We start from the raw sequence: 230,686 nt of genomic DNA on the forward strand, positions 1-230,686 counted from the left end.
GACTTACCAACCCCATGCAAACTCCGAATACCCAGGAGTACAATCACGGCAGACAGACAGCGGGTGCTAACGTCCGTTGTCAAGAGGGAAACAACCCAGACCGCCAGCTAAGGTCCCTAATACACATTAAGTGGGAAACGATGTGGGAAGGCTCAGACAGCTAGGAGGTTGGCTTAGAAGCAGCCATCCTTTAAAGAAAGCGTAATAGCTCACTAGTCGAGTCGGCCTGCGCGGAAGATATAACGGGGCTAAATGTGTAACCGAAGCTGCGGACGCGCTTTGCGCGTGGTAGAGGAGCGTTCTGTAAGCCTGCGAAGGTGGATCGAGAGGTCTGCTGGAGGTATCAGAAGTGCGAATGCTGACATGAGTAACGACAAAGGGGGTGAAAAACCCCCTCGCCGGAAGACCAAGGTTTCCTGCCCCATGCTAATCAGGGCAGGGTTAGTCGGCCCCTAAGGTGAGGCTGAAAAGCGTAATCGATGGGAAACGGGTTAATATTCCCGTACTTGTTATAACTGCGATGGAGGGACGGAGTAGGCTAGGCGAGCACGGCGTTGGTTGTCCGTGTTTAAGCTAGTAGGCTGGGGGATTAGGCAAATCCGGTTCCCTAAGGCTGAGAGGTGATGACGAGTCCTCTTTTGGATGAAGTCGTCGATGCCATGCTTCCAAGAAAATCTTCTAAGCTTCAGGTTATAACAAACCGTACCCCAAACCGACACAGGTGGTCAGGTAGAGAATACCAAGGCGCTTGAGAGAACTCGGGTGAAGGAACTAGGCAAAATGGTACCGTAACTTCGGGAGAAGGTACACCGGCGTTGGTGATGGGACTTGCTCCCTAAGCTGATGCCGGTCGAAGTGACCAGGTGGCTGCGACTGTTTATCAAAAACATAGCACTGTGCAAACTCGAAAGAGGACGTATACGGTGTGACGCCTGCCCGGTGCCGGAAGGTTAATTGATGGGGTTAGCTTCGGCGAAGCTCTTGATCGAAGCCCCGGTAAACGGCGGCCGTAACTATAACGGTCCTAAGGTAGCGAAATTCCTTGTCGGGTAAGTTCCGACCTGCACGAATGGCGTAACGATGGCCACGCTGTCTCCACCCGAGACTCAGTGAAATTGAAATTGCGGTTAAGATGCCGTATACCCGCGGCTAGACGGAAAGACCCCGTGAACCTTTACTATAGCTTCACAGTGGACTCTGATATTACTTGTGTAGGATAGCTGGGAGGCTTTGAAACTGTGGCGCTAGCTACAGTGGAGCCAACCTTGAAATACCAGCCTGGTACTATTGGGGTTCTAACTCAGGTCCATTATCTGGATCGAGGACATTGTGTGGTGGGTAGTTTGACTGGGGCGGTCTCCTCCCAAAGAGTAACGGAGGAGCACGAAGGTGCGCTAATGACGGTCGGAAATCGTCAGGTTAGTGTAATGGCACAAGCGCGCTTAACTGCGAGACTGACAAGTCGAGCAGATACGAAAGTAGGTCATAGTGATCCGGTGGTTCTGTATGGAAGGGCCATCGCTCAACGGATAAAAGGTACTCCGGGGATAACAGGCTGATACCGCCCAAGAGTTCACATCGACGGCGGTGTTTGGCACCTCGATGTCGGCTCATCACATCCTGGGGCTGAAGCCGGTCCCAAGGGTATGGCTGTTCGCCATTTAAAGTGGTACGCGAGCTGGGTTCAGAACGTCGTGAGACAGTTCGGTCCCTATCTGCCGTGGGCGTTGGAGATTTGAGGAAAGCTGCTTCTAGTACGAGAGGACCGAAGTGGACGAACCTCTGGTGTTCGGGTTGTATCGCCAGATGCATTGCCCGGTAGCTACGTTCGGACGGGATAACCGCTGAAAGCATCTAAGCGGGAAGCCTCTTCCAAGATTAGATCTCCCTGGGAACTTGATTCCCCTAAAGAGCCGTTCAAGACCAGGACGTTGATAGGCAGGGTGTGTAAGCGTTGTAAGGCGTTGAGCTAACCTGTACTAATTGCTCGTGAGGCTTGACCATATAATCAAGTGGTTTAGTCATCATTAGAAAATCAAGAAACTGCAATGACGTTTGGATTGTTGCAAAGCACTATAGAAAACATGTTTAATCAGCTTATTTACCGCCCTATTTGGTCGTGCAAGAGCATGTCAATGTGACAGTCAGACTCAACACACACCAAGCCAGTTTGCCTGGCGACCATAGAGACACGGAACCACCTGACCCCATCCCGAACTCAGAAGTGAAACGTGTCATCGCCGATGGTAGTGTGGGGTTTCCCCATGTGAGAGTAGGTCATCGCCAGGCTTCTAAATAAAACACCCCGTTCAGCATCGCTGGACGGGGTTTTTTATTTAGGATTGCGGTTAACTTCTGCCACTACAGCGGGTCCATGTGACAAACCGATGTTCCGTAGGAACCGGTTTGGACGCCGCAGCATCGTGGAGGCGCCCGAAGGGTCAGAAGCGATGCTTCTGATCATTGTAGGTCATACCCACAGCACCGCTAACGCTCATGGGGCAGGCCCTCGCCAGCCTTCTAAACCAAAGTGCCCCAGCCGAGCTCGGTTGGGGCAATTTACTTTGTAGCTCTGAAAAAGCTGGGCAACTGGCAATGACCGACGGCAATGGCTCGCGCCTGGCGCTCGGTCCTGCGGACCGTCCTCGCTGCGCGACGACGCCCAAATCGGCTAAGGCCGATTGGTCGCCAGGCTTTAATTAAAAACCCGAGATTCAGTTGAGTCTCGGGTTTTTTTATGGGCCTCTGGAAGTTCACCTTCTGGCTCTGTGAGCGCTTTGGGAAGCGTTTGGAGTGGTTGTCATCTCTTCAGGCCGCTTCCCGATTGCACTTTTAAAAGCTATGTAAGCTGTTATGATGCGAACAAAATAATCGATGAAAAGTCGCGCCCATATTCTTTGATTTATGAGTGCGATAACGGACTCTCACCATAATGACTAATGTTGCTCAGCAATCTCAAACCTTGGATCCCAGCTGCCTGGCCGAGTGGTTTCGCCGTCGTGCGATTCGTGCTCCGGAGCGGCCAGCGGTTACATTTAAGAATCAAACCGTTAGTTACGGCCAAATGCAGGCAGAAATAGAGCTCTTGTCAGGTGTTTTTCATGAGCAAGGTGTGAAACAGGGTGATCGGGTGGGTTTTCTTGCCTCTAACCACCCTATGAATCTTATTGCCCAGTTTGCTGTCGCTAGGATCGGCGCAATTTTGGTGCCGCTAAATTATCGTCTTGCGACTACTGAGCTGGTGGCGATTCTGAAAGATGCCGACGTCTCTGTGTTATTGGTTGACCCGGAGCATGCGCGTAAATTTGATGTGAAGATTCGGGATGTTTTGGGTTGTCAGGCTTACTTTTGTTTTGGGCAGGAGTGTGAAGGCTGGCTTCAGTTAGAGCCGCTGATGGACAGGGTGAGCACTCTCCCGCCTGCAGCTGATGCTGCCCCTGATGATGCTGTGGCGCTAATGTACACATCGGGTACAACAGGTGATGCTAAAGGGGTAATGTTGAGTAGTCGTAATATCTGGACGAACAATCTGAACTGGATTTTGACCAGTGACTTTACCTCCTTAGATGTGACGCTAAATTGCGCCCCGTTGTTTCATGTTGGTGGTCTTTGTGTGGTGTTGTTACCAACACTTATGAGTGGCGGCCACTTGATATTGCAGGAGGCGTTTGATCCCCAGCAGTATTTAGATGACATTGAGCGTTATCAGGTGACCGTGAGTTTTGCAGTTCCGGCAATGATGTTGTTTGCCAGTCAGCATTCCAGTTTTGGAACAAGAGATTTTTCCTCTATGCGGCTCATCGTCGCCGGCGGTGCGCCGGTTCCTGAGCCATTGTTAAAAACCTACCGGCAGAGGGGGGTGCCTGTTAGTCAGTGCTATGGCATGACAGAGGCTACATCGGGAGTGGCATTTTTAGAAACCGAGCGAGCAGAGACCAAATTGGGTTCCTGTGGTCGGGCGGGCCCGTTAAACGAAGTTAAGCTGATTGATGAGAGTGGGAGAACGATTGATTCTCCAGCGGTGCCGGGTGAGATATGTGTTCGCGGTGGTAACGTAACGCCGGGTTATTGGCGTCGCCCTGATTTAACCGCTGAGGCACTGGATGCTGAGGGATGGTATCGAACGGGTGATGGTGCTTATTTTGATGACGAAGGTTTTTACTATATCTGTGATCGTCTTAAGGACATGATTATCAGCGGGGGTGAAAATATTTACCCTGCGGAAATAGAAAGCCTTTTGTATGCTCACCCGGCCATTGCAGAAGTCGCGATTATCGGCCGCGAAGATGTTAAGTGGGGTGAGCGGGTGCTGGCGGTTGTTGTACTAAAACCAGATGCATCATTAACTCTTCAAGAGGCTGTTGATTTTTTAGAGCCTAGTGTAGCGAGGTATAAACTCCCTAAGGAGTTGCATCTGCTGGATGCAATGCCAAGAAATTCAAATGGAAAAATTTTAAAAACGGAGCTACGGAAAATATTTTCTGTTACTTAATAAGTCAATGAGGGTGGTGTGAGTATGAATCAAGTTTTGCGAAAAATGATGGGGCATGGGTTCACGGTATTGTTTATTTCGATGTGTATGGGGGTGGGGCTGCTAGTAAGTCTTGTTGGTGGCATGGAAGTAATCCCAGGTAATATTATTGAGTTTGCTATTCCCGGGGACGCAGGTGCGTGGGCGCGTGCCCATGTTGGTGGCATGTTAAACGGGATTTTAGTAGTAGTAGCTGCTTTGGCGACGCATTTAATGGCAGCGCCAGAGGCGCTACAGCGTAAGTTGGCGTGGATGCTTCCTGGTACCGCTTATGCGAATTTGGTTTTTTATATTGCGGCAATACTATCGCCAAACCGGGCGTTAACCTTTGGCGACAATCATTTTGGTGAGACCAGTCTGGCGGCGGTGATTGGTTTGCTTTCGGCATTGGTTTTTGTGATTGTTAGTCTTGTCGCGGTATTCTTGTTGGCAAAAGAATCCTTCAAAACGCCTTCCTGAATGACAGTTGGTCTTCCGGGTTTATGTTTCGTGAATATGGCTCTGTTATTATCTCATGCGGATAAAATGGAGCTGATAGCGTGACCCAAGAAACACTTATTCAATTGCTGGCTGATGGTGAATTTCACTCCGGTGAAGAAGCTGGCTCACTGCTCGGCGTGAGCCGTACAGCCATATGGAAACAATTTAAAAAGCTCGAGTTGCTGGGCCTGCCGCTTGAGGTCCAGAAAGGTCGCGGCTATCGCATAGCGGGTGGTCTAGATTTGCTCGATAAGCAAAAAATCCTTAGCTTGATTCCCGAGTCTATAAGCTGCGCCAGTGCGGGCTTTGATATTTTTGACAGCATAGGTTCAACCAATGCTGTCGCTGCTGAAAAAGCACAGCAGGGTGGTAGTCATGGATATTTTTGCTTGGCTGAACAGCAAACCGCGGGTCGTGGGCGCCGTGGTAGAGAGTGGCAAAGCCCTTATGGCCGCAACGTTTACTTGTCTATGGTTTGGGAGTTTCAGTCTGGGGCGGCGGCCTTGGAGGGCTTGAGCTTGTCGGTAGGGGTTGCCGTTGCTAGGGCGCTGAGTGATATAGGGGTTTCTTCTGCTCGCTTAAAATGGCCGAACGATGTGCTGTGTGACAATAAAAAATTAGCTGGCATCTTGCTGGAAATGCAAGGGGACCCCGCAGGCTTGTGTCAAGTCGTCGTCGGAGTCGGTGTCAATGTTGATATGGGAAAAGCTCAAACGACAGGCATCTCGCAACCATGGATAGATGCTGCTTCTATTGTTGGGTGTGTTGATCGAAATACATTCACGGCGACGTTAGTCTCGCACCTATGGAATGTGTTGACGGAGTTTTCTCGCAGAGGCTTTGCTGAACTCCGAGATGAATGGTCATCATTAGACGCTTATAAAGATTGTGAGGTAATGGTGCAGCTGGGAGATAAGTGGGTGTCAGGTGTTGCTTCTGGAGTCGATTCAGGTGGCGGCCTCGTTTTGAATGTGGATGGCGTTAGGCAGGTTTTTAAGGGGGGTGAGGTGAGCGTGAGGAGTCAAACTTCGTGAGCATGACAGCCCCGGTGCTAGAATTGGATGTTGGTAATAGTACTATAAAGTGGCGTCTTCTTGATGGCGGCGTGCGGGTGTCTGGTGGGCGGCTGGAAAGTATTGCTGAGCTGTTGTTGAGTCTGCCTGTCTCAGTGCAGCTGGCGAGGATCGCTTCGGTTGCCGATGTGGCGCGGGAGGCAGCTATTATTGAGCAGCTTCGTGCTCATGGGATAGCTGCCTTGGTGGCTAAATCTCAGCGCGAGTGCGCGGGTGTTCGCAATGTCTATCAAGATGAGTCCCGGATGGGCGTGGATCGTTGGCTGGCAATGGTGGCTGCGTATCAGCAGTTTTCTCGGGCAAGCCTTGTTATCGATATTGGTTCTGCGTTGACTATCGATTTTGTTGATGCCGATGGCTGTCATCTTGGAGGCTACATTATTCCGGGTGTGCCGTTGTTAAGTAAGGCCTTGGGGCTTCATACGGGCAGGGTGCGGTTTGCGGAGGCGCAGTCATTTGGTTTGGCGCCGGGTGTCAGCACAGAAGAGTGTGTGCATCACGGCAAATGGCTGGCCATTATAGGGGCAGTGCGAGAGGCATTAACGTGGGCGCAAGAATACTGGACAGAGGCTTATGATGTGTTTATCTGTGGCGGCGACGCCATGACGGTTATGGCGGCGTTTGGTGCGCAGGCAGAGGGCTGGCATTACCGTGAAGAACTGGTTATGGATGGTCTAAGCTACGCGCTGTCGGCAAGGGAAGATTAAATGCGTTGGGTATTCTTCTTATTGTTGATGGCAAATGGGGCGTTTTACTACTGGCATCATTATTACGATGTTGACGCAGCCGAAGTGTCGGTGCCGGTTGGTTTGCAGGGTGAGCCAATTGTATTGTTATCCGAGGCGGAGCCGCCTGCTGAATCTGCATCGCCAGTAGTTCCTGGGTCGGCCGTTAATTGCTGGGCGAGAGGCCCATATAAAAAATACGATGTTGCGCGGCAGTTTGCAGATGGTGCTTCGGGGTATTCTGTAAAAGCAGAACAGATTAGCTCTGGCGTTGAGTTTTGGGTGTATTTGGGCCCATTCGGATCCTATGAAGAAGGTAATAAACAGCATCAGCAGCTACGCAAAAAAAAGATCGACAGTTTTGTTATTCGTAGCGGCCCTTTACAAAATGCGGTTTCCTTGGGTCTGTTTAGTGACGCGAAGCGCGCCAAGCTGCAATCTGAGCGTATGCGGGATAAGGGTTACAAAGCGCAGATTCGTCGCTTAGAGCAAGCAGAGCTGCGCTACTGGGTGGTTTTGGAGGGTGCGCCTGAACAGGGTTCTGTAGAAGAGGCGCGCAGGCAGTTGTTTAATAAGAAAAATGATGGGGCCAGTGCAGAGAAAAAAAACTGTAATCTCGTTGCGTCTTGGAAATAGTTCGACTAGAATGCCCGCCTCGTTTGAAAGCGACATGGTTATGTGTGCTGGCGTAGCTCAGTTGGTAGAGCAGCTGACTTGTAATCAGCCGGTCGGGGGTTCGACTCCTCTCGCCAGCTCCAATCATTTCGCGTGAGGCTCAAGTGAAACGAAGGCTTGTTGTATTTTGTTGACAAGTTATTGAGCGCTAAGCAAAATGTTTCGCTTTTTTCGTGGTGGGGTTCCCGAGTGGCCAAAGGGATCAGACTGTAAATCTGACGCGCAAGCTTCGGTGGTTCGAATCCACCCCCCACCACCATTACTTATTTAAAGTACCAGCGAACAGGTTTTTGCGGGTATGGTTCAATGGTAGAACCTCAGCCTTCCAAGCTGATGGTGCGGGTTCGATTCCCGCTACCCGCTCCAGTTTGAGCCGGCTGAACAGGTTTTTCGGTGCTCATATAGCTCAGTCGGTAGAGCACTTCCTTGGTAAGGAAGAGGTCACCGGTTCAAATCCGGTTATGAGCTCCATTAATTATGGCGACAAAAGTCGAAGGGTCGGCTTTTGTCTTTTTATAGTGGCTTGACGAAAATTAGTGACTAGACGAAAAGGTCCGCTAGGAGGCTGTCGCAATGGCAAAAGAGAAGTTTGAACGTAATAAGCCCCATATCAATGTGGGTACCATTGGTCACGTTGACCACGGTAAAACTACCCTGACAGCGGCATTGACCCGCGTGTGTGCAGAGGTGTTTGGTGGTACAGCGGTAGCTTTCGATGGTATCGATAACGCGCCAGAAGAAAAAGCGCGTGGTATCACCATTGCGACCTCTCATGTTGAGTATGACTCTAATATTCGTCACTACGCCCACGTTGACTGCCCGGGTCACGCCGATTATGTGAAAAACATGATTACCGGTGCGGCGCAGATGGATGGTGCGATTCTGGTATGTGGCGCCACAGACGGCCCAATGCCTCAAACGCGTGAGCACATCCTGTTGTCGCGTCAGGTTGGTGTGCCGTTTATTGTTGTCTTCCTGAATAAAGCTGACTTGCTGGCAGAAGATTGTGGTGGCGTAGGCAGCGAAGAATACAACGAAATGCTGGAATTGGTAGAGATGGAGCTGCGTGAGCTGCTCGATACCTACGACTTCCCTGGCGACGATACGCCCATCATTGCCGGTTCTGCATTGATGGCATTGAATGGCCAAGACGACAACGAGCTGGGTACAACCGCTGTTGCTAAATTGGTTGAAGCGCTGGATACCTATATTCCAGAGCCAGAGCGTGCTATCGATCAGCCGTTCCTGATGCCGATTGAAGATGTGTTCTCTATCTCTGGTCGCGGTACGGTTGTAACCGGCCGTGTAGAGCGTGGCATTTTGAAGACTGGCGACGAAATCGAAATTATCGGTATCCACGACACCACCAAAACCGTTTGTACGGGTGTTGAAATGTTCCGCAAGCTGCTTGACGAAGGTCGCGCTGGTGAGAACGTAGGTGTGCTGTTGCGTGGTACTAAGCGTGACGAAGTTGAGCGTGGTCAAGTATTGGCTAAGCCCGGTTCTATCAAGCCGCATACGCGTTTTGAAGCTGAGGTTTACGTGCTGTCTAAAGAAGAGGGTGGCCGTCACACGCCATTCTTTAAAGGCTACCGCCCCCAGTTCTACTTCCGTACTACGGACGTGACAGGTGCGTGTGAGCTGCCTGAAGGCACTGAAATGGTAATGCCTGGCGATAACATCAAGATGGACGTGACATTGATTGCGCCTATCGCGATGGAAGATGGTCTGCGCTTCGCGATTCGCGAAGGTGGTCGTACTGTCGGCGCGGGTGTTGTCGCTAAAATCGTCGAGTAATCGGCGGTTAGGTAAGGCAGGAAAATATCGAGGCCTCGTTTGGGGTCTCTTAAGACAGTAGGCCAGTAGTTCAATTGGTAGAGCACCGGTCTCCAAAACCGGCTGTTGGGGGTTCGAGTCCCTCCTGGCCTGCCACTTACGTTGACACCGCTTCGTGAATGCGAAGTGGTGTTTTGCGCTTAGCAAAAAGGATGTGGTCTGATCAATGGTAGCTAAGGCGGAAGACGCTAGCCGATTCGATGGCCTTAAGTGGCTGGTTGTGATGCTGCTGGTAGCAGTGGGTATTGGCGGCAATATTTATTTCTCGGGCGAGTCCCTGCTTTATCGGGTTTTGGCTCTGCTGGCGCTGGCGATAGTTGCGGGTTTTGTTGCGTCGCAAACAGCTAAAGGTGCTGCGTTCGTTGGGCTTTTAAAAGGTGCGCGAACCGAAATTCGCAAGGTGGTTTGGCCGTCGCGTCAAGAGAGTACGCAGACAACGTTAATTGTAGTGGCATTTGTTATCGTCGCTGCGTTGATTTTATGGGGTCTGGATTCTCTGCTGGGTCTCCTGGCTTCCATGGTAATCGGCTAGAGGTGGGGTAATGGCAAAGCGTTGGTATGTGGTACATGCCTACTCCGGGTATGAGAAGAAAGTTGCTTTAGCGTTGAAAGAACGTATTGACCTGTCGGGTCTTAATGAGCGCTTTGGAGATGTGTTGGTCCCCACTGAAGAAGTGGTGGAGATGCGCGGTGGTCAAAAGCGCAAGAGTGAGCGCAAGTTTTTTCCAGGTTACGTGCTGATTCAGATGGAGCTGGATGATGACACTTGGCACCTGGTGAAGGAGACGCCTCGTGTCATGGGCTTTATTGGTGGTAAGGCGGATAAGCCTGCGCCAATCACTGAAAAAGAAGCCAATATTATTTTGCAGCGAGTAGAGAGTGGCGACAAGCCTAAGCCTAAAACGCTGTTTGAGCCGGGTGAAATGGTCCGGGTTGTCGATGGTCCGTTTAATGACTTTAACGGGGTTGTCGAAGAGGTGAATTATGAAAAGAATCGCCTGCATGTAGCAGTGTTGATTTTTGGTCGTTCTACCCCGGTTGAGCTTGATTTTGGCCAGGTAGAGAAAACGTAAAAAAGCTCTGAATCAGTTTGATGATTGAGGGTGTTTGCAACGGGGAGCCAAAATAGGCTGAAAAGCTTTGAGGCGTTAATACCCAATTAGGAGAAAGCAATGGCTAAGAAGATCCAAGCTTATATTAAGCTTCAAGTTGCCGCTGGCAGCGCAAACCCAAGTCCCCCGGTTGGTCCTGCTTTGGGTCAGCACGGTGTGAACATTATGGAATTTTGTAAAGCGTTTAATGCTGAAACTCAAAGCATGGAAAACGGTATGCCGATTCCGGTTGTTATTACGGTTTATTCTGATCGTAGTTTCACCTTTACCACCAAGACGCCTCCGGCTTCGTTTTTGCTGAAAAAAGCGGCTGGTATCAAAAGTGGCTCCGGTACTCCCAACACTAAAAAAGTTGGCAAAGTAAACCGGGCGCAGCTTGAAGAAATCGCTACTTTGAAAATGCCAGATCTGACAGCTGCAGATATGGACGCAGCGGTTCGTACAATTGCCGGTAGTGCTCGTGCCGCTGGTATCGAAGTGGAGGGTGTGTAAATGGCTAAGCTAACTAAGCGCCAAAAGGCAATTCGTGAGAAAGTGGTTGTTGGTAAGCAGTACAGTCTCGAAGAAGCGGTAGCGCTGTTAAAAGAAGTCTCTACAGTGAAGTTCGTAGAAGCGGTTGATGTTTCTGTGAATCTTGGTATCGATGCGCGTAAATCTGACCAGGCGGTACGTGGTGCAACAACCCTGCCTCATGGTACAGGTAAAGATGTGCGTGTAGCTGTTTTCACCCAGGGTGAGAATGCAGAAAAAGCAAAAGCAGCGGGTGCTGATTTTGTGGGTATGGACGATTTGGCCGAGCAGGTTAAAGGCGGCATGATGGATTTTGATGTTGTTGTTGCCTCTCCGGATGCTATGCGCGTTGTCGGTCAGTTGGGCCAGGTTTTGGGGCCTCGTGGTCTTATGCCTAACCCTAAAACGGGTACTGTTACTGCAGATGTTGAAACTGCAGTAAAAAATGCTAAGGCGGGACAGGTTCGTTACCGTACAGATAAAAATGGCATCATTCATGGCGCCATCGGAAGCATTAAGTTTGATGCTTCTGCCCTGAAAGAAAATTTAGAAGCACTGCTGTCTGATTTGAAAAAGGCTAAGCCTGCTTCAGCAAAAGGCGTATACATGAAGAAAATTACACTGTCCTCAACGATGGGGCCGGGTGTGGTGATCGATCAGAGCAGCCTTTCTGCTTAAATATCTATTCGGTGGGTTATGGCTTAGCGATAAGTGATGATCCGCACTGAATTTTAGAGTGGCAATATCGCTCTAAAAGCTTTGAGGTCTTTGACATTGACCTGCTGTGTCAAGAAACAAAGGCCATCAAAGACCGTAGGCGAGGCAATATCTGAAAGGGTGTTGCTTCTTAATTGGTGTGTTGCTTCGGCGATGTTACCGGCACTGGCCTACGCAGATGGTGGAACGGATTTGTTCACCAAGTAAGGGTTTGCCCCGTTAGGAGCAAATTTACGGTAAGTAACTGACAAATCCAGGAGTTATCCAAGTGGCATTAAGACTCGAAGACAAGAAAGCGATTGTAGCTGGTGTTAACGAGACTGCCGCAAGTGCAATGTCATTGGTTATCGCTGACGCCCGTGGGTGTACAGTGAGCGAAATGACGGAGCTCCGCAAGCAAGCCCGTGAGGCAAATGTTGATCTGCGTGTAGTGCGTAACACATTGGCCAAGTTGGCGTTAAAGGGTACTGATTTTGAGTGCGCTGAGGAGGCTTTTAAAGGCCCTTCTCTGTTGGCGTTTTCAATGGAAGATCCCGGTGCTGCGGCGCGTATTTTCAAAGACTTCGCGAAAGAAAACGACGACTTTGAAGTAAAAGCACTGGCGGTTAGTGGCCAATTACTGGGTGCAGAGCAACTGGACGTTCTGGCGAAATTGCCAACCCGCGAGCAAGCACTGTCAATGCTGATGAGTGTGATGCAAGCGCCGGCAACCAAGCTGGTCCGTACCATGAACGAAGTGCCTGGCAAATTGGTTCGTACACTGGCAGCAGTTCGCGATCAGAAAGAAGCTGCGTAATTGCGGCATTTTTTTAAACGGTTTTAATTTTTTAGTACTGACACAGTAGGGAGTTTTAACATGGCTCTGTCAAAAGACGATATTTTGAATGCAATTGCGGAAATGAGTGTAATGGAAGTTGTCGAGCTCATCGAAGCAATGGAAGAGAAGTTCGGCGTAACTGCCGCTGCTGCTGTAGCTGCTGCTCCGGCCGCTGCTGCAGAAGCTGGTGCCGCTGCTGCAGAACAAACAGAGTTTGACGTTGTTCTGAGTGGCGTTGGTGAGAAGAAAGTTAATGTTATCAAGGCTGTTCGTGCCATCACTGGCCTGGGTCTGAAAGAAGCTAAAGAAATGGTAGATGGCGCGCCTTCTACTGTTAAAGAAGCTGCTTCAAAAGAAGACGCAGAAGAAGCCAAAAAGCAATTAGAAGAAGCTGGCGCTACTGTCGAGCTGAAGTAAGTTGCTTGTTGACCGGCATACGGTCAATCTCAAGCGAGGCTGGTGGGTTTTCCCGCCGGCCTTTTGCTGTTTGAGAATTTCAGGTTAAGGCGAAGCCTTGATCTGCAGCAACCGCGAGTTGTTGCACTAACGATATGGGCGCCGATTGCGTCGTATCAAGTAATGATGCTGGGGAGTACTGATGGCTTACTCGTACACTGAGAAAAAACGTATCCGTAAGGATTTTGGCAAGATGCCGCACGTCATGGATGTGCCTTATCTCCTTGCGATTCAGTTGGATTCCTATAAAAAGTTCACGCAACAGGGCATTCCTGCAGCAGAGCGTGGCGAGCACGGTCTTCATGCCGCATTTAAATCTATCTTCCCTATAGTTAGCTACTCAGGCAGCGCCGCGTTGGAATACGTGGATTACCACTTGGGTGCGCCAGCGTTTGATGTGAATGAATGTCAGCTTCGTGGCGTCACCTATTCTGTGCCGTTGCGCGTAAAGGTCCGGTTGATCATTTACGATAAAGAGTCTAGCAACAAAAGTATTAAAGATATTAAAGAGCAAGAAGTCTACATGGGCGAAATTCCGCTCATGACTGAAAACGGCACGTTTGTTATTAATGGGACTGAGCGGGTCATTGTTTCCCAGTTGCACCGCTCGCCGGGTGTGTTCTTTGATCATGATCGCGGCAAGACCCATTCTTCTGGTAAGTTGCTGTACTCAGCGCGGGTCATTCCTTACCGTGGTTCCTGGTTGGACTTTGAGTTTGATCCCAAAGATTTAGTCTTTGTGCGTATCGACCGTCGTCGGAAGCTGCCAGCAACAATTTTGCTGCGAGCCTTGGGGATGTCTGCAGAAGAAATTCTGAGCCTCTTCTTTGATGTCAACTCGTTCAAGTTGTCTGAGAAAGGCGGCTTTACCATCGAGCTGATTCCTGAGCGTCTTCGTGGCGAGGTTGCGACCTTTGATATCTGCGGTAAAGATGGTGAGGTCATTGTTGAGACGGGTCGCCGTATCACCGCTCGTCATATTCGCCAGCTAGAAAAATCCAAGCTTAAAGAGCTGGAAGTGCCGGTTGAGTACTTGGTTGGTCGTTCGCTTGCCAAAGATGTTGTCGATACCGCCACAGGTGAGCTGCTTTACCCCTGTAATACAGAAATCACTGCAGAAGTTTTGGAAAAGCTTTCGGAAGCGGGCATTACCGAAATTGAAACCTTGTACACCAATGAGCTGGATTGCGGTCCGTTTATTAGTGAGACATTGCGTAGTGATCCGACAAATAGCCAGTTGGAAGCGCTGGTTGAAATCTATCGGATGATGCGTCCCGGTGAGCCGCCAACAAAAGAGTCAGCGGAAAACCTGTTTCAGAACTTGTTCTTCTCTCCTGAGCGCTACGATTTGTCGGCTGTCGGACGGATGAAATTTAACCGTCGTCTGCACCGCGAAGAGATTATTGGACCAGGTACCCTGGACCAAGGCGATATAGTTGCGGTACTGAAAACGCTGGTGGATATCCGTAACGGTAAAGGTGTGGTTGATGATATCGATCACTTGGGTAACCGTCGTATCCGTAGTGTTGGCGAGATGGCTGAGAATCAGTTCCGTGTAGGGCTGGTTCGTGTTGAGCGTGCTGTAAAAGAGCGCTTGTCGATGGCTGAAAGCGAAGGTTTGATGCCTCAAGACCTGATCAACGCTAAGCCTGTTGCTGCGGCAGTGAAAGAGTTTTTTGGCTCTTCGCAGTTGTCTCAGTTTATGGATCAGAACAACCCCTTGTCAGAAATCACCCACAAGCGCCGGGTTTCTGCGCTTGGGCCTGGTGGTCTGACGCGTGAGCGTGCGGGCTTCGAAGTTCGTGACGTTCATCCGACGCATTACGGTCGGGTTTGCCCAATCGAAACGCCTGAAGGTCCAAATATCGGTTTGATCAACTCTTTGGCAACCTATGCTCGCACCAATGAGTATGGTTTCTTGGAGAGTCCTTACCGCAAGGTTATTGACGGTAAGGTCACCCACGATTTTGAATATTTGTCAGCGATAAATGAGGCGGAGCAGGTAATTGCCCAGGCTTCTGCGGCAATGAATGAAAAGGGTGAGTTGACCGACGAAATGGTTGCAGTTCGTCATATGAACGAATTCACCGTAATGCCGCCAGAAAAAGTCACCTACATGGATGTCTCACCTAAGCAGGTGGTCTCCGTTGCGGCGTCGTTGATTCCCTTCCTCGAGCACGATGATGCTAACCGTGCTTTGATGGGCTCGAACATGCAGCGTCAGGCAGTGCCAACATTGCGTGCAGATAAGCCCTTGGTTGGTACCGGTTTTGAGCGTTATGTCGCTTCTGATTCCGGTGTTTGTGTGGTTGCCAGCCGCAGCGGTGTGATCGACAGTGTTGATTCTTCTCGGGTTGTGGTTCGTGTCGACAACGAAGAGGTTTCAGCTGGTCAACCTCCTGTTGATATTTACAATCTGACCAAGTACACCCGGTCAAACCAGAATACCTGTATCAACCAACGCCCTATAGTGCGTGAAGGGGATGTGGTTGTTCGCGGTGACATTCTTGCCGATGGTCCATCAGTGGATCTGGGAGAGTTGGCTCTTGGGCAAAATATGCGTATCGCATTTATGCCTTGGAATGGTTACAACTTTGAAGACTCGATTTTGGTGTCTGAACGTGTTGTAAAAGAAGATCGCTTCACCACTATCCATATTCAAGAATTGACGTGTATTGCGCGTGATACCAAATTGGGGCCTGAAGAAATATCTGCTGATATTCCCAATGTGGGCGAAGGCGCGCTGGCTAACTTGGACGAGTCCGGCATTGTTTATATCGGTGCGGAAGTTGGTCCTGGTGACATTCTGGTTGGTAAGGTGACGCCAAAAGGCGAGACGCAACTGACGCCAGAAGAAAAGCTGCTACGTGCCATCTTCGGTGAGAAAGCCTCTGATGTAAAAGATACCTCCTTGCGTGTGCCGTCTAGCACTAAAGGTACGGTTATCGATATTCAAGTCTTTACTCGGGACGGTTTGGAAAAAGACAAGCGCGCATTAGAAATTGAAAAAATGCAGCTCGATCAATTCCGTAAAGATTTGAACGAGGAATACCGCATTGTTGAAGAGGCTACCTATGCTCACTTGGCGCGTTCACTGAAAGGCCAAAAAGCCTTGAGTGGTCCCGGCGTTAAGAAAAACGACGAGCTTAGCGATGCGCAGTTGGGTGACTTGAAAAAGGATGACTGGTTTAAGCTGCGGATGGATGACGAAGCGCTTAATGCCATGTTGGAAGATGCCGATAAGCAGTTGGCGGCTCATCGTAAAAGTCTAGAAGAGCGTTTTGAAATCAAAAAACGCAAATTGACCACTGGCGATGATTTGGCACCTGGCGTTCTGAAAATCGTAAAAGTGTATTTGGCGATTAAGCGCCGCATTCAGCCTGGCGATAAGATGGCGGGGCGTCACGGTAACAAAGGGGTTATCTCGGTCATTATGCCTGTAGAAGATATGCCTTTCGACGATCGCGGTGAGCCGGTTGATATCGTGCTTAACCCGCTGGGTGTACCTTCGCGGATGAACGTAGGTCAGGTCCTGGAAATGCACCTTGGTCTTGCCGCTAAAGGTCTGGGCATGAAGATTGACGACATGATGCGTCAGCAGCGTGCCGTGTCTGAGCTGCGTGGCTTCTTGGGCGAAATCTATAACGATGGCGCTGGTCGTAAAGAAGAGCTAGACAGCTTCAGTGATCAAGAGATTGTTGAATTGGCGGGTAATCTTCGCGGCGGGGTGCCTATGGCAACCCAGGTATTTGATGGCGCCAACGAAGGCGAAATCAAGAGCCTGCTTAAGCTTGCCGACTTGCCCGACAGCGGCCAATTGAAATTGTACGACGGCCGGACCGGCATGGAGTTTGATCGCCCGGTAACCGTAGGTTACATGTACATGCTTAAGTTGAACCATTTGGTCGATGATAAAATGCATGCACGTTCTACGGGGTCTTATAGCTTGGTTACTCAGCAGCCGCTGGGTGGTAAAGCGCAGTTTGGTGGTCAGCGATTTGGTGAGATGGAAGTTTGGGCTCTGGAAGCATACGGCGCCGCTTACACCTTGCAAGAAATGCTGACGGTCAAATCGGACGACGTGAACGGTCGTACCAAAATGTACAAGAACATTGTTGATGGTGATCAGCGGATGGAACCGGGTATGCCCGAGTCCTTTAACGTATTGGTCAAAGAAATCCGCTCACTCGGTATCAATATCGAGCTGGACACGGAATAAGAATCCACAACATTTGGCAAGGGGCGCCGGCTCGATTATCGAGTGCGGCGCCTGAATAAACCCCTTGCGGAGGAACGGCCTTGAAAGATTTATTGAATCTACTGAAACAGGGACAGCAGAACGACGAATTTGACTCTATTCGTATTGGTCTGGCGTCACCGGAGCTGATTCGCTCCTGGTCCTTCGGCGAAGTTAAAAAGCCGGAAACTATTAACTATCGTACCTTCAAGCCTGAGCGTGACGGCCTGTTCTGTGCCAAAATATTTGGTCCGGTAAAAGACTATGAGTGCCTGTGTGGCAAATATAAGCGCCTGAAGCACCGCGGCGTCATTTGTGAGAAGTGTGGTGTTGAGGTTGCGCTGGCGAAAGTGCGTCGGGAACGTATGGGCCACATTGAGTTGGCCAGCCCAGTCGCTCACATTTGGTTTTTGAAGTCACTGCCTAGCCGTATCGGTTTGTTGCTTGATATGACCCTGCGGGACATTGAGCGCATTCTGTATTTTGAATCTTATGTCGTGACTGATCCGGGCATGACGACCTTGGAAAAAGGTCAGCTGCTGAGTGATGAGCAGTACTTTGAATCTATGGAAGAATTTGGTGACGAGTTTGTTGCCAAGATGGGTGCTGAAGCGATTATGCACCTGCTGATGGAGCTGGATCTGACCGAAGAGATTAATCGTCTTCGTGAAGAAGTGCCTGCTACCAACAGCGAAACGAAAATCAAGAAGTTGTCCAAGCGTTTGAAGTTGATTGAGGCGCTGGCTGACTCTGGTAACAAACCAGAGTGGATGATCATGAAGGTACTGCCAGTACTGCCGCCGGATCTGCGTCCGCTGGTGCCGCTGGATGGTGGTCGTTTTGCGACGTCTGACCTGAACGACTTGTATCGCCGGGTAATTAACCGGAATAACCGTCTCAAGCGTCTGCTGGATCTTAACGCACCAGACATCATTGTGCGCAACGAAAAGCGGATGCTTCAAGAGTCGGTAGATGCATTGTTGGATAATGGTCGCCGCGGTCGTGCTATTACGGGTTCTAACAAACGTCCATTGAAATCACTTGCTGATATGATCAAAGGTAAGCAGGGTCGTTTCCGTCAGAACTTGTTGGGTAAGCGGGTAGATTACTCTGGCCGCTCGGTCATTGTGGTTGGCCCTACTTTGCGCCTGCATCAGTGTGGTCTTCCTAAGAAGATGGCGCTGGAACTGTTTAAGCCCTTTATCTTTGGTAAGTTGGAAGCCCGGGGTTTGGCGACCACGATTAAAGCTGCCAAGAAAATGGTTGAGCGTGAGCCGCCAGAAGTATGGGATATTCTTGCCGAGGTTATCCGCGAGCACCCCGTACTGCTAAACCGCGCACCGACGCTTCACCGTTTGGGTATTCAAGCCTTTGAGCCTGTATTGATCGAAGGTAAGGCGATTCAATTGCACCCGCTGGTTTGTGCAGCTTACAACGCCGACTTTGACGGTGACCAGATGGCGGTACACGTACCGTTGACACTGGAAGCTCAGCTTGAATCCCGTGCGTTGATGATGTCGACTAACAACATTCTGTCGCCTGCTAACGGTGAGCCCATCATTGTTCCGTCTCAGGACGTGGTGTTGGGTTTGTACTGGATGTCACGAGCTCGGGTAAATGCCCGTGGCGAAACCATGCGTTTCTCCAATCCTGAAGAAGTGCATCGCGCCTATGTTTCTGGCGAAGCACACCTGCAAGCGCGTATCAAATGTCGCTTGTTAGAGGTTAATTACGACGAGGAAGGTGTTCGTCACGAGAAACGCCACGTGGTTGATACCACCATTGGTCGTGTTCTGTTGTGGCGCATTGTTCCCGAAGGTCTGCCCTTTGACATGGTTAACCAGACCATGACAAAGAAGGCGATCTCAAGACTGCTGAACGAGTGTTATCGTAAAGTTGGTTTGAAAGCGACGGTTATTCTGGGTGACCAGTTGATGTACACCGGGTTTGAGTATTCCACTCGCTCTGGCTCATCCATTGGTGTTAATGACTTTGAAATTCCAGAAGCCAAGGCTCGGATCGTTGATGCGGCCCATGCTGAAGTTGTCGAAATCGAGAAGCAGTATGCCTCCGGTTTGGTAACACAGGGTGAGAAGTACAACAAAGTTATCGATATCTGGTCTCGTGCCAACGACATGGTTTCCAAGTCGATGATGGAAGGCTTGTCAAAAGAGACGGTGATTAACCGCGACGGTGAAGAGGAAGAGCAGGACTCTTTCAACTCCGTGTATATCTACGCGGATTCAGGTGCTCGTGGTAGCCCGGCTCAGATTCGTCAGTTGGCGGGTATGCGTGGTTTGATGGCCAAGCCTGATGGCTCCATCATCGAAACACCCATCACGGCAAACTTCCGGGAAGGTTTGAACGTACTGCAGTACTTCATCTCGACTCACGGTGCGCGTAAAGGTTTGGCGGATACGGCACTGAAAACAGCTAACTCGGGTTACCTGACCCGTCGTTTGGTTGATGTAGCCCAAGACGTGGTCATTACTGAAGATGATTGTGGTACAGATCAAGGGTTGTTGATGACGCCTGTTATCGAGGGTGGCGACATTATTGAAACCCTGGGTGATCGCGTACTGGGTCGTATCGTGGCGAAGGATGTATTAATTCCTGGTTCTGACGACGTTGCTGTTGCCGCGGGTGTGATGCTGGATGAGAAAGGCATTATCGAGCTGGAAGAGATGGGTATCGATGAAATCGAAGTCCGCTCGCCTATCACCTGTGATACGCGTCATGGCGTGTGCTCTATGTGTTATGGCCGTGACCTCGCCCGAGGCCACTTGGTAAACCGCGGCGAATCCGTTGGTGTTATCGCGGCTCAGTCCATTGGTGAGCCCGGTACTCAGCTGACCATGCGGACCTTCCATATTGGTGGTGCGGCATCGCGAGCAACGGCAGTCGATAGCATTCAGATTAAGCAAGACGGTAAGGTGCGTTTGCACAATCTGAAGTATGTTGAGCGTATTGATGGCCTGTTGGTGGCGGTAAGTCGTTCTGGTGAACTGGCGGTTACCGATAGCAGTGGCCGTGAGCGCGAGCGCTACAAGCTGCCTTATGGTGCGTTGATTAAGGTGGCTGATCGTTCAGAGGCCAAAGCGGGTGACATCGTTGCAACTTGGGATCCCCACACTCACCCCATCGTCACAGAAGTGGCAGGTATCGTGAAGATGTCTGGCATGGAAGAGGGGATTACCGTTAAGCGTCAAACAGATGAGCTGACAGGTCTGAGCAGCATTTCTGTTATGGAGCAGTCTGAGCGTCCTGCGGCGGGGAAAGATATGCGTCCCGCTGTCACGTTGGTGGATAAAAACGGTGACGAGCTTTGCTTGGCGGGTACCAATGTACCAGCTCACTACTTCTTAACCGATCACGCTATTATCAGTTTGGAAAATGGTGCTGAAGTTAAGGTAGGTGACATCATCGCTCGTATCCCACAGGAGAGCTCAAAGACTCGGGATATCACTGGTGGTTTGCCACGGGTTGCAGACTTGTTTGAAGCGCGTAAGCCCAAAGAGCCAGCAATTTTGGCAGAAATCTCTGGTACCGTTAGCTTTGGTAAAGAGACCAAGGGTAAACGTCGTTTGGTGATCACCCCTGCTGATGGCAAGCCTTTGGCCGATGGTAGCGATCACTACGAAGTGTTGATTCCTAAGTGGCGCCAGTTGACGGTGTTCGAAGGTGAGCAGGTTGAGAAAGGCGAGATCGTTTCAGAAGGTCCGTTGAGTCCTCACGACATTTTGCGCTTGAAAGGCGTTGAAGAGCTTGCCAAGTACATCGTTAACGAAATTCAGGACGTTTACCGTCTGCAGGGCGTTAAGATCAACGATAAGCACATCGAAGTAATCTGTCGTCAAATGCTGCGCAAGGTCAATATTCTTGCGGCGGGTGATTCTTCCTTTATCAAAGGCGAGCAAGCTGAATATGTTCGTGTGGAAGAAGAAAACGAAATATTGGCGGCAGGCGATAAAATTATTGCCAGCTTCGAGCGCGAATTGCTAGGTATTACCAAGGCGTCATTGGCGACAGAGTCGTTCATCTCTGCGGCTTCTTTCCAGGAAACAACGCGAGTGTTGACCGAGGCTGCTGTTACCGGCAAGCGCGATCATCTCCGTGGCTTGAAAGAAAACGTTGTCGTGGGTCGATTGATTCCAGCGGGTACCGGTTTGGCGTATCACCGTAATCGCAAACTGAAGCGTGAGGCGGGCGCAGCAACATCAAGTGTGTCGGCTCAAGATGTGGAAGCGGCGTTGACGGAAGCGTTGAGCGAAAATAACTGAGAAGGTTAAACACCGTCTCTTGACTAGAGTGGAGCGCGTCTTTAGAATTCGCGCTCCACTTTTTCTATATGCTGTCGATTTTGGTCGATGGTGTGGCGGCTAACACATTATGTGCTGGCCTTTTGTTTTTGGAGTTTTACTAATGGCAACGATCAATCAGTTGGTCCGTCAGCCGAGAAAACGCAAAGCGGCCAAAAGTGACGTTCCTGCTCTGCAGGCTTGTCCTCAACGCCGTGGTGTGTGTACTCGTGTTTACACCACCACCCCTAAGAAGCCGAACTCTGCGCTTCGTAAGGTGTGTCGTGTACGCCTGACTAATGGCTACGAAGTTTCATCTTACATTGGTGGTGAAGGCCACAATCTGCAAGAGCACAGTGTGGTGCTGATCCGTGGTGGTCGTGTAAAAGACCTTCCCGGTGTGCGTTATCACACAGTGCGCGGCAGCCTGGATACATCCGGTGTAAATAACCGTAAGCAAGGCCGTTCTAAATACGGCACTAAGCGTCCTAAAGCATAATTTAGGTCGCCCATTATCTATTAACCTTGAGTAAGGCTGGGTCCTTCGCTAAACAAGCGAGTGTTGCCTGGATTACCCTGAAGACTGAGGAAAGCACGTCATGCCAAGAAGACGCGTCGCCGCGAAGCGAGAAATACTGCCGGATCCTAAATTCGGAAATCTCACCCTCGCTAAGTTCATGAACCACGTAATGGTCAGTGGTAAAAAATCGGTTGCAGAGCGCATTGTCTATGGAGCTTTGGACCTGGTTGAAGATCGGATGAAAAAAGATCCGATCGAGGCTTTTGATGAGGCGCTGGAGAATATTGCGCCCATGGTTGAAGTTAAGTCTCGTCGCGTTGGTGGCGCCACGTATCAGGTGCCTGTTGAAGTGCGTCCAAGTCGCCGTACTGCGCTAGCAATGCGCTGGTTGGTAGATTACTCTCGTGGCCGTGGTGAGAAATCCATGCGTCAGCGTTTGGCTGGTGAAATTATCGATGCGTCTCAGGGCAAGGGCTCTGCAGTTAAGAAGCGTGAAGACGTGCATCGTATGGCAGAAGCCAACAAGGCTTTCTCTCACTACCGTTTCTAATCGCCTACATTCAATCCAATTTCTGGGGAATACATCGTGGCACGTAAAACTCCTATCGGCAGATACCGCAACATTGGTATCTGTGCTCACGTCGACGCTGGTAAAACTACAACGACCGAGCGCGTTCTTTTTTATACTGGTCTGTCTCATAAGATCGGTGAAGTGCATGACGGCGCGGCAACCATGGACTGGATGGCGCAGGAGCAGGAGCGTGGTATTACCATTACTTCTGCGGCGACTACTTGTTTTTGGGCGGGCATGCAGCAGCAGTTTGATCAGCATCGCGTCAATATCATCGACACCCCGGGGCACGTTGACTTTACTATCGAAGTAGAGCGTTCGTTGCGTGTTCTGGATGGCGCTGTTGTTGTGTTGTGTGGTTCTTCTGGTGTTCAGCCGCAGACTGAAACGGTTTGGCGTCAGGCTAACAAATACGAAGTACCTCGCATGGTGTTCGTAAATAAAATGGATCGCGCGGGTGCAAATTTCACGCGTGTTGTTCAGCAGTTGCGTGATCGTCTGGGTGCTAATGCGGTGCCAATGCAGATGACGATTGGTAGCGAAGACGAATTCCGCGGTGTTGTCGACCTGGTTAAGATGAAAGCCATTATCTGGAATATGGAAGACCAGGGCATGACTTTCACTTATGAAGATATTCCTGCTGAGCTTCAGGATACTTGCGAAGAAATGCGTGAGTATATGGTTGAGGCTGCTGCGGAAGCGACTGATGAGTTGATGGAAAAATACCTCGAGGGCGGTGAGCTGTCTGAAGAGGAAATTAAAGCGGGTATCCGTCAGCGCACATTGGCAAACGAAATTATCCCTGTCTTTGGTGGTTCAGCCTTTAAAAACAAAGGCGTTCAGGCTGTTTTGGATGCCGTGATTGAGTATATGCCTTCGCCAACAGAAGTTAAGGCGATTGAAGGTACGCTGGACGACAAAAACGAAACTGTTGCCAAGCGTGTTGCTGATGATGATGCGCCTTTTGCTGCGCTGGCGTTCAAAATTGCAACGGACCCGTTTGTGGGGACGTTAACCTTCTTTCGGGTTTACTCAGGTAAGTTGGAGAGCGGTACTGCGGTGCTGAACTCTGTCAAGGGTAAGAAAGAGCGTGTGGGTCGGATGGTGCAGATGCACTCAAATGACCGTCAAGAAATTAAAGAAGTGTTGGCGGGTGATATCGCTGCGGCTATCGGCTTGAAAGATGTGACGACGGGCGACACGCTGTGTGACCCGAATAATGTCATTATTTTGGAGCGCATGGAATTTCCTGAGCCGGTAATTTCTGTTGCGGTAGAGCCGAAGTCAAAGGCTGATCAAGAGAAGATGGGTATTGCTCTTGGTAAGTTGGCACAAGAGGATCCCTCTTTCCGCGTTAAGACGGATGAGGAAACCGGCCAGACCATTATCTCTGGTATGGGTGAGCTTCACCTGGATATCTTAGTTGACCGTATGCGCCGTGAGTTTAGCGTTGAGGCGAACATTGGTAAGCCTCAGGTTGCCTATCGTGAGGCGATTCGCAACACCTGTGAGATTGAGGGTAAATTTGTCCGTCAGTCTGGTGGTCGCGGTCAGTTTGGTCATGTTTGGGTTCGATTTGAGCCGGGTGAAGATGCTAACGCTGAAGGCCTTGAGTTTGCGAATGAGGTTGTCGGTGGTGTGGTGCCTAAAGAGTACATCCCTGCGGTAGAAAAAGGGATTGCCGAGCAGATGCAGAACGGTATTTTGGCCGGTTATCCTCTGTTGGGCTTGAAAGCAACTCTGTATGACGGCTCTTACCACGACGTTGACTCTAATGAGATGGCATTTAAGGTTGCTGCGTCTATGGCGACTAAAAAGCTCGCCCAGGAAGGCGGTGCTGTTTTGCTTGAGCCAATGATGAAGGTCGAAGTTGTTACTCCAGAAGAGAATATGGGTGATGTGGTAGGCGATCTTAACCGTCGTCGCGGCATGATTCTGGGTATGGAAGAAGGGACTTCTGGCAAGGTGGTTAATGCGGAAGTGCCGCTTGCTGAAATGTTTGGTTACGCTACGGATCTGCGTAGTGCTACCCAGGGGCGCGCAACCTTTACCATGGAGTTTGAAAAATACTCTGAGGCACCGCGCAATATTGCTGAAGAAATTATGGCCAAGAATAAAGGCTGATTTTCAACATCTTAGATATGAGGATATAAGTCGTGGCAAAAGAGAAATTTGAACGTAATAAGCCCCACATCAATGTGGGTACCATTGGTCACGTTGACCACGGTAAAACTACCCTGACAGCGGCATTGACCCGCGTGTGTGCAGAGGTGTTTGGTGGTACGGCGGTAGCTTTCGATGGTATCGATAACGCGCCAGAAGAAAAAGCGCGTGGTATCACCATTGCGACCTCTCATGTTGAGTATGACTCTAATATTCGTCACTACGCCCACGTTGACTGCCCAGGTCACGCCGATTATGTGAAAAACATGATTACCGGTGCGGCGCAGATGGATGGTGCAATTCTGGTGTGTGGCGCCACAGACGGCCCAATGCCTCAAACGCGTGAGCACATCCTGTTGTCACGTCAGGTTGGTGTACCGTTTATTGTTGTTTTCCTGAATAAAGCTGACTTGCTGGCAGAAGATTGTGGTGGCGTAGGCAGCGAAGAATACAACGAAATGCTGGAGTTGGTAGAAATGGAGCTGCGTGAGCTGCTCGATACCTACGACTTCCCTGGCGACGATACGCCCATCATTGCCGGTTCTGCATTGATGGCATTGAATGGCCAAGACGACAACGAGCTGGGTACAACCGCTGTTGCTAAATTGGTAGAAGCGCTGGATACCTATATTCCAGAGCCAGAGCGTGCTATCGATCAGCCGTTCCTGATGCCGATTGAAGATGTGTTCTCTATCTCTGGTCGCGGTACGGTTGTAACCGGCCGTGTAGAGCGTGGCATTCTTAAAACTGGCGACGAAATCGAAATTATCGGTATCCACGACACCACTAAAACCGTTTGTACGGGTGTTGAAATGTTCCGCAAGCTGCTTGACGAAGGTCGCGCTGGTGAGAACGTAGGTGTGTTGTTGCGTGGTACTAAGCGTGACGAAGTTGAGCGTGGTCAAGTATTGGCTAAGCCCGGTTCTATCAAGCCGCATACGCGTTTTGAAGCTGAGGTTTACGTGCTGTCTAAAGAAGAGGGTGGCCGTCACACGCCATTCTTTAAAGGCTACCGCCCCCAGTTCTACTTCCGTACTACGGACGTGACAGGTGCGTGTGAGCTGCCTGAAGGCACTGAAATGGTAATGCCTGGCGACAACATCAAGATGGACGTGACGTTGATTGCGCCTATCGCGATGGAAGATGGTCTGCGCTTCGCGATTCGCGAAGGTGGTCGTACTGTCGGCGCGGGTGTTGTCGCTAAAATCGTCGAGTAATCGGCGATTTGGTTAGATTGTAGAGCAAGAAGTACAGAAGTTATGCCTGGAAAGGGGGCTTGTTGAGCTCCCCTTTCTTGATACAGGTGGCGAACGGTCACTATTGAATACTGCGGTATGTTAATTACCCTGATTCCAGCAAATTGTTGTTGACAATGCTTGGTCAGATCTTTAACATTCCGCTTCCTTTTTTCGGGTTGCCAAGGCGAACAAGCCGCGCGCAGCCCGAGTTTTTTATCGGGATGGGAGTTGGATCAGGTGCAAAATCAACGGATACGTATTCGTTTAAAGGCTTTTGACCACCGCCTCATTGATGCGTCTACGCAAGAGATCGTCGACACCGCTAAGCGTACTGGTGCTCAGGTAAGAGGTCCAATTCCTCTGCCTACGCGCAAAGAGCGTTACACAGTGTTGGTCTCTCCACATGTAAACAAGGATGCGCGTGATCAGTATGAGATCCGCACCCATAAGCGCATGTTGGATATCGTAGAGCCTACAGAAAAAACTGTAGATGCATTGATGAAGTTAGATTTGGCGGCTGGTGTAGAAGTTCAAATTAGCCTTGGCTAACGAGAAGCAACATTACTGAATTATCAGACCCGCTCAGGGGCTGGCCCTGGGTTGTGTAACGCGTGAGAGCGCGGCCATAGAGGGTGGTAGCCCCGTACACTGAGAGGTTGGAGCAATGACTATTGGTTTGGTCGGTCGTAAAAGCGGCATGACGCGCGTTTTTACTGATGACGGCATATCTATTCCGGTGACAGTGATTGAGGTTGACCCCAATCGTGTTACCCGTGTCAAAGCGGAAGATGCAGAAGGTTACAGCGCGATTCAAGTGACCGCTGGTGGCCGTAAGGCATCACGCATCTCTAAGGCAGAGGCAGGTCACTTCGCTAAGTCTGGCGTTGAGGCAGGTCGCGGACTTTGGGAATTTCGTCTGAGCGAAGGCGAAGAGGTTCCAGAAGTTGGTGCTGAGCTGACTGTTGCTGCCTTTGAGGCAGGTCAAAAGGTTGACGTAACTGGTCAGTCTAAAGGTAAGGGTTTTCAGGGTGGCGTTAAGCGTTGGAATTTCCATATGCAAGACGCAACTCACGGTAACTCTCTTTCGCATCGTGCGCCGGGTTCAATTGGTCAGTGCCAAACGCCGGGTCGTGTTTTCAAAGGCAAAAAGATGGCGGGTCACATGGGTGCTGAACGTGTCACTGTTCAGACTCTTGAGGTCGTGCGTGTTGATGCTGAGCGTAACCTGATCCTTATTAAGGGTGCTGTTCCAGGTGCGCCGGGTGGTGACGTTTTTGTACGTCCTGCTGTGAAAGCTAAAAAATCCTAGGGGGCTAAGCAGTGGAATTAAGTATTGCGAAACCCGGTAACGGGGCGTCAGTTGGAACGGTTCAAGTTTCTGATGTCGCGTTTGCTCGTGAGTTTAACGAAGATCTGGTTCACCAGGTTGTAACTGCCTATTTGGCTGGTTCCCGTCAGGGTACGCGCAGTCAGAAAACCCGCTCAGAAGTGAGAGGTGGTGGTAAGAAGCCTTGGCGTCAAAAGGGTACTGGTCGTGCTCGTGCGGGTACAATTCGTAGCCCGATTTGGCGTGGTGGTGGTGTGACGTTTGCGGCTAAGCCGCAAGATCACGACCAGAAAGTAAATCGCAAGATGTACCGCGCTGCATTGCGCTCCATTTTGTCCGAGCTGGCTCGCCAAGATCGTTTGGTTGTGGTTGAAGAGCTCGCCCTGGAGCAGCCTAAGACTAAGTTGTTGGTCAAGGCTTTGGGTGAATACGGTCTGAGTGGTGCGTTGATTGTGACTGAAGACGTAACGGGCAATCTGTATTTGGCGGCACGCAATCTTCACGGTGTAGATGTTCGTGATGTGAGTGGTGTTGATCCGGTCAGCTTGATTGGTTGCGAAAAAGTGGTTGTTACAGTCGCGGCACTGAAGAAGTTTGAGGAGCTGTTGGGATGAATAAAGAGCGTATTTATAAAGTCCTGCTTGGTCCGCATGCTTCTGAGAAGGCTGCTACAAGTGCAGAAGCCGGTAATCAGGTTGTGTTGAAGGTCTTGCCTTCTGCAACCAAGCTGGAAATTAAAAAAGCGGTAGAGAAGCTGTTCAAGGTAGATGTTCTTGAAGTGCGTACCGTTAATGTTAAAGGCAAGGTTAAGCGCAATCGTTTTGGTCTGGCTAAGAAATCAGATTGGAAGAAAGCTTATATTCGCCTTGAGCAAGGTCAGGACATCGACTTTGCGGTTGCTGAATAAGTCTGGAGCTGAGTCAAATGGCAATTGTAAAAAGTAAACCGACTTCTCCCGGCCGCCGCTTTGTTGTTCGGGTAGTCAATGACGAGCTGCACAAAGGTGGCCCTTACAAGCCGCTGCTGGAGAGTCAGTCGCGCAATGGTGGTCGGAACAACAACGGTCGTATTACTACGCGTCACGTTGGTGGTGGTCACAAGCAGCATTATCGGATTATCGATTTTAAGCGCAACAAAGACGGGGTTCCCGGTATTGTTGAGCGTTTGGAATACGATCCTAATCGCACGGCATTTATTGCGCTGGTGCTGTATGCGGATGGTGAGCGTCGTTACATTATCGCGCCAAAAGCGGTATCAGCTGGCGATCAGTTGATCTCTGGTGAGGCTGCGCCCATTAAGCCAGGTAACGCATTGCCTTTGCGTAATATTCCGGTGGGTAGCACTATTCATTGTGTTGAAATGAAGCCTGGTAAGGGTGCTCAGTTAGCCCGCAGTGCAGGAACTTCAGTTCAGTTGGTCGCTCGTGAAGGTCAATATGCCACGGTGCGCTTGCGCAGTGGTGAGATGCGTAAAGTGTTGTCGGAGTGTCGTGCAACATTGGGCGAAGTCTCCAATAGTGAGCACAGTTTGCGTAAGTTAGGTAAAGCCGGTGCGGCGCGTTGGCGTGGTGTTCGTCCTACCGTTCGCGGTGTGGCTATGAACCCCGTTGATCACCCACACGGTGGTGGTGAAGGTCGTACTTCTGGTGGTCGTCATCCTGTAACTCCATGGGGTGTTCCGACTAAAGGGTATAAGACCCGTAAAAATAAGCGTACAGACAAACTGATTGTCCGTGATCGCCGAAAGTAAGCGGTTGTTAACAGTCAGAGTAAAGAGGATTAGCTTGTGCCACGTTCATTGAAGAAAGGCCCGTTTATCGACCTGCATCTGCTGAAGAAGGTTGAAACGGCTGCAGAGAAAAACGATCGCCGTCCGATCAAAACCTGGTCGCGTCGCTCTATGATCCTGCCCGAAATGGTGGGTTTGACTATCGCGGTCCATAACGGTCGTCAACATGTCCCTGTGCTTGTTTCAGAGGATATGGTGGGGCACAAATTAGGTGAATTTGCTGCGACTCGTACCTATAAGGGTCACGCGGCTGATAAAAAGGCCAAGCGTTAAGCTTGGGCTGAGAGAGGCTTTGAAGATGGAAGTAGCGGCACGTTTAAAAGGTGCAAGAATCTCCGCTCAAAAGGCCCGCCTGGTCGCTGACCAGATCCGTGGCAAGGGTGTCGAGGAAGCGCTGGATACATTGAGTTTCAGCTCTAAAAAAGCAGCTAGCATTATTAAAAAGGTGCTGAATTCTGCAATTGCGAACGCCGAGCATAATGATGGTGCGGACGTTGATGAGCTGAAGGTGTCGACCATTTTTGTGGACGAAGGTATGACCATGAAACGTCTGCGCCCCCGTGCAAAAGGGCGTGCAGATCGGATTCTTAAGCGGTCATGTCATATCACCATTAAAGTTGCCGACACCGAAGGCTAGTAGGAGAGAGACCACATGGGTCAGAAAGTACACCCAACCGGCATTCGGCTGGGAATCGTAAAAGATCACAATTCAGTTTGGTACGCGGGCAATAAGAAGTATGCCCAGCAATTAGTTACCGACCTGGAAGTGCGTGAAATGCTGCAAGCGAAGCTTGCGCATGCGTCAGTTAGCCGCATTGTTATCGAGCGCCCTGCACAAACAGCTCGGATCACGATTCACACTGCCCGCCCCGGCATTGTTATCGGCAAGAAAGGCGAAGACGTTGAGAAGCTGCGCGTTGAGCTTGGTCGAATGATGGGTGTACCAGTGCACATCAATATCGAAGAAGTGCGCAAGCCTGATCTGGATGCCAAGCTCGTAGCGATGAACGTTGCTCAACAGTTAGAGCGTCGCGTAATGTTCCGTCGTGCCATGAAGCGTGTTGTGCAAAATGCAATGCGTCAAGGTGCTGAAGGTATCAAGGTGCAAGTAAGTGGACGTGTTGGTGGTGCTGAAATCGCACGTACCGAATGGTATCGCGAAGGTCGCGTACCGCTTCACACTTTGCGCGCTGATATTGATTACGCTTCACATGAAGCGGCGACTACCTACGGCATCATCGGTGTTAAGGTCTGGATCTTCAAAGGCGAAATCCTGGGTGCCAGACACGATGTTGTCGAGTCGAAGGCAAAGAAAGGTTCTGATTAAGGGTTAGGCAAATGTTACAGCCGAAGCGTACAAAATTTCGCAAGATGCACAAAGGTCGTAACCGCGGACTCGCGGAGCGCGGCAGTCGGGTCAGCTTTGGTGAGTATGGCCTGAAAGCAGTGGGTCGTGGCCGCATTACTGCGCGCCAGATCGAGGCTGCTCGACGTGCCATGACGCGGCATATCAAGCGTGGCGGGAAAATCTGGATTCGTGTATTCCCAGACAAGCCCATTACCGAAAAACCCTTGGAAGTTCGTCAAGGTAAAGGTAAGGGTAACGTGGAATACTGGGTAGCCCAGATCCAGCCTGGAAAAGTACTTTACGAAGTGGAAGGCGTATCTGAGGAGTTGGCGCGTGAGGCATTTGCCCTTGCTGCTGCAAAAATTCCCGTCCAGACCACATTTGTTAAGCGGGTGGTGATGTGATGAAGGCAGTGGAATTACGCGAAAAGTCGACGGACGAGCTGAATGCTCAGTTGCTGCAATTACTTGAAGATCAATTCAAGCTGCGCATGCAAAAGAGTACTGGTCAGTTGGCGCAGACACATCTTCTGAAAAAGACCCGTCAGGACATTGCACGAGTGAAAACTCTGCTACAGGAAAAGGCAGGTAATTAAGATGTCAGAAGTTACTAAAAGCGCCCGTACCGCAACCGGTAAAGTCGTTAGCGACAAGATGGATAAAACCATCACTGTATTACTGGAGCGTCGCGTTAAGCATCCGGTTTACGGAAAATACATAACACGGTCTTCTAAGATCCATGCTCATGATGAAAATAATGAGTGCAAAATGGGTGACTTGGTAACCGTATGTGAGACACGCCCCCTCTCAAAGCTGAAGTCTTGGACTTTGCTGCGAGTAGAGGAAGTATCCACTCAGATTTAATTGGCCGGCGGCCTATGTGCGATGCACAGTTGACGGGTTTGGAGTAAGAAATGATTCAAACAGAAAGTTATTTGGAAGTTGCGGATAACAGTGGCGCACGTCGCGTTATGTGCATCAAGGTGCTGGGTGGCTCTCATCGCCGTTATGCCCGTGTCGGTGATCTGATCAAAGTGACCGTGAAGGAAGCAATTCCTCGTGGCAAGGTCAAAAAAGGTCAGGTAATGACAGCGGTCGTTGTTCGCACCAAAAAAGGTGTTCGCCGTGGCGATGGTTCGTTGATTAAATTCGACGATAACGCCGCAGTGTTGTTGAACAACAATCTTGCACCCATTGGTACCCGTATTTTTGGGCCAGTGACACGCGAATTGCGTGGCGAGAAATTTATGAAGATTATCTCCCTGGCGCCAGAAGTACTGTAAGCGCTGGGTCAGAGACGGCTGAGGTCAGGTTATGCGTAAAATTAAACGTGAAGACGAAGTTATCGTCTTAACCGGAAAAGACAAAGGCAAACGCGGTAAAGTCCAGAAAGTTGTGGACGAGAAGCGCCTGCTGGTTTCCGGTATCAACATGGTGAAAAAACACCAGCGTCCCAATCCCCAGATGGGTGTTCAGGGCGGTATTGTTGAGAAGGAAGCGCCAATTCAGGTTTCCAATGTGGCTATCTACAATTCTGCCACCAAGAAAGCTGATCGTGTTGGCTTTAAGGTAGCGGAAGACGGCACTAAAACGCGCGTTTTTAAATCCAGCGGCGAAGCAGTCGACGCGTAGGGGTAGAAGAAGATGTCACGATTGAGCGAACTTTATCAAAACGAGTTGCGGGCAAAGCTGAAAGAAGAACTTTCTTTGGCTAATCCCATGGAAGTGCCGCGTATCACTAAAATCACTCTGAATATGGGTGTGGGTGAAGCTGCCGCTGACAAAAAAGTATTAGAAGCTGCGTTGTCTGATTTACAAAAAATCAGTGGCCAAAAACCTGTTGTCACCAAAGCCCGCAAATCCATCGCTGGTTTTAAAATTCGTGACGGTTGGCCCATCGGCTGCAAAGTAACGTTGCGCAGTGAGCGCATGTATGAATTCTTGGATCGTTTGGTATCTGTAGCGATTCCCCGAGTTCGTGATTTTCGTGGTATCAGCCCTAAGTCGTTTGACGGCCGCGGTAATTTCGCAATGGGTGTTACTGAGCAAATTATTTTCCCCGAAATCGATTACGATAAGGTGGATAAACTGCGCGGTATGGATATCACTATCACCACAACAGCTCGCAACGATGAAGAGGGACGTGCTCTGTTGAAAGCGTTCAGCTTCCCGTTCAAAGGTTAAAGGTAGAAGTTTATGGCTAAAGAGTCGATGAAGGCCCGCGAAGCGAAGCGCGAGCGTACCGTAAAAAAATACGCTGCGAAGCGTGCTGAATTAAAGGCAATTATCCTTAATCCAGCTGTTAGCGAAGAGGAGCGTTGGGATGCGCAGGTTAAACTGCAAAAGCTTCCCCGCGATGCCAGCCCTACACGTCAACGTAATCGTTGCCAGATAACGGGCCGTCCTCACGGTGTTTATCGGAAGTTTGGTCTTTGCCGTAACCAACTTCGCCAAGCCGCCATGCGCGGTGATGTGCCCGGCCTGGTTAAATCCAGCTGGTAATAGAGAATTTTGCTGTCGCGCTGTGAGCGCGACGAGTAATGGGAGCAAAACATGAGCATGCAAGACCCACTGGCGGATATGCTGACCCGCATCCGCAACGCTCAGATGGCAGGTAAAACTGTCGTCGAGATGCCGTCTTCAACCCTGAAGCAGGCGGTAGCGAAGGTGCTGGAAGAAGAAGGTTATATTGTTGGTTCACGTGTTGATAACGCTACGGCGAAAACAACGTTGTTCGTCGAACTGAAGTATTTTGAAGGCAAACCGGTTATCGCTGAGATCAATCGAGTAAGCCGTCCGGGTCTGCGTTCATATGCTGGCAAGGATGAGCTGCCTTCAGTACGTGCCGGTTTGGGTGTCGCCATTGTCTCGACCAGTCGTGGAGTTATGACTGATCGTGCAGCTCGCGCAGCTGGTGTTGGTGGCGAAGTGCTTTGCACTGTTTTCTAACGTGACAGTTTAAAGAGTTCTAAAGATGTCTAGAGTAGCGAAAAGTCCAGTGACCATCCCTAAAGGGGTTGAAGTCAAACTCGACGCCAGCAGCATCGCAGTCAAGGGCAAGAACGGTAATCTGTCCATGCCTCTGCACGGTGACGTTGAGATTAAAGAAGAAGACGGCCAGCTTGTATTTGCTGCCCGTGAAGGTGCGAAGAATGGTTGGGCGATGGCCGGAACCTCACGCGCACTGGTTAACAATATGGTCGTGGGTGTCAGTGAAGGCTTTCAGCGTAAACTGCTCCTCAATGGTGTTGGTTATCGTGCCAAAGCCGCTGGTAAATCTATCAACTTGGTGCTGGGTTACTCCCACCCAATTGATTATGCTTTGCCAGAAGGTGTTTCGGTTGACACACCAACCCAAACAGAGATTGTCCTGAGCGGCAGTGATAAGCAGCTGTTGGGCAAAGTGGCTTCCGAGATTCGCGCCTTGCGTCCACCAGAGCCTTATAAAGGCAAAGGTGTTCGTTATGCTGACGAGCAAGTTCGTCGCAAAGAAGCGAAGAAAAAGTAAGGGCTAGGTTATGAGCGATAAGAAAGTTTCAAGATTACGTCGCGCCCGCCGCGCTCGCTTTAAAATGCGTGAGCTTCGTGCGGTTCGCTTGTGCATTCACCGTACTCCACGGCATATGTACGCGCAGGTTATTGCCTGTGAGGGCGATAAAGTTCTGGCGAGTGCATCGACGTTGGATAAAGATTTGCGCTCTGCAGCGACTGGCAACATCGATGCAGCAGCAAATGTGGGCAAACTGATCGCTGAGCGGGCTAAGTCTGCTGGCGTGACCAAGGTAGCTTTTGATCGCAGTGGTTTTAAATACCACGGTCGTGTCAAAGCACTGGCAGATGCTGCCCGTGAAAGTGGTCTCGAATTCTAAGGTTTAGGCGATGGCGTATAACGAGCAGAAAGACAAAGCAAACACTGAAGGCCTGGCTGAGAAGCTGGTTCAGGTGAACCGGGTTGCCAAAGTTGTTAAAGGTGGTCGTATCTTCAGTTTCACCGCCTTGACAGTGGTTGGCGATGGCAACGGCAAGGTAGGCTTCGGTCGCGGTAAGGCTCGTGAAGTGCCTGTCGCTATCCAGAAGGCTATGGAGGCTGCCCGCCGCAACATGGTTCAGGTAGACATTAAAGGCGATACCATTCAGTACGCCGTTAAAGGTCGTCACGGTGCTTCTAAGGTTTACATGCAGCCTGCATCTGAAGGTACTGGTGTTATTGCCGGTGGCGCGATGCGCTCTGTGTTGGAAATTGCTGGTGTGCACAACGTGCTTGCCAAGTGTTATGGCTCCACCAACCCGGTAAACGTGGTGCGGGCAACAATCAAAGCACTTCAAGGCGTTTCATCTCCTGACGAAGTTGCTGCAAAGCGTGGTAAGTCAGTCGAAGAGATTCGGGGCTGAAGAACAGGCGGAACGGATTATGAGCAAAATTAAAGTTACCCAAGTGCGCTCCGTAGCAAAGCGCCTTAAGGCACATAAAGCCTGTGTCGCAGGTCTTGGTCTGCGTCGCATCGGTCACACTGTTGAAGTTGAAGATACACCTTCAGTTCGCGGTATGATCAACAAAGTTAATTATTTAGTGCGTGTTGAGGGATAAGTGATGAGCGATCTGCGGTTAAACACGCTGAGTCCTGCACCTGGCCGCGTCAAAGACGGCAAGCGGGTAGGGCGCGGTATCGGCAGCGGCCTTGGTAAAACAGCGGGTCGTGGCCATAAAGGTTTGAAGTCTCGTTCTGGCGGTAGTGTTCGTCCAGGTTTCGAGGGCGGTCAAATGCCTTTGCAAAAGCGTCTGCCAAAATACGGTTTCACTTCTCGTTTGGCTCGCGTCACTGCGCAAATTCGCAGTGCGGAACTGAACGCGGTGGCTGATGACGTGATCGATTTGGATGCGCTGAAACGTGCAGACTTAATCAGCAATAACATTGAACGGGCAAAGATTTTCCTGTCTGGCGATGTGACAAAAGCAGTAACCGTTAAAGGTCTTGCGGTCACTAAAGGTGCTCGCGAAGCGATCGAAAAAGCGGGCGGCAAAGTCGAGGAATAAGGCGGATATCATGGCGAAGTCCAGTCCCTTATCTACTGGAAATCAATCCGGACTAGGCGAGCTTATGGCTCGCCTTCGTTTTCTGTTGATGGCGATTATTGTTTATCGTATTGGCACCCACATACCGGTGCCCGGTATAAACCCGGATCAACTCGCCGCGCTGTTTAATCAAAACCAGGGAACTGTACTGGGTTTGTTTAATATGTTCTCCGGTGGTGCGCTGGAGCGCATGAGTATTTTGGCGCTGGGCATTATGCCCTATATCTCTGCCTCTATTATTATGCAGCTGATGTCTGCGGTGAGTCCGCAGCTTGAGTCGCTTAAAAAAGAAGGTGAGTCCGGGCGGCGTCAAATTAGTCAGTATACGCGTTATCTGACAGTGCTCTTGGCTACACTGCAAGCTACAGGCATGACCGTGGGCTTGGCGAATCAAGGTTTAGCCTACAGCCCTGATTTCACATTCTATTTTGTGGCGGTGGCCTCTTTGGTAACCGGTGCAGTATTTATGATGTGGCTTGGTGAGCAAGTAACTGAGCGTGGTGTTGGCAACGGTATTTCAATGCTGATATTTGCGGGCATTGTCGCAGGCTTGCCTGCAGCAGTGGGTCAGTCTTTGGAGCAGGCACGGCAAGGTGAACTGAATATCTTGGTGTTGCTGGCCATCTTGGTTCTCGCTGTTGCGGTAATTTACCTGGTGGTATTTATCGAGCGGGGTCAGCGTCGCATCACGGTTAACTACGCCAAACAGCAGCGTGGCAACAAGATGTACCAGGCCCAGCAGAGCCATTTGCCATTAAAAGTGAATATGGCGGGTGTTATCCCGGCGATATTTGCCAGCTCGATATTGCTGTTTCCCGCTTCGATTGCCCAGTGGGTGGGTCAAAGTGGCGAGGGTATGGAGTGGTTGCAGGATATGGCATTAGCCATTGGACCTGGGCAACCTCTGAATATCCTGTTGTTTACAGCCTTGATTGTGTTTTTCTGTTTCTTCTATACGGCGTTGATGTTTAACCCTGATGAAGTTGCCGATAACTTGAAAAAATCTGGTGCGTTTTTGCCTGGGATTCGTCCCGGCAAACAGACTGCCAGCTATATCGATGATGTTTTAACTCGATTAACCATGTTTGGCTCTATCTATATTGCCGGCGTGTGTTTGCTACCCCAATTTTTGGTGGTGTTCTGGAACGTGCCTTTCTATCTGGGCGGAACATCATTGCTAATCGTGGTAGTTGTAGTAATGGATTTTATGGCGCAAGTTCAGTCACATCTGATGTCTCATCAGTATGACTCGGTCATGAAAAAAGCGAACCTTAAGAATTATGGTGGTGGCGCGCGCTAAAACGCCGCAACCCGGGCTTTCGATTGGAGTAGCACAATGAAAGTACGTGCATCAGTAAAGGCAATGTGCCGCAATTGTAAAATTGTTCGCCGCAAAGGTGTTGTTCGAGTGATTTGCAGTGCAGAGCCTCGTCACAAGCAGCGGCAGGGCTAAGTAATATGCCGCGGATGGACTTGATTTAAAGTTCTGTTGCAGCTAGACTACCGCGCCTTTCGCGCAGTGGGTCTGCTGCACCCGTTGATTATTGCTAAGCGTAAAGTATCAAGCTTAATTGGAGTAACCTGAATGGCTCGTATAGCGGGTGTCAACATACCAGATAACAAGCACGCGGCTATCTCGCTGACTTACATCTACGGCATAGGTCGTACTACAGCGAAAGATCTGTGTGCTAAGACTACTATTGCAGAAGATGCAAAAATTGCCGATTTGTCTGAGGAACAGTTAGACGCATTGCGTAATGAGATTGCCAAGCTCTCAGTAGAAGGTGATCTGCGTCGAGTGGTGTCTATGAACATCAAGCGTCTGCTGGACTTGGGCTGCTACCGTGGCCTTCGTCATCGTAGAAGCTTACCTCTGCGCGGACAGCGTACTAAAACGAATGCGCGTACCCGTAAAGGTCCACGCAAGCCGATCCGCAAGTAAAAACCTGCGGTTCGTCGTCCCTTTAGTGTAGCTACACCAAATGTGTAGTGTTGATATTAGAGTATAGGAAGTAAAAATGGCCAAACCTGGCAAGCAAGCTCCACGTAAAAAGGTCAAAAAGACCGTCGTGGATGGCGTAGCACATGTGCATGCGTCATTTAATAACACCATCATTACGATTACCGACCGTCAGGGCAATACCCTGAGCTGGGCCACTGCTGGTGGTAGCGGTTTCCGCGGTTCGCGTAAAAGTACGCCTTTTGCTGCTCAGGTGGCTGCAGAGCGTGCGGGTAATGCTGCAAAAGAATATGGTTTGAAAAACTTGGATGTGGAAGTAAAAGGTCCTGGTCCAGGTCGCGAGTCGGCAGTTCGTGCATTGAACAACTGCGGCTACAAAATCACTAACATCACTGACGTGACGCCTATTCCACACAATGGTTGTCGTCCTCCCAAGAAACGTCGCGTGTAATTAACAGTTGAGGAATACAAAGAATGGCTAGATATTTGGGCCCAAGCTGTAAATTAGCCAGACGGGAAGGTACTGATCTGTTCTTGAAGAGCGGCGTTCGTCCCCTGGATTCTAAATGTAAAGCAGAAACGGCACCTGGCATGCATGGCGCACGTCGCGGTCGCTTATCTGACTACGGTGTACAGCTTCGCGAAAAGCAGAAAGTTCGTCGTATGTACGGCGTCTTAGAAAAGCAATTCCGTAGCTACTACAAAAAAGCCGCTGGCAAAAAAGGCGCAACAGGCGAAAACCTGCTGCAATTGCTGGAAGGTCGTTTGGATAATGTTGTTTACCGTATTGGCTTTGGTTCGACTCGTGCAGAATCGCGTCAGTTGGTTTCACACAAGTCTGTAACGGTTAACGGCGCAGTGGTTAACGTACCTTCTTATCAGGTACAGGCTGGCGACGTTGTGAGCATCCGTGAGAAATCCAAAAACCAATTGCGTATCCAGTCAGCTATGACCTTGGCTGCACAGCGTGGTGAAGTGTCCTGGATCGATGTGAATGCGAGCAAGCTGGAAGGCGTTTACAAATCTGCCCCAGATCGTAGCGACTTGTCTTCTGAGATCAACGAGCAACTGATTGTTGAGCTTTACTCGAAGTAAGTTATCCCTAGGACATTCTCACTACAGGTGATCTATGCAAAGTGCAGTGAACGAATTTTTAACACCTCGGGTTATTCAAGTTGAAGAACTGGGCGCTACTCGTGCCAAGGTAACCTTGGAGCCTTTAGAGCGCGGTTTTGGCCACACGCTGGGCAACGCTCTTCGCCGTATTTTGCTGTCGTCTATGCCGGGTTGCGCTATTGTTGAAGCAGAAATCGATGGCGTACTCCATGAATACAGCGCAATGGAAGGTGTTCAGGAAGACGTTATTGAAATCCTGCTGAACCTGAAAGAAGTTGCTGTTGTGTTGCACGGCAAAGATCAAGCGGTACTCACGCTTAGCAAAAAAGGCGCGGGTCCGGTGACAGCGGGTGACATTCAGACTGATCACGAAGTTGAGGTGATGAACCCTGAGCATGTGATTGCCCATCTGAATAGCGACGGTGACATCAACATGCGTTTGACCGTGAATCGTGGTCGCGGTTATGTCCCTGCTGATTCTCGTGAGACGGGTGACGAAGAGACTCGCTCCATTGGTCGTTTGCAGTTAGATGCGAGCTACAGCCCCATCAGCCGTGTTAGCTATGTGGTTGAAAGCGCTCGTGTTGAGCAGCGTACTGACTTGGATAAGTTGGTTCTGGATTTGGAAACCAATGGCACAATTGATTCTGAAGAAGCGATTCGTCGCGCAGCGACTATTCTTCAGCAGCAGCTGGCTGTGTTTGTTGATCTTGAAAGCGAAGGTGAGTCTGAGCCTTCCCGCGAAGAAAACGAAGTGGATCCAATTCTGCTGCGTCCAGTTGATGATCTTGAACTTACAGTTCGATCTGCAAACTGCCTGAAAGCTGAAAATATTTACTACATCGGTGACCTTGTACAGCGTACCGAAGTAGAGCTGCTGAAGACCCCGAACCTGGGTAAGAAGTCGCTGACAGAAATCAAGGACGTGCTGGCATCCCGTGGCCTCTCTTTGGGTCTGCGTCTGGATAACTGGCCGCCTGCTAGCTTGAGAAACGACGATCGCGTTTTGGCCTGATCGTCACGCGATTGAACAGTATTTGCTGAGATAGCAATCTTTATTTAAAGGAAAACGACATGCGCCATCGTCAAAGCGGCCGTCAACTAAACCGTAATAGCTCACATCGCAAAGCGATGTTCCGCAATATGACGGCTTCCCTGGTGGAACACGAGCTGATTAAAACTACTGTCCCCAAAGCGAAAGAGCTGCGTCGTTACGCTGAGCCTCTTATCACCTTGGCCAAGTCAGACAGCGTTGCCAATCGCCGCTTGGCGTTTGACCGTCTTCGCTGCGACGAAGCGGTGGGTAAATTGTTCTCTGAACTTGGCCCGCGGTATGAAGGTCGTCCTGGTGGTTACCTGCGCATCATGAAGTGTGGTCTGCGTACTGGCGACAAAGCACCAATGGCTTACGTTGAATTGGTAGATCGTCCGCAAATTGAAGAAGAGGAAGGCGACGAAGATTAAGTTCTTCTAAGCTGAAATCTTTATAAAACCGGCTCTTGAGCCGGTTTTTTTATGTCTGCTGTTTTGGGGTGGATGTTGCTGGAAGGGTTTTGCGCTGCGTGTTGTTTTATGTTGCTTGCTGGAGCGCAAAAAATTTGGCCTAGACGACCGACGTGGACGCGTGTTTAGGCGTGCTATGAGGCGCGAGTAAGCTGAATGAATTGAAGACTGCGCAGCGACAAGTGGTGCGCAGTCTTTAATCTGCTATCGAGAGCGACGGATTAAGCTATTTTTGCGGATCTGATGTTTGCCAGCAGTGGAGCCAAAAAGCGGCCCGTGTGGGATTGCGTCATTTCGGCCACGTCTTCTGGGCTGCCCTCTGCAATGATTTCACCGCCACCAGAGCCGCCTTCGGGGCCAAGGTCAATCAGCCAGTCGGCGGTTTTAATGACATCTAGATTATGTTCGATGACAACAACGGTGTTGCCGTGATCTCTTAAACGGTGGAGTACCGCCAAGAGTTGTTGGATGTCTTCGAAGTGAAGTCCGGTGGTGGGTTCATCTAGAATGTATAAGGTTTTACCGGTATCGCGTTTTGATAGCTCTCTTGCCAGCTTAACCCGTTGAGCTTCGCCCCCTGACAAGGTGGTTGCTGCCTGACCAAGTCGAATATAACTTAAGCCAACGTCCATTAGTGTTTGTAATTTTTTGAAAATAGAGGGGACATTTTCAAAAAATCCGCAGGCGTCTTCTATGGTCATTTCCAATACTTGGTGGATATTCTGGCCTTTATACAGAATGTCCAAGGTTTCCCGGTTGTAACGTTTGCCCTGACAGACTTCGCAGGACACATAGATGTCCGGCAGAAAGTGCATTTCTACTTTGGTAACACCATCGCCTTGGCAAGCCTCGCAGCGGCCACCTTTTACGTTAAAACTAAAACGGCCAACTTTGTAACCGCGGGACCGCGCTTCCTCGGTGCCGGCAAACAACTCTCTGATGGGCGTGAATATACCTGTGTAGGTAGCGGGGTTAGAGCGCGGTGTTCTACCAATAGGACTTTGGTCAATATCGATACATTTGTCGACTTGATCCATGCCTTGGATATTTTTGTAGGGCGCAGGGGTTAAGGTGGTGGCACCATTTAACTCCGTTGCGGCAATGGGGTAGAGGGTGTGATTGATCAAGGTGGATTTCCCTGAGCCAGAAACACCAGTAATACAGGTCATCAAGCCAAGAGGAAGCTTTAAATCTACGGTTTTTAGGTTGTTACCGCTGGCACCTGTTAATGAAATGGCTTTGTCCCAGTCGGGTTTGTTGCGCTGGTCTGGCGTACGAATTTCTTTTGCACCGGAGAGGTATTGGCCAGTTAGGGAATCTTTGCAGCTAAGGATACTTTCTAGATCGCCTTCGGCAACGACTTGGCCGCCATGAACGCCAGCACGGGGGCCGATATCAATAATGTGGTCGGCGGTACGAATGGCGTCTTCATCATGTTCTACAACGATCACAGTGTTGCCGATATCTCTAAGGTGACGGAGGGTGCCAAGTAGCCGCTCGTTATCGCGTTGATGAAGGCCGATGGAGGGCTCGTCGAGAATATACATAACACCAACAAGTCCCGCGCCAATTTGACTGGCCAGGCGAATGCGTTGGGCTTCTCCTCCGGAAAGCGTATCTGCGCTGCGGTCCAGCGAGAGATAATTGAGGCCAACGTCGACTAAGAACCGCAAGCGATCATTAATCTCTTTAAGAATTTTTTCGGCGATTTTGGCGCGGCGACCTTCCAGTTCTAAGCTAGAAAAATACCGGTGCGCTTCGCCCACGGGCAGAGCCGCTACGGCGGGTAGGGTCCGCTCGTCAATAAAGACATTGCGGGCTTCGCGGCGCAGGCGAGTGCCTTTGCAGTCGGGGCAAGAATGGGTGCTTAGGAGTTTGGCCAGTTCGTCTCTCACCGTTTGGGATTCGGTTTCCCGGTAGCGTCGTTCCATATTGGGTATGACGCCTTCAAAGCGATGGCGGCGCTGAAAGCTATCGCCTCGATCATTGACATAGGTAAAGCTAATTTCGTCGTTGCCGCTGCCGTGTAGAATTTTTTTCTGATGTTCGGTGGAGAGGTTTTCAAAAGGCTCGTCGATATCAAAGCCATAATGGTCTGCCAGGGAGGTGAGCATATGGAAGTAATATACGCTGCGACGGTCCCAGCCTCTAATAGCACCGGTGGATAGTGAGGCTTCGGGATGTTGAACCAGTCGCGACTCATCAAAGAACTGACGTACCCCCAAGCCATCGCAGCTGCTGCAGGCACCTAGCGGGCTGTTAAAAGAGAAGAGTCGAGGCTCTAATTCTGCAAGGCTGTAGCCACAATGACGGCAGGCAAATTTAGCTGAGAAGACAATCTCTGCCGTCTTGGGGTTGTCCATGTCGGCAACGGTGGCGGTGCCGTCGGTGAGTTCCAGGGCAGTTTCAAAGGATTCCGCTAGGCGCTGGGCGAGATCATTGCGAACCTTGAATCGGTCCACAACCACTTCTATGTTGTGCTTTTTCTTTTTGTCTAAATCGGGGAGGTCATCCAAATCGCAGGTAATTCCGTCGATCCGGGCACGTACAAAGCCCTGGCTGCGCAATTTCTCCAATATATGAAGGTGTTCCCCTTTGCGGTTTTGTATTACCGGCGCTAGCAGCATCATCTTGCTGCCTTCGGGAAGGGCGAGAACGGTGTCGACCATTTGGCTGATGGTTTGCGCTGCCAGTGGCTCGCCATGGTCCGGACAGCGGGGTTCGCCAGCTCGGGCAAAGAGCAGTCGCAGGTAGTCGTATATTTCGGTGATAGTGCCTACGGTTGAGCGGGGGTTGTGGGAGGTTGATTTTTGCTCAATGGATATGGCGGGAGAGAGCCCGTCGATATGATCGACGTCGGGCTTTTCCATCATGGATAAAAACTGTCTGGCGTAAGTCGATAGCGACTCGACATAGCGCCGTTGCCCCTCCGCATATAGCGTATCGAAGGCCAGTGATGATTTCCCCGAGCCAGACAGCCCGGTTATAACCACTAGCTTGTCGCGGGGGATATCCAGATCAATGTTCTTCAAGTTATGAGTGCGAGCGCCGCGAACAATAATCTGAGCCATACAACTGCCTTCTTCAAAAGGTAAACCCAGCATTATACGGCCGGGTGTGTGATACACGCAAAATTGTCTCGCGCCTTATTCGGGTTTCTTCAAAATGCTGCGAGCTGCTAAAATGCGTGCTCGTTTTCGCCGTTCTCAGGAAAATCTATCTTTTGTCGCATTCTTCAATGACCGCCATTGAGCGTCGTGCTGTTGTTTCCTTGGCAATGGTCTATGCCTTTCGCATGCTGGGGTTGTTCAGTCTCTTGCCAGTGCTGGCGCTGTACGCTGATGAATATCAATTCAGCACCCCGGTTTTAGTGGGATTGGCTTTAGGAATTTATGGCTTGGGCCAGGCTTGCCTCCAGTTGCCGATGGGAATGTTGTCGGACCGTATTGGTCGCAAACCGGTGATTATCTTTGGCTTACTGTTGTTTGTTGCTGGCGGCGTGCTGGCAGCGAGTGCTGACAATATTTTTTTAATTATTTTTGGGCGGCTTCTGCAGGGGGCCGGGGCTATTGCCAGTACCTTAACCGCGTTACTGGCAGACCTTACTCGGGAGGAGCACCGCAGCAAGGCTATGGCGGCGATTGGCGGCAGTATCGGTATTGCGTTTGCGTTGGCGATGATTCTTGGGCCGGCCATCGCTGCAGGGGTGGGCTTGTCCGGCTTATTTCTGGTGACCTCCGGATTGGCGTTTGCCAGTATTTTGTTAGTGATTTTTTTAGTGCCTTCGCCCCCGCGCCAATATTCAGATGCTGATGCCCAAGCCATGACGGGGTTGCTTGGTCGCTGTTTGCGCGATCCACAATTGATGCGCTTGAATGTGGGGATCTTTGTGCTGCACGGTATATTAATGGCGATCTTTGTGGTGGTGCCGGGCTTGCTTGAGCAGCAGGGTCTGGTGGCGGCAAGTCATTGGCAAGTGTATCTCCCGGTTATGGGTTTGGCATTTGTGTTGATGCTACCGTTGATGATCGTCGCGGAAAAGCAGGGCAAGTCCAAGGCGGTGTTTTTACTGTCAATTGGGGGCTTGGTCGTGAGTATGTTTTTTGCCTCGTTAGTGTGGGCCAACTTCTGGGGGGTGGTGCTCGTACTGTTGGTATTCTTTATAGGCTTTAATTTGCTTGAGGCGAGCCTGCCGTCGTTAGTCAGTAAGATGGTGTATCCCGGCGGTAAAGGCACCGCGATGGGGGTGTATTCTACCTTCCAGTTTATGGGGGCATTCTGCGGTGGTGTGTTGGGCGGTTGGTTAGTTGGACACTGGGGAGGCGCGGTGGTGTTTGTTGCAGCGGGGTTAGTGGCGCTGGTTTGGTTGCTGTTGGCATGGGGGATGACGTTGCCAGCGGCGTCAAAAAGTTTGGTGATTGCTTGGCAATTTGGTGAGTGGGATGCGTCCCGTTTGCGAGGCGAGTTAATGGTTTTAACAGGTGCCATTGAATTGACCGTGTTGGAAAAGGAGCAAACCGCGTATTTTCGTGTTTCAGACGCCTTTGACCGTACGCAATTGCCGCAGGGTTTGGAATGGCGGGCTTAATGGCTTACCGGTATAGTGGTGGTTTAATTTCGCTGACCGATGACAGGAATAATAGGAGATAGCGCATGGCGCGTGGCGTAAACAAAGTAATTATAGTGGGTAATCTAGGTCAGGATCCTGAAACTCGATATATGCCTTCTGGTGGCGCGGTGACTAACGTGACGGTGGCGACGAGTGAAAACTGGAAAGATAAGCAGACTGGTCAGCCGCAAGAACGAACAGAGTGGCATCGGGTGGTGTTTTTTAATCGCTTGGCCGAAATTGCGGGTGAGTACCTGAAAAAAGGCTCAAAGGTCTATGTTGAAGGCTCGCTCCGAACGCGAAAATGGCAGGGGCAGGACGGCCAAGATCGTTACACCACTGAAATTGTCGCGGGTGAAATGCAAATGCTCGACAGCCGTGGTGGTGGCGGTGGAAGTGGCAGCGGTGGCTATGATGATTATGCTGCTCCACAACAGCAGCGGGCTCCTCAGCAATCGCGCCCAGCAGCACCTCGGCCCCAGTCGAATAATACGCCTCCACCTGCAAATGATCCTCCTTCCAGCGGCGGTTTTGACGACTTTGACGACGACATCCCGTTTTAGGCAGGGAGGGTAAACTACTATTGAAAACCGGGCGGCTACAGCGTGTCCCGGTTTTCTCCACGCTGTATTCCACGATTCCTCCTTGCCAATATTCTTTGGCTTAAGTACTGTTGTACGCCCGGTAGCGGCCATTAAATGGCTGTTAAAACAATCTCTTGGCGCGAGCCAACTTAAGTGAATTCGCTGCTGTGAATGTGGTTTTAATTTCTGAAAGTGCCGCGCTTCGGCATGCTTTCCAAGCTCAGTTTTCAGCTCGAGGGCGAAGCTTGGCGACAATAATGCCTGCGGATATTGAGTCAATCGGTGACGATGTTCTAGTTGATGCTTGTGTGGTTGATGCGGGATTTCTGTCACAACTGCAAACGCAAGCTCTGGAACCCGCTGAGTTGACGGTATTATTGGCCGCCCGGCGCCGCTTTTATCGTCGTTGTGCAGCGAGTGCTGGCAGGGTGATGTTGTTAAGTGACGGTCGGGTATTCGATGCCGAGAATGTAACTGGTAATGAATACGATGAAACGCAGGTTGTCAGTCCCGGCAGTGAGCCGGGAAAACAATTACAGGCGTTGGAGCAAGTACTTTTTGATACGACGGATACGGCTTTGGTATTGCGCTCGGGGCCGCTGATTGCTGGAGAGGGTGAAGGCTTTATTCAACGTTATTTACAGCATTTTCAGGCAGGTCAACCTCTGCAGCTGGATAACGAAATACCCTGTTGCCCAACGCCGCTAGTCGATTTTGTTAGGGTGGTGTCGGGAATGATTGACCAGTTGAGCTGCGGCGCAAATTGCCATGGTGTTTATCATTACAACAGCAGTGGTCGCAGTACCGCCTATGAATTTGCCGAAGTTGTCTACGCGTTTGCTTCGCAGTTGTTGAGCTTGCCCGAGGGGGAAGTGCAGGCATTGGCATCTGGAGAGGGTAGCCAGAGTTGGTCGCCCTTAGTGCCGATGCTGGATTGCGAACGGCTATTGTCTGATTTTGGCATTAAGCAATTGCCATGGCGGGCGTATTTGCCAAAAATTATCAAAGCGCTTTGCGAGGAGCCCGATAAATGAGTGCAAGCAACGAGTTCCAGCCCTTAGGGGTTGCGGTGTTAACGGTATCGGATACCAGGGATGAAAGTAGTGATAGCTCTGGTCAGTACCTTGCTGAAGCATTGCGTGGTGCAGGGCATCACCTGCAAGACAAAAAAATTGTGAAGGATGATATTTACCAGATTCGTGCCCAGGTGTCAGCGTGGATAGCCGATGGTAATATCGATGTGATACTGACTACTGGCGGCACCGGCTTTTCTGGCCGGGACTCCACGCCCGAGGCTATTGCGGTACTGTTTGATAAAACCATTGATGGCTTTGGTGAGTGCTTTCGAGCGGTTTCGTATACTGAAATTGGCTCCTCTACTATCCAGTCGAGGGCGCTAGCAGGCTTGGCAAATGATACTGTGATTTTTTGTGTGCCGGGTTCTACTGGCGCCTGCAAAACGGCTTGGCAGGCGTTGATTGCAGAGCAGTTGGATAGCCGCCATCGCCCCTGTAACTTTGTAGGGGTATTACATACCCGGCAAAACCATATCCAGCAGTAAAGCTAAGGAGCGTCACTTGGCACTTAGATCTGTAGAGGATGCGCTGCACTATTTATTGGCGGATGCGCCATTGCAGGGCGGCACGCGCAAGAAACTCGCCCTGAGTTTGGGCGCGGTACTGGCTGAGGATATTCTGGCGGCCAGTGATGTTCCGCCCCAAGCTAATAGTGCGATGGATGGCTATGCGCTTGCACTTCAAAACTGCCCTGACGATCAAGTATTGCCGGTGAGCCAGCGTATTCCTGCGGGTGTGGCCCCAGAGGCTTTGCAAGCTCGAACGGCGGCTAGAATTTTTACGGGTGCGGTTATCCCCAGCGGTGCAGATTGTGTCGTAGCTCAAGAGTCTTGTGAGCTGCTTGCCGACGGCCGGGTCAAGATCAATGGCCAATTGCATGAGGGCCAAAATATCCGCCCTTGTGGCCAGGATATTATGCGCGGCAGCTTGGTGCTATCTGCTGGGCGGCAGTTGAGCGCTGCGGATTTAGGTTTGGCGGCATCGTTGGGCATTGCGCAGGTCGCAGTTGCCAAACCCTTAAAAGTTGCCCTCCTTTGTACGGGTGATGAGCTTGTTGAGCCGGGCCGCCCCTTGGCCAATGGCCAAATTTATAATTCTAATCGGCCCATGTTAAAGGGCTTGCTGTCGGCCTTACCCCTTCAAATCTTAGATATGGGCATTGTGCCGGATAAGCCCGAAGAAACGCGTGCGATATTACAAGAAGCCTGCGAGCGGGCGGATGTGGTGATCAGTACTGGTGGCGTGTCGGTGGGTGAAGAGGATCACGTGCGGGCGCAGCTCGAGCAAATGGGCAGCTTGGATTTCTGGAAGCTGGCAATAAAACCCGGTAAACCTCTGGCGTATGGGCGTCTTGGCGAAATGAAAACGCCATTTTTTGGCTTGCCAGGTAACCCCGTGTCCAGTTATGTCACCTTCGCACTGCTCGTGCGCCCCTATTTGCTGAAGATGATGGGGGCAGCGGAGCTGCAGGCTCCCAGGTGGCAAGCAGCGGCTGATTTTGACTGGCTTAAATCGGGTTCGAGGCAGGAATATTTGCGCGCCCAAGTGTGCCTCAGCGATGGCAAACTAAAGGTCAGTATTCACCCTCAGCAGAGCTCAGGAGCTTTGAGTTCGGTAGCTTGGGCTAATGCCTTGGCGGTGATTGCGCCGGGTCAGACAGTGCGGCAGGGCGAGCTTGTGGATGTATTGATGTTGCGTGATCTGGTTTAAAACTGATTTAAACAGCAATAAAAACGCCCGCATTTGCGGGCGTTTTTATTGCGGATGTTCAAGCTTCTTTAGACGTTAGTCTTGATAGCGTTTGAACACCAGGCTGGCATTGGTGCCACCAAAGCCAAAGCTATTGGACATGACTGAATTTAAGGTCACGTTCTCGCGTTTTTCTAATACAATCGGAACACTGTCGGCTTCAGGATCTAATGTCTCGATATTGGCTGATGCGGCAATGAAATTATGCTCCATCATCAATAATGAGAAGATAGCCTCTTGTACTCCTGTGGCGCCCAGAGAATGCCCGGCTAATGACTTGGTAGAGCCAATGGCGGGAATGGCTTTGCCCTCGTAGGCTTGTTTGATCGCCTTGAGCTCTTGCATGTCGCCGGCGGGCGTTGAAGTGCCGTGGGAGTTGATGTAATCCACTTCTTCGGTCACGTCTTTCAGTGCCATGCGCATGCAGCGGGCCGCGCCTTCGCCACTGGGGGCCACCATGTCGTAGCCATCTGATGTAGCGCCATAGCCAACCAGCTCACCATAAATTTTTGCGCCCCGAGCTTTGGCGTGTTCCAGTTCTTCCAGAACCACCATGCCAGCACCGCCAGCAATAACAAAACCGTCACGATTGGCGTCGTAGGGCCGTGAGGCCTGTTCGGGGGTGTCATTGTATTTGGTAGAAAGCGCGCCCATTGCGTCAAACAAACAGCTTAAAGACCAATGTTCTTCTTCGCCGCCGCCAGCAAACACGACGTCTTGTTTGCCTAGCTGAATCAGCTCTGCCGCGTTGCCAATGCAGTGGGCGCTGGTGGCGCAAGCCGATGAAATAGAGTAGTTGACGCCTTTAATTTTGAAGGGCGTTGCCAAACAAGCTGAAACGGTGCTGCCCATAGTTTGGGTGACGCGGTAGGGCCCAATACGTTTGACGCCTTTTTCCCGCAGAATGTCGGCTGATTCGATCAGGTTTGCTGATGATGCGCCGCCTGAGCCCGCGATAATACCGGTACGCTCATTGTCGATGTCTTTTTCTTCGAGGCCAGAATCGGTGATCGCTTGCTGCATGGCAATATAGGCGTAGGCAGCGGCGTCGCCCATAAAGCGCAGCTGTTTGCGGTCAATGAGGCTTTTCATGTCCAGGTCTTTGATAGAACCTGATACGTGACTGCGAAAGCCTTTTTCTTTATAGGTTTCGTTAAATGCAATACCAGACTTTCCTGTCTGTAGCGAGTTGAGAACTTGCTCCAGATCGTTGCCTATGCTGGAGACAATACCCATCCCGGTGACGACAACTCGTTTCATGGGGAACCTCTTAATCAATACAATTATTTGAAGATTGCTGTGTTGTGTAGATCAACCGAAGTCAGCATCGCGGCTAAACAAGCCCACTCTCAGGTCTTTTGCCGAGTAAATGGTTTTGCCATCTACAATCACTTCGCCGTCGGCAATGCCCATAATCAATTTGCGCTCAATCAGGCGCTTGAAACTGAGCTTATAGGTGACCAGTTTGGTTTCTGGCAATATTTGGCCGGTGAATTTGATCTCACCTGAACCCAGAGCCCGCCCCTTGCCTTGATTGCCTCGCCAGCCTAAAAAGAAGCCAACTAACTGCCACATGGCGTCTAAACCCAGGCAGCCGGGCATGACCGGATCACCAATAAAGTGACAGTCAAAGAACCATAGGTCTGGGTTAATGTCCAATTCGGCGATGAGTTCACCCTTGCCATATTCGCCACCCTCACTGCTGATATGGGTGATGCGATCAAGCATCAACATATTATCGACGGGTAAGCGTGGACCATTGGGAACGAAGAGTTCTCCATGGCCGCAGGCGATGAGCTCTTGTTTTGTGAAGCTGTTCTGATCTTTAAATGACATGTAGCGAGGCTGTTCTGTTATGAAAGTAGCCGCGCATCTTAGCACAGTGACTTCGCCAGCACAGTAAAATGTCAACATTGGCGTGATGTTTGCTGTCACAAAGTATTCATTCTCCTCTTGTATAAGGAGGAGTGATTGCCTATTTAGGGCAGTGTTGTAACAATGCTCGCCTGCGACGCTTTAATTTCAAGGAGTTGGGTTTTATCCCTTAAGGAAAATTTATGATCAGAAAGTGCTTGTTCCCTGTTGCCGGCTACGGTACCCGATTTTTACCCGCCACCAAATCCATGCCCAAAGAAATGCTGCCCATTGTGAATAAGCCGCTGGTGCAATATGGCGTAGAAGAAGCCATTGATGCGGGTCTAAAGCAAATTTCTCTAGTGACCGGGCGGGGTAAGCGAGCCATTGCCGACCATTTTGATATTAGTTTTGAGCTGGAAAATCAAATAGCGGGAACAGGCAAGGAAAAATACCTCAAGTCTATTCGTAATGTGCTGGATCAAGGCACCTTTATGATGACCCGTCAGCGGGAAATGAAGGGCTTGGGCCATGCTGTGCTTACCGCAGAGGCCTTGATTGGTAATGAAGCTTTCGGTGTTATTTTGTCTGACGACCTGTGTTTGAATCAGGGCGATGACGGTGTAATGGCGCAAATGGTGAAACTTTACAAACAGTTTCGCTGCAGCATTGTTGCGATCCAAGAAGTGCCTATGGAAGAGATTGACAAGTACGGTGTTATCTCTGGTGATGATATGGGTAATGGCCTGTTCCGAGTAAAGGATATGGTTGAAAAACCCCCAGTGGATGCAGCTCCGTCCAACCTGGCTGTGATTGGCCGTTATATTCTTACCCCGGATATTTTCGATATTATTCGTGATACTCCCCCTGGTAAGAATGGTGAAATTCAATTGACGGATGCGCTGCTGACTCAGGCGAAAGCGGGTTGTGTGTTGGCGTATAAATTCCGCGGCCGTAGATTCGATTGCGGTAGTGTGCCTGGCTTTATTGAAGCCACTAACTACGTATACGAAAACATCTACGGAGAGGAATAAGTGTGAGCGCATCAGAACTGACGTGTTTTAAAGCCTACGATGTTCGGGGAAGGATTCCCGATCAATTAAATGAAGATGTGGCATATCGTATTGGCCGTGCCTTTGCAGAAGTTATTCAGCCTAAGAAAGTTGTGGTCGGCCACGATATTCGTTTGAGCAGTGAATCCATTAAGGCTGCGGTGAGTGACGGTCTTCGGGATGCGGGGGTGGATGTGTATGACATCGGTCTCTGCGGTACCGAGGAAATTTATTTTGCCACCTCCCATGCTGGTATGGATGGTGGAATAGCGGTGACGGCCAGCCATAATCCTAAAGATTATAATGGCATGAAGTTTGTGCGGGAGGAGTCTAAGCCGATTAGTGGTGATACTGGCCTGCTGGATATTAAGGCGCTGGCAGAAAAGAATGAATTTGCTCCGCCAGTCGCGCAGCGGGGCAGTTTGTCTCCGCTGGATACAGCCCAGGCTTATGTCGAGCACTTGTTAAGTTACGTCAATGTTGCTGATCTCAAGCCATTGAAGATTGTAGTTAACGCGGGCAACGGTGGTGCGGGTCGAGTGATCGATTTGCTAGAAGAGCATCTGCCGTTTGAGTTTATTCGGGTGCATCATGAGGCGGATGGTAACTTCCCGAATGGGGTTCCCAATCCGCTGCTGATAGAAAACCGCCAGCCCACGATTGATGCCATTAAAGCCAATAATGCCGACTTGGGAGTGGCGTGGGATGGCGATTTTGATCGCTGTTTCTTCTTTGATGAAACCGGTGACTTTATCGAAGGCTATTACGTAGTGGGCTTGCTGGCCGAGACTTTTTTGCTGCTGTCACCTGGCGAGAAAATTGTTCATGACCCTCGCCTGACTTGGAATACCATTGATATGGTTAATGAGGCTGGCGGGCAGACGGTGCAAAGTAAAACCGGGCATGCCTTTATCAAGGAGCGCATGCGCAAAGAAAATGCTGCCTATGGCGGCGAGATGAGCGCCCATCACTATTTTCGAGACTTTGCCTACTGCGATAGTGGCATGATTCCCTGGCTGTTGGTGACTCAACTGATGTCGGTGAAGTCGGCGACCTTGTCTTCTTTGGTAGAAGAGCGCGTGGCTTGCTTTCCCTGCAGTGGTGAGATCAATCGTGAGGTTGTCGATGCCGCGAGCACGATTGCCGCCATTGAAGCGCGTTATGCTGCTGAAGCAAGCGATGTTGATCGTACCGACGGTTTGAGCATGTCTTTTGGTGACAAATGGCGTTTCAATGTGCGCATGTCTAACACCGAGCCAGTGGTTAGACTGAATGTCGAGAGTCGCGGTGATATGGCATTGATGAAGGAAAAAACGGAAGAGTTGCTAGGCCAGCTGTAAAGGCTTGCTGAAGTGATTTTTAAGAAGGCGCCTTTTGGGCGCCTTCTTTGCTTTTAGTGGCGTATTTTATACTAGTACTTTATTGCTGGGCTTTGGCGAAGCGCTGCATTAGTTGCGCCGTAGAGCTGTCAACATCCTTGGCGCCGCCATTGCTCAGACCTTCCATTAACAGCTTGCTCACCTGCTTGCCGCGTTCAACACCCCATTGGTCAAAGGGGTTGATGTTCCAGATAAAGCTTGCGGTAAAAAGCCGGTATTCATAAAGGGCTATCAGGCTGCCGAGTGCTCTTGGTGTCAGCATCTCCATGGTAATTGTCGTGCTGGGTTTGTTGCCTAGCATCGCCTTGTGTTTGCCAAGCGTGGCGGCCTCCTCTGGTGGTACGCCTTGGCTAAGCAATTCGGCTTCAGCTTCGGCGGCGGACTGGCCATTCATTAAAACTAAACTTTGCCCAAAGCAGTTGGCTACCAATGCCTGGTGCTGGTCGGCGATGGGGTTGTAGGAGCGCAGTGCCGTGATAAAGTCGCAGGGGATGGCGTCGCCACCTTGGTGAAGCAGCTGGTGGAATGAGTGTTGGCCGTTTGTTCCCTCTGTGCCCCAGATGACATTGCCGGTACCTGTGCCCAATCTGTTGCCGTTCACATCAACCGATTTACCCGCGCTTTCCATAAACAATTGCTGGAGATAAGTGGGTAGCAGGCCTAGGCGGTGCTCGTAGGGCAGAATGGCCTGAGATGTATAGCCCCAAAAATTACGGTACCAAACGTCTAGCAGCCCCAAGATGACAGGAATATTGTCAGTTAGAGGGGTATTCTCTACGTGCTGGTCGACGTCGTGACCGCCCAGTAAAAAATCTTTAAAGGCGTCCATGCCTGCGTACAAGGCGACTGCAAGTCCAAAGCCTGACCATACCGAGAAGCGCCCCCCAATCCATTCTGGCACGCTTAAAATCTGTGATGGTTTGATGCCAAATGCTTCGGCGGCTGATGGTTTTGAGGTGATGGCGATGACATGATCAGAAATGTCTTGTTGGCCGGTGGCGGCTCGCAGCCAAGCCATGGCGGCTTCGGCATTGCTACGGGTTTCTTGGGTGCCAAAAGACTTTGAGGCAACAAGAAATAGCGTCGTCTCTGGCGGGGTTTGGGCCAAGATGTCGCTGATGACGCTGGGATCAATGTTGGCGGCGAAATGTGCTTTTAGCTTGGTACTACCTTGATTGCTCAGTGCGTCGCACAGCAATCTGGGTCCAAAGTCTGAACCGCCGATACCAATATTTACCACATCGGTGAACGCTTTGCCTGTTGTGCCGGTGTGTTTGCCTGAGTGAACTGCGTCAACCAGCTGGGGCATCTTGTCATACATATTAGCCAGTTCTGGGTCGCTCCCAGTTTTGCTTGCCCACTGTCTAAGGTCGGGGTAGCTGGCTTTGCGGTTTTCGGTGTTATTGACAGCGGCACCGCTGCGTTGGGCGCTGAGCTTTTCGCTGAGTTTGGCGCTGTCTGCCAGGGCTAGCAGGGCGTCGAGAATATCTTGATCTAAATGGTGTTTGGAGTAGTCCACAAACAGAGAACCCAGATCGCCGCTATAGCACTGCGCTCTATTCGGGTCATTTTGGAAGCGGGTCTTTAGCAGTGTGCTGGCTGAGGCGTCTGCCAGCTGGGTTAAAGTTTGCCATTCTGGCAGGGCTGATAAAGCGTGTGATGCATCATCCTGAGTCACGAGTTCTTCCTGTATTTCAATTCACTAGGGGGTGAGTATATTGATGCAAGAAGTTTACCGTTATTGCACTGGGCCTGTCAGGCCGCAGCGCAGGGTTCTGTGTTAATTATTTTTTATGGTCTTGAGAATGGCGTGAACTTAGCTGTTGCGCTTGAGGGCGATTTTAGTCAGCTGGCGTAGTGCGGCGGTGTAGGGCGTGTCGTCAAATTGACTCAGTGCCGTAATGGCGGCATCGGAGTAATGTAGCGCTGCATTCTCGCAGTATTCTAAGGCGCCGCTCTCATTAACGGCGGCGACGATGTCTGCCAGTTTATCGGCTGATTTCTGGCTGATGGCATTTCGGACCATGGCGGCTTGTTCGGGGCTGCCATGTTTCATTACATAAATCAGCGGTAGGGTTGGTTTGCCTTCAGCGAGGTCGTCACCGACATTCTTGCCGGTTTCTTCTGGGTTACCGTTGTAATCCAAAATGTCATCGACCAGTTGAAAGGCGATGCCCAGGTTCATGCCGTAGTCATGAAGGGCTTGTTGAGTAGCGTTGTCTTTTTTGCTGAGAATGGCTGCGCCACTGCAAGCGCCAGCAAACAGGACCGCAGTTTTGCTGCGAATAACGGCAAAATAGGTGTCTTCGTCGGTATCGGCCTCGCCAGCGCGGGTAAGCTGCAATACTTCGCCTTCGGCTACGGTATTGGTGGTTTGGGACAATAAGCCCATCAGCGGCATGTTGCCGATTTGCACCAAAATTTGGAAAGCGCGGGAGTAGAGAAAGTCACCGACCAGAACGCTGGGCGCATTTCCCCAGTTGGCGTTGGCTGTGGGGCGGCCGCGACGCAAGTCTGAGAGGTCTACAACATCGTCGTGGAGCAGGGTGGCGGTGTGGATAAACTCGATAACAGCCGCTAGTTTAACGTGATCTTCGTCGATCTTGCCGATAGCGCCAGCGCTTAGCAGGCTCAATAGCGGGCGCAGCCGCTTTCCTCCAGCGTCGACAATATAGTGGCCGATGTTCTCAACGAGGGACACATTGGAGTGGAGCTGTTGAATGATGAAGTCATTGACCGCGGAAAATTCGCTGGCCACAACTTGTCTGATCTCTTGCATGTTGTCGGCGGATTGGTCTGGCGGAGTCGGCTGGCATCGTATGAGTGCGGTTGGAAGCTGTCAAGCAAAGCCTAATAATTCTCTAGTAGACGTGGCTTGGGTATTGTGTCGGCGGGTGATTCTGCGTACAATTCGCGCCCCTAAAGCAAATCCGTGTGTGTCACTTGTGATCCCGCGGTGCCTGGACTTGTACTAAGGGCGTTCATTTGATCGGTCTTGGTCCCAACAACGATTTGCATTGCAAGCAGGCTCTTGGAGATATTGCCCATGTACGCAGTTATTGAAAGCGGTGGTAAGCAACACCGTGTGGTTGAGGGTGAAACCCTTAAACTGGAAAAGTTAGAGATTGCCACCGGCGAAAGCGTTACCTTTGATAAGGTTTTGCTGGTTAAGAACGGTGAAGAATTGAAAATAGGCGCACCATTCGTAGAGGGTGGTAAGGTAACTGCTGAGGTAGTTGCTCAAGGTCGTCACGCTAAGGTGAAAATTGTTAAGTTTCGCCGTCGTAAGCACAGCATGAAGCAGGCTGGTCATCGTCAGTGGTTCACAGAAGTGAAAATCACTGGTATCAGCGGTTAAGATTAGGAGAAACTCATGGCTCACAAGAAAGCTGGTGGTAGTACTCGTAACGGACGTGATTCCGAAAGTAAACGTCTTGGTGTTAAACGCTACGGTGGTGAAACGGTTCCTGCAGGCAGCATCATTGTTCGCCAGCGTGGTACCCGTTTCCATGCTGGTGAGAACGTAGGTTGTGGTACTGATCACACCTTGTTTGCTAAAGCCGATGGCGTAGTAAAGTTCGATGTTAAAGGCCCGAAAGGCCGCAAGTTCGTCAGCATCGTCGCTGCCTGAGCTTAACGGCATATAGCCCGCAAAGCCTCGTCAGTTGACGGGGCTTTTTTGTTTCTGTAAATAAAATACATTCACACTTAACCTTGGCAGCAAAATGAAATTTGTAGATGAGGCAGTAATCAAGGTCGCGGCAGGCCGTGGCGGTAATGGCTGCCTCAGTTTTCGTCGCGAAAAATATATTCCCAAAGGTGGCCCCGATGGCGGTGATGGCGGTGATGGCGGCAGTGTATTTCTGCGTGCCGATGAGTCGTTAAATACCCTGGTCGATTTTCGGTTTGTGCGCAGCTATAACGCCCCTTCCGGCGAGCCGGGTCGCGGTAGTGATTGCCGGGGCAAAAGTGGCGAAGATCTGATTTTGCCAGTACCGGTAGGCACCACGATTATTGATGAAGACACTGGCGAAGTACTGGGTGATCTCGTGGCGGCAGGGGACGTGATAAAGGTCGCGCAGGCGGGTTTCCATGGTTTGGGTAATGCCCGCTTCAAGTCCAGCACCAATCGTGCACCTAGGCAGTTTACCCGGGGCAGTGACGGTGAGGCGAGAACCCTCAGGCTGGAATTGAAAGTGCTGGCAGATGTCGGGCTGCTGGGTATGCCCAATGCTGGTAAGTCGACGTTTATTCGCGCCGTCTCTGCAGCAAAGCCCAAAGTGGCTGATTATCCGTTTACTACGCTGGTGCCCAACTTGGGTGTGGTGCGCGTGCAGCCTCATCGAGGTTTTGTGATTGCTGATATCCCCGGGTTGGTTGAGGGGGCGGCAGAGGGCGCGGGGCTGGGTATCCGTTTTCTTAAGCATTTAACCCGCACTCGTTTATTATTGCATTTGGTAGATATGTCGCCTTTTGATGGGAGTACACCTGCTGAGGCCGTTGCGCTGATTTCTAGAGAGTTGGATCGCTTCAGCCCCACGCTGGCAGGCCGTGATCGGTGGTTGGTTTTGAATAAAGTTGATCTGTTGCCGGAAGATGAGCGCGAGGCGCGTTGTCAGGAAGTGATAGATGAATTGGGGTGGGATGGTCCGGTATATCGCGTTTCAGCGCTGCAAAAAAATAACACCGAGGCGCTGTGCCACGATATTCTTCGTTTTGTTGAAGAGCAGGCGGAGCAATTAGCCGCCGACCCTGAGGCCGCTGAGGCTGAGGCTGCGTTGCAGGAGGCGATGCAGTCTGAAGCTCGTGAGCGAATTCAGGCGCTGAGTGATGCTAAGCGAGCGGCTCAGCGTGCAGAAAAAGATGATGACGATGATCTCGACGATGATGATGGTGATGTCGAGGTGGTTTACCAGCCCTAGGGAATTTCGGTGTCAGACAATCGTAAGGCATTACAAAAAAGTCAGCGTTTGGTGGTGAAAATTGGCTCGGCGCTGTTAACCAATGACGGTCGCGGTCTTTGTGTCGATGGCTTGGATGCTTGGGTGGCTCAGTTGGCGGCGCTTCGTGCTGCCGGTAAGGAAGTGGTGCTGGTGTCCTCTGGTGCGGTAGCGGAGGGGATGACCCGGCTGGGCTGGAAGCAGCGTCCCGAAGATCTTCACCGGCTGCAGGCTGCAGCGGCGGTGGGGCAAATGGGTTTAGTGCACGCTTACGAAACCCGGTTTAGACAATATGGCTTACAGACCGCACAGATTTTGTTGGGCCATGATGATATCTCCGCCCGAGATCGCTACCTGAATGCGCGTAACACCTTGTTAACATTGTTGGAGTTAGGCGTGGTACCGGTGGTAAATGAAAATGACACTGTGGTCACGGATGAAATTCGCTTTGGCGACAACGATACCCTTGCGGCCTTGGTGGCCAACTTAATTGATGCGGATGCGCTGCTTATTCTAACCGATCAGCAGGGGCTGTTTGCCGCTGATCCCCGACATAATCCCGCTGCTGAGCTTATTGCTGAGGCCGAGGTTGGTGATGCCAGTTTGGATGTGATGGTAGGTGGCAGTGCCGGCAGCTTGGGGCGGGGCGGAATGCTCACCAAATTGCGTGCGGCAAGATTGGCATCCCGGTCGGGCGCGAATACGGTGATTGCCGGGGGGCGCGAAAGTCGCGTAATCGAACGGGTTTTTGCTGGTGAGACCTTGGGTACGTTGCTGTTGTCTCGACAACCGCCGATTGCAGCTCGCAAAAAATGGTTGGCCGGACAGCTGCAGTTGCGAGGAACCGTCACCCTTGATGATGGCGCTATTCAAGTGCTGCGACAACAAGGTAGGAGTTTATTGCCGGTTGGTGTGATATCGGTGGCGGGCGGTTTTAGTCGCGGTGATCTGGTTTCCTGCGTGGATGCGAGGGGGTTAGAGGTCGCCCGGGGACTGGTAAATTATGATGCCGCAGAAGCAGAAAAAATCAAGCGCTTACCCAGCCATAAAATACAAGAAGTGTTGGGGTATCTTGGCGAATCTGAGTTAATCCATCGGGATAACTTGGTGTTGGTTTAAGGGTTCTTTTCCGTTAGTCCGTCGTTTGTTCGTCTTGGGTGACGGGTAAAATTAACCTGAACGTCGAGCCTTGCTCACGGCTTTCGTACTCTAGTTTTGCATTTATCACTTCAGCGCTTTTCTTCACCATATACAGGCCCAGTCCTGAGCCAAAGGAGGCGTTGGGGTGGAAGCGTTTAAACATTGTAAAAAGTTGGTGTTGGTACTTTTCGGGAATACCCAGGCCGTTGTCTTCCACTTCTATCACGATGTTGCTTTTGTGCTGAAGGGCGTGAACTTTTATATATGAGGCCTCGGTATCCGTATTTTGATATTTCACGGCATTTGAAATTAAATTTTCTAAGATTAATGTGATTCGACTTTTTTGGCTGTGTAGCGTGATGCTTGGGTCTATGGCGACTTGTATGTCTAACCGTTGAAAGTTTGGCAAATTGGCTATTTTGGCGATGGTTTCGTTAATGATGGTGTCGAGGTCAATCTCGGTTTTGTTCTCTTGCGCCGCTTTTGTTTTTGTCAGGTCGAGAATATCCCGAACCAATTTTTCGAGTTTGGATAGTGAGTTGTGCGTAAAATCAATGGCTTGTTGAGCCTGCTGTTTGTCATCTTTTTCCAGGGCGTTGGTGGCCAGTTCTAGTAAACTCAGCGAGGCGACCAGTGGCGAACGTAGGTCGTGGGAGGTGCGGTAGGCGAACTCTTCCAGTTCAGCGGTTTGTGCTTCCAGGTTTTGCGCCATGAGTTTAAATTCGTTGGCGGCTTTTGCCATGCTGCCAAGTTCATCTTGTCGCTGTTGCCCGGGTATGTCGATATTGGCTTCACCTTCAGCCAATTTGGACAGTGTTTTGGAGATGGCTTTAACCGGCGAGGCGATACCTGTTGCGATTAATATTGATGATGCTAGACCGGTGAGCACAGCGAGAACGGTAAAAAAATGAAACCGGTTTTGAGCGCGATTCATTCCATCGGTAATGTCTTGTCTGAGTGTTTGAGCGTGCTGCTCGATCAGCTGATCCAGCTCTTGAGATAGTTGATTGATTTGGGCTGTTTTTCCTGCCAGAACAACATTGATCAATTGGAGGAAAGAGCTGCGAGTGGTGACGAGTTTTTTGAGTGCGTCATCGTACTTTTTGAGAGATGTCGCCAACATGTTTAATAGTTCGGATTGATTTGCCGTTGTGGTTTTTGTTTTGGCTGTGGTCACCATTTCTTGGACGGATTTTAACCTTGCTAAGGTGTTGCCAAATAAAACAATATTGGCTGAAGTGCTAATGATTTTGCTATCGGCGTAAATTTTTGTCAGTGCTAAGGTTATCTCATTTGTGGTGTTGCTTTGCTCGAGTTGTTGTCGATTGGCAAATGAGGTGGTGAGTTTTTGCAGGATCTGATTTTGCGTGAGGTGAAGTGTTTCGATTTCACCTTGTTGGAGCTGTTTTAACGTTTTTTGCATGGCAACCGATTTCGAAAATAACTGATCATATTCCTTGTAGGCCGTTGCCATGGTTATTAGGCGCTCATGAATACGCTTGTTGTCTTTGGTGAGTGATTTTGCCAATTCAAGCTCTTTATCTAATTGCTCGTTTTGGCGAGTTATTTTGTGCAAAACGCCAGTATATCCAACATAAGAATAAACCAGTGCTAATCGTTGAAGCTCAAGAATGTCTCGATTAATAGCCATAAAACCCAGTCGCTGGGTATTAGCTTGTTGCAGCGTATTAAACTGGGCTTGAAACTGCTTAACATTGACAAAATTCAACACGCTTAAAATTGTCAGCACTACAAGCACTGGGGCGTAGCCCAAAAGTATTTGTTTTTGAATAGGAAATTTTGAGAGAAGCTTTATCATCATTCAGCCTAGGAGAGAATAAACTCATGCCAGCGAGGTAGGCTGTATTCATAGTTGTCCATTACGGTATTCCAGACCGCGACGTTGCTAAATCGGTTTTCGTAGGAGCCGCCACGGCGGAGGCTGCCCGCTTTTATTGCGATTTTTCCGTTAGTGTTAAGGAGGTCTTGCTGGGTTTTTTTGCCGGCATACCAGTAGTTCCATTCATCCTTTGAGAGTAGCGTTTTGGCGCGCTGGGGGTTAGAAATATAATAGCCTTGTCTGGCGATAAAGGCTCCGGGCCAGCCTGATAGCCACCAGTTCATATATTTATAGGCGGCGTCTTTGGCTTCGTCCTTGGCGGCAGAAGAGAGGCACATTACACCGTGCCAAGCTCGGTAGCCTTCTTTTGGGGCGGCGTAAACGACGGGAATATTCTGGCCATTTAGCGCAGTCGCTGCGGGAGAAAACATGCTCGAGATAATGGCTTTTTCGTCGGTAAAGTATTGAATTGATTCGGGCACCGAATTCCACAGTCCGCAGAAGTGGCCCTGTTGCTTGAGCGAAATCAAAATATCGAATAGTTGGTCTATTTCTTGGCGGCTCATATTGCCGATATCGTTAAATTCCATTAACCCCTGTGCGCGGGCGGCAAGGGCGGCATCGAAAATGCCAATGGTTGGGGCGTTTACCAGCGCGACTTTACCGCGATAGGCCTCGTTGAATAGCCAGCCCCAGCTTTCGCTACCGTAGGCGCTACCTTTTGGAATGTGGCGCTGATCGTAGCCAAAAGAGTCGGTGTTGTGAACATAGGGCAAAAAGCTGATTTGCTTGCTTGGGGTAGAGCTAAGCGAGCCGTTGCCTTGGACGAAAAGGAGTTTATGAGGCGCATCGCCAGCACCGATGGTGGCGTCGGGGGTGATGTAGCCCGTTTTGGTTAAGTTATTGATTTCATGCCAGTATTCCAACCGGTCAATATCTATACTTTGAATGGCATCTGCTCGCCAGAGAACATTAATGCTGTCAGACCATTGTTCGTACAAATCGAATGACTCGGGGTTGCTGGAGGCTTTTTGTAATACTTGTGAGCTACCACCCGGCTCAAAACTAATGTCGATGCCAAGGTCTTGTTGCGCTTTTAACCGCAATGTTTCTTGCAGGGTGACATGGGTGCCAAGAACGCGGAGTTTAGGGCGTTTTTTTGCGGCATGTACCCAAGGTGCGTTGACGCTGGCGGTTAAGCTCGTGGCGGCAATTGCAGAGGCTTTTAAGAAGCCGCGCCGAGTCGGTGTCCAGGCTGCTTGAGTCATACGATGGTTGCCTAATTAAAAGCGAAATAATGGCATTGGAAAAGCCTTGGTATGATCTCTTGCTTTGGTGGGTGGGGCTACTGTGGGAAGTAGCTATATGGAATCAGACGAGGTGGATGTATAGCGGGCATAAAAAAACCCGCCGAGGCGGGTTTTGCGGTGGGACTTGCCTTTTGGTGCTTAGGCAGCCATCGCTTTGATTTTTGCGTTCAAACGACTTTTATGACGGGCAGCTTTGTTCTTGTGAACAATGCCTTTGTCAGCTACACGATCCAGAACGGGAACGGCCGCAACGTACGCAGCTTTCGCCGCTTCCTGATCACCGGACTCAATCGCCGCAACTACTCTTTTCAGGTAGGTGCGAACCATGGAGCGCAGGCTGGCGTTGTGCGTGCGACTTTTTTCCGCCTGACGTGCGCGTTTCTTTGCTTGGGGGGAATTCGCCACGCTTCTTACTCCTCGAAAACTGGCACTTGAAATTTAGGGCGGGAATTATTCGCCTTTAGCGGCTGCTTGTCAAGGCTGAGGAGAGGAAAGTAGATCAATTTTGGATTTCTTGGGCTTTTGCATAAGGCTGTGATGGCCTTGATCGCTCTATTTTTCGTATTTTTTGGGGTTTACGAACTTAGGCGTTCAGCAATCACTAGGCCCCATACCGTAAAGCAAAGAAGCAGTGTGATCATAACCGCCGCTGAACCGATGTCTTTTGCTTGTCCGGAAAGGGGGTGGCGCTCGCTGCCGATGCGATCAATGGCTGCTTCAATCGCGGAATTAATAAGTTCTACAACGACCAAAAGTACAACGCTGGCGATAAGTAGCCCGGTCTGGGTGGCGCCTTGCCCCAGCCAAAAGGCCAAAGGCAGCATTATGAGGGCAAAGATGGCTTCTTGCCGAAATGCTTCTTCGTGATGCCATGCGGCTCGCAAGCCTTTGATAGAGTATTCGGTAGCAGCGGCGATGCGGGAGAAGCCTGAACGGCCGGGTTTGTTCATCATGGTAAAAATGCGTTCTCAATAATGAGCGGGCTGGCATTCAGTGTACAATGCGGCTCTTTTTTCGGATATGCCAATGCATAAGTTTATAGCGACGACATGACAATACCGAGACATCTTTTTGCCCCCCGACTCTGGCCTACTTGGCTGGGGGTTGGACTAATGTGGGTGCTAACGAGATTGCCGCGAGGGGTCTGCTATCGTATTGGCGCAGGGTTGGGCTTGGCGTTTTATTTTCTTGCCAAACGCCGGCGGCATATCTGTGACGTGAACTTGCGATTGTGTTTGCCTGATCTTGATGAGACTGAGCACCGTACTTTGCTGAAAAAAACGATGCGTGATCAAGGCATTGGTCTTATGGAAATGGTGCGAGGCTGGTTTTTAACTGTAGATAAGTTGGGCGTTGAGCTGCGCATTACGGGCGGTGAGTTAATGGAACCGGCCGATGGCAGAGGCGTGTTGGTTGTAGGCACCCATTTCACCTCGCTGGATATCTGCGGCAAACTGCTCGGCGAGCGCTACCCGGCGGATTCTTTTTACCGCAAACATAAAAATCCAGTATTGGAGTGGGTGATGAGCCGCTCGCGGGGACGCTTTGGTGAGCCGATTCACCGCCGGGATATGAAACGGGCACTGCGGCGCTTACGTGATGGGCATCGGCTGCTGTATTTGCCTGATCAGGATTATGGCCGTAAGTCCGCTGAATTTGTGGATTTTTTTGGCGTGAAGGCGGCCACTACCATTGGGACTAGCACCTTGGCTAAGGGCGGTCGGGCGAGGGTGGTATTTCCGGCGTATCGACGTTTGGACCATGGCCGGGCTTATGAAATCAATATCACTGAGCTTGAGGGCTTTCCCTCGGGGGACCCGGCGGCGGACGCCCGGCGAATTAATGCCCATTTGGAGCAGGCAATATTGAACGCGCCGGAGCAATACATTTGGGTGCATCGTCGTTTTAAAACCAGGCCTGAGGGCGAGGCGAGGGTATATTAATTGTGAAACCGTTGCGTTGCTGGATCTTTACCGAGGGGCGACTGGGCCATCTCAATCAGGTGCGTGGTTTGGCGCAGCGCTTGTCGGCCAAAACGGAGACGGCGTTTCACTATTTGGATCTTTCTCAGCAGCGATTTCGGTATTCAGGCAAACAAGGTTTGCTTGATCAGTTTGCTGCCGAGCAGTTTCCCGACTGGATTATTGGCGCGGGTAGTAACTGTCATCGGCCGATGATCTGGACCCGCTTTATTACGGGCTGTCCCAGTGTGGTGTTGAGTAGCCCCAGCTGGCCGCTGTGCTTGTTTGATGCGGCTTGCATCCCTGCCCATGATGAACCGCCACATCGCAAAAATATTCTGCTTACCCAAGGCGTATTAAACACGATGGTTCCCGTTGTCGAAGGGCGAAACCCTTCGACAGGTTTAATTTTGCTGGGGGGGATTAACAAGCACTTTGAGTGGGATGATGCGAGGATTGCGGCGCAGGTGCGTGCAGTGGTGGAGGCGTCACCGGATATCAGCTGGACTATTAGTAATTCTCCCCGTTCGCCTGCGTCATTAATGCCTTCGCTAGGCACAGTGTTAAAACATGCCCGCAACGTCGAATTACTGTCCTATGAGCAAACACACAAAGATTGGCTAAAGACTCAGCTGAGCCAGGTTGGTCGGGTTTGGGTGAGCTGTGACAGTGTGTCTATGGTGTTTGAGTGCATTACGTCTGCGACGCCCACTGGGCTTTTAAAATTGCAGCCTTTGGGGGATTCCCGCGTCACCCGTAGCATGGCTCAAGTCGAAGCTAAGGGGCTTGTTCGCGTCTGGAACGAGCGGGACAAAGGGACGATGCCCTCTGCTGACATTAAAATATGGGAAGCGGATCGTGCGGCGGATTGGCTTATCGAACAAACCCTACAAAAGAAGAGATCGTAATGGGCGCGAGGGCGGCAATGACAACGCCATTGAAAATTGTGCAGATTTTGCCTGCGTTGAACTCGGGTGGTGTCGAACGCGGCACGGTAGAGTTTGCTCGTGAGCTGGTTAAGCAGGGGCACGAATCTATTGTTATCTCGGCGGGTGGTCGAATGGTGGATGTCCTCGAACAAGAGGGCAGTCGCCATATCACCATGGCCGTGCATCGAAAGTCGCTATTGTCATTTAAACAAGTTAGACCGATGCGGGCCTTATTGGCAGAATTGGCTCCAGATGTCGTACATGTGCGGTCAAGAATTCCCGCCTGGATTGCTTGGCTGGCCTGGCGAAAAATGCCAGTGGACTCTAGACCAAAGTTGGTTAGTACCTTTCACGGTATGTACTCGGTAAGTTTTTACAGTGCCATTATGGCTAAGGCTGAGCACTGTATTGCCATCTCTCACTGTGTTGAAAAATACATGCGCGATAACTACCAGCTGAGCGATGACAAGATTACCTTGATTCCTAGGGGTCTGGACCCAGATGCATTTAATGGTTACGCCTGTACGCCTGAGTGGCAACAGCAATTGTATGGGGACTATCCCGAATTAGCGGATAAAAAAATTATTCTGATGCCGGGACGCTTATCGCGCTGGAAGGGGCAAGAGGCCTTTTTGGACATGATGGCCCAGCTGGTATCGCTCAGAAATGACTGCCACGGCGTGGTGGTAGGGGACGCCGAACCAGGTAAGCAACATTACCTTCAGGAGCTTCTGGCAATGCGCAATGAGCTAGGCTTAAATGACAACGTCACGTTTGTGGGGCACCGTAGTGACATTCCCGCTTTTTATGGTTTGGCTAGCGTGACCTGCCATATGTCCAATAAAGAAGAACCCTTTGGCCGGACGGTGCCAGAGTCTTTAGCGGTGGGAACGCCGGTGGTGGCTTATGACCGGGGTGGGGCGGCAGAGTCGTTAGTTGAGGCCTTTCCCTTAGGACTGGTCCCTGCGGATGATACTACGGCTTTCGCGGATCGGGTTGCGACGCTGCTGGACGGTAAATTTGATCTTCATCTGCCCGATGAGTACTTTCTGCTCAGTCAGGTAGCATCGACCCTTGGGGTGTATCGGCGCTTGTTGGACGAGTTGGCTTAGCAGGTATAATCCCTTGTCGAGTGCTATAGTTCGCGAGCCCAATTCTTATGAGATAGAGGCAGTCAATGAGAGTATTGCATGTTGATTACCAGCAGCTGCGTCGGTATGGCGCTACCCGTGTTAGCTGGGCACAAAAGCTGCAATTTGGTTTGATAAGAAATCATCATTTTGTTCAAGGTTTTAGTGATCGGGATGTGGCGGCTTTCGAAGCGCCCCTGGGAATTCGTGAGCTTGGTATAAATAAGGCTAATAAGCGCCTGCTGGAAATGGTCGAGGCGATGGAGCCCGATCTGGTCATTGCTGGCCATTGCGATCTGATCAGCAACACTACCTTGGGGGAAATCAAAAAGCGCAACCCCTATTGCTTTATTGCTCATTGCAACAATGATCCACTGTTTGTGCCTAGTAATGTTGAACGGATTAAATCCCGGGCCTTGGCGGTGGACGCGGTGTTTGTTTCTACGGGTCGTCGAGAGCTTAAGCCGTTTGAGGGGCTGGGAGCGCGCGTGTACCACATGCCGAACCCGGTTGATCCCTCTGTTGAGTGCTTTGATAGTTCAAAAAGAAATGACCTGCCTTACGATCTGTTGTTTTGCAGTAATAGCACTAATTTCACTAAACGATTGGAGTTAGTGGGTCGCTTGCGGGAGACTCTGCAAACCGAGCTGATATTCAAAACCTTTGGTAGTTTTGGCGAGCCTCCAGTATGGGGCAAGGACTATAATAAAGCTTTGTCAGACTCAAAAATGGGGTTGAATCTCAATCGACAGGAAGGAGGCTACTGGTACGCTTCTGCACGTATGGCGCAGCTGGCAGGTAATGGCATTTTGCAGTTTACCCATAGCGATGCTCGCTTCGATGAGTTACTGCCTGCAGAATCGGTGGTTTATTTTAATGACGAGGCCGATTTGCTAGCCAAAATCAGAGATTTTCACCGGGATGATGATAAGCGACAGCATTGGGCTTCACGTGCACGTGAGTTTTTTCATCGGGAAATTAATGCAACCTTGTTTGCACAGTACATTTTAGAAGCGAGTACCTTGCAGCCGTTTAGCCATGACTATGTGTGGGCTAGAGATATCTGGGTTGATGGGGCTATGCAATGACCCAGTCGTTGAGGCATCGACAGCCGTTTGCAGGTGGAGGCAATCGCCTTTGTTTTGTTCATCCTGAAAAATATGACCTTTGTATCAAAGTGCGTCGCCCGGATTTCACTCTGGAAGACCGACGCAGGAAAAAAGGATTTCCAAAAAACCTCAAGCCCTTATCGAGCTTTGATGACAATTTGGACGAGTTTCGCGTGATGCAAGCGCTGGAGAGATACTACCCAGACGATATTTTTAAGCACGTGAGCCGTTGCTATGGTTATGTAAATACTGATATGGGGCCCGGGCTGTGCTCCGAATTGATCCGTGATAGCGATGGTAAAATTTCTATTTCTCTAAAACAGTATTTGTGGGAGCAAGGCTATACCCAAGACTGCCAGCGAGCAGCGGATGAATTGGTTGAACACTGGCGTCAGTATAGCGTGCCGTCCCGGGACCTGATTGTGCATAACATTGTGCTTCAGAAAGATATTAGCTCTGATGGCAAAGAAACTATTCGGCGCATGGTGGTTATCGACGGCATGGGCAATGCCGGCCTGATTCCTGGTCACCGAATGCCATGGTTTATTCAGACCAAAAAAACGCAACGAAAGATTGATAATTTTCGCTGGCGCATTCAGGAGTTACTTGATGATAAGGAAGCTGGCAGAGGTAAGGGTTATCATGGGTTTTTGTTCCATTCTGGCAACGACAGCAGCAATTCAGCCTAAGATTTTAATATGGCATTGAACAGAAATATAGTATTCAGTACCCAAAACTTCCCTCCAGAGATGGGAGGAATACAAAATTACGTTCATAAACTTGCGGTTGCGTTACATCAACGAGGGGAGGACGTGACCGTATTCTGTGATGCTGCCGCCCATCCTGATGCGACGGTTTTTGATAAACAGCAGCCATTTGAAATCGTGCGTGTACCTGGGCCTAAATTTTTACGTCGTCGAATAAAGTCCTGGCGCCTAAAACGACACTTGGCGAACGTAGAAAACGCGCTTGTTATTTGCGATTCATGGAAGAGTCTCGAACTGCTGGCGTTGCCGCTGGACTTATCTGTTAGGGTGGTTTGTTTAGCGCACGGAATGGAGTTCTCCGAAGTGCCTTCGCCGCGCCGTAGTTCGAGGGTAAAGCAATCTCTGGTTAAGGCGAATCTTATTCTTGCCAATTCCACGTTTACTGCAGATCGGCTCCTGAAATATTCACCAAGCAGTCAAAAGGTGAAGATTCTTCATCCGGGGGTGGATGTTGTAGAAGAGCCTTCCCCGCAGGATGCAAAGCGGGTGGAGAGTTGGGTTGCTGGCTTTGATCCGGTGTTGACCACCGTTGGTCGAGTTGAGGCACGTAAAGGGCAGGATAAAATCATTGAGATTTTGCCCCGGTTGTTGGCGGATTATCCGCGTCTTCTCTATATTGTTGCAGGTGCAGGGCCTGGTCTGGAACAGTTAAAGCAGCGTGCTACTGACGTTGGCGTACTGGAAAAAGTACGTTTCTGTGGCAGGGTAACTGATAGCGAGCGGTCGGCAGTTCTAAATGGCAGTGATCTGTTTGTAATGCCCAGCAGGCAAGTTGGCGACTCGGTGGAAGGGTTTGGGATTGTATATCTGGAAGCGGCCATGTTTGGCTTGGCGAGTCTCGCCGGGCGTGTTGGCGGCGCCAGCGATGCCGTGGTAGAGGGCGTTACCGGCGCACTCTGCGACGGAGATCAGGCGGAAGACATCTATGGTGAAATAAAAACCTTGCTCGCAAATAGGCAAAAGCTGCGGGAGATGGGACGGCTTGCCCGTGAGCGAGCGAGCACGGCGTTTTTGTGGCCTGTTGTCGCAAGTAATCTGCTAGAACTGGTTGACGAAATGTCGCGGGGGGCGGAATCGTCACCCGATTTGGAGTCACAATGACCAACGACGCGCAAATGAACGCTGACTTTTCTGGTTTGGCTTGCTGGGTTATTAGTCTCAACTCAGAGACCCCTAACTCGACCCGTTTGCTGAACGCGTTGCGGCAACAAGGTCTAAATGCAGGCTTTTTCTCTGCGGTGGATGGCCGGCAAGCTATGCCATTATTAGAGGGTGGTGAGCGCTTTTGCCACAATTTAGCTTTGGTTCGGCATGGCAGGCAAATGACTGGCGGGGAGGTGGGGTGCTATTTGTCCCACCTTCGCGCAGTCAAAATGGCTTATCGAGAGGGCTATCAACATCTTTGCATAATTGAGGACGACGTTGTAATAGAGCCATTGTTTGGTGAGGTTGTCCGGTCTTTGCTAGACAAAAATCTAGATATGGTGCGCTTGATGTCGTTGAAAGTTCGTCGCAGAAAGGTTTTGACAACATTAGCAGGCGAACATCAGCTTGTTCGACCCGAGCGCGGAGGTTTGGGAACGCAAGCTTATCTATTGAGTCGCGCAGGAATGGAAAAATTCATCCAGCATGCAAATACTATTTATGAACCAATTGATAAAGTTTTTGACCATTTTTGGCTGTTTGATCTAAAAGTCTACGCAGTCGAGCCGCATGTTGCTTACGAGCTGTTGCAGGAAACGTCTGTTGCCAAAAGTTTAGCGTTGGGACAAGCAAAATTAGGTGTGCATTACCGTGTTGCACAGCCCTTTGTAAAACTATATTTCAGTCTGCGTAGACACCTTTATCTAAATTTACATCGGGCTGAGTTTTATCCCGCCGCGATGCCAGAGGCATCGCCGGGCAAAAGCCAGCGCCAGCGTTGGAAGAAGCGATGATGCGAATTCTCCTTACCGGCGGCGCCGGTTTTATCGGCAGCGCAGTGGTGCGCCATATTCTGGCCAACACCGATGTCAACGTGGACTGCCTGACTTATGCCGGCAATGCGGAATCGATCCCGACAGCGCTGCAGAATAGTCGCTACGTTTTTGATCGGGTGGATATCTGCAGTGCCGCTGAACTGAAACGGGTGTTTGACCAGCACCAACCCGATGCCGTGATGCACCTGGCGGCTGAGAGTCATGTGGACCGCTCCATCGATGGGCCGGATGCCTTTATTCAAACCGATCTCGTGGGCACCTATACCTTGCTGAAAGCCGCACGCGCCTATTGGCAGAACTTGAGCCAGGCGAAACAGGCCGCCTTCCGCTTTCACCATATCTCCACCGATTACGTCTTTGACGGCAGCAAAACAACGCCCTACACCGAGGATGATGAACCAAATCCCCAGAGTGTTTATGGCCTGACTAAACTCAAGGGCGAGCAGGAAATTCAAAAACGCTGGGACAAGCACGTTATTCTTCGCACGACTTGGGTATTTAGCGAGTATGGCAATAACTTTGTTAAAACCATGCTGCGCTTGGGAAAAGAACGGGACGAACTGAATGTGGTGGATGACCAGATTGGCTGCCCAACTTATGCAGGGGATATTGCCAAGGCCTGCTTGGCGATTTGCGAGGCGCACTCTAGTGACAAAGCCAAATACGGCCTTTACCACTTTGCTGGTGATGAGGCGATTAGCTGGTGCGGCTTTGCAAAAGCCATCTTTGCTGAGGCGCTCGTGCAGCAAAAACTAGATAAGGCGCCGATGGTGAGGGTTATCATATCGGCGCAGTATCCGGCCCTAGCGAAGCGGCCTAGCAATTCGGCACTGGGCAGCGGAAAATTTAAGCGGATCTTTGGTTCTGCCAGTCGTAGCTGGCGGTTAGGGTTGGCAGGGATGATGGCTTGTTAGAAAAACACTACGAATTGCTTGCTGACGAGGTGAAAGCGGAGGTGGTAGAGGAGGATATCCCAAGCGAGGTGGCATTACCTGGGTTGTCACGGGTCGCTTGAGGCCGGCGATCGAGCGAGCGCGCTTTGCTCAAAATATCGGTTTTTACTGTGTGCTGAGGCTGGTCAGCTTTTGGGGGTCGTAGCGCAGTATCACGCCAGTCTTCGCGAAACAAACCTTCTCCGACTATGTTCTCTTCTGCGAAAAAATTGCCAAGTAAGCGCATCGATACAGATTGCAGCGGCGAGTGTCGAGGTTACAATGCGCTTTCGCGTAGATCAAGTTCAGGTTGGCGCGTCACCAAGGTTCTATTTATCCCATATCTACACTGTTACGTATTGGCGTAAAGTTACCTTGGATGGCGCTTGCTTTGCCGCTGATTGTAGCGTCATAAATGCTCCGTGGTTTTTGGCTTGATGTTGCAGGGTTGATGTTCAATATGTTTGAAAAAGAAAATAAAGTTTCTATTTTAATAGCTGCTTATAATGCTGAAAAAACCATAGAACAATGCGTTCGTTCGGCAATGGCGCAAACCCATAAAAACATTGAAATCATTGTTGTGGATGACGTATCTACGGACTCTACCCTGAAAATAGCTCAGGACTTGCAAAAATTTGATGCCCGCATAGTTGTGCATCAGCGAGAGCATAACGGCGGACCCGGGGCTGCACGTAACAGTGCTTTAGAGCTGTCCACGGGGTATTGGGTTACTGTGCTGGATTCGGATGACTGGTATTTTCCAAACAGAATAGAGTTTCTGTTTGGACTGGCGAATAAAAATAAATCAGATTTGGTGTTCGATAATTTATTATGCATAAAAGATAATAAAATTGATTCAAAAAAAAATTCAGAGCCATTCATATCAAGTGAAAGTAGTGTGTTGGGCGAACTTACTTTGGAAATGTACGTAAAATCTTTTTCCCGATCTAAAACTTTGCCAAATTTGGGGTATCTCAAGCCGTTTATTAAGCGATCGATTCTTGCCAGTAATAACATTCGCTACAATACGAGGCTAAATGTTGGTGAGGATTCTCTGCTTGTTATGGAGCTCTTTGCTGCTGGTGCCAAAAATGTAATTTTCGCTGATGAGTTACTATATTGTTATCGGCGCCATGATTCATCTATTTCAAAAAATATGTCCGCTCATGATCTTGAAATGCAGGTCAGAGAGTACGGGTCATTCTTGCGATCTCGACAGCATGTCCTATCTCGAGAGGTGGCTGATAGATTGCGACGACAAATTGAATACTACGTAGAAAGCAGCCGGAAGAGGCGGTCTTGGAACAGCTTGTTGGATAATGGTTTGCGCGTGTTTATTCTGGAAACAATAGAAAAGAAAGAAATGAGGAAGTATTTTTTTAGGAGCTTATTTAAGTATTTGAAGCTGATTAGTAAGTCCAAAAATAAAGCAGTGTAGAACGAAATTTTGCATAGAGAGTCGTAACCGATTTGGCCGGAATAGGTTTCCAAAGTGCGTTCCATTATTGGCTGCGTATTTTTTTACATGATTTGATCGGTTGAGCTATGTCTTTTATTGCGTGCGGAGATTTTCTTGAGGGTGTTCAGAACTCTGTGTCAGCCTAACGAGCTGAGGGTGTTTGGTCGGTAATCTTGATCTTTATTTTCCGGAATGTAACCATATTGAAAACGACTTGATAGAAATAAATATGATCTCCGCAAAACTCCGTGTTGCAGCCTGGCCTAAAGAACAGAATCGGACTAATAATCCTTATAACTATATTCTCTACAAATCTATGTCGGCTTCGACCGAGGTGTATGAATTTGATCGCCGCAGCATGCGGATTTCCAATGAGAATATTTTGCATGTGCACTGGCCGGATAAGCTCGTGGGGGATAGGAGGCGATGGCGCATGATATGGCGTTGCTGGAAACTGCATCGCGCCATAAAAAAACTACATAAAAAGGGGGGGAAGGTTGTATGGACGGTGCACAACCTCAAGCCTCATACCTTGCGTCATCCGGAGCTTGCTAATAAATTATTTGAAAAATTCATTGATCTTGTCGACGGCTTTATATTTCTATCGAGCGAGAGTCGGCAGCTGTTTTTCAGCGCGCACCGGGAGGCAGAAAAAAAGCCGCATGCTGTAACACCTCATTTACATTATGCTGAATACTATCGATTGCGTGTCGATCAGAATATTTCACGTAACTCCATTGGCATCGCAGAAGGGCAGACTGTGCTGCTCATGTTCGGAAAGATTAGCGAGCACAAAGGGCTCAGGCATCTGATTGATGCCAAGCAGCGTTGCAAGCTAGATAATGTTCGCATCATTGTCGCCGGAGGCGCTGCTTCTGATTCGGTTACCAAGGCCGATCTGGGTGACGCACGAGCAGACCCTAGTTTCGTGGTTAGAGCAAGCCATGTGGAAACGGAGCAAGTTGCCGCTTACTTTGAAATGACGGACGGTGTAATTCTTCCCTATACCGCCATCTTAAATTCAGGCACGGCAGTGCTTGCCTTGTCGCTTAATCGTCCTGTTATCGCTCCCGATATGGGCAGTTTCCGTAGTCTTAGCAATGAGTTCGGAAGTGACTGGGTTCATCTCTACGCTCCGCCGCTTGATGCAGAGAAGCTGTCCGCTGCCTGCCAGTGGCTGCAAAACAGGCAGGGAAAAGGCGCCCTTTGCCAAGCAGAAAGCCTTAAAAGCTGCGATCCTGCAGTGGTTGCAAAGCAAACTGAAGACTTTTACCGGTTGCTACTTAAGAATAGTGGTCATTGAGACGCCTCTAGGTAAGGCACTCTTCACTTGGGTGATGTAGTGCCTGCTTCCCTTTCCCTTTGGCGTTTCTTCGGTGTTTAGGCCAACACCCCCGCAATCACCACCACATCCACAATATCTTCGGCACTACAGCCCCGTGACAAGTCCATCCACGGCTTGGCCAGCCCTTGCAGCAGTGGCCCTAATGCCTTGGCGCCGCCAATCCGCTGGGTGATTTTGTAGCCGATATTGCCGGAATCCAGGTCGGGGAAAATAAACACATTAGCGTGGCCTGCCACCGCCGAGCCGGGGGCCTTTTTCTCGCCGATGGCGGGCACAAAGGCGGCATCAAATTGCAGTTCGCCGTAGATGGCCAGCTCTGGCGCGGCCTGCTTGGCCAGCTCTAATGCCGCACGGACTTTGTCGACTCGGGGGTGTTCGGCGCTGCCTTTGGTGGAAAAGCTCAACATGGCAACTTTGGCTTCTTCGCTGGTAAGCCGCTGGTGGCTTGCAGCGCTGACAATGGCGATCTCTGCAAGGGCGGCGCTGTCGGGATCGGGGATGACGCCGCAGTCGCCGTAGGTGAGCACTCTGCCGTCGGTGAGCTCCATCAGGAAGAAGCTGGACACTTGTTTTGCCCCGGGGACGAGGCCGAGACCTTGAATGCCGGCGACGCCGCCGGCGGCAAAACCGAGTTTGATCAGTACCGCCGCTAGCAGGACGGGGTTTCTTAGTTGTTCGGTGGCTTTCTCGGTGGTCATGCCCTTGGCCGCCCGTGCTTTGGTGAAGGCGGCGATGGCTTTGGCCGTCCATTCTTCAGCGTCGCTGCGCCGGCTGAAGACCTCGACGCCTGCGGGCGCTTCCTGGCCTTCAGGCAGCTCGATCAGTATCGGCTGGGCTAGAGCGCTGGCGGCGGCGATGACACGCTCGTCGTAGTGCTCGGGCAAAAGGATGCGGCGGGGCTGGTTGCTGGCGCTTTGGCGCAGGGTGTCGAGGATGCTGGTCATGCTGTGATGTCTCTCGGGTTGTCGTGCGGAGATGGTGGGGGATTCAGCAGTCTCTTCCCCTCTCACCCCAGCTCTCTCTCCGCTGGGGAGAGAGGGCAAAGGTGCTGTACTTTGTTGGGAATAAAAATTGTTACCACTCGCCCAGGTTTTGGTTTGGTGGACAGCTGGGAACAACGCACTAATGAGCTGATGGAGTGCCTGGCCTATTTTCAGGAGCTGTATAACGAGCGCAAGAAGCTGCCGCCTAAAACGGATCTGATTTCTATGTTGGCCCACTCCCCAGAAATGGGTGAGCTCAGCGGCACGGACTTTATCGGGATTCTGGTGCTGTTGCTGGTGGGTGGCAACGATACCACCCGCAATTCCATGTCGGGCAGTATTCTGGCGGCCCATCTGCACCCGCAAGAAATCGACAAAGTGAAGGCTAACCGGGCGCTGATCAGCAGTATGGTGCCGGAGATTGTGCGCTGGCAGACCCCTATTGCCCATATGCGTCGCACCGCTATCGAGGACGTGGAGTTTCGCGGTCAGCTGATTCGTAAAGGTGACAAGGTCGCCATGTGGTATCTGTCGGGCAACCGGGATGAGGAAGTGATTGACCGGCCGATGGATTTTATTGTTGACCGTCCCCGGGCCCGCCACCACCTGTCCTTTGGTTTTGGCATTCATCGCTGTTTGGGCAACCGTCTGGCGGAAATGCAACTGCGTATTCTGTGGGAAGAATTCCTCAATCGTTTCTCGGGTGTTGACGTAGTGGGTGATGTCAAGCGTGTGCCTTCCAACCTTGTGCACGGTTACGACGAGTTGCCTGTACAGTTGCGCCGCTGATCGGCCGTTTTTTTCACTATTTGTTTGGAGTTTTTTGTTATGCCAAAAGTAACTTACATTACGGCCATTGGTGAGGCGCGGGACGTTGACGTGCCGGTAGGTACCTCCTGTATGGAAGGGGCGGTGCAAAACCTCGTGCCGGGTATTGACGGTGACTGCGGTGGTGCTGCGGCCTGCGGTACCTGCCATGTTTATGTGGATCAGGAGTGGGCGGAAAAGGCTGGTCGCCCCGAGGACGATCTTGAAGTGCAGATGCTGGAGTTGACCGATGATGTGTCACCGACCAGTCGTCTGGCCTGTCAGATCGTGGTGACCGAAGAACTGGATGGACTGATCCTGAGAATGCCAGAAGGGCAGCATTAAACATGGCGACCAGCGCGGATTACATCATCGTCGGCGGCGGCTCAGCAGGCTGTGTGTTGGCCAATCGTCTCAGCGCCGACCCGGCAGTGAAGGTTGTTTTGCTGGAGGTCGGGCCCGCTGACAAAAATTTATTATACCGTATGCCCGCCGGGTTTTTCCCGCTGATGCAGGCTGGCAAGGGTAACTGGAATTTTGAAACCGTACCCCAAACCGCGATGGGTGACCGACGGCTGTATTTTCCCCGGGGCAAGGTCCTGGGGGGCAGCAGTGCCATCAACGGCATGGTGGTATCCCGGGGCAATGCCGGTGACTATGATCGCTGGGCTGCCAAGGGCAACGCCGGTTGGTCCTGGCAGGAGGTCTTGCCGTATTTTAAAAAGCTCGAAGCCGATCCGGCAGGCGACCCCGCCGTTCGTGGCCGCAGTGGCCCCATCGGTGTCAGCCGGGTACCTCTTGAGTCGATGAACCCTACCTCGAAGGCCTGGCTGGAGGGCGGCCAGCAAGCCGGTCACCCCTTCAACCCGGATATGAACGCGGGCGACCCCCTGGGCATGGCCCAAATGCAGGGCAATTACGCTGACGGTATTCGCCACAGCGCCTCGGCCCGCTATCTGGACCCCGTGCGCCCCCGACCCAATTTGCAGATTATCACCGAAGCCCTGGCCAGCAAGGTGATGATTGAGCAGGGCAGGGCCACCGGCGTTGAGTACCTGCACAAGGGGAAGCGACGGGAAATTCACGCCCAGCGGGAGGTGCTGCTGGCAGGCGGCGTGGTCAACTCGCCCCAGTTGTTGATGCTGTCCGGGATAGGTGATGCCGACGAGCTTGCAGCCCACGGCATTACCCTGCGCCAGGCCCTCCCAGGGGTGGGGAAAAACCTGCAGGATCACCTGGCCGTGGCGGTGAAGCAGCGTATTACCCAGCCCCATTCCATGCTCAAAGATTTGAAGTGGTATCGCATGGCCTGGACCGGCCTGCAATATCTTGTTGGCAAGTCTGGCCCCGCTGCGGTGAGTGCTCTGGAGGCCTGGGCGCATTTGAAAACCCGCCCCGACCTCGACTACCCCGACCTGCAAATTTATTCGGTGCCACTCATGCATAACGACCATGGCCGGGACATTATCCAGGAGGAGGGCTGCATGGCCGTGATGAACGGTTCCCGGCCCCGCAGTAGCGGCACCGTCAAGCTGGCCTCTGCCAACCCGGCTGAGGCGCCGCTGATTGACCCCCAATATCTCACCGACCCCGACGATCTGCGGGTACTGCGGGACGGCATTCGGATGGTGCGGGAAATTTTTGCCCAGGCCGCCTATGATGACTTTCGTGGGGACGAATATGCGCCGGGGGCGGCGGTGCAGAGTGACGCTGAACTGGATACGTATATTCGTGAAAACGCCAATACCCTCTATCATCCGGTGGGCACCTGCAAAATGGGCGTGGATGAGATGGCGGTGGTCGACCCCCAGCTCAAGGTTCGGGGCATCGACGGCCTGCGGGTGGTGGATGCCTCTATCATGCCCGATGTGGTCAGCGGCAATACCAACTTCCCCGCCATGATGATTGGGGAAAAAGCCGCCGACATGATCTTACAGTCGGCGGGAAACCGGTAAGCAAGGGGGCAGACAATGCAAGACATGGGTGTCCAGGGTGAATCCTGCCCGTTTAGCTTCAACTTTGACCCAAACACTTTCAGGGTGGGCGACGTGGTGAGCTACCGGGTTCCAGATCGCTTCGACGACTTTCCCTTTGTGGGGATTTTAAAGGAAGTCCACCCGGATCATGTGGTGATTTCCCCTAACGATCCCACTGCGCCGGATATCTGTTATCGGGCATCCCGGGAGAGCCGACCGGTGGTAGCCGCCGGTGATATTTTCAGCCGGAAGGGCGAGATTAGTGCAATTACTGAGCAGCACCGTTGATCCAGTATTGAGTAAGAACGATCGGGACGACGTTTGTCGTTTACAAAGACTAAACAGCTTTAGGCTAAGTGCATACCCAGGTGGCGTGAATGCCAGCGGTGGGCATACCTACAAAACGAATGACGAGTATCACTGCCATCGTGATGTGTTCGGTTTTGTTGACCAGAACAAGCTTCTTCAGGAGTCCCTCTGAAAATTACCGAATTAATCAGAGGTGCCCTAAGGAATGTTTTAGATAACAGGAAAAAATTGAGGGTCGATGTTTATCCACTTTTTTAAAAGTTAATATTGAGCTTCAGGTACATAGACAATTAAGCCATCCATGTCATCCGTGATTGTGATTTGGCAACTTAATCGACTGTTTTCTTTAGGTTCTAAAGTGCACTCAAGCATTTCTTGCTCAATTTCATCAGGCTTGCCAGTTTTACTGAGCCAGTTTTCGTCGATATAGCAATGACAGGTAGCGCAGCTGCATGAACCACCGCATTCGCCGAGGATTTCATCGATACCATTGTCAAGCGAGGCCTGCATAAGATTGCTACCGGTTTCGGCATTGACTTCGCGGATTTCGTTATTAGTGTTTATGAATTTTATTAATGGCATGAAATGGCGCGCCCGTTTTCTAATCGTTAAATATTAAACAGTTTGTGTACATTCACTCTGCAGGAGGTAAGTCGTAAAAACCTGCTTGCCACTTTCTGAGCATGGTAAAGGCTTTAACGTCTTGTTTGGCAAGCATTGGGCGGGCGACATATTTTTGATTACGCCAAACCAGTAAGTCTTCGTCTACCGTTGTAAGAATTTCGTTTTTAATCCGCTCTTGAATAGCTGCGGGCATGTCGCCTTCGTCGCCGTCTTTGCGTTCCCACCATATAGTGTTGAAAAGCTCCGAAGTTTCATCATCAATTGGGGTGGCAGAGAAAAGAACGCGGTAGTTGTAGGCGCCTTTAAAGACGTTAAAAGAGCAGCCGACACCAGTGGTGCGGGTATCGAAGGTCATTTCAACCTTGTTGGTGCGTACCGATTTAAAGCCGAACAGCGTACGAAATACTGAGTTGTCGTCACGGATGTCCATCTCTAAAAGCATCGGATCCAGTGGTGAGTCGTGCACATAGCGAAAATGCATGGAATCAACGCTGTTCTCAAAGGTAATTTGTGGGTGAACTGGTTCATTGGGCCAGCGCCGAGTTCCGTGGGGAAATATTGGGTAAAATTCTGATTCGTCACGGTCAGAAAATTCACGGAAACTATCAAACATATGGGGCAAGCCCCAACGGGGGGCCGAGTCGGTGGGATCGTGCCACATGAATATACAGCCGTGTTGTTCGGTGACGTGCCACGTTTTTATGCGCTTGTTAATAGTGTTTTCTTGATAGGGGATTTCAACATTTTTGCCTTCGCCGCTCCAAACCCAGCCGTGATAGGGGCAGGTGACGCAATTGCCTTTAACCTTTCCGCCATGACCAAGGTGGGCCCCCATGTGGTGACAATGGGCATTCATGAGTCGCAAAACGCCGTCTTCGCCACGAAAAGCAACGAGGTCTTCTCCAAAGTAACGCAGCGCCTTAACCTCGCCTGTAGGAATTTCATCACTCCAGCCAATTTGGAACCAGCCAACCGGCTTCATTGAAAAGGGCAATTCTTTCAGATTCATGGGGGCTCCGGGTCGTGTTCGCTTGTATCGAAAGCTATTAATATTTGTTGATAACTAATATACCATCAGTTATTTTTATGGGCAAGTTATCTGCTTGCATGAATTCTTCTGGTTAGTGGTCTATGGGCATATTTTTGCCTATAAATGGCATTTAGTGGTGCTTACCGGTTGGTGTGTCACTATATTTTGGCTGAATTCAGAGTTTTATGTGAAAATAAGGTAATATTTAAATTTCGGATAGTTTGTTTTTAAGGTATTGAACGCATGCGTACGGTTATCACGACTAACAATCATGGCCAGTCACTTGGCCGCAAGGGAATGCAGACACGGACGCGCCTTATGGACGCTGCCCGCAAGCTATTGAAATCTGGCTCTCTGGTTGAGCTGACAGCTGTTTCTATTGCCAAGAAAGCCAAGTCATCGTCAGCAACCTTCTATCTTTACTTTTCGGATGTGCGTGACATTTTGCTTGCGCTTACCGAAGAAGCAGAATCGGATATGCAGGCTGTGCATGGCATATTGGATGAACCTTGGGACCCCAAAGTACTGGATGTCGATCATTCCCGTCGAGTGGTGCAGGCCTTTGTGTCGGTGTGGGATAAGCATCGGGAGGTGCTACGTTACAGAAACCTTGAGGCAGATCGGGGTGATCCAGTATTTGAAAATATACGCTTGAGAACATCGGTTAGGATCGTGAATCGCTTTGCAGAACATATTTTGGCTTCTTATCAAGAAGGTAGCGGTGGCGATAAGAAAACAGCTCAGGCCGACGCCTCAGTATTAGTCGCTGCTATGGAGCGCTTGGCGGCAACTGACCCTAAAACGGTAGAGCAAGGTGTGGGTGCGCAAGCAATGTGGGATGCCATGACGCGAGTTATTGCCCAGACATTGAGTTTCCCGGCGTCACCAGCTGAATTTGACCAGCCTCGCTGAGCCCATTTAAAAAATAGTTGATTTTGGATTTGATGATCAGTTTTACAATGAGTTTAGCTTTGTTGTGATACAAATACTTAACGTGCCGGGTCAACGCCCGGCACGTTTGGTTTTAGCGCTTATTTAATTTAAATCCTGCTTTTTCTCTGTCCCAGGTGTTTGCTGTTACACCCTCATCGCGTAGTTTGTATTTAAGTATACGGCCCACGGGGCTGCGGGGCATCTCGGCACTGCTGCGGAACTCGAAGTAGCGCGGCACCGCAAAATAGGGCAGCTGTTCAGCTGACCAGGCGCACAATTCTTCTTCGCTGAGATTGCTGCCTTCTTTCACGGTAAGCGTGACTTTAAGGTCGTCTTCGGTCAGCTCCGATAAGACCGCATGGGCTGCAACGTCTTCGATATCAGGGTGGCGGCGGAAGGCTGATTCCACTTCGAAGCTGGAAATATTCTCGCCACGGCGACGCAGATAATCTTTCTTGCGATCGACAAAATAGAAGTAGCCATTTTCATCAAATTTGCCGATGTCGCCAGTGTGGAACCACATGTCCTTCATCACCTTTAAGGTGTCTTCAGGGCGTTTCCAGTAGCCTTGAAACATCACATTGGGGCGTAGTGGGCGCACAATCACTTCACCAGATTCTCCCTCGGGCACTTCAATGCCATTGTCATCAATGATACGAACATCAAAGCTGTCGTTGCGCATGCCTGAACAGTCTCCAGGCACTTTAATGCCCAGTGGCACCGAGGTAACTAGTGAGCATTCGGTGAGACCAAAGCCAGGGCAGGCAGTATGTTTTGCGCCAAAGCGTTGTTTCCAGGCTTGTTGCAATTTGTCAGGGAAGGGGGCGCCGCCAACGATAGAGATTTGCCCAAAGCAGCGTTTTTCTGCTTCGTTCTCGGGGGCGCCAAGCAGCATGGGAAACATGGAGCCAAGCAGAGTGGTGTAATTGGCGCCGGTACGCTCAATTTCGGGCCAGAAGTTAGAAACGGAAAAACGCGGATAAATGGCGATACGGCCACCGTGCATCAATTCGCAAATGACGTTGCTTACTGCATTGAAGTGAAACAGTGGTAAGGCAGTCCAGCTTACTGTGTCGGCACTGCGCCCGGTACCTTCACATACGATGCGGGCCAGGTTGCAGGCGTAATTATGGCTCACCATGCAACCCTTTGAAGGGCCGGTGGTACCGCCGGTGTAAATGAGCATGGCTAAATCTGATGGTGCTACCTCGACTTGTGGGTCGCTGCAATCATCAGCCAGTAGTTGCTCCCAGCTCATGACTTGGCCAGTAAAGCTAGCGGCGGGCGCTTCGCCTCGATGCACCAGGGTTTTAACGCTGGGCAATTCTGTGGCAATGGCCATAACACGGTCGGCATAATCGCTCTCGGCAATAACAACGCTCGCATCGCTGTCGCCAAGTTGATGCCGCAAAAATTCACCTTTATAGGCGGTGTTAATGGGCACCGAGATGGCGCCAAGTTTGTTGATGGCTAGCCAGATAAAGACAGCATCTTCGCTATTGTCCAGTAGGGTGGCAACGGTTTGCCCCTTTTCAATCCCCAGTGCTTTCAAACCATTGGCTAGTCGGCAGGCTTGTTTGTCGAGATCGGAGACACTGAATTTCTTACCCAAAAAATCTAAAAACTCTCTCTCAGGGTTGGCTTCAAGCGCCCGCTGAAGCACGGCGTTAATCGTATCCTGCTGCTCACTTCCCCATCGTGTGATTGACGTTTCATTTGTCATTGTCTGGCTTCCCGCAGTTGACGTTGTTATTGAACACGCATAAACTAACACATAGTCATTTATTGGTGCAAATATCACGGTGCTTGTTTGGGTTTGTTAATAAATTAATATCAGCCTAACTGAATAGAAAACAGTAGTTGAGTATTGAAATTATGATTTATTACGACTCTAGCTCCAGTTTTTTCGCGGTTTTGGCGACATAAAGTTGCTAAATTTAGTTTAAAAAGCAAGGCGTTAAATAGCGGTTTTGCTCGGTGTGGAGAGGGTCCCATGGCTGAAATTCGTCCCGATATTGAATACCTCAATTTTCTGAATGAGGGTAAGTTTTGTATTCAGCGTAGCAGCGGTAGTGGCAAATACGTGTTTTACCCCCGAACGATTGCTCCCGGCAGCGGCCTTGATGATCTGGAGTGGGTCGAAGCGGATGGTCGCGGCATTGTCTATTCAACAACGACTGTTCGCGCTCGTCCACCCAAGAGTGATTACAACGTGAGTTTGATTGAGCTGCGGGAAGGGCCCCGGATGATGAGCCGGGTTGAGGGTATTGCGCCAGAAGACATCTGTATCGGCATGACGGTAAAGGCACGCATTTTAAGCGAAGGTGATGAGCCGCCTTATATCGTATTTGATCCGGCCTGAGCCGGTTGGCAATTTATAAGGTGCGCCAGCGGGCACACATAATCTATGTATGAGTAATGGAGACGAACATGAATAACCCAATGTCGATGGAAGGCCGCGTCATTATGGTCACAGGTGCAGGTCAGGGAATCGGCCTGGCATTAAGCCGTCAGCTGCTGGACCTGGGTGCCAAGGTGGTTGGTGTGGATATGAATGCCGACACTTTAAACACGGTGGCCAGCGACTTGGGGGAGGGGTTTCTTCCTCTGCCGGGCAGTGTTACCGATGTAAATTTTGCGGCAGAAGCCGTAGCCCGCAGTGTTGACCATTTTGGCGCTTTGGATGGGCTGATCAATAATGCCGGGATCACTCGTCCAGCGATGATCAATAAAATGTCGATTGATGAATGGCAGTCGGTTATTGACGTGAACTTGAGTGGTTCTGTGTATTTTATGCAGGCGGTCGGTCGGCATATGTTGGCAGAAGCGAAAGCGGGAAATAAAGCCCCCGGTGCTATCGTCAATATCGCTTCTGATGCAGGTCGTCGTGGCAGCATGGGGCAAATCAACTATGCCTCTGCTAAAGCGGGTATCTTTGGCGCAACCATGACCGCGGCGCGGGAATGGGCCAAATTTGGTATTCGCTGCAATGCGGTGTGCTTCGGTGTGGTTGCTACGGCAATGACTGAAACCGTGCGTAACGATGAGCGTTTTGCCGACAATTATTTGGCTCAAATCCCCTTGGGTCGTTGGTCCTCACCAGAAGAAGTAGCCAAGCCGGTATGCTTTTTATTGTCTGATGCGGCTTCTTATATTACCGGTCAAATTTTGTCCGTTAATGGTGGTTACACCATTGCAATGTAAGGTGAGTGAGATGCAGGAAATGGACGAGTTTATCGCCATGTTGCGCGATAGTGCTGAGGGTTTTTTGGCTGATTTTCAAGCTTCCCCCAACGCCAAAACTGAAATCGCAGTGCCGCGCCCCCTTGATCGTGAGCTGTGGGCGGTAATGGCTGAGTTGGGTTGGCTGGGCTTGCTGCTACCCGAGTCGCAGGGTGGTTTGGCGTTGCCGCTTGCCGCTGCAGCGGAATTGGCAGAAGTGATGGGGCGCTATCGTTTCCCTGTGCCGTATATCGAAGCGGCGATTATGCCTGGGCAGATATTGTCGGTTGCGGGCAATGACCGTCTGGCAGCAGAGCTGGCCAGCGGTGATCAGCTGTTTTGTTTGGCATGGCAGGATCGTCCTGGCAGTGATAACGCTTTTGGTATGTGTACGCTCAGTGAGGGGGGGGTTAGCGGCAGTAAAAGTTTTGTTGCGGCGGTAGAGCCGGGCAGTCAAATATTGGTCTCGGTTAACACTCAAGACGGTCCCGGAATTGTTCTGGTCGACAGCGATGCTGCGGGTATTGCAGTGCAGCGTAGTGCGACCGCCTCGGGGAGTTTCTGCCAGTTAAGTTTTGACAAGGTGACTTGCACGCCGCTACTGACTGGCCTATTGGCAGAGCAGGCTTTGGCATCTGCCTTGACGGCAGGACGCTTATTGGCCAGTGCTTTTCTCACCGGTTTGTCCCGGGCTTGTTTGCGCGACACTGTGGACTATTTGAATCAACGTCAGCAATTCGGTCGCAAACTGTCGAGTTTTCAGAGCGTGTCCCATCGCTGTGTAGACATGCACATTCATATTGAATTGGCCGAAGCCGTATGGCGGGTCGCTGCAGAGTCAGAGGATCTGGCAACGTTGAGCGCAGCCAAAGCTCGGGCCAGCGATGTGGCTCAGAATGTGGGACGTCAGGCTGTGCAGCTGCACGGTGCTATGGGCTTTACCGAAGAGTGCGCGGTGGGTGAATACCTGCGCCTGGCCTTGCAGTATGGCAATTGGCTTGGCAGTGCCAAAACCCTGCGTCGGACTTTTCAATCTACCCGCAAAGGGGAGGCGCTGGCATGAGCGACTTAAGTACAAATGAAGCCACAATAAATCGCGATGACATGAGCGATGAAGATTTTCGGGCAGAATTCCGCGCCTTTTTGGCGACATATTATCCCGCTGAGCTGAAACAGGATTTCCATCGTCCCTTCCGTCGGTTGCGAGGTGACCCCGCCAATGACTGGCAGCGCACCTTGCAGAAACACGGCTGGCGGGCACCGGCATGGCCCCGTGAGAGTGGTGGCATGGGGTTGTCATTTCGCAAGCAGCTCATTTACCACGAAGAGCTGGAGCATGCGGGAGTGGCGCGCATTATCGATCTGGGTGAAACCCAGCTTGGTCCCACCATTATTAAAATGGGTAGCCCAGAGCAATGCGAGCATTACCTGCCTCGTATTCTCAATTGCGAACATGTGTGGTGCCAGGGTTATTCCGAACCCAATGCCGGTTCAGATCTAGCGAGTCTGCGCACCAGCGCGGTACTGGATGGTGATGACTTTGTGGTGAATGGCCAAAAAATCTGGACCACTCACGCCAATGATTCCACGCATATTTTTACGCTGGTACGCACCGGAAAATATGAAAAGAAACAGCAGGGCATCAGCTTTTTGCTGATCGATCTTGACGCCCCTGGCATCTCGATTCGCCCCATTATTAATTTGGCGGGTGAAGATGAGTTCTGCGAAGTGTTTTTCGAAAATGTGCGGGTACCCAAAGCGAATCTGGTAGGCGAGTTGGATCAAGGTTGGGCGGTTGCCAAAGCACTACTCGGTTACGAGCGAGTGTGGATTGGCAGCCCTGCGCTGGCGGGTAAGGCGCTTGCCCTCGGCGAGCATCTTGTTGAGCAATTGGGGCTGGAAGATGACCGCGGGGTAATGGACGAGTTAGCGCAACTACAAGCGGATCTCCACGACTATCGCCTGCTTTACTCTCGTATTTGCGACGCCATTGCCGACAGTGGCAAAGCGCCGGGACCAGAAGTGTCGATGCTCAAAGTGTATGCCTCGGAATTACTGCATCGTTTGACGGAATTTAATGTGGAGATCAGCGGCGAGTACGGCGCGGTGGTTGGCGATGTCACGGTGCAAAATTCCGCCACCGAAACCGATTTGTACTGGCAGCTGATGATGGCGCGTCCGGTTACGATTTTTGCCGGTGCCAATGAAATACAGCGGGATATTCTCGCTAAAACTGTTCTGGGCCTGCAGGCCTGATCTGTATGCCGATCAGGTGATCGGCAGCAAAGGAGTATGACTATGTTTAGTACAGGCGCACTTTCTAATACCGGCGCACTTGGCGGTATCCGCGTGCTTGATATGACTCGGGTTGTTGCTGGTCCTTATGCAGGGCAAATATTGGGTGATCTTGGCGCCGAAGTCGTCAAAATCGAGCGCAAGGGTGAGGGGGATGATTGCCGCCGGGTTGGCCCTCCATGGATGGACAGTGAGCTTGGTCGTCAAGGCCAGGACTCGACCTACTATCAATCAGTGAATCGCAACAAAAGCTCAATTTCGGTGGATTTTGCCACTGAGGCTGGTGCCGATTTAATCCGTCAACTAGCCGCTAACGCGGATGTACTGGTAGAGAATTATCGCAGCGGCACTCTGGCTCGTTACGGTCTGGGTTATGAAGATCTTAAAGCCATCAACCCCAAATTGATTTACTGCTCTGTTACTGGTTTTGGACAGACCGGGCCCTATGCAGGGCGGTCGGGCTACGACTATCTGGTTCAAGCTATGGCGGGACTGATGTCGGTAACCGGTCATCACGATGGCGTTCCGGGTGATGGGCCAATGCGAGTCGGCGTGCCAATTGCGGATATTTGTGCCGGTTTATATGCTGCGATTTCAGTGTTGGCGGCGCTAAATTACCGCAACGTCAGTGGTGAGGGTCAATATATTGATGTATCGCTATTCGACTCTCAATTATCTGCCATGCTTAATACGTTCTCGGGCTGGTTCAATGGTGGCACCGCCTTGGGACGCACCGGTAATGATCACCCCAGCGCGGCACCCTACGGCGTGTTCAAAGTGGATGATGGGTATATTTTGATTGCGACCTTTAACGACCGCGAGTTTGTTCGTTTGGCTGGTGTGTTAGGTCATGCCGAATGGGGCAGTGATCCTCGCTTTTGCAGTATGGGTGCACGGGTAGCCAATCGGGAAGAGTTGAAAGCCCTTGTTACTGAAGCTTTAAAAGGTAAAACCAAAGTCGAGTGGGTCGAGATTCTTAACGCGGGTACTGTTTCCTGTGGCGGCATTAATGAAATGGCCGATATTGAAAAAGACCCGCAGGTGCTGGCGCGGGAATTAATTATCAACCAAGAGCACCCCACCAATGGCACTATTCGCAGCGCGGCAAGTCCCATGCGTTTTTCGGCATCGCCAGTCACCTATCGCCAAGCACCACCGTTACTGGGCGAACATAACGAACAGGTTCTGTCTTCTTGGCTGGGTTTTAATGATGAGCAAATCTCGGCCTTGCAAGAGCAGGGGGCTATATGAGCGCGGCATACCGCTTTACGCCTTATGAATTGCCGCCAGAAACAGTCGCCCTGCGCGCTGAGGTTAGAACCTTTGTACAAGAGGAAGCGAAACACTGGGATGGCTGGCAAATAGGTCACTCCTGGACCGGCTTCGATCGTGAGTTGAGTCGCAAGCTCGGTGAGCGTGGCTGGATTGGTATGACCTGGCCCAAGCAATACGGCGGTCACGAGCGCAGCGCCATGGAACGCTATGTGGTATTGGAAGAGCTGCTCGCAGCAGGCGCTCCAGTGGGCGCTCACTGGGTGGCAGACCGCCAGAGCGGGCCATTGATTTTGCGCTTGGGTAGTGAGGCGCAAAAGACTAAATACCTGCCAGCAATTTGTCGCGGCGAAGCGGCGTTTTGTATCGGCTTGTCAGAACCAGATGCCGGTTCTGATTTGGCCTCCTTGCGATCAAAAGCCGAGCGCGTTGACGGCGGTTGGCTTTTGAATGGTCGTAAAGTTTGGACGACCTACGCCCAAGACTGCGATGTGATGATCGGTTTATTCCGCACTGGATTTTCTGAGGAGCACGGCAAGCACAGAGGCTTGTCGCAGTTTCTTATCGATTTAAAAACACCGGGCATTGAAATTAATCCGATCAAAGATTTGACCGGCGAATCCCATTTTAATGAGATTGTTTTCGATAATGTCATGCTCGCCGAAGACGCTTTGATGGGCGTAGAAAACGGCGGCTGGGCGCAAGCCAATGCCGAGCTGGCCTTTGAACGCAGTGGTCCGGATCGGTATTTAAGTTCTTTTCCGCTATTGCCCATGGCGCTAGCCAAACTCGGTGAGTCCGTTAACGATCCGTCTATCGCTAGGGATATTGGCGCGATGGTGGCGGAGTTAACTGTGCTGCGGCAAATGTCTTTGTCGATTCAGAATCAGTTGGAAAATGGCGAAACACCACTGCAAGAAGCGGCGATTACCAAACTATTGGGCACGGGATTGGAGCAGCGTATGCCGGGTTTAATTGCCGATATTGTTGAAGCGCAACCGCTTCGCCGTGCTGGCGATACCTTGTCTGAGGCGCTGGCCTACTTAATTCAGGTTGAGCCAAGCTTTTCCCTGCGCGGTGGCACCAATGAAATTATGAAAATGATTATTGCGCGTGGCATGGGCCTTTAATTCGCTAGTTTAAAGAACAGGAAAAGTGCTGTTATGAGTGAAATGAATATTGGCGAATTATTGGCTGATCAGCTAGAAAAGTTGCTATCGGCTCAGGTCAATGCTGATCGCCTTGCCGAATTAGAGGCAGGTGGGACAAGCCCGGGTTTATGGAAAGCTATTGAAGAAATGGGCGTGGCCGATGTTATGTGCATCGGTAAAGACGATGCTGGTTTGGGTTGGCAAGATTGTGCTGAGCTGTTTCGGGTGCTAGGTCGTCATGCCGCGCCGTTGCCGTTGGCTGAAACTCTGTTTGGTCGTCGTTTATTAAGCCAGGCTAGTTTGGTGATACCGGAAGGGCCGTTAGCTGTGATTGACCCCAGTGCCAATGCGAATATTCAGCTTGATGCCGCGGGTTGCTTGCAAGGCGAAGCCTCAATGGTGAGCTGGGCCAGTTGGGCGACGCAACTGCTTGGCGTTGCCCATCGTGGCGAAGAGGCTTTTTTGTTTAGCGTTGGCGGCAATGATGTGGCGGCGCGTATATCGCCTTGCGATACCCTGGAGCGGGTGCCGACCTCAGCCATTGATTTTAGCGGTATAACTCCCCTCGCCGTCGTGCCGATTAACGATGCTTTGCTTGTTCGTAGTGGTCTGGCCGTAATGCGCGCCCTTATGATCAGTGGCGGCTGCGATAAGGTAGTGGAATTGGCCGTGGACTATGCCAATACCCGCAAGCAGTTTGGTAAGCCCATTGGCAAATTTCAGGCTCTGCAGCACCAGTTGGCAGAAGCCAGCTGTCGCGCCGCCACAGCAGAAATGGCAGCAAAGTATGCCTGTAGAGAGCTGGATGGTAGTCAGCTTTTAGAAGGGGCCTCGATCGCGAAGTACACCGCCAGTGTTGCCGCCAAGGACGTAAGCCGTATTGCCCATCAGGTATTTGGTGCCATTGGCATTACCGACGAGCACGAGCTGCACTATTTTACTCGCCGGTTGTGGCAGTGGCGAGCAGAGGCAGGCAATGAGCGCTACTGGTCTCAGCAATTGGGTAATCAGGTATTGGCAGCGGGCTCTGAGCAGTTGTGGGCCTCGCTGACTGCTTGATCCTGTTGGATGAAAATGCAAATAAATAAAACAGCGTAGCGCTTACGAATTGCCAGCGGCTCGCGCATGTGATAATTTAAAAGCTAACACATAGTTAGTTGTTGGTCGGTTTTAATCCCCGTCTGACACCTGCGGAGAGAGTCATGGAATATAACGATATTACTTACGAGAAAACCGGCGCAGTGTTGCGGGTTTGTCACAACCGCCCGGACAAAGGAAATGCCCAATCAACACGCTTGCTGGCTGAGCTGGATGATGCTCTGGCCCGTGCCAAGGCAGATAGCGAAGTGCATGTGGTGATTATTGGCGGTCAGGGAAAACATTTCTCGGCGGGTCACGATTTGGCCGACGGCATGAAGCTGCGGGGTGATTACACCGTAGAGCAACACTGGCACTGGGAGCAGGAACATTTTCTTGGTAATGCCATGCGTATTTGGGATCTGCCCAAGCCAACCATTGCCGAAGTCAGCGGGGCCTGTATTGCCGGCGGCTTTATGGTGGCTAATTCCTGTGACTTGGTGATTGCTAGTGACGACGCCTACTTCTCTGATCCGGTGTTACATTCCATGGGCGCAGCAGCGGTAGAAGCGTTATTACATCCCTGGGTACTCAATACTCGCAAAGCTAAAGAGCTGTTGTTTACCGGCGGTAAAATCAGTGCTCAAGACGGTAAAGAGTGGGGCATGGTCAACCATGTGGTTCCCCGGGCGGAGTTAGAAGACTTCACTATGCAAATGGCCCAGCAAATTGCCAAGGCTCCCCCTCACGCCACCGCTATGTTGAAGCGTTCGCTGAATCGCACCGCGGATATTCAAGGCTATCGCAACTCCCTTAACGCGCATTTTGATACCCATACCGTTAGCTCTTCTACCAAGGAGTTTTGGGATATCGTTAATCAGGGCGTGGCGAAAATGGTTTCAGAAGGTAAAAAATCCGGTAAATAAAATCGGGTTTTAGCAGAGAGCGCTTGAATGACGGATGGGAATAACATCGAGCAATGCGTCGCTGCTGAAGTCATTCGTCAGACTTTGTCGCGCTATTGTCGCTATGTGGATAAAGGCGACAGTCAGCTGTTGTCTGAGTTGTTTCATAAAGATGCTGAGTACCTGCCAATGGCTGGCCGCAGTGCCTATTGTGGTCCACTCGGGGTGCAACAATTCTTTGTAGACCTGCAGACCGAGTTCAGCAATTTGTACCAAGCCGGTGGGCCACGACCACCGCGCTTAAAGCACCATCTGGCCCAGCCCGATATTCAGGCGATCACAGAAGATTTTGCCTGCATTGAAACCCGGTTCTCCGTGTATTCGGACCTAGGGCTTGATCATATTGGTTACTACTGTGACCGCCTGTCTCCTCATGTATCAGGTGATTGGTTGTTTGATTCCAGAGTGATAGTGCTCGACTGGATTGATAGTCGTTCTGTACTCAATATCTTGTCAGGCAGAGATAGCGCCTGACACTAACTCAATTTTTTTGGAGCTATGCAATGCATCCTAGTATTCATGCCAAGGAACGCCCCAATGCCGCTGCTATTATTATGGCGGAGAGTGGTGAGGTCACCAGCTATGCGCAACTGGAACAGCGCTCGAATCAGGGTGCCCAGCAGTTTCGCGCGCTGGGCTTAAAGCCGGGTGATGGTATAGCGATCTGGATGCATAATTCTGCCAGCTTTCTTGAAATCAGCTGGGCAGCCCAGCGTTCGGGCTTGTATTTTACCCCGATTTCTACCCACTTAACCTTGGCCGAAGCCGCTTATATCATTAAAGACTGCGGCGCGGCCTTGTTGATAGGCTCACCGGATTTACCGGGAGTGGAGGAGTTAATCGCTAAGGGTGTCGCTGCCGAATTTGGCGAGCAATTTCAGTTTTTTGTGGACGGCGAATCAGCAACCTTGCCAAGCTGGCCACAAGCCATTGCCACCCTATCCAGTGAGCGGATTAGCGACGAAACTGCCGGTCAGTATATGGTGTATTCATCGGGTACCACCGGTAAGCCCAAGGGCGTACAGCTTCCTTTAAGTGGTGCGCCAGCGGATCAGCCTCTGCCATTTGTTGCCATGCAACGGGAGCAATACGGCGTATCCGAGAGCAGCGTGTATCTGTCTCCAGCACCGCTTTACCATGCCGCACCATTGGTCTTCAGTATGACTGTGCAGAGTATTGGTGGCTGTGTGGTGATCTGCGAAAAGTTTGAACCAGTGGCATTGCTGGCGGCAGTTGAACGTTTTCATGTCAGTCATATGCAAATGGTGCCGACCATGTTTGTGCGCCTGTTAAAATTGCCCGAGGTGCAACGCAGCGGCTTTGATTGCTCCAGCCTGGAGTGCGTTATTCATGCTGCGGCACCGTGTCCGGTGCCTATCAAACAACAGATGATTGATTGGTGGGGGCCGATTCTTTATGAATATTACGGCGGCTCTGAAGGTAATGGCGCAACCTATATTACTTCTGAAGAATGGTTAAAAAAACCGGGCTCCGTGGGTCGTGCCCAGTGGGGCATTCTCCATATCTGCGACGAAGAGGGTGAGGAGTTGCCCGCAGGCCAGCAGGGTATTGTCTATTTTGAAGGTGGCTTTGATTTTAAATACAAAAATGACGAGGCTAAAACCAAAGACGCTCGCAATCCCAAACATCCCGGTTGGTCGACCTTGGGTGACATAGGCTATCTCGACGAGGATGCTTATTTATTTTTAACTGATCGCAAGAGCTTTATGATCATTTCTGGTGGGGTCAATATCTACCCTCAAGAAATTGAAAATATGTTAACCGTGCACCCCAAGGTCATGGATGTGGCGGTGTTTGGTGTACCCAATGCCGATTTTGGTGAAGAAGTGAAAGCCGTGGTGCAGCCCGTAAATTGGAATGAGGCCGGGGATGCTTTAGCCGAAGAGCTGATGGCTTACTGCCATCAACAACTCTCCGCCATTAAGTGCCCCCGTAGCATCGATTTTGATGCGGCATTACCACGAATGGATAATGGCAAGCTGTATAAAAAGGCATTGCGGGATCGTTATTGGTAATCAGTAGATAATTAAGCGTGGGTTGGGTGGGCTAATTTATGCGTTTTTGCTGCACCAGCTCCGCAAGGGCGCACAACGGTAGCTCGCTAGGGTTTTAAGATCTTTGTGCGAGTGAATATACCTTCTCAGGAAGAGGTTGATGAGGGTTTGATGGGAAATCCTTTTCTTCGGTATGTTGTTTGAAATACTTAATGCGGCCCTCATTAAGCCACATAGTGACTTGCTTCTAGCGTTTTTGGCATTTCGTCATCCCGGACGTATAGCGATCCGGGATCCAGTTGCTCGGGGTTAAATGTAATCGGGCAATTATCGTTACCAGCTTTGCTATAACGAATAAATCGTGTTTCGATAAAGCCCGCTGGACGTAGTCTTGTACTGTAGTCTTTATCCGCTGCTTATCCGAGTTTGAAACCATTTTTTAATAGTCTGCAATTAATTTTCGTAATTCAATCAAGCTAACTTTATAGCTTGAAGTACGTGGCAATTCATCAACAAAATAATAGGCGCTGGGAATTTCTGGTGCGCTCAGATGTTCACGAGCAAAGCGGTTTAATTCCTTGTCACTTGGTTGCTGCTGACCTGCTTTGAGCACAAGGGCGGCAATCGGGATTTGTCCTAGTCGGGGGTCGTCTACCCCGATTACGGCGGCGTCAGCAAGGGCGGGATGACGACGTAATTGTTCGGCAATCAGCAGTGGCGCTAATTTAAAACCACCACGAAAAATAGTTTCTTCCAATCTGCCTTTAAACCACATGAAGCCGTCTTCGTCGATACGAGCCTGATCTGATGTGGCGATCCAGTCAGGGCCAACCCGATCAACCCTGGCTTCTAGTCTACCCACCTCGTTTGTGGCTAGTACATTGCCATTGTCTGGGTTGGTGATGCGTAATGCCACGCCGGGTAAAGCGCGGCCGCAGCTGCCCATTTTACTGGCGGAGTACTCTGTCAATTCTGCCATCGACCAGCTGGTAATTACGCCACAAAATTCACTGGCGCCATAGCTCAGGTTAACTGGGATACCTAAGTCATTTTGAAAGTACGCCTGCACTTCGCGGTCTAGTGGTGCGGCGCCGGTGCGAACCACTTTAATACTGCTAAAAACTTCACGGGGTAATTGACGTTGGCGCAGGGCGGCCATTGCGGCGGGTGGGATGTCGGCGGCCGCTGGTCGGAAGCGCTGCACAATGGCTAGCCAATCGTCTAATTGGAATTTTTCCAGAATCGCCATTGGCAGGCCCATGGCAAGGGCGGGCATGCTGGCATAAACGCCGCTGATATTACTCAGCGGCAATACTGAAATAATCGGTGCGGGTTGGCTGGCGTTGGCATTCATTTGTGTCAATGCCTGCTTGGCGGCTTCCGTGCTGGCGGCAAGATTGTGACGGCTTAGTTGGATACGCTTTGGTGCGCCGGTAGTGCCGCTACTCAGGGTTTCGATGGCGGTATCGCTGCAGTTTGGATTTTGGTCGTCGGTAGATGGGATTGGAGTGTTTGCGTTCGGAGTAGGTTTATCCGGACAGTGGCGCAGCTCCAACTTGGCATCGGTGATGGCAATACCTAAGCAGCCAAGTTCTTGCACTGCGCTGAGCAGCTCCTCGTTCCAGTCCTGTTGATCGGCAATAACGGCTCGGTAGCCTTCCTTACAGAGTTCGGTAACGATTTTGCTGGTGGATTGGTAACAGTGAATCATTGATGCGCAACGATCGCTTATCAACAGCCCCCACAGGCAAGTGATATGGAGGGGGCGGGTACGAGCAATAAACGCAACCCGGTGCACGTCGCCGCCAGGATGTTGATTTAGTAGTGTGTTCAATGTGTGGATAGTGCTGCTGACATCTTGCCAGCTATAGGTCTGATCATTGAAATAAAACGCCGTCTCCTCAGCTCTGCATTGTGTCAGGGCGTTACTGAGATTGCTTGCGAGTGCAGATGAAATCGTGTGCGTGAGTGTCATAGGTCACCGATTGAGGGCTTGCGTATAAGCTAGCCTGGCATTTGGCTAGGATATTTAAGCCGAACAGGTTTTATTGTTATTAAAATTTAATGATTATGTGTCATTTATTGTATCGCTTAAGCTAATGAGGAAAAAGTCTCTCGCTGTATTTAAAGAATATAGGCATATATGAAAGCCATTTGCTCGAGTCGGTTTGTTGAATGGAAGCTGATTATGTGTTAGTTTTTGCATTAAATTGATGCCTGTTTGTTCGTTTGTGCTGGCCTTGCAGCCGCAGCATTGGGTACATGCAAATTTCTTTATTGGCTTGGAGTGTATCGCGTGGGTTTTGAATACGAAAAAATTAAAAATTGGCCGATCCCAGAGGGTTACCAGGATTATTCTGAGAACGACTGTATTTTGTACGCGCTGGCTGTTGGTGCAGGCGCAGGCGACCCCGAGGCTGATCTGAATTTGCTCTACGAGAAAAAACTGGATGTACTGCCGACAATGGCAGTGACCATGGCATCTCAGGGCACTATGTGGGTTGCTGACCCCAAGACCGGTATCGATTTGAGCAAGCTGCTGCATGGCGAGCAGTATCTGACAATACATAAGCCACTGCCGGCAAAGGGCTCGGTAAAAAGCCGCAGCTATGTACAAGAGATTTACGATAAGGGCGTGGAGAAGGGTTCGGTCATGATGTTGGCGCGAGAAATTAGCGACGCCGACAGTGGAGACTTGTTGGCCACCTGTACCTCAGCGGTATTTTTGCGGGGCAACGGCGGTTGCGGCGGTCCCCAGAGCGGTCAGCCGGTGCCGCAGCCTATTCCAGAACGCGATCCTGACGCGGTGGTTAATGCGATTAGTCGTGAGGAGCAGGCAGCGTTGTATCGCTTAACTGGCGACACAAATCCACTGCATATCGACCCTAAATTTGCGGCGATGGGTGGCTTCCCCAAACCCATTTTGCATGGCCTTTGTACTTACGGCTTTGCTGCGCGGGCGGTGATTTCAGCAGTTTGTGATGGCGATCCAGCGCGTCTACGCAAGTTTAATCTGCGCTTTGCCAGCCCGGTGTTTCCGGGTGAAACCTTGCGCACTGAAATCTGGAAAGAGGGCGACGGTAAAGCAGCATTCCGTACCTTTGTTGTTGAACGGGAGTTGCTGGTCTTAAATAACGGCTATGCAGAGTTTGATCCCGCATAATTAGTTGAGGGTTAGCGGTCGACGGAATAACGATTAAGTAACTTTCAAAAAGACGATATAAGTAATAGATAGGGCGGCACACGACGTGATTGCAATTAGTGAAGATTTACAGGCGATTAAAGATCAGGCAGCACGCTTTCTGAATGAGCGGGCTGACCCCGAATACTTGAAAGTCTTATTAGATAGTCCCGCCTCCTTTGATCGTGAAAGCTGGGCCAGTATGGCCGATATGGGCTGGCCAATGTTAGCTGTGGATGAGGCTCAAGGTGGCTTGGGCTTAGGCTTGCGGGGCTTAGCGGTGCTCGCTGAGGAGATGGGACGAACCACGGTGTCGCTGCCATTATTGGCGGTGTATCAGCTGGCTAAAATTATTAAACAAAACACTGCAGATGACGGTTTATTTGAAGTGTTAGAAGCACTGATGATCGGCAGCAGGGTTGCTTGTTTTGTCTGCGGCACCCCTTTGCAATTAATTGAGGGTAAGTTGCAGGGTCGCAGTGCTGCCACAACATTTGCCGCCGTGGCTGATTACGCCATAGTGCTGGCCAATGATGAGGGTCAGCAAAAAATCGTGCTGGTTAATCTGGCAGATACGACAGTCGCAAAGGAGCCGGTGTCAGCAATTGATCAGGCCCGTGGGCAGGCGCGACTGAATTTTTCTGCTAGCGATGTTCAGGTTCTCGCCAGTGATAATGCCGATCAGGTTTATGCTGACTGCCTCGCAGTGGCAGCGTTATTAACGGCGGTGGAACAGAGTGCAGGCGCAGAAGCGGCTATGTTATTGGCTCGTGACTATGCGCTGGAACGCAAGGTTTTTGGTCAAACTTTGGGTGCCTTGCAGGCTATTAAGCACAAAATTGCCGATATGTACTGGCGTATAGAATTGGCTCGAGGTTGTGTAGATGATGCTCTACTTGCCTATGAGGCGGAAGATGACAGCTGGCGGGAGTTGGCGGCGGCGTCGCGGGTGGCTGCAATTGAAGCTTATGAATTCAGTGCTAAAGAATGTATGCAGACCTTTGGTGGTCTGGGATCAACTTGGGAGGGTTTGCCCCAGCATCATTATCGTCGCTCACGGGTGCTGGCTCTGGAATTAGGGAGTCGCCTGGAATGGCGAGAGCGCTTTTTTAGTTATCGTCTTGCCGACAGTGGCAATGAGCGTGAACCTATTGAGGCTCTGCCTGAGCTGGGAGCTTATCGCCAGCAAGCCCGTAAATGGTTGGCAGAAAATGCGCCTGCTTTTTCAGGTGATGTGCGTAAGGGCTTGAGCTTTGAAGAAGACCTCGCTCTTGGCCGCCAGTGGCAGGCCCGAAAAGTGGAAGGGGGCTTTGCCTGCATCAATTTGCCAGCTGAATACGGCGGTGCCGGTCTTACCGAATTACACAAAATTGTGTTTGGCGAAGAAGAACTCAAATACCTTTTACCCACCGAATATTTTGTTATCAGCACTGCGCAGTTAATGGCGATTTTTCTGCGTTATGCCCCGGAGGAAGCACGCAACGACTTGGGTCCAAAAGCGATTCGTGGTGAGCAGATCTGGTGTCAGATGTTTTCAGAGCCCGGTGCGGGTTCAGATCTTGCCGCTGTACGTTTGAAGGCAGAGCGTCATAGTCAGGACGGTGTGGATGGTTGGTTGCTAAACGGTCAAAAACTGTGGACCAGCTGGGCTCAAGTGGCCGACTGGGGTTTTATTGTTGCCCGCACCAATAGTGACGGTCCCAAACACGCTGGCATTACCTGTTTTTACGCCGATATGCACAGTGATGGCATCAGTGTGCGTCCCATACGTCGCATGGCGGGCCATGACGATGTGAACGAAGTGTTCTTTGATAATGTATTTATTCCTGACACCCAGCGTCTGGGTGAAGAGGGCCGCGGTTTTGCGGTGGCGATGGAGATGCTCATGATTGAGCGGGTTGCCGGTGTGTACGATGAAAGCATTGGTGGAATGTCTCTTAATGCCTTATTTGAGCATGCCCAACAATATGACATTGCAGGTGCACCGGCTATCGCTGACGGGGAAATTCGCGCTACTTTGCTAGAAGCCTATATTGAACGTCAGGGTTTGCGGTCTATTTATCGCCGAGGCATGGCTGCGGTGGGTAACGGGCAAGAACCTGGTCCAGAAGCGGGTATTCGCAAGCTGATTATGGGGCGTGCTCGGCAGCGGTTGGGCGCGCTGGCATTGGACTTAATGGGGCCGGATGGTGTTGAGATGAACCCGGATGGTGATTTCAGAACCGATTTTGCTTGGTCGTGGATTGATCCTGCAGGACGAATTGCTGGTGGCACAGATGAAGTATTGTTAAATACCATTGCCGAGCGGGTGTTGGGTCTTCCCCAAGATCACCGCCCTGATAAAAATAAACCGTTTAAAGAACTGAGCTAATTTTATGGCAAATACCTATTCCGAAAAGCAGTGTGTGATCTCTGGTGTGGGCCAGTCAGAAATTGGGCGCCGGCTGCCTCGCAATGGCTTGCAGCTCACGGTCGATGCGGTGAAGCAAGCTCTTGATGATGCGGGTTTATCCCGTAGTGATATTGACGGGGTATCCAGCTGGCCGGGGCAAATGCAACACGCGGCGCCGGGTTTCTCGCCAGTCTCAATCACCGATTTACGCGAGGCCATGGACCTCAAGCTCAGCTGGTATAACGCGGGTATTGAGTCGACCCAAATGTCAGCCATTATTAATGCGTGTATGGCAGTGGCTAGCGGTCAGGCGCGACATGTTATTTGCTTTCGTACCATGACCGAGGCCAGCGCCATGGCTAAGGGGACGCGCTCCAGTGTGCAGGGCACTGGCAGCCAGCGCATCAGTGGACCGTTTCAGTGGCAGCTGCCCTTTGGCGCCTTTTCGGCCAGTAGCTGGGTGGCGATGGTGGCGTCTCGTTATATGCATGAATTTGGCGCAACGCGGGACCAGCTTGGCCAGATTGCGGTAAATGCGCGTAGCAATGCGGTTCTGAACGAGCGCGCGGTCTACCGCGATCCGCTGAGTATGGATGACTATCTGGCATCGCGGATGATTTCAGATCCGCTGTGTTTATTTGATTGCGATGTGCCAATTGATGGCTCTACTGTAATTATTATTTCCCATAAAGATTGCGTGCCCGATTTAAAATCTACGCCTGTTCATATTGAAGCTGTTGCGGGTCCTCTTTATGGTCGCGACAGTTGGGATCAGCAAGATGATCTCACCCGTTTTGGTGCAGAAGATGCGGGTAAAATGCTGTGGTCTCGCACCGACTTTAGTCCTAAAGATGTCGACCTGGCGGAGCTTTACGATGGCTTTAGCTTTTTAACCCTGCTGTGGCTTGAGGGCCTGGGTTTTTGCGGCCGGGGCGAAGCGGCGGCTTTTGTTGAGGGCGGCAAACGAATTGCTCGGGATGGCGAGTTGCCTCTGGCTACCCACGGCGGCCAGCTGTCAGCGGGGCGGACCCACGGTTTAGGATATTTTCACGAGGCGGTAAAACAACTGCGGGGCGAAGCGGGCAATCATCAGTTGAGTGGCGAGAGGAAGTTGGCGGTCGTGAGTAATGGGGGCGGCAATCTTGCCGGTGCAGCATTATTGCGCCGTGACTAAAAAGAGCAAAGTACCTAGGCCGATAATAGGTTCTTACTGCGAAATCTAACATCGATACTCAGACGAAAAGATGGGTAAATTTAATGACTGACACACATTCTTCAGAAACAAATGCTCCAGAAAAAACAATGGGCCCCGTACCCGAGCTGGATGAACTGAATAGTTTTTTTTGGACTTCTGGCGCCGACGGTCAACTACGGATGCAGTATTGCGAAGATTGTCAGTATTGGCAGCATCCCCCTAGCGTTTGTTGTCGAAAATGCTTAAATGAAGATATCGCTCCCAAACCGATGTCTGGCACCGGTACAGTGGCAGCGCTTACGGTTAACCGCATGCCGTGGATCCCGGGCTTAAAAATTCCTTATCTTCTAGTGATTGTCGAATTGGACGAACAGCAGGGATTGCGTTTAACTTCGGCCATGCCAGCCGCCGAGCCTGGCAGTGTCAGTATTGGCGATAAGGTGAAGGTGTCTTTTGAACAGCGCGAAGATGTCTGGATGCCGTTTTTTGCGTTGCAATAAGCGCGACTTTTGAAGGCTGCTGATATTCCTAAGGGAGTATCAGCAGCGTAGTTTTAGTCTGTTGGCCAGTTGGTGAGAGTATCAATATATTGCTGGCGCACCTCATTTATCTTTTGTTCTAGCGTATCCAGTGTCCAGTCTTCTACCGATATGGGTGGCAACACCGCAACATCAACGGTGCCGGGGCTCATAACTGCGGCATCTCGGGCGGCAATCATCTCGGCATTGCGAAATACAATGGGCACCACAGGAATGCCCGCTGCCATTGCCATACGAAATCCTCCTTTTTTAAAGTCGCCAACCAGTTCGGTATCGACTCGGTTACCCTCAGGGGCAAGGCAGATCGAAATGCCTTTGCGGGCCAGTTCTTCAATGGGTTTTAGTGCCTCTACTGAGGCTTTGGAGTCAGCCCGGTCGATAAAGGCGACATCGGCCAATTTACCGATGGTGCCGGTGAGCCAGTGATCTTCCAGTTCTTTTTTGCCCACGCCGGTAAAGTCTTTCTCAATAAGCTTGGCGGCCATAAAAGCGTCGTAGTTGTTGCGATGGTTAAAAATAAAAACAGCTGGCCGCTGCGCCCAGAGGTGTTTGTGGCCTACCACATTGAGCTTAACCCCGTTGATTTTAAACATGCGGTCAATCCAGCGGGGTGAAGCGTAATTTAAAATTGCCCGCTTATCTCGCTTGAGTAACCCCAGGCCGACGCCAATAGCGGCAAATGGCAATATACTCATGACTCCGGCGGTTGATCGTAATGCACCATTGTTTTTACGACTGACAAAACGTTGGATGGGCCAACCTCGGGATTTGGCTATTCGGCTTAACTGTTTGCCGGGGTTGGTTGGCCGGGGATGGCCAACCAGATGCATAAGCGCTTCATCTTCGTCGCCATCGGCGTAAAAAAAACAGTCGCGTAATTGGCTCTGATGCTGCTCCGCAAAGCGCTGTGCGGCCTGGGCTTTACCTTTCCCCCAAATGAGTGGTTTTGCGAGCTCGCCTGTGAGCAGGTCATCGTCGAGGATAAAGCGATTACAAAGCACATGTTCAATGCCTAAAAAGCGGGCGATGGGATCTGCCTGATAGCAGGTGGCAGAGGAAGACAATATAACGGTGTGCCCCTGCTGCTGATGCGCTTTGATGATTTTGCGCATTTCCGGGTAGATCAGGTTAATGATCTTTTTATTGAACAGCAGCTCACCCATAGTCATAAGGTCAAGGTGGCATCGCCCTTTCCAGGCATCGGCGCCAATTTGCAAAAGGTCTTCAAAATCGGCTTTGCCAACAGCGGTATTAATAGCGGTGTTTATGGTGCGCAAAAATTCTTGCAAGCTAATTTCTTTATTTTTTAAACGTTGTTTACTGAGATGGGCGGCAGAGAAACCGGCAATAATAGTGCCGTCCAAATCAAAAAACGCACATACCGATGGACCCGTTTGGGACGTGTGAATAGTACGCAAGGTGGACGCCAATGCCTGTTCTGTCTGTATCATGATTTCCTTCCTTTGGCGGTGGCTGCTTTGGTGGTAATGGCTTTTTTAGCTGCCGGTTTTCGGCGAGGGGGAGTTTTTTTATTTGCAGACTGAACCGCTGGTTTGGATGCTGGCTTAAGCAAGGCCGTAAACTCTTCATGAAGGCATTGCATCAATAAATCAGGTTGGCTGATAGCTGCGGTATCGCAGTGGCTGCCGATATAACACACCCCGTTGTGGGACATCATGACAAGCATCAGAGGAATGCCGGGCAGCGGGCCAAAGGGGTACATTTTAATAATTTTGCTTCCGGCAATATAAGATGGTTCTTTCAGACCGGGAACATTTGATGCCTGCACATCTACCTGGCTGGCAAGCTCGCCTAATTCCTGAAGTGCGGTAGCGGGTAAATGAACCAACAGCGGGGCGATGCGGTTGAGAATATTAATGGCCGGCTCGGCTATGGCTTGTTGAACCTGGGTTTGAATATTGTTTATACGGTTTTTAGGATCGGCATGGTTGAGTGGCAGGGTAATTCGGGCCGCTGCAAAATGATTGCCGCCATCGCTGTCATTCGCGGTACGTAAATTAACCGGCATGGCCAGTGGCAGGTTTTCGATCTCGCAATCGAGTGCAGAGTGATAGCGATGAAGACCGCCAGCAATCGCGGCAATATAAATATCATTGACGCTGGCATTGAATGCCTTGGCGCAATCTTTAAGCTCAGCGAGGGGATATTCGAGTACATCCAGACGACGACTTAGGCTGCGGCGCATTAGCAGTGGTGAGGCAGGGCTAGTGTCGCTGCTGAGAATGCGTTTGGCCGACTGCCATTGCTGTTTAATTTCTTCAATGCGTTTGCCTGGGTGTTGCAGGAGGTTTTTGCTGCCGCTGAGGCCTTTGTAAAAGGTGTTTTTGAGGCCAGGTAGTGCCGAGGTTAAAGCGCGGTTTAGTCCGCGTCGGCTCAAGGTTATTGCATTAAGATCTTCCGGTATTGGTTCAGGAATAGGGGATCTGAGAGGGGCTTCTCTGCTCGTATTAAACAGTAACTTTAGCAACATAAGCCCACCCATGCCGTCGGACACGGCATGGTGCATTTTAATCAGCAACGCTGCTTTGGCAGTTTGCTCAGTCAGGCCTTCCAGCAGAACCACCTCCCACAATGGTCGCTGGGTGTCCATTGGTGCAGAGAGAAACTGCTTAGCTGTATCGAGTACATTGCGCATTTTACCGGGGCTGGCGACACTATAGCGGCGCAGGTGGTAGTCCAGATTGAAGTCGGGATCGACAACCCAGCGAGGTGATGTGGTGGCAATGGCGGGGGTGACAATATGTTGACGAAGACGAATAAACTGGCGGCTGGCGTAGTCAAAGCTGTCTCGCAACTGATCAAAGTCGGGCACGTCATCGAGCATGGCAATAGATAGCATGGCGCTGCGGGTTTTTACCGAGGCTTCACCTCGCAGCATTAATAGTTCAAGGGCGTCGACCTCGTCTTTAAAATAATGTTGCTTATCAGTCATGATTTTTAACTCGATTAAAAAAGCGTTGGTTAAAGTTGCGTCGCGCAGAGTTGAAGCGTTGGTCGCTGAGCTGTAAAAGCGCCTCCAATTCTTCGATATACTCATGCCCTAATCGGGGTTGGTAGCTAGCGTTGTCGTCAATCACTCCACGATTTTCGGCAATCTGTAATCCGGTTTTAAACAGATGTAGTGATGCTGCTTCGGAATGAATAATGCGCTTTTGCAGTAGGTATTGGCGGGCTGTGCCAGCACAAAACTGAAAGAAGTTGGCGTCGCCGACGGTGTTTTTGTCGGCACGTAATTCAAGGCAGACCGCGACCACCCAGTAACTCTCTAAAAAACAACGCAATACGCTGTCGGCGGTGATGGGTTGCATGGCCGCTAGCAGCTCGTGAGTAGTCTCTGGCCCGTCTTCAACCGCTTGCTCCCAGTCTGGGTCGACTTTTAATAAGTGCTCGTTAAGGGTTTTGCGAAATTGATTTTTTTCCAGAAAAAAGAAGTCGAACTTAAGCAGATCTCTAAGTTGAAGTGCCGTTTGCCAAAAAACCGTCAATGAATTGTCGCCGTTGTTATTGGCGGCAGCGGTTAAAGCCAGCTCGGCAATGGCGCTGTCGAGGAAGTGATGAATGATCCAGTTGCGATAGTAAGACGCGGCAACGTGGGCATCGTGGTTAATGGTGTAAACCGCTTCTGGGCCGTCGGTTTCGGCATGAATCAGCCCTTGGCTGATCAGGGCGTCGAGTTCTTCCTGGATACCCTCATCATAGAGTAGTCGTTGGGCGCTGGCCGTCATTGGCGCCTCATTGCGTTTTGTATAAAGAACAAATTCCCGCAGTGCCATTTTAAGTTGTTCAAAACTCAGTGCTTGGCGAAAGGCGCTGAGGGCGGTCATGGTAATCAGAGAAATAGCGGTGATAGGAGTGGCCTGATTAATGCGCCAGGAAATTTCAAAGGCCAGTTTTTGCAATGCTAAATGATATTCGCTGTCGCTAAGTTGACTGGCGTGTTCTGGGCTGCCTAAATAACTGCTCAATGACAAGGGTTGGCCAAATCGAACGTAGATGCGACCAAAGCGACCGTGGGCTGATTTAAAGTAATTGATCATCCATTTCAGATCTTCTTTTTTCTTCGCTACGCCCATGGCCTCACCGGCATAACCTTTCACCTCGTTAAGTTGGTCATAGGTGGTGGAAGCGGGAATCAGCGCAATATCCTCGCAGCGGCCGTCGCGGTAGGCGTCTACCACATATTTTAATAAACCGAGTTTGGGCGGCAGAGATTTGCCGGTGCGGGAGCGGGTGCCCTCTATATACCATTGCAGGCTAAAACGTTTTTCGACCATATAGCCCAGATATTCTTTTAACACCCAGCGGTATACCGGGTCGCTGCGAATATCCCGGCGAATAAAGATCACTCCGGAGCGGCGCATAATATAACCCATCGGCCAGAAGCTCATATTAATGCCGCCAAGGGTGCTGGTGCGGGGGAGGCCGGCTTCGTGCAGTGCGACTGACATGACGCCAACATCCATATTGGAGCGATGTGACGGCAGAATAATAGCGGGTTTACCATTTACCGCAGCGCGTACGGTTTCGATCTGCTGTGGATCAATATCCAATTGCTCAACATAACCGCGGCGATAAAGAATTCGCCCCATTGTTAAATTTACATCCAGCCCCAGTGGCGTAAAACCCGATGCCAATTCTTTTAAGGCTTTGTCGGCCAGGGCTTCGGCCTGGGCGATGGGCAGTTTTTTCTGTTGGGCTAATTGCTGAAGGCCGGTTTGAAAACGGCTGGACGCGCGTATTTCCTCGCGAACCAATTTGGGCATTTTGTACTGGGGGCCAAGGAGTTGTGATGCCGCTCGTTCAAGGGCGAGGGTGGCCCGGCGAACAACAAAATGGGCAAATTCATCTTCAGCATTGCTGGCGCGTTGCTGCTCCCATATCTCCCGTAATTCTGAAATGGTAGCGGGCTCGCCTTCAAGAACGTGAACCCGTTCGGGCTGATATCGGGCGATGAGATATTTAGCATAGGGGTGGGGGGCACGAGGGTCACCAGTGGAGACAAGGTCGCGCAGGTAGACCTGGTGCTTGCCATTGCGTGCTTTGGGGAGCCATGCCACCCGTAGTGGGCACAGTGCAGGGTTGTCGCCTTTTGCCAAACGTTGACGCAGTTGCCATGTGGTGCGGCTAGCGTCCAGTTTGGGATAGTCGATATAGAGCACTTCTATGTTGGCATCGGCTTGCTGGCTCGTCTTTTTTTGCAGCCATGCTTCGATAATCTTCCGTTCTGTTCGCCCACGGGTTTGTGCCAGGAATATTCGGCGTTGGCCGGGGGCGCTTGACTGGCTGGAGTCTGCCGAATGCATGGCTTAAATTCCTGTGTTAGATACGATTATTATGAGTTCTTGTGGTTGCTGGCTACGGTCATGCTGGTATCACCGGTGAGACAATATTGTTGTTTCGGTGGTTAACAAATTGGCGCACTAACTGGTGTGCCTCGGCCACGGCATCGCCGATGCGGCCCATTTGCCTTGCATCGCCAATAAGAGCGCATTCGATATTGTTGTTAAACGCTGAGCTGCTAAGAGCATCGTAAAGCTGATGCTCACGGTCTCGGCCTTGAGCCAAAATGCAGTAAGCGATAGGTCGGGTGATCAGCTCCTTATCCATTTGTAAGTAAGCAATACCTTCGTTGACCCTGGAGAGTTCGCTGTTACAGATTAGCTCTAATTCTGGATTGCTCAATAAACGTTTGAGCAGATCGCCACGATAGATCATTTCTGCAGAGCGGGCGAGCTGGCGAGCAGGGGAGCGACTGGAAAGAATGACTTTATAGCCTCGTTCGATAAGGGCTTCGCAGGTTTCGCAGCCGGTTTCGCCACCGCCCAAGACCAGGATGGGCCCTGTTTCCGGTTTGGGAAGTGAGTGGCTGGCCAGAGAATTTAGCAAGTCGAACGCGTCACAGCTATTGCGTGCATTCAAACCGGCAAAAGTCTGGGGGCGCGAGCGACTGCCTGTGGCAAAAACAACAATATCGGGTTTGCGAGCCACTATCTCTTGCTCATTGATTTGGGCCTGTAGCTCGATATTTACTTTGCTCGCTTGTAGTTGGCGAATTAAATACTGACGGTAGCGTTCCAGCTTGTCTTTAAAAGGGGGCGCGGCAGAAACAATTAATCCGCCACCGAGTTTATCCTGTGCTTCCAGTAAGCTGGTGTCCGCACCTGCCGCTGACAGGCTTAGGGCGGCGTTAATGCCTGCGGGACCGCTGCCTACTACCATTGCCCGGCAGGGTGCCAATAATTGAGGAATGTTGCTGGCGAGTTCACGGCCGGTAACGGGGTTGTTGGCGCAGCGAATACTGTTTTCAGCAAAGCCGTTGGCAACGCAGTAATTGCAGGAGGTGCAGGGAATAATGGCATCTGCATTTCCGGCTTTCGCCTTGTTACTCCATTCAGGGTCTGCCAACAAGGTTCGCCCCAAGGCTATCAGGTCGGCATCGCCATCACGCAACGCTTGTTCGGCGGTATCTGGGTGGCGGATCTGGCCAACGGTAATGATGGGAACATGACATACCTCGCGAATACGGCGGGAATAGGGCAGTCGCCAACCATCGGGGGCAGACATCGGATCCAATACTTTATCAAAGCTCTCTGGGCCGACTCCGGTGGATACATGGAGGGCGTCAATGCCAGCATCCACCAGCATAGGGCAAATTCGCTCCATATCTTTAATGCTCAGCCCGCCGTCGCAAAATTCATCGGCTGACAGGCGGTAGATTAATGGTCGATTACCGATTGCTTGTCTTACCCGGTGAATGACGCGGCGGGGGAATTCCAGTCGACCGGCTTCGTTACCGCCCCATACGTCTTCCCGTTTGTTACTGCGTGGAGACATAAATTGTGTCAGCAAATAGCCGTGGGCACCGTGAAGTTCAACAGCTTGATAGCCTGCTTTAATACCCAGTTCGGCGCTGCGGCCAAAATTGTCGATCATTGCCTCGATCTCAGCGTGGCTCATGCCTTTGCAGACTAACTTGTTAGGGTCTTTGCGAGACCTTATGTCGCAGGGGCCGATTGCTGTGCCGGTTGATAATAAATTTCGCTTGGCGGCAGCGCCGCCGTGCTGTAATTGTAGACAGGCGACGCTACCAGCTGTTTTTATAGCATTTACCAGTGTTTTGTGGCCGGGCAGGTGCAGGGAGCTTTCCAATGTTAACTGGTTGGGTTCAGACTGGCCGGAGGCGAGTTCAACACTGCAAAATTCAACAATAATCATACCGGTGCCGCCATCAGCACGGGCCTTATAAAATGCAATTTGCGCGTCACTAACCAAGCCCTCCGGGGTGCCTAGCTGGGTGGACATGGGCGGCATAACTGTTCTGTTGGGGATATCCAGTTTGCGAATGCGAAGGGGCTTAAAGAGTAGAGGGTAATTCAAGTCGCACTCCTTGGCTTATAAAATTACTGCCATATAGTTAGTTATTCTAATCATTGTGTTGTAGGGATATACACTAACGATTGCATTAAATAATCGGTGGTATTATTATAATAACTGACGTACAGTAAGTTTTAAATGCTTTTGCCAATTAATGTGAGCGTAGAGATGAATAATATAAAAATAGTTAAACGAGAGTTAGGGTGTACCAAAACAATACTGGCCATGTGTATCGCTGCGGCATCTGCGCAGAGCATTGCACAAGAACAGGCCAAGGGGCGCGTTATAGAAGAGGTGATCGTGACCGCCCAGAAAAGAGCACAGGCAGTCTCGGATGTGCCTCTTTCTATTCAGGCACTAACGGCAGATAAATTGGAGTCAGAGCGATTTGAATCGCTGGCGGACCTTAAGCTTATCTCCCCCAGCTTTACCTATAGTCAGGGTTCGGCAGGTAACTTCTCTAACTCAATCTCTATGCGCGGCTTGGGCTCCTTTTCCTTTGAGGGCGGGGTACAGCCCAGTGTATCTACCGTAGTTGATGGCGTTGCCTTGGCTAGAACAATAGAGTTTAGTTCAGATTTGGGTGATATCGAGCGGATCGAGGTTATTTCTGGGCCTCAGGGGACCCTGTTTGGCCGTAACTCCATCGGTGGCGCGTTGAACATTGTGCGTAAAGGACCATCGGAAGAGTTTGCTGCTGAAGTGGAAGTGGCTGCTACCGACGACGATGAGACCATAACCAAAGCCATGGTTAACGGGGCGCTGTCGGACAGTGTGCAAGGCCGGTTGAATGTGTTCTTTAAAGATAGAGACGGACATATTAAAAACCTTCATCCCAGTCATGGTGATGTGGGAGGTGAAGAAAGCCGCGGCTTGATGGCAAAGTTAAATTTCGATGTGAACGATGATCTGAGTGTGTTGTTTAGTTTTGACTACGTCGATACCGAAACCGGAGGAAGCCCATTGGTTACCTTTGGGCTGGATACCCTGTATCCCGGTGCTCAGGCGCGTCTGGTGGCGCTGGGCAATGGTGATGCGGCCAAAGGTCAGCAAGTGCTTGACGATCCATTCACCATTAATGCGAATACCGAGCATTTCACGGACTACGTTCAGCGAGGGTTTGTGGCAGATGTAACCTGGCAGCTGAATGAACAGTGGCAAATGAAGTCGATCAGCGCCTTGCGTTCGTCTGAGCAGGCCTTTAACCAGGATATCGACTCCTCTCCTGCTTCCATGGGCAATCTGGATAGCACTACGGCGACGGTAGCCGTCGGTGGCAGCACTTTCGGAATGTTCGGTGTGTACCTCGATGGCACAAATCTCTCTCCTCTGGGGGATTCGGGTATCGAGAACGAAATTGAGTACTTCACTCAGGAGTTGCGGTTTGAGTATCAGAGCGCAGAGATGAGTGTTGTGACCGGTGTGTATCTGCAAGATTACCAGGAAGACGGTGTTGCCGATGTGCCGCTATGGATTCGTGCCGCACCGCCGCTGCCTACTCCTATTATCCAGTCTGATCCTTACACCAATGACTATGAGCAGCAGAGCTGGGCCGTTTTCAGTGATGTAACCTATGATCTTTCTCAAACGGTTCAGTTATTTGCGGGCCTGCGTTGGACTGACGAAGAGGCTACCCTCAAGCATAAGCAAAGAAGTTATGTTGCAAGGGATTTCAGTTGTATTGATAACGTCTGTGATGTTGATCTGACCACCGCCTATGTCAATCGGGCATTCGAGTTTGAAAAAGATGGTCACAGTGCAGATTGGTCTGGCCGAGTGGGTGCAAAGTGGGATGTCGCAGAAAACAGTAATCTGTATGCCAGTTATTCCCGTGGTTTTATCGGTATCGGGGTGAACTATACTCGTTCATCCACCCCGGATAATGCCTTCCTGGAGCCTTCTATCGCCGACTCTTTTGAGGTGGGTTTTAAAAGCGATTTTCTTGAGCGCACCCTGCAGGTTCACGGTGCAATTTTCTTGATGAATGTCGACGACATTCAGTCCACCAAGCGTTTGCCGGGTAGCACCCAGACCGCCCCTGTGAATGTGGGCAAGATTCGCAGCCAGGGTCTTGAGCTTAACAGCAGTTGGTTGGCAACAGATCGTTTGATGTTGACTTTGGGGCTGGCTTATACCGATTCCGAGTTTAAGGAATTTGACATGGACTGCTATGTGGGTCAAACCGCAGCGCAAGGGTGTGTCAATGGTGAGCAGGATCTGAGTGGCGAGCGTGCGCCCCAGGCTCCTGAGCTGAAATACACGGTGTCTGCTAACTATGAGCTACCGTTGGCCAGCCTTCCCTTTAATGGCTACGGTAATGTCAGCTATGTTTGGCAATCTGAAACAGCGGCTGAGCTGTCTCTTGATCCACGCCTGATGCAAGATGAATACGGTTTGCTTAATGTGAGTTTCGGCATCCGTGATAAGAAAGAACGCTATGAGGTCTCGGTGTTTGGTAAGAACGTGACTGACAAGTATTACTCGCTGAGCCGCGGTCAAGCAGACCCAGTGGGCGGCTACTTCCAGTTCACCACCCGGGGTGCTCAGGCTTACTGGGGAATTGCAGCGAAATATCGATTCTAGTTCTGATGTTGTACCTGGCGTGATGCTATAAAGGCGCTCCCACTCGGGGCGCCTTTTTTATTAGCCTTCGTTTTACTATCAACGTTACGCTAATGAATATTGATGCTGCCGCCAAGGATGACTAGACTGCCCGCTCCATCTTCAGTCAAGAGCGCGCTCCTTAATACGGGCAGAACCCAGTATGGATAGAACCAATATAAGCCCGAAGGCTTATTCAGAAAGGCGGCAATCTCTGCTTCTGGATATTGCCGTGGAGGAATTTTTGCGGGTTGGTTTTTCTGCCTGTTCAATGGATCATATTTCGCGGGTCTCGGGCGTAAGTAAGAGCACCATTTACCGGCACTACAACAATAAGAATGAGTTGCTGAAGGCTGTTACTCTGCGGTTAGCCGATGATCACTGCCGGCAAGTATCGGCTTTTGGTCTCGATGACGACGACCCTGTGGTCAGCTTGCGCCAGTTTGCTGAGCATATCTATAACATTGAAACCCAGCCCCGGCACCGGGAGTTTCTGCGACTTTATATTGCTGAGGCGCAAAATTTGCCGTTTCTAGCCCAGCTGGTGCGGGAATTTGGCGCGGGCAAAACCCTGGGCCGCCTCAGCGATTATTTCCGTTGTTTAATCGAGGCGGGGCGAATGGGGCACCCAGATCCTGATCAGGCCGCGCTGACATTTTATACCCTCGCTCGGGGTAATCTCCGGCCGCTATTCGGTAATCTGCTGGATGATGCAGAGGAGAAGCGGCGTCTTCATATTGATATTGATCTGTTTCTTAAGGGGTGTGAGTTACTTTGACTCGGGCCTTAAGGTAATTTTGAATGTTTCTCGCAACGGTTTTGCTTCCACACTAACTAATAGTTTATAGCGCGATATTCTTTATGTATTGCCATATTTCTTGGGGTGGATAATAGATACGAAACGGTATAGTATCGAAAATGCGAGAGAGTGTTTCGTGTGATTTTTAAATTCCGGGAGGGTGATAAGTGAATAATAATTACTCGGTTGGTGGGTTGGGGCGCCGGGCCTTGCTAAAGGCCGCTGTTGGTGGCTTTGCAGCAGGCTTGCTTCCAGGGCGGTGGGCAATGGCTGCAGCTGGTATGGCGGATCACGATATCAGTTGGTTGTCTATTTCTCAGCTGCAGGCAATGTATCGGCGCAGGGAGTTGTCACCCGTGGACGTGACGCAACACTTTTTGACGAGAATTCGTCAGCTAAATCCGGTGTTACATGCTTATCTGGCTGTTGATGCTGACGCCGCGATTGAGGCGGCCAGGCGGGCAGAGTCGGCGCTAATGAAGGGCGAGGCCACTGGGCTTTTGCATGGCATCCCGGTCTCGGTGAAGGACTTGTATATGACCAAAGGCTTGCCGACTACCCAGGGATCCCTGATTTATAAAGATTATATTCCTGAGGTTGATGAGATTCTGGTGGAGCGTTTACGCGGGGCGGGGGCGATCATTTTGGGTAAAACCAATACACCTGAATTTGCGACTTTTCCCAGAACCAAGAACCTGTTGCAGGCCGAGACTGTTAACCCCTGGAATACCGATTGTATTTCCGGAGCATCTAGTGGTGGGGCCGGTGCGGCAGTGGCGGCGGGAATGAGTTGCTTTGCGGTAGCCAGTGACGGGGGTGGCTCAACCCGTATTCCGGCCTGTTTTAATGGTGTTTTTGGTATGCAGCCCAGTGCTGGGCGTATTCCCATGCGTACTCCTCGGTCAGTGCATATGTCATCGGCAGGGCCGATGACATTACATGTGGAGGATGCTGCGATAATGTTGCAGGTGATGGCTGGCCCCGATCCCCGGGATCCCAGTGCGATTAAGCAAAAGCCTTTAGATTATGCAGCCGGGATGAGTGCAAGAGGGATAAAGGGTGCCCGAATTGCTTGGAGCAGGAATTTTGGTTTTATACCCATTGTTAATCAGAAGGTCATTGAAACTGTAGAGCAAGCAGCACAGCTGTTTACTCAGGCGGGCGCCCACATTGAAGCGCCAGATATTACCCTCCCGGATGAGGAGGCTTGGCAGGTGTTTCTTGCAATAAATGAAATTTCCTATTACCGGGGCAGTCGTTTGTTGGATTTTAGCCCAGAGCAGCAAGCCCTGCTGAGCCCACCGACTAAGGGGATGCTGGATTTGGTTCGGCGCTCGTCGAAATTGAGCGAGAAAGACATTTTCGGCATTTTTGAAAAACGCAAAAAACTTCAGTCGTGGGCTGACAATATTTTTCGTCATCATGATTTCATCTGTACGCCAACAGTGGGTATTACTGCGCCCAAGGTGCCTGAAGGAGAGTGGCAGCAGCCCTATGCCGACCCGGTATATGCCAAGCGTATCAGCACGCCGTATACCTATATTGCGAATACCTTGGGTTTGCCGGCGGTGTCTATTCCCTGTGGTTTTGTCGATGGCATGCCGGTGGGATTACAGGTAATTGGGAGGCGCTTTAACGATGTGGGCGTTCTGGCTATGGCTCAAACATTCTCGGTGATGCAGCCATGGGCTCGTGCTCATCCGTCGCTTGCTGGCTAGCTCAACAAGAGTCGAATTGCTTAATCGGCTTTTGTTAATGCGGTAATCACCTGCTTGCTGGTAGTGAGAGTCGCTAGGGGGGTCAGCATGTGCTCGACAATAGCGTCGTGGGCCTGCTGACTAGACCCAGCGATGGCGTCCTCTGGAATGACGATGTGATAGCCTCGATCCAGGCCGCCCAGTAACATGCCGGGAATGGCGGCATTGGTGGAAACGCCCGCCAATACCAGACATTTGCGTTGCAGATTGTGGAGCAGGGATTCTAGATGGTTACCGTAAAACGCCGTCATTCCCGAATAGCGGCGAACGATATGATCTGTTGGCTGAGGCGCCAGCCCGTCAACGATGTCAACTTGCGGGCTGCCCTCTAATAAGCCTTTTTTATGGTGGATATAGGCTACCGCCGGGTTGTTGATACTGACCCCGGCAAAATCGACGCGGTGCTCGACATTAATATAAATCACCGGCAGACCTTGTTCTCTGAATGCCGCAGCAAGGGCGGCAATTCTGGGAACAATTTGGCGGGTATTGGCGTGGGAGGTAATACCGGGCAGGACGCTGTGTTCTGCCTCAAGTAAGCCCCGCTGGCACTCATTGATCAGCAGGGCACTTTGATCCAGTAAGTTCAGTGTATTCATCGCGTTTGCCAATGTTAACAGTAGAGTTTACGCAGGCTGACTTTGTCGATTTTACCCGTGGGCATTTTGGGAATACTGTCGGCAAAAATAACACTGCGTGGCTTTTTGTAACTGGCAATCATTGTTTGGCAATGGCTGATTACTTCGGCCTCACTTAATTGTTCGCCTTCCCGCAATACAACCACAGCACAAACAGACTCCCCCCATTTTTCGTCAGGAAGTCCGATAGCTGCGCATTCACTGATAGCGGCATGACAAAGAATGGCGTCTTCCACTTCGCGAGAATAAATATTCTCGCCGCCGGAAATAATCACGTCTTTTTTGCGGTCGACCAGATATAACATACCGTCTTCGTCAAATAGGCCAACGTCGCCTGTATAGCACCAGCCGTCTTTAAAACCGTCCAGCGTGGCTTTGTGATTATTCCAATAGCCACGGGCCATGGCGCTGGACTGCACCACGATTTCTCCAGCGACCTCGGGTGGGCAAAGGTTGCCATTATCGTCTTCAATGCGAATACGGGTGCCTGGAAAGGGCTGGCCAACCGAGGTGAGCCAGCGTTTTTCCTTTTCCGAGCCATCGGGTCGGTGCTGCTCTCTTAGCAGCCCCGAGCTGAAGACTTCGGTTTGGCCGTAGAGATTGATAAAGATCGGCCCCAATAAATCCATGCCGCGTTTAAGAAGGGGTAGCGGCATTGCGGCGGCTGAGTACACCAGCGTGTGAAGTTTAGAAAAATCAGTTGTGGCTAGCTTGGGGTGATCCAGGACCATTTGTACCAGTGTTGGGGCAAGATGAAGAATGGTTACGCCATCGTTGTTGACTGCTTCCAACAGGCTTGCCGGGTCAAATAGTCGATGTAAGACTACCGTTCCGCCGCGAAAATGGATGCCCATTCCCATGGCCATGGCGCCGATATGAAAGAGGGGCATTACCAGTAAAATGCGGTCTTCTGGCCCCGAGCGGGTTTCCACTGACATGGTTTGTGCGCCCAGGCGCATTTCCCGTTGCCCGAGTATGCAACCTTTGGGCTTGCCGGTGGTGCCGCCAGTATAGATGAGTGCGGCAATATCCTGCTCCCGGGCTTTAAAGCTCGGGCCCTTGTCGCTGCCGGTGGCAATAAATGCTTCGTAATCCTGTGCCCAGTCCACGTGCCCATCTATGCACACGTATACTTCCACTGAGCTGAATTGCTCGCGAAGTTCTTCAATCATCTCGCTGTATTGCGCTTCAAAGAACAGAATTTTTGGCGCGCTGTCGGTGACGGTGTGACAAATTTCTGGGCCAGCCAGCCGGAAGTTAACGGTAGATAAAATCAAGCCACTCCATTGGCAGGCGGCAATAATTTCGCCATAAGCTAAGCTGTTCATGGACAGCACGCCAACCCGGTCCTGGTGATCTACGCCGGCATTTTGTGCAGCAGAGGCTATTTTTTTTGCGCGTATCAGAAGCTGACGGTGCGTAATGCTATTACCATCCATGAGATAGGCGGCTTGATTGGAAAAGCGCTGAGCATTGTCTTCCAGCGTGTCGGCAAGTGTAAAAGGCACGTGGTCTCTCACTATTTTCCCTCTTTGGTGTTGGTATTGTGTCGAGTTTCTTGCAGCCAGATTAAACTGCCACTTGAAAACTGAATATATGTTAGTTTATTATCTATTGCAATGCTTGTACAGAGACCGATAAAGCCCATGAATTTGTATTTAACAGATGAACAAAACATGTTGCAGGAGTCGGTGGCGCGCTTATTGGCCACCGAGTCTAACGGCGAACGGATTCGCGCCGCAGAGGCCTCAGGTTTCGATCCGGCGCTTTGGCAGCAACTGCAAAATATGGGGCTGAATTTAATGCGTCTGCCAGAGCAGGCGGGTGGTCTTGATAGTAGTTTGTTAGACGCCGTGTTAGTGGCTGAGCAAGCGGGTCGACATCTTGCCTCGGTGCCGTTAATAGAGCACATGGCGGCCTCTCGGCTGTTGGCGAAGATCGCTGCCGCAGGAAGTGATGCGGCGTCTAGCGCATTGGCTCAGCTTGCCGAAGGCAGTCTGATTACCTTTTTGCCGCAACGCTTTGTGAACACCCAAGCTCCGCTCAATGGCGCTGTGGTGGCCGACCATGTTTTGCTCGCCGACGAAAACGCTATTTATTTATTGAGCGCAGAGCATTTTAGTCCAGTTGCCAATTTGGCAAGTGGCGCACTGGGGCAGTTAAAAGATTCGGTAGAGTTGAGTGCCTTTTTAGTGGCCCAAGGAACTGAAATGTTGGCTGAGTTTGATGCGGCCTGTGACGAGTGGCGACTATTGTGTGCGGCTGCGCTAGGGGGTTTAGCTGAGCAAGGTCTGAGGATGGCCGCAGAGTATGCTAATGAGCGCAAGGCTTTTGGTGTACCTATTTCCAGTTTTCAGGGGATATCTCATCCATTGGCTGATGCCATTTCTCAAGCTGAGGGTACCCAGTTACTGACCCGAAAAGCAGTTTGGGCGTTGGCAGCCGCTCGCAGCGACGCCTCAGCCAGTGTGGCTATGGCATTTTGGTGGGCTGCCGAGACCAGTTCAAAAGCGATGGCCAAGGCACTGCATACCTTTGGTGGTTATGGGGTCTCGCTGGAATACGATATCCAAATGTATTACCGCCGGGCCAAGGCCTGGCCGGCTTGTGCGGGTGATGCGCAGCGTGCATTGCTTGATGCGGCGGATCGGCTGTGGCCGTCCCAGCGTTCTGTCTCTGCAGAAAGCAAGTTGCCGGACGCGGGTGATAATCACCAGGACTATAGCTTGGGCGCCGAGGCGGAAGCTTTTGCCGAACAGACTCGGGCCTTTTTTGCCAAACATATGACACCCGAGCTGCGTGCTCACGCCCATCATTCGGTAGATGGTTTTCACCCTGAGTTTAATAAGCTCGCGGCCAAAGAGGGCATGTTATTTCCCCATTGGCCTAAGGAGTATGGCGGTCTTGATAAAAGTGCCTACGACCTGGCAGCGATGACGGCGGTAATTGAGGCCGAGGGTTGGGAGCATGTTACTGCGCCTATTACCAATCAGGTAGCACAGATTGTTATGCGTTTTGGCACGGAGGAGGCGAAGGCCGAATCCCTTGAGCGGTTTGGGTCGGGTGAATCTCTGGCTTGCATGGGCTTTACTGAGCCCTCCTGTGGCTGCGATGTCTTTGCCGCAAAAACGGTTGCCGAGGAGCAGAACAATGGCGACTGGTTGATCAATGGTCAGAAAATTTTCACCACCGCAGCCAACCTGGCGGATTATTGTTTCTTGCTTGCCAGAACCAATAATGACAAACCCAAACACGCTGGCTTGAGTGTCTTTTTGGTGCCCATGACTTTACCGGGTATTGAGGTTCACGCCGTGCATACATTGCAGGATGAACGCACCAATATTGTGTATTTCAGCGATGTGAATTTACCCGCCAAGTATCTGGTGGGTGAGGTAGACGGTGGTTTAAAGGTTATGGCATCGACGCTGGAAATGGAACACGGCTCTGCGGATCAATATCGCCATGGCCATGTCACGGCATTTCACGCTGCAGAAAAATGGGCGTTACAGAATCAGCGCAACGGCAAGCCTTTGTTGGTCGACAACCAAGCAGCTGCTCGGCTGGCGCGCTCAAAGGTGCACTTGGAGGTCTCGACCCTGCTTTGTTATCGCGCCATATGGTGTATGTCAGAAAAAATACACAACCGCTACTGGGGGCCGATGGCGAAATTGTTTGCCACCGAGTACTACCAGCGCGATGCCGACGATTTAATGGACCTGTGTGCGCCATACAGCGTGATTCAACAGCGTGATGGGTTGGGGCATTTGGAAGTGGGTTATCGCCAATCTATCGGTACCACAATTTATGGTGGCACCAGTGAAGTTCAGCGTAGCTTGGTTGCCGAGCAAGCCCTGGGTCTGGCGCGTTCACGCGGATAAAAAGTTTTAGGAGAAGTAGGATGGAAAAATTTCCCCGTGGGAAATCCGCGATTGTGGGCGCTGCCACCTTTGGCATGGGCGAGGCGCATGGCTATAAGCCGATGGATCTGGTGGCACGCTCTGCTCATCTGGCTCTGGCCGATGCCAATTTAAAATTAAGTGATGTTGACGGATTATTTGTATGCACTGGCGACGATGCTTTGTCCGGTTTGGCGGCGGCGGAGTATTTGGGTATTCGTCCGCGTTTTACTGACAATAATCGCACTGGTGGCTCGGCGTTTTTCTCCCACGCCATTAATGCCGCGATCTTGCTCGAAATGGGCTATATCGATACTGCCTTGATTTGCTACGGCAGTAATCAACGCACTGGTGCGGGCGGATTGGTGTCGATGCGTCAGGCGTCACCGTATGAAAAACCGTATCGGCCAATGAACCCCTTGTCCTCTTATGCCTTGGCTGCGGCCCGGCATATGTATGAATTTGGCACCACCGAAACTCATCTGGCCGAGGTCGCTGTGGCGGCCCGGGCTTGGGCAAATTTAAACCCCGATGCCTTTATGTTTGGCAAGGGTGAATTGACGATTGAAGATTGCCTGAGTTCCCGCATGGTGTCGGATCCATTGCGTAAAACCGATTGCTGCCTGATCACCGATGGTGGTGCGGCTATTGTGATGACCCGGGCCGACCGCGCCAAAGATTTGGTGAAAAAGCCGGTGTATTTACTCGGCGGTGCAGCGGCGGTATGGCACTCCAATGTCGATCAAATGGAAAACCTTACGGTGACCCCGGCTGCGGAATCGGGGCAGCGGGCTTTCGCATTATCTGGATATAAGCCTGCGGATGTTGATGTGGTGAACGTTTACGATGCGTTTTCAATCAACACTATTTTGTTTTTGGAAGACCTGGGTTTTTGCCCTAAGGGTGAGGGCGGCAACTTTGTTGCTGGCGGTGCTATCGCCCCAGGGGGCAGCCTTCCGGTCAATACCAATGGGGGTGGTTTGTCTTGCTGTCATCCTGGTATGTACGGCTTGTTTACTATTATAGAAAACTGCATGCAATTACGTGGTGAAGCGGGACGGCGGCAAGTTGCCAATGCCCAGCTCGCCGTCTCTCATGGTAATGGTGGCACCTTGTCCAGTGAAGCAACATTGGTCTTAGGCACTGAGTCGACATTATAAAAATCTCGCAACGGAGTGAGCAATATGTCTTTTTTTGATCGTTATGAATTTTTCAAGTTTGAGCGTCGCGGCAAGGTGCTTAATATTATTCTCAATAACCCCGAAAAGTTAAATGCGTTTAGTGAAGAGGGGCACCGCGAATTGTCCCGGGTGTTTTTTGACGCTGCGGAAGATTTAGAGAGCGAGATTATTGTAGTGACGGGGGCGGGTCGCGCCTTCACTGCGGGCGGCGATTTGGAGTATATGCAAAAGCTGAGGGATAACCCCGAGCTGATGCACCGCACCATTCGCGAAGCCAAGCGCTTTGTGTTCACGCTGCTGGATTGTGAAAAGCCGGTAATTTGTAAGGTCAACGGCGACGCGATTGGCTTGGGCACCACTTTGTCTTTCTTGGCTGATATTACCTTTTCAACGGAAGCGGCTAAATTTGGCGACCCGCACAACAACGTTGCGCTTATGGCCGGTGATGGTGGCAGCGTAATTTGGCCGCAGCTGATGGGTTATGCCCGTGCCAAGCATTACCTGTTTACTGGTGACGTGATCAAAGGCAAAGAAGCCCAGGAAATGGGCTTGATTCACAAGGCGCTTGCTCCGGAAGAGTTGGACGCGGCAGTGGATGCCTACTGCGACCGCTTATTGGCTATGCCAATACAATCGGTGCGCTGGACCAAACAGGTAGTGAATATTCCCCTCAAGCAATTGGCTCACAGCATGATGGATGCGGGGATGGCCTATGAGCATATTGCTGGTCAGACTGAAGATCACCAAGAGGCGATTAATGCCTTCCGTGAGCGCCGCAAACCCGTTTTTCAAGGCAAATAAGAAAGACTAAACGGCAGGCTTCAGTTTGTCGTTTAGTTATTGTTTTTTCGAGAAGTGCCATGAGTGAAATGATGTCATCGGATAGCCCCATCACCCTGCAGAAGCAGGGACAGGTCACGCATATACAATTGAATAATCCCAAGCGTCGCAATGCCCTAAGTCGCGAAATGACAGGTTTGTTGATAGATACGCTACGGCAGGTTCATGCGGATGAAGATTGTCGTGCGATTGTGCTCAGCGGTCGTGGCGGGCATTTCTGTGCCGGTGGCGATGTCTCTGCCATGCAGGCAGACAGACCGATTCTGGGTTCGCGTCAGCGCATTGAATTTGCCCACCAGATTGTGCGCCTGCTTGCGGCGGGTCCCAAGCCTGTCATCTGTGCTATTGAGGGGGTGGCCTTTGGTCTGGGGCTGTCACTGGCCCTGGCCAGTGATGTGGTAGTGGCTGCCGAGGGCAGCTCGATGTGTGCGGTCTTCAATAAAGTAGGCTTAGTGCCCGACATGGGACTGATGTGGACATTGGCCCAGCGAGTGGGTGTAGCCAAGGCTAAGCAATTGTTTTTCAGTGCTGAGGTTTTGGGCCAGCCTGCAGCGCAAGCATTGGGTTTAGTCGATTTCAGTGCCGCCAAGGGTAATGCGATTGATGTTGCTTTTGCACGGGCCAAGGAGTTCTGCAGTGCGGCCCCTATGCCTATCGCTTTAGTTAAGGCGGCCTATGCCAAAGGTTTTTCCTCGTTGGAAGATGCCCTGCGAGCAGAGGTGGATTACCAGCCCGCGCTGTATCTCAGCGAAGATCATCAGGAAGGTGTGGCGGCGTTTTTTGAAAAACGTAAACCAGTGTTTAAAGGTAAATAAAATTGAGTAGCTGGGCCAAGTTTCACTGACAGGGAATAAATAACCATGGCGACAAGCTATGAAAAATTACTGGCTTTGAACGTGCCGGAAAAAACGGTGCATTACACAGCCAAAGACTGCCAGCTTTATGCCTTGAGTCTGGGCCTGGGTAGTAATCCCATGGACTCAGTTGAGCTGGATTTTGTTTACGAAAAAAACCTGAAAGTGCTGCCCAGTTTGTCAATGACGTTGGCTCATCCTGGATTTTGGGCGCGGGATCTCGACAGCGGCCTGGACTGGGTAAAGATTCTTCATGCGGGCCAGTCTATGACTCTGCATGAGCCCTTGCCCAGCGATGCTGATATTGTCGCCCGCAGTCGCATTGTAGATGTGATTGATAAGGGTGAGGGAAAAGGCGCGTTGGTCTACTTTGAGCGTCAGCTTATCGATCGGCAAAACGGCACCCTGTATTGCACGATGGTACAGACTATGTTCTGCCGTGGCGATGGTGGCATGGGGGGAAATGAAGCACTTAAGCCTGTGGTTCACCGTATTCCCCAGCGGTCAGCAGATGCGATTGATGTTCAGCAGACCTCGCTGCAAATGGCATTGCTGTATCGCCTGAATGGCGATATGAATCCTTTGCATGCTGATCCTGACATTGCCACCAAGGCGGGATTTGAACGTCCCATCTTGCAGGGGTTGGCCAGTTTTGGTGTGGCATGTGCCAGTGTGATCAAACTGTGTTGTGACCATGAGCCGAAACGTATGTTGAGTATGGACTGTCGGTTCAGTGCCCCGGTCTATCCAGGTGAAACCTTGCGCACTGAGGTATGGAACGAGGCTGAAGGAATCTACTTTCGGGTGTCTATCGATGGCCGCGATGCCCATGCCATTGATAATGGCTTTGTCTCACTACGGCCAGTGAGTTAATTTTCGCGGCTAATAATAATAGTTAATTTTGATGGGTAAGATATGAGTGATAAAAATTTAGATAGTGCTGCCAGCGTTACCATCAGCGATATAGATTTTCCGGTATGGGATGCTGACAGCCATCTTTACGAAAGTGAGGAAGCTTTTCTTCGCTACCTGCCCAGGCAATTTGCAAAAGATTTTCAATTCATCGATATCAAAGGTCGTAAAAAATTAGCTATTGATGGGGTGATTACTGACTATATTCCCAACCCGGACTTTGCGGTGGTTGCCGCTCCAGGTGCTCACGAAAAATGGTATCGGGGCCAAAATCACGAGGGCTTATCAATGCGTGAGCTCAGTGGTAAACCGCTATCGCCACCAGAGCCCTGGCGAACGGGCAGAGGCAAGCTGCTGGAGCTGGATCAGCAAGGCATACATGCCTCAATGGTGTTTCCAACTTTGGCCTCGGTGGTCGAGGCGCGCTTGGGGCATAAGCCGGAATCCATCGCCGCATTATTCTCTTCCTTGAATAGCTGGGTTGAAGATGAGTGGGGATTTTCTCGCAGCAAGCGTCTCTACCCCGTTGCCATGATCAATTTGTCTGATGTCGATCTGGCTGTTAAAGAATTGGACATTGCACTTCAACGGGGTGTGAGGGTGGTCGGTATTCGCCCGGCCCCTGTGCCGGGGCCTTTAGGTGGTCGTTCGCCTGGTGATCGGGAGTTTGATCCCTTTTGGGCTCGGGTAAACGAAGCGGGTATCTTTGTGTGTCTGCACGCTTCGGACTCTGGTTATGACGATATGAGCCGCCGCTGGGAAGGCGGGGCTAAAGAGTGGATTCCCTTTGAGCCAACGCCGTTTAAAGCTTGTTTGGATGCCTTAGGGCGGGCGATTAGCGATAGCTTATCTGCGCTGATTTGCCACGGGGTGTTCGAGCGTTTTCCCAATGTGCGGGTGGTGTCGGTGGAAAATGGAGCGCACTGGCTGCCTTCTTTGCTGCATCGTCTGGAGCGGGTGTATGGTCAGATGCCCACTTATTTTAAACGGCACCCAGTAGCGCAATTTCGCCAGCATATTTTTGTGGTGCCATTTTACGAAGATAATATCAGTGAGTTGGCGAAGTTGATTCCCGTCGAACGAATTTTGTTTGGCAGTGACTTTCCTCACCCCGAAGGCTTGCCTCAACCTTTAGATTACCTGAGTGAGTTTTCGGTATTGCCCAAAAATAGCATTCGTAAAATAATGAGCGAGAATTTGCAGGGCTTGCTGAAAGGTTCGCGGGACTAATATGTCTGCTTAATAGGCCCTGTAGTTTGGCGAGGCTAGGGCCTGATCAGCGTGTTTTTTATTGCTGTGATTTAAACCGTGATAATTCAGCGGGCCGCGAGTGTGCAAAAAATCGTAGTTCGATGTTTGCAAATGAGAAAGCGTTGGCTCTGCAAGCAGCGCGAGCACTTTAGGTCGGGGCGATGACACGTTGTGCTTTTATCCTCAATACGAAATGCTTGTGGTCAGACCGATGAATAGGGGGTTGTGTACAAACGGTCTTTTCACCTTTATTCGAGTTTAAACTCCAGAATACCGTTATCCATCACCACTGCATCCCGTTCAATGCAGATAACTCGGAAGTACGCTTTGCCGGGTTGAGCGTCATACCAGATTTCGGTCCGCAGAGTTTCATCTGCAAATATCGGCGCTTTATAGCGCAGACCCATGTGCAACAGTCGATCTGGCTGGTTAGCACAAGCCATGTGTAACAGCGCGCGACCAGCAACACCAAAGGCGCAAACTCCTCGTAGCGGAGGTTTTCCCTCAGCACCTGGCGTATCTTTTAGTGCGCCCACAAATTGTTCGCCAAGGTGATAGCGGGTGTTGTCACGGCCAGGGGTTGCCAAGTCCAGCTGTTGATCGGGGCTGCGATCAGTGGGCACTTTTACAGGGGCCGGGGTGTTTGTTGCGCTACCACCAAAGCCGCCGTTGCCGACAAGAAAAGTGCCGATGCGAATGGTAGCAACGGGGCTGTTGTCGTCATCGCTGAGCACACGATGTTCATACATAAAGGCGCCCTTGCCATGGCCGCGATCGTAAACTTCCTCGACATGATAATTGGCAGTGAGTGTCGCCGCACTGGCAATGGGTTTGTGAATAGTAATGGATTCTTCGGCATGTAAGGTTTTTCGCCAGTCGATGCCTGTTGCTGGATCCATTGTCCACATGCTGCCTTCATTCAAAACAATTGACATCATTGGCAGGGCTTTAAGTGTGTCGTCGTTGCGAATGTATTGGGTTTCTTCGGAGGCTATAGCGGGATTGCCACCGGCGGCGATTCCCAGCGCATAGGCAATGCAATCGCTTCTGTTATAAGACTCGGTAAGTGACTCAAACGGCCAGTTCATCACGGTATCGTAATCTAATTGCGTGGGATGGCTTTTAGTGTCTGCTGCGCTCATAACATTCTGTCTCAATAAGTCGCGCTTGATAATACCGGCGCGCGAGTTCGGTCTTGTTGCTTTAATAATAACTTATAATGTATCAGTTATGAAGTTAATAATTTAGTTAAAGGTCTATAATCAAAGGAATATATTAAAATATTGGGATGTTGGTGTCGGTTTTGATGGCTGATTGTATGTTTGTTATTTGGGGTGTTAGGTGTGATTTTGGTAGCTGCTGCGGAGGCGGGAGTACATTTTCAGACGGCAGGCAAGTGGATCGAGTCACGATATGAGCCGACTAGGACGGGCTTGTCTAATAGAGATTTATAACGCCTTTGCTTAATTGCGCTGTTAATACAATTGGCGATAACAAGAACTTGAAGCTACTGCTTGGCTGGGTAGCGTAATGGCCCGCAGTGACCGTTCAATTAGTGTTAGCAGGCCCTAAGTTAATTTCTTGAGAAAATTGAGAAGTGCTGCACTTGCCATATCGTTGCGATCGCCTGCAACCATATGCCCCGCACCTTTAATATCTACAAAATCCAGTTGGGGAATATCTCGCTTTAAGTCGGCAACGCTTTCCATACTGACAATGGTGCTTAATTGCCCGCGTATCAACAGGCAGGGCTGGGTAATTCTTGGGGCCGCGTTTTGCATACTTGCACTGAGCTCTTTGACCTTATCTTGCCAGTCACCGGCAATAAAGGCGGGGTCCCAGTGCCAAACCCAACGGCCATCTTTGCGTTGCCGAAGTACACGCTTGAGGCCGGACTGACTGGACTGTTGCTGTCGGTGGGGGTTGTGTTTGGCGATGCTTTGCTGGGCGTCATGTAAAGTGCTGAAGCCTTCGGGGTGGGCTTGCATAAAATTGACGATTCCTTGGGCGCCAGCAATTTCTATGGTGGGGCTGACATCGACAAGCACCAGTCCGTGGCACAGCTCAGGGCGTTGTGCTGCCAGCAATAGCGATAGGGCGCCGCCAATGGAGGCCCCGACAAGTATCACCGATTTGCCTGTTTGTTTGCAGCAGGCGTCAAGGTCTTCCAGCATGGATTCAAATTGGTAGTCACCATCGCTGGCCCATTCAGATTCACCGTGGCCGCGTAAATCAATGCTGATAGCGCAATAGCCCGCGTTAGCGAGGGTGTTTGCAGTTGACTGCCAGGATTGCCGGGTTTGACCGCCACCATGCAGCAGAATAACGGTGGGGGCGCTACTCGGCCCAAAGCGGTCTGCTTTGAGTTTAAGTTGTTTTTTGCCCTTGAACTCCAGGTTTTGGGGGACGCTTTGATTGTTGGTGTTTTGCATTATTGAAGGCTTCCCTGGTCGTTTTTTTGCCGCAGTTCCTGCTTTTAATTAAAGAATATCTTCTTAGTTATTGCTTGTCTTGCTAACACATTTATTTGATATTTTACGTCACAGAACCATTTCCCATTGTGGACAATGATTGCGCCAATAAATGACTATATGTTAGTTTATGCTATTGATATACAGCTCGCCAGTCAATCCCCAGGAGGTAATGTGCGCGACGCGGTAATAGTGGCAACAGCTCGAACACCCATTAGCAAAGCTTACAAAGGGGCATTTAATAACAGTAAGTCGCCGAGTATTGCTGCTGCGGCAATACGCGCGGCGGTAGAGCGTGCCGGTCTGGCTGGAGAGGAGATTGAAGATTTAATTTTGGGTTGCGTTTTAACGGCGGGGACTCAGGGCTTAAACGTAGCTCGGGCTTCGACTCTGGCAGCAGGCCTGCCTGTGACGGTGCCGTCACAGACAGTTGATCGTCAGTGTTCATCGGGGTTAATGGCGATTGCGATTGCCTCGCGACAAGTTATTGCCGATGGAATGAATGTGGTATTGGCTGGCGGCGTAGAAAATATTACCGCCATGAACGCACCTTATTTTCAATGGGCGCGAGAAGAGCGCGATCCCGCAGTATTGAAATTCCATAAGCACGCGTATATGCCTATGCTGGAAACGGCTGAGTTTGTCGCTAAAAAATACCGGGTAAGTCGTGCCCGACAAGATGCTTATAGCTTGCAGTCCCAATTGCGGATGGCTGCAGCTCAGGCTGAGGGGCGTTTTGATCAGGAGATTGTTCCGGTCACTGTGACTCAGGCTGTTAAGAACAGAGAGAGCGGAGAAGTTAGCTATCGCGAAGTGACGATTGAAGGCGATGAAGGTTGTCGTCCCAATACGACTTTAGCTGGTTTGGAAGCGTTGCAACCGGTCGTTGAAGGCGGTTGCGTCACGGCAGGTAATGCCAGTCAGTTATCAGATGGTGCCTCGGCCTGTGTGGTAATGGAAGCAGGTGAGGCAGCGAGGCGTGACTTGGCGCCATTAGGCCGTTATATCGGAATGGCTGTTATGGGCAATGCACCAGAGGAAATGGGCATTGGCCCTGTTTATGCCATTCCTAAATTATTAGCTCGACATGGGCTGAATATTGACGATATCGGCTTATGGGAATTAAACGAAGCCTTCGCCGTACAGTGTCTTTACTGTCGGGATGCTTTGGGTATTGATCCTGAGCGCTACAACGTCAATGGTGGCGCTATTGCCATGGGCCATCCTTATGGCATGAGTGGTGCGCGCATGGTGGGGCACGCGTTAATTGAAGGTCGACGCCGTGGAGTTAAGTATGCGGTGGTGTCGATGTGTATTGGTGGCGGTATGGGTGCAGCGGGTCTGTTTGAAGTATTTTCCTGAGGGTTATATTTATGAGTGATGCGAATCCACTGGTGCTATTGACGATTAATGGGGCCATTGCCGACGTTTGTTTTAACCGCGCCCAGGCACTGAATGCCATTACCGTGGAGATGGCAATTGAACTACGAGATATTTTTTCGGCATTGGCACAGAACAGCAATGTTCGCGCGGTTATCTTGCGCGGTGAGGGCCGGGCTTTTATGGCGGGTGGCGACCTTAATTATTTTCGCCAGGCTGATAATAAGGAGGCAGCCGCTAATGCCTTGATAGAGCCCATTCACGAGGCGGTGAGTTTAATGGCAAGCCTGCCCCAAGTCGTAATTGTCAGTTTGCACGGTGCGGTGGCCGGGGCGGGAATGAGTCTGGCGATGGCTGCCGACCTCGCGGTGGCGGAACAGGGGACCGTGTTTAATATGGCCTATGCAAAGGTAGGAAATAGCCCTGATTGCTCTGGTTCTTGGAGCTTGCCACGGCTTGTTGGAACGCGTCGAGCCCTTGAAATCGCGCTGCTGTCAGATGATTTATCTGCGGAACAGGCCCTTGATCTGGGGTTGATTAACCGCCTGGCCGATAAAGGTCAGCAGGAATTTGAAGCGAAAAAGTTAGCTGAGCGTATTGCGGATAGCTCCCCTGCGGCGATGAGAAATATTAAAAGGCTAATGCGCCAAAGCCATAGTCATGGTCTTGCGGAGCAGCTGGATGCAGAAGCAGAGGCTTTTGCGACTACCGCTGGTGAAGAAGATTTTAGTGAAGCAGTCGAAGCCTTTTTTGAGCGCCGTAAAGCGGTGTTTCACGGTAGATAGCTATTGTTGCGCGGCCTCAGAAAAAGCGAGGCCTTTACCTGCCACTCATCCATAATCCAGTAAAGGAAGCGGCCTGTGACGGCGATGGATAAAAAAACGATACAACACCGCGTTCAGGCAGAGGGGGTTGCCCTCAATGTTTTCGAATGGCCGGGTTATTCGCCAGACAGTCCGGTCATGTTGTTGGTGCATGGCTATCGTGCCAATGCACATTGGTGGGATGAAGTTGTTACTGCGTTTGCCGGGCATTATCGTATTGTCGTGCCGGAATTTTCAGGAATGGGCTTGAGTGGGTGGCGAGAGCGCTATGATCACTGGCAGGGTGCACGCGACCTTGCGGCGGTATTCGATGTTTTAGATATTGTTGTGGATATTGCGGTGGCTCACAGTTGGGGCGGCTATCAAATGCTGGGTTTTTGTTGTGATAACCCTGAGCGAGTCCGGCAATTAATATTGGTGGATAGTTTTTTTATGGTTGGACCGGATCAAGATATTCCCGCCGGGGCGCCCATTGGTAATACCCGAGTCTATGCAGATAAGCACGAAGCCGTTCAGCGCTTTAGAACCTCTCCTCGGCAACCAATTCCAGAGCCGCGTCGAGTCGCCTTGGCTGAGGCATCACTGCGGGAAGTCGAAGGTGGTTGGTCGTGGAGCTATGATCCACAGCTACCAATGCTTGACCCAAGTGACGATGATGAAAATTTGCTGAGGGCGCTGGAAACACCATGTGATTTTATTCTGGCTGGTTCCGGCGGCGTGGTGAGTTATGACCGGGCAAAAACAACTGCAGATCTCGCAGCTTGTCGTTCACTCATCGTGTTTGAGGATGCTCATCATCATCTTATGTTGGAGTGTCCCGAGCGGTTGGTGAAATGTATTTCTGATCTGGTTGACGAGTGACTGCTTGATAAAATATTGGCCACAAATAATCAATAAGCTGACGTTTACAAAAGGCTTGAGAGGAGGAGTGCGAGGTTGGTTTGAGAGAACAGCGCTTGGCTTATAGTCCTCTGTAGAAGCAGGCGCCGTAAATAGCGCCCGTAATGAGGTATTGGAAGCTCTACATTGTGTTTTATAATGTGCAGTTTGTAGGGGGGGATTTTAAACCCGCCCTGTGACCGGAATAAGGGCACCGGTGATAGCTTCCGCTTTTGTCGATAACAAGAAACACAGCACATCGGATAATTGTTTGGGAGTTACCCAGCTGGAAAAATCGGCATCGGGCATGTCGCGCCGATTAATAGGGGTGTCGATAACACTGGGCAATACGGCATTCACGCAAACATTGTCTGCCTTGCCTTCTTCAGCCAGTGATTCAGTCAGTTTGGCCACGCCAGCTTTAGATGCTGCGTAGGGGCCAAAACCTGCACCTGCTTTGCTTGCACCGGCTGCGCCAATATTTACAATTCGGCCTGCGGACTTGGTCAGTGAGGGAAGAGCGGCACGGCAGGCATTGCTTGCGGTAAGCACATTGATTCGAAACATCTTGTCCCAGCTGCTGGTTTCACCATCTGCCAGGGTCTCCCAGCAAAAGCCACCGGCGATATTGGCAAGGCCGTGAATGGCACCGTATTTTTCTGCGATTTTGGTAAACACTGTGGTGCTGGCGTCGACGTCAGTAAGGTCGATACCACTAAAACCCTCAAAGTTTTTTGCCTCAAAGTCTATTTGGGCGTAGTCGATACCAATAACGGTCGCGCCTTCATCCAGGGCGGTTGTAATCATGGTGGCGCCAAGATTGCCTTTGGCACCGGTGACGACAATAATTTTTCCGTCTAGCAAGGCCATACTGAATTCCTTTAATATTCTGTGAGTGTTAACGAGCTGGTTAAGCTCGTTTTAAAACCGATACGACGCAGGCGCCGCCGAGGCCGATGTTATGTTGTAACGCTATGTTGGCGTTTTCGACTTGGCGTTCGCCTGCGGTGCCACGTAAATGCCAGGTCAATTCGGTGATTTGCGCTAAGCCTGTTGCCCCCAGGGGGTGGCCTTTTGAGAGCAGGCCGCCGGAAGGGTTGGTTACCACCTTGCCGCCATAGGTATTGTTGCCTTCGACAACAAATTTTTCTGCGCCTCCTTCTGGGCACAGTCCCAAGGCTTCATAGCTAACGACTTCGTTAGTGGAAAAACAGTCGTGTAATTCCACTAAATCAATTTCTTCTGGAGAAACGCCAGATTGTTCATACGCAGAAGCTGCTGCGCGTCTGCTGGCATCAGCTCCAATAGCGTTAATCATGCTGCCGCTGCTAAAGCTGGCATCGGTGTCTGTGGTTAAGGCCATGCCCGCAATTTCGATAAGGTTCTTTAAACCTTTCCTTTGTGCATAGCGTTCAGAGACGACCAGCACGGCGGCGCCACCGCAGGTTGGTGGGCAGCACATCAGTCGGGTGAGGGGGCCGAATATAGCCGGTGAACTCATAACTTGCTCGAGGCTAAGCGGGTCGGTGAACATGGCGTAGGGATTGCGGCGGGCATGATCCCGGGCTTTCACCGAAACCCGGCCAAACAGTTCAGCGCTAGCGCCGTATTTCTCCATATATTCACGGCCGGCACCACCGAAATACTGAGCGGCTTGCATGGCCTTGTCATCCCATCCCTGGATGAGACTGACGGTTTTGTCGAGTCGTGCAGTTGTGGCCTTGCGATCACTGGTGCTGCTGGCAAGGGCGCCACTGGGCATTTGATCAAACCCAACTGCGAGGGCTACATCTACTGCGCCGGACTCAACCGCCTGGCGAGCTAAGAATAATGCGGTAGAGCCTGTTGCGCAGGCATTGTTGACGTTGATGATCGGGATTCCGGTCAAGCCAACAGAATATAAGGCGGTTTGTCCTGAGCAGGTATCACCAAACACAAATCCAGCATAGGCTTGTTGAACTTCTTGATAGTCGATTCCGGCGTCGTCCAAGGCTGCGCGGGCAGCTTGGGCGCCTAGCACATCGTACTCTTCGCTTTTACCGGGCTTGGTGAATTTCACCATGCCGACACCGGCGATAAATGCTTTGCTCATAATGTAGGCCTATTTGTTCTTGGTGCCGTGTTTATTTGGCGAAATCGTGAATGGTTAAGCTCGGTGCATCTAGAAAGATTGCGTCGCTTGCTGCGGCAATGCCTTCGGCAGTCAAATCACCGTTTTCACCACGACCGCGAATGCCTTCAGCAGATACCAGCTTTAACTCCCTGATACTCTGGCCCGAGGCGAATAGGCAGTGGCCGGTTTTTTGGCCAGAGAGATCGCTAACCATATAGAGCATTGCTTCCGCGACGTGGGCCGGGTCTAACAATTGCTTTTGTTCGTCGTTCATTAAAGGTGCGGTCAAGGCCGACGTAGCGGCAGGAGCTAGGGTCCAAACCCGGATACCCGCTTTGGCACCCTCAATGGTCAATACATTGGACATGCCGAATACCCCAGCCTTAGCTGCTGCGTAATTCAGTTGGCCAAAATTGCCCACCAGGCCAGAGGTGGAACTGGTGTTCACAATAACGCCGCCGCCGTTCTCTTTCATCCAGGCAAAAACTGGTTGGGTGACAGTAAACATGCCTTTAAGGTTGACACCTAAAACGCTGTCCCAGTCGGCCTCGGTGAGCTTTAGAAAGCTTTTATCCCGTAAAATACCGGCGTTATTAATAAGAATATCTGCTGAGCCAAAAGCCTCTAGTGCTGTTTCTAATAAGGAGGCGCCGCCAGCCATTGTTGCAATATCGGCAGTGTTTGCCGCCGCTTTGCCGCCGTTGGCAATAATAGTTTGCGCAACGTGTTCTGCCAGGAATTCACCGCTTTCATTTTTACCTAAATCGTTAACTACAACAGCGGCACCGTGTTCGGCAAGAGATTTTGCATAGGCTTCGCCAAGGCCGCGGCCAGCGCCAGTGATAATCGCAACTTTATTGTCCAGAAGGGCCATCTTAACTCCATTAAGTGACATAGTGTCAGTTCTGTGTTTGTTGTTAAGCCTGTCTCGCTGAGGGCGGACAGGCTTAAAGTGCTAGGGCTTGATAGAAGAGTGCTTTTTAGCTCTTGGCACCGACGTCCAGCATTTTGCTTAATTGACCGGTAACGTCGCCAAAGGTAACAGGACCCGTATGCTGAGCGGGGGGAACTCCTTTACCTTCAGTATTGGTGAAGCTCAGGTCGACATCACTGGCCTGGGCTCGCAGCGCACCGACAGTGCAGTCTTCTTTCTTCATGTGTTTGAAGGGGTCAAACTGGAAGGCCTTCATGGCATTCAAATGCGTGATCATGTCGATCTCTTCATCTGGAATGTCTTTGATACTGGGCCACAGTGTTTCTGGCGCCTTTGGCCAGGTTGAGTCTGAGTGGGGGTAGTCACACTCCCAGGTCATTTTTGACAGGCCCGCATCGTGGCGTACTTTGATGCCGACTTTATCGTCAATGAAGCAGGTGTAAACGTGTTTAAGGAACAGTTCGCTTGGCTTCATGCCGCCAAAGTCCTGGTTGGTCCAAACATGGCGCTCATGAACATAGTCAATACGCTCAAGGAAATGCGGAATCCAGCCTACGCCACCTTCTGACAAAGCAAAACGGATGTCTGGGAATTTACGCAGAATGGGCGAGAATGTCAGGTCGGTTGCGGTCGCATATAAGGAAACCGGCATGTTAGCGATCATGACATCAACAGGCGACTCTATTGACGGTACGGCGTTTGACGCGTCGGCAATATGCAGGCAGACAACAACCCCGGTATCGCTACAGGCTTTCCATAATGGATCCCATAATGGGTTGTGCAGGCTGGGAAGCTTACTCAAACAAGGGTTGGGCGGGAAAGAAATGGCGTAGCAGCCTTTTTTGGCAATGCGGCGTACTTCTTCTGCAGCGGCAATAGGGTCCCAGTTACTGACAATACCTACAGGAATGAAGCGACCGGGGTAAGCACCGCACCACTCATCGATATGCCAGTCATTCCAGGCGCGAACAATGGCAAGGCCGAGCTCGCGATCCTGTACTTTTTCTAGTGTCTGACCGCCAACCCCAACAAAGGAGGGAAAGTTCAGGCCTGCAAGTTGCCCGTTGACGTTCATGTCGCCAATACGAGAATGCACGTCATAGGTGCCTTTGCGAAGCTGGGCAAAACCGGTGGGTTCAAAGCCGTATTCTTCAGGGCGGCGGCCAGCAACGGCGTTAAGGGCAATATTGGGCACCGGCATGTCGCCAATCATCCACATATCTTCACCCTGTGGGCCTTGCACAACGTGGGGCATGCGGCCTTTAAATTTGGCAGGGGTGTGTTGATCAAACATGTTTGGCGGTTCAATCAAGTGATCGTCGACGCTGATCAGGACCATATCGTCCATATTCATACTGGCTTCTCCTTCCGGGCCAGCTTGGCTGGCAGGGATCTTATTGGTTGGTGATTAAAAAATAACTAGTAGTCAGTTATAGTTTGCGCATAGCCCCGAAATTTGTCAAAGCTTTTTATGTTAAGTTGTCTTAATAATTGACATACTGTCAGTTGTTGGTCTGGAAATCAAACCGCCTATCGTTAGAGTTTTATGCTGCTTCCTCGGCTTGTTCTACGGTTAGTCGTGGGCTGTGTGGGTGATTTTTGAGGGCTTATTGTTAAGGCACCTCTGATTAATTCGGTAATGTTTCAACGGAGTCTCTGGCGCGCACTGGCAAGGCGCGATGCGAACGACTGCATGGATGCAGGAGGTAGCGCAACGAAGCCCAGTGTTCGCCAGAGGCCTGCCCCTCGGGGCTTAGCCAAAACGGATCCACTGCATTGCCGCCACTTGAAAGGCAAGCAGCATCCTTCATGTCGGCGCCTTGTTGAGCCGCTTTTGGCTGAGCTTGAGATATCACCGAATTAATCAGAGGTGCCTTGAATATTCCTCTTTTTACAGCAGCTTATATTTTTTTACAATATTGGTTAATGCGTATGATTTTTGCCTTAGCGTGTGTTCTTTTGTTGCTGTCTTTATCTTCGGTTGTTTCACTGAAATACCGTCAGCTTAAGGTGTGGTCAGCGCTGTATTGGTTGCTGGCGGTCACAGGGCAATTGTTTGCGTTGCCGATTTTAATCATAGCATTAAGCCTGTTTTTAACTGGAAGAGATCAGCCTGGTGTAGCAATTGTTTCTGCAGTAACTGCACTGGCAGCTTCGTTGAGTTTGCTAAAGCAGTTGCAGGTTCGCAAGGCGGTTGCGACCTTTGCTGAAGACTTGGGAATTGCTACTCGCAGGGACTTTTATTATTCCTGGCAGAAAATCTGGCGCTCTGTGTTGGTATTGCACTGTAACCGTCGTGGAATGCAGCTCGATAAAAATATCAGCTACGGTGACTTGGCTGAGCAGCGCTTGGATATATACCGTCTAGACACTAGTAAGAGTGCTATGAGTACCTCTGAGCTAATGCCAATCTTGATTCACATTCATGGCGGCGCCTGGGTGGCAGGCAAAAAAGGGCAGATGGGGCGCCCATTAATACACGATATGGCCACCGAGGGTTGGCTAGTCGTAGATATTGAATATCGGCTGGGGCCGGAACACCGCTATCCGGCAATGATAGAGGATGTGTTAAAAGCCATTGCCTGGGTGAAGACTCATGCGGAAGAGTATGGTGGCAGCGCTAACTTCATTGCTCTTACAGGTGGATCGGCAGGGGGGCATTTGAGCGCTTTAGCTGGATTGTTAGATTGTGGTGAGCGGCGGGGGTTGCAGCAAGGTTTTGAGGAAGTAGATACCCGGGTTCAGGCTATTGTGCCTTTTTATGGCCGCTACGATTTTCTGGACCGTTTTAACATCATTAATGATCCCAAAATCAAACAATTTATGATTGATAAAGTGATGCCTGTTGGGCCCATTGATGCGGGTGAACAACTGTGGCGTCAGGCCTCGCCCATTGATCATGTTGCTGGGCATTTTCCGCCCTGTTTGCTTATTCACGGTAGCTCAGATTGCATGATAGATGTGGCGGAGGCCAATGCGTTTGTTGATGCTCAGCGCCCTTTGAGTACAGCCCCTTTTTATTTTGTAACGGTGCCGGGAGCACAGCATGCCTTTGATTTGGGCTATTGCCTGCAGGCGGAGGCGGTTAATACATTAACACAGTATTTTTTGAAAGATTGTTATCGGCAGTTTGTCAGCTCGACCTCGTTTGAAAAGTCGTAACAAAAGATCGAATTGTGGAGTAGCAATGATTAAATTCCCCATTAGTAGTAGATGGTCGCGTCTGGAATCTGCATTGGCGACGGCGGGAACCTATGATGAATGGCGAGAGTTGGCCGGACAGCTTGACGAGCTGTCTGGTGCGAATAAATGGAAAGCTAGCATCGATAGTGAATATTTTGATGCCAACCAGATTAGTATGCGTTATCGGCGTATGCAGGATTGCTTGGACAACGGCGACTATGAAGAACTCCTGTTTACCTTGAATGAAGGTATTCACGGCAATATGGCCGGTATGGGAAGTGCGGCGCTATATTCCCGGGCGCGCTTTGGCACCAAACAGTTGATTGTAGACTTTGTCGAGCTTATCGCCAGTGCCCTGCGGCGTTTGGTTGACGCCCCGGAAGCCGTTATCAGCAAAGAGCAAAAGCGCAATTTTTTTCGCCGTGCCAGCCATTGTTATGGACGTTCAGCGCTTAGCTTAAGCGGTGGGGCGGGGTTGATTTATTTTCATCATGGCGTTGTTGACGCTCTGCTGGCTGAGGACCTGTTGCCCAGAGTGATTTCTGGTGCCAGTGCTGGCTCCTGGGTATGTGCTCAAATTGGCACCCTGAGTGACAGGGAGCTAAATGGTTATTTTAAAAACAAGCGATACGATGGCCGATTTTTTAAATTCAGTGAGCTGATTCGGGAGCGTTCAAGCCAGGTTGTGGCATCGGCGAGAGACGATATGATCGATTCTTTTGTGGGTGATATGAGCTTTGAAGAGGCCTATGAGCATACTGGGCGGCATATTAATATCTCGATAGCGCCCCATGAGAAACATCAAAAATCACGATTAATGAACGCGATGACGTCGCCTAATGTCACCATTCGGTCAGCGGTAAAAGCATCATCGTCGCCCAGTGGATTGGCACCACCGGTGCAGTTGGAAGCCAAGGATTCGCGCGGTCGACTGAAGGCGTATTTGCCTGGGCGTTATTGGGTAGATGGCTCCACCGCCGATGATCTGCCGTTTAAGCGCCTGGCACGTTTATATGGCGTTAATCATTTTATTGTCAGCATGATTAACCCAGCAGGTTTGCTAGCTAACATGGAGCCTGGCTTCTCAAGTCAAGAGAATATTTTTCGCTCGGTGAAGCGAGTTTATTTCTCGGCATTAAAGGAGTCGGTCAGAAACGTACGGCGTTTTTCTTCAAAAACGGCCATTACTTCGTCGATTGATTACATGCTTTCAAGTTTCTACCAAGTGCTTGATCAATCCTATGCCGGGGATATTGATATTACCCTGAGTTTAAAACATCTTCGTCTTCGCAATCTGCTGTATCAGTATGCCAATGACGGTGAAATAGAGGCGATATACCGGGGGGGATTAGAAGCGAGTTGGCCAAAGTTAGAACAGATTCGCATGGCGAGTTTGATCAGTAAGGAGATCGACAATTGTCTTGAGCGGCTGGAGATTGATGCCATACATCAAGCTGGCCACGATGCCTTGCTTCATCACCCGCTATTGTAAGTTGGGGGGATATTTGTTTAACCGTCCCCAGTTAATAGGCGTGTTGCAGAAAAGCTCTTAGCTATTGTTACCGCGTATTTTCTCGATAATATCTGTCATTACCTGTTGGGAATGAATGCTGAGATTACTGGCTTTTAATGACAGGATGCCGAGTGTTCTGAGGTCACCATGATTGGCGACTTGATGGTCGATTCTGAGGAACTCACCTGTTTCAAATTCGGTACTAACATTTAGATCTGCGGTTGCAAATATCGCGTTTGTCCGGCGTGTTATCTCTTTCAGGCTTTGGATGTTGGGACAAACGATTTGGCGTTTTCGTTGCCAAGCTTCATCATCGATGCTATTCCAACGCAGTGATTCCCACGTACTTTCATGAACGTTGGTTGGCGTCAGTATGTGGTATTCGTATATTTGCTGAAGTGGAACCTTGGTGTTGTTGCTCAACGGATGGCCTTGCCTGACATAAAAACTACCGCGAATCTGTCTCAATTGGGTGAGGTGAATATCCCGCATATCAATATTGCTGAAGTCGGTAATGTCCGCGACAAAAAAATCAATACTGTGATCTTGTAGCAAGCTCATCAAGGTGCTTCTTGATTCTACTTTTACTTGTACTTGCATTAAGTTTGAGTGTTTAACAACATCCATTAAAGTATCGGTAAGGAAAATGTCCGCAGTAACGGGGTCCATGCCAAACAGCAATACACTGCGTGCGCCACTGCTTAGTGCCCGGGCGTCTGCATACAACTCTCCGGCTTGAGAGAGTAATTCACTCGCCTTGTTGATAATAATTTGACCCTCAGCGGTGAGTTCTATTCCTGTGGATTTGCGCCTGAATATTTTGATGCTTAGCTCATCTTCCAGAGACTGAATACTTCTGGTTAGCGCCGATTGGGTGATATGTAGTTTCTTGCTTGCTGCAAGGAGAGAATGCTCTTGGGCAACAATCAGGGCGTGGAGCAGTTTTTGTAAATTGAGCGTCTTCATCTGTGAGTTGTGCATCTTTATTTAGTTATGAGTATGTCGCATAGCAAGCTAGCATTTTTTGCATTTGGATTATATGTGAAGAAGCATATAATCACTTGTACTGAAAATAAATAATAGGATGTCAGTTATGCGTGCGCCATATAAAGTCATTGTTTGGGGACCGGGAATTGTCGGTAACGCTTGTATTAAAGAAGTAATAAAAAAGCCAGAGCTGGATCTGGTGGGTGTATTGGCTTACAGCAATAGCAAAAACGGTGTTGATGTCGGTGAGTATCTGGGGATGGATGCTATTGGCCTGAGCATGACCACCGATCAGGAGGCGATCATTGCGATGGATGCTGATGTGGTGCTGTTTTCAGTGAATATGAGTACAGAGTTAAATCTGGATTCTGAGGCGACTAACATTGCTTGTCGTTTGCTTGAGTCCGGTAAAAGTCTGGTCACGTCCGCAGGGTGGTGGTATCCCGCCTATCATTCACAAGCGTTGCACGACAAGCTGGAGGCGGCCTGTAAAAAAGGGGGCAGTTGTTTGCATGGCACAGGCGTGAACCCGGGCTGGTTATATGAGCGAATTATTTCGACATTTACTGGGGCCTCTACCAGTATCAAGCATATTCATGTCCAGGAATTGTCCGACAACAGTCATATTGAAAGTGCCGATATGATGGGTGGTTTGGGATATGGTTCTGATATGTCAGAAAAACCATGGATAGAAAATGTCGGTGATCGTGGTTACGAAGAAACGCTGGCGCTGACCTGTCATGTTATGGGCGTCAAGCTCGATCGTATCGAGTCAGAGAAGAAGTACTTTGTTGCCCGGGAAGATACCAAGCTTATCCCTTTGACGGTGCCAAAAGGTAAACGTAACGGGGTGAATTTTCTCTATCATGCCATTGTGGACGGCAAAAAATTTATTACTCTGGAAGAAATCTGGTATGTCGATGAGCGTGATCTGCCAGACGGCCTGCACCGCGGTGACTATTACAATATTAAAATAGAGGCCGAGCCGGTTTCTGTACGGGGGCAGTTCCAGTTAATGGCCTCGGTGGAAGACAATCTTGAGCACCGCGAAGGGGATAATACTCTACCAGCTTACTACGCAACTGCCATGCCAATGATTCAGGCTATTCCCATTGTGTGTGGCGCCAAACCTGGCATTGTTGTGCCCTTTAACTTCGCCAATTACAGTCCTGATCTACGTAACTTCAAGAGTCCGTTGATTGTTCGATAGGATTTATTGTTGATTTCGCTTAAGCCGCTGCAGAAGCATTTGCAGCGGCTTTTTTAGGCCAAGTGTTTGCAGTAGAGCAGGTAAGCGCCAAAAATTATCCAATGTTTCGCTCGCATAAAAAAGCTCCGGACCAACTACTTCCGGAGCCACAGCTATCTGATGTCGTTTGCCTACTCAGCGTAGGATTTCAGGGGAATTGCTGTCCAGCCGTGTTCGATGTAGGTACGCATATCCTTGAGCTCGAAGTTGCGACCATCGGTCAGCTTCATGCTGCCTTCGGCGTGGGAGTGCAGGCCGTAGTGCATGGTGGCGCCCGAGGTGGTCAGGTAGCTGTAGAAGGTTCGGTGTGCAGCTTCGATATTCAGATCGATAACACCGTTCTTAGATTCCAGATTGAAGTGCCATTTAACCGGTACACGCATACGGGTTTTGGGATCGATCCAGAACTCCTTCTCTTCCATGGTGATATTACTGTGACCATTTTCGGAGAATTGGATTTCTTCGCCGTCAACGGTGACGTGGCTGAAGGTTTTGCCCACTGACGGGTAGTAGTAAATGAATACACGTATGTTTTCGCAGGCCCACCAGTTCCAGTAGTACGTTTCACCGCGCAGAATGTCGGCCAGATCCCACGCTGGCTGGATGAACTTTTCCTGGCAGCCAAAGGTGTTTTCTTTGCTGATGTGATAGGTTTTGCCTTCGGCTTTAATGGTGCCTTCTGCACATATGGGGTGTTCAAATCCCGCGATGTTGTTCTTTTCCAGATCGGCAAAGGGGCCCTTGTGGTAGGGGGCATCGCCGATACCGGTGAGTTTCAGGTCGAACTCGATGCCCATATGCTCGCCCTTGATTTCCCAGTAGGGAGGACGACAGATGTGTTGGCGGTTACCCAGGGTCCAGATTACTGCGTCGTCGACTTGTTCTACACTGCCAGATTCCCAGTGGTCGGTAGCCCAGGTGCGATTGCCGATAAAGTGGTTGTCCTGCATGCCGCCAGTGTGTCCCTTAGGGACTGCCATAAAGGTGGTATGACCTTTGTAAACGTCATCGACTTGCCATGGGCCATCTTTGCCGCCGCCGACGCGGAAGATACAGGAAACAAATGAAAATTCTTCACCTTCATCTGTTTCGCCCATAATCATGAAGCCATTGTTCTCCATGTAAGGCATACCGGCGGGTAGCTTATCGACATAGCTTAATTGATCTGCCAGTGTGACATTTGTTTGTGCTTTTATTTCAGTCATCGCTCTAACTCGTCTTTGGGTTGCCCATAAAGCTGATATATTATCAGTTATAGTGGGGCGGATTCAATATCCGCAAGGATGTAGATTTAATTTAGGCGAAAAATTTCATCGATTGGAAACTGGGCTCAGGTTTAGACCCAAAATGAACACGGAGCCAATCTTTGGCGTGGTTATCTTGAGTCGGGCATTAACAGGCAACCGTCAGCTTCTTATTCAGTGTGCTTTAGCGGCAAGTAGGACGGTGGGTTTGGAATAAGGGGACGTGTTGGTTGGTCTTGAGTCTCTAATGTTTCAGACTAATTTTATCGTTGCTGTATTAGTGGTGAGGTGATCGAAGGTCATAGAAGTGGTTGCTAGTCATGGGGTAGAAGCGTTCCCGAAGGTCATGTAGGAAGGGCTGGATTTTTGCAGAGGTTGCACTGTAGGCACAGGATGGGCACAGAGATCAAGGTTAATAGACGAAAAAAAACGGCAAGCCAGTAAGTTACTGATTTGCCGTTCTTTAATGTGGTAGCGGGGGCAGGATTTGAACCTACGACCTTCGGGTTATGAGCCCGACGAGCTACCAGACTGCTCCACCCCGCAACTGACTTTACGCTGTTTTTGAGCCTTGCGTTTGGCTGTCTCTGTATCAGAGGTTGCGCATTATAGGGATGGGACTTGGGGATTGCAACACCTTAGCCGGTTTGTCTTTGATTTATCTTTCAAAGGGTTTGTCTGGCGCTGGGTTGACCTCTAAAGCTGTGGGGGTCTAGGTGGTGGCGACGGAGCAAGCGATAAAATTCGGTGCGGTTGCGGCGGGCGAGTTGTGCGGCCTGGGTGACGTTGCCAGCGGTGATATGGAGGACTTCAACGAGGTAGTCCCGCTCAAAGTGGTCACGGGCATCGGCAAAGGGGACGATTTCGCCGTCGTCTTTTTTTAGCGCGCGTTTGACCAGGGCTTCAGGAATGACGGTGGTGTGGGAAAGCACCATGGTTTGTTCTACTACGTTGCGGAGTTGACGGATGTTGCCTGGCCAAGACGCAGACGCTAGGGCTTCCATGGCTTCAGCGGAGAAATGCCGTGGGGCTTTCCCTTTTGGGGAGAGCTGTTCCAGAAAATGCTGGGCAAGTAGGGGGATGTCGTCTCTGCGGGCACGTAGGGCGGGGAGCTCTAGCTGGACGACATTTAACCGGTAGTAGAGGTCCTCGCGAAAGCTGCCTTCTTCTATTAAGGCTTCCAGATCTCGATGGGTTGCGCAGATGACACGCACATCAATAGGCTTGCTGCCGGTAGAGCCGACAGGTCTTACTTCTCGCTCTTGTAATACCCGTAGCAGCTTGACTTGAAACTCCAGTGGCATGTCGCCCACCTCATCCAAGAATAATGTGCCGCCTTCTGCTGCCTGGATTAAACCTTGGTGGTCTCGGTTTGCGCCGGTAAACGCGCCTTTAACATGGCCGAATAATTCTGATTCAAGCAATGAGTCGGGTACCGAGCTGCAGTTCAGAGCCACAAAGGGTTTATCCGCTCTGGGGCTTGCTTTGTGTATGGCGCAGGCAAGTAACTCTTTGCCGGTGCCGCTTTCGCTCTGGATGAGTACACTGGCTTCGCTGGCCGCTACCATATTTGCTTGCTGAAGCGCTTCGAGTACATCGGCATTGCGGGTAACGATTTCGGCGAAGGCAGATGACTCGTTACCGTTTCCCTGGTTGTCTTTATTGCCAGCCAGCGACAGTGCCTTGTCGACTTCTTCTAACAGCGCGTTGCTATCAAAGGGTTTGGTAAAGTAACTAAAGGCGCCGCGTTTTGTCGCTTCTATTGCGTGGGGAATGGAGCCGTGAGCGGTAATGATGATGATAGGTAGCGATGGCTGGTTAAATTTGAGTTTTTCAAATAATGCCATGCCATCCATACCGTCCATACGCAGGTCGGTAATGACCAGTTGCGGTTGAAACGTCGGTACAAAAGCCAAGGCCTGCTCCGCACTCTCGGCTGTTTCAACGGTGTGACCTGATGACTGCAGGCGCATTTTTAATAAGTGAAGAATATCCTTATTATCGTCAACGACCATTAACCTTGACACTAGATGTCCTCCAGTTTTTTACTGTTTATCGAAAGGTGGTGGCTTGAGGTTGGCTCAGTTTGTTTTCGATCAACATGAGCTGCTCAATTTTTTGTTTAAGAGAAAGGTTCTCTGCCACTATTTTTTTGCGTTGCTCCAAGTGGTTCAGTAAAAACTGAGCAACGGGTTCGTAACGGTTGTAGCTGGATGTCAGGGCGCTGAGCCCAGTTTTACGCTTGGCTTTTCTCACATAGCTATGCAGGATGTTTTCTGCTTGCTGCAGATTGGCGGTGTTGGTGCTTGTTTGCATGAGCGCTGCAGCTAAGCGAAGCGTGTTGTAACTGTCGTTGTCGCGCTGATAATTTTTACGAGCCAGGCTTAGTTCTTGGCTGGCTTGGGCATGACTCACGTTGTCGAGGTAATTGGCAAAGCTGATAATGCCCAGTTCACTTCGCGCAAAAAGCTGGCCATCTGATGTGGATGCCATACTTGACTTCATTCCTCTGATTTCCTGCATACTGCAAGCGCTGAGAAGCGACTGCAGTAGCAGTACGCTTATGAGCAATCCAGCCTTGGTGTATCGCTTACTGAAGTTTGGGCTGAAGCGGAAGCGTAAGTCGGAGCCGGGCTCCGTGAGGGTAGTGGATGACTTCAATGTCTCCTCCATGTGCATTGGCATATTGTTTGGCGATGGACAGGCCCAGCCCCGAGCCTTCTACATCTCTATTTTCAGGGTTTCTAACCTTGTAGAACGCGTCAAATATGCGTTCTTTTTCTTCTTCGTCGATACCGGGCCCTTGGTCGGTCACTTCGACGATGGCGCGATTACTGTCCTGCCATAAGTGAATGTCGATCTGCCCGCGTAGCGGCGAAAACTTCACTGCGTTTGACAGCAGGTTATCGAGAACCGTGGTGATCTTGCCGGCGTCTTCTAAAATCGTAACGGCTTCAAGGTTCGTCTTAATTATCAGTTCTTTGGCACGAATATGGAGATTGTGTTCCCTAGTGACGCCGGTAATTTGCTCATCAAGGCGAATTTGTTGATAGTCATACGCTTGGAAGGGTTGCATGGAAACGCTGTATTTGAGCAGATCCTCGATGTTTTGCTGCAAACTACTGCAATTTCGCTGCAAGATTGCGCAAACCTCTTCTTGCTCTTGGTTGATCGGGCCGGCGACGCCATCCGCCAGAAGACAGGCACCTTCGCGTAAACTGGCCAGTGGTGTTTTTAGCTCGTGGGAAAAATGGCGTAAAAAATGTTGTTTTTGTGTTTCCAGTAACAGTAGCTGGCGGCGCAGCCACTCTAACCTGGCACCTAAATCACGGATATCCTTGGGGCCTTGGAGGCTAATTTCCCTATCCAGGTTGCCCCGGCCAATTTGCAAAATGCTTTGGTCTAGTTCTCGGATGTAACGTACTAACGGCGGTATGACAAAGATAGCGACAGCGCTAACAAGGAGGATGGCGGCCAGGCCCTCCCAGAGTAGAGTTTGGCGGGTAGAGCGAGCGGTGGCTTTCATCTCATTGACGCGAATCTCCACTTCTCGGCTATTCACTGAAATGAGGGTTCTGGCAATATCGCGAATGGTGGTAAAGGATTCTATCGCCTGGCTGGCAGCCTCTGACCCGGGTTTCGCGGTGGAGATAATCGCAAAGGCGTCTTGCTCAAGGGTGAGCAATGCTGTGATTTGGGCTTTGATGGCTTCGGGTAGGTCCAGCCCGCTAAGCTGCTTTGCAGTAACTTGCAGTTGGCTGCGAAACTGCGAATAGCTGGCCAGCAGGCTATCGTTGCCCAGTACTTGATAGACTCTGGCACTGCGTTCCATGTCTTTGGTGAGGTCCGATAACGCAAGACTATATTGAACGGCTTGCGTTGAGAAAATAACGGCTTTTTGGCCCTTGGTCGTGGCGCGCTCCAGGTAGACGCCCGCCAAGGCCAGCGCCACTACCAACATTAAAACTAAGGTCAGCAAGCCGAGTGAGACCAAGCGTGCCATTGAGTGTGGGTAGACGGATAACCAGCGACTGGAAACCACAAAGCCTTGAAGCTGTTGCAGTATTTGTCGTGGTATTTTCAAAACTGCCTCCTCCCCGAGTGTCCTTCTTGCCGATGTCTTTGTTTCCTATTCGGCTAGGACAGTATTGCTGATTTTTTTCAGCTTCTTTTGTAGGTCACTGTTTGTGCGTACTTTTTGTCAGTAGCGTGACAGCGCAAATAGCCGTCACTACACGGTCTAAACGGCTTGAGATAGCTGCGCCGGTCATTAGCAGACTGCAATGACATACGTTGGTTCAGTGTGAACTTTTCGTCTTGACTTTGTTACTCAGCGACTAAAGTTGCCTGCCCAGAAGGTCTTGCATATTGTCGCTGGGCTTTTGTGGATGGAAACTGGCGCCACCATGGCTAATGCCTCGGCTCCAGGCCCATACCGCATTGCCTAGAAAAAACGGATTGTCTCGAATGTTGGTTTCAGTCATGGCGGTAAATACTGCTTGAACGTAATCCAGCTGGGACGTGGGCAGTGGTGTTTTCTTTTTGCAGGGCGGGCCTTTACAGTCAACATACTCATGCACCGAGGCGGCGGCGGGAATGCCTATTTTAAAGGGAACCTCCGCTTGCTTAGACCACCGGTTCAGCATATCGAGTTGGCGTTGGGCAAGTTTACGGTAGCGCTTTACCGAGGTTGAGTGTCCGAGTGGGGTGGCGTCCAGATCGTAGATGGGGGCGATCAAATAGCCATTTTGATGAGCGCTGAAAATGGCTTGAAGGTTTTTGGCACTTTGGCTATTGGCCTTGAGACTATGGACTGGCGCAAATACCGAAAAATAACGGCCTTGAGGGTGGTTTTCGTCAATGCAGGGGCCGTTATCTTGAGCGAAAAGCGCTGCTATCCGTTTATAAAAAAAGTACTGGCCATTTTTTTTACGGACATCCAAGGGTTCCAAATCAAACTGCACCCCCTCAATATTAGGATCTTGGCATAGGGCAGCGGCGACTTTTTCAGCGAAAGCGTTGGCGGCTTCTTGTGAGAGTTCGTTAAACCCCTTCAAGCTGCCTTCATAGTGGCCGTTTACTACGCCGTCTATGATCGCCACGCTGCCTACTCCTTCAGGAAGCTTGTCGCTGGCACCTAATGTTTGCCGATAATGGGCAACGCTGCTGCGCTGATGATTGGCTGCTGAGCTTTCGGTCGCCAAGCTTAAAATGAGCTTGTCGGGCGGGCAGTGCTTGGGGTCGTGTTTGGAGCAGTACATCTCCATGCTGCCGTGGTAGCTGTAGATGGTGCTTATTTTGTGTCCGGGATCGGCATTGCGGTTGTAACGTGCTATTTCCGCCGAGAAAAAGCCTGGACTTACTGTCCGTGGCTCTCCCGGTACGTTGTGAGTATCGTAAACCCAAGCGCTATGGCCGCTAAAGGGCCATGCTTGGGCCTTGCTGTCGCTAGCCGCTTCGGCAGTTACGATTGAGGTAATGACCGGCAAGCCTAATAGCATCAGCGGTTTTAATAAACGGTTTAGCATCATCTGTGGCTCCGGTTTATTCCACTGTCACTGATTTAGCCAAGTTGCGGGGCTGATCAACGTTGGTCCCTCTAAAGACGGCCACGTGATAAGAGAGCAATTGCAGCGGGACGGTGTAAAGAATCGGCGCAAGAAAATCGTCAACACTCGGCATCGTCAAAATGCGGCTGTTAGGACTCGGTTGAAAGTCACTTTTCTTGTCAGCAAAAATCAGGAGCTTGCCGCCCCGGGCCTCTACTTCTTGTAGGTTGGCTTTCATTTTTGGCAGTAGATCATTGTTCGGCGCAACCGCGACAATGGGCATGTCGTCGTCAATTAATGCTAGCGGACCGTGCTTCAGTTCGCCGCCGGGATAGGCTTCGGCATGAATATAGGAAATTTCTTTGAGTTTTAGTGCGCCTTCCATTGCAATGGGGTACATATTGCCGCGGCCTAGAAATAGGCAATGGTTAACGTCCACCAGTTGTTTTGCGAAGTCTTTGATCTCGCTGTTCAGCTCCAAGGCAGATTCAATGGCAAAGCTGGCTTGCTTCAGTGATTGCACTAGCGACAGCTCTTCAGCGCTATCTATGCCGCTTCGGCGCGCTAACAGTATGGCCAATATATTCATTGCCATAAGCTGGGTGGTAAACGCTTTTGTGGACGCTACTCCAATTTCTGGTCCTGCCTGGGTGATAAACGTGAGATCAGTTTCTCTTACCAGTGAGCTGCTGGCGACATTGCATATCGACAAGGTGGCGGCATAGCCAGCCTCTTTGGCATAACGTAAGGCCGCTAATGTGTCTGCCGTTTCGCCAGACTGGGATAACACCACAAATAAAGTATTGGGGGTGACGACAGGTGAGCGATAACGAAACTCGCTGGCATGCTCTGCTCGACAAGGTCGTTTGCCTAGCTTTTCTAAAAGATAGCTGCCAACCACACCCGCATGATAACTGGTGCCACAGGCGCAAATGTGAACTTGCTCTATACCGTCTAAAATGTGACTGGCGTCGTCGCCTAATCGCGATTCTTGCAGCGTATCGTTATCAAGATAGGGACTGAGCGTCTGTCGCAGCGCGGTGCTTTGCTCATAAATTTCCTTGAGCATGAAATGGGGATAATCACCTTTTTCAACCGCACTCTTGGTCATTGTGGATTTTTGAATAGGCCGCTCCGCAATACGGCCGTACTGATTGTAGACCGTGACCGCGTGACTGCTGATGTCAGCAATATCGCCTTCTTCAAGATAAATAAAATCTTGAGTTTCTGACAACAGCGCGGAGACATCGGACGCAATAAAATTTTCGTCTGTGCCAATGCCCACAACCAATGGGCTGCCTCTGCGCGCTGCAATAATACGGCCCGGCTCGTTGTTACTGATGGCCGCAATGGCAAAGCTGCCCTCAAGCTCGGGCAGTGTTTTTTGAATTGCTGTTAGCAATGAGTCTTCGCTTTGCAAGTGTTGGTGAATCCGATGGGCAATGACTTCGGTATCGGTTTGTGAGTCAAAGTCGTATCCAAGATTTTGAAGATCTCGGCGCAGCGTTTCGTAATTTTCAATAATGCCGTTGTGGACGACGGCAACCAATTCGGTAGAAACATGGGGGTGGGCGTTGTTTTCTTCTGGACGTCCATGGGTTGCCCAGCGGGTATGCCCAATGCCCATCGTGCCCGACATGCCAGTAGAGGCAAGTTGTTTGGCGAGCTCTTCGACTTTGCCAACTGACCGCTCTTTTTTCAGACCTTGGCCATTAAGTGTAGCGACCCCCGCTGAATCGTAACCCCGATATTCAAGACTACGCAGGCCGTCAACTAAGAAAGGGATAATATCTCGATTTGCCGTTGCGCCAACCAATCCGCACATATGAATTCCTCGTTGCTTTATTTCAATGGTTTAACAGCCGTTTTTGTATTCCGTGGTAACGGTGCGGCCGAATACTTAGAAACTCATAGGGCAAGGAGTATGCCAGTCAGTGTTTAGACTGTAGTGGTGGGGCTTGCAGTGGAGTATGTGGCGTTTATTTTTATCTAAGTCTTTGAATAAAGCTTTATTTGTCGCTGATTTAAGACGGCGTTTCGACGCTTGTTTTAAATGAAGCGGCTTTTTCTGCGGCGCTTCATCCATTTGATTTGTGATTGCAGTCGTTGATCTGTTACGGCTTCGTCCAGGTTTTGATGAAATACATGAAGTCGATCACGATCGTTTAAATCTTGAATATCCTCGCGAAGATCCTGTCGAATCGATAATTCGGTTTGTTGATAATTCCTCAAAATCGCTAACTGGCGGTGACGGTATAGTTGTTGCAGTTTGCTATCCATGTTTGCCCCGTCGTTAAAGCTGTGGAGGTTTTCCTCTTCTTGTCGCCGAATCGATACGATAAGCGCCTCAAGTTTTTGTTCTGCTGCCCGATGTTGACGAACCGTTCTAGCCCGTCGTTGTTGAAGCTCATTGGCTTTGCGGCGGTTTTTAAAAAATAACAACAGTGATCGAAATAAACCTTGTGTCGCTAAACTATGATTGTGATCAGCAATCTCTACGGACAATTGTTCGATTTTTGACTTTGCACTGTATAACGCGCGTTCTGCTTCGTGTAGCTGGCCGCGACTGGCAGCACTAAGCGCGGCGATGTCTTCTGGCGACAGCATCGCTTTATTTTCGTTATAACTTCCTTGTGCTAATGCATTAAAAGACTGTGATGCTGTTTCGCAGGCGTCGAGGCGTTTTTGAAAAAAAACAATTTCTGAATCCAGCGCTTCTTTAATTTCCGACAGTGGCACTTGCCATCGATGTCCCTTTCGACGCGGGGTTGGCTGCGTGCGGAAGTTTATTACTTTGCTGTTTGTCACCCTGTCTCAATCCTCGCGTAGGCCATTTTTTGTATCTGTACAATGGCGTTTAATCAGCTTGGCTTAGTTTTGGCGTGCGAGCCAAATCGTCAATGTAATAATGGTATATGCAAGAATTGATCACACATTTGTCATAATTTTTAAAAAGTTCCCGGTGTTTTTTCCAAAAAATTACTCATCCGTTGCAATAAAACATGACTAAAAAATAGAATAATTTTCGTATTGTCGCAAATTGGCGACGCGTTAAATTTTAATAAAAACAATAACTTAGTGGTTTATTTTGGCTTCGGTGTGTGTCGATGGCAACAGTGCTGCGCGCATCCTGTTCGTTAAATGTTTAGATTTTATTTTTGTGTGTCCGGTATCGCCCTCTAGCCCACGCAGAATGGCGCTATTTTATAGCTGGCATACAACTTGCCATGTTGGGAGTCAACATGCAGGGAATCAATACTGTTGGGAGTCAACGCTGCAGGTAATCAATGCTACTGGGAGTCAACGCTGCTGGTAGTCAATAAAGCCGTTATCTACAGCGATGAATACTGTGAAAAGGCCACATAGAATTTTTTTAAAATTGCGGACATTTGCAATAACAGCGCAGTTTAAGAGGTAGGTCAGTGCAAATTGCACGACAGCGCTATTTTTTTGGTAAGTAGAACGTTTTTCAATATTGCAAGGTAAAGGGAGTGAATAATCTTGATTAAGAAACCACTTGGATCATTTTTTCTGTTAGCTGCTATGGGGGCGCCAGGGTTGATTCATGTTGCCGCTGCTCAGCCGGCAGCGGCGCAAGATGCGCAAACTCCGGTCGCCAGCCAGCCACGGCAAGCCCAGCCCCAGGCAGTGTGGCTAAATTTTCTGGATCAGCTTAAAGAAGTGGCCAAAAACTCTCCTGAGATGATGGCAGAGGCCGCATTGCTGGAGGCCGAGAAAGAAAGTTATTACGCCGAGCGCGGTGATCTGGGTCTGGAATTATCGTTGAGCCATACGCGGTATCCCGAGGGTTCTGGATCTTCGTCTTCGGGTAGTGGCTTCACGGCGCTGGAGGAGTATTCAGAAGCGAGAATCTCTATTGATTTAATGCATCTGTTGGCGCGGCGCAGCTCCAGTATCGATAGTGCAAAAGCCAGAGTGGAAAGCGCTGAGTACGAGGTGGACTTAAAGGCAATAGAGGCGACTATTCGGCTAATGGAAGATGCAGTAACTGCCTGGACTTACGGTTACCGACGCGAAGCGCTGAACAATGCCTTGGCCAGTATCGAGGGCGCAAAGAGCAAGTTGAAGCTTTCCGAGCAGGCGGCAATGCCTGAAATTACCAAGGCAACACCGACCAAGGTTGCCGAGGCGATCATTTTACATAGCGAAATTAATAATAATCTCAAAGCGATATCGTCTTTAATCCCCAACATTCCGCCTTCGCCCAATGATTTTTCTGTGCTGCCGATTACGCCGCCAGACGGGGATGACATCTACGAGTTGGCTAGCCAGGACTTGAACGCTCAAATTCTTAAAGCAGAGTCCTTGGCCTACAAGGAAAAGGCCGAGTCACTCCGGGGCAACGGCGTTTCTCTCAGCTTGTATGGCGGTTTTGTCGAACAGGAAACCCAAGCAGCGTCAGGCACTGATACCGAAGATGGACCACAATATGGCGCCCAGTTAACCGTGCCGCTGGGAAGTAATCAGCATCATCTTCGTAAAAAAGCCGAATTTGAAGCCCATGCTGCCAAACTTGGTGCACTGGCTGCGGTCCGAAATAGTCAACGCAGTTTAGTCGAATTGCGAGATCACTGGGCAGAAGCCGTTGCGCGAATGAATCAGTCGCAAGAAAACATGCGCCAGCAGGCAGCGCTGTTATCAAAGCTTCGTCGTCGCGCTGGTTCGCCCGGCTCAGGTCAAGCGCCAGAACCTTGGGAAGTGGATATGCAAGCGGCAGTGTTTTGGACCGCGGTGGCAAATGTGTGGGAAAAACGTGCGGTATGGGTAACCGACGCGCTGACTTGGGGGTTGTTAAGCCCTGAGTATTTGCAGGCTAATGCGCGCACTGGAAATGCCCAAAGCAGTCGGTCTTTATGTGCGCCATACGTGTCTTGCGACGAAATTGCAGGCAACTGAAATTTAAATAGCAAATAGGATTGGTGACATGGTTCTTTCAGTAAGCAAACGCAATGTACAAAGTAACGATAATGCGGAGCTTGGCAGTTATGAAATGTTAGAACTGCGGGAGTTTGAGCGGGGCACTGACGAGGCCGATGCCGTGAAGTCTGTGCTGGGTAACCCAGTGATAGAGCTGGGTGACTTGGATGAAGGTGTAGTGCCGCTCGTGATTGTGGGTTACGACCAAATCAAGATCGAACAAATACTGCAAGAGCAGCGCGAAGGTTTTTCGGCCTTGCGTCCTATTGCGGTCATTGGTCTCAACGCCGATGCGTTGACGGCGGATATTCTTCATCTTGCTGATGTGGTTTTGCCGCCACGACCCCAGCGTCAAGATTTGCTGGGGGTGGCTCGTAGCCTGGCGGTTTTGTCTACCCATATTAATCGCTTGCACCGGTCACCACGGGATAGCGCTATTACTCTGTTGCAGTTTCTTTATACCCGAGGTCGTGATGTTGAAGCCGATGTCGATCCAGAAAGCCCTATCGCCTATCGCTTTCCTTTAGCGGAAACGCTGTTGCAGTGCGACACCCTCGAAACGTCATCGTTGTTACAAGAGCTTGCGATTAGGGATCTGTTAGATGCCCGGCATGTGGACCGGGTTTTTACCTGTCCATCGTGTAATGGCTATCGCGTTCCGGTTAAAGAGCTCTGCCCAGAATGCGGTTCTAGTCATTTAGGGGTAGAGGAGTCTATCCATCATTTTCGCTGTGGCTATGTTGCGCCCGAATCAGAATTCAATGCGAGTGGCGCCAGCCAGTGCCCTAAATGTTCGGGGGGGCTTCGTCATATCGGTGTGGAGTACAACCGTCCTGGCCGCTTTGCTATTTGCCGACAGTGTAACCATTGGGCAACAGAACCCGAGCTTGCGGCATGGTGTGCTGATTGCAACGAGTATCATTCGCCCGGTGACTTGGTGGCCGAACAAATATGTAATTACGCCGTTGGCCAGAGTGGTGCAGAGGTTGCTCGTAAAGGCCGCTGGGGACCATCTGCGTTGGAAAGCGAAATGCTGATGGAACCACCTATGCCATTTTCAGATCTTGATGGCGCGTCTCCAGTAGATAGCGATTACTCTAAGGAACTTGCGTTTAAAGTAGTTGAGTTGGCCCAGCAAAGTGGACGGCCAATGACGATTTATAAAGCCTTGTTGTTAGTAAATGATGTTGATAAAGAACGTCTTGAGGAGCTTTTGGCTAAAACCAGAGAAATACTCAGGGGCATACTGCGTGATTCAGATGTTGTGGTGAATACCAGTGACAATGAGTTTTTACTGCTGCTACCCGCCCATGATATCGAAGAGGTGCCAAGCGCTCAGGCCTTGGAAGATTTCGTACTTGACCGGGGCGCAATGCACTTGTCGGTAAGCTGCGTCAGTGGTGATGAGCCGTTGACGGCTTCAGCTTGATGAATCAGGGACGGTAAGTGTCAATGTATGAGCTAATCAATAGCGCTATTGAGTATGTAGAGGCCAGTATCGGCATGTTGTTTGCCATGTCGCCCCAGCATTTGGTGATGTTGCTCTGGCCTTTTTTATTACTATCAATTCCCAGGTATTTGCTGACCGAGTTCTTCGCGCTGTTTTTAGCAATGCGACCGGAGCCAAAAGAGAAAGCCGCCTTTCGAGAGGAATTGCATCGTAATCCACCGTTTGTCTCGGTGTTGTTACCTGGTTTTAATGAGCGAGAAACCTTGGAGACAACGGTGTTGTCGTTGCGGGAGCAGAACTACCCAAACTACGAAATTATTGTGGTTAATGATGGCTCCAGTGATGGTATGGGTGAGGTAGGCCGAAAGTTAGCTCGACGTGGTTGGGTGCGGTACTTTGAGCACCGCATGCGGGGTGGCAAGTCTTCTGCGGCAAACTTTGCACTGAATGCGGCGCGGGGTGAGTATGTTGTTATTTGCGATGCCGATTCCACCTTCGATAGCAATTCAATCTGGCATTTGTTGGTGGAATTTTATCGACCTGAAGTTGTCGCAGTGGCGGGCAATCTTCGTGTCCGCAATGCGGATGCGAATCTGTTAACACGTATGCAGGCTATGCAATATGTCTTCGGCATTGGCTTGGGTCGACGGGTGTCGGCGATGCTGGGTATTTTGTTTATTGTTTCGGGTGCCTTTGGTGCATTGCGTCGGTCTACCCTAATTGGAACAGGTGGCTGGGAAACGGGTCCGGGTGAAGATGGCGATGTTACGGTAAAAGCGCGGATTGCTGGTGGCGATGTCGCCTTTGCTCCCGAGGCAATGTGCATGACAGATGCACCGGATGCATGGTGGCCATATTATCGTCAGCAGCTACGCTGGAATCGCAGCATGATTCGTTTTCATGTGCGTAAATACGGTTGGTTATTTAATCCTTTTCGGCGTCCCTTCGACGTTCGCAATTTGATCGCCAATATCGATACGGTGTTGTATCAACTGGTATTGGGTCTGACGTTTCCTATTTATATTATTTATATGTACATGTATCACAGTGATATTTTCTATCAACTAATGTTGGTGGTGTTGATCTTGTACACCGCGATAAATTACCTGCATTTTATTGTCGCCTTGGCGCTCAGTGAGCGACCTTGGACTGACTTGAAAATGTTTCCTTATATTCCCTTGTACGGTTTTTTTATGGGTTTTTACCTTCGTGTGGTGAGACTTATTGCTTATGCAGATGAGTACTTTTTCCGCACTTCTTATAAAGAATCGTACGTGCCCGAACATGTTCAGAAACAATCAAGGATATACGATCCATGGTAGATAAAATGTTGAGTAGTGATGCCAGAAGTGGCTATCCCCGTCGGCAAAATAGCAAGCCGGTCAGCAGGGGTGGGCGAAAGTCGCCACCGGTCGCTGCCCGGCAAGCTGGCGGAGGACTGGAGGCTAAGCCTTGGCGTCAGTGGCATACGGCAAGTCAAGGCGTGGCGCCTGCAGCCTTGGAGGTGGCCATGCCTAAAAAGCCACAGTGGGGTAAATGGATTTACTTTGCCATATTGATGGCTATTGTTTTTATTGCTGCCCGTTTTGTGTATATGAATTTTTTTTGGTATTCCGCAGACGGCTTTGTGAGCGGCAAGCAATATAATGTGTCGCCTTCGGATACGGTGTCGATACAGGAGATTTATGTCAGCCCGTCCGATACCGTCAAGGAGGGCCAGCTGCTGGTTAAGTTAAGCTCGCCGGCATTGGTACAGACGTTGGCAAAAAACGAGGCTGAGATTGCTCGTTTGCAAAGTGATTTGGCTCAACAGTCGGTGACTAGCAGTGGTAATGAGTCACAGCTACGGGCCAGTCGAGATGCTTTGTCGGCGCAAATGCAGTATTTAGAGTCTCAGTATTTTCAGGAAACGCAGCAGTTGAACGCGCTGCGTGAATTGGTGCAGAAGGGCGCGAGTCAGCAAGGCAATATCGACCAACTGCAAGCCCAGCACAATAAAACCTGGTCTGAGTATAAAGGGGTAGAGGCAGAGTTACGGTCTACCCGCAGTCAGCTTGCCAATTTGCGCAGCAGTACCGAGGGGAGTGATGCGCCTGAGCTGTCCGAGCGCCTATCTTCCTTAAAGCAGCTGCATGCCTCAATTGAAGATCAGCTTGATGCCCTTGAATTGCGGGCGCCAACGACTGGCACGGTGGCCAAAGTGCCTGTCTCTAAGGGTGACGTGCTTAGAGCCGGTGAGCCAGCGGTAGAGTTGGTGGACAAAGAAGAGTTACGGGCGTATTTATACTTTCCTCCTGCAGCTCAAGGCAAACTGCATGAGAATATGCGTATTGCTGTTGCCCGTGCTGACGGCTCTGAAATAGAGCTGTTGGTAAAGAAAATTTACCCCTCTACGGCGTCGCTTCCCGACGAGTTTAGGCAGCAATATCAAGCCGACCGCTCTGCGGTAGTGGTGGAGGCCAGCCCCGTGAAGGGTGATGTGTCTGAGCTGGCGATGACCTCAGGTACTCCTATAAAAGGCAGGATTCCCCGGTGGTCAATTCTCGCTGATATCGAAGAGGCTGCTGTAGCTAATGAGGTAGAAGAGCCAGCCGCACCAAACGGCGAGCTTAAAACGGTGGGCGAGACGGAGCGATTGGCTGAAGCTAAGTAAAGTTCTTTAAGTATTCGCTCTGAAATTAAACCTTGGCTATCCCATTCTAGCCAAGGTTTTTTTATGGATAAGGTTATGTGCTTTAAGGCCCTGGTTAAGTCGTCAAGCTGGATTGAGCCTGCAGCGGTTTGGGGGTGAACAGCGAGGCGCCGTACACTGCAATTGCGCACAAGCCTATTGTCAGGAAGGTGGATATCCAAACAAAGCCGGTACTGAATTCAGCCTCAGACAAATGTAAGGCAACGATAATAGGGGCGCCAAGTCCGCAATTGGCACCCATCATGGTGATTGGGAAAATGGCAAAAAGACCGAGTAAGCCGTAGTTGCTGGTTGTGCGCCGCCAGAACTGGACGGCTAGGGTGGTGTACAAAATAACCTGAGTCCCCTCAAGTACGCCAATTACCAAGGGGTAATTCCACAGGCGTAAAACATAAGGCCCGTAGTAGGTATAAACATTGGTTGCGGTGCCAATACCTTCAAAAACACAGGAAACGGCAATTTCTGCCAGCCAGATTGTGAACAGTAGCGGGGCGGTCATTCGCCCTTCATACATCATGCGGCCAGCGTATAGGCAAGCTGATGCATACAAAATCATATAACCGCTATGGGTCCATATCGGTTGCACAATGCCGAAAGCAGTAAAGTGCGAGTACATGGCCCCAGACTCGCCATTGTGAACGTCATAAAACCACAAATCGAAGGCTACATCATAGAGAGGTTCGATGTAGGCACCCACGCCAGCAGCTAGAACAGCGATGACATAGAACGCAGTTTTTTGCTGACGTCCCATACGCCAAGCAATAAGCAGCATAACCACGACGATGGCCCAACTTAGCCAAGTGAATATATCTTGCCAGACAAGGCTGAGTTCACCTTGCAATACGCTGGATGGCATTCTTCCCACGATGCAGTCCTCTAGGTCGATATAGTTTTATTGTTCTGATTTAAGAAAGTTAGTGCTCACTAATGCCACCCTGTTAAGTCAGCTAACTTTGAAGGGTGGTGTCAACGTTATTTATTTGAGTAAAGCGGTTGCCCCTTGGACCTATACTTCCGGCGGTTGTATATAGGAAAGTACGAGGGCTTGGATGGTGCTGTGCACGGTTTTATTTGAACTACCCGATAAGCTCATATGTGCAATAGTGTGTGCCATCCCCAGAATAATTCTGGCAGCATCGCCGGCGTTAATGGACGGGGAGATAGAGTTATCCCTGCGTCCTTTCATAATTAAGCGCTTCAGTGCCTTTGTGGCGTCGTCATAAAAAGAAAGGTATTGGTCCCATATCGCACCGCGACTGCTTCCGCTCCATTCCAGCCATATTCTAATGTACTCGGTGTGTTCTTTTACGGCGTCACGGAAATCAACAAGCATCTCTTCAATAATTTGATAGCTGGGCTTGTGTAGGTGCATTCGTGTTAAAACGAAACCATCGAGTAAAAAGCGTCGAACCTCAACCAGTACCTGCTCTTGGAGCACTTCAATTGTAGAAAAATAGTGAAAAACAGTAGGCACTGAAACGCCAGCCAAGGCAGCTACATCGGCGTGGGTGGCATTGTCGATCCCTTTGCTTGCAAAGGCCTTAATGGCGCAGCCAAGTATTTGATCCTGCCTTTCAACGGGAGACATGCGCCTTGCACGGGGTTTTGGACTGGCTTTCTCTGTTACAGGCAATTTCAGTTCTCGATAATCCTGATTCAGTGGGGATAAGCTTCCCGGAATCATAGCTGAATCTGGATAATAAGGCGACCCCGGAGGTGCTGCTGATCTGGTATCGTCCCCCATGAGCGGAACCCTTCTGTTGTAAGAGATTGTATTAAAAATGCGGCTGCATCGCAGGGTAGTGATTACTACCTTAACCATGCAGCCGCCAAGGGTGGTCTTATCTGGCGCTAGCAGTTATTGCTTGCGCTGATGGGGTGAGCACTGGCTCCCCTTTAGTATCTCTCAGTTGGTACTATATTGGTCTTGGCTAAATCACGTTGACTTAGTTGTGTGTTTTTCGCCCTGTGCCGCCATTTGATTCGGTCTGAATTGAAGGCAGTACAGATTGGTTTTTATGAATATGGCTATAGCTTACCTATATTAACGTTTAAGTCAATAAAATTTTTGTCCCGTTATATTATCTTTAGCCTCCCGTTATATTTTCGAGGGCTGTAGGCATGGTATTGCTTGTTTTTTGTGATGCGGTTCACGTTTTTAGAGGTGAATTGCCGCCTTATCGTCGTCTGGCTTTCTTCTTTATTATTGACTAGCAAATCAATATCAAGTAATTTGCACGCTGAGGGTTAGGCATGCTTACGGCATACCTACAACAATATTGTCCGTGTTCGTTCTAGCCCACTACAGAAAGGATAATAAAGCTCAACCTCACGCTTTTGAATCAGAGGGTGGGAGTTTTCATTTTTGAGGAATATTAAATGACTATAAAATCACTAAGCTCTAGGGGTGGAGCACGATTTATCGCGAGTCGTTGTTGGAAAGTTGCGGGGCTTTCTTTAGCCGTTGCCGCAGTTTCACCGTTAACGTTTGCGCAATCGTCCAAGCTCGAAGAAGTCGTGGTCTCTGCGCGTAAGACCTCGGCAAATACCCAGGATGTTTCGACCAGTATTTCGGCCTTCAGTGGCGATGCTCTGAATTCTGCGGGTATCGCGGATATCAAGGACTTGCAGAACGTCACTCCTGGTTTGATCGTGAGTGAAATGGCAAGTTACAGCATGATCTTCCTTCGTGGTATCGGTACGGACTCCTTTCAGGGGCCGATCGATTCCAGTGTGGCAACCTATATCGATGGCCTTTATATCACTTACACCTCGAGTCAGGCCCAGTCACTAGGGATAGTTGAGTCAGTAAATGTTTTTAAAGGTCCACAAGGTACGCTTTACGGCCGTAACGCTGTCGGTGGGGCGATTGTTGTTGAAACCAAAAAGCCATCATTTCAGGATAATGAAGTACTCGCCAGTATTGAAGGCGGTAATTACAATATGCTGAAAGGTAAGCTGCATTTGTCAGGCCCTGTTAACGATAACTTGGCACTTAGTGTTTCTGGTCTGTATACCAACCGTGAAACCTATTTGACGTATACACCAGACCCCTCGCAAAAGCATAAAGACTATGATGACCGGGGGTATAAGTTTGCGGCCCGTTGGACACCTACTGATTGGCTCGAAATTAACGCTAGCCAATATAAGATCCGTCATACTTCTGCCGATGGTGTTCCGCTCACCAACGCGGATGTCTCGCCTGCATTTGAAGCGGTTTTGACAGAGAACGATAAAACCTGGGAAACAGGTGTTGGTACTGAGGTGTTTACCCAGATGGAGTCCACTGCGACTCAGCTTTCCTTTGATATTCTCAATGAGTGGGTGAATACCAAGGTGTTATTTGGCCGCACTGAGTTTATCAGTGATATCTTTTGGGACTTTGACCTGTCCAAAGAGAAGGTGTTGATCATTGAGGCGACACCCAATACCGCTGACACCGACTCCCTGGAAATTGTATTTAACTCGTCGGAAAGAGGCCCGGACTGGCTTTCCTGGGTAGGTGGTGTGTATCTGGAAGATACGTTTAAGGATCAAGGTACCCCCCTCTATGTGGATGGGCTTGTTGCTGTTCAGGGTGTGACTGGTATCGATTTAACGGTCTTCAACGACCTGCTTGGTGAGCTGGGGCTTGGCGCGCTGGGTTTGTCGAATACTGAAACGGTTAACCTGAGGCTCTATGGTGGCGTTGACACTGAGGCCTTTGCGGCCTTTGCCGAGTTCACGTTTGATATTACCGACACCATTTCTGCCCGCCTCGGTGGACGCTATTCTGACGAAACCCGCACAATCACAGAGTCCTATGTAGATGCCCGGGTTCAGGGCTTGCCCATTTTGGGGACCACCGATTTTATACGGGCGATTGATTACCCGTCTGAAGAGAGCTCGTGGACTGACTTTACCCCCAGTGCCGGTGTCGATTGGCGCTATAACGACACCTCGATGCTGTACTATAGTTACTCTACCGGCTTTAAATCGGGTAACTATAATGCCTTGAACATCAATGCGCCCCCGGAGGCTATCGAGCCTGAAGAAGCTACGTCCCACGAAATCGGTTTGAAGGCAGACTGGTTGGACGGGGATTTGCGAACCAATGTGTCGGTATTTACCACTACGGTTAAAAACGGTCACGCTCAAATTCTATCGTTGGCCAGTGGTGGTGTTACGCGCCTGGAGAACTCTGGTGAATATGGTATTGATGGGGCTGAGGCTGAAATTACCTATACTGGTTTGATTGATGGTTTGCGGCTCACCTTTGCAGGAACCTTCTTGGATGGCGAGTACAAAGAATTTGAATGTACTGGTTTTGATCCAGATACGGGTCTGCAGAGAACCTTTGATTGTGCTGGTAAGGATACCGTTCGTACGCCTGATTTCAGTGGTACCTTGGATGTTGCCTACTCTTTCAATGTGTCACGCTTTGAAGGTGAGGTTGGTGTAGGTGCTTACTACAACTCAGGTTTTTGGTTTAACCCAAATAACAACGTTGAGGAAGAGGAATACTATAAGACCTCTGCCCGGGCGAGCCTCTACGATCCAGAGACAAATTTAAAGCTCTATGCTTATGGTTCTAACCTGAATAATGGGGTAAGTCATTTGCAAAGGTTCCGTCAGGACTTTGGTGTGGGTGAGAGTTATGCGCGCCCCAGAATGTATGGCGTTGGTATCGAGTATAAGTACTAAGTCTTTGAGGCTGTGCTGTGTCGTTAGATTTGTGAGCGGCATCACAGCCTTTAAATACCCAAGGCAGTACTATTGGTACGTAATCTAATTTGGAGCAAATAAATAATGAACGCATTTAAAAAATCTATCTTAGCTGCCGGTGTGGCAATGGTGTGTTCTGCGCCTAGCCATGCACAGATTCCTGTTGTTGGTGGCCTGCTTGGTGGCGATCTATTAGGTGGTGGTATTCCCGTTGTTGGTGGCCTGCTTGGTGGCGATCTATTAGGTGGTGGTATTCCCGTTGTTGGTGGCCTGCTGGGTGGCGATCTATTAGGTGGTGGTATTCCCGTTGTTGGTGGCCTGCTTGGTGGCGATCTATTGGGTGGTGGTATTCCCGTTGTTGGTGGCCTGCTTGGTGGCGATCTATTGGGTGGTGGTATTCCCGTTGTTGGTGGTCTGCTGGGTGGCGATCTATTAGGTGGTGGTATTCCCGTTGTTGGTGGCCTGCTTGGTGGCGATCTATTAGGTGGTGGTATTCCCGTTGTTGGTGGCCTGCTAGATGGCGGTTTGCCCGGCCTTGATCTGCTATCAGGTGGTGGCATTCCTGTTGTAGGTGATCTTCTGGGCGGAGGTTCTGGCTTGGCTTCCATTCCAGCTGTTGGGCCTGCTTTGGAGTTCATTCTTGCCGGAGACTTCCTGCCACGTCTTTTGCCAGACGGTGCTGAGCTTATGCAGTTGACTAATATTACTTCGACAGTCACACAATTGGTACCAGGAGTTCTCAGTAACCCGGATGCTGTATTATCTACCGTCAATGAGCTGGGTATTAATGCTGCAGTGGGCGCGGCCCCTATTGTTGCTGTGTTATTAGAGAACCCAGCTGGGGTTTTGGAGTATATCTCCAATGGTGGAACCATCTTGATGCAGGGTTTGAATGGTTCGGGTGGTAACTCTGTTATTCCGGGCATCCCCCTGTTGACCCAGCCGCTGGGTATATAATTTGTAAGGTATCTTGATGCGTACAATATAAGGCGAGGGGCGAAAGCCTCTCGCTTTTTTTGTGCCTGCAAAACTGCTGTGAAAATGCCTGCCTCCATTACAGGTATTAAATGTTGACCCTGAATTGTTGGTTGCTAACTTTCCTCATTCCTTTCTATTTTCCCTAATTTAATTTTGTCACGTTGATGCCTGTTTTATATCCCCTTAGCGGTGACTGTCCTCGGTTCAAAAATGAAAAACCTGACTCACATGTAACTCGGCGTCGTTAGTATTCGCATTGGTTTGTGTGTGGGGCTGAGTTGAGGTGGTTGTTTTGCTATGGGCTGCGTCAGATTGCTTGGTGCAAGTATAGCGGCTCGGGGGGATTACCCTGGGAAGTCCAAAAATAGCGCGGAAGCATCCAGGATTCAGGGGAAGTCTGGTTGGCAATAGTTGTCGTTTTAAGAGAGGTTGCCACCACCAATCTAGCCAGGCTTTGATGTCTCGTCTTCGGGGGGAGTCTAAAGTGCTTAGCGGGGTGTTGGCGGTATTGATTGCTAGGTTTGATGATAGGTAGGGCTAGTTTCCTGTGGCCGCCTTTCTAGGACTTTAAGTGAGGTCTCGGATAGTGCCGCAGCTTGGGCAGAGGTTATTAAATCTTATGGGTGTCTTGGATTGAATATCAATTGATGAGCTTGAGAGGGAGTGTTTTTACCCCTCTCTCTTTTTTTAACTTATGTACCAAAATCCAAGGATAATCCCAGTGCAAGCTAGTAGCCAAAGTTCAAAGGGTAGGCGTAGTTGCAGGGGTGCAAACTTAACATCCATATAATATAAAATAATGGCTCTGGCTTTTATTGCGGCAACTAAAACGACGGCAACAACAGTCCAGGCACCAAAAATACCATGGTGATCTCCCAGCCAGGCAACGCTGATACTGGCGACAACCAAGAAAAGCCAGATGCCTACCGCCTGTTTTGAAGAGACATGTTTGTGATTCATTAAGCCCCCAGTAGATATAGCAGCGGAAAGATAAATATCCAGAGCAGGTCAACCATGTGCCAATAGAGTGCGACTGATTCAATGGTGTTGAAAAATTTGCCGTCTACTTTTTCGTTCTTGGCTGCAAACCAGATAAAGATAAGCGCCACCATGCCGCCAATAAAGTGCAAAAAGTGGGCGCCAGTTAACGTGAAGTAAAACATGTAAAAATCATTGCTGTGCATGGTGATGCCATGACTGATTTTGTCACTGTATTCAATCACTTTGCTGACGCCAAAACCTGAGCCTACTACGGCGGCAAGGGCAACCCAGTTTCGAGTTTTGGCTTTGTTACCTTCCCTGGCAGCGTTAACGGCGAGCACAACAAATAGGCCGCTGGTGACAAGGATCAGCATGTTGATGATGCCTGCCCAGGGGCTTAATGTTTGTGCAGACTGGTTAAAGGTTTCAACATCGGCTGCGCGCTCTACCATAAAACCCGCAAACAGAGCGGCAAATACAATAATGTCGGCAATGATAAAAAAATGAATGCCAGAGATGATTTCTTCTTTTAGAGAAGGGGCGTCCGAGGAGGACGCCCCTTGTGGGCTGTGTAAGTTATTACTCATTATGCTGGGTCTGTATTGGCTGCTGTTTTATCGTTTAGGCCCAGCATGGCTGCGCGCTCTTCGCGAAGGCGAGGAATCGCTTTCCAAACGTAATAGGAAGTGATCAGTATATAAAAGAACCAAACAAGAAATTCTACCCAGAAGTTGAGCCAGCCTTGGCGAGCAAAAAGACCGGTTTTGAAGAAAGGCATAAGCAGTTCAAACAAAAAGCTGATACCTGCCCAGATGGAGAACCAGCAAGCCCAGCGTGGGAATAAGCGATTTGCACGTTGATCTGTCAGCCCTGCAACACCAATGGCAACCATCGGGATGGTGGTAATAGCGTAGAACATATCAATGAGCAGCCAGCCTTGGTCGTACAGCATTTGTAGCATAAAGGGCGGCAATTCGTGGGGGCGGTAGGACGCGGTAAGCCAGAAAACGGAAGAGGTCACCAGAGGTACAACGGTGAGACCGCCGCCCCACATTTGCAAGGTAGACATCATGTCGTTTTTGTTAGGGTTGATCCATTGCATTACCTTGGTGATGGACAGTGTCCAAGGCAGATAAAGCACACCAAAAAGCATGGCGCCAGCCATACCTGCTCGGGTTTCATTGTAGTGCTCACGGAAATGCGCGGCCATTTGGTCTGCGGTCCAGTCAGCGGGAATGGGGGGAACGTTGAAGCCCAATGCCCCCCAGAAAATAAGAAAGCAGGCGAGAAAAGTAGGCCCCATCGCACAACACACGCGCCAGTACTTAAAATATTCTTCGTTATCCAAATGCGACATTGGGTTCATGGTATGTCTCCTCGAGATGTACGGTCAGCTTGTCAGGCATTTTTTTGTTTATATGCGGTTAAGATATACTCTTATTGATATTGATGTCAATAAATATTGAGAGAAGTATTGTTGGGTTTTGCTTGATAAAGATAGCGCTACTATTGGCTTGTAATAAATACACATAGCCGAATATGCCATAGCATATTTATGGTTTTGAAATAGCAATAAATTTCTTTTAATTGAAATTAAAAAATGGCGGATTATTTGATGAGAGATGTCCGCTTGGAGTTGATTTTATTCTATGTGAGGCTATGGCTCTAAAATGAATTTTTGTGAGTTAAGTTAAGCTTTATGCCTGTGAGCTTGGCAGGCATAAAGCGTTGAAAAGGTAAGTTGATCAGTGTGGGCTGGCTTGGCGCGCGAGGCGGCTTGGATTCATTGAAAGGGACACCGATTTTATGCAGCCTTCGATGGTAGATAGTGCCGATTCTATCCGGGTTTCTGTTTCGTAAAAAGGGACGCCAAAGCGTAACAACATTCTGTCTTCGCCGGTTTTGCACTTGTCTTTAATGCATTTGCAGTGCACGCCTTGCTGGTTCATCGCTTGATACAGTGGATAGGGATCGTATTCTGGCATTGCCACCGTTACTACGCCCGCTTCGCAGTCTACGGAATACTGCTGGTTCAAAAAGTGGTGATTGATATCGTGACGATCGAGAATATCGCTAAGGCCACTGCGTAAATTATTGGCGAGGTAGCGACCTCTCTGACGAATCGTTTTATCGCCGATTCTTTGATGTAGCGTCAATGCGGCCTCTACGCCGGCTAATACTGAAAAATCCATGCCTCCGGCTGGAGAAAACCCTGTTGCTCCGGGTTCATCAATCAGTGGAGCGCCCGACCAATGCAGAGCGCCAGCGCGTTCACGGAACGCTTGGGTCGTCCACATCATACCGCTGCCTCGAGGTCCAAATAACCACTTATGGCAGCTGCCAAACACGGCATCGGCGTGCTCAAGAGGTGGTGGGATTAACCCCAGCGATTGGGAAACGTCAAAAATAACGCAGCACTCAGGAACCATGTCTTTAATGGTTTTACCCCACTGATCTACCGGAAAAATATAAGCGCTGTCATAAGCAATATGAGAAAAAAAGGCCACATCTGGACGGAGTTTTGCTACTCGCTTGGCAAACGCGTCGGGGTTATTGATCTCCTCTTTGCTTAAATAATGCACTTCAAATTCTGGCAGTCGTTCAAATGCACCTGTCCCGCCTATATGTTCATGGGGCGTAGTAAGCACTCGCATTTTCCAACCGTTTGCGGCAGCTTGGCGAGCGAGGTTAAGGGCGAGAAGGTTTGAGCATTGGGAGGCCCCGGAGCTGATCTGCAATTGATGGCTAGTGCTGGGCCAAAGTGATGTTGCGATGCTTTGCGTATTTAAAAGGGCCTTGCGTCCCTCGCCATATTGACCGAGGGGATAGGCGAGTACATCACTGTGATGAAACGTTTTGATAGCAGATAGCACCGAAGTCGCAGGGCTGCCCAGTGTGCCAGGGTTAAGATTGAGATTTTGGTATGGAAATTCTTGTTGGCGAAATTGCTCCCAGCGTTGCTCATCACCCTGACCTAGCGGGGGCATATTGAGGGTAATAACCTCTCCGCCGTTTTGCTCCGGTTGCGAGATGTCGGTTTGCCACTGGGTATGAGGGGCAAAACGTTGCTTGTCGATCTGGTCGCGATAGGGCATGAGCATCGCCACGGTTTTACTAATGACGTCGGCCAGACCTTCTTGGGGGCCGCGCTGCTGGACATGGCGGCGTTCAACCGAATACTGCATCTTGCTTTGTTCGGTCTCTTGGCGGGGGTCAAATTCGCCACGCTGAATATCGACAGGGATACCTTGTTTAGAGAGCAGGTCTTTTACGGTATCGGCCAGCTCATTAATGGAGAACGATGCCTCAGTAAGATGGTTGATTACTCGGTGCTGGCCCGGCGCCGGCGTCTCGGACCACAGCTCTGACATGGACGTTACTGAGTCATTGAGGGACATTAATCCGGTTCGTTGGTGGCCGGTACCATATACAGTGAGTGGGCAGCCGCATAATGCTTGGGTGATAAAGCGGTTGACGACAGTGCCAAAGTATTCGTCGTAATCCAGGCGGGTGTAGAGTGCCTCGTGGTCGCCAATATCCGGCGTCCACGCGCCAAAAATAGTGGATTGCATCACATCCGTGATCCGCAAACCCCACATGCGGCAGGCAATAGAGATGTAATTGGTGTCGTTGATTTTGGATGCATGATAAAAATCGTCGGATTGACGAGGGTAGGGAATCGCCCGCTCTGCGGTTTTGCCGTTATAGCTCGGTTTGAAGTAGCCCTCGGCAATATCCAGGCCGGATTTAGCGTATTCGCCAAAGGTCCCCAGCTTGATAATGTGGCAGTCGGGGGCATGTTCTTTAACGGCCCACAGCAAACGCATATTGCCTTCTTCATTGTTGCGCAGGGTGTGCAGGGCATCCTTCATGCTGCGCATGGACAGGGGGGCGGAGCACTGCTGGGCTAAATGATAGATAGCACCGGGCTGTCGGGATTGTATAAGCGAATTCAATGAATCGCTGTTAACGTCTAAATGCAGGTATTCGAGGTTGGTAATGTTGTGAATGCGCCGACAGGCGGCAAGTCGCTCGCTGGAACTGAGTATGGGGGTAAGGCTGCCAGCCTCCAATTGTTTTGCCCAGCGGCGCCTTGAAAGGTTATCAACAATAATAATTTGTCGCTGGGGGAGTTGTTTTGCCAGCCGTAATGCCAGTGGCCAACCAAGATAACCGTCGCCCCCAAGTACAATAATTGGCGATATCATTGTTCTGTCCATTTTCCGCCCCTTGGTGTTTTCCTGTTGAAATGTGAGTCACGCTTTGTGACGTATTTTTCTGATTAGCGATTGATAACAGGCTAATGGCAAATGTTGTGCCATGTAAAAAAATTCAATTAAATCAGTTGGTTATTTTGTTTTTAGAGTTTTTTGGCAGAAATGCTGGGTGTGTGTGTTGCCGATTTCCAACAGCGTTTGAGAGCTGAGGCTAGTCGCTTGAGTGCGGGCATGGCTTGAGGATGCTTTTTGATAGAGACGACGGCGCTAAAGGAGCTTGCATAAGGGGCTTTACTGCATGTGGCGGGAGTGAGCGGAACGGGTACGGGCTTGAAAATGTCCTTTGTGGCCGCTGTTTCTGATTGGCGACACCGGTTTCTATGGGCTTAGCAGGGCTGGCGTATAGCCGTTAGGGATGACGGATTAGGGCGAATCGGCTATGGTACGCCCCTTTTAATCGTGAGTGTTTGATAAATGGATGACTTTGCTGATATTCGGCCCTACCAAGACGAGGAAGTGGCGCCGGTTTTAGCCAAGTTGGTCTCAGACCCTGAGTTGCTGGCAGCACTGGCTAAATTAAAAGCGCCAGTGTTGAGCCGGTTTTTTGGCTTTGCGGTCCGACCCTTGCTCAAATTGTATTTGCGTCGAGAGCTGCGTGGCGTGACAACGGTGCGTGACTTTCAGCTGCATGTCGAACACTATATGGACCAGATGATTGAAGGCTCCACCCGCCGCTTTACCGTGTCGGGCATTGAAGACCTCGATCCCAAAAAGTCCTACCTCTTTATCAGTAACCATCGAGACATTGCGCTGGACCCCGCCTTTTTAAGTTATGCGCTTTATCATAATGGTCAAGATACCGTGCGCATCGCCATTGGTGACAACCTGCTCTCTAAGCCGTTTGCCGCTGACTTAATGCGCTTGAACAAGAGCTTTATTGTTCGTCGCTCCGCCAAAGGCCCCAGACAAATGCTGGCGGCGTATCGAAAATTATCCGCGTATATTCGGCACTCTTTGCTTGAAGAGCGAGAATCTATTTGGATTGCCCAGCGAGAAGGTCGCGCTAAAGATGGAAATGACGCAACCGAAACCGCCGTGATTAAAATGATTTGCATGGCTCAGGATAAAGAGCATGAGAGTTTTGCGGATTACGTGAATAACCTCAATATAGTGCCGGTTTCCATTGCCTATGAATGGGACCCTTTAGATGTTGCCAAGGCTCAAGAGTTAGTGCATACCGCTAGAGATGGCGCGTATCAGAAAGCAGAGCACGAAGACCTGAAAAGTATTGCCGCAGGTATTCTGGGTGATAAGGGCGATGTGAATGTGCATTTTGGCAAGCCCCTGCAGGGGGATTACGTCAATGCTGTTGCTGTCGCCGCAGATTTGGATACGGCAATTATTCAGCAATACCGCTTGTACGATAGCAATATTCTCGCGTATCAGGCCGTTGTCGGTGATGATCGTTGGCAAGAACTGGATGCCGAGGTGCCAGATGCGGGACAGCGGGCAGCGTTTGATAATCGTATGTCAGCAATACCGGCAGCCTACCGGCAAAAGGTACTGGAGATTTATGCCAACCCGGTTATCAATAAACTGCGCCGCCAGGATATGCAGGCAATGCATTAAGCTGGCTAGCGCTATAAACGTTGACAGACCGCGCGGGTGAGCAAGGATAGTTGTTGGGGGGATCTTTACGATCAGTCGCTGGCAGCTCCCCGTCAGGCGGGTTTTTCATGACCTGATTCACGGCGTTGCCCTTGTTCTTTGGGTCGCCTAACACAACCGCTTTTATTGGAGGCGAGCCGCCGGGTGCTCAGCGAGGATCTTAAACAAGAAATTCAAACCGCGTATCGGAGTTTTCTCTCTGCTAAAAGTCTGCGCCCGCGCACTGGGCAACGATTAATGGTGGCGCATATTGCGCGGATGCTGGGGTCGATCAAGCGCAATCAAGAAGGCATTCGCAGTGCGGGCGATCACCTGTGCGCCATTGAGGCGGGGACCGGTACGGGTAAAACCTTGGCGTATACGCTGGCAGCCATTCCGATTGCCAAAGCACGAGATAAAACCCTCGTTATTGCCACCGCCACCATAGCCCTTCAAGAGCAAATCTTATTTCGAGATTTGCCTGATATTCTCCAGCACAGTGGTTTAGATTTTAGTGTTAGCTTGGCTAAAGGTCGCCGGCGTTATCTATGTCTGTCGAAATTGGATCAAATTTTATCGGGGGGCGACGCCCAAACCCTGCCGCTGTTAAATCTCGACGATAAGCAGTCCAGTCCAGATGACGCCAACTTGGGCTTATATACCCAGCTTGCTGAAAACTTGGCCACGGGCCAGTGGAGTGGCGATCGAGATGCCTGGGACACCGTGATTGACGACCAAAGCTGGTCTCGGGTCACCACAGATCACGCCCAATGTACGGGGCGCCGTTGCAGTCATGTAAAGCAATGTAGTTTTTTTAAAGCGCGCGACTCTATGGGGCAGGCCGATGTTGTGGTGGCGAACCACGATTTGGTGTTGGCGGACCTGGCTTTGGGCGGCGGTGCGATTTTACCCCCACCAGAAGACTGTATTTATATTTTTGACGAAGCGCACCACCTACCCGACAAGGTGATTAATCACTTTAGCGCCAATGTGCGCCTGGGTGCCACAGAGCGTTGGTTTGAACAGGCCGAGCGCAGCTTGGCAGCGATCATATCGCTACCCGCCTTGGACTTGAGCCTGCGGGGGCCCATGGAAACCTTGATGGGAACGCTGTCCCAAAGTCGTAAGGCCATGGGACCATTACGGCCAATGTTGGAGGCCCTGTTAGAAGAAGCTTCTGCGGCAGGTTTGTCGCGGGGTTATCGTTTTGTTGATGGACTGATACCGGAGGCGTTGGCCAGCCAAAGTCGAGATTTAAATCAGGGCTTTTCTGAGCTGGTGTCTCAGGCTGAGCAATTGCTGGATAAGGTGCAGGAAGGGCTCGATAAAAACCACTTTAAAGCTCCTCACGAAGAGGTCGAGCAGTGGCTGACAACCTTGTCGGCTATTCGCTATCGATGTCAGGCGGGGGCCTTGTTATGGAGTTCTTACGCTAGCGATGCCAGTAAGGAAAAACCGCCTCAGGCGCGCTGGTTGGCGATGGTGGAAACCGGACAGGGTCTCTTGGATATCGAGCTAAACGCCAGTCCGATATTGGCGGCCAATGCGCTGCGTTACTCGCTGTGGTCGCGATGTTATGGGGCGGTGATGACCTCGGCAACGCTCACGGCGCTGGGCAGTTTTAATCGTTTTAGTATGCGGGCGGGCTTGGCCAGTGATGCTAGCTTTGAGGTGGTGCCGAGTCCCTTTAATCATGTCGAAGCGGGGGAGTTGTATATTCCCAAGATGGACTGCGACGCTGGCGATGCGGTGGCCCACACTGAAGCCTTAATCAACATGCTGCCAACGCTGTTAAATCCTGAAGAGGGCAGTCTGGTGCTGTTTGCCTCTCGCAAGCAAATGCGTGGAGTTTACGAGGGCTTGCCGTCGGAATGGCAAGCACGGATTTTGGCTCAAGACAGCTTGCCCAAGCACGAAATTCTGAGCCGCCACCGGGAGGTGGTAGATAAAGGCAGCGGCAGTGTTATTTTTGGCCTGGCCAGCTTTGCCGAGGGTGTCGATTTACCCGGTAACTACTGTTCTCATGTGATTATCGCTAAAATTCCATTCTCGGTGCCAGAAGACCCTGTGGAAGAGGCTTTGGCTGAGTGGATCAGTCGTAACAACGGCAATCCTTTTATGGAAATTACCGTGCCAGATGCCGCAGTGCGTTTGGTGCAGGCCAGTGGTCGCTTATTGCGTAAAGAGTCTGATCGGGGCCGAATCACGATTCTTGACAGACGAATTGTTAGCCGTCATTACGGTCGTAAAATTCTCATGTCTATGCCGCCGTATCAGCACAATATCGAGTAGGGAGAGTTATGAGCCAATATCATCAAGTGGCGTCGGCATTAATGGATATTGAAGCGGCACTGCGCCAGTTGCATTTGTGGCAGTCTGAGCCTCCGCCTGCAGAGGCGCTGCGCAGCGAACAGCCGTTTGCGGTCGACACGCTGCAGTTTGAGCAATGGTTGCAGTTTATCTTTTTGCCAAAAATACGGTTCCTGGTTGATCAGGAGCAACCATTGCCCGGTCAATGCAGTATTGCACCAATGGCCGAGGAGAGCTTTCGGGGGCGGCAACTGGCGGTAACCGAGTTGCTGGCTGCGTTGGAAAATATCGACGCCCTGCTCAGTCAGTAAGCAGAGCGCGTGACAAGGCGAGGTTTTAAGCCTCGTCTTTGGCGGCCATCACCATACGCACCAGGTGGGCCAGCGAGCGAACCGTCATTTTCTCCATCACCCTGGCTCGGTGTATTTCAACGGTGCGTTGGCTGATATCCAGGTCGTAGGCAATGACCTTATTGGCTTTGCCTTCAATCATCAGTTCCATGACTTGGCTTTCTCTGGGCGTCAGCTCGCTGAGCTTTTGCTGGATCTTCTGTTTTTCTAGTAATGACGCCCGGGCTTCAACATCGGCGGCAATGGCCTGCTGAATCTTGTTAAGCAGCTCTTCTTCGCGGTAAGGTTTTTGGACAAAATCGACCGCGCCCCGCTGCATGGCTTCCACCGCCATTGGCACATCGCCATGGCCGGTTACAAAAATAATAGGTAGGATCGAGTTGAGGTTATTGAGTTGGCGCTGTAATTCCATGCCATTCATGCCAGGCATACGAATATCGAGTACGATACATCCAGCCATTTCGGGGCTAAACTGTTCTAAAAAGCTGTCTGCGCGGGAATAGGCTTCGACTTTATGACCCACAGACTCCAATACCAATTGCAGTGAGTCGCGTACTGCATCGTCATCTTCAACTAGGTAAACAGTGGCTTCATCATTCATTATTAGATCCTTCTGTTTTTTATACGGTGTTCGCTACCACATGGGTGGGGCTGCGAGTGTGTCTGTTTTCAGTGTATGGCGCTGGCGATATACGTCAAGACTGGATAAGATTTCGTTTAAAACTCTTACAATGCGAGTTTCCCTTACACATGCAAGGATTGCGCATGCGAACTAAGCGCAGTTTAGTACAGATTTATCTCCTGAGCCTAGTCGCCTTGTCTGCGATTCCGCTTTCTATCTTCGGTTATATTTGGATAGCGAAGGAATATGACGGGTTTAACACGCAGAGCGAGGCGTTGCGCAATACCTATATCGAGTCTCGTCGTGAGTTACTGCGCCGAGAAGTCGACAAGGCCATGGAGTATCTGGACTTTAAACGGTCCCAGTTAAACCGCCAGCTATACCAGGACCTGCGTCAACAAGTGGCGGTGGGTTTAGCGCTGATTGAAAATACTCGCAAAGAGTTTGCCCAAGAGAGCAAGCAGCAACAGCTGGCTCGCTTGCGCAGCACCATGTCATCGCTGAGCTTTTTGGGCAACAAAGGGTTTTTCTTTCTGTTTGACGAGCAGGGCACAACACTGCTGCCGCCAATGCACCCCTCCGGCGATACTCGCATTAGTGATAAAACGGCTTTGAAGTCCTTTGTCAGCCAAATTGTCACGGCCACTGGTGATAAAAAATACGATTTTGTTGAATACCGCTTTACCCGCCCCAGCGATCCGTCTCGCAGTGATCGTAACTTTAGTTTTGTGTATCACTACAAGCCATTAAATATCTACATGGGTGCCAGCGTGTACCTTAACGATGAGGTGGCTAGGGTTAAACAGGAGGTGATTGAGCGTATTGCTGCGGTGCCCATCGACCCCAATAACTCCATTCTGTTTATTGTTGATAGCAACGGCAATCAACTGGTTAATGCCTACGATTCAGCCCGGGTTGGTAGCGTAATGCCGGGCGTTGTGGAGGCCAGCAAGAAAGTCAGTGGTAAAGATAATAGTTTATTTACGGAGTTAAGTTGGCAGGCAGGCGACGAAGGCGAAAAGCCGGTGGTCTCGTATTTGCGTCGCTATGAACCCTGGGGTTGGGTGCTCGGTTCTGGTGTGTTTCTTGACGAGCTGAACGTTCGGCTTGCGGATCAACGCGCCGACTTGCAAGAACGGGTCAATGAGCACATTCGCTTTATCGTTATTATTGCCTTTGTGTTGATGGTGTTATCCGCTGTTGCCGCGCGACTACTCGCCCGCAGCAGCGCCCGGGGCTTTGATATTTTCCAACAGTTTTTTGCCGATGCGAGTAAACGTTCCACCGCGATTGATATTGCCAAACTGCCCTTTGCCGAATTTCAGCATTTGGCAGAAGACGCCAATTTCATGGTGGAAAAACGTAGCCAAACTGAACGGGCGCTCAAACTCAGTGAGCGGCGTTTTCAGCTGGCACTGGATGCGGCGCAAAACCATTTGTGGGATCTGGATTTACAAACTGGCTATGTGACGGTGGCGCCAAGCTTTTTCCGCATGATGGGCTATGAAGTACCCAGTACCCCCTATGCCGTTGCGGCCTTCAAACATGTGGCTCACCCAGACGATATTGAGATTATTGCCGCAGCGGTAGATAGCTGGCTGGGGCTGGCCACGGGAAACAGTGTGGAGTTTAGGGTACGAAACCGGGCGGGTGAATATCACTGGATTTATAGCCGTGGCGATGTGGTAGAAAGTGACGAGCACGACCAACCTATTCGCGCGATGGGCATTATGACCGATGTCACTCAGCGCAAACGTATGGAGCAGGAGTTGTTAGATGCCAAAATTGCTGCTGAAGATGCCTTGCATGCCAAGAGCCAGTTTTTATCCAGTGTCAGTCATGAGCTGCGCACCCCGCTCAATGGCGTGCTGGGCTACGCGCAATTACTGCAGCGGGAATCTGATCTTCCCAGCGGTAGCGAGGAATATTTACGCGCGATAGAAAATTGCGGTAAGCACTTGTTGACCTTAATTAACGATGTATTGGATTTAGCCAAAATTGAAAGTGGCAACATCAATATTGTCCGCCGTCCCAATAATATCGACGATGTGGTGACGAGCGTTGGGGACATTGTTGGTCAGCGGGCCAAGTCAAAAGGCTTGGATTTTGTGTTAGATGTGGCTGCTGATGTGCCGCGTAATGTCGAAATTGATGAGGTAAAATTGCGGCAAATTTTGGTTAACCTACTCGATAATGCGGTGAAGTTTACCAAGCAGGGTAAAGTTGATTTAAAGCTCCGGGTAGACCCTAGCCGTCAGCAAATGCTGTTCTCTGTGACCGACACCGGCATCGGTGTGCCCGAGGATAAAATCCGCGATGTGTTTGAACCATTCCGCCAGGTTAATCCGCGAGATGGGCAGGGAACCGGTCTGGGTTTAGCAATTTGCCGACGTTTAGTTGAAGCAATGGGGGGCAGCCTGGATCTGCGCAGTGAGTATGGCAAAGGCAGTTGTTTTTATTTTGATATACCGTTGATAGAAGTCGATTCTCACTACCACGACAATGATGTAGATGAGAGTGTAGATGAGCAAGAGCTTGCCGAGAGTGTGGCGCATTTTGACAACCCAGCCATCATTGTTGCAGATGATGTTGCCGTCAATCGTCAAGTATTAATCGGCATGCTTAGTGATGTCAGCTCAGATATTCGTGAGGCCGCCAATGGTTTAGAAGTGGTTGAACAAGTGAAAGAGCGGGCACCGCAGCTGATCTTGATGGACCTGCGGATGCCTGAGATGGACGGTCTGGAAGCAACACGAATTATCAAAAAAGATCTGCAATGCAACGATGTGCATGTGGTAATGGCATCTGCGACCACAGATGAAACCATGATGAAGCAAGCTATTGATGCTGGGTGCGACGGTTTTTTGCCCAAGCCGATTGGTATGGACGCGCTAATGAAAGTGCTTGTTGATACCTGTTCTGTGGTGGCTCCAGAGCCGGAGCCCTCCGTAGTCGTGAGTTTTCCAGCCAAGAATAACAATATTCAGGCGCCAAACGGGGTCGTAGAGTCTCTACATAAAGCAGTGGAAGTGGGTGATATTGCGGCGCTGGGTGATCAGTTACATGCGTTACGGCAAGATCGACCAGAATTCATTGCATTTGTGGAGCAGGCTGAAGAGTGTCTGCGCAATTTTGATTTTGAAGGGATATCTGATTTGTTAGTGATGGTATCTCACGAGGCCGATCCCGATGATAGCTGAAAAGGGCGGAGAACAGGTTTTATTGGTTGACGACAACCCCACTAATCTTCAGGTGTTATTTAAAACCCTGGAGGGTAGTGGCTATCGTTTGCTGGCCGCCCGGGATGGCGAGGCCGCCATCAAGATTGCCCGCAAAGCCAAACCTTCGCTTATTCTTTTAGATGTCATGATGCCTGGTATTGATGGGTTCCAGGTTTGCGAAGCGTTAAAATCAGATCCTGACACTGAAAATATTGCTGTGATCTTTTTGTCGGCGCTAACCGATAGCCAATCAAAAGTACATGGTTTGGCGGTGGGGGGTGTCGATTATATCGCCAAGCCTTTTCAATCTGACGAGGTGTTGGCCCGTGTCAAAACCCATATCAAAATTCATCGTCTTGAACGGGCCCTGGCAGCACGCAATATTGCCCTCGAAGATGAAAATCTCAGCATTTTAAACGCCGTAGAAGAAGGGATTGTGGGCTTGGATCAAGAGGGGCGAGTCAGCTCAATCAATCGCCAGGCTTTGGTGTTGATAGAACAGTCGGAAGCGGATGTGCTGGGCAAGACAGTAGAAGAGCTTCAGCTATTCAATAACGATGAGAGTGTGTCAGCTAATATCAAGCTGCTAATAAACAACAGTGAGCCTTTGAGTCGGGCTTTTGTTGAGCTTTCTACGGCCCAGGGGGCAAGCATTTCGGTCTCGTTAACCGGTTCTCCCCGTCAGGGAGGGTCGGTATTGGTCTGGCGGGATATCCGCGACTGGTTGAAGAGTCAGCAGGCGCTACAGACGGCAAGAGAAGAGATTGATGAACAGCGTCAACATATGGCTCATATCGAGCGGCTGAGTACGGGTGGTGAAATGGCTGCAGGTATTGCCCACGAAGTGAATCAGCCGCTAACTGCCGTAGTCAATTATGCTCGGGTGTGTCAGCGCATGATCGCAACTGACGGTCAGCCTAATACCGAAAAAGTCTCTGAGGTCTTAGATAAAATTGCGGTGCAAGCTGAGCGCGCGTCAGCGGTAATCCAGCGCATGCGCAGCTATGTGAAAAAGCCCACCGGTGGCAAAGAGCGATTATCCATGAATACGATGTTGGCTGAGGTTGTCGCCTTGGCTGAAGTGGATTCTCGTACCCACGGAATTGATATTGAATTTGTAAGGGCTGACGCCCTTGCTGACTTCCAGGCCGATGAAGTTCAGATTCAGCAAGTTGCCTTAAACTTGCTTCGCAATGCCATAGAGGCGAGTGCGGCGGTAGACGTTAATAGAACCGTGCAAATTGCGAGCTTTGGCAATGCCGATACGGTTGGTTTTGTTGTTAAGGATTGGGGGGCGGGTTTAGATCCCGATGTGGAGACGCAATTGTTCTCGCCCTTTGTGAGCTCTAAAGAAGGGGGGATGGGAATAGGTTTGTCCGTGTCGCAGTCAATTGTTCAGGCGCATGGTGGTGATCTTCAGTATTCGCCCAATCCCGAGGGCGGGGCGATTTTTCGTTGTGAATTTCCGCTGTATCAAAGCTGATGGTGAAAACTGAGCGCCGCCAGCTTCGATTTGGTGATCAATCGTTAGACCTTTTGGTTAAGCGCAGTGCCCGTCGAAAGCGACGTTTGTCCCTATCTTTAAATGCCCAAGGTAAGCCCTTGTTGCAGGTGCCAATGTCCGTTTCAAACGCTGAAATTGAGGCGATGGTAAAAAACCATTTAGATTGGCTTATAAAAAAACAGCAAGAGTTTGATGAGCATTGCCAAGAGCATCCGCCGATTCATTTTGTGGATGGCGAACAAGTCGAGTTTCTTGGCAGAGAGCTAACATTAGCCGTTGATGCTGCTCCTGGGCGAGGGCAGGTTCTCTTACAAAACGACTGTTTAGCAATTAAAGTGCCCAGTTATTCACCGCAAAAAATATCCGCACAATTACAACGCTGGTATCGTCTTCAAGCCCAGCAGATCTTTATGGAACGTTTAGTTTTTTGGAGTAGCCAAATTTCCTGGGTAAGCGCGGTGCCCCCACTGCGTATTCGCCGAATGCGGTCGCGCTGGGGAAGCTGCAGCAGCGATGGTCGTATCTGTTTAAACAGTGAGTTAATACGTTTAGACCCGCAGTACCTCGACTATGTTATTGCCCATGAACTTTGCCATCTTCAAGAGTTTAATCACAGTAAACGGTTTTATGCCTTGATGGATTCGGTGATGCCAGATTGGTCTGTCCGAAAAAAAGCCTTGGCCAAGGTTAATCTCAGGCGTTTGCTGATGTAGTAGCGCGTAGAGAGCAAGTGTTAGTATCGCGTTATGCTTAAACAGGTTTGTCAGAATAATGAATACAACAGACAAAGCGATCAAGACAACTCTCAACGAGCGTACTATTTGCCATTATCCTAGGGTGTTGAGGGTAGTGCAGAGGGTTTTCTCATTTCTGTTTAGACTGCGTGGCTGGACGTTTGATGATCAGTTACCTCGCAGTAAAAAATACGTCATGGTTGTTGCGCCGCATACTAGCAACTGGGATTTTTTTCTCATGGTTTCTATGGGTGCGGCACTGAAACGTCAAGTGCGGTTTATGGGTAAGCACAGCATTTTTATCGGTCCACTTGCGCCTTTGCTAAGATGGTTGGGCGGTATTCCCGTAGAACGGAATAGCCACCATAATTTTGTCGAACAAATGGTGCAGCAGTTTGCTGATTGTGACGATATGGTATTGGTGATTGCACCAGAGGGCACCCGAAGCAAGGTCGATGCTTGGAAGGGGGGCTTTTATCATATTGCCGCTGGAGCAAAGGTGCCGGTGGTTGCGGTGGCATTGGATTATGGGCGGAGACGGGTCGGTATTGTGGCAGAAGTTTTGCCCAGTGGAGATCTGCACGCAGATATGGCGGCAATTGCCCGTGCCTATCAGGGGGTCACGGCTTGTCACCCTCAGCTGGATGGCTTTCCCCGGAACGAGAGGCTTGTAAAGCCTTGATTTGTTGGTAGTGGCCTGGGGCCTGCTACCCGCTAAGGCATAGTGCCTTGTTGTTGGGTGTCTGGCAGGCTGGTGCTGTGTTTGCTTTTAGGAATCCCGCGTCTGTCCAAACGTATTTTACCAGAGGTGTAGCTGCTGCCAGCCCGGGGCCTTGGTTCTTCGCGGACGGGCGTTTTTTTCGTTTTTTCGGGTTTAATGGCTTGCAGCGTTTTATATTCTCCACCGTCATCCTTCTTAGAAGACTCTGAAGCAGCTGTATTGGCTTTATCACCTGCCAGCGCGAAGGAGCTCAACAAGAGAGCGGCGAAACCACAATAGTGTATCCATTTTTTATTCATAGGCATTTAACTGTATTTGGGACTGTGTAATGGCTACGTCGCCACTACATTTTTCGATCACGAGTCGTCTATCTTTTTTTCTTCCTGCAGGCGCTTGAGAATTGTTTGCGCGGCGTTATCGTCCCGGTTCCACAGCCGCTTGGCAATTGCAGCACCAGTGAGTCGGCTGTGATCCAGATGCCGTTTAAAGCGGCGGCAGTGACGGCAAATCAATAAGTGCGCTTTGATTTCTATCGCTTTCCAGCCATGAAATTGACCATCGAGGTGGTCGCTGCTCAGCTCGGTAAATTGTCGACAGTTTAACATTCCCCCGTCTCCTGATAATGATCAACCACTTGCATAAGACGCAGCCTTGCGCGATGCAATAACACTCGCACATTGTTGTCGCTCAAGCCCAAAACCTCGCTGATGTCGACTAAAGCATGCTGTTCAACATCGCGTAACAGAAACACCGCTTTTTGTTTTTCTGGTAGTACGCTCAATGTGTGCTCAATGCATTTTTGCAATTCGCTTTCCTGCAACATCAGCTCCGGCGTGGCGATTTCCCAGCGGGTGGGAGGATTGCTCCAGTGCCCCTGTTGGTCAAAGTGTTGGCTGTCTCCACCGTGACCGAGCTCTTCTATATCCGCAACATTCATGTGGCGTTTTTCTCGACGCAGGCGCGATTTAGCCTCGTTGCTGACAATTTGAATAATCCAGGTGCTAAGGCTGGAGCGCCCTTCAAATTTAGCAATGGCGCGATACACCGATGACCAGGCATCTTGCACCACGTCTTCTGCAAAAATCTCTCCGACAATCGAGCGAGCGATAATCAGCAAACGTGGCTGATGTTGCGCAATCAGTGATTGAAATGCGGCATTGTCACCGCTTTTCAATCGCTCGATGAGGGCTTCTTCGTCGGTGTTTGTCGACACGGGGCGTCCTTTCGGTTTGAAGCGCCATAGTGTCGACCATTCTTGTATAAAAAGGCAATCCCGATGAGGCGCCCGATGCCATTTAGTTGTTATTGCTTGCAAGGCTTCCACCGTTTGGCTATCCAGTAATCCAGGCTGACATAGCGACCACCGCCGGTTTTTACTAATGCCAGCAGCATTAGTAAATAGGTGACGGCAAACTCAATACCGTTATTTAATATCACCAGTTTGCCGCTGCTGGTTAGCCACTGGTAGTTGCCGTGGGTTTTGAGGATGTCTCTTGCGGCTTGCAGTTTTTCGGGAGCTGCCATTACCCGCTCATTGGCAAAGGGTGCGCTGGCGTCGGCAATCGCCTGCCAGCCATTGGGTAAATGTACGGTAATAGCGGCGACTAGCATGGTGATAGCCAGTGGAATGGATATCCAGCGGGTTGCTAAACCCAGTAGCAATAATGCCGCGCCGCCAACTTCGGCCGCCGTGGCAAGGCTGGCCATTAATAGCGGAAAAGGTAGCCCTAGGCCCCAATCTGGGTTGCCAAACCAGTTTACCGTTGACGAAAAATTCATGAGTTTATTGTTACCCGCCATCCATAGTGTCGGCACTAAATAAAGGCGCAGCCCCAGCGCGGGTAGGCCATCTAGATGTGATAGGCGACACAGTACAGAGCGATAAATCTGGCAGAGTCGATCCATTGTCGAGTTCCTTGCGTATGAAGTTTGCTTCTGTATGACGAGGAGCAAGCCGCCTTGTTACAAATTAGTGTATCGAGGCTGGTGAAAATATTTTTGTGCTGGCGTTGTAACATTGAGTAGGCTAAAACATCCTATGAGCAGCGCAGGTATTCTGCGCAGTGATATTCTTTTTAGCTATGCACTACCACAATCAAAGGAATTTTTTATCATGAATAAATCTATCAGTATTCTGGGCGCGGCAATGGTCGCTTCTTCACTTGCCTCAGTTAGCATGGCTGACAGCGCTGCAAATCCATTCACTGCAAAATCCTTGAACAGCGGCTATCAAGTCACTAACTTTGGTGATGGCGAAGCGAAATGTGGCGAGTCTAAGTGCGGCGAAGCGAAATGTGGTGAAGAGAAGAAAGGCGCTGAGGCTAAATGTGGCGAGTCCAAGTGTGGCGAAGCTAAATGCGGCGAAGAAAAGTAAGTAACAAGTGATCCGCAACCTCCGGGTAACCCGGAGGTTTGTTTATCTACAATGCTTTATCGGTAGTACTCTAATTTCCTCTAAGCTTGTCCAAGATGATTGCGTTTAATCATTTGGGTACAGCGGTCTTAAGCCTGAATCAACTTTCTTTGTCGCTGTTTTCGGCAATGTTTTTCTGCATTTGCTCACTTCATGTAGCAGTGCGTTGCGGTCCAAATCCATTTCATCTTGGCTGTAGAGACTGGCATCCAGTGCCCGGCAGTAGGTGTCGAGATTGGGAAAGGCGCCTGCCAAACCCGTTAAACTGACGTTTTCTTCCAGAGCCGCGCTCCCCCAGTCCAGCAGCTTCTGACGAAGCTCATTAGTGTTGCCGTCGCGTTTACAGGCTTGACGCAATGCTTTGAAGGTGGCTTTTTCATCCAGGTTTGCCGTCCCGTTTACCGCGGCGGTCTCTGCCGCTGGGGTAGAGCGGGCCGCTCTTAGCCACAGGCTCGCAAATAACAGGTTGCCCAAGGCTAGCACAGCGATAATGGCCCATTGCCAATTGGGTAGCAGCGTTGATGCAATCGTCTCCGCCTTGGTTTTGGTGTCGGCTTGTTGAGATGACGGTGGCGGATTTGCTGGTTGCTGGCTTACTGGAGCAGTAACGGTGAACTTACGCGGCGGCAATACCGCGTACTCTTGTTGATTGCTCTCGGTATTCCACCAGGCTATGCGAATTTCTGGCAGCTCGTAGCTGCCGGGTTTGGTGGGAATAATGGCCACGGATTCGGTGCGCTGTCCGGTCCAGTCGCCTTCTTCCGGGTTGCTGATACTGGCTTGGTCGGGATAGAGCTTGGCATTGGCCAGCTCGCTGCTTGGCAAAGCAGGGAGCTGTGAGCCGAGCAGGCCGTCGGCTTCGATCTTGATACTGCGGGTGACCGAGTCGCCAACCTCAATGCTGTCCAGGCTCTGGCTCCAGCTGTCGCTGATGCTTAAGGCTTTTGCGGGTAGCCAGACAGCGCCGTCAAAGTCACTGGCCGGCGGCATAACCCGCACGCGGTGCGCACTGCTACGCTTTACCACTAAGCGACCGGGGTCCAGCATGGACTGGCGGTAGCTCTCGACTCTGGCCTGTAAGGTCAGGGCCGGAATTTCCAGCTCGCCGCTGTGTTGGGGGTAGAGGCGGTAGCGGCGTTCGATAACTTGGTAGTAACGACCGTTAATGGTGGTTTGATAGCGTTCTTCTCCCGCGGCTTCAACGGTGGCGCCGGAGACTTCTAAGGGCTCCAGGGACGCTTCTAAAAAATTGACTGAGGTGAAAATTTTGACGGTGTAGGCCAGTTCCGATTGCACATAGGCAGAGCGGGGGGTGACGTCTGATTCCAGATAAACTTGTTCACTGCCGGTATTTTGTCGCTGAGGAGCATCGCTGACGGTCACGGTAATGGGCCGGGTGCGATATTTGCCCATTTGAATGGACGGAATAGATAAGTTGCCTTTGCGCTTGGGCGACAGGGTGTAGTCCCACTGCCGGAGTGAGCTGACCTTGCCGTTGATAAAGCTGCTGCGGCTGCTTTCCTGCTGATTGAGAATTCTAAAATCCTGCTCCAGTGCCTGTACCTCTGGGTCGGCAGAAAAGCTGATGCTATCGGCGGTCAGGCTGAGAGTGAGGGTTTCATCCAGTGACAACTGGTTGCGGTCTACCGTGGCCCGAACTTGGGTTTGCGCGGTAGCTGCATTGGTCCACAAACCAAACAGCAGGCTGAATATGGCGATTATCCAGAACGAGCTTTTGGTTGAGGGCTGGGCCTGTTTAATAGGGTGCATAGGCGTCATCTTCGCTAAGGTCCTGCCGATTACTTCTTTGCTGTGATTGATAGCGGAATTTCCTTTCCAGTAAACCTGCTGGGTTGTCCGGTATTTTCCGCAGCCATTGTTCTCTGGCTTGCTGGTCTTCACTTAATTGTTGGTCTTCCTGCGTGGCGGCGCGGCCTTGGGCAGCCTGAGCTTGCGGTGGCTCTTTATCGTCATTGCTACTGGCAGCTTGCTGCTCGGGCTGGCCTTGCTGAGCATGGTCTTTAGCGGCTTGAGCTTGGCGCTGTTCTTTCTGCTGTTGCGCTTGCTGCTGAGCGTCGTCCTTGCCTGCTTGGTCGTTTTGTTCTTGCTCTTGGTTCTGGCCGGATTGCTGATCTTTAGCTTGATCACCATTTTGACCTTGCTTGTCAGACGGTTGGCCATCTTGCTTTTGGTTTTGTTTTGATTGGCCGTTATCTTGTTGATTTTGCTGATCTTGATTCTGTTCTTGCTGCTTCTCGTTCTGTTTATTCTGATCCTGCTGGTTTTGATTTTGTTGCTGCTTGTCTTGCGAATCAGAATTCTGCTGATCATCGCCACCTTGCTGCTGCTGCTGTTGTTTTTCCTGTTGCTCTTTCAGTTCTTGAATTAACTGACGATTAGCGTGGGCGTCGGTCATTTTTGGCTGTTTTTCCAGCGCTTTGTCATAGGCGGCAATCGCGCCATCTAAATCACCGGCGTTGGCAAGCGCGTTGCCACGGTTGTAGTGAGCGTCTGCGGTGTCGCTTTGGCCAAAGGCCTCTGCTGCGGCAGCGTAATTACCGGCGCGATAATTAGCGGCGCCTTGCCACATGGGGTCTTTAAACGCTTTTGCCGCCTCGGCGGGGGCGCTCTCCATCAGCGCCGCGCCGCGTTGGTCCGGGGTTGTCCAAAGTTCTCCCCAGCTGAGGGCGTAGGATGGGTTGCTATGACTGCCGAGTAGACCTGCTAATAACAGTGTTGGCATCCAGCTGCGTCTAAAGCAGAGCAGTGCAAGGGGGAGACAGAGTAATACCAGCCAGTGTCCCGCGTCTTGCCATTGGTCAAAACGGCGATCCAGGCTGTGCTGTTCGCCTTTATCAACTTGGCTAGCCACGGCATTCAGGCTTTCGATGTCGCTATTGTCCAAGCTAAGGCTTCGGTACAGCCCGCCACTAGAGGAGGCCAGCTTGCGAAGATTGGCTTCTTTGAGTTTGGGAACAATAATGCTGCCGTCGTTATTGCGGGCAAAGCCGCCGTCGCTCAGAGGGATGGGCGCGCCGTCTTTGCTGCCCACCGCCAATACGGATACGGGGTAGGGCGTGTCGGCCAGCAGTGATTTAATCCCGTCCATTTGCTGATCTTCTACGCCATCGCTAATCAACAATATCTGCCCATTGCTGCCTCGGCCATTGTCCAGCAGTTCAATGGCTTTTTGCATTGCCGCTTTCGGGTTGCTGCCAATAACCGGCATCATGCCTGGGTATAAGCCCGGCAATAAGGTGAGCAAGGTGTTGCTGTCATCGGTGAGGGGGGCAACCACAAAGGCATCGCCGGAAAACACCACCAAACCTGTCTGACCATCTTCCCGTAGTTGCAGAATATCCCGGAGCTTGAATTTTGCCTGCTTAAAACGCGAGGGCTTAATGTCCTCGGCCAGCATGGAGGGCGACATATCCAAAATGATCGCTAGTGCCTGCTGATTTTTATACAGGGCAACGGGTGCCTGTTGCCATGACGGGCCCAGCAAGGCGAGTTGTAGCAATAGGGCGGCCGTCATCAAGCTGAGTAATCTGCGGCGAGGTTTGGTGTGCACCTCATTTTGCAGCAGATAGGGCAGCAGTGTGGGGTCAATATATTTTTGCCAGCGCTGGCCTTGCCAGCGGCCTCTCATTAATAAAATGACAGTGAGAATAAGTAGCGGCGCTGCCCAGAGCATCTCGGGGCGCAAAAAGTGCAAGTCTGGCATTTATCTGCTCCTCCCGAGTCGGCTAAACAGTGCCAGCAATCCCATTGCTCCGGCGGCAAACAACAACGGCCATTGCAGCAGTGAGCGTGTGGGCCTAAGGGTTTCGCCTTCTTGCTCAATAGGCTCCAGCTCGGCAATGGCTTGATAGGCTTGTTGCAGTTCTTGTGGATTGCGAGCCCGGAAATATTGGCCGCCAGTGGTGTCAGCAATGGCCTTGAGGCTGGCTTCATCGAGGTCGGCGGAAGGGTTTACCGTACGGGCGCCGAAGTTGCTGCCAAAAATCCCCGGCACTTTCATTTCGGTGGCACCGACACCAATTGTATAAATTTTAACCTGCTCTGCTGCGGCCAGCTTGGCAGCTTGGATCGGGTCAATATTGCTGGCGGTGTCGGCACCGTCGGTGAGCAATACCACCACTCGGCTATCGCTGGGGCGGTCCCGCAAGCGTTTAATGGCAAAGCCGATGGCGTCGCCAATGGCGGTTTGTTTACCCGCAAAACCCACTTGGGCCTCGTCCATTAGCGTGCCTAGCGTATTCAAGTCGAAAGACAGTGGCGATTGAATATAGGCTTGGCTGCCAAATAAGATCAGCCCTAAGCGGTCACCGCTGCGCTGGCGAATAAATTCTTTCACCACGGCTTTGACCACGGTAATTCGGGGCAGGGCCTCGTCTTGAATTACCATATCTTCTTGGCGCATAGAGCCAGAAATATCGACAGCGAGCATCAGGTCACGGCCACTGGTTTCTAAGGTAATAGGCTGGCCAATCCAGACGGGGCGAGCCGCACCGGCCAGCAGTGCCAGCCAGATCAGTAGCAATAACAACAGGCGCCACCAAGGGTTGGCGCTCGTTTTGTTTAAATGCTGGGCGTCGCCTAATGATTGTAGGCGGTCAAAAAATGGCACCCGCAGTGCCGCGCCGGTAGCGGCGGGCTTAGAGAGCAGGTACACCAACACTGGCAGGGGGATTAACCAAAACAACCACGGCCATTGAAACTCAAACATGCTGGCCTCCCCGGTGTTTACGCAGCCAGCGTCTAATCTCTGCCAGCAGGGTTTGTCGATCAGCAAGCTTGGCGCTAGGGTTGTAGGCCGCGTTGCTGAGCTTGTCAGCTTGTGTCGGTGAAATAAGACCGTCCTGGCTTAAAAATGCGGCCCAGCTGTCGCCACTCAGCGCGGCAACCTGTTGGGGCGGGTAGCTTTGCATGGCCACTCGACGCAGCAGGGTATTGAGTTGTTGGGCGAGCTGATGGTCTGAGGCAATCTCGGCCACACTGGCGAGCTCGGTCAATGCCTCTTGGCGGTAGGCCTTTTGTTTGCGATTGCGCCGCCATAGCCCAATACCAATAATGGCGCTTAAGACCACCACGGCTATGACAAGCCACCACCCTATGGCCGGAGGAAACCAGTGGATAGCGCTGGGTAGATGAATGTCCGCAAGTCGGGCGGTGTCGGGAATCGCACTGTTCATGACAGCCCCAGCTCTTTTTGCAGCACTGGAAAAAAGGCCTGGTCGGTGGTGAGGTTGATGAGTCGAATGCCCATTTTTCGGAGCTGTAGCTTGAGGTTTGTTTGTTGCTCGGCACTGTGGTCAGAAAAACGTTGGCGCAGATTTTTGCCAATATTTAAATGCAGACGCTGTTGGCCATTACTGACGCTGAGAAGGCCTGCGTTGGGCAGTTGCTGTTCCATGGGGTCGTGTATGTTTAGCGCAAACACATCGCTGTGCCGGCTGAGTAGATGTAGCTGCCGAATGCCTTCTTCATCCAAGCCTTGAAAGTCACTGATTAAAAATACTGAGCTGCCGGGGCGGTTGATGCGGCGCAATTCCTCTAAAGCCTTGGCCAGGCTTTGGCCGGTATTTGGGGAGGCGGCCGGGTTTTCTGCTAAGGCGTGATTGTATTCCACCGCTTGGTGGATCAGAGAAAGGGCCGAGCGGTGGTTGCGCCGGGGCCGTACTTCTTTGTGGCCGGTATCATTAAAAATGAGGCCGCCGACCCGGTCGTTACTCTCTAGTGCTGTCCACGCCAAGAGTGCCATAACATGGCTGGCCAGTACCGATTTGAAACAGCGCTGACTACCAAAAAACATATTTTGGCGCTGGTCCAGAAACAGCAGTACCGGCCTCTCGGTTTCTTCTTCAAAGACTTTGGTGTGGGCGGTGGTGGTACGTGCGGTAACGCGCCAATCGATATGACGAATTTCATCGCCACCTTGATATTCGCGAACATGGTGAAAGCTCAGGCCGCGGCCGCGAAAGGGTGAGGCGTGACCGCCTAGCTGGCGACTGCGCTTGCGGCTCTTCCAGCGTTTGACGTGCTTGGCCAGCAGGCGCAGGCGAATCAACGCCGGTTGTTCTACCAGCGCGCCATAGGCACTGCCCAGCTCCAGGGTGGTTTTTTGCTCTTGCTGAGCACTCATGCCACGGGGACGACCTGAAGGAGACGATCAATGACCCGATCTTTGGCAATGCCATCTGCTTCGGCTTCAAAGCTTAAAATTAACCGGTGCCGAAGCACGTCTCTTGCTACCGATTGCACATCGTCGGGGCTCACATAGTCGCGTTCCCGCAGCCAGGCTTGGGCGCGAGCGCAACGGTCTAAGGCAATGGTGGCGCGGGGGCTGGCGCCCACCTCTATCCAGCTGGCCAGTTCGGCATCAAAAGCCTCGGGCTTGCGGGTGGCGATAACGAGTTGTACTAGATATTGCTCGACGGTTTCGGCCATATGCAGGCCGAGAATATCTTGGCGGGCAGCTAAAATTTGCTCGGGACTAATGACCTCGGGTTGAGGAATGTCGCCCAGTGCTTCGGCTCTGACCCGGCGCAAAATTTCTAGCTCAGCGGCGGCGTCTGGATAGTCTACATTGACATGCATTAAAAAGCGGTCGAGCTGGGCCTCTGGCAGAGGGTAGGTGCCTTCCTGTTCCAATGGGTTTTGGGTGGCCATCACCAAAAACAACTCTGGCAGTGGAAAGGTGTTGCTACCGACGCTGACTTGGCGCTCGGCCATTGCCTCTAGCAAGGCGGACTGGACTTTGGCCGGGGCGCGGTTGATTTCATCGGCCAGGACCAGATTGTGAAAAACCGGCCCGGCTTGAAAGTTAAATTCGCCAGTTTCGGGGCGGTAAATATCGGTGCCGGTCACGTCCCCGGGAAGCAAATCGGGGGTGAACTGGATGCGTTGAAAACTGGCATCGATGCCATCGGATAGGGTTTTGATGGCCTTGGTTTTTGCCAGCCCCGGTGCACCCTCTACTAACAGATGGCCATCGGCCAGCAGGGCGATAAGCAGGCGCTCTACCAAGGCTTCTTGGCCAATAATATGGGCGTTCAGCCATTGCTGTAATTGGCTGATGGCGTGTCGTTGGGTCATGGAACGATTTTCCTTGCTCGCTTAGATTTTTATTGACGCTCAATACCGTTATTTGGGGGTGTTTATCGGTATTTCAAGCGCCGCTATAGCAGTTAATGTCCAGTGGCAGTGAGCAACTCTTGGTAGCTCTGTTGCAAACAGTCGCGGTATTTTTCGGGCTGAGTGAGGGTGTTGGGTGCACTCAATACAGTTAAGCAAATTCTTTGCTGATAACTCAGGGCAACATGGAACAGACCGCAGCCATCAGTAATCAGGCCAATGGCTTGAATATCCACTAATTCTGCGCCATTTAAGGAAAGGCTTTCTCTCGGCCCGGGAATATTACTTAGCACTGTTGCCAAGGGCATAGGTAAGCCGCCGGGAATTTGGCAAGCGGCACTCAAGCCCCATAGCAGAGATTTTTCTGCCAGGCTGGGCATATGTTTGGCGACATTCATAAGTGAAAAGCGGCCCATGCTGTCTGAGGATTTTTTGGCACAGTGGGCGCTATAGCGCACGGCTTGTAAACGCTGCAGAGGATCCTCGATATCCACCCTGAGTCCCGCCACCATCATGCCCAATGCGTTGCCGCCTTTACCGCTTTTTTTCGTGCGCACGTTGATGGGCACGAGGCCGCCCAGAGGGTCGGCGGGGAGTTGGTTTTGGGCGATGAGATAGTGTCGTAAGCCGCCACTGACAATGGCCAGCAGTACTTGATTGAGAGTGGTGCCCGGTTGCTGTTTACGGATGCTGTTTAGCGCGTCTAACTCAAAGTGGAGGCTGAGTAGCTGCCGCTCGGCAGTGATCTTTTTGTTAAAGGGGCTGCGTTGCCAGCTGGGCGGCAGCTGGCGATTACCCTCTGGGCTCACTTGCGAGCCGTCGTGTTGCGCTTTTGCGCGCTGCATTTTTGGCAGTAGCTTGCGACCTTCACTGAGTAAATGCAGGGGGCGACGGAAGTGATTGATATAGGCCCGCCACAAGAGGCGGGAAGATGACGGTGCAGGTTCTCCTACCCATGAGTCTGTTTCACGGTTGTCGATATTACTGCTGGTATTACGCTGAGGGTTATCGTGAAGCGAGGCTAAAATTTGGGTTGCTGATACGCCGTCCAAGGCGGCGTGGTGAACCTTAAGAAACAGCCCATAGCTATTGCTGGGGTACTCTGGGAGCTGGCCCAAACCGTCGATGATGTGGGCTTCCCAAAGGGGCTTTGAAAAATCCATAGCTTGGCCATGAAGGGTGGCCAGTAGTTGCTCTAAATTCTGATGATTGGCTTTGCTTCCCAATCGGTGCCGAAAGACGTGTTTTTCCAGGGCAAAGTCGGCATCTTCGATCCAATAAGGGTGGTCCAATCCTTTGGGGACGGTGACCAGTCGGCGCCGGAACACAGTGGACAGCGGCAGTGCGTGACTGATGCGCTGGCAGAGGTTTTGGTGGCGAATGTCCGGGTGGACTCGAGTGGTTTCCTTATACACCAGCATGGCAGCGATGTGCATCGGCGTGCGCGGGCTTTCGCCGTGAACAAAAAAAGCGTCTAGTCCATTTAACTGTTCCATGGTGCCTTCTTGGTATTCAAGGTGGATGTCGCTGGATCACGCAGTCTGCGCGTTGAATTGTCGCTGCTTAAAATTATCATTGTCCCGGCGGCTAAGACAGGGCCGAGACAGATTTACTGGGAGAAATTTTTAAGAATTCGCAACTGCACGTCAATAGTGACCGTTAGGGCGGTGATTTGTTGCACGCTCTGCCGGGCTTCTTGGCTACTGCGGTAAAAATGCGGCGTCATGGCCAGCAGCCACTGCAGTTGTTGTTGTGGAATGGTTGGGCTGCTGTAGTTGAGCTGCTGGTCGACGACGAGCTGCCATTGCTCGTTTAGTTCTGCAGCCAGGCTGCTGACTGGATTGCGCCGCACTTCGGGGTACAGTCGTTCTCTCAGTTCGATAAGGTGGTCTGGTCCCGCGTCCAGCATCACAATAAGGCCGCCGGGTTTAAGCACACGTTTGAATTCGTCAAACACCGGAAAACCAAAGTTACAGAGCACAATATCCTGGCTGCTGGTGCTGAAGGGGAGCTGTCGATTGCTGGCCACAACCCCTTCTAAGCCGGGGTTGCGGGCGCGGCAGGCTCGCACGGCCCATTTGGATATATCCAGGCCGCAAGCTTGTATTGCGGGTTGGCGCGGAAGCAAGGCATGGCAGAGCTGGTTCAGGTAATAGCCTTCGCCGCAGCCAGCATCGAGAATGCTGACGGTTTTGCCCTCGGTTAGCAGTGGCATAAGTTTGCTGTTGATTGCCGCTGCGAGAGGTTGATAAACCCCAGTGTCGAGAAAATCCCGTCGGGCGTTGACCATGTCTCGGCTGTCGCCAGGGTCTTTTGAGCGCTTGTTTTGTACCGGTAATAAATTGACATAACCCTGCCGGGCGATATCAAAACTGTGGCCTGATGGGCAGCGCCAGCTTTGCTCTGTTTGGCTCAAGCCTTGCTGACAAAGCGGGCATTGTAAATTGCTTAAGGGAAGGTATGACATTAACTCAGCGGGGCCGTGGTGGTTAAGGAGGCGATTATGGCGTGATCGGCTCACAGAGACCAGCGCCGCTCGCCAGCAACTCGGTTCGTCATTAAAAAGTGCGCTTATCGTTGGTCCAGGTCTCGTTGCTGCACGGCCCATAGCTTAGCGTAGTGGCCATTATGTTCGAGCAGTTCGCGGTGATGGCCTCTTTCGACGATTCGGCCCTGATCCAATACCAGAATTTGTTCGGCGTCGACTATGGTGGAGAGTCGGTGAGCAATCACCAGCATGGTGTGTTCTCTAGCGATGGTTTTGATGGCGTCTAAAATCAGCTGCTCAGAGCCGCTATCCAACGACGAGGTGGCCTCATCAAAAATCATGATCGGTGCATTTTTGAGCAAGGCTCGGGCAATCGATACCCGCTGTTTTTCACCGCCAGAGAGCTTTAAGCCGCGCTCGCCTACCAAGGTGTCGACCCCTTGCGGGAGGTGTTTTATAAAGTCCTCGAGGTGAGCCATGCGAATCGCGTTTGCGACTTCTTCATCGCTGGCATCGATACGGCCATAGCGGATGTTTTCTAAAATGCTTTGATTAAATAAGACGGTATCTTGGGGAACAATACCCAGCTGTTGCCGCAGCGAACGTTGGCTGACGTGGCTAATATTTTGGCCGTCAATACAGATCTCGCCACTGCTGGCGTCATAAAAACGGAACAACAGTTTTAGCAGGGTCGATTTACCGGCACCACTGGCGCCGACAATAGCCACTTTTTGACGGGCGGGGACGGTAAAGGAAATGTTCTCCAAAATAGCGCGATCACTGTGGTAGTGAAAACTTAGGTTTTTGACCTCGATGCTGCCGCTGCCAATCTGGAGCGCGGTGGCATTTGGGGCATCGTTTAAGCTCGGTTGTTGTTTTAGCAGGTCGAACATGGCCTCGATATTGGCCAGCGAGCCTTTCATTTCTCGGTAAACAAAGCCCAAAAAATTTAAGGGCATAAAGACCTGCATCATAAAAGCATTGATCAGCGCAAAGTCGCCCAAGGTCATTTCTTCTGCCAATACTTGCTGAGCGGCCAATACCATGGCGGCGGTCATCGCGGCGGCAATGATAAAAGCTTGCCCGGCATTGAGGGCAAACAGGCTTAGCCGGTTCTGGCGCCGGGCTTGCTCCCAGCTGGCCAGCTCGCCGTCGTATTGCCTGGCTTCGTGTTCTTCGTTGTTGAAGTATTTGACGGTTTCAAAATTGAGTAGGCTGTCGACGGCCCGGGTGCTGCTGCGGGACTCTGCCTGATTGGCTTTGCGAATAAAGCCGGTACGCCATTCGGTGGCAACCACCGAAAAGGCGACATAGCTGGCCACGGCGGCAAATACAATAACGGCGAACCAGGCGCTATAGCGCCAGCCCAAAATGGCAATGACCAGGCCGATTTCTAGAAAGGTGGGGATGATATTAAATACCATAAACCGCAGCAAAAAACTGATGCCATTGGTGCCCCGTTCGATATCACGAGACAGGCCGCCGGTGCGGCGATTCAGGTGAAAGTCTAAGTCCAGTTTGTGCAAGTGACGAAACACTTGCAGGCCGACATTGCGCATGGCCCGCTCGGTGACCCGGCCAAACACGGTATCTCTCAATTCGCCAAATAGCACATTGGCAAAGCGCAGGCCGCCATAGGCGAGCAACAATGATAAAGGCAGTAGCGTTAAGGTGGCCGCGCCGGTGTTGTCCAGGTAATCGACAATGTGCTTGAGGGCGAAGGGCATCCCCACACTGGCCAGTTTTGCCGCCACCAAGCATAGCAAGGCAATGGCAATGCGGCCGCGAAAATCGTGGAGGTAGGGTAGTAGCTCCAGCAGCGTTGACCAGCTGGCACGCTGATCTTCTTTATAAGCGGTGTTGTGATGCATTGTATTCCTGTGGGCGCTTAATGCAGGCTGGATTCTTCAGGCACGCGATGGGGCGGTAGATGAATAGTAATAATGCGATTTCCCAAGGTGACGATATAACCTTGATAGCGCTCGTGCCCGGTGACGGTAAATTCAAAGTTGTAGCGCCGCCAAAATCGTAGGCTGCCGTGACGGTCCCGCTTAAACCAGACCGAACGCAGTGCGACATTGTCGTCCAGCAATTTTAGCTGTTGTTCTTTTAAACTGCGCTTGGTGGCAGCTAAGGCAATTTCGCGGGTGCGTTGTGCCCGCCACCAAATGGCAAGTATCGCGATGAAAGCCGTTAAAATACTGAGATCAGCAAGGTTTACCATGGTTGTTGCATAATGTTCAGAAAATCCAAGCAATCATTAGCCACAACACCAGGAAAAAACCCAGAAAACCGCTGAGCATGAATTGTAGCTCACCCAGCAGGCCGTCACCGGCGGCGATGGCAAATACCACCAATACGGCAACGGTGACAAAGAAGGCGATAACCGCGGCATCTTTCATCCCCAGTCCTGGGCTGAAATGCGCGTTAATAAAGCCGGCCATTAAGGGCAGCATCAGATAAATGGCAATGGCTGCCAGTAAGACAACCACCGCTAAGCCAATAGCAAGTTTGCCGGTATCGTCTTGGTCGCGGCTCATGCTTAGTGCGCCTGACTCGCTTTGACCAGTTCTCTAAAAACTTCTGGCCGGGGCATACCTTGCACCTGTATTTCGGCGGTGTCGCCGGCGGTATAGACCGACAGGGTGCCCACTTTAAAAATGCGATTGCCCAGTGTCTGGGAAATTTTGACGGTGCGGATACTGGAAATATTCAACTCGGTGCGCTCTTTGTTCAATAGGCCCCGTTCCAGAATAATCTCATTGCCGCGAATTTCCAGCAGCGTTGACCGGCACTTTAGGTACCACACCATCAAAATCAAAATGCCCACTGCGATGGGAATCAGCAATACCGCCAGGATGAATCCCAGCGGGTGATTGCGAAACATAGATGGGTTTTCTGAATATTCTTCGTTCACCGTGTGCTCTCCAGTGCCGCGTTTTGCATTATCGTGACGACCATTCTACACAAATCTATAGTTTGGTACGCGCGCGGTGATGAATGTGCTGCTCAGTCTTTTTTGAACAACTGCTTGAAGAGCTGTTTCGCGGCCTCGCCTTTTTCGCCACCGAGTTTCTCTTCTAGTACTTCTTTGGCTTTCTCGTCGACCTTGTCTTTGACCTTTTCTTTGGCAATATCCTCAATCACTCTGACGTCTGGTAAACAGCTGGTGGCATTCACACTGTCAAAGTCTGACTTGCAGCGTATGGGAATATTGCGATTGAGCAGCTTGGTGTTGTTGACGGTGCAGGACAGTCCCTCGCTGTCGTTGCCAGTAAGCTTGGTGTTAAACACTAAATCAAAGGCTGATTTCCGTAAATTGACTTTGCCTTCGCCGCTGAGGTTTAAACGTGATACGCCAGCATTGAGTTTTTCGATTTTGGCGATGCCATCGACAAAGGTGATGCGAGTGGTGGTGTCTTTAAAGTTGGTAAAGGCCGCCCAACCCTGAGGGTTAAATTCTTCTTTTTGAACGGTGGCCACCAAACGGCAAAAGGCGCGTTCAATATTAATGCCTTGAAATTGAAACTCCTGCCCCTTCATAACCACACTGCCGTTCAGCTTGCTTTCAATGGCGGTGATGGTGTCGCCCTGCGTACTGATGTCGACGTCGAGGTCGCTTTTTCCGGAGAAGCGCTGCTCGATGTTCAGGTCTTTCAGCAGTTGTCCTAGCGGAAGTTTTTGAACCTTACTTTGCAAGGTGTACTGATACGGTTTTTTGCTGCTGTCGATCCGGGCGGTGGCGGAAAATGGGCTGTCGTACATTGTGCCGCTAAGGGGAGCTAGTTGTAATTTTCCACCGTTGGCACTGAGGCCGAGTTTGAGATTGCTAAAGGGGATACGTTTGGCGATAAGCTGGCCTACTTTGAGGTCCAGGGCGATATTGAGGTCTTGCAGTGCGCTTAGGTCTATTTCTTCTTCAGGAGTGGGCTTGTCTCCGGGGGGGGACTGAGTGGCTGGCGATGGCTCAGAGGGGCTTTTTTTGCCGCTGTCTGCTGGGGCATCTTCAACCGGTGGCAGGTAGTCATCAATATTGAGTACGTCTGCTTGTAAGTTTAGCGCAATCGCTTGCTTGTCATCGAGGCCAAGCTTGGCGTTGCCTTTGAACTCGGTGGAATCCAGATGCATTAAAATATTGCTAATCTCAAGCTGCTTATCGCTGCCCTTAAAGGCCATGCTTAAATCACTATGGTTTAAGGCTTTAGGGTGGCTCATTTCTGGCAGTTCAATGTTAAGCAGTTTGGCAATTTCTTTGGGATTGATGGCAGCCAAGTTGAGTTTGCCCTGATAGTTAAGGGGCGCGCTGGTAAATTGAACATTGCCAGAAAGGCTAATATTTTGCTCTTTGGGCTTGAGCGCCAGCGTAAATTCCTCAAGGGCGCCGCTGCCAAAATCGTCAGCAAGGCGATACTTCCCTGTCAAATTGATAGCGGTTTCTATCTTTGTTGTGGTCTTGCCTTGGGGAATGTCGGCGCTCATGTTGGCAGCAAGGGCGATAGCTTGAGGCTCGCCGCCAGGCAGCAGTGAGGTCGTCAGTTTAAGGTCGGAGATTTCAATGCCTTGCCCAGCGCCTTGCAGATTGAGTTGTCCCTGTTTTAAATCGATAACAGGAAGGCTCATTGGGCCGTTAGCGGGCAGTTTTATTTTGATAACGCTGGCCATGGCAGCCGTCAATTTTTTACTGCCTTCGGGGGTTTTTAACTCTAAGGCCGTTTCCAACTGGCTATTGGCGACTTCAAACTCACTAAAGTCCGCTTTTGCAGCGATATCGCCAGTTAATGCAATATTGCCGTTAAGGGTTTGCTGGCCATCGTCAAAACTCAATTCGGTACTAAAGTCGAGGGGGAAGGCCGGGCCGCCCAAACGAATGTCTTGGCCTTCTAGCTGCAAGTTTTTAAGTTCTATCTTTTGGCCGCTGCTGTCATCTCGGTAGCGAATATGGCTATCGCTTAGGCTCAGTTTCTCTATGCCCAAATCCAGTTCAGACGGCGTCTCACCAGTATCGCTGCTGTCTGCGACCTCTTTTTTCTTGTCAGCGTCGGTTTTACCCAGTTGCTGCCAGTTACTGCTGCCGTCTTTGTTCACCACTAAATTAGCGTCCAAGCCCTTTACGGCTAGGCCGCGCATTTCTATTTGTTTGTTGAGCAATGGCATCAATGCGACAGCGACGGACAGTTCGTCCAGGGTGGCAATGGGGGTGTTTGTTGCATCGGGTGCGGCGATGCTGGTCTTTTCGGTCACAATTTGAAGTTCTGGAAAAAAGCGCCAAGACAATTCGCCATCCAGTTTTAGAATCACGCCTTGTTTGGCGGCAAGTTGTTCAAAATCATCCCGGAAGATATTCGGGTCTATCCAGAATAAGAGTGCCACCGCAGCAAGAACCACGGTGATGGCCAGTACTGAAATTATCCCCAGAATCCATTTTAGGCTGCGTTGCATAGCGGGCTCCTAAAGCCGTGGTGTCTTGCTGTTGGGACCACGGTAATAAGGCAGGGTTTCCTTTGCTGTCAGAGAAACCTTACTGAAAGGCCGATCGCCCAGAACGTGTGTAAAAGAAGCAGAATTATTCGTTTTTCGCAATCCTGCTCCGTACAACTACGGCTAGTGGAAAGGCCGTAATGTGTGAACACTCCATTTTGCAGTAACAAGGCGATACGAAGTCTTTGGATTATGTCCCATTTGATTTCGGTTATCACGTAGTTCCTTTTTTACGCCCGACTGATTGAATAGGGTCACGATGACGGTACTTGCTTGCCCGGATTCATAACACTTCTTCTTATGGCGCATAAAAATAGTGTTGATGTGGCTTAGAGAAGGTAGCAAATGGCTGCATACGAAGATTAAAGAGTGGCCGTCAGATAGCGGTTTATACATGGACGGCGATTTCTAACCCAGTACTACATGGAGCATTAACATGCTTATTAAAGAACCGAAAAAAATACTAACGGCGTTCGCGTTGAGTGCAACTCTTGCTCTGGCTGCTTGTGGCGGCGGGGGAGGAGGCGGTGGCAGTACGGCTTCTGGCAACAATGACAATGAAGACCCAGGGACAAACCCCGAGACCTCTATTGGTAGCGAGTCGTCAAATGTGGAAGGCCCTCTCGATATCTTGCAAGAACCGCTGTCTAACCAAGTTTTTGGTGCACTGGCTGACGGTGCTGCTGGTGTCCCAGGGGTGGGTGAGCCTTTGGCAGGTTTAGTAAACTGTTCCAGCCAGCTCATTGTTACTGATGTGCTGGATATTCTAGATTCCTTCCTTGTGCTGGTTGATCCCACCTCCTTACAAAATCCTCAGAGTTTAATTACTGACGCCGCGCCGCAATTGCAGGCAACGTTTACGGAATTTGCCGCTGATCTCCCCGGCCTTTTAGCTTCACTCGCGGATGGTGATTGTGCGATGGATTCGGATGCCGAACCTGGCAGTAATCCGTTGAATGGCACGCCACTGCAGCCCCTCGGTGATGCCTTGGCGCCAGTGCTGGGTGGATTTGGTGGCGGAGAGATGGGTATTGGCTCTTTGTCTGCGTTGGTTGCTCAGCTGAGCACTGCCTTTTCTGATGGTTTGGCGTCTGCATATGCGGCAGATCCTACTGGACAGTTATCGACGGCACCGGTGCTGAGCGGCGTACTTGAAACACTTGATGTCGCGCTATTTGATTTGTCGGGCACCGTGGCGGCCATTGAGGACTTTGATAATCCTACAGGAGTCGCTTCTGCGGTTAGTACCACGCTTGAGAATCTGCTGAACAATGTATTGATTGGGGTGGTACCCATTGGCTTGATCGAAGAGCAATCCGGTCAGGGGCCAATTATCAGTAGTCAAATTGAGTCTGCGGTGGCAACACTCACCGGGCTGCTCGGTGGTGACTTCAGTGGCTTTACCGATGGTGACTTTACTCAGCTTTTTCAAAGCGGTATCACCGATTTGTTGAGCGGTTTAGGCGGTGGTGAAGACTCTCCGCTTGCTGGGACGCCGTTGGCCGCTATTCAGGATTTGATTGCGGGTGGCTTAGCGGGTGGCTTTACGGGGTTACCCACTACAGGTACTCCGCTTGATACGGTGCTACTACCGGTAACCGCTGTACTAGAAGCGCTGATGGGTTTTGATAGTGGCCCAACAGGTACGCCATTAGATATTATTCTTGGGCCGTTGGCTGAAGGCTTGGGTGGTAGTGCTGATGCAGCATCGTGCCCGCTGGCGGCAACCCCACTGTCGGCATTGTGTTCCTTAACTGAGGGCTTGCTAGATGGTTTGGCGTTGGATGATTCTAATCCATTGGCTTTGCTGACTGATCTGCTGACCAGTGGCCCCTTGGCTGGACTTTTTGGTGTGCTGATTCCTCAGTCATAATCCTGTCAATGTCTTGACGTTGAGGCGGCTCAAATTGAGCCGCCTTTTTTTATGTCTGGTTTTTTATTGATAAAGCTTAGTGGCCTCTTCAATGACAATGGCATGCCGGGCCGCTAGCGCTTTGTGGTCCCGATCGTAACCACCACCAATTACTGTGGCAATGGGGATGTTCCTACTGAGACAGTGTTGCACCACCATGTGATCTCGCGTCCTGATACCTTCCAAGCTGATATCGAGTAAACCCAATGGGTCGCCGCTGTACACATCGACTCCCGCATCATAAATTACCAAGTCGGGTTGTTGTTCAGCCAGCAGTTTAAGCAGTTGAGCTTCGACAATAGCGAGGTAGGTTTGATCTCGGCAGCCCTTTGGAATGTCGATGTCCAGGTCGCTGATGGCTTTGCGAGCCGGAAAGTTTTTGTCGCAGTGTACCGAGCACGTGAAGATTGAATCCTCCGATGCGAGCAATGTTGCGGTGCCATCGCCTTGATGAACATCGCAGTCAAAGATAAGAATTTTCGCGACCTTCTGTTGTGCAATCAGGGCTTTGGCGGTAATAGCTAAATCGTTGAAGATACAGAAGCCGGAGCCAAAGTCGTAATGCGCGTGGTGAGTGCCGCCAGCAAGGTGGCAGGCCAGGCCGTATTTGAGCGCGAGTTGTGCGGTGAGAAAGCTACCGTTCACCGCTGTAATACTGCGTCGCACCAGCGCTTCGCTCCAGGGGAGGCCCATGCGACGAAGTGCTGTTTTGTCGAGGGTATTATTGATAAAGCTGTTTACATAAGAGGGGCAGTGGGCCAATTCAATCAGGCCTGCTTTGGCGGCACCGGGTCGAAAATGATTCGCGGTGGTCAACAGCTGTCGTTCCCGGAGATAATCCTGTAGCAAGCCAAATTTCGCCATGGGAAATCGGTGCTTTAAGGAAAAGGGGAAGCTGTAGTTTGGATTGCTGACCAACGGTGGCAAAGGCATTGACGGCGACGACCTATATAATATGAATCACTCAATCGAGATCTAAATCGGGATATAGTGCCATGATGATAGGTCTAGGCGAAGGGCAAGGCTGAGTAAAGGCGAGGGGATATGCGAGGGATTCGGAAGTGGTGTGTGCGACTGGTGTTGGGGTTTATTTTGTTCAGTGTGGCAGTGGTGTTGCCGCTGCGTTGGATAGATCCACCGGGAAGCATGTTGATGTTGGTGCGGAGTTGGGAGCATCGAGGTGAACGCTACGATGTGACCAAACAGTGGCGAGATATTGCTACGCTGCCCCGGCATGCCGCGCTGGCCGTTGTGGTGTCGGAAGATCAGCGATTTTTGCAACATTACGGGGTGGATATTGCGGCTATTCGCAAGGCGATGGCCGAGCGGAAATGGCGGGGTGAGTTGCGGGGTGCCAGTACCATTACGCAGCAAGTGGCCAAAAATCTTTATCTGTGGAATGGTCGTAGCTGGCTGCGGAAGGGCTTAGAAGCATGGTTTGCGATGTTGGTGGACCTGTGTTGGAGCAAACAGCGGGTAATGGAGGTGTATTTGAATATCGCTGAATGGGGGCCGGGCGTGTTTGGTTTGGCAGCGGCCAGCGAATACCACTTTCAGCGAGATGTGTCCCAGCTAAGCCCATGGCAAAGTGCCTTGCTGGCATCGGCGCTGCCTAGCCCGCTGACTTACACACCTGCGTCACCCTCGCCGCAGCTCAGTGAGCGTGCGCGCTGGAACTTGGCTCAGCAGCGGCGCTTGGGTGGGGAGTCTTGGTTGGCTGATATGTATTAATCAGCTGTGTATGGCGGGTAGTTCACATAATCGAATAGTGTGAAATTTGCATTAGACGGGTTCTAACACCATAATCGGGGCTTGCATAGTAATTAACGTAGTACTTTAGGGTAGTTTAGGTACTGCGGTTTGAGGATAAAAGTCGATCAGTTGGTCTTGTAAGTGCAGGGAGAACAGCAAGACCTTGTTAATAAAAACTGAGCTGACTAACAATAACGAGATCGTCAATGCGCGAGCACTATAGAGTTACCATAACCAGTTTTGAAGGTGCCCGACACTACACCGTTACCCAGTTAATGCGCCGGTTTATGGCGGGTATCATAGTATTGTTGGCTACGATTTTTTTAGGCGGCTTTCTTATTATTTTTTTCATGTCTAGCCAGCTATCGTCTTTAAGTGGCGAAGTGCAAACCTTGCAAAACTACCAAGCCAAAATAAAATTAGAAAATAGCGCGCTCCTCAAAGAGCAGCAGCAGTTACAGGCAACGGTTGACGATAAGGTTGCAGCACTGTCGATGATGAGTGACGAGCTGGGCAATATCGAGACAATGATGGGCTTGAGTCCGGAGCCTGAAGAGGCACTGTATCAACGACTGGATACGGCAACCCAAACGGCACAGGAAAAACGCTATATGCTGACGGCGATCCCCAGTGGCTACCCGTTAAGTGATCCCAGTATTAGTAGCTCCTATGGTATGCGCAAGCATCCTGTGTTGGGTACGATGAAGTTACACGGCGGCACTGATTTACGTGCCAGAATGGGCACCCCTGTATATGCCACTGCCGATGGGGTAGTGGAGTGGTCGGGTAATCACAACAGTGGTTATGGCAACCTGGTCAAACTGGATCATAACTATGGCTTTGCAACGATGTATGGCCATTTAAGTAAAACCATCGTGTCGGTTGGCGATTATGTTCGTCAGGGCGACTTGTTGGGCTATAGCGGCAATAGCGGTTTGTCTAGTGCTCCTCATTTGCATTATGAAGTCCGACACTTGCATCGTCGCTTATCTCCCCGAGCTTTTATGGAATGGTCGTGGGAAAACTATGATGGACTGTTCACCCGCGAGGAAAAAATCAAATGGGATTCTCTAGCAAAAACATTAAGAAAAGCGACGGTACCGCTGCGCCAAGAACGACAACTATCGCAGCTGGCACCAGTCTTATCGGCAACGTCGAGCTAAAAGATAATTTCCACCTTGATGGCAAAATGGAAGGCAACTTGGTCTCTACAGCCGACGTCACCATTGGTCGAAACGGGAGTCTTAAAGGCGATATTACCGCTAAACGCGTTCTGATTAGCGGAACGATGGACGGTACGATTGATGCTGATCGATTGGAAATTGTTGCGTCGGGCTTGGTGACGGGCGGCATTAAGGTACGTGAGTTTGTGATTGAATCGGGCGGCCAGTTTGTGGGCGCGAGCCAGGTTAAAAAACATGACCCTAAGCCTGCGCCAGCACCACTGCGAGCGGTGGAAGGCGAGCAAAATGCGACCAATAATACCTCGTCGCCAACACCATCATCCAAGGATATGAATGCTCAAAAATCCTAGTGAGTTACTTGCTAACACGTATTTTGAAAAGCACCTTCGGGTGCTTTTTTGTTTTGTATTATCGATTTTGACTTGCGCGTAGCTTGGGATTACTTGCTATAGTCATTAGACTATTTTAACCATTTACTCTCTAGGAGAAGGCAATGTCGAATGAAGGCTATCATGAACCAATTAGCGAGCTGACAGATAAAACTCGCGATATGCACCGCGCTATCGTTTCCTTGATGGAGGAGCTGGAAGCTGTTGATTGGTATAATCAGCGCGTTGATGCCTGCAAAGACCCTGAGTTAAAACGTATCCTTGAACATAACCGTGATGAAGAAAAAGAGCATGCGGCGATGACTTTGGAATGGATTCGTCGCCAAGACCCTGTCTTTAATGATGAACTCAAAGATTATTTGTTTACCGACAAGCCGATTGCCCATAAATAGTGGCATGGCTCTGTGGATAATATTATCCGGCTAGACTGAGGCGAGCACCTCAAAACCGACGGTTGTCAGTGGCTCGCTGTCTGTGACTTGAATATTGATGACCTCCGCCGCAGGTGGCCCTTGCCTGCAGGCGGAAAGTAATTGTTCGATCATTTCTTTAGGGCCAGATACCTGTGCTTCTACGCTACCATCGTGCCGGTTTCTGACCCAGCCGCTGAGCCCTAAGCGCATGGCTTCTTGCTGGGTCCAATTGCGATAGCCAACGCCTTGAACTCGTCCTGAAATAGTAAGATGAACCGCTGTCATAACATGGTCTCGTACATTTTCTAAATATCAGAGGTGCCTTAGTTTTAGCATTACGAGACGCCTGCTGTCAGCCGTTCATGTTTAAAAGTTAATATTGGCCTCTATACCGTAGCTCCGAGGTTCGCCAGCAATAAACTCGTCAAAACCAAAGCTGGCCTGAAGGTTCAGTGCATAGACATTGTATTCCTTGTCTAACAGGTTTTTGCTCCATAATGAGACGCTGTAGCTGCCATCGTTGGCATACCAGCCTAGGCGGCCATTCACTAACCAGTAGGCATCTTGGCGAATGTTATCGTAGCTGTATTGCTCATTGTAGGCGCTAAACCATTGGTCATCTTGAAAGCTGGCGTTGGTGTTAACGCTCAAATAACCCTGTTCGGTGACGATAATATCGTAGTCGGCTGAGAAACTGAGGTTGAGCTTGGGCGCCGATATCAGTTCGTTGCCAGAAAGATCCACTTTATCGTCAGGGTCGCCCAGTGTTTCGGTGTTGGCTAAACTCAGCTCAGAATATTCCGTGCTTAAATAGCCCACGGTTGCCTGCAGGGTTAGGCGCTCGGTAATACGGGTCCAAAGCTCGGCTTCGATCCCCGCGATACTAGAGGCTCCGGCATTTTCGAGAAAGTTGGAAATCCCTACCACGTTGATAAATTGTTGGTCAGTGTAGTCATAATAGAACGCTGCGGTATTCAAACGTAGTTGGCCATCGAACAAGTCGCCTTTGGCACCAATCTCATAGGCATCAATATATTCTGGCGAGGCATAGGCGGTGGCAAGAGGTCTTTCAACGTAGTAAATGCCGCCATTAAAGCTGCCAGCGCGGTAGCCGCGGCTGATACTACTGTAGACCATCCATTGATCATTGAAACGGTAGTCCAACCCAATTTTTCCCGTCCATTCATTTTCCACGGCCTTAAGTTCTGGCGCAGAGTCGAGGGTAAAGGGGCCGTGGGTATAACCGAGTCCAGTGACCGCACCGATGGCAGAAGGGTTGCTGATGACATCCAGTACGGCATCTAGTGATAGCGGAATACGGAACCAGCCATTGTCGATGCCGGTATTGTTGCCGGGGACCCAAGTACCCACTGGCGTGCCACTGTCACTGTAACGCGACAAGTTGAGGTAGGGCATGGTATTGCTGTCACGGGTGTAACGAAGGCCAATATCCATGCCAAAGTTGGCTGAGAAGTCAAAGCGCAATTGGGTGTAAGCCGCGGCGCTTTGTTTTTCTGTGCCCATGCGTTGCACCACTTGCCCGACATCCAATAAAAAGGGAGCATCACTAATGGTATCTGGCTTGGCAATAAGAACCCGGGGGTCGGGAAGGTCTTTGAAGATGAAATAGGTATTTTGCATATAAAGCTCTTCGTAGCCGTAATACACCCCGGCGATAATATTGAACATGCCGTCAAAATTAGAGGTAAAGCGCAGATCTTGGCTAAAGCTTTGCGAATCGGATGCCCAGTTGATTTCCAGCAAACCGTTGGGGCCGCCATCGGTATCTTGTTGTTGATAATAATCTGCGTTGAGATAAGAGCTGACGGAGGTGAGCGTGTAATTGTCTGCGTTGTAGTTGATCGTCAAAACGGCCAAATCGGTGTTTGTCGTCAGTGCGCCAGAGGCGTTTGATTCCACCTCATGAAAATCCAAGCTGTCTGGGCGAGAGTAGCCAGAATAGTCAATGAAACCATTGGAGTCGCCCTCCAGTCCTGTGCCTCTAAGGTCTGTTCTGGCTTCACTTTTGGGGGGTGTGCTACTGCCGTCACTTGTGGCTGAATTGAGTTTTAATACGGCGTCCCAACGGTCGTTGATCAGCCAGTTTAAAGCGATGCGGCCACCTCTAAAGTCCGATTCGGCACCGTTAGCATCTTGGTCTTTTATCTCCATCCAACCATCATGTTTTTTGAGACTGCCCGCAACGCGTACGGCTAATTTGTCGGCTACTAGCTCAGCTTCAGTTGCACCTTCAATAGAAGCGGCGTTAAAGCTGCCGATGCCCGCTTTGATATAGCGACGTGCCTCGCCTTCAAACCCAGGTGTGCGGGTGATGATATTGATGGCGCCACCAGTAGTGTTTTTTCCATACAGTGTTCCTTGGGGGCCGCGCAGGACTTCTAATCGCTCTACGTCAAAGAAATTGGCACCATGGCTGTAGGTGGGCCCCAAGTAGGCCTCGTCGACATAAACGCCAATAGGACTGGCTTGATTGGAACTGTAGTCAGACATGCTGACCCCACGAATGGAAAAAATCGGCTGTACCTCACCATACGCGCCGCTCACTTGCATATTGGGCACTTGGGCTCCGATATCATTGGCATTGTCAAAGCCCAGCTTATCTAGGGTATCCCCGCCTAAACCGGTGACAGCAACCGGTATGTCCTGGGTACTTTGGCTGCGTTTTTGGGCGGTCACAAGGACCTCTTCTAGCATTGGTGCGGCGAAGCTTTGTTGCGTTGAGGCAAAAACGATTATGAGCAAGCCCTTTAATGACATGGATCTATTCTGGTTTGAGTTTGGGGTTTTCCGGCGCATGACTCATTCCTTAACGGCAACATAAAACCACAAGCATAATTCAAATGACGGTGAGGACCGTTGACCCAGGTGTAAATAGCTTAGGTCATACCGGTCAAGCCGGTGCCAGCTTAGATCCTCGTGCGCTTAAAATCACAGTGCGCTTGCTCAATACAGCATGACTTGGCATGGTGACGGTATCCAGAGGAGCTGACGAACGCGATGGTGGACGTTGGGCTCTCTAATGTTGAGAGGTGAATATATGTCTGAGTCTGAAAGCTATGTCCCGCCCAGAGTGTGGCGTTGGGATAATCAAAGCGGTGGCAAATTCAGTAATATTAATCGGCCAGTATCCGGCGCTACCCATCAGCGTGAACTTCCTCGAGGCGAGCATAATTTGCAGCTTTATTCCTTGGCTACGCCCAATGGTGTCAAGGTAAGCGTGATGCTGGAGGAGCTTTTAGAGCTGGGCATTGCAGAGGCTGAGTACGACGCCTACCCCATAGATATTGGCGAAGGGGATCAGTTTGGCAGCGGTTTTGTTGCTATTAACCCTAACTCGAAAATCCCTGCACTGCTGGATTGCGGCGTTTCGCCAGCGATTCCGGTATTTGAATCTGGGGCAATTTTGCTTTATTTAGCGGAGAAGTTTGACGCGCTCTATCCCAAAGCGCCCGCTCAGCGCGCGCAATGTCAGTCTTGGTTAATGTGGCAAATGGGCAGTGCGCCTTTTCTTGGCGGCGGTTTTGGTCACTTTTATGCTTATGCGCCTGAGAAGTACCGCTACCCCATTGACCGTTACACCATGGAGGTTAAACGGCAACTGGATGTGCTCGATAAGCATTTGGCCGACAATCAGTTTCTCTGTGGCGATGACTATACTATTGCCGATATTGCCAACTATCCCTGGTATGGTGCGCTGGCATTGGGTCAGCTCTATGACGCGGCCGAATTTTTAGATGTAGTGTCGTATGAACACGTTCGGCGCTGGGCCAGAGATAATGAAGCCCGGCCTGGGGTAATGCGGGGCAGACGAGTGAATAAACTCTGGGGACCAGAAGCCGAACGGGTGCCTGAGCGTCATAGCGCCAAGGACTTCTTGTAAGCTAGCTGCTTAGGTTCGTCCTCGCGTTTTGGGCGGGCGTATCGTCGTTGAGGCGTGGCTATTGGGAAACGATAATTTGTGCAACGTTGCCGCCAACGAGTTTGACCGCGACCATTTTTTGGGTGCCTTGGCTGTCTTTTAGGCGGTAGACCCAGTTTTCTTTAATATATTCAGCCGGCTGAGAGACGGCATTGAGGGCGGCGGCTTTGTCTTCAAGAAACAGTGGCTGTCCCAAGCGATTCAGTACAGCGGTTTTAGTCATACCGCATTGAATCGCATTGCCAGCATCGCTGGGCTGCCCCAAATTAAAGTAGCAGTTGTCAGCATGGCTCGAAACACCGAGAGCCAATCCCATCAGTAATAACAAATATCTCATAGCAACCCCTCGCGTATGGAATAACAACTTACTTTATTGGCATTGAAATTTGAATATGCAAATTTCAGGTTTTTCTGCCGTCAGGGCTGCAGCAACGTCATCGATAAAGGGGCAATATGCGTACAGATGCTATTTGCATGTTTAGCAACTGTGTCTTTTAAGTAGGCACACCGGCTTTTATATGTATCGTCAACTTATACCAGAATAGGCAGAAGCCATAGCCCCATGAAAATTCTTATCGTTGTTCTTATCAGTCTTTTTGTTATTGCCTGCGCCATGTCACCCACTAAAACCCGTCACGACTTCAGGGTGATGAAAGACCAAGTTTTTAAAGAAGTGGATGGACAGACCTTGAAAGGTGACATCTACCAAGCCAAAACAGCTGAGGCTAAACCTGCAGTGCTGGTGGTGCATGGCGGTGGCTGGACTAACCGCAGTGGCGATATGGCGCGAGTGTGTGAAAAACTGGCGAAAGCGGGTTTTGTCGCTTTCAATATTACTTATCGCCTGGCGCCGGCAGATCATCATCCTGCTCAATTGAATGATGTTAGTGATGCCTTGCAATGGCTGTATGACAATGCTGAAAAGTATCAGATTGATAAGGAAAATATTTCTGGCTGGGGGTATTCGGCAGGGGCTCATCTCATCTTACTGGCGGGGCTGGACCGCCAGCAGCCACCTTATTTTAAAAGTATTGTCGCGGGTGGCACCCCTGCAAAGCTAACTGCGTGGCCGAAGTCACCACTCGTGACTAAACTCATTGGCAAGCCGATGAATGAGGCTGAAACGGAATGGGAGTCTGCCTCGCCAGTGAATCATGTCACTGCTGACTCGCCACCGGTATTTTTGTATCACGGTCAGTGGGATGCATTGGTTGAGCCTGAGCAGATGGCGTATATGCAGGCCGCTCTTGAAGAAAAGAATGTTCCTGTAGAAACCGATACCGTGAATTTTTTAGGCCATATTGGCACCTATCTTTTGGGTCGTGGTGCAGAAAATCGCGGTATTGAATATATTCGGGCCCACGTAGCGCAATAATTGACGTTGGACGAGCTGATCTTGCATGGCGGGTTTATTCACCTATAGTCAGTAATATCATGAGTCAATAACATCGAGTTGCCAAAATATAGCGTTGCCAAAATATAGCGTTGCCAATGTGGCGGCGCCAGTCTGGGGGCCTGTTATGAGTAATGTTGCAGATCAACTTGAGCAAGGTTGTGTTGGTGAGACTTCGTGCGCTGCCGTCTCGATGCTCCTTATACCAAAAGAAAAAGATCTGGGCGGCTTCTCTGTGCGCAGGGTGCTGCCAAGTATCGATAAGCGCATGATTGGGCCTTGGGTGTTTTTTGATCATATGGGGCCGGCAGAATTTGCGGCCGGGGAGGGTATTAATGTTCGGCCGCATCCACACATTGGTATCGCGACTGTCACCTATTTGTTTGAAGGCGAAATACTCCATCGTGATTCGGTGGGAAGCCTGCAAGCGATTCGCCCCGGAGATATTAATTTGATGGTTGCGGGTAGCGGCATTGTTCACTCTGAGCGGGAGCGCCCCGAAATTACAGCGGTGGACCATCGGCTACATGGTTTGCAGTTGTGGCTTGCGTTGCCAGAAGGGAAAGAAGAGATACCCGCTGCTTTTTATCATTACCCTGGTGCCGATTTACCCGCCCTGCATGTACACGGTGTTCCTGTCAGGGTGATGATGGGCCGTGCCTATGGCGTTGATTCACCAGTGACGACTTTTTCCGATACGCTTTATGTCGAAGCCCATATGCAGCCGGGACAAAAATTGCAATTGCCCGAGGCCGACGAGCTGGGGCTCTATGTCGCGAGTGGCGAACTAAAGGCGAGGGACACAAGCTTGCCCCAGTACAGTATGGCGGTGTTTGATAACAGTGTTGGTGTCGAGGTGGAGGCTGTGTCCGAGTCACGTATTGCGATGATTGGTGGGCGTCCACTTGCACCGCGGTTTATGGAGTGGAATTTTGTCTCCAGTCGTAAAGCCAGAATTGAGAAAGCCAAATCAGATTGGACAGCGGGGCGTTTTACTAAAGTGCTCGGTGACGAGGAGGCGTTTATTCCGCTGCCCTGATTGTGTTACCCGCTGGGAATGAAACCTGCCGTCCCTGGCGGTTTGTACTGCTTTTAGTTGCTTGCCCTCTAGTTACTTACCCTTGCAATATAGCGACGGGGCTCGGGCAGATTGTATTTTTGCCGAAGTTGCGCAGCCGTTGAGTTGGCGACTTCTGCTTTACTGCCATTGTCACTGCAATTTACAGTCAAGCGCGCTGCAGGAATGACATAGCGGCGGGTGATCTGGTTTTGTGATGGCGTTACCCCGTTAGTACCTGCACAAGAATCCAGTGTGTTAGCAGAGCCCGAAAAAGGCTTGTAGCTATAGGTTTTTACTCTAGAAGTATCGTTGATGCTCGTTAGTGTAAATTTTGAGTAGCCCTGTTCTATGCATAACTCAGCTGCACGTAATACCGCATAATCTTTAATTTCTACTGCATCACTGGAGCTTCTGCCCTCGTAAGAAACTTGCCAAGTGTTGTCGTTGATTTTTTGTTCAGCATAGCCACCCGAGGCGCTCATGGGTTTGTAACTGCTGGAACAGCCTGCGACCAGTATTGTTAAAGCGATAAAAACTATTTTCATTATATTGTCCCCGCGACTCAATTTTTATGTATGTGCAGAACAGTTCTGCTGGCTTCTATATCGTCTTGGCGGGTGTGTCGCTGGCCTTTGATACGGGTGTTAACAATATCAAGGCTTTTTAGTGAGCGGTTGGCATTTGCTGTTTACGCTGGTAAGCAAGGCCTTACTGCTCTTTCTGTTTATTGTGTTGTTAAGTGTAGCAGCTAAAGCCACTGTTGTTTAATAAGTGATCAATATAAGAAGCTTGCATCTCATATCTTTTAGAGAGCACAAATGTTGTTATTTTTACGACTCTGCTAAAGGCGGTATTTGTGATGGCAATATCAAGCGGTAGCAAGTTTCTGCTCATGCGCCAAGCGTTCATGATAAAGGCCTTTCCACGTATTCTGATAAAAAATTTTTATTTTGATTTGGCTCGTTTGTTGGAATTACTCCGAAATTTTGTGTAGAACAGTTTTAGTAAGTTGCGAAATTTTACAGTACTACTCATTAATCAGGATCGGGTGCATTAACGTAAGGAAGCTAAACATTCAGGAAAATGTGGGTAAGAAAAATCATATCTAGGAGCATAATGTTTAGAGAGAGGGTCATGAAGTTTTTTGCTGGAATGGTGTCCGTCGTCTTTATTCTACTTGGCGGAGTCGCGTGCAGTCAGGGATCATCGTCGGGGGGCACGGCCAATGGTCGTACGCTAGCGGAAATAAAAGCCTCCGGTGAACTCAGGGTGCTTAGCCGAAATGCGCCCACCACGTATTATCTGAATAAAGATAGTAAAGCTGCGGGTGCAGAATATGAACTGGTTAAGGCTTTTGCTGATTCACAGGGCTTAAGCTTACGGTTGATTGTTGAAGAGAATATCAGCGATATTTTGGCGGGAATCAAAAGCGGGAAAGGGGATATTGCCGCCGCAGGTTTAAGCAAAACGGCTAAACGTGAGGCTGATTATTTGTTTTCTAAGCCCATTGATACCTTGACTGAGCAGCTGGTATGTCGGCGGGGTGGCAATGTTGCCAAAACGCTTGCACAGTTAAGCAAGGTGAGCTTAGAAGTTCCTAAAAACAGCAGTTATGAAGAGTCGCTGGTTGCGTTTCAACAAACTTACCCGGATATCCGTTGGAAAAGTAATGCCAGCAGTGGCACTGAGCCACTGCTGCAAAAAGTTTGGGAAGGAAAGCTGGATTGCTCGATAGCAGATTCTAATATTGTGGATGTTAACCGCCGCTTCCTGCCAGAGTTAATTGTGATGTTTGACTTGGGCAAACCCAAGACGCATGCATGGTTGTTAAATAAAACGAGCATAGATCTTAAAAAAGCCATTGATCAATGGATGTCTTCGCCAGAGGGCAAGTCTGCGCTAGACCATGTGCATTACCGTTATTACAGCTTTATCGACAATTTTGACTTTGTTGATACCCGGGCCTTGGTAGGGCGGATTAACGATCGGCTGCCAAAGTATGATGGTCTATTTGCAAAAGCGGCAAAGAAACACGCCTTTCACGACAGCTTGCTCGCGGCGCAAGCCTATCAAGAGTCGCATTGGGATGCCGATGCTAAAAGCCCTAGTGGGGTGCGGGGTATTATGATGTTGACGCAAAACACTGCTCAGTCTCTTGGTGTAAAAGACCGCCTTGATCCCCGCCAAGCCATACCTGGTGGTGCGAGGTATCTTGCTAAAATGCGTGATAAGTTTAATGAGGATATTCCCGAGCCAGATCGAACTTATATGGCATTAGCTGCTTATAATATTGGCCGCGCCCATATGCACGACGCGCAAACATTGGCGCGTAAATTGGGTAAAGATCCCTATAGTTGGGTAGACCTGCGAGAGGTTCTGCCTCTGCTGTCAGACAAGCGTTATTACCAAGATTTAAAGTATGGCTATGCTAGAGGAATGGAACCGGTGCGCTATGTGAAGCGAATTCGCAACTACGAAAATATTATTAGCGAAAAGCAAAAGTAGCCTCTTTAAGGCACCTCTGATTAATTCGGTGATATCTCAAGCTTAGCCAAAAGCGGCTCAACAAGGCGCCGACATGAAGGAATGCTGGTTACCTTTCAAGTGGCGGCAACGCAGTTGAGCCGTTTTTGGCTAAGCCCCGAGGGGCGGGCCTCTGGCGCACACTGGACTGCGTTGCCATGCTCATTAAGGACAACCAGCCTTAATCTCGGCAAATGCTCCTGCGTTGCGCTAACTCCTGCATCCATGCAGTCGTTCGCATCGCGCCTTGCCAGTGCGCGCCAGAGACTCCGTTGAAACATTACCGAATTAATCAGAGGTGCCTTAAGCATTTGTGCGAAACGACATGAAGTAAGGGCCAGCAGCGTATATTTGCGCTGCTGGCCCTTGGTGACGTTGCTTACCAAGCGTAGCGAGACTTAGAATTTATACACTGCTTTGGCCATAACTGTGCGACCTTCTGAAGGGTAGCAATCACCGCGTGCAAGACAGGTGCTGTAATAGCTTTTGTCGGTGAGGTTACGAAAGTTCAAGCTGAGTGTGACTTGTTCAAAGTCCCGGGCAATCAATGCGTCGTAGACGGTGTAGCCGTCGGTTTCAACTTTGATTGTGCCAGAGTTACTTTCATTGCTACCTGCATGACGGGCACCAACGCCAAAGCGAAAGCCTTGCAGAGCGCCGGAAGGCTGCCATGTTAGCCAGCTAGAGGCTTGAAACTCTGGAATGCTGCTAAAGTTAAATCCGTTTACATCTTCAGTATCGATTTTGCTTAGGGCAAAATCCAACAACAGGGTTTGCAATAACACGGTTTTAGCCGAAATTTCATAGCCTTTTGCTGTTGCTACGCCTTCTTGTTGGGTGTTGGCATTGGGCAACCCACTGGGGTTTGGCAGGTTGGATTGCTCAATATCAAAGTAGGCGAAAGTGATATAGGTTTGGGCGTTGGGTTGGTATTTCAGCCCGGCCTCTACTTGCTCGCCTTCTTGGGGCTCAAGTGGCCGGTTGCGAACATCGTCATTACCGACAACGGCTTGAAATGATTCGGCGTAGCTGATGTAGGGATTAAGGCCGATTCCAGTTTTATACAGCGCACCAAAGCTGTAACTAGTGGCGTCATCTTTTTGCTTAATACTGCCGTCTCCCGATTCCAGTCTATCCATTCTCAAGCCTGCGGTAAGGACTAAATCGCCCCAGCTTACTTGGTCATTGATATAAAACCCCAGGGTGTCAGTGGTGGACACTGCTCGGCCTCTGGCGGCATCAAAATCGGCAGCGCTGGGCCGTTCGCTGCCATCATAAACGGGCGAATAAAGATTAAAGTTAGACGCTATAGTGAGATAAGCGGACTCTCGCAGCGTTTCAACGTCTTGGTAGTTCATGCCCACTAACAGCTCATGTCGCAGCGGACCCGTATCAAAAAGGCCTCTTAAGCGTATATCGGCGGCGAGCTGCTCTGATGAGGCTGGAGCGTCATACCACGCTCGGAAAAAGGCGGTGCCATCAGGGCTGGTCCTGGGGTTGCCAGCGCCAGCAAAAGATACCCATGCCTGCCGGTAGTCTGCTTCGTTGTCCCGATAGCGCGCGGTGGCTTCCCAACTGAAATTATCGTTTAAACGCTGCTCCAAAAAGAGGGTTGCAGATAAGGATTTGGTATCGTAGCGATTAAAGTAGGGATCACCGGCATGGGTGGAGGGGTCAACTTCTTGACCGCTGCTACCGCTACAAAGAGAGGGATCTGAAATGCTAACGCCGCTGTTGCCACAGCCGGTTACGGTGAGAGGCAAAAACTGGTGAGCGGTGTCGCTTTTGCGGTTGGTATAGTTTATTAGTGCAGTGATGAGGGTATTGTCTTTTTCAAAAGTGACAGAGGGCATCAGCACCAACGCATCATCTTCTACAAAGTCGATTTGGGTATCGCTGTCACGATAAATGCCCACTAAACGCCCGGTCCAAGTACCGTCGCCAGAAAGGTCGACCCCCATATCGCCAGATATCTGCCGGCGACTGTAACTACCTATGTCCAGCGACACTTCACTGTCAAGATTATTGCGGCTTGCGCGTTTGCTCACGGTATTAAAGATACCGCCAGGCGAGCCTTGGCCATAAAGCACTGAGGCAGGTCCCTTTAATACTTCAACCTGTTCCAGTGTGTAGATGTCGGAGCGAGCATTGTTGTAATAACCAAATAGCACCTGAATATTGTCTAGATATTCGGGTACATCCAGTCCCCGCACTTTTGGAAAGTCACCCCGGGTGGAATAACCGAAAGTTTCGCCAACCACCCCGGCGGTGTAGCCCACGGTGTCGTCCAGCGTCATGGCTCCGCGTTCAATAAACTCAGTGGCAGGGACGACGCTCACCGAGCGAGCGGTCTCGAGTATAGGGATGTTCGACTTGGTCGCACCGAAAGTGGATAGTTGCCCCGTTACTACCATCGTTTCTAGCTTTTTCTTTGCTTTAGCTTGGCCCTTCTCTGTGTCGGCGGCTTGTAATTGTGCGCTAGCGCAAAGCAAAGCTAGCACCCATACACTCGATTTATAAAACATGGTTTTGCCTTTGTTGATGAGAATCATTTGCGAATACGGAACTTTATACGATAATGAGAATCATTGTCAAAGGTGGGAGTAGTGCTACACCTGCTTGCAAATGCTGGTGAAGCTAGTTGGCGAACGAAGGTCGAATGAGCAGGGGGGCGGATTATTGCTGGGGGCTAAGCAATATTTAACAGCTATTTCTATATGTTATGAGTAGAGAAAATACAATAATTTAAAGCAATACTATATTTATTTCGCTATGATTTACGTCTCAATGTGTTCGGCGTATACGGCGCCATCGTGGTTAAAAGGATTGGCGGCGATATGGGTTTGCGGTTTTGTTTTGTTGGTGTTTTATTACTAGTGGCACTACCTGCGTTGGCTGCGATTAAACCCATTGTGGTTGATGTGTATGGCCATGATAGCGACAATTATCTGCGGGTTAAGTTACAGCCAGACATCGCAGCAGATACCTTAATGGGTGAGCCGCTCCTTGCTTGTCGTGTTAAATGGTCGTTGGTATCAGCTCATATAGATGGTCAGTCATACCGCCCTAACACCTTCCCGTCAGATGTGCTCAATAAGCTGCGTTTGTTTTCTCTTCGCTTGATATATCAAATTGAACTCCCCGCTGGATTTAAGGCTATTGACTGTGATCCGGGTTACTTAAGCCAAGCAAATAACAAGCAGTGGAGCTATACCGTGCCGGGTAGCCCGGTTTGGCAAAAGCTGATTCGCAAAGATATTCAAAATACCTACACTAAGTCGTTGCAGTCACAATTTAATCTTAAAACCTCACCTCGCAGCCCGAACTACCTTTCTGCCACAGAGGCTAAAAATCTCTATCAACAAGCCGTTATGGACGCTTCTCCCTTAACGGGATCTTGGGTGCGTGCGGTAGCGCTTGAGAAAGGCGAAGTTAATATGTGGCCCTTAATCCATCATTTAAAGGAACAAGGGTTAACGGCAGCAAAGCGAAACGCTGAGAAAAAAAGTAAAGCCCTTAAAGTGGTCGAGGCCGATCATATTGATGAGCTGTTTAGTGATGAGGCTTTTGATGCGCAAATAAGCAGCGCTTCGGCAACAGCGTCGTTTCAGCGCGAGGTTGAAGTGCTTAGCCGCGCTATAGAAGAGAGCCGGAATCAGTCTGCAAAGAAAGAGCGGCAGTATCAGCGGCAGGTCGCCGCATACCAGCAGAAATCCTCGCAATGCCAACTTTCCAAGTCTGACAATCTTAAAGCTTTGCTAGATAAAACCCGTTCTTGTCGGGAGGCTTGGGCTGGCTTGGAGCGGTTTAAAAAAGAAGGGCTATATGGATATCGCCTAAATGGTCGTGTGGTTATTGAACCGCAATATACCGAGGCAACTGAATTTAACAACGGCTTTGCTTTGGTCCGAAGAGATCATCAATTATTTTCGATATCCCCTGCGGGGGATGAGCAGAATCACTTAGGTAATGTGAGTTTGTATCATAGCAGCTACTCTTCTGGTGGCTTGGTGCTTGCCCAAAAAGGTAATAAATTTGGCTATATCAACTCAAAGGGCAAAATCATTATCAGTTTTGAATACGATGATGATGGCTCTGGTTTTGATGACCAGCAGCGAGTGATTATGTCGAGGGAATATGGTGGTGCTGTGTTATATGACGAAGCCGGAAAAGAATTAGCGAGAAGCCCAATTGGCTTTAAACGTGAGGGAGAGCTTTATATCAGTACTGAGTCGAGCCGTACTGAGGGCCACTGTGAAGATACGGAAGTAACGGGTTACAAACAGGCTTATGCTGCAGATGGAACAGCTGTAGGCGGTCGCCAACGGTTTAGTTATGGATCACCACGATTATGCTTGAATTAATAATATCTCGATTTTTCACAACCAAGATCAATGTGGGTGTCGTTGTGTTGGCAACGATTTTGTTGCAAGCCTGTAGCACCTATGAAGAACGCAAGACAGAGTATGCGGGGGTGAAGCAGCGTTGGGAAAAAGACTATAAAGCGAAAGAAAATAATGTTAGCAATATTGAGTTGGTGAATTTTCGCACAAACAGCAACACTTTATTATTTTCTGTCCAGACCGATTACATTCAAAAAGAATATGAGTTTGATCGCTACAACGAATATAGTCGGATGCACTATGGTGCTGACGTGGCAATGTTGGTGATTCCTCTTTTTGGCTGGATAGCGTGCGTGATGGATGTGCGACATTGTTTTGGTTACACCGGTGATTGGAGTGATTATCCATATGAAATTGATAAAAATGAAAGATTGAGCGGCAATGTAAAAGAAAAGTCATATTCGTCTTTTCCCAGTGATGTTTTGATTAAATCTGATTTGATTGGGGTGTTAAAATCGGGTGAGACAGTCACTCACAGTTATGACGATAATCGCCATTCTTTGCGATACATACCGATTAAAAATATTGTACAAGGCTGGGCGGCTAAGCCTGAATCGCTAAAAGCAGTTTTTACTATTTTGCATAACAATAAGCGTTATGAGTCGGAATATCAGTTTTCTGATGCGGATTTGCTGGTCTTTTCTTTTAAGTCAGATGCATGGAATACCCCAAAAGAAAACCGCCATCACTATTTTTATCAATTAACAGCGGCATTACAGAAAGGCGATCACGCAGCCGCTCTGCGGGCATACGGTAAGTTAGAGGCTTTAGCGTTTAAAAAGCCTGAGTCGTTCTGGTACCGCTACGCTGTGAGTGCGAAGCAAGTCGGAAAAATAGATCTTGCCAAGGAGAAGGCAGAAAAGTATTTGCAAGTTTCTACCAAGCGCCGCTATCAAAAAGAGGCGACCGCATTGCTTTCTCTCCTGTAACAAGAAGCTTTTGTTCAGGGGCTGCCTTGTGCAGGCTGGTTTTTTAAAGGCTGTGGTGGCCGGGTAGGGGCTCTCCCGGCCATTTTTCTTTTAGTCGAGCTTGTTCAGTAAACGATCCAGAGAAAGTTCAAACGCTTCTGGATTTTCTTCTTGAATATAATGCCCCGCTTTAGAAATCATCTGTACCCCGGCATCCGGAAAATGGCCTAGCCAGCGTTGTATCGCTGCTTTATCGCAAATCGGGTCTTTGCCAGCAAAAATAAACTCCACAGACGTTCCTTTTAGCTTGCCAAGATCTGCCTCTAAGGTTTTTAGCCATGGGTTTGCGGCGACAATTTGATACGGAAATACCGCCGTACCTTCTCGTGATTGCGGAGTAGGGAAGGGCGCGGTGTAAGCGTGGAATATATTGGGCGCGCGCATTGGTTTACAAAACAGGCGGGTGATGTATTTAGCAAAAATATTGTGCTTACGAATGATGTTTTGTGAAAACCGATTGCCCAGTGCCTTGGAGAACAATCGCATGACCGGGGCGGTTGTTTCCCATGCCCAGGTGTTGCTAATGACCAGTCCGGCAATGCGCTCGGGGTGGCGGGTGGCGACACTTAAGCTGGTAGGGCCGCCCCAGTCTTGCATCACCAGAATAAAATTATCTAATTGTAAATGATCGATTAAAAAAGCCTCTAGCCATTCCGCGTGTTCCTGGGGTGTGTAGCCGTAACCTTGTGGGTGGTCGGACATGCCAAAGCCAGGTAAGTCGTAGGCAATGCATCGGCACTTGCCAGCCATTAGCTTGATGATCTTCCGATACAGGAAAGACCATGTAGGATTGCCATGGCACATTACCACGGGAACGCCGCTGCCTTCGTCAATGTAATGCATGTTGACGCCATTGCGATTGTACCAGTGACTTTTGAAAGGGTACTCGATGGGGTCAACTTCAAATTTTCGGGTGGCCAAGTTTATTCTCCTGTTGATGGGGTCGCGGTATTTTTATCATTAAAGCGGCGCTGCAAAACCAGTGGCTAGCCACGTATCTAAACATTTTTATTTACTGCTAGATAATTTTCTTGAACATAAGTTGCTATTCGGTTTCTATCGATATCGGCTTTTTTACTCTGCCTGAGTTGCGACTAGTGTGAGGTTGTTTATTGCCATATCGAGTCGTGAAAAGGCTGTTGACTTCGTTGCGCCGCAGCCTGACTGTACTGGGTCTGCTGCCATTCAAACCAAAGGCTTTTGTTGTGTCTACCGTATTATTTCGTTTGTTATCGCTGGTTTTGTTGCTATCGCTGCTGCCAATGGCTGGGGCGGAAGCGCAGACTGGTGCGTTTTCGTTGCCGAATATTGGCGACCTGCAAAAGAAGTTGTCTGGGGCAGGCCCTGAGCAAGGTGACAGCCAGAGTGAGAGCAAAAGTGACAAGCCTGGGGGGAATACGCCCGAACGAGAACAGCTTGAGCAAACCCTGGCGCTGCGCCAAGAGATTGAGGCTAATCGAGAGCAAATAGAATCACTGAATGCACGCAAACAGCAGGCGCCGATGGAGCGTAACCGTTTGCAGAAGCAATTGAATCAAGCGCGTCAGGATCGGGAGCGGGACTGGCAATCTAGATATCAGGGACTGTCACTGGAGGCGCTGGGCGAGGCGCTGGGCCAGCAATTGGATGCTCTGGAAGAGAACCAGCAAACACTGGCCAAGGTGAGTGGTGAGCTGACTCGCGCGCAGACCTTGCCTGAACGCGCCCAAAGCACGATCAGCGATAGCCTTGCGCGTACTGACGACATACGCCGACGCCTTAACCAGGAAAATGAAGCACTAGCCGACGTTGAAGAGACGCAGTTGCGCACTGAATTGATTGCATTGGAGGTTCGCATCGAGCTGCGTAACCAAGAGTTGTCTGTTGCCAGCACACTGGAAGAGCTGGCACGCCTGCGAAAGCGGATACTGGAAGCCCAAACTCAAGTGATACAAGCGAGACTGGATGCGTTGCAGTCGATGATACACGAGCGCCGGGACGAATCACTCAGCGCGGAGATCGGCAGCGATCAACTTGATCTGTCTGAGTCGTTGGCTGGCAACCCAAAGCTGAAAGCGGCGCGGTCAGCTAATGACGAGCTGCGTGAGCAACTTAAAAATACGGCCAATGATGTCAGTACTTTGATCCGAGAAGTGATTGATGCAGAGACGTTGCTGGATCGAACCCGAGCGCTATCCAGTACCGTCAATGACCAGATTCAGATGCTCGATGGCAGCTTACTGTTGTCGCGTATTCTCTATGAGCAACAGAAAAGTCTGCCTCAGTTTAAAGCCCGGGAAGGTCTAGAAAAACAAATCACCGAGGCGCGGTTAATACGGTTCGATATTAGACAAAAGCTTCAGGAGCTAGAGAGCCAGAACACTACCTTGGCCGATAACCTCGATCTTGACGAGGAGCAGCAACAGCAGTTGCGAAACGGGCTGCAACGCTTGGCAGACAACCGGGTGGATTTGCTCAACCAGCTGGATCAAGAGCTGGGCCGAAAATTGAATATCCTGGTGCGGCTCAATCTCTCTCAGGAACAGTTAAGCAAGTTGACCAACAGCTTGCATAACGCCATCTCCGAGCAGACATTTTGGATGCCCAGCACGCAACCACTGTCCTTGACTTGGTTTGTGGCGTTTCCCGGTCAAGTGGTGAAGCAAGTCGAATCAGTGCCCTGGCAACGCATGAAGGAAAATGGGATAGAGATAGTCCAAGAAAAATGGCATTGGCTGTTTTTGCCGATCATTCTAGCCAGTGGCTTGTTATTATTACGGCCGCGTTTGCACAGGCAAATAAAAGCACTCAACGGTGACATTGGCTATTTAAGACGAGACAGCCAGCGCCACACTCCCTTGGCTATTTTCTACACTGTAATACTGTGCGCTCCCGGCCCACTATTGTTGAGCCTGCTGGGCTGGGAGCTGTGGGTACAATCTGGCACCTTGAGTACGGTACTGGGCGCGGCACTGGTGAAAATTGCCTTGCTCTGGCTGGTGTTTGAATTGTGCTATCGACTGCTGGCGGGCGATGGTATCGCTCAACGTCATTTTAGTTGGAGCGTCGATAGCAATCGACAATTACGCCGACGGTTGTTGGCGGTTGGCTTGACCATGGTGCCGATGACGCTGGTGATTGCCTTTGGTCAAGAATGGCCTGCCCAATTAAGCAATGATCGTATTGGCCTGGTAACCATTGTGGCAGGGTTGGTGGTGATTGGCGTGATGCTGACGCGTGCCGTGCTTGCCTATCCGGTCCAGAATCACTCCCGTACTTTGCGTTCTGGCGCAATCTGTTTAAGCGCAGGGATTCCGCTGGTGTTGGTGGGCTTGATTGTGGTGGGTTATTACTTCACATCGGTACGTCTTTCTGGCCGGATGATCGATACCTTTTACTTCGCCTTGTTGTGGCTGTTGGTTGACGCCACTGCGGTGCGGGGTTTGGCTGTGGCAGCGCAGCGTCTGGCCTATAAGCGCGCTGTAGCAGAGCGCAAAGCAGAGCCTAAAGATACCGTTGAAGGTGTCGAGGTTGAGGAGCCTCAGCTGGACTTGCATCAAGTTAACCAGCAATCGCTGCGACTGCTGCGCTTAGGGTTGTTGGTATTGTTTGGTGTGTTGCTTTACTGGGTGTGGGCAGATGTCATTAACGCCTTTTCTTACACCAATACCATTGTGTTGTGGGAAAGCACCGAAGGCAGCGGAATCAATGCCACTACCTCTCCGATTAGTTTGGGCGACGTAATGACGGCGCTGGCGATTGGTGTCGGCACCGTTATTTTGGTTGGTAACCTGCCGGGCTTGCTGGAGGTATTGCTGTTATCGAGGCTCAGTCTTAAGCAGGGCGCTAACTACGCCATTACCACGTTGCTTTCTTATACGATTGTGGTGATTGGGGTGATCATCACCTTGGGTGCGCTGGGCTTGTCTTGGAGCAAGCTGCAGTGGTTGGTGGCGGCGCTTGGCGTGGGCCTTGGTTTTGGTCTGCAGGAAATTTTCGCTAATTTTATTTCGGGCATTATCATTCTGTTCGAGCGGCCTGTGCGCATCGGTGATGTGATCACCATTGGTGAATTGTCCGGCACCGTTAGCCGCATCCGTATTCGCGCCACTACTATTATCGATTTTGACCGCAAAGAAATTATTATTCCCAATAAAGTTTTTGTTACCGAGCGCCTGGTAAATTGGTCGCTGAGCGACACGGTAACCCGGGCAACACTCAAAGTGGGTTTTGCCTATGGCTCCGATCTACAAGATTGTCACGATGTGTTGGCTAAGGCTGCGGCAGATAACGCTCGTGTTTTACGGGATCCAGAACCGCTTATTCTCTTTATGGCTTTCGGTGCCAGCACCTTAGACCATGAGCTCCGCGTCTATATTGGCGAAATTGGCGATATTTTATTTGCTATCAATGAGCTGAACCGGGCGATTGATGCCAACGCCCGGGAGCTTGGCGTCGAAATTGCCTTTAATCAGCTCGATATCCATTTGCGCTCCACCGCCGAAGGCGTTTCTCTCAATGGCGTCACGACAGAAGCTGAAAGCCAATCTACGGCTCATTACCACGATGAGCAAAAGGCGTCATCACGCTCTGCGCCAGGCGAGGGCGATGACTAGAGGACTCGAATCCATAACTTGCCCCTCATCTGTCATGGTTCTCAGTGAAACCTGGTTTACCTGCTTTTCTTAAATAGAGCCGCTGCCTGAATTCTGCGGTTGGAGTGAGCTGATTTTGTAAGGCCTGAATACAGTATTCGAAAATATTTATCGTGGCATTGCTCATCAGCGTCTGCTTATTTTTTGTGATGACCGAGATCACCTTGGCAAGAAATTTGTAGCGGCTGGTATTGTTCTGATATCAAACAGGTTTTTATACCCTATCCCTATCCCTATCCCTATCCCTATCCCTATCCCTATCCCTATCTTTGTCTCGCCTCTTGGGGACGTTCCAGTGTGTCTCTTGGGTTGTTGTTCTTTTGCCGTGGCCATGCATAACGAAATTGTCATCAATTGTTAACACTGTAATGGCTTAATCGCGTGTAACATATTTACCCCTATCAGGGATTGTGTTTCTTAGTGTAACAATTTGCGTCAGGATAGCGCCCGCAGTCCTTTCTTTGGGTGTGAAAGCCATCGGTTTACGTCGGATTGCGGCACCACGCTGTGATGTAAGAAGCACAGGTTTTCATCAGCCCCACCCTTCGGAGGCCAAATAAATGAAGTATTGGAATTCGGGTAAACAACGGTTGTTAATATTGACCGGGTTGGCTTTTTTGAGTGGCGGAAGCTTGGCTGAAACGGCCCTCTATCAAACGGATCATAAGCTCGCTGCTAATTATCAGCTTGTAGCCGAGGAGCCTGGTGAATCGTATATGCGACGTGGTCATGCGCTGCGTCACGCAAATAACTGGCGCGGCGCGCTGCAAGAATATCAAGCGGCCCATGATGTCAGTCCAAATTTACATGAAGCGTTGTTTTGGCAGGCAGAGGCGTTACTAAAGTTGAATAACATCGCGGCTGCGCATGAGCATCTTCAGCGCTTCTTACAGAAGGTGCCGGGTTCTGCTAAAGGCTGGATGTTAATGGCCGCAGTGTGTAAAGCACAAAAAGATTATTCGGCCGGAGTCTATGCCCTTGAGCAAACGATACGGCTGGATGATAACGCGCCGTTAAAAGCGTTTTTGAATCGAGCGTACCTGCAAGTGAAAGCGGGCGAAAAAGTAAATCGTATTTTCTTTGGCTTAGATCAAGCCCTCATTCGCTTCCCCAATAATGTTGCTGTGCTCAACCGAGCCATTGCGCTTGCTGGAGATCATCAAGCGTGGGCGCGGGCTGATTTTTACTGGCAGCAGGTGCCCGCAGAGGTTCAACAGCAAGCGAATTGGCTACTGCGCCGCGCCCAAATGAGTGCCGCGAGGGGCGACGAGCGCAATGCAGAGGAGTATGCCAAAGAAAGCTTAAGCGCTTGGCAAACCCTTCCTAAAACAAAGCAGAAAAGTGCAGCCATGCGAGAGTTGAAGGGCCGCATTGATAGTGTGTTAGTGGCGCAGGAATAGTGGGTGGTTACAGCTTTGCTCAGTTAGTTGCGCTAAAAAGTGGAGTAAACTCGGGATGCTGTTACGCAACGCCAAGCTGAACGGGGCGCCTGTAGAAAGTACCTGGCGCCGGTTGCAGGTGATCTGATTCCGACAAGTTAATTGATCGGATAATTTGAAAGACGCTTCATCCCGGGTAAGAGTGAAAGCGGATTTTTTGGTCTATGGGGACGGCAAAAAGTTTGCCTGACTTGTGACGATATAGGTTGTAGCCGTTAAACGTACCCATGGGGTAAAGTTTGATGTTGGTATCACTTTCTCTGCTGGCACTGACCATTACATTAACTTCGTCCTCAGCAGCTTCATAATCGACGGCAGTACGGCTGTCATTTAGGTCAAGTAGTAAGAGATTGGCAATTTGCTGGGCGCCGATCTCGAGCGTTGTTTTTAAGTTCTCGGTGGTCCACGGCTGTTTGCTGGTGTCTGCAAGTTGCGGTGAGTCGATAATCTGCTTTTTGAACCGTCTTATCTCCTTGGTCATTTTTTTCTTGAAATACTTCAGTTCTGATTCGTTGTACTCCCTTTCATTCACCTGTGCTTCGTATTTGGCTTTAATGGCGGCGATCATAGGCGCTGCTTCGGCCGGGGTGATAAAAGGGGCGTCTGGACGGTGAATGGCAGATTGATAACGGTAGTTGTTGCTGAAGAGAGGCTTTTTCTGGTCCACATCAGATTTGCGATAGAGTGACGCGATTAGGTCGATATAGATTGCATCGGCCTTCGGCGAAAAGGCGTAGCTGGGACGCAATACCAGTATGCCTTTGTTTGGATGGTGGCTAATAAGCTGAGGCACATCAATTGTTTCTGCATCTGTTATTGTCTGGAAGTGGCTGATGGTGGTCCAAGACAGGCTTGCAAGTGCTTGCTGCATCGTTTTACTGAGGGCGCTGACAAAATCGTAACCCAATAACTTATCTCGCTGTTGCTCGGCAGCTGCCTCCGCATTTTTCGCGCGGTAAGCGTTAACGGCGCCGTCGATGGCTGTTGTTAATACCATGCCGAGGGGGCCTGTTTGTGGGTTGTAGGGCATGAAACTAACGGCATGATGACTGCCAATTTCTGGTTGAACGACATGGTTGACAACATACAGAGATGACAGCTCCTGTCGAGATTGAGGTGTGAGCTGAGCTTTATAGGTGGAGGCGCATCCTGCGAGCAAGGTAAGGCACGCTAGTATAACTGTGCTAAGGGAACGGTTCATTCCTTGAGTTCCTTATTTTTTGTGCGATGTTGGTCAAGCTGACGGTCGAATTTTAACCGCAAGAGTATAGGTGCGTTAATTTGTGCGGTAAAGGTACCGGTTAGAGAATGTTCATTGCTTTGTTGCGGGGCTTTCGTTGTCATGAGATGTGGAAAGTAAGACGGGGAAGATGACTATGCTTATTACGGGCCGGGTTTGCTGAATACAATTAGCCCAACCGGGTGACCACTTATCGCTCAAATTGTATCGCTGTTTATCTCAAAAATTTTTGACAGTAGGGGGTGGGGTGAGAGCCGGAATTCAAGTTGTGACAGAGTGTTCGCCGCTGCTTCAATTAAATTTGGCAATAGCCGTTTCCCCATCGCGAAGTAGTGTGATTCTCCCCTAAATGCATTTTCGTAATACTGAGGAGGAAATGCTGGCGCAGGAAATGACAAAATTAACTAGGTGAGCTTTGTGGATATGGCGGTCAAATTTTGAATTGTTTTGCGAATCGCCATCAGAGATACCTGCGGCATGTTTGATTTTGTCTTATGCAGCTTGATTCTGACGGCAGGTAGCCTGTGCTGGATTTGTGTTGTTTTTGGAGCTCAGTCTGACGGTTGTTCCAATAAAAATATTAGGAAAGTGTGCTGTTTTAACGTGACGTTTACTTACACCTCGATATATAGGTGGGCATTGCTTTAATTCGATGAACTTCATCGTCCGGATGTGTCTGAATTCAGAAGTGGGGTGCCAAGATTTTAGCTCGCCCAAGCTCTTGCACCGAAAACTCAGCCTATCAGCTACACTCTGAATGGGCTGACACAATTCTGTCGTGCCATCGTGTCAGCATTGTAATAACAGCAGACAGGTACGACGCCAGATAATAAGGACGGTGAAGCCAACCATGACAACGCTGAATACCCGCCAGCAGCTAATTAAACGCATCCACCGCATCAGCGATAAACAACTTGCCAGTGCCGACGAGAAAAACTTTAAAGCTTTTGTTGAGCAGGTTGTTCATGTTCATCCTGACGATGACCAGCTGGGTTGGGAGGCGGAAGCTAACTTCGGCATTCTCTACGGGCTCTATCGTTTTGCCAGCCAGCGTCGAGATGATGGCCCGCTACTCAAGGTGTTTAATCCCGACCTCGAAAGTGACGGCTGGGCCAGTAAGCACAGTGTGGTGTACTACTGTCAGCGGGATATGCCGTTCTTGGTGGACTCCCTGCGCATGGCCCTTAATCGGCTGGGGATGAATATTCATCTGTTTGAGAGTTCCTTACTTTGGGCTGTGCGGGACGACAGCGGTGTGCTTCAGGCCACGACGGGTAAGCAGGCGGGGGGCGCCCAGCGAGAAAGCATCGGTTACATCATCATCGATCATTGCAGTGATGCGGAGCAGCTCAGCGACATTAGCAAAACACTGCGGGATGCGCTGGAGGATGTGGCGCTGGTGGTGGGTGATTTTCAGCCGATGCTTCAGTGTCTGGATAATTGTATTACCGAAGTGTCCTCTCTCGGTGGCAATCATGCCGAGGAACTGGCATTTTTAGAGTGGTTGCGAGACGGCAATTTTACTTTTTTGGGCATGGCCGAATTTCGCTTGGGAGACACTCCCGACGGCACCACCATCAGTGAGGAGGCCGACGCCCGTTTGGGTTTAATGAAAAATCGTGAACCACTTAAGCCAGCACAGTTGGCGCAGCTGTGTGATGGCTTTGGTAATTTCTATAAAGCCGAACCGGCGTTGGCCTTTACCAAGACCGCCCAGAAATCTACCGTGCATCGCGCAGTTTATGCCGATTACATCATTATTAAACGCTATAACTCCGAGGGGAAGGTCATTGGCGAAACCCGGGTGTTGGGCCTGTATACCTCGGGGATGTACTTCCAAAGTATTGATCGCATTCCGCTGCTGCGGGCCAAAGCGGCGTGGTTGGAGGAGCGTTCGCAACTGGATAATGCCAGCCACAATGGCAAAACCTACAAAGCCATTATCGAGCGTCATCCGCGCGATGAGATGATTCAGGCGAGTCACCAAGCGCTGCAAGATACTCTGCTGGGCATTTGGAAAATCTACGAGCGCCGGGCGGTGCGACTGTTTATTCGCATCGATACCTTTGAGAAATTTGTCAGTTGTATTGTGTATCTGCCTAGAGAGGCGGTGCGAATGGAACGTCAAATTGAGCATTTGCTGGGAGCGGCGCTGGATACCCGGGATTGCGATATCACCACCCAGTTTATGGCCGAATCGGTGTTGGCAAGAATCCACTTGATCTATCGGGTTTCTAACGACCGCTTTCGCAGTCTGGATCGAGAGGCACTGGAAGCCGATATTTGCGATTTGACCCGGGACTGGAACCAACGCTTTAGCGAAATCTGTATAGAACGGTTTGGTGAGGAACGAGGTCGGCAGCTGGCCTATCGTTATCAAGGTGCGTTTCCGTCAGCCTATCAAGACCGGTTCACACCCATGCTGGGGGTGAGTGACCTAGAGCTTTGTACTCAGCTTCACGACCGGGACGACATCAGTATCAGTCTGTTTCAAGAAGTGGGGGCCGACCGTAAATCGCTGCGTCTCAAACTGTTTCACCGGGAAGAGTCTCTGCAACTCTCCGATGTTATGCCGCTGCTGGAAAATATGGGCTCACGGGTATTGGTGGAGCACCCCTTTCACATCTGTCCCGTTGGTGAAAGTGATATCTGGATGCATGACTTCAGCCTGGAGCACGATATCGACAATGGTATGGCGCTGAATATCGATGTAGTGGGAGAGACCTATCAGGATGCGCTGCGGGCGATCTGGAAGGGCCGGGCAGAGAACGACACCTTCAACCGACTGGTTTTTGGTGCCCGGTTGGACTGGCGTTCGGTGGCCTTGATCCGGGCTTATGCCCGCTACCTCAAGCAGCTGGGCAGCCTGTTCAGTATGGAGTTTGTGGCCTCGGTGCTGTGCAGCCATGTGGAAATTTGCCGGGACCTGATGGCACTGTTTCGCTGCCTGTTTGACCCCCGGCGCTCCGAGAACAAACAAGGTGACCGGATAAAAAAACTGCGTCAGCGGATACTGGATGGTTTGGATTCGGTGCAGAACCTCAACGAAGATCAGGTACTGCGTCAGTATCTGGCGGTGATTGACGCCACCCTGCGGACCAATTTTTTCCAGATAGACGATGAGGGTAATTACCGGGAATGTATCGCGTTCAAAATTAATACCCGCAAACTGGACTTTGCCCCTGAGCCTCGCCCCGAATTTGAAATTTATGTGTTTTCACCCCGGGTGGAAGGGGTGCATCTGCGTGGCGGAAAAGTGGCTAGAGGTGGCATTCGCTGGTCTGACCGGCTGGAGGATTTCCGTACGGAAATTCTTGGCCTGGTTAAAGCTCAGCAGGTCAAAAATGCGGTGATTGTCCCCACCGGTGCCAAAGGGGGTTTTGTGGCTCGACGAGGTTCATCTCTCACCACGCGAGAAGCGTTTCAGGCCGAGGGCATCGCCTGCTACCGTCTTTTTATCAGCAGTTTATTAGACATCACCGATAACCGAGTAGGCGACAAAGTAGCGCGACCAGAAGGGGTGGTCTGTCGGGATGATGAAGACCCTTATTTGGTCGTCGCCGCAGACAAGGGTACGGCGACATTCTCGGATATTGCCAATGAGATTGCGGCCCAGCACCAGTTCTGGTTGGGGGATGCCTTTGCCTCGGGTGGCAGCAACGGTTATGACCATAAAGCCATGGGCATCACGGCCCGAGGTGCTTGGGTGGCGGTGCAGCGGCACTTTCGGGAGTTGGGCGTTAATGTGCAAGAGCAGGACTTTACGGTGGTGGGCATTGGCGATATGGCGGGGGACGTGTTTGGTAACGGTATGCTGTTATCAAAACATATCAAATTAGTGGCAGCCTTTAACCATCTGCATATTTTCATTGATCCAGACCCCGACCCCGAAGCGGCTTGGGAAGAGCGTAAACGGCTGTTTGATTTGCCCCGCTCTAGTTGGACAGACTATAACGCCAAGCTTATCTCTAAAGGCGGTGGCGTCTTTGAGCGCAGTGCCAAACAGATTCCTCTCAGTGCGGCCATGCGTAAACTGCTGGGTTGTAAGGATAAAACGCTTGCGCCTAACGCATTGATTAAACTGCTGCTTAAGTCGCAAGTAGACTTGATTTGGAACGGGGGGATTGGCACCTACGTTAAATCCAGTACCGAAAGTCACGCCGATGTGGGCGACCACGCCAACGATATCCTCAGGGTCGACGGACGAGATTTACAGTGTCGGGTAGTAGGCGAGGGGGGCAACTTGGGGCTCACCCAATTGGGCCGTATGGAATTCAGTCGCAACGGCGGCATTTGCAACACCGACTTTGTGGATAACGCTGCTGGGGTGGATTGCTCTGACCATGAGGTCAATATCAAAATTTTGCTCAACGCCAAGGTGGAATCCGAGGATCTTACCGTTAAACAGCGCAATAAGCTGTTGGCTAAAATGACCGATGCCGTCGGCGAGCTGGTGCTGGAAAACAACAGCAGCCAGACGCTGGCGATAAGCGTGGCGCAATTTCGTCGCCATAAACATCACCACGATTATCTGCGTTTTCTTGAGCACTTAGAGGAAAGCGGTCGGCTGCAACGGGGGTTGGAGTATCTACCCGACAACGACACCATCAAAGACCTGCATGGCGAAGACAAAAGCTGGACCCGGCCAGAGCTGGCGGTACTGGTGTCCTACGCCAAAGTAGAATTAAAAGAGCAGTTGTTAGAGGCCGACCTCAGCGCCGATGAATGGGTTGCCAAGCGCATATTTAATGCCTTTCCTGAAGCTCTGCACAAAAAATACGGCAGCGATATTTACGACCATCGTTTGGCAAAAGAAATCATCGCCACCCAGTTAGCCAATGACATGGTCAACTTGATGGGCTTCTCCTACAGCCTTCGCCAATATATTTCAGTGGGTGCCAGCGCTGCGCAAACCGCTACTGCCTTTGTGACCGTGATGGAGTTATTTGATTTGGGTTCACTGTGGCAGGAAGTGGAGGCGCTGGACTACCAGATTGATTCAGCTGTGCAATACGAACTGCTTCATCAGATCATGCGCTTAGGTCGCCGGACTACCCGCTGGTTTTTGCGCAATAAGCACGACGTCTCTCCCCAGCATGTCGTCAGTCGCATGAAGGCCGATTTCAGTCGGGTTATTCCGCGCGTACCTGAGCTGCAAGGTCAAGGCTTGGGCGCACTATGGAGTCAGCAGGTGGAGCAATGGACTCAGGAGTCGGTTCCTGACGACATCGCCAGTCGCATTGCTGCCTTTGATGCTTACTTCCTGTTACCCGGTGCCATCGACGCGGCTTTAGATAGTGACTGCGATGCTGAAGATATGGTCGACCTGCTATTCAATTTTGTCGACTTGCTGTCTCTGGATTGGACGCTGGAAAAATTGATCGAATGGCAGCCCGACAGCCGTTGGCAAGATCTGGCCCGGGAGTCCTACGTGGACAATCTGGAAGTGCTGCTGCGACAGCTGATCGTAGGGTTGCGCCAGCACTCCGACAACAGCAACCAAGAGCTAATGAGTCAATGGCAACACACAAACCGCCATCGCATCGACCGCTATCTGAGCATGACCAACTCCCTTCGCGCTACCGCTACTCAGGATTTGTCGGTGTTTACCGTCATTGTGCGGGAACTGCAGGACTTGGTAGAGGCCTCACTGGTAAATGTGAGTGGGGCAGAGTCCCGGGAGCAGAAAAGGTAGCTACCGTAGCGCCGTCTGTTTTTGTGTTCTATCCCTCACTGATCCGTTGTTGTTACTACACATGAAGGGTCTTGTGAGGGGAGCTTGCAAGCCTTGAGATGAGAGAGAAGGGCCCAAGATAGTACAAATGAATTTGTGTTTTTCGGCCATGTTATGAAGGAGAAGTCGCCTGATGACTGACGATCAATCATACGACAATATACTCGATGGCGAGATGTTGAATCACGATGCCCAGGGTGGCACCGGGCTGATGATCCCGGACTCCGTTTTACCTTCCAGACTTTATCTCCTGCCTTCGCCCAAACGACCCTTTTTTCCGGGTCAGGCTCAGCCCATAGTACTGGACATCGATCTCTGGGAAGAGACCCTGACCCGGGTGGCCAAAACCCAGGACAAGGTGTTGGGCTTGCTCTATTGCGATGACGCCAACCCGGCAGAGCTGGACCCGACTCAACTGCCTGCGGTGGGCTGTGTGGCCCGTCTGCATCAGGCCCACAAGGATGAGAATGCCGCCCAGATTCTGGTGCAGGGCCTGAAGCGCTTTCGCATTCGCCGCTGGCTCAGCGACAAGCCGCCTTATCTGGTGGAAGTGGACTACCCCGACAATATCGGCGAGCGGGATAGTGATGAGGTCAAGGCCTATGCCATGGCGATCATCAAGGCCATCAAAGAGCTGCTGGCCATCAACCCCCTGTACAGCGAGGAACTCAAGCAGTACCTGTCCCGCTTTAGCCCCAATGAACCGTCCGTATTGGTGGACTTCGCGGCGGCCATTACCACTGCCAAGGGCGATGCCCTGCAGGACATCATCGAGACCATTCCGCTGCTGCGGCGTATGGAAAAGGTGCTGACCCTACTCACTCGGGAGCGGGAAGTCGCCGAGTTGCAGGGCCACATCAGCGCCCAGGTCAACGAGAAAATCAGCGCAAACCAGCGCGAGTTTTTCCTCCGGGAACAGCTCAAGGTGATCCAGCGGGAGCTGGGTATTTCCAAGGACGATCGCACCGCCGATGCCGAGGAATTCCGCAATAATCTCAAGGGCAAGACCCTTACCGATGCTGCCCGCAAACGCATCGACGATGAGATCAACAAGCTGGAGGTGCTGGAAAGCGGTTCCCCGGAGTACGGCGTGACCCGTAATTATTTGGATTGGGCCAGCCAGCTGCCCTGGGGTGTGTATTCCAAAGACCGCCTGGACCTGCAGCATGCCCGCAAGGTGCTGGACGCCCAGCACAGCGGCCTGGCGGATGTGAAGGATCGCATTATCGAGTTTCTGGCGGTGGGCAAGTTCAAGGGCACTGTCGCCGGTTCTATTGTCTTGCTGGTGGGGCCGCCGGGGGTGGGCAAGACCTCGATTGGCCGCTCCATCGCCGATGCCCTGGGCCGTAAGTTTTACCGTTTCAGTCTGGGCGGTATGCGGGACGAGGCGGAGATCAAGGGCCATCGGCGCACTTATATCGGCGCCATGCCGGGCAAGCTGGTGCAGGCTTTGAAAGAAGTGGAAACCGCCAACCCGGTGATTATGCTGGATGAAATCGACAAGCTCGGTACCTCCTTCCAGGGCGATCCCGCCTCGGCCATGCTGGAGGTACTGGACCCGGAGCAGAACAGCGAGTTTCTCGATCATTACCTGGACTTGCGTTTTGACTTGTCGAAGGTGCTGTTTGTCTGCACTGCCAATCAACTCGACACTATCCCCGGCCCGCTGCTGGACCGGATGGAGATGATTCGTCTGGCCGGTTATCTGGGCGAGGAAAAGCTGACCATTGCCAAAAAACACCTCTGGCCCCGTTTGCTGCAACGCAATGGCATCGATAAAAAACGGCTGAACATCAACACCGCCGCGCTGCGCCACATCATTGACGGCTATGCCCGTGAGGCCGGGGTGCGGGGGCTGGAGAAACAGCTGGCCCGCATTGTCCGCAAGGCTGCGGTGCGTTTGCTGGAAGATGAGGCCCTAGTGCTGAAAGTGGGTCGCGACGAGGTGGAGGACATGCTGGGCAAACCCCTGTTTAAACGGGAAAAGCCCCAACAGGGTGTGGGCCTGGTCACCGGCCTGGCCTGGACCGCCATGGGCGGCGCCACCCTGGGGGTGGAGTGTTCCCGTATCCATACGCTGACCCGGGGTTTCCAGCTTTCCGGTCAGTTGGGCGATGTAATGAAGGAGTCCGCCAATATCGCCTACGGCCACGTGATGTCCAATCTTGAGCGCTTTGGCGCCGACGCCAGTTTCTTCAATGAATCCATGGTTCATCTTCATGTACCCGAAGGGGCTACCCCCAAGGACGGCCCCAGCGCCGGGATCACCATGGCTACCTCGTTGCTGTCTCTGGCATTGAACAAGGCCCCCAAAACAGGCTTTGCCATGACCGGCGAGCTCACCCTCACCGGGCAGGTGTTGCCGGTGGGCGGCATCCGGGAAAAAGTCATTGCCGCCAAACGGGTGGGGATTAAAAAGCTGATCCTGCCGGAGGACAACCGTCGGGATTTTGACGAGCTGCCCGAGCATGTTCGCAAAGGCGTGACGGTACACTTTGCCGCTCAGTTTGATGATGTGCGGGGGTTGTTGTTTTCCTAAGCCAGCCGACTTGGCGCGGCGCAGCGGCGCGGCCGAGACCTAATTTGAACCGACAGTGAGGTGTGATCGATCCTTTTCAGGAGAATTTTGAAAGTGGCCCTGGGTAGCCCCTAGACTGACACGCCCACTCTGATTTTTTTGTAGAAGCGGAGGTGACAGATGAACTTACCCGATACGATGCACGCCGTGCAGTTGATCGGTCATGGCGGAATGGACAAGTTGGTCTACCGGGATGATGTGCCCGTCCCGACCCCGGCCGCTGGTGAGGTCCTGATCGAAGTCAGCGCCTGTGGCATGAACAATACCGATGTCTGGGTACGGGAGGGCGCCTACGGTGAGGAGACCGATCCGAGTGCCGTCTCTACCTGGCGTCGCGGACGTTCCACGCTGGAGTTCCCCCGCATTCAGGGCACCGACACGGTGGGTCGCATCGTCGATGTCGGCGACAAGGTTCCGCGCCAGCGTATTGGTGAGCGGGTCATCGTGGATTTCAGCCTCTACAACCGTCCCGAAGGCGACGACAGCCTGGCCGATATCGACTACATCGGCCATGGCCGGGACGGCGGTTACGCAGAATACACCACGGTGCCAGCGGAAAATGCCCACGTGGTGAACACTGAGTTGGCGGATGCGGAACTGGCGACTTTCTGTTGCGCCTACCTGACTGGCGAGCACATGCTCGATCGTGCCAGGGTCAGCAAGGGAGAGCGGGTGTTGGTGACTGGCGCCTCAGGGGGCGTGGGTTCTGGCCTGTTGCAGCTTTGCCGGGCCCGCGGCGCTATTCCCTATGCGGTCACCAGTCGCGGCAAGGGCGACGCCCTCAAAGCGATTGGCGCTGAAGAAGCGGTCTTCCGTGACGATGAGGATTTGCTGGTGGCCGTCAACAAGGCCACGGGTAACAAGCCCATCGACGTAGTGGCGGATCTGGTGGCGGGCTCCCTCTTCAATGACCTGTTGCGTGTGCTCAGACCGGAAGGGCGCTATACCACCGCTGGCGCCATCGCCGGCCCCGTCGTAGAACTGGACCTGCGGACCATGTACCTCAAGCATCTGGAACTGCACGGTTCATCTCAAGGCACGCGGCAAGCGTTCCGCCGCTTGGTGCGCTATATCGAAGAGGGCAGCATTCGCCCCTTGCTGGAGCGCACTTATCCCCTGTCAGAATTCAAGCGCGCCCAACAGGATTTCGTCGACAAGAAATTTATCGGCAAATTGGTGGTTGTGCCCGATGCCAAATGGTCCGACGTGGGAGCGCCCTATGCTGAATAAACTCGATAAGCACAGCCTTAGCCTGGAGCTGGTGGATACCCATGCCGGCGGCGACGTCAGCCGGATTGTGGTAGCTGGCGTCACCTCCCTGCCGGGAAAAACAGTCCGACAGCAACAACAGTATCTGGAGAGCCATGGCGACGGACTCCGGCGCTTGTTGCTTAATGAGCCCTATGGCGACCCTGCCATGTCGGTCAATCTGGTGGTGCCGCCCTGCCACGAACAGGCCCAGGCCGGTTATATCATTATGGAGGCTATGGGCTACCCGATGTATTCCGGCTCCAACACCATCTGCACGGCAACGGCGGCGCTGGAATGTGGCTTACTGCCGATGCAAGAGGGAAAGCAGGACGTGGTGCTCGAGTCCCCCGCTGGTCTGTCTCATATCACGGCGACCAATGTCGACAACCATGTCCAGGCGATCACCACTCGTGGGGAACCCGCTTATGTTCATGAACGGGACCTGAGAATCCATCTCCCTCACTATGGAGAGGTTCGTTACGATGTGGTTTGGAGTGGCGCCTTCTTTGCGATGGTGGATGCGGAGGCTCTCGGCTTTGGCATTACCCGAGAAGAACAGGTGGCCCTCGCGGCCTTCGGCGATGAGTTTGTCCGGACTGCGCGACCGGAATTTGTCCGGGTGCACCCGGATCTGGGCGATGTGGGTCCCCTGCCTTTTGTGCATTTCATGGGGCCGGTGGAGACCGTGGATAATGGCGGCTATCGGTCGCGCTCCGCTACCTATGTGCATCCTGGCGTCATTTGCCGAAGCCCGACCGGTACCGGCACCTCGGCGCGTTTGGCATTAATGTACGCCCGGAACGAGATCGACGATGGTCAATGGCTGGAAACCGTGTCCCCAAGGGATTCGAGTTTTCGGGGGGATGTGCTGGGACCTGCCCGGGTAGGTTCTCTGCCGGCGCTTGAGACCGCCATCAGCGGGCGGGCACGAATCCTTGCCCATTCACGGGTGGTGGTGGACCTGGAGGATCCCCTGGTGGCCGATCTGGATCTGGCGCAGGTGCTGGAAGCCAGTCGTACATAAGTCTGTTGTACTGTGGAAGAGCGGGGATGCTGGAATATTAGTCCCGGCCGTGCCAGTGCTTGAGCTGCAAAATGCAGGCGGCTGGCACATGCACCAGACCAAAGGCACTCAGAAACACCAGCAGTGGCCCGATGCCGCTGCTGGGCAGGTAGACGATGCTCATCACCGCACCAAAACCGACCCCGGCAGCAAATAGGATTGCGCCCACGATCTGGCGTGTGCGCGACACGTAAGCGCGCAGCCGGTGGTGTGCCCAGAACACGGCGAACAGGGTGGGCAGGCAGAACAAGAGTAACAATACGTTTTGCATGAAAGCTACGCTAACGGGGAAATTTCAAACGTGCAAATGGAGGGGCGCTTGGTAGTTCTCGTTAGGGCCGATGCCTGTACTACCTCTGCAGACTTTTCAATCGGTTGTAGCTTTAGAGAAAATATTAAGATATGAAACAAAGAGTTAAAAAGATCGACTTTCCACGTAGCTCTGCCCAAAATATTCAAGGCTCAAAATGAGTCTCGGATGCTTTGCGGTCTTATTACGCACCAAATCTTCATTCAACTGGAGGTGGGTTGGAAGTTGTAAAGAGTATTTTGAGCTAAAAAACAGAAGCTCTATCTCCCATTATCATAATT

The 230,686-nt window shown here is 50.7% G+C and carries 199 protein-coding genes, 6 tRNA genes and 2 rRNA genes (1 of these 207 cut by a window edge); 139 read left to right on the plus strand and 68 right to left on the minus strand.

From position 1 onward, the window contains the following. The 53 genes from IMCC21906_RS04350 to rplQ form a co-directional block, all read left to right on the plus strand. Window positions 1-2,004: ribosomal RNA gene (locus IMCC21906_RS04350) — 23S ribosomal RNA — on the plus strand (it extends 893 nt beyond the left edge of the window). A gap of 169 nt (window positions 2,005-2,173) precedes the next feature. Then, a 5S ribosomal RNA gene (rrf, locus tag IMCC21906_RS04355) occupies window positions 2,174-2,289 on the plus strand. 643 nt (window positions 2,290-2,932) lie between these two features. Continuing rightward, window positions 2,933-4,492, plus strand: coding sequence for a long-chain fatty acid--CoA ligase (locus tag IMCC21906_RS04365; RefSeq protein ID WP_052763361.1), 1,560 nt, complete (start codon window positions 2,933-2,935; stop codon window positions 4,490-4,492). 24 nt (window positions 4,493-4,516) lie between these two features. Beyond that, window positions 4,517-4,990: a styrene-oxide isomerase StyC gene (gene styC / locus IMCC21906_RS04370; protein WP_047011149.1), complete on the plus strand. Its 474-nt coding sequence runs from the start codon at window positions 4,517-4,519 to the stop codon at window positions 4,988-4,990. Between the two features lie 80 nt (window positions 4,991-5,070). Then, on the plus strand, window positions 5,071-6,045 hold the full coding sequence (birA, locus tag IMCC21906_RS04375; protein ID WP_047011150.1) for a bifunctional biotin--[acetyl-CoA-carboxylase] ligase/biotin operon repressor BirA: 975 nt from the start codon (window positions 5,071-5,073) through the stop codon (window positions 6,043-6,045). A 2-nt stretch (window positions 6,046-6,047) separates the two neighbouring features. Next, window positions 6,048-6,791, plus strand: a complete 744-nt coding sequence (locus IMCC21906_RS04380) for a type III pantothenate kinase (RefSeq protein WP_052763362.1) — start codon at window positions 6,048-6,050, stop codon at window positions 6,789-6,791. Continuing rightward, on the plus strand, window positions 6,792-7,445 hold the full coding sequence (locus IMCC21906_RS04385) for an SPOR domain-containing protein (protein ID WP_047011151.1): 654 nt from the start codon (window positions 6,792-6,794) through the stop codon (window positions 7,443-7,445). A 46-nt stretch (window positions 7,446-7,491) separates the two neighbouring features. After that, a tRNA-Thr gene (locus IMCC21906_RS04390) sits at window positions 7,492-7,567 on the plus strand. Window positions 7,568-7,659: 92 nt separating this feature from the next. Next, window positions 7,660-7,743 (plus strand) — tRNA-Tyr (locus tag IMCC21906_RS04395). A gap of 33 nt (window positions 7,744-7,776) precedes the next feature. Further along, window positions 7,777-7,850, plus strand: a tRNA-Gly gene (locus IMCC21906_RS04400). A gap of 29 nt (window positions 7,851-7,879) precedes the next feature. Further along, a tRNA-Thr gene (locus IMCC21906_RS04405) sits at window positions 7,880-7,955 on the plus strand. A gap of 102 nt (window positions 7,956-8,057) precedes the next feature. After that, window positions 8,058-9,281, plus strand: a complete 1,224-nt coding sequence (gene tuf, locus IMCC21906_RS04410; protein ID WP_047011152.1) for an elongation factor Tu — start codon at window positions 8,058-8,060, stop codon at window positions 9,279-9,281. A 59-nt stretch (window positions 9,282-9,340) separates the two neighbouring features. Further along, window positions 9,341-9,416: transfer RNA gene (locus IMCC21906_RS04415), tRNA-Trp, on the plus strand. Window positions 9,417-9,486: 70 nt separating this feature from the next. Then, complete coding sequence (secE, locus tag IMCC21906_RS04420; protein WP_047011153.1) at window positions 9,487-9,852, plus strand: preprotein translocase subunit SecE; 366 nt, start codon at window positions 9,487-9,489, stop codon at window positions 9,850-9,852. 10 nt (window positions 9,853-9,862) lie between these two features. Then, a complete protein-coding gene (nusG, locus tag IMCC21906_RS04425) occupies window positions 9,863-10,393 on the plus strand; it encodes a transcription termination/antitermination protein NusG (protein ID WP_047011154.1) in 531 nt (176 codons plus the stop codon). Between the two features lie 99 nt (window positions 10,394-10,492). Beyond that, window positions 10,493-10,924 carry a 50S ribosomal protein L11 gene (gene rplK / locus IMCC21906_RS04430; protein WP_047011155.1) on the plus strand — a complete coding sequence of 144 codons (432 nt, stop codon included), beginning with the start codon at window positions 10,493-10,495 and terminating at the stop codon, window positions 10,922-10,924. After that, window positions 10,925-11,620: a 50S ribosomal protein L1 gene (gene rplA, locus IMCC21906_RS04435; RefSeq protein WP_047011156.1), complete on the plus strand. Its 696-nt coding sequence runs from the start codon at window positions 10,925-10,927 to the stop codon at window positions 11,618-11,620. Window positions 11,621-11,927: 307 nt separating this feature from the next. Beyond that, a complete protein-coding gene (rplJ, locus tag IMCC21906_RS04440) occupies window positions 11,928-12,455 on the plus strand; it encodes a 50S ribosomal protein L10 (protein WP_047011157.1) in 528 nt (175 codons plus the stop codon). 60 nt (window positions 12,456-12,515) lie between these two features. After that, window positions 12,516-12,893: a 50S ribosomal protein L7/L12 gene (rplL, locus tag IMCC21906_RS04445; protein ID WP_047011158.1), complete on the plus strand. Its 378-nt coding sequence runs from the start codon at window positions 12,516-12,518 to the stop codon at window positions 12,891-12,893. A gap of 181 nt (window positions 12,894-13,074) precedes the next feature. Beyond that, entirely contained in the window at window positions 13,075-17,151 is a 4,077-nt protein-coding gene (gene rpoB / locus IMCC21906_RS04450) for a DNA-directed RNA polymerase subunit beta (protein WP_047011159.1), read from the plus strand. A gap of 80 nt (window positions 17,152-17,231) precedes the next feature. Continuing rightward, a complete protein-coding gene (gene rpoC / locus IMCC21906_RS04455) occupies window positions 17,232-21,449 on the plus strand; it encodes a DNA-directed RNA polymerase subunit beta' (protein ID WP_047011160.1) in 4,218 nt (1,405 codons plus the stop codon). 142 nt (window positions 21,450-21,591) lie between these two features. After that, window positions 21,592-21,966, plus strand: a complete 375-nt coding sequence (gene rpsL, locus IMCC21906_RS04460) for a 30S ribosomal protein S12 (RefSeq protein ID WP_047011161.1) — start codon at window positions 21,592-21,594, stop codon at window positions 21,964-21,966. Between the two features lie 100 nt (window positions 21,967-22,066). Further along, window positions 22,067-22,537: a 30S ribosomal protein S7 gene (rpsG, locus tag IMCC21906_RS04465; RefSeq protein WP_047011162.1), complete on the plus strand. Its 471-nt coding sequence runs from the start codon at window positions 22,067-22,069 to the stop codon at window positions 22,535-22,537. 36 nt (window positions 22,538-22,573) lie between these two features. Continuing rightward, on the plus strand, window positions 22,574-24,682 hold the full coding sequence (fusA, locus tag IMCC21906_RS04470) for an elongation factor G (RefSeq protein WP_047011163.1): 2,109 nt from the start codon (window positions 22,574-22,576) through the stop codon (window positions 24,680-24,682). Window positions 24,683-24,714: 32 nt separating this feature from the next. Further along, on the plus strand, window positions 24,715-25,938 hold the full coding sequence (gene tuf, locus IMCC21906_RS04475; protein ID WP_047011152.1) for an elongation factor Tu: 1,224 nt from the start codon (window positions 24,715-24,717) through the stop codon (window positions 25,936-25,938). 258 nt (window positions 25,939-26,196) lie between these two features. Continuing rightward, entirely contained in the window at window positions 26,197-26,508 is a 312-nt protein-coding gene (rpsJ, locus tag IMCC21906_RS04480; protein WP_022960525.1) for a 30S ribosomal protein S10, read from the plus strand. Window positions 26,509-26,623: 115 nt separating this feature from the next. After that, window positions 26,624-27,268, plus strand: coding sequence for a 50S ribosomal protein L3 (rplC, locus tag IMCC21906_RS04485; protein ID WP_047011164.1), 645 nt, complete (start codon window positions 26,624-26,626; stop codon window positions 27,266-27,268). Between the two features lie 11 nt (window positions 27,269-27,279). Further along, window positions 27,280-27,900 carry a 50S ribosomal protein L4 gene (gene rplD, locus IMCC21906_RS04490; RefSeq protein ID WP_047011165.1) on the plus strand — a complete coding sequence of 207 codons (621 nt, stop codon included), beginning with the start codon at window positions 27,280-27,282 and terminating at the stop codon, window positions 27,898-27,900. Continuing rightward, entirely contained in the window at window positions 27,897-28,193 is a 297-nt protein-coding gene (gene rplW, locus IMCC21906_RS04495) for a 50S ribosomal protein L23 (protein ID WP_047011166.1), read from the plus strand. The genes rplD and rplW overlap by 4 nt, the downstream gene beginning before the upstream one ends. Before the next feature lie 17 nt (window positions 28,194-28,210). Continuing rightward, a complete protein-coding gene (rplB, locus tag IMCC21906_RS04500) occupies window positions 28,211-29,035 on the plus strand; it encodes a 50S ribosomal protein L2 (protein ID WP_047011167.1) in 825 nt (274 codons plus the stop codon). Between the two features lie 36 nt (window positions 29,036-29,071). Then, window positions 29,072-29,347, plus strand: coding sequence for a 30S ribosomal protein S19 (rpsS, locus tag IMCC21906_RS04505; protein ID WP_047011168.1), 276 nt, complete (start codon window positions 29,072-29,074; stop codon window positions 29,345-29,347). 25 nt (window positions 29,348-29,372) lie between these two features. Further along, window positions 29,373-29,711: a 50S ribosomal protein L22 gene (gene rplV, locus IMCC21906_RS04510; protein ID WP_047011169.1), complete on the plus strand. Its 339-nt coding sequence runs from the start codon at window positions 29,373-29,375 to the stop codon at window positions 29,709-29,711. 15 nt (window positions 29,712-29,726) lie between these two features. After that, entirely contained in the window at window positions 29,727-30,401 is a 675-nt protein-coding gene (rpsC, locus tag IMCC21906_RS04515) for a 30S ribosomal protein S3 (RefSeq protein ID WP_047011170.1), read from the plus strand. 11 nt (window positions 30,402-30,412) lie between these two features. Beyond that, complete coding sequence (rplP, locus tag IMCC21906_RS04520; protein WP_047011171.1) at window positions 30,413-30,826, plus strand: 50S ribosomal protein L16; 414 nt, start codon at window positions 30,413-30,415, stop codon at window positions 30,824-30,826. After that, window positions 30,826-31,017, plus strand: a complete 192-nt coding sequence (gene rpmC, locus IMCC21906_RS04525) for a 50S ribosomal protein L29 (protein ID WP_047011172.1) — start codon at window positions 30,826-30,828, stop codon at window positions 31,015-31,017. The genes rplP and rpmC overlap by 1 nt, the downstream gene beginning before the upstream one ends. 1 nt (window position 31,018) lies before the next feature. Continuing rightward, window positions 31,019-31,285 (plus strand): 30S ribosomal protein S17, encoded by a 267-nt coding sequence (gene rpsQ / locus IMCC21906_RS04530; RefSeq protein ID WP_047011173.1) that lies wholly within the window; start codon window positions 31,019-31,021, stop codon window positions 31,283-31,285. 50 nt (window positions 31,286-31,335) lie between these two features. Next, window positions 31,336-31,704 carry a 50S ribosomal protein L14 gene (rplN, locus tag IMCC21906_RS04535; protein WP_022960536.1) on the plus strand — a complete coding sequence of 123 codons (369 nt, stop codon included), beginning with the start codon at window positions 31,336-31,338 and terminating at the stop codon, window positions 31,702-31,704. Between the two features lie 31 nt (window positions 31,705-31,735). Continuing rightward, window positions 31,736-32,053 carry a 50S ribosomal protein L24 gene (rplX, locus tag IMCC21906_RS04540; protein WP_047011174.1) on the plus strand — a complete coding sequence of 106 codons (318 nt, stop codon included), beginning with the start codon at window positions 31,736-31,738 and terminating at the stop codon, window positions 32,051-32,053. 12 nt (window positions 32,054-32,065) lie between these two features. Beyond that, on the plus strand, window positions 32,066-32,605 hold the full coding sequence (gene rplE, locus IMCC21906_RS04545; protein ID WP_047011175.1) for a 50S ribosomal protein L5: 540 nt from the start codon (window positions 32,066-32,068) through the stop codon (window positions 32,603-32,605). Between the two features lie 12 nt (window positions 32,606-32,617). After that, a complete protein-coding gene (rpsN, locus tag IMCC21906_RS04550) occupies window positions 32,618-32,923 on the plus strand; it encodes a 30S ribosomal protein S14 (protein WP_047011176.1) in 306 nt (101 codons plus the stop codon). Between the two features lie 51 nt (window positions 32,924-32,974). Then, window positions 32,975-33,370 (plus strand): 30S ribosomal protein S8, encoded by a 396-nt coding sequence (gene rpsH / locus IMCC21906_RS04555; RefSeq protein WP_047011177.1) that lies wholly within the window; start codon window positions 32,975-32,977, stop codon window positions 33,368-33,370. A 25-nt stretch (window positions 33,371-33,395) separates the two neighbouring features. Then, on the plus strand, window positions 33,396-33,929 hold the full coding sequence (rplF, locus tag IMCC21906_RS04560) for a 50S ribosomal protein L6 (protein WP_047011178.1): 534 nt from the start codon (window positions 33,396-33,398) through the stop codon (window positions 33,927-33,929). A gap of 10 nt (window positions 33,930-33,939) precedes the next feature. Then, complete coding sequence (gene rplR / locus IMCC21906_RS04565; RefSeq protein ID WP_047011179.1) at window positions 33,940-34,290, plus strand: 50S ribosomal protein L18; 351 nt, start codon at window positions 33,940-33,942, stop codon at window positions 34,288-34,290. A 10-nt stretch (window positions 34,291-34,300) separates the two neighbouring features. Continuing rightward, a complete protein-coding gene (gene rpsE, locus IMCC21906_RS04570) occupies window positions 34,301-34,813 on the plus strand; it encodes a 30S ribosomal protein S5 (protein WP_047011180.1) in 513 nt (170 codons plus the stop codon). A gap of 19 nt (window positions 34,814-34,832) precedes the next feature. Further along, window positions 34,833-35,009 carry a 50S ribosomal protein L30 gene (gene rpmD, locus IMCC21906_RS04575; protein WP_047011181.1) on the plus strand — a complete coding sequence of 59 codons (177 nt, stop codon included), beginning with the start codon at window positions 34,833-34,835 and terminating at the stop codon, window positions 35,007-35,009. Window positions 35,010-35,021: 12 nt separating this feature from the next. Beyond that, window positions 35,022-35,456, plus strand: coding sequence for a 50S ribosomal protein L15 (gene rplO / locus IMCC21906_RS04580; protein ID WP_052763608.1), 435 nt, complete (start codon window positions 35,022-35,024; stop codon window positions 35,454-35,456). A 10-nt stretch (window positions 35,457-35,466) separates the two neighbouring features. After that, window positions 35,467-36,795, plus strand: coding sequence for a preprotein translocase subunit SecY (secY, locus tag IMCC21906_RS04585; protein ID WP_047011183.1), 1,329 nt, complete (start codon window positions 35,467-35,469; stop codon window positions 36,793-36,795). Window positions 36,796-36,831: 36 nt separating this feature from the next. Further along, window positions 36,832-36,948 (plus strand): 50S ribosomal protein L36, encoded by a 117-nt coding sequence (gene rpmJ, locus IMCC21906_RS16605; protein ID WP_082117346.1) that lies wholly within the window; start codon window positions 36,832-36,834, stop codon window positions 36,946-36,948. Between the two features lie 132 nt (window positions 36,949-37,080). Beyond that, entirely contained in the window at window positions 37,081-37,437 is a 357-nt protein-coding gene (rpsM, locus tag IMCC21906_RS04590) for a 30S ribosomal protein S13 (protein WP_047011184.1), read from the plus strand. Window positions 37,438-37,513: 76 nt separating this feature from the next. Further along, the gene (rpsK, locus tag IMCC21906_RS04595) at window positions 37,514-37,906 is read left to right on the plus strand and encodes a 30S ribosomal protein S11 (RefSeq protein ID WP_047011185.1); all 393 of its coding nucleotides are present in this window, start codon (window positions 37,514-37,516) and stop codon (window positions 37,904-37,906) included. 23 nt (window positions 37,907-37,929) lie between these two features. After that, entirely contained in the window at window positions 37,930-38,550 is a 621-nt protein-coding gene (rpsD, locus tag IMCC21906_RS04600; RefSeq protein WP_047011186.1) for a 30S ribosomal protein S4, read from the plus strand. Between the two features lie 34 nt (window positions 38,551-38,584). Beyond that, window positions 38,585-39,586, plus strand: coding sequence for a DNA-directed RNA polymerase subunit alpha (gene rpoA, locus IMCC21906_RS04605; RefSeq protein ID WP_047011187.1), 1,002 nt, complete (start codon window positions 38,585-38,587; stop codon window positions 39,584-39,586). A gap of 59 nt (window positions 39,587-39,645) precedes the next feature. Next, complete coding sequence (gene rplQ, locus IMCC21906_RS04610; protein WP_047011188.1) at window positions 39,646-40,035, plus strand: 50S ribosomal protein L17; 390 nt, start codon at window positions 39,646-39,648, stop codon at window positions 40,033-40,035. 260 nt (window positions 40,036-40,295) lie between these two features. On the opposite strand, the gene uvrA is transcribed toward rplQ, so the two are convergent. Continuing rightward, entirely contained in the window at window positions 40,296-43,145 is a 2,850-nt protein-coding gene (gene uvrA, locus IMCC21906_RS04615) for an excinuclease ABC subunit UvrA (protein WP_047013133.1), read from the minus strand. A 152-nt stretch (window positions 43,146-43,297) separates the two neighbouring features. Here uvrA and IMCC21906_RS04620 point away from each other — a divergent pair, with 152 nt between their 5' ends. The 5 genes from IMCC21906_RS04620 to glp all read left to right on the plus strand — a co-directional run bounded on the left by IMCC21906_RS04620 (window position 43,298) and on the right by glp (window position 48,053). After that, the gene (locus IMCC21906_RS04620) at window positions 43,298-44,662 is read left to right on the plus strand and encodes an MFS transporter (protein ID WP_231580315.1); all 1,365 of its coding nucleotides are present in this window, start codon (window positions 43,298-43,300) and stop codon (window positions 44,660-44,662) included. 65 nt (window positions 44,663-44,727) lie between these two features. Further along, complete coding sequence (ssb, locus tag IMCC21906_RS04625) at window positions 44,728-45,246, plus strand: single-stranded DNA-binding protein (protein ID WP_047011190.1); 519 nt, start codon at window positions 44,728-44,730, stop codon at window positions 45,244-45,246. Window positions 45,247-45,524: 278 nt separating this feature from the next. Continuing rightward, a complete protein-coding gene (locus IMCC21906_RS04630) occupies window positions 45,525-46,301 on the plus strand; it encodes a sugar nucleotide-binding protein (RefSeq protein ID WP_047011191.1) in 777 nt (258 codons plus the stop codon). Then, window positions 46,298-46,828 carry a molybdenum cofactor biosynthesis protein B gene (gene moaB / locus IMCC21906_RS04635; RefSeq protein WP_047011192.1) on the plus strand — a complete coding sequence of 177 codons (531 nt, stop codon included), beginning with the start codon at window positions 46,298-46,300 and terminating at the stop codon, window positions 46,826-46,828. Before IMCC21906_RS04630 ends, moaB begins: the two co-directional genes overlap by 4 nt. Before the next feature lie 16 nt (window positions 46,829-46,844). After that, a complete protein-coding gene (glp, locus tag IMCC21906_RS04640) occupies window positions 46,845-48,053 on the plus strand; it encodes a gephyrin-like molybdotransferase Glp (protein WP_047011193.1) in 1,209 nt (402 codons plus the stop codon). A gap of 75 nt (window positions 48,054-48,128) precedes the next feature. Here the strand turns inward: glp and fabB are convergent, their stop codons facing one another. Together fabB and fabA are read right to left on the minus strand one after the other, a co-directional pair. After that, complete coding sequence (gene fabB, locus IMCC21906_RS04645; protein WP_047011194.1) at window positions 48,129-49,352, minus strand: beta-ketoacyl-ACP synthase I; 1,224 nt, start codon at window positions 49,350-49,352, stop codon at window positions 48,129-48,131. Between the two features lie 51 nt (window positions 49,353-49,403). After that, entirely contained in the window at window positions 49,404-49,928 is a 525-nt protein-coding gene (gene fabA / locus IMCC21906_RS04650; protein ID WP_047013134.1) for a bifunctional 3-hydroxydecanoyl-ACP dehydratase/trans-2-decenoyl-ACP isomerase, read from the minus strand. A gap of 221 nt (window positions 49,929-50,149) precedes the next feature. Between fabA and galU the strand changes: the two genes are divergently transcribed. Beyond that, the gene (gene galU / locus IMCC21906_RS04655; RefSeq protein WP_047011195.1) at window positions 50,150-50,980 is read left to right on the plus strand and encodes a UTP--glucose-1-phosphate uridylyltransferase GalU; all 831 of its coding nucleotides are present in this window, start codon (window positions 50,150-50,152) and stop codon (window positions 50,978-50,980) included. A 2-nt stretch (window positions 50,981-50,982) separates the two neighbouring features. After that, complete coding sequence (locus tag IMCC21906_RS04660; RefSeq protein ID WP_047011196.1) at window positions 50,983-52,338, plus strand: phosphomannomutase/phosphoglucomutase; 1,356 nt, start codon at window positions 50,983-50,985, stop codon at window positions 52,336-52,338. Window positions 52,339-52,417: 79 nt separating this feature from the next. Here IMCC21906_RS04660 and pgi read toward each other — a convergent pair whose 3' ends face one another. Further along, window positions 52,418-54,055 (minus strand): glucose-6-phosphate isomerase, encoded by a 1,638-nt coding sequence (gene pgi, locus IMCC21906_RS04665; RefSeq protein WP_052763363.1) that lies wholly within the window; start codon window positions 54,053-54,055, stop codon window positions 52,418-52,420. A gap of 138 nt (window positions 54,056-54,193) precedes the next feature. After that, window positions 54,194-55,156 carry a polyprenyl synthetase family protein gene (locus IMCC21906_RS04670; protein WP_047011197.1) on the minus strand — a complete coding sequence of 321 codons (963 nt, stop codon included), beginning with the start codon at window positions 55,154-55,156 and terminating at the stop codon, window positions 54,194-54,196. Window positions 55,157-55,423: 267 nt separating this feature from the next. On the opposite strand from IMCC21906_RS04670, the gene rplU reads away from it, so the two are divergent. The 4 genes from rplU to proB all read left to right on the plus strand — a co-directional run bounded on the left by rplU (window position 55,424) and on the right by proB (window position 58,436). Beyond that, window positions 55,424-55,735 carry a 50S ribosomal protein L21 gene (rplU, locus tag IMCC21906_RS04675; protein ID WP_047011198.1) on the plus strand — a complete coding sequence of 104 codons (312 nt, stop codon included), beginning with the start codon at window positions 55,424-55,426 and terminating at the stop codon, window positions 55,733-55,735. A 15-nt stretch (window positions 55,736-55,750) separates the two neighbouring features. Beyond that, a complete protein-coding gene (gene rpmA, locus IMCC21906_RS04680) occupies window positions 55,751-56,008 on the plus strand; it encodes a 50S ribosomal protein L27 (RefSeq protein ID WP_047011199.1) in 258 nt (85 codons plus the stop codon). Window positions 56,009-56,102: 94 nt separating this feature from the next. Continuing rightward, window positions 56,103-57,299, plus strand: a complete 1,197-nt coding sequence (cgtA, locus tag IMCC21906_RS04685; protein WP_047011200.1) for an Obg family GTPase CgtA — start codon at window positions 56,103-56,105, stop codon at window positions 57,297-57,299. 9 nt (window positions 57,300-57,308) lie between these two features. Next, the gene (gene proB, locus IMCC21906_RS04690) at window positions 57,309-58,436 is read left to right on the plus strand and encodes a glutamate 5-kinase (protein ID WP_047011201.1); all 1,128 of its coding nucleotides are present in this window, start codon (window positions 57,309-57,311) and stop codon (window positions 58,434-58,436) included. A 13-nt stretch (window positions 58,437-58,449) separates the two neighbouring features. Here the strand turns inward: proB and IMCC21906_RS16225 are convergent, their stop codons facing one another. The 4 genes from IMCC21906_RS16225 to IMCC21906_RS04710 form a co-directional block, all read right to left on the minus strand. Then, on the minus strand, window positions 58,450-60,207 hold the full coding sequence (locus IMCC21906_RS16225) for an ATP-binding protein (RefSeq protein WP_197085950.1): 1,758 nt from the start codon (window positions 60,205-60,207) through the stop codon (window positions 58,450-58,452). A 77-nt stretch (window positions 60,208-60,284) separates the two neighbouring features. Continuing rightward, window positions 60,285-61,565 carry a PotD/PotF family extracellular solute-binding protein gene (locus tag IMCC21906_RS04700; RefSeq protein WP_047011202.1) on the minus strand — a complete coding sequence of 427 codons (1,281 nt, stop codon included), beginning with the start codon at window positions 61,563-61,565 and terminating at the stop codon, window positions 60,285-60,287. A gap of 180 nt (window positions 61,566-61,745) precedes the next feature. Beyond that, window positions 61,746-62,012, minus strand: a complete 267-nt coding sequence (gene rpsT, locus IMCC21906_RS04705; protein WP_047011203.1) for a 30S ribosomal protein S20 — start codon at window positions 62,010-62,012, stop codon at window positions 61,746-61,748. 170 nt (window positions 62,013-62,182) lie between these two features. Next, window positions 62,183-62,560 carry a diacylglycerol kinase gene (locus IMCC21906_RS04710; RefSeq protein WP_369795815.1) on the minus strand — a complete coding sequence of 126 codons (378 nt, stop codon included), beginning with the start codon at window positions 62,558-62,560 and terminating at the stop codon, window positions 62,183-62,185. Between the two features lie 96 nt (window positions 62,561-62,656). Between IMCC21906_RS04710 and IMCC21906_RS04715 the strand changes: the two genes are divergently transcribed. The 10 genes from IMCC21906_RS04715 (at window position 62,657) to IMCC21906_RS04765 (ending at window position 73,176) form a co-directional block, all read left to right on the plus strand. After that, complete coding sequence (locus IMCC21906_RS04715) at window positions 62,657-63,550, plus strand: lysophospholipid acyltransferase family protein (RefSeq protein WP_047011204.1); 894 nt, start codon at window positions 62,657-62,659, stop codon at window positions 63,548-63,550. Between the two features lie 2 nt (window positions 63,551-63,552). Beyond that, the gene (locus IMCC21906_RS04720; protein WP_047011205.1) at window positions 63,553-64,476 is read left to right on the plus strand and encodes a mitochondrial fission ELM1 family protein; all 924 of its coding nucleotides are present in this window, start codon (window positions 63,553-63,555) and stop codon (window positions 64,474-64,476) included. Window positions 64,477-64,493: 17 nt separating this feature from the next. After that, window positions 64,494-65,609 (plus strand): glycosyltransferase family 4 protein, encoded by a 1,116-nt coding sequence (locus IMCC21906_RS04725; RefSeq protein ID WP_156165985.1) that lies wholly within the window; start codon window positions 64,494-64,496, stop codon window positions 65,607-65,609. 65 nt (window positions 65,610-65,674) lie between these two features. Continuing rightward, window positions 65,675-66,715: a glycosyltransferase gene (locus IMCC21906_RS04730; RefSeq protein ID WP_047011206.1), complete on the plus strand. Its 1,041-nt coding sequence runs from the start codon at window positions 65,675-65,677 to the stop codon at window positions 66,713-66,715. Beyond that, on the plus strand, window positions 66,712-67,425 hold the full coding sequence (locus tag IMCC21906_RS04735) for a YrbL family protein (protein ID WP_047011207.1): 714 nt from the start codon (window positions 66,712-66,714) through the stop codon (window positions 67,423-67,425). The genes IMCC21906_RS04730 and IMCC21906_RS04735 overlap by 4 nt, the downstream gene beginning before the upstream one ends. 60 nt (window positions 67,426-67,485) lie before the next feature. Further along, entirely contained in the window at window positions 67,486-68,604 is a 1,119-nt protein-coding gene (locus IMCC21906_RS04740; RefSeq protein ID WP_231580341.1) for a glycosyltransferase family 4 protein, read from the plus strand. A 14-nt stretch (window positions 68,605-68,618) separates the two neighbouring features. Continuing rightward, window positions 68,619-69,440 (plus strand): glycosyltransferase family 25 protein, encoded by an 822-nt coding sequence (locus IMCC21906_RS04745; protein WP_231580342.1) that lies wholly within the window; start codon window positions 68,619-68,621, stop codon window positions 69,438-69,440. After that, complete coding sequence (rfbD, locus tag IMCC21906_RS16610) at window positions 69,437-70,396, plus strand: dTDP-4-dehydrorhamnose reductase (protein ID WP_047011210.1); 960 nt, start codon at window positions 69,437-69,439, stop codon at window positions 70,394-70,396. Before IMCC21906_RS04745 ends, rfbD begins: the two co-directional genes overlap by 4 nt. Before the next feature lie 433 nt (window positions 70,397-70,829). Next, window positions 70,830-71,852 carry a glycosyltransferase family 2 protein gene (locus tag IMCC21906_RS16235; protein WP_052763366.1) on the plus strand — a complete coding sequence of 341 codons (1,023 nt, stop codon included), beginning with the start codon at window positions 70,830-70,832 and terminating at the stop codon, window positions 71,850-71,852. Between the two features lie 181 nt (window positions 71,853-72,033). Then, window positions 72,034-73,176 carry a glycosyltransferase gene (locus IMCC21906_RS04765; protein ID WP_156165986.1) on the plus strand — a complete coding sequence of 381 codons (1,143 nt, stop codon included), beginning with the start codon at window positions 72,034-72,036 and terminating at the stop codon, window positions 73,174-73,176. Window positions 73,177-73,253: 77 nt separating this feature from the next. Here IMCC21906_RS04765 and IMCC21906_RS04770 read toward each other — a convergent pair whose 3' ends face one another. Beyond that, window positions 73,254-74,228 carry a phosphate acyltransferase gene (locus IMCC21906_RS04770; protein ID WP_231580316.1) on the minus strand — a complete coding sequence of 325 codons (975 nt, stop codon included), beginning with the start codon at window positions 74,226-74,228 and terminating at the stop codon, window positions 73,254-73,256. Window positions 74,229-74,273: 45 nt separating this feature from the next. Between IMCC21906_RS04770 and IMCC21906_RS04775 the strand changes: the two genes are divergently transcribed. The 4 genes from IMCC21906_RS04775 to IMCC21906_RS04790 are packed head-to-tail and all read left to right on the plus strand — an operon-like array spanning window position 74,274 to window position 77,272. Beyond that, on the plus strand, window positions 74,274-74,990 hold the full coding sequence (locus IMCC21906_RS04775; protein WP_231580317.1) for a cytochrome P450: 717 nt from the start codon (window positions 74,274-74,276) through the stop codon (window positions 74,988-74,990). Between the two features lie 39 nt (window positions 74,991-75,029). Next, window positions 75,030-75,353 carry a 2Fe-2S iron-sulfur cluster-binding protein gene (locus IMCC21906_RS04780; RefSeq protein ID WP_047011214.1) on the plus strand — a complete coding sequence of 108 codons (324 nt, stop codon included), beginning with the start codon at window positions 75,030-75,032 and terminating at the stop codon, window positions 75,351-75,353. A gap of 2 nt (window positions 75,354-75,355) precedes the next feature. Further along, entirely contained in the window at window positions 75,356-76,963 is a 1,608-nt protein-coding gene (locus IMCC21906_RS04785; RefSeq protein ID WP_047011215.1) for a GMC family oxidoreductase, read from the plus strand. A 15-nt stretch (window positions 76,964-76,978) separates the two neighbouring features. Next, complete coding sequence (locus tag IMCC21906_RS04790) at window positions 76,979-77,272, plus strand: hypothetical protein (protein WP_047011216.1); 294 nt, start codon at window positions 76,979-76,981, stop codon at window positions 77,270-77,272. Between the two features lie 282 nt (window positions 77,273-77,554). On the opposite strand, the gene IMCC21906_RS04795 is transcribed toward IMCC21906_RS04790, so the two are convergent. Both IMCC21906_RS04795 and IMCC21906_RS04800 read right to left on the minus strand, forming a co-directional pair. Further along, window positions 77,555-77,875, minus strand: a complete 321-nt coding sequence (locus tag IMCC21906_RS04795) for a 2Fe-2S iron-sulfur cluster-binding protein (RefSeq protein WP_047011217.1) — start codon at window positions 77,873-77,875, stop codon at window positions 77,555-77,557. Between the two features lie 52 nt (window positions 77,876-77,927). Beyond that, entirely contained in the window at window positions 77,928-78,926 is a 999-nt protein-coding gene (locus IMCC21906_RS04800) for a Rieske 2Fe-2S domain-containing protein (protein WP_047011218.1), read from the minus strand. A 264-nt stretch (window positions 78,927-79,190) separates the two neighbouring features. Between IMCC21906_RS04800 and IMCC21906_RS04805 the strand changes: the two genes are divergently transcribed. Next, entirely contained in the window at window positions 79,191-79,859 is a 669-nt protein-coding gene (locus IMCC21906_RS04805; protein WP_156165987.1) for a TetR/AcrR family transcriptional regulator, read from the plus strand. Window positions 79,860-79,971: 112 nt separating this feature from the next. Here IMCC21906_RS04805 and IMCC21906_RS04810 read toward each other — a convergent pair whose 3' ends face one another. Further along, window positions 79,972-81,603 carry an AMP-binding protein gene (locus IMCC21906_RS04810; protein WP_047011219.1) on the minus strand — a complete coding sequence of 544 codons (1,632 nt, stop codon included), beginning with the start codon at window positions 81,601-81,603 and terminating at the stop codon, window positions 79,972-79,974. 270 nt (window positions 81,604-81,873) lie between these two features. Here IMCC21906_RS04810 and IMCC21906_RS04815 point away from each other — a divergent pair, with 270 nt between their 5' ends. From IMCC21906_RS04815 to IMCC21906_RS04860, 10 genes are all read left to right on the plus strand, one after another. After that, window positions 81,874-82,242 (plus strand): Zn-ribbon domain-containing OB-fold protein, encoded by a 369-nt coding sequence (locus IMCC21906_RS04815; RefSeq protein ID WP_047011220.1) that lies wholly within the window; start codon window positions 81,874-81,876, stop codon window positions 82,240-82,242. Window positions 82,243-82,310: 68 nt separating this feature from the next. Beyond that, window positions 82,311-83,084: an SDR family NAD(P)-dependent oxidoreductase gene (locus IMCC21906_RS04820; protein ID WP_047011221.1), complete on the plus strand. Its 774-nt coding sequence runs from the start codon at window positions 82,311-82,313 to the stop codon at window positions 83,082-83,084. Window positions 83,085-83,094: 10 nt separating this feature from the next. Next, window positions 83,095-84,165 (plus strand): acyl-CoA dehydrogenase family protein, encoded by a 1,071-nt coding sequence (locus IMCC21906_RS04825; protein ID WP_047011222.1) that lies wholly within the window; start codon window positions 83,095-83,097, stop codon window positions 84,163-84,165. Then, window positions 84,162-85,358, plus strand: a complete 1,197-nt coding sequence (locus tag IMCC21906_RS04830) for an acyl-CoA dehydrogenase family protein (protein ID WP_047011223.1) — start codon at window positions 84,162-84,164, stop codon at window positions 85,356-85,358. The genes IMCC21906_RS04825 and IMCC21906_RS04830 overlap by 4 nt, the downstream gene beginning before the upstream one ends. Window positions 85,359-85,400: 42 nt before the next feature. Further along, window positions 85,401-86,648 carry a CaiB/BaiF CoA-transferase family protein gene (locus tag IMCC21906_RS04835; protein ID WP_047011224.1) on the plus strand — a complete coding sequence of 416 codons (1,248 nt, stop codon included), beginning with the start codon at window positions 85,401-85,403 and terminating at the stop codon, window positions 86,646-86,648. Next, window positions 86,645-87,799 (plus strand): acyl-CoA dehydrogenase family protein, encoded by a 1,155-nt coding sequence (locus tag IMCC21906_RS04840; RefSeq protein ID WP_047011225.1) that lies wholly within the window; start codon window positions 86,645-86,647, stop codon window positions 87,797-87,799. Before IMCC21906_RS04835 ends, IMCC21906_RS04840 begins: the two co-directional genes overlap by 4 nt. 33 nt (window positions 87,800-87,832) lie before the next feature. Then, a complete protein-coding gene (locus IMCC21906_RS16240; protein ID WP_052763368.1) occupies window positions 87,833-88,879 on the plus strand; it encodes an acyl-CoA dehydrogenase family protein in 1,047 nt (348 codons plus the stop codon). A 143-nt stretch (window positions 88,880-89,022) separates the two neighbouring features. Beyond that, a complete protein-coding gene (locus tag IMCC21906_RS04850) occupies window positions 89,023-89,823 on the plus strand; it encodes an enoyl-CoA hydratase (protein ID WP_047011226.1) in 801 nt (266 codons plus the stop codon). 27 nt (window positions 89,824-89,850) lie between these two features. Then, window positions 89,851-90,336 carry a nuclear transport factor 2 family protein gene (locus tag IMCC21906_RS04855; protein ID WP_047011227.1) on the plus strand — a complete coding sequence of 162 codons (486 nt, stop codon included), beginning with the start codon at window positions 89,851-89,853 and terminating at the stop codon, window positions 90,334-90,336. A gap of 29 nt (window positions 90,337-90,365) precedes the next feature. Continuing rightward, window positions 90,366-91,898 carry an acyl-CoA synthetase gene (locus IMCC21906_RS04860; protein WP_047011228.1) on the plus strand — a complete coding sequence of 511 codons (1,533 nt, stop codon included), beginning with the start codon at window positions 90,366-90,368 and terminating at the stop codon, window positions 91,896-91,898. A gap of 418 nt (window positions 91,899-92,316) precedes the next feature. Here IMCC21906_RS04860 and IMCC21906_RS04865 read toward each other — a convergent pair whose 3' ends face one another. Further along, window positions 92,317-93,852, minus strand: a complete 1,536-nt coding sequence (locus IMCC21906_RS04865; RefSeq protein WP_082117355.1) for a class I adenylate-forming enzyme family protein — start codon at window positions 93,850-93,852, stop codon at window positions 92,317-92,319. Window positions 93,853-94,173: 321 nt separating this feature from the next. Here IMCC21906_RS04865 and IMCC21906_RS04870 point away from each other — a divergent pair, with 321 nt between their 5' ends. The 4 genes from IMCC21906_RS04870 (at window position 94,174) to IMCC21906_RS04885 (ending at window position 99,145) form a co-directional block, all read left to right on the plus strand. Further along, entirely contained in the window at window positions 94,174-95,040 is an 867-nt protein-coding gene (locus IMCC21906_RS04870) for a MaoC/PaaZ C-terminal domain-containing protein (RefSeq protein ID WP_047011229.1), read from the plus strand. An 85-nt stretch (window positions 95,041-95,125) separates the two neighbouring features. Further along, window positions 95,126-97,429, plus strand: coding sequence for an acyl-CoA dehydrogenase (locus IMCC21906_RS16615; protein ID WP_082117356.1), 2,304 nt, complete (start codon window positions 95,126-95,128; stop codon window positions 97,427-97,429). A gap of 4 nt (window positions 97,430-97,433) precedes the next feature. Then, a complete protein-coding gene (locus tag IMCC21906_RS04880) occupies window positions 97,434-98,624 on the plus strand; it encodes a thiolase family protein (RefSeq protein ID WP_047011230.1) in 1,191 nt (396 codons plus the stop codon). Window positions 98,625-98,707: 83 nt separating this feature from the next. After that, entirely contained in the window at window positions 98,708-99,145 is a 438-nt protein-coding gene (locus tag IMCC21906_RS04885) for a Zn-ribbon domain-containing OB-fold protein (RefSeq protein ID WP_197085952.1), read from the plus strand. A gap of 53 nt (window positions 99,146-99,198) precedes the next feature. On the opposite strand, the gene IMCC21906_RS04890 is transcribed toward IMCC21906_RS04885, so the two are convergent. From IMCC21906_RS04890 to IMCC21906_RS04905, 4 genes are read right to left on the minus strand one after another with little or no spacing between them, the layout of a single operon-like run. After that, complete coding sequence (locus IMCC21906_RS04890) at window positions 99,199-100,635, minus strand: HAD-IB family hydrolase (protein ID WP_047013144.1); 1,437 nt, start codon at window positions 100,633-100,635, stop codon at window positions 99,199-99,201. Beyond that, on the minus strand, window positions 100,632-102,137 hold the full coding sequence (locus IMCC21906_RS04895; RefSeq protein WP_052763370.1) for a wax ester/triacylglycerol synthase domain-containing protein: 1,506 nt from the start codon (window positions 102,135-102,137) through the stop codon (window positions 100,632-100,634). Before IMCC21906_RS04895 ends, IMCC21906_RS04890 begins: the two co-directional genes overlap by 4 nt. Further along, a complete protein-coding gene (locus tag IMCC21906_RS04900; RefSeq protein ID WP_052763371.1) occupies window positions 102,130-104,508 on the minus strand; it encodes a glycerol-3-phosphate 1-O-acyltransferase in 2,379 nt (792 codons plus the stop codon). Before IMCC21906_RS04900 ends, IMCC21906_RS04895 begins: the two co-directional genes overlap by 8 nt. 58 nt (window positions 104,509-104,566) lie before the next feature. Then, entirely contained in the window at window positions 104,567-106,582 is a 2,016-nt protein-coding gene (locus IMCC21906_RS04905; protein ID WP_047011232.1) for an FAD-dependent oxidoreductase, read from the minus strand. A 165-nt stretch (window positions 106,583-106,747) separates the two neighbouring features. On the opposite strand from IMCC21906_RS04905, the gene IMCC21906_RS04910 reads away from it, so the two are divergent. The 3 genes from IMCC21906_RS04910 (at window position 106,748) to IMCC21906_RS04920 (ending at window position 111,697) form a co-directional block, all read left to right on the plus strand. After that, complete coding sequence (locus IMCC21906_RS04910; RefSeq protein ID WP_197085953.1) at window positions 106,748-109,162, plus strand: TonB-dependent receptor; 2,415 nt, start codon at window positions 106,748-106,750, stop codon at window positions 109,160-109,162. Window positions 109,163-109,343: 181 nt separating this feature from the next. After that, window positions 109,344-109,958: a TetR/AcrR family transcriptional regulator gene (locus IMCC21906_RS04915; protein WP_047011234.1), complete on the plus strand. Its 615-nt coding sequence runs from the start codon at window positions 109,344-109,346 to the stop codon at window positions 109,956-109,958. Between the two features lie 188 nt (window positions 109,959-110,146). Beyond that, window positions 110,147-111,697, plus strand: coding sequence for an amidase (locus IMCC21906_RS04920; protein WP_047011235.1), 1,551 nt, complete (start codon window positions 110,147-110,149; stop codon window positions 111,695-111,697). 20 nt (window positions 111,698-111,717) lie between these two features. Here the strand turns inward: IMCC21906_RS04920 and IMCC21906_RS04925 are convergent, their stop codons facing one another. Together IMCC21906_RS04925 and IMCC21906_RS04930 are read right to left on the minus strand one after the other, a co-directional pair. Then, window positions 111,718-112,335 (minus strand): isochorismatase family cysteine hydrolase, encoded by a 618-nt coding sequence (locus IMCC21906_RS04925; RefSeq protein WP_047011236.1) that lies wholly within the window; start codon window positions 112,333-112,335, stop codon window positions 111,718-111,720. 14 nt (window positions 112,336-112,349) lie between these two features. Beyond that, window positions 112,350-113,882: an AMP-binding protein gene (locus IMCC21906_RS04930; protein WP_197085954.1), complete on the minus strand. Its 1,533-nt coding sequence runs from the start codon at window positions 113,880-113,882 to the stop codon at window positions 112,350-112,352. 138 nt (window positions 113,883-114,020) lie between these two features. Between IMCC21906_RS04930 and IMCC21906_RS04935 the strand changes: the two genes are divergently transcribed. The 6 genes from IMCC21906_RS04935 to IMCC21906_RS04960 are packed head-to-tail and all read left to right on the plus strand — an operon-like array spanning window position 114,021 to window position 121,287. Then, on the plus strand, window positions 114,021-116,252 hold the full coding sequence (locus tag IMCC21906_RS04935; protein WP_047011238.1) for an acyl-CoA dehydrogenase: 2,232 nt from the start codon (window positions 114,021-114,023) through the stop codon (window positions 116,250-116,252). Window positions 116,253-116,272: 20 nt separating this feature from the next. Then, complete coding sequence (locus IMCC21906_RS04940) at window positions 116,273-117,430, plus strand: thiolase (RefSeq protein ID WP_047011239.1); 1,158 nt, start codon at window positions 116,273-116,275, stop codon at window positions 117,428-117,430. A gap of 24 nt (window positions 117,431-117,454) precedes the next feature. Continuing rightward, entirely contained in the window at window positions 117,455-118,252 is a 798-nt protein-coding gene (locus IMCC21906_RS04945; protein WP_047011240.1) for an enoyl-CoA hydratase/isomerase family protein, read from the plus strand. A 59-nt stretch (window positions 118,253-118,311) separates the two neighbouring features. Beyond that, window positions 118,312-119,106 (plus strand): enoyl-CoA hydratase/isomerase family protein, encoded by a 795-nt coding sequence (locus tag IMCC21906_RS04950; RefSeq protein ID WP_047011241.1) that lies wholly within the window; start codon window positions 118,312-118,314, stop codon window positions 119,104-119,106. 45 nt (window positions 119,107-119,151) lie between these two features. After that, on the plus strand, window positions 119,152-120,018 hold the full coding sequence (locus IMCC21906_RS04955) for a MaoC/PaaZ C-terminal domain-containing protein (RefSeq protein WP_047011242.1): 867 nt from the start codon (window positions 119,152-119,154) through the stop codon (window positions 120,016-120,018). A gap of 42 nt (window positions 120,019-120,060) precedes the next feature. Further along, window positions 120,061-121,287, plus strand: coding sequence for an amidohydrolase family protein (locus IMCC21906_RS04960; protein WP_047011243.1), 1,227 nt, complete (start codon window positions 120,061-120,063; stop codon window positions 121,285-121,287). A 269-nt stretch (window positions 121,288-121,556) separates the two neighbouring features. Here IMCC21906_RS04960 and IMCC21906_RS04965 read toward each other — a convergent pair whose 3' ends face one another. Both IMCC21906_RS04965 and IMCC21906_RS04970 read right to left on the minus strand, forming a co-directional pair. Next, window positions 121,557-122,450 (minus strand): MaoC family dehydratase N-terminal domain-containing protein, encoded by an 894-nt coding sequence (locus IMCC21906_RS04965; protein WP_047011244.1) that lies wholly within the window; start codon window positions 122,448-122,450, stop codon window positions 121,557-121,559. 426 nt (window positions 122,451-122,876) lie between these two features. After that, window positions 122,877-123,740 carry an alpha/beta fold hydrolase gene (locus IMCC21906_RS04970; protein WP_047011245.1) on the minus strand — a complete coding sequence of 288 codons (864 nt, stop codon included), beginning with the start codon at window positions 123,738-123,740 and terminating at the stop codon, window positions 122,877-122,879. A gap of 213 nt (window positions 123,741-123,953) precedes the next feature. On the opposite strand from IMCC21906_RS04970, the gene IMCC21906_RS04975 reads away from it, so the two are divergent. From IMCC21906_RS04975 to IMCC21906_RS04985, 3 genes are all read left to right on the plus strand, one after another. After that, window positions 123,954-125,141, plus strand: a complete 1,188-nt coding sequence (locus IMCC21906_RS04975) for an acetyl-CoA C-acyltransferase (protein WP_047013147.1) — start codon at window positions 123,954-123,956, stop codon at window positions 125,139-125,141. A gap of 11 nt (window positions 125,142-125,152) precedes the next feature. After that, window positions 125,153-125,944, plus strand: coding sequence for an enoyl-CoA hydratase/isomerase family protein (locus IMCC21906_RS04980; protein ID WP_047011246.1), 792 nt, complete (start codon window positions 125,153-125,155; stop codon window positions 125,942-125,944). An 84-nt stretch (window positions 125,945-126,028) separates the two neighbouring features. After that, complete coding sequence (locus IMCC21906_RS04985) at window positions 126,029-126,844, plus strand: alpha/beta fold hydrolase (RefSeq protein WP_047011247.1); 816 nt, start codon at window positions 126,029-126,031, stop codon at window positions 126,842-126,844. 201 nt (window positions 126,845-127,045) lie between these two features. Here IMCC21906_RS04985 and IMCC21906_RS04990 read toward each other — a convergent pair whose 3' ends face one another. The 4 genes from IMCC21906_RS04990 to IMCC21906_RS05005 all read right to left on the minus strand — a co-directional run bounded on the left by IMCC21906_RS04990 (window position 127,046) and on the right by IMCC21906_RS05005 (window position 131,263). Next, window positions 127,046-127,732, minus strand: coding sequence for an SDR family NAD(P)-dependent oxidoreductase (locus IMCC21906_RS04990; protein ID WP_047011248.1), 687 nt, complete (start codon window positions 127,730-127,732; stop codon window positions 127,046-127,048). A gap of 40 nt (window positions 127,733-127,772) precedes the next feature. Then, the gene (locus IMCC21906_RS04995; protein ID WP_047011249.1) at window positions 127,773-128,954 is read right to left on the minus strand and encodes a lipid-transfer protein; all 1,182 of its coding nucleotides are present in this window, start codon (window positions 128,952-128,954) and stop codon (window positions 127,773-127,775) included. Between the two features lie 31 nt (window positions 128,955-128,985). Next, on the minus strand, window positions 128,986-129,849 hold the full coding sequence (locus IMCC21906_RS05000; RefSeq protein WP_047011250.1) for an SDR family NAD(P)-dependent oxidoreductase: 864 nt from the start codon (window positions 129,847-129,849) through the stop codon (window positions 128,986-128,988). 106 nt (window positions 129,850-129,955) lie between these two features. Next, window positions 129,956-131,263 (minus strand): amidohydrolase family protein, encoded by a 1,308-nt coding sequence (locus IMCC21906_RS05005; RefSeq protein WP_082117358.1) that lies wholly within the window; start codon window positions 131,261-131,263, stop codon window positions 129,956-129,958. Between the two features lie 578 nt (window positions 131,264-131,841). On the opposite strand from IMCC21906_RS05005, the gene IMCC21906_RS16245 reads away from it, so the two are divergent. Then, window positions 131,842-133,071 carry an alpha/beta hydrolase gene (locus tag IMCC21906_RS16245; protein ID WP_197085955.1) on the plus strand — a complete coding sequence of 410 codons (1,230 nt, stop codon included), beginning with the start codon at window positions 131,842-131,844 and terminating at the stop codon, window positions 133,069-133,071. Window positions 133,072-133,096: 25 nt separating this feature from the next. Continuing rightward, window positions 133,097-134,584, plus strand: a complete 1,488-nt coding sequence (locus IMCC21906_RS05015; protein WP_047011251.1) for a patatin-like phospholipase family protein — start codon at window positions 133,097-133,099, stop codon at window positions 134,582-134,584. A 57-nt stretch (window positions 134,585-134,641) separates the two neighbouring features. On the opposite strand, the gene IMCC21906_RS05020 is transcribed toward IMCC21906_RS05015, so the two are convergent. After that, the gene (locus IMCC21906_RS05020) at window positions 134,642-135,571 is read right to left on the minus strand and encodes a LysR family transcriptional regulator (RefSeq protein WP_047011252.1); all 930 of its coding nucleotides are present in this window, start codon (window positions 135,569-135,571) and stop codon (window positions 134,642-134,644) included. A 127-nt stretch (window positions 135,572-135,698) separates the two neighbouring features. Here IMCC21906_RS05020 and IMCC21906_RS05025 point away from each other — a divergent pair, with 127 nt between their 5' ends. Continuing rightward, window positions 135,699-136,802: a hypothetical protein gene (locus IMCC21906_RS05025; RefSeq protein WP_047011253.1), complete on the plus strand. Its 1,104-nt coding sequence runs from the start codon at window positions 135,699-135,701 to the stop codon at window positions 136,800-136,802. A 170-nt stretch (window positions 136,803-136,972) separates the two neighbouring features. On the opposite strand, the gene IMCC21906_RS05030 is transcribed toward IMCC21906_RS05025, so the two are convergent. The 8 genes from IMCC21906_RS05030 to IMCC21906_RS05065 form a co-directional block, all read right to left on the minus strand. Continuing rightward, the gene (locus tag IMCC21906_RS05030) at window positions 136,973-138,046 is read right to left on the minus strand and encodes a hypothetical protein (protein WP_047011254.1); all 1,074 of its coding nucleotides are present in this window, start codon (window positions 138,044-138,046) and stop codon (window positions 136,973-136,975) included. Between the two features lie 508 nt (window positions 138,047-138,554). Beyond that, a tRNA-Met gene (locus IMCC21906_RS05035) sits at window positions 138,555-138,631 on the minus strand. Window positions 138,632-138,750: 119 nt separating this feature from the next. Continuing rightward, entirely contained in the window at window positions 138,751-140,112 is a 1,362-nt protein-coding gene (locus tag IMCC21906_RS05040; protein ID WP_231580318.1) for a sigma 54-interacting transcriptional regulator, read from the minus strand. A gap of 25 nt (window positions 140,113-140,137) precedes the next feature. After that, window positions 140,138-140,578: a hypothetical protein gene (locus IMCC21906_RS05045; protein ID WP_156165989.1), complete on the minus strand. Its 441-nt coding sequence runs from the start codon at window positions 140,576-140,578 to the stop codon at window positions 140,138-140,140. A 97-nt stretch (window positions 140,579-140,675) separates the two neighbouring features. Next, on the minus strand, window positions 140,676-142,169 hold the full coding sequence (locus tag IMCC21906_RS05050; protein ID WP_052763373.1) for a cell wall metabolism sensor histidine kinase WalK: 1,494 nt from the start codon (window positions 142,167-142,169) through the stop codon (window positions 140,676-140,678). Window positions 142,170-142,422: 253 nt separating this feature from the next. After that, window positions 142,423-143,616: a hypothetical protein gene (locus IMCC21906_RS05055; protein WP_047011257.1), complete on the minus strand. Its 1,194-nt coding sequence runs from the start codon at window positions 143,614-143,616 to the stop codon at window positions 142,423-142,425. 13 nt (window positions 143,617-143,629) lie between these two features. After that, window positions 143,630-145,459: a glutamine--fructose-6-phosphate transaminase (isomerizing) gene (gene glmS / locus IMCC21906_RS05060; RefSeq protein WP_047011258.1), complete on the minus strand. Its 1,830-nt coding sequence runs from the start codon at window positions 145,457-145,459 to the stop codon at window positions 143,630-143,632. 224 nt (window positions 145,460-145,683) lie between these two features. Continuing rightward, a complete protein-coding gene (locus tag IMCC21906_RS05065; protein ID WP_047011259.1) occupies window positions 145,684-146,373 on the minus strand; it encodes a hypothetical protein in 690 nt (229 codons plus the stop codon). 762 nt (window positions 146,374-147,135) lie between these two features. On the opposite strand from IMCC21906_RS05065, the gene IMCC21906_RS05070 reads away from it, so the two are divergent. Genes IMCC21906_RS05070 through IMCC21906_RS05085 form a run of 4 tightly spaced genes read left to right on the plus strand, consistent with a single transcriptional unit; the run spans window position 147,136 to window position 152,675 of the window. Continuing rightward, on the plus strand, window positions 147,136-148,551 hold the full coding sequence (locus IMCC21906_RS05070; RefSeq protein WP_156165990.1) for a TolC family protein: 1,416 nt from the start codon (window positions 147,136-147,138) through the stop codon (window positions 148,549-148,551). Between the two features lie 28 nt (window positions 148,552-148,579). Next, window positions 148,580-150,001 carry a hypothetical protein gene (locus IMCC21906_RS05075; protein ID WP_047011261.1) on the plus strand — a complete coding sequence of 474 codons (1,422 nt, stop codon included), beginning with the start codon at window positions 148,580-148,582 and terminating at the stop codon, window positions 149,999-150,001. A gap of 23 nt (window positions 150,002-150,024) precedes the next feature. Next, window positions 150,025-151,344 carry a glycosyltransferase gene (locus IMCC21906_RS05080; RefSeq protein WP_047011262.1) on the plus strand — a complete coding sequence of 440 codons (1,320 nt, stop codon included), beginning with the start codon at window positions 150,025-150,027 and terminating at the stop codon, window positions 151,342-151,344. Beyond that, on the plus strand, window positions 151,338-152,675 hold the full coding sequence (locus tag IMCC21906_RS05085) for an HlyD family secretion protein (RefSeq protein WP_047011263.1): 1,338 nt from the start codon (window positions 151,338-151,340) through the stop codon (window positions 152,673-152,675). Before IMCC21906_RS05080 ends, IMCC21906_RS05085 begins: the two co-directional genes overlap by 7 nt. A gap of 94 nt (window positions 152,676-152,769) precedes the next feature. Here the strand turns inward: IMCC21906_RS05085 and IMCC21906_RS05090 are convergent, their stop codons facing one another. Then, entirely contained in the window at window positions 152,770-153,570 is an 801-nt protein-coding gene (locus IMCC21906_RS05090) for a hypothetical protein (protein WP_231580343.1), read from the minus strand. Between the two features lie 150 nt (window positions 153,571-153,720). Further along, on the minus strand, window positions 153,721-154,458 hold the full coding sequence (locus IMCC21906_RS16250) for a TetR/AcrR family transcriptional regulator (protein ID WP_231580319.1): 738 nt from the start codon (window positions 154,456-154,458) through the stop codon (window positions 153,721-153,723). A gap of 635 nt (window positions 154,459-155,093) precedes the next feature. Between IMCC21906_RS16250 and IMCC21906_RS05100 the strand changes: the two genes are divergently transcribed. Together IMCC21906_RS05100 and IMCC21906_RS05105 are read left to right on the plus strand one after the other, a co-directional pair. Further along, complete coding sequence (locus IMCC21906_RS05100) at window positions 155,094-157,397, plus strand: TonB-dependent receptor (protein ID WP_047011265.1); 2,304 nt, start codon at window positions 155,094-155,096, stop codon at window positions 157,395-157,397. Between the two features lie 105 nt (window positions 157,398-157,502). Continuing rightward, window positions 157,503-158,375, plus strand: coding sequence for a hypothetical protein (locus IMCC21906_RS05105; RefSeq protein ID WP_047011266.1), 873 nt, complete (start codon window positions 157,503-157,505; stop codon window positions 158,373-158,375). A 708-nt stretch (window positions 158,376-159,083) separates the two neighbouring features. Here IMCC21906_RS05105 and IMCC21906_RS05110 read toward each other — a convergent pair. From IMCC21906_RS05110 to IMCC21906_RS16255, 4 genes are all read right to left on the minus strand, one after another. Then, entirely contained in the window at window positions 159,084-159,356 is a 273-nt protein-coding gene (locus IMCC21906_RS05110) for a cytochrome C oxidase subunit IV family protein (protein ID WP_047011267.1), read from the minus strand. Further along, window positions 159,356-159,964: a cytochrome c oxidase subunit 3 gene (locus IMCC21906_RS05115; protein ID WP_047011268.1), complete on the minus strand. Its 609-nt coding sequence runs from the start codon at window positions 159,962-159,964 to the stop codon at window positions 159,356-159,358. The genes IMCC21906_RS05110 and IMCC21906_RS05115 overlap by 1 nt, the downstream gene beginning before the upstream one ends. Beyond that, on the minus strand, window positions 159,964-160,743 hold the full coding sequence (locus IMCC21906_RS05120; RefSeq protein WP_047011269.1) for a hypothetical protein: 780 nt from the start codon (window positions 160,741-160,743) through the stop codon (window positions 159,964-159,966). Before IMCC21906_RS05120 ends, IMCC21906_RS05115 begins: the two co-directional genes overlap by 1 nt. Before the next feature lie 379 nt (window positions 160,744-161,122). Further along, a complete protein-coding gene (locus IMCC21906_RS16255) occupies window positions 161,123-163,597 on the minus strand; it encodes an aminotransferase class V-fold PLP-dependent enzyme (RefSeq protein ID WP_082117361.1) in 2,475 nt (824 codons plus the stop codon). Window positions 163,598-164,068: 471 nt separating this feature from the next. On the opposite strand from IMCC21906_RS16255, the gene IMCC21906_RS05130 reads away from it, so the two are divergent. From IMCC21906_RS05130 to IMCC21906_RS05140, 3 genes are all read left to right on the plus strand, one after another. Further along, a complete protein-coding gene (locus tag IMCC21906_RS05130) occupies window positions 164,069-165,223 on the plus strand; it encodes a 1-acyl-sn-glycerol-3-phosphate acyltransferase (RefSeq protein ID WP_047011270.1) in 1,155 nt (384 codons plus the stop codon). A 183-nt stretch (window positions 165,224-165,406) separates the two neighbouring features. Then, entirely contained in the window at window positions 165,407-167,533 is a 2,127-nt protein-coding gene (gene dinG, locus IMCC21906_RS05135; protein ID WP_047011271.1) for an ATP-dependent DNA helicase DinG, read from the plus strand. Window positions 167,534-167,541: 8 nt separating this feature from the next. Beyond that, window positions 167,542-167,862, plus strand: coding sequence for a YqcC family protein (locus IMCC21906_RS05140; RefSeq protein ID WP_047011272.1), 321 nt, complete (start codon window positions 167,542-167,544; stop codon window positions 167,860-167,862). Between the two features lie 25 nt (window positions 167,863-167,887). Here IMCC21906_RS05140 and fixJ read toward each other — a convergent pair whose 3' ends face one another. Then, the gene (gene fixJ / locus IMCC21906_RS05145) at window positions 167,888-168,502 is read right to left on the minus strand and encodes a response regulator FixJ (RefSeq protein ID WP_047011273.1); all 615 of its coding nucleotides are present in this window, start codon (window positions 168,500-168,502) and stop codon (window positions 167,888-167,890) included. 164 nt (window positions 168,503-168,666) lie between these two features. On the opposite strand from fixJ, the gene IMCC21906_RS05150 reads away from it, so the two are divergent. The 4 genes from IMCC21906_RS05150 to IMCC21906_RS05165 are packed head-to-tail and all read left to right on the plus strand — an operon-like array spanning window position 168,667 to window position 174,664. Continuing rightward, window positions 168,667-171,723, plus strand: coding sequence for a cache domain-containing protein (locus IMCC21906_RS05150; protein ID WP_047011274.1), 3,057 nt, complete (start codon window positions 168,667-168,669; stop codon window positions 171,721-171,723). Further along, window positions 171,713-173,227 carry a response regulator gene (locus tag IMCC21906_RS05155; RefSeq protein ID WP_047011275.1) on the plus strand — a complete coding sequence of 505 codons (1,515 nt, stop codon included), beginning with the start codon at window positions 171,713-171,715 and terminating at the stop codon, window positions 173,225-173,227. The genes IMCC21906_RS05150 and IMCC21906_RS05155 overlap by 11 nt, the downstream gene beginning before the upstream one ends. Continuing rightward, complete coding sequence (locus IMCC21906_RS05160; RefSeq protein WP_052763376.1) at window positions 173,227-173,961, plus strand: M48 family metallopeptidase; 735 nt, start codon at window positions 173,227-173,229, stop codon at window positions 173,959-173,961. Before IMCC21906_RS05155 ends, IMCC21906_RS05160 begins: the two co-directional genes overlap by 1 nt. 58 nt (window positions 173,962-174,019) lie before the next feature. Beyond that, window positions 174,020-174,664, plus strand: coding sequence for a lysophospholipid acyltransferase family protein (locus IMCC21906_RS05165; protein ID WP_082117363.1), 645 nt, complete (start codon window positions 174,020-174,022; stop codon window positions 174,662-174,664). Between the two features lie 32 nt (window positions 174,665-174,696). Here IMCC21906_RS05165 and IMCC21906_RS05170 read toward each other — a convergent pair whose 3' ends face one another. The 4 genes from IMCC21906_RS05170 to IMCC21906_RS05185 form a co-directional block, all read right to left on the minus strand. Next, window positions 174,697-175,002, minus strand: coding sequence for a hypothetical protein (locus IMCC21906_RS05170; RefSeq protein ID WP_156165992.1), 306 nt, complete (start codon window positions 175,000-175,002; stop codon window positions 174,697-174,699). A gap of 57 nt (window positions 175,003-175,059) precedes the next feature. Next, window positions 175,060-175,308: a zf-HC2 domain-containing protein gene (locus IMCC21906_RS05175; RefSeq protein WP_047011278.1), complete on the minus strand. Its 249-nt coding sequence runs from the start codon at window positions 175,306-175,308 to the stop codon at window positions 175,060-175,062. Beyond that, window positions 175,302-175,916, minus strand: coding sequence for an RNA polymerase sigma factor (locus tag IMCC21906_RS05180; protein ID WP_047011279.1), 615 nt, complete (start codon window positions 175,914-175,916; stop codon window positions 175,302-175,304). The genes IMCC21906_RS05175 and IMCC21906_RS05180 overlap by 7 nt, the downstream gene beginning before the upstream one ends. Before the next feature lie 89 nt (window positions 175,917-176,005). Beyond that, window positions 176,006-176,608, minus strand: coding sequence for a DoxX family protein (locus IMCC21906_RS05185; protein ID WP_047011280.1), 603 nt, complete (start codon window positions 176,606-176,608; stop codon window positions 176,006-176,008). Window positions 176,609-176,741: 133 nt separating this feature from the next. Between IMCC21906_RS05185 and IMCC21906_RS05190 the strand changes: the two genes are divergently transcribed. Beyond that, window positions 176,742-177,077: a hypothetical protein gene (locus IMCC21906_RS05190; protein ID WP_231580320.1), complete on the plus strand. Its 336-nt coding sequence runs from the start codon at window positions 176,742-176,744 to the stop codon at window positions 177,075-177,077. 105 nt (window positions 177,078-177,182) lie between these two features. Here the strand turns inward: IMCC21906_RS05190 and IMCC21906_RS05195 are convergent, their stop codons facing one another. The 13 genes from IMCC21906_RS05195 to IMCC21906_RS05255 all read right to left on the minus strand — a co-directional run bounded on the left by IMCC21906_RS05195 (window position 177,183) and on the right by IMCC21906_RS05255 (window position 192,180). Beyond that, window positions 177,183-178,886 (minus strand): BatD family protein, encoded by a 1,704-nt coding sequence (locus IMCC21906_RS05195; protein ID WP_047011281.1) that lies wholly within the window; start codon window positions 178,884-178,886, stop codon window positions 177,183-177,185. Continuing rightward, window positions 178,873-180,840 (minus strand): VWA domain-containing protein, encoded by a 1,968-nt coding sequence (locus IMCC21906_RS05200; RefSeq protein ID WP_047011282.1) that lies wholly within the window; start codon window positions 180,838-180,840, stop codon window positions 178,873-178,875. Before IMCC21906_RS05200 ends, IMCC21906_RS05195 begins: the two co-directional genes overlap by 14 nt. After that, a complete protein-coding gene (locus IMCC21906_RS05205) occupies window positions 180,841-181,845 on the minus strand; it encodes a VWA domain-containing protein (RefSeq protein WP_047011283.1) in 1,005 nt (334 codons plus the stop codon). It abuts the gene before it with no gap. Beyond that, window positions 181,838-182,311: a DUF4381 domain-containing protein gene (locus tag IMCC21906_RS05210; protein ID WP_052763377.1), complete on the minus strand. Its 474-nt coding sequence runs from the start codon at window positions 182,309-182,311 to the stop codon at window positions 181,838-181,840. Before IMCC21906_RS05210 ends, IMCC21906_RS05205 begins: the two co-directional genes overlap by 8 nt. After that, window positions 182,308-183,261, minus strand: coding sequence for a DUF58 domain-containing protein (locus tag IMCC21906_RS05215; protein ID WP_052763378.1), 954 nt, complete (start codon window positions 183,259-183,261; stop codon window positions 182,308-182,310). Before IMCC21906_RS05215 ends, IMCC21906_RS05210 begins: the two co-directional genes overlap by 4 nt. After that, window positions 183,258-184,214 carry a MoxR family ATPase gene (locus IMCC21906_RS05220; RefSeq protein ID WP_047011284.1) on the minus strand — a complete coding sequence of 319 codons (957 nt, stop codon included), beginning with the start codon at window positions 184,212-184,214 and terminating at the stop codon, window positions 183,258-183,260. Before IMCC21906_RS05220 ends, IMCC21906_RS05215 begins: the two co-directional genes overlap by 4 nt. A gap of 92 nt (window positions 184,215-184,306) precedes the next feature. Continuing rightward, window positions 184,307-185,749 carry a wax ester/triacylglycerol synthase family O-acyltransferase gene (locus IMCC21906_RS05225; protein ID WP_047011285.1) on the minus strand — a complete coding sequence of 481 codons (1,443 nt, stop codon included), beginning with the start codon at window positions 185,747-185,749 and terminating at the stop codon, window positions 184,307-184,309. A 113-nt stretch (window positions 185,750-185,862) separates the two neighbouring features. Beyond that, complete coding sequence (locus tag IMCC21906_RS05230; protein ID WP_197085956.1) at window positions 185,863-186,774, minus strand: putative RNA methyltransferase; 912 nt, start codon at window positions 186,772-186,774, stop codon at window positions 185,863-185,865. Window positions 186,775-186,824: 50 nt separating this feature from the next. After that, window positions 186,825-188,612: an ABC transporter ATP-binding protein/permease gene (locus IMCC21906_RS05235; protein WP_047011287.1), complete on the minus strand. Its 1,788-nt coding sequence runs from the start codon at window positions 188,610-188,612 to the stop codon at window positions 186,825-186,827. Between the two features lie 17 nt (window positions 188,613-188,629). Continuing rightward, window positions 188,630-188,965 (minus strand): DUF3301 domain-containing protein, encoded by a 336-nt coding sequence (locus tag IMCC21906_RS05240; protein WP_047011288.1) that lies wholly within the window; start codon window positions 188,963-188,965, stop codon window positions 188,630-188,632. Between the two features lie 16 nt (window positions 188,966-188,981). Then, window positions 188,982-189,281 (minus strand): hypothetical protein, encoded by a 300-nt coding sequence (locus tag IMCC21906_RS05245; protein ID WP_047011289.1) that lies wholly within the window; start codon window positions 189,279-189,281, stop codon window positions 188,982-188,984. Window positions 189,282-189,283: 2 nt separating this feature from the next. After that, window positions 189,284-189,658 carry a PH domain-containing protein gene (locus IMCC21906_RS05250; protein WP_231580321.1) on the minus strand — a complete coding sequence of 125 codons (375 nt, stop codon included), beginning with the start codon at window positions 189,656-189,658 and terminating at the stop codon, window positions 189,284-189,286. 92 nt (window positions 189,659-189,750) lie between these two features. Then, window positions 189,751-192,180, minus strand: a complete 2,430-nt coding sequence (locus tag IMCC21906_RS05255) for an AsmA family protein (protein ID WP_047011290.1) — start codon at window positions 192,178-192,180, stop codon at window positions 189,751-189,753. A 475-nt stretch (window positions 192,181-192,655) separates the two neighbouring features. Between IMCC21906_RS05255 and IMCC21906_RS05260 the strand changes: the two genes are divergently transcribed. Further along, a complete protein-coding gene (locus tag IMCC21906_RS05260; RefSeq protein WP_047011291.1) occupies window positions 192,656-194,092 on the plus strand; it encodes a hypothetical protein in 1,437 nt (478 codons plus the stop codon). A 63-nt stretch (window positions 194,093-194,155) separates the two neighbouring features. On the opposite strand, the gene IMCC21906_RS05265 is transcribed toward IMCC21906_RS05260, so the two are convergent. Then, window positions 194,156-195,064 carry a histone deacetylase gene (locus tag IMCC21906_RS05265; RefSeq protein WP_047011292.1) on the minus strand — a complete coding sequence of 303 codons (909 nt, stop codon included), beginning with the start codon at window positions 195,062-195,064 and terminating at the stop codon, window positions 194,156-194,158. A gap of 111 nt (window positions 195,065-195,175) precedes the next feature. Here IMCC21906_RS05265 and mtgA point away from each other — a divergent pair, with 111 nt between their 5' ends. The 4 genes from mtgA (at window position 195,176) to IMCC21906_RS05285 (ending at window position 197,848) form a co-directional block, all read left to right on the plus strand. Continuing rightward, entirely contained in the window at window positions 195,176-195,862 is a 687-nt protein-coding gene (gene mtgA / locus IMCC21906_RS05270; protein ID WP_047011293.1) for a monofunctional biosynthetic peptidoglycan transglycosylase, read from the plus strand. 227 nt (window positions 195,863-196,089) lie between these two features. Next, window positions 196,090-197,046, plus strand: coding sequence for a M23 family metallopeptidase (locus IMCC21906_RS05275; protein ID WP_047011294.1), 957 nt, complete (start codon window positions 196,090-196,092; stop codon window positions 197,044-197,046). Beyond that, on the plus strand, window positions 196,944-197,417 hold the full coding sequence (locus IMCC21906_RS05280) for a polymer-forming cytoskeletal protein (protein ID WP_082117527.1): 474 nt from the start codon (window positions 196,944-196,946) through the stop codon (window positions 197,415-197,417). The genes IMCC21906_RS05275 and IMCC21906_RS05280 overlap by 103 nt, the downstream gene beginning before the upstream one ends. 143 nt (window positions 197,418-197,560) lie before the next feature. Beyond that, the gene (locus IMCC21906_RS05285) at window positions 197,561-197,848 is read left to right on the plus strand and encodes an encapsulin-associated ferritin-like protein (RefSeq protein WP_047011295.1); all 288 of its coding nucleotides are present in this window, start codon (window positions 197,561-197,563) and stop codon (window positions 197,846-197,848) included. Between the two features lie 30 nt (window positions 197,849-197,878). Here the strand turns inward: IMCC21906_RS05285 and IMCC21906_RS05290 are convergent, their stop codons facing one another. Both IMCC21906_RS05290 and IMCC21906_RS05295 read right to left on the minus strand, forming a co-directional pair. Further along, window positions 197,879-198,154, minus strand: a complete 276-nt coding sequence (locus tag IMCC21906_RS05290; RefSeq protein ID WP_047011296.1) for an acylphosphatase — start codon at window positions 198,152-198,154, stop codon at window positions 197,879-197,881. 81 nt (window positions 198,155-198,235) lie between these two features. Next, the gene (locus IMCC21906_RS05295; protein ID WP_231580322.1) at window positions 198,236-200,566 is read right to left on the minus strand and encodes a TonB-dependent receptor; all 2,331 of its coding nucleotides are present in this window, start codon (window positions 200,564-200,566) and stop codon (window positions 198,236-198,238) included. Between the two features lie 361 nt (window positions 200,567-200,927). Here IMCC21906_RS05295 and yghU point away from each other — a divergent pair, with 361 nt between their 5' ends. Then, window positions 200,928-201,770, plus strand: a complete 843-nt coding sequence (yghU, locus tag IMCC21906_RS05300) for a glutathione-dependent disulfide-bond oxidoreductase (RefSeq protein WP_047013159.1) — start codon at window positions 200,928-200,930, stop codon at window positions 201,768-201,770. 58 nt (window positions 201,771-201,828) lie between these two features. Here the strand turns inward: yghU and IMCC21906_RS05305 are convergent, their stop codons facing one another. Beyond that, entirely contained in the window at window positions 201,829-202,146 is a 318-nt protein-coding gene (locus tag IMCC21906_RS05305) for a hypothetical protein (RefSeq protein WP_047011298.1), read from the minus strand. A gap of 225 nt (window positions 202,147-202,371) precedes the next feature. Here IMCC21906_RS05305 and IMCC21906_RS05310 point away from each other — a divergent pair, with 225 nt between their 5' ends. Continuing rightward, the gene (locus tag IMCC21906_RS05310) at window positions 202,372-203,184 is read left to right on the plus strand and encodes an alpha/beta hydrolase (RefSeq protein ID WP_047011299.1); all 813 of its coding nucleotides are present in this window, start codon (window positions 202,372-202,374) and stop codon (window positions 203,182-203,184) included. Between the two features lie 145 nt (window positions 203,185-203,329). Then, window positions 203,330-204,241, plus strand: a complete 912-nt coding sequence (locus IMCC21906_RS05315) for a pirin family protein (RefSeq protein ID WP_047011300.1) — start codon at window positions 203,330-203,332, stop codon at window positions 204,239-204,241. Between the two features lie 68 nt (window positions 204,242-204,309). Here the strand turns inward: IMCC21906_RS05315 and IMCC21906_RS05320 are convergent, their stop codons facing one another. Further along, window positions 204,310-204,807: a hypothetical protein gene (locus tag IMCC21906_RS05320; protein ID WP_047011301.1), complete on the minus strand. Its 498-nt coding sequence runs from the start codon at window positions 204,805-204,807 to the stop codon at window positions 204,310-204,312. Between the two features lie 589 nt (window positions 204,808-205,396). On the opposite strand from IMCC21906_RS05320, the gene mltF reads away from it, so the two are divergent. After that, window positions 205,397-206,767, plus strand: coding sequence for a membrane-bound lytic murein transglycosylase MltF (gene mltF / locus IMCC21906_RS05325; protein ID WP_052763380.1), 1,371 nt, complete (start codon window positions 205,397-205,399; stop codon window positions 206,765-206,767). A 416-nt stretch (window positions 206,768-207,183) separates the two neighbouring features. On the opposite strand, the gene IMCC21906_RS05330 is transcribed toward mltF, so the two are convergent. Continuing rightward, window positions 207,184-209,310, minus strand: coding sequence for a TonB-dependent siderophore receptor (locus IMCC21906_RS05330; RefSeq protein ID WP_052763381.1), 2,127 nt, complete (start codon window positions 209,308-209,310; stop codon window positions 207,184-207,186). A gap of 288 nt (window positions 209,311-209,598) precedes the next feature. Between IMCC21906_RS05330 and IMCC21906_RS05335 the strand changes: the two genes are divergently transcribed. Together IMCC21906_RS05335 and IMCC21906_RS05340 are read left to right on the plus strand one after the other, a co-directional pair. Then, window positions 209,599-211,149 carry a WG repeat-containing protein gene (locus IMCC21906_RS05335; RefSeq protein WP_156165993.1) on the plus strand — a complete coding sequence of 517 codons (1,551 nt, stop codon included), beginning with the start codon at window positions 209,599-209,601 and terminating at the stop codon, window positions 211,147-211,149. Then, window positions 211,137-212,117 carry a hypothetical protein gene (locus IMCC21906_RS05340; RefSeq protein WP_047011303.1) on the plus strand — a complete coding sequence of 327 codons (981 nt, stop codon included), beginning with the start codon at window positions 211,137-211,139 and terminating at the stop codon, window positions 212,115-212,117. Before IMCC21906_RS05335 ends, IMCC21906_RS05340 begins: the two co-directional genes overlap by 13 nt. Window positions 212,118-212,207: 90 nt before the next feature. Here IMCC21906_RS05340 and IMCC21906_RS05345 read toward each other — a convergent pair whose 3' ends face one another. Next, window positions 212,208-213,077: an alpha/beta fold hydrolase gene (locus tag IMCC21906_RS05345; RefSeq protein WP_047011304.1), complete on the minus strand. Its 870-nt coding sequence runs from the start codon at window positions 213,075-213,077 to the stop codon at window positions 212,208-212,210. A gap of 284 nt (window positions 213,078-213,361) precedes the next feature. On the opposite strand from IMCC21906_RS05345, the gene mscK reads away from it, so the two are divergent. Further along, window positions 213,362-216,751 carry a mechanosensitive channel MscK gene (gene mscK, locus IMCC21906_RS05350; RefSeq protein ID WP_197085957.1) on the plus strand — a complete coding sequence of 1,130 codons (3,390 nt, stop codon included), beginning with the start codon at window positions 213,362-213,364 and terminating at the stop codon, window positions 216,749-216,751. Between the two features lie 599 nt (window positions 216,752-217,350). Continuing rightward, the gene (locus tag IMCC21906_RS05355; RefSeq protein ID WP_047011305.1) at window positions 217,351-218,190 is read left to right on the plus strand and encodes a tetratricopeptide repeat protein; all 840 of its coding nucleotides are present in this window, start codon (window positions 217,351-217,353) and stop codon (window positions 218,188-218,190) included. A 166-nt stretch (window positions 218,191-218,356) separates the two neighbouring features. On the opposite strand, the gene IMCC21906_RS05360 is transcribed toward IMCC21906_RS05355, so the two are convergent. Beyond that, window positions 218,357-219,430 (minus strand): hypothetical protein, encoded by a 1,074-nt coding sequence (locus IMCC21906_RS05360; RefSeq protein WP_156165994.1) that lies wholly within the window; start codon window positions 219,428-219,430, stop codon window positions 218,357-218,359. Between the two features lie 889 nt (window positions 219,431-220,319). On the opposite strand from IMCC21906_RS05360, the gene IMCC21906_RS05365 reads away from it, so the two are divergent. The 4 genes from IMCC21906_RS05365 (at window position 220,320) to IMCC21906_RS05380 (ending at window position 230,056) form a co-directional block, all read left to right on the plus strand. Continuing rightward, window positions 220,320-225,164, plus strand: a complete 4,845-nt coding sequence (locus IMCC21906_RS05365) for an NAD-glutamate dehydrogenase (RefSeq protein ID WP_047011307.1) — start codon at window positions 220,320-220,322, stop codon at window positions 225,162-225,164. Window positions 225,165-225,336: 172 nt separating this feature from the next. Continuing rightward, entirely contained in the window at window positions 225,337-227,742 is a 2,406-nt protein-coding gene (gene lon / locus IMCC21906_RS05370) for an endopeptidase La (RefSeq protein ID WP_047011308.1), read from the plus strand. Window positions 227,743-227,901: 159 nt separating this feature from the next. Next, the gene (locus tag IMCC21906_RS05375; protein WP_047011309.1) at window positions 227,902-229,011 is read left to right on the plus strand and encodes an alcohol dehydrogenase family protein; all 1,110 of its coding nucleotides are present in this window, start codon (window positions 227,902-227,904) and stop codon (window positions 229,009-229,011) included. Beyond that, window positions 229,001-230,056, plus strand: a complete 1,056-nt coding sequence (locus IMCC21906_RS05380) for a proline racemase family protein (RefSeq protein ID WP_047011310.1) — start codon at window positions 229,001-229,003, stop codon at window positions 230,054-230,056. Before IMCC21906_RS05375 ends, IMCC21906_RS05380 begins: the two co-directional genes overlap by 11 nt. 37 nt (window positions 230,057-230,093) lie before the next feature. On the opposite strand, the gene IMCC21906_RS05385 is transcribed toward IMCC21906_RS05380, so the two are convergent. Beyond that, a complete protein-coding gene (locus IMCC21906_RS05385) occupies window positions 230,094-230,366 on the minus strand; it encodes a hypothetical protein (RefSeq protein ID WP_047011311.1) in 273 nt (90 codons plus the stop codon). Window positions 230,367-230,686 lie beyond the last annotated feature (320 nt).

This window comes from Spongiibacter sp. IMCC21906 (genome assembly GCF_001010805.1).
GTDB lineage: Bacteria > Pseudomonadota > Gammaproteobacteria > Pseudomonadales > Spongiibacteraceae > Spongiibacter.

Excerpts from the sequence above, each read along its gene's own strand:
- IMCC21906_RS05360 (WP_156165994.1), bottom strand. The coding sequence starts at position 219,430 with ATGAACCGTTCCCTTAGCACAGTTATACTAGCGTGCCTTACCTTGCTC.
- rplK (WP_047011155.1), top strand. The coding sequence starts at position 10,493 with ATGGCTAAGAAGATCCAAGCTTATATTAAGCTTCAAGTTGCCGCTGGC.
- IMCC21906_RS04855 (WP_047011227.1), top strand. The coding sequence starts at position 89,851 with ATGACGGATGGGAATAACATCGAGCAATGCGTCGCTGCTGAAGTCATT.
- IMCC21906_RS05160 (WP_052763376.1), top strand. The coding sequence starts at position 173,227 with ATGGTGAAAACTGAGCGCCGCCAGCTTCGATTTGGTGATCAATCGTTA.
- IMCC21906_RS05310 (WP_047011299.1), top strand. The coding sequence starts at position 202,372 with ATGAAAATTCTTATCGTTGTTCTTATCAGTCTTTTTGTTATTGCCTGC.
- IMCC21906_RS05150 (WP_047011274.1), top strand. The coding sequence starts at position 168,667 with ATGCGAACTAAGCGCAGTTTAGTACAGATTTATCTCCTGAGCCTAGTC.
- IMCC21906_RS16255 (WP_082117361.1), bottom strand. The coding sequence starts at position 163,597 with ATGGACAGAACAATGATATCGCCAATTATTGTACTTGGGGGCGACGGT.
- IMCC21906_RS05315 (WP_047011300.1), top strand. The coding sequence starts at position 203,330 with ATGAGTAATGTTGCAGATCAACTTGAGCAAGGTTGTGTTGGTGAGACT.
- IMCC21906_RS05120 (WP_047011269.1), bottom strand. The coding sequence starts at position 160,743 with ATGAACCCAATGTCGCATTTGGATAACGAAGAATATTTTAAGTACTGG.
- rpsM (WP_047011184.1), top strand. The coding sequence starts at position 37,081 with ATGGCTCGTATAGCGGGTGTCAACATACCAGATAACAAGCACGCGGCT.
- IMCC21906_RS05030 (WP_047011254.1), bottom strand. The coding sequence starts at position 138,046 with ATGACTGAAATAAAAGCACAAACAAATGTCACACTGGCAGATCAATTA.
- IMCC21906_RS04715 (WP_047011204.1), top strand. The coding sequence starts at position 62,657 with ATGACAATACCGAGACATCTTTTTGCCCCCCGACTCTGGCCTACTTGG.
- rpsN (WP_047011176.1), top strand. The coding sequence starts at position 32,618 with ATGGCTAAAGAGTCGATGAAGGCCCGCGAAGCGAAGCGCGAGCGTACC.
- rplR (WP_047011179.1), top strand. The coding sequence starts at position 33,940 with ATGAGCGATAAGAAAGTTTCAAGATTACGTCGCGCCCGCCGCGCTCGC.
- IMCC21906_RS04835 (WP_047011224.1), top strand. The coding sequence starts at position 85,401 with ATGTTTAGTACAGGCGCACTTTCTAATACCGGCGCACTTGGCGGTATC.
- IMCC21906_RS05320 (WP_047011301.1), bottom strand. The coding sequence starts at position 204,807 with ATGAAAATAGTTTTTATCGCTTTAACAATACTGGTCGCAGGCTGTTCC.
- rpsD (WP_047011186.1), top strand. The coding sequence starts at position 37,930 with ATGGCTAGATATTTGGGCCCAAGCTGTAAATTAGCCAGACGGGAAGGT.
- IMCC21906_RS04710 (WP_369795815.1), bottom strand. The coding sequence starts at position 62,560 with ATGATGAACAAACCCGGCCGTTCAGGCTTCTCCCGCATCGCCGCTGCT.
- nusG (WP_047011154.1), top strand. The coding sequence starts at position 9,863 with ATGGCAAAGCGTTGGTATGTGGTACATGCCTACTCCGGGTATGAGAAG.
- IMCC21906_RS05365 (WP_047011307.1), top strand. The coding sequence starts at position 220,320 with ATGACAACGCTGAATACCCGCCAGCAGCTAATTAAACGCATCCACCGC.
- IMCC21906_RS05020 (WP_047011252.1), bottom strand. The coding sequence starts at position 135,571 with ATGAAGACGCTCAATTTACAAAAACTGCTCCACGCCCTGATTGTTGCC.
- rplW (WP_047011166.1), top strand. The coding sequence starts at position 27,897 with ATGAATAAAGAGCGTATTTATAAAGTCCTGCTTGGTCCGCATGCTTCT.
- IMCC21906_RS04790 (WP_047011216.1), top strand. The coding sequence starts at position 76,979 with ATGCAAGACATGGGTGTCCAGGGTGAATCCTGCCCGTTTAGCTTCAAC.
- galU (WP_047011195.1), top strand. The coding sequence starts at position 50,150 with ATGATCAGAAAGTGCTTGTTCCCTGTTGCCGGCTACGGTACCCGATTT.
- rpmJ (WP_082117346.1), top strand. The coding sequence starts at position 36,832 with ATGAAAGTACGTGCATCAGTAAAGGCAATGTGCCGCAATTGTAAAATT.
- IMCC21906_RS05005 (WP_082117358.1), bottom strand. The coding sequence starts at position 131,263 with ATGAATATGGACGATATGGTCCTGATCAGCGTCGACGATCACTTGATT.
- IMCC21906_RS04745 (WP_231580342.1), top strand. The coding sequence starts at position 68,619 with ATGAACGCTGACTTTTCTGGTTTGGCTTGCTGGGTTATTAGTCTCAAC.
- IMCC21906_RS05100 (WP_047011265.1), top strand. The coding sequence starts at position 155,094 with ATGACTATAAAATCACTAAGCTCTAGGGGTGGAGCACGATTTATCGCG.
- IMCC21906_RS04910 (WP_197085953.1), top strand. The coding sequence starts at position 106,748 with ATGAATAATATAAAAATAGTTAAACGAGAGTTAGGGTGTACCAAAACA.
- IMCC21906_RS05195 (WP_047011281.1), bottom strand. The coding sequence starts at position 178,886 with ATGCACCCTATTAAACAGGCCCAGCCCTCAACCAAAAGCTCGTTCTGG.
- IMCC21906_RS16240 (WP_052763368.1), top strand. The coding sequence starts at position 87,833 with ATGAGTGAAATGAATATTGGCGAATTATTGGCTGATCAGCTAGAAAAG.
- IMCC21906_RS04945 (WP_047011240.1), top strand. The coding sequence starts at position 117,455 with ATGTCTTTTTTTGATCGTTATGAATTTTTCAAGTTTGAGCGTCGCGGC.
- IMCC21906_RS05165 (WP_082117363.1), top strand. The coding sequence starts at position 174,020 with ATGAATACAACAGACAAAGCGATCAAGACAACTCTCAACGAGCGTACT.
- rplA (WP_047011156.1), top strand. The coding sequence starts at position 10,925 with ATGGCTAAGCTAACTAAGCGCCAAAAGGCAATTCGTGAGAAAGTGGTT.
- IMCC21906_RS04985 (WP_047011247.1), top strand. The coding sequence starts at position 126,029 with ATGGATAAAAAAACGATACAACACCGCGTTCAGGCAGAGGGGGTTGCC.
- rplU (WP_047011198.1), top strand. The coding sequence starts at position 55,424 with ATGTACGCAGTTATTGAAAGCGGTGGTAAGCAACACCGTGTGGTTGAG.
- IMCC21906_RS05045 (WP_156165989.1), bottom strand. The coding sequence starts at position 140,578 with ATGGCATCCACATCAGATGGCCAGCTTTTTGCGCGAAGTGAACTGGGC.
- IMCC21906_RS05290 (WP_047011296.1), bottom strand. The coding sequence starts at position 198,154 with ATGACAGCGGTTCATCTTACTATTTCAGGACGAGTTCAAGGCGTTGGC.
- IMCC21906_RS05210 (WP_052763377.1), bottom strand. The coding sequence starts at position 182,311 with ATGAACAGTGCGATTCCCGACACCGCCCGACTTGCGGACATTCATCTA.
- rfbD (WP_047011210.1), top strand. The coding sequence starts at position 69,437 with ATGATGCGAATTCTCCTTACCGGCGGCGCCGGTTTTATCGGCAGCGCA.
- IMCC21906_RS05280 (WP_082117527.1), top strand. The coding sequence starts at position 196,944 with ATGGGATTCTCTAGCAAAAACATTAAGAAAAGCGACGGTACCGCTGCG.
- IMCC21906_RS05380 (WP_047011310.1), top strand. The coding sequence starts at position 229,001 with ATGCTGAATAAACTCGATAAGCACAGCCTTAGCCTGGAGCTGGTGGAT.
- IMCC21906_RS05200 (WP_047011282.1), bottom strand. The coding sequence starts at position 180,840 with ATGCCAGACTTGCACTTTTTGCGCCCCGAGATGCTCTGGGCAGCGCCG.
- IMCC21906_RS05235 (WP_047011287.1), bottom strand. The coding sequence starts at position 188,612 with ATGCATCACAACACCGCTTATAAAGAAGATCAGCGTGCCAGCTGGTCA.
- styC (WP_047011149.1), top strand. The coding sequence starts at position 4,517 with ATGAATCAAGTTTTGCGAAAAATGATGGGGCATGGGTTCACGGTATTG.
- fixJ (WP_047011273.1), bottom strand. The coding sequence starts at position 168,502 with ATGAATGATGAAGCCACTGTTTACCTAGTTGAAGATGACGATGCAGTA.
- rpsC (WP_047011170.1), top strand. The coding sequence starts at position 29,727 with ATGGGTCAGAAAGTACACCCAACCGGCATTCGGCTGGGAATCGTAAAA.
- rplC (WP_047011164.1), top strand. The coding sequence starts at position 26,624 with ATGACTATTGGTTTGGTCGGTCGTAAAAGCGGCATGACGCGCGTTTTT.
- IMCC21906_RS04885 (WP_197085952.1), top strand. The coding sequence starts at position 98,708 with ATGACTGACACACATTCTTCAGAAACAAATGCTCCAGAAAAAACAATG.
- rpmA (WP_047011199.1), top strand. The coding sequence starts at position 55,751 with ATGGCTCACAAGAAAGCTGGTGGTAGTACTCGTAACGGACGTGATTCC.
- moaB (WP_047011192.1), top strand. The coding sequence starts at position 46,298 with ATGAGTGCAAGCAACGAGTTCCAGCCCTTAGGGGTTGCGGTGTTAACG.
- IMCC21906_RS04895 (WP_052763370.1), bottom strand. The coding sequence starts at position 102,137 with ATGACTGATAAGCAACATTATTTTAAAGACGAGGTCGACGCCCTTGAA.
- IMCC21906_RS05265 (WP_047011292.1), bottom strand. The coding sequence starts at position 195,064 with ATGCCTTTGCCACCGTTGGTCAGCAATCCAAACTACAGCTTCCCCTTT.
- IMCC21906_RS04830 (WP_047011223.1), top strand. The coding sequence starts at position 84,162 with ATGAGCGACTTAAGTACAAATGAAGCCACAATAAATCGCGATGACATG.
- IMCC21906_RS05340 (WP_047011303.1), top strand. The coding sequence starts at position 211,137 with ATGCTTGAATTAATAATATCTCGATTTTTCACAACCAAGATCAATGTG.
- IMCC21906_RS04630 (WP_047011191.1), top strand. The coding sequence starts at position 45,525 with ATGCCTGCGGATATTGAGTCAATCGGTGACGATGTTCTAGTTGATGCT.
- mtgA (WP_047011293.1), top strand. The coding sequence starts at position 195,176 with ATGCGAGGGATTCGGAAGTGGTGTGTGCGACTGGTGTTGGGGTTTATT.
- IMCC21906_RS04925 (WP_047011236.1), bottom strand. The coding sequence starts at position 112,335 with ATGAATACACTGAACTTACTGGATCAAAGTGCCCTGCTGATCAATGAG.
- IMCC21906_RS05260 (WP_047011291.1), top strand. The coding sequence starts at position 192,656 with ATGCTTATTAAAGAACCGAAAAAAATACTAACGGCGTTCGCGTTGAGT.
- rpoB (WP_047011159.1), top strand. The coding sequence starts at position 13,075 with ATGGCTTACTCGTACACTGAGAAAAAACGTATCCGTAAGGATTTTGGC.
- yghU (WP_047013159.1), top strand. The coding sequence starts at position 200,928 with ATGTCTGAGTCTGAAAGCTATGTCCCGCCCAGAGTGTGGCGTTGGGAT.
- IMCC21906_RS04990 (WP_047011248.1), bottom strand. The coding sequence starts at position 127,732 with ATGGCCTTGCTAGACGGAAAAATTATTGTCGTCACCGGTGCCAAAGGC.
- rpsQ (WP_047011173.1), top strand. The coding sequence starts at position 31,019 with ATGTCAGAAGTTACTAAAAGCGCCCGTACCGCAACCGGTAAAGTCGTT.
- rpoA (WP_047011187.1), top strand. The coding sequence starts at position 38,585 with ATGCAAAGTGCAGTGAACGAATTTTTAACACCTCGGGTTATTCAAGTT.
- IMCC21906_RS05185 (WP_047011280.1), bottom strand. The coding sequence starts at position 176,608 with ATGGATCGACTCTGCCAGATTTATCGCTCTGTACTGTGTCGCCTATCA.
- IMCC21906_RS04795 (WP_047011217.1), bottom strand. The coding sequence starts at position 77,875 with ATGCCATTAATAAAATTCATAAACACTAATAACGAAATCCGCGAAGTC.
- IMCC21906_RS04940 (WP_047011239.1), top strand. The coding sequence starts at position 116,273 with ATGGAAAAATTTCCCCGTGGGAAATCCGCGATTGTGGGCGCTGCCACC.
- IMCC21906_RS05110 (WP_047011267.1), bottom strand. The coding sequence starts at position 159,356 with ATGAATCACAAACATGTCTCTTCAAAACAGGCGGTAGGCATCTGGCTT.
- rplF (WP_047011178.1), top strand. The coding sequence starts at position 33,396 with ATGTCTAGAGTAGCGAAAAGTCCAGTGACCATCCCTAAAGGGGTTGAA.
- IMCC21906_RS16235 (WP_052763366.1), top strand. The coding sequence starts at position 70,830 with ATGCTCCGTGGTTTTTGGCTTGATGTTGCAGGGTTGATGTTCAATATG.
- IMCC21906_RS04950 (WP_047011241.1), top strand. The coding sequence starts at position 118,312 with ATGAGTGAAATGATGTCATCGGATAGCCCCATCACCCTGCAGAAGCAG.
- IMCC21906_RS05055 (WP_047011257.1), bottom strand. The coding sequence starts at position 143,616 with ATGATGCTAAACCGTTTATTAAAACCGCTGATGCTATTAGGCTTGCCG.
- secE (WP_047011153.1), top strand. The coding sequence starts at position 9,487 with ATGGTAGCTAAGGCGGAAGACGCTAGCCGATTCGATGGCCTTAAGTGG.
- IMCC21906_RS05170 (WP_156165992.1), bottom strand. The coding sequence starts at position 175,002 with ATGAATAAAAAATGGATACACTATTGTGGTTTCGCCGCTCTCTTGTTG.
- IMCC21906_RS05190 (WP_231580320.1), top strand. The coding sequence starts at position 176,742 with ATGAGCAGCGCAGGTATTCTGCGCAGTGATATTCTTTTTAGCTATGCA.
- IMCC21906_RS04980 (WP_047011246.1), top strand. The coding sequence starts at position 125,153 with ATGAGTGATGCGAATCCACTGGTGCTATTGACGATTAATGGGGCCATT.
- rplN (WP_022960536.1), top strand. The coding sequence starts at position 31,336 with ATGATTCAAACAGAAAGTTATTTGGAAGTTGCGGATAACAGTGGCGCA.
- IMCC21906_RS05305 (WP_047011298.1), bottom strand. The coding sequence starts at position 202,146 with ATGAGATATTTGTTATTACTGATGGGATTGGCTCTCGGTGTTTCGAGC.
- IMCC21906_RS05140 (WP_047011272.1), top strand. The coding sequence starts at position 167,542 with ATGAGCCAATATCATCAAGTGGCGTCGGCATTAATGGATATTGAAGCG.
- fabB (WP_047011194.1), bottom strand. The coding sequence starts at position 49,352 with ATGAAACGAGTTGTCGTCACCGGGATGGGTATTGTCTCCAGCATAGGC.
- IMCC21906_RS05085 (WP_047011263.1), top strand. The coding sequence starts at position 151,338 with ATGGTAGATAAAATGTTGAGTAGTGATGCCAGAAGTGGCTATCCCCGT.
- rplB (WP_047011167.1), top strand. The coding sequence starts at position 28,211 with ATGGCAATTGTAAAAAGTAAACCGACTTCTCCCGGCCGCCGCTTTGTT.
- IMCC21906_RS05090 (WP_231580343.1), bottom strand. The coding sequence starts at position 153,570 with ATGCCATCCAGCGTATTGCAAGGTGAACTCAGCCTTGTCTGGCAAGAT.
- IMCC21906_RS04805 (WP_156165987.1), top strand. The coding sequence starts at position 79,191 with ATGCGTACGGTTATCACGACTAACAATCATGGCCAGTCACTTGGCCGC.
- IMCC21906_RS04730 (WP_047011206.1), top strand. The coding sequence starts at position 65,675 with ATGAGAGTATTGCATGTTGATTACCAGCAGCTGCGTCGGTATGGCGCT.
- rpmC (WP_047011172.1), top strand. The coding sequence starts at position 30,826 with ATGAAGGCAGTGGAATTACGCGAAAAGTCGACGGACGAGCTGAATGCT.
- rplX (WP_047011174.1), top strand. The coding sequence starts at position 31,736 with ATGCGTAAAATTAAACGTGAAGACGAAGTTATCGTCTTAACCGGAAAA.
- IMCC21906_RS05245 (WP_047011289.1), bottom strand. The coding sequence starts at position 189,281 with ATGAGCCGCGACCAAGACGATACCGGCAAACTTGCTATTGGCTTAGCG.
- IMCC21906_RS05225 (WP_047011285.1), bottom strand. The coding sequence starts at position 185,749 with ATGGAACAGTTAAATGGACTAGACGCTTTTTTTGTTCACGGCGAAAGC.
- IMCC21906_RS05205 (WP_047011283.1), bottom strand. The coding sequence starts at position 181,845 with ATGTTTGAGTTTCAATGGCCGTGGTTGTTTTGGTTAATCCCCCTGCCA.
- IMCC21906_RS05275 (WP_047011294.1), top strand. The coding sequence starts at position 196,090 with ATGCGCGAGCACTATAGAGTTACCATAACCAGTTTTGAAGGTGCCCGA.
- IMCC21906_RS05255 (WP_047011290.1), bottom strand. The coding sequence starts at position 192,180 with ATGCAACGCAGCCTAAAATGGATTCTGGGGATAATTTCAGTACTGGCC.
- IMCC21906_RS04860 (WP_047011228.1), top strand. The coding sequence starts at position 90,366 with ATGCATCCTAGTATTCATGCCAAGGAACGCCCCAATGCCGCTGCTATT.
- cgtA (WP_047011200.1), top strand. The coding sequence starts at position 56,103 with ATGAAATTTGTAGATGAGGCAGTAATCAAGGTCGCGGCAGGCCGTGGC.
- IMCC21906_RS05075 (WP_047011261.1), top strand. The coding sequence starts at position 148,580 with ATGGTTCTTTCAGTAAGCAAACGCAATGTACAAAGTAACGATAATGCG.
- mltF (WP_052763380.1), top strand. The coding sequence starts at position 205,397 with ATGAAGTTTTTTGCTGGAATGGTGTCCGTCGTCTTTATTCTACTTGGC.
- IMCC21906_RS04880 (WP_047011230.1), top strand. The coding sequence starts at position 97,434 with ATGGCAAATACCTATTCCGAAAAGCAGTGTGTGATCTCTGGTGTGGGC.
- IMCC21906_RS04780 (WP_047011214.1), top strand. The coding sequence starts at position 75,030 with ATGCCAAAAGTAACTTACATTACGGCCATTGGTGAGGCGCGGGACGTT.
- rplV (WP_047011169.1), top strand. The coding sequence starts at position 29,373 with ATGGAAGTAGCGGCACGTTTAAAAGGTGCAAGAATCTCCGCTCAAAAG.
- IMCC21906_RS04670 (WP_047011197.1), bottom strand. The coding sequence starts at position 55,156 with ATGCAAGAGATCAGACAAGTTGTGGCCAGCGAATTTTCCGCGGTCAAT.
- rpmD (WP_047011181.1), top strand. The coding sequence starts at position 34,833 with ATGAGCAAAATTAAAGTTACCCAAGTGCGCTCCGTAGCAAAGCGCCTT.
- IMCC21906_RS04385 (WP_047011151.1), top strand. The coding sequence starts at position 6,792 with ATGCGTTGGGTATTCTTCTTATTGTTGATGGCAAATGGGGCGTTTTAC.
- IMCC21906_RS04380 (WP_052763362.1), top strand. The coding sequence starts at position 6,048 with ATGACAGCCCCGGTGCTAGAATTGGATGTTGGTAATAGTACTATAAAG.
- IMCC21906_RS04970 (WP_047011245.1), bottom strand. The coding sequence starts at position 123,740 with ATGCAAAACACCAACAATCAAAGCGTCCCCCAAAACCTGGAGTTCAAG.
- IMCC21906_RS05330 (WP_052763381.1), bottom strand. The coding sequence starts at position 209,310 with ATGTTTTATAAATCGAGTGTATGGGTGCTAGCTTTGCTTTGCGCTAGC.
- IMCC21906_RS04915 (WP_047011234.1), top strand. The coding sequence starts at position 109,344 with ATGGATAGAACCAATATAAGCCCGAAGGCTTATTCAGAAAGGCGGCAA.
- IMCC21906_RS04810 (WP_047011219.1), bottom strand. The coding sequence starts at position 81,603 with ATGACAAATGAAACGTCAATCACACGATGGGGAAGTGAGCAGCAGGAT.
- IMCC21906_RS04865 (WP_082117355.1), bottom strand. The coding sequence starts at position 93,852 with ATGACACTCACGCACACGATTTCATCTGCACTCGCAAGCAATCTCAGT.
- IMCC21906_RS04935 (WP_047011238.1), top strand. The coding sequence starts at position 114,021 with ATGAATTTGTATTTAACAGATGAACAAAACATGTTGCAGGAGTCGGTG.
- rpsE (WP_047011180.1), top strand. The coding sequence starts at position 34,301 with ATGGCGTATAACGAGCAGAAAGACAAAGCAAACACTGAAGGCCTGGCT.
- rplE (WP_047011175.1), top strand. The coding sequence starts at position 32,066 with ATGTCACGATTGAGCGAACTTTATCAAAACGAGTTGCGGGCAAAGCTG.
- IMCC21906_RS05175 (WP_047011278.1), bottom strand. The coding sequence starts at position 175,308 with ATGTTAAACTGTCGACAATTTACCGAGCTGAGCAGCGACCACCTCGAT.
- glmS (WP_047011258.1), bottom strand. The coding sequence starts at position 145,459 with ATGTGCGGATTGGTTGGCGCAACGGCAAATCGAGATATTATCCCTTTC.
- IMCC21906_RS05000 (WP_047011250.1), bottom strand. The coding sequence starts at position 129,849 with ATGGCCCTTCTGGACAATAAAGTTGCGATTATCACTGGCGCTGGCCGC.
- IMCC21906_RS05240 (WP_047011288.1), bottom strand. The coding sequence starts at position 188,965 with ATGGTAAACCTTGCTGATCTCAGTATTTTAACGGCTTTCATCGCGATA.
- IMCC21906_RS04900 (WP_052763371.1), bottom strand. The coding sequence starts at position 104,508 with ATGCATTCGGCAGACTCCAGCCAGTCAAGCGCCCCCGGCCAACGCCGA.
- lon (WP_047011308.1), top strand. The coding sequence starts at position 225,337 with ATGACTGACGATCAATCATACGACAATATACTCGATGGCGAGATGTTG.
- IMCC21906_RS04700 (WP_047011202.1), bottom strand. The coding sequence starts at position 61,565 with ATGACTCAAGCAGCCTGGACACCGACTCGGCGCGGCTTCTTAAAAGCC.
- IMCC21906_RS04825 (WP_047011222.1), top strand. The coding sequence starts at position 83,095 with ATGCAGGAAATGGACGAGTTTATCGCCATGTTGCGCGATAGTGCTGAG.
- IMCC21906_RS16245 (WP_197085955.1), top strand. The coding sequence starts at position 131,842 with ATGATTTTTGCCTTAGCGTGTGTTCTTTTGTTGCTGTCTTTATCTTCG.
- IMCC21906_RS16250 (WP_231580319.1), bottom strand. The coding sequence starts at position 154,458 with ATGGGGGACGATACCAGATCAGCAGCACCTCCGGGGTCGCCTTATTAT.
- secY (WP_047011183.1), top strand. The coding sequence starts at position 35,467 with ATGGCGAAGTCCAGTCCCTTATCTACTGGAAATCAATCCGGACTAGGC.
- ssb (WP_047011190.1), top strand. The coding sequence starts at position 44,728 with ATGGCGCGTGGCGTAAACAAAGTAATTATAGTGGGTAATCTAGGTCAG.
- IMCC21906_RS04955 (WP_047011242.1), top strand. The coding sequence starts at position 119,152 with ATGGCGACAAGCTATGAAAAATTACTGGCTTTGAACGTGCCGGAAAAA.
- IMCC21906_RS05015 (WP_047011251.1), top strand. The coding sequence starts at position 133,097 with ATGATTAAATTCCCCATTAGTAGTAGATGGTCGCGTCTGGAATCTGCA.
- IMCC21906_RS04365 (WP_052763361.1), top strand. The coding sequence starts at position 2,933 with ATGACTAATGTTGCTCAGCAATCTCAAACCTTGGATCCCAGCTGCCTG.
- IMCC21906_RS05155 (WP_047011275.1), top strand. The coding sequence starts at position 171,713 with ATGATAGCTGAAAAGGGCGGAGAACAGGTTTTATTGGTTGACGACAAC.
- IMCC21906_RS05215 (WP_052763378.1), bottom strand. The coding sequence starts at position 183,261 with ATGAGTGCTCAGCAAGAGCAAAAAACCACCCTGGAGCTGGGCAGTGCC.
- IMCC21906_RS04820 (WP_047011221.1), top strand. The coding sequence starts at position 82,311 with ATGAATAACCCAATGTCGATGGAAGGCCGCGTCATTATGGTCACAGGT.
- IMCC21906_RS04965 (WP_047011244.1), bottom strand. The coding sequence starts at position 122,450 with ATGAGCGCAGCAGACACTAAAAGCCATCCCACGCAATTAGATTACGAT.
- IMCC21906_RS04740 (WP_231580341.1), top strand. The coding sequence starts at position 67,486 with ATGGGAGGAATACAAAATTACGTTCATAAACTTGCGGTTGCGTTACAT.
- IMCC21906_RS05025 (WP_047011253.1), top strand. The coding sequence starts at position 135,699 with ATGCGTGCGCCATATAAAGTCATTGTTTGGGGACCGGGAATTGTCGGT.
- IMCC21906_RS05385 (WP_047011311.1), bottom strand. The coding sequence starts at position 230,366 with ATGCAAAACGTATTGTTACTCTTGTTCTGCCTGCCCACCCTGTTCGCC.
- IMCC21906_RS05220 (WP_047011284.1), bottom strand. The coding sequence starts at position 184,214 with ATGACCCAACGACACGCCATCAGCCAATTACAGCAATGGCTGAACGCC.
- IMCC21906_RS04890 (WP_047013144.1), bottom strand. The coding sequence starts at position 100,635 with ATGATACAGACAGAACAGGCATTGGCGTCCACCTTGCGTACTATTCAC.
- rpsG (WP_047011162.1), top strand. The coding sequence starts at position 22,067 with ATGCCAAGAAGACGCGTCGCCGCGAAGCGAGAAATACTGCCGGATCCT.
- rpsL (WP_047011161.1), top strand. The coding sequence starts at position 21,592 with ATGGCAACGATCAATCAGTTGGTCCGTCAGCCGAGAAAACGCAAAGCG.
- IMCC21906_RS04725 (WP_156165985.1), top strand. The coding sequence starts at position 64,494 with ATGACAACGCCATTGAAAATTGTGCAGATTTTGCCTGCGTTGAACTCG.
- IMCC21906_RS04735 (WP_047011207.1), top strand. The coding sequence starts at position 66,712 with ATGACCCAGTCGTTGAGGCATCGACAGCCGTTTGCAGGTGGAGGCAAT.
- IMCC21906_RS04800 (WP_047011218.1), bottom strand. The coding sequence starts at position 78,926 with ATGAATCTGAAAGAATTGCCCTTTTCAATGAAGCCGGTTGGCTGGTTC.
- IMCC21906_RS05115 (WP_047011268.1), bottom strand. The coding sequence starts at position 159,964 with ATGAGTAATAACTTACACAGCCCACAAGGGGCGTCCTCCTCGGACGCC.
- IMCC21906_RS05105 (WP_047011266.1), top strand. The coding sequence starts at position 157,503 with ATGAACGCATTTAAAAAATCTATCTTAGCTGCCGGTGTGGCAATGGTG.
- IMCC21906_RS04785 (WP_047011215.1), top strand. The coding sequence starts at position 75,356 with ATGGCGACCAGCGCGGATTACATCATCGTCGGCGGCGGCTCAGCAGGC.
- IMCC21906_RS04995 (WP_047011249.1), bottom strand. The coding sequence starts at position 128,954 with ATGAGCAAAGCATTTATCGCCGGTGTCGGCATGGTGAAATTCACCAAG.
- IMCC21906_RS05375 (WP_047011309.1), top strand. The coding sequence starts at position 227,902 with ATGAACTTACCCGATACGATGCACGCCGTGCAGTTGATCGGTCATGGC.
- uvrA (WP_047013133.1), bottom strand. The coding sequence starts at position 43,145 with ATGGCTCAGATTATTGTTCGCGGCGCTCGCACTCATAACTTGAAGAAC.
- rpsH (WP_047011177.1), top strand. The coding sequence starts at position 32,975 with ATGAGCATGCAAGACCCACTGGCGGATATGCTGACCCGCATCCGCAAC.
- IMCC21906_RS05130 (WP_047011270.1), top strand. The coding sequence starts at position 164,069 with ATGGATGACTTTGCTGATATTCGGCCCTACCAAGACGAGGAAGTGGCG.
- IMCC21906_RS04850 (WP_047011226.1), top strand. The coding sequence starts at position 89,023 with ATGGAATATAACGATATTACTTACGAGAAAACCGGCGCAGTGTTGCGG.
- IMCC21906_RS04960 (WP_047011243.1), top strand. The coding sequence starts at position 120,061 with ATGAGTGATAAAAATTTAGATAGTGCTGCCAGCGTTACCATCAGCGAT.
- rpsK (WP_047011185.1), top strand. The coding sequence starts at position 37,514 with ATGGCCAAACCTGGCAAGCAAGCTCCACGTAAAAAGGTCAAAAAGACC.
- IMCC21906_RS05355 (WP_047011305.1), top strand. The coding sequence starts at position 217,351 with ATGAAGTATTGGAATTCGGGTAAACAACGGTTGTTAATATTGACCGGG.
- fabA (WP_047013134.1), bottom strand. The coding sequence starts at position 49,928 with ATGTCATTTAAAGATCAGAACAGCTTCACAAAACAAGAGCTCATCGCC.
- IMCC21906_RS05080 (WP_047011262.1), top strand. The coding sequence starts at position 150,025 with ATGTATGAGCTAATCAATAGCGCTATTGAGTATGTAGAGGCCAGTATC.
- rplL (WP_047011158.1), top strand. The coding sequence starts at position 12,516 with ATGGCTCTGTCAAAAGACGATATTTTGAATGCAATTGCGGAAATGAGT.
- rplP (WP_047011171.1), top strand. The coding sequence starts at position 30,413 with ATGTTACAGCCGAAGCGTACAAAATTTCGCAAGATGCACAAAGGTCGT.
- IMCC21906_RS04815 (WP_047011220.1), top strand. The coding sequence starts at position 81,874 with ATGGCTGAAATTCGTCCCGATATTGAATACCTCAATTTTCTGAATGAG.
- IMCC21906_RS05285 (WP_047011295.1), top strand. The coding sequence starts at position 197,561 with ATGTCGAATGAAGGCTATCATGAACCAATTAGCGAGCTGACAGATAAA.
- tuf (WP_047011152.1), top strand. The coding sequence starts at position 8,058 with ATGGCAAAAGAGAAGTTTGAACGTAATAAGCCCCATATCAATGTGGGT.
- IMCC21906_RS04840 (WP_047011225.1), top strand. The coding sequence starts at position 86,645 with ATGAGCGCGGCATACCGCTTTACGCCTTATGAATTGCCGCCAGAAACA.
- rplQ (WP_047011188.1), top strand. The coding sequence starts at position 39,646 with ATGCGCCATCGTCAAAGCGGCCGTCAACTAAACCGTAATAGCTCACAT.